The organism is Streptomyces sp. LX-29 (genome assembly GCF_029541745.1).
GTDB lineage: Bacteria > Actinomycetota > Actinomycetes > Streptomycetales > Streptomycetaceae > Streptomyces.
Window position 1 is genome coordinate 3,219,143 of record NZ_CP089746.1, and the last position, 229,275, is coordinate 3,448,417.

Sequence of the window (229,275 nt, forward strand, 5' to 3'; positions counted from 1 at the left end):
GCTGAGCACGGCCTCCTTGGAGAAGAAGCCGCTGAACGGGGGCAGCGCGGCCAGGGCGATCAGGCCGACGGTCAGGGTCCGGTAGGCGTCGGGGGCGAGCCGGCGGACGCCGCCGGCCCGCGCCATCTCGGTCAGCGAGTTGGTGCCCGCCACATAGATGATCACGCCCGCGGCCAGGAACAGCAGCGCCTTGAACGCGCCGTGGGTCATCAGGTGGAACACGCCCGCGCCGCGGTCGCCGACGGCGAGCGCACCGGTCATGTAGCCGAGCTGGCCGATGGTGGAGTAGGCCAGCACCCGTTTGATGTCGTCCTGGGCCAGGGCGCACAGCGCCGAGCCGATCATGGTGATCGCCGCCATGATCCCCATCACGACCAGCGCCGCCGCCGAGGAGGTGAAGACGGGCAGCAGGCGCGCGATGAAGTACACGCCGGCGGCGACCATGGTGGCCGCGTGGATCAGCGCGGAGACCGGGGTGGGGCCCGCCATCGCGTCCGGGAGCCAGCTGTGCAGCGGGAACTGCGCGGACTTGCCCGCGACTCCGGCCAGCAGCAGCAGCGCGATGAGGGTCGGCTGATCGAGCTGGAAGTCGGAGACGGAGGAGGTGAGCCGGGCGTAGATGGTGCTGATGCGGAACGTGCCCGCGTCCGCGGCGAGCGCGAAGATGCCGATCAGAAAGGGCACGTCGCCCAGCTTGGTGACCAGGAACGCCTTCAGCGAGGCGGAGCGGGCGGCCGCGGTCTCCCAGTAGTGGCCCACCAGGAAGTACGAGCAGATGCCCATGATCTCCCAGCCGACGAGCAGCACGATCAGGTCGTCGGAGTACACGACCAGCAGCATCGCGGCCGTGAAGAGGGAGACCAGGGCGGCGTAGGAGGGGTAGCGCGGGTCGTCGCGCAGATAGCCGGTGGAGAAGATCTGCACGCAGGAGGCCACCACGCCGACCAGGACCGCCACCAGCGCGGCGAAGCCGTCGATGTGGAACGCCAGGTCGATGGGGATCGAGCCGGTGTCGGCCAGTCGGACGGAGCCGCCGACCGGGTCCCCGCCGTTCTGCCGGACCGCGACGACGGTCGCCAGCGCGGCCGCGGCGAGGGCCGGCAGCACGGCGAGCGGTCGGACGAAGCCGGGGGCGCGCCGGCCCAGGAGCAGGCCCGCGACGGCACCGAGGAAGGGCAGCAGCGGGACGAGGGCGGCGGTGGTCGTGATCGTCACGCGGCGGCCTCTGCCTTCTTCTCCGCGGGCTCCCCCGCCTCGGGCAGCCCGGTCCCGGGTCGCTCCGCGAGGTCGGTGAGCCTGTCGACGTCGGACGTGCCGCGGTTGCGGTAGACCAGCAGCACGATGGCCAGTCCGATGCCGATCTCGGCGGCGGCGATGGCGATGGTGAAGAGGGTGAGCGCCTGGCCCGCGTGCAGCGTGTCGCGGAGCCAGACGTCGAAGGCGACGAGGTTGAGGTTGACGGCGTTGAGCATCAGCTCGACCGACATCAGCACCAGGATGGCGTTGCGCCGGGCCAGGACGCCGTAGAGCCCGGTGCAGAACAGCAGGACCGCCAGGACGGCGGGGTAGGCGAGGTGCATCAGCGCGTCGTCTCCTTACCGTGCTGAGTCTCCCGGCGGCTCTCCCCGATCTTGGCGTTCCCGGCGTTGCCGCCCGTGCCGCCGTTCTCGCCGTTGCCGCTGTTCTCGCCGTTCTTGCGGGACAGGACGATGGCGCCGATCAGCGCGGCGAGGAGGAGGACGGACAGCGCCTCGAAGGGCAGCACCCAGTGCCGGAACAGGCTCTCGCCGGAGACGGCGGTGGAGCCCTGAACGCCCTGGTCGAGGTCGATCCAGGTGGAGCGGAAGGCGTCCACGACCACCCAGACCAGCGTTCCGGCGGAGGCCACGGCCACCGCGAGCGCGACCCAGCGGTTGCCCGAGTCGGCGTCGGGCGAGCGGCCGATGGGCGCCTTGGTCAGCATCAGTCCGAAGAGGAGCAGTACCACCACGGAGCCGACGTAGATCAGCACCTGCACCCAGGCGATGAACTCGGCGGTGAGCAGGAGGTACTCCACGGCGAGCCCGCCGAGCGCCATCACCAGCCACAGGGCCGCGTGGACCAGCTGCCTGGTGGTGACGGTCAGCACGGCGGCGCCCAGGGTGGCGAGGCCGACCAGAAGGAAGACGATCTCGACGCCCGTGGGCGACAGGAAGCCGTGGCCGGCGGCCGCGAGCGTCATGCGTCGCCCTCCTGCCCGGTGCGGTTCTCCAGCTCGGAGGCGAGCTTGTCGGCGGTCTTGCGGGCGGCCGCGATCTCCTTGGGCTCCTCGGCCCCCGGGTCCAGCGCCGGCGGCGCCGGCACCGTCCACATCCACTCGCGCAGCTTGTCGCGCTCGTGGGTGAGGTCGCGGATGTCCGTCTCCGCGTACTCGAACTCCGGCGACCAGAACAGCGCGTCGAAGGGGCACACCTCGATGCAGATGCCGCAGTACATGCAGAGCGAGAAGTCGATGGCGAAGCGGTCCAGCACATTGCGGCTGCGCTCCCGCCCGCCGGGGGCGGCGGGCGGCACCGTCTCCTTGTGGGAGTCGATGTAGATGCACCAGTCCGGGCACTCGCGCGCGCACAGCATGCAGACCGTGCAGTTCTCCTCGAACAGCCCGATGACCCCGCGCGTACGCGGCGGCAGCTCGGGCTGCACCTCCGGGTACTGCGCGGTGTGCGACTTCCGGGTCATCGTCCGCAGCGTGACCGCCAGGCCCTTGGCCAGGCCGGAACCGGGGATACCCATCAGGAGATCACCACCTTGATGACGCCGGTGAGGGCGATCTGGGCGAGGGCGAACGGGATGAGCACGGTCCAGGCGAAGCGCTGCAGCTGGTCCTCGCGGAGCCGCGGATAGGTCACCCGGAGCCAGATCACGACGAAGGCGAGGAGGCCGGTCTTCAGCAGCGTCCACAGCCAGCCGAGGTCGTCGGCGAACGGTCCGTGCCAGCCGCCCAGGAAGAGCACGCTGGTCAGCGCGCACAGGACGACGATGCCCGCGTACTCGGCGAGCAGGAAGAGGGCGAAGCGCAGGCCCGTGTACTCGGTGTACGCACCGAAGATGATCTCCGAGTCGGCGACCGGCGCGTCGAACGGCGGGCGCTGGAGCTCGGCGAGTCCGGCGGTGAAGAAGACCAGCCCGCCCACGATCTGCCAGGGCACCCACCACCACTCGAACTCGTGGAGGATGCCCGGCAGCGAGACGGTGCCGGCGGCCATCGCCACCGACGCGGCGGCCAGCAGCATCGGCAGTTCGTACGCCATGAGCTGCGCGGCCGTGCGCAGGCCGCCGAGGAGCGAGAACTTGTTGGCCGAGGCCCAACCCGCCATCAGCGAACCGAGCACGCCCACGCCCATCACGGCGAGCACGAAGAAGATGCCGGCGTCGACGAACCTGCCGACGGCGTTGTCCGGGCCTATCGGGATCGCCACGAGCACCAGGAGGTACGGGAGCAGGGCGACGGCCGGCGCGAGCTGGAAGATCCGCCGGTCGGCCCCGGCCGGGACCACGTCCTCCTTCTGCGCGAACTTCACCCCGTCCGCGACCAGCTGGGCCCACCCGTGGAAACCACCGGCGTACATCGGCCCGAGGCGCCCCTGCATATGGGCCATGACCTTGTGCTCGGTCTGCCCGATGACCAGGGGAAACACCAGGAAGGCGAGGAATACGGCGAGCAGTCGCAGCCCGACGTCGAGGACGTCGTTCACCTGTCGCCTCCATCGTGTCCGGGGTCGGGGTCAGGGGTCGGGGTGGGAGCGGGGCCCGGCTCGGGGCTGTCGGGGGCCGCGCCACCCGAAGCGGGGGCCGCGCCGGGGTCGCTCGGGGAGGACGACGCGTCCAGGGCACCCTTGCGGGCCGTGTCACCGCTGGGCTCAGGGCTCGCGCCGGGTGCCTCCTGAGACGGCGCTACGGCTTCGCCACCCTGGGGGCCCGTGTCACCGCTCGGCCCAGGGGCCGCGTCGGGGGCGCCTTCGGGGGTCGAGTCTTGGACCTTCTTCTCAGGGGCCGCGTCGCCGCTCGACTCGGGCGCCGCGCCGGAGGCGTTCTCGGCGGCCGCGTCCCGAGCGTCGTCCTGCGATGACCCCTCTGCTGCGTCCTTGGCGGGCTTGGACTCCTTCGCGGCGTCCTTGGCGGCCGTGTCGGGCTCGTCGAACGCCGGGCGGGCGTGGTGCCAGGGCGCGTCGGCCGAGCGGGTGCGCGGCGGAGCGGGGCGCGCCGCGGTGCCGTCGGCCGGTGCCGCGGACCCGCGCGGCCGCGCAGCGGCGTCCGTTGCCTCTGAGGCGTCGGCGGCTGTCACTGAGGCATCGGCGGCCTTCGCCGACTCCCCGGCCGCAGCCGAGGCCGCGGCTGCCGCCCGCTGGCTCGCCGAGCCGGCGCCGGCGCTGCGCGCGCGGCGCGGACCGGCCGGCGCGGCGGTCTGGGGCGGAGCGGTCGCGGCGTCGGGCTGCGGGGCGTCGGGCTGCTGGGCGTCGGAGGCCGCCGGGGCGGCCGCCTGGCCCTGGCTCACCGAACCGTCACCGGCACTCCGCGCGCGGCGCGCTGGTGCGGCGGTTCCGGGCTGACCAGACGCCTGCTCGGATGCCTGCTCGGGCGTGGGCTCGGCCGCGGCGCGCTGGCTCGCGGAGCCGGCGCTCGCGCTCCGCGCGCGGCGCGGAGTGGCGGCCGGCGCCGCCTCCGCGGCCGCCGGGCTCGTCGCGGCGGCGCCGGCGGACTGGCTCGCGGAGCCCGCGGCGGCGGTACGGGTACGGCGTGCCGGGCGCTCGCCCGCCGCCGCACCCGCGGCGCGGGCGCCTCGGGCCGGGCGGGCGGGGGCCGCGGGGAGCTGGCCCTTGAGCGGGCCCCACTCGTTGGGGTCGGGAACGCCGGGCGGAAGCATCTGGCGGCGCTTGGGGCCGCCGTGGTCGGACTCCCCCGGCTCCTTGGCACCCGGCCATGCCTTGGCCACGCGCGCGGCCAGCACGAAGTCCTTGCGCAGCGGGTGCCCCTCGAAGCTGTCGGGGAGCAGCAGCGGCGCCAGGTGCGGGTGGCCGGTGAAGCCGATGCCGAACATCTCGTGGGTCTCGCGCTCGTGCCACGCCGCGCCCGCGAACACGCCGGTGGCGGTGGGCAGCGCCGGGGCCTCGTGCGGCACGGTGGTCCGTACGAGCAGGCGCCGTACGGTCGTGGCGCCGCCCTCGCCCGGCGTGGCGGAGGGGCCGGCGCCGGGGAGCGCGACGACGTGCGCGGCGACGCGGAAGCCGGTGCCCGGCTCGTCGACGGCGCTCAGCCAGTCGAAGTAGGTGCAGCCCAGCGTGGAGCGGGCGGCCTCCAGGGCGGTCAGCCACGCGGCGGCGGGGACGTCGACCGTGAGCAGGTCGTAGCTCTCCTCGGCCGTGGCGCCCACGCCGAAGATCTCGTCGGCCGGGCCGGGCAGCCAGCCGACCGGCGGCTCCGCGGGCTGCGGCTCTGTGGTCCCATCGGGCTCAGTGGCCCCATCGGTCCCGGCGGTCGCGGCGGCGTCACTGGTCCCGCTGGCCTCAACGGTCCCGCTGGCCTCAGCGGTCTCCTTCGTCACCGGGGCATCGGCGGCGCCAGCAGCCCCGACAGCCCCAGCAGTCCCGGCAGACCTGGTGGCCTCGGTGGCTCCGGCGGGCCCGGTGGCCTCTGTGTTCTCGGCGGCGGGCGGGGCCGCGGGCCGTTCGTCGCGTTCGGTCATCGGTCGCCCTCCCCACGCGGGGCGTCCGGAGTGCCGGTGTCCGGAGTGCCCGCGTCCGGAGTACCGGCGTCCGGAGTGCCGGCGACGCTTGTCGGAGCGGCGGCGGGCGGCGGCGGAGGCGTGATCAGCCCGCTGCGCAGGGCGCTCGAAGAGGGGCGCCCCGTGCCCGCGCCGGGGGCGGCGTACCGCTCGCCGAGCGACTCGTTGGCGATCTTCTCCTGGAGCTTGAGGATGCCCTGGAGGAGGGCCTCGGGGCGGGGCGGGCAGCCGGGGACGTAGACGTCGACGGGGATGATCTGGTCCACGCCCTTGGTCACCGAGTAGGAGTCCCAGTAGGGACCGCCGCAGTTGGAGCAGGCGCCGAAGGAGATCACGTACTTCGGCTCGGGCATCTGCTCGTACAGCCGCTTCACCGCGGGCGCCATCTTGTCGGTGACCGTGCCAGAGACGATCATGAGATCGGCCTGGCGGGGGCCGGGCGCGAACGGGATCACGCCGAGCCGGATGAAGTCGTGGCGGGACATGGACGCCGCGATGAACTCGATCGCGCAACACGCCAGCCCGAAGTTGAAGACCCACAGGCTGTAGCGGCGGCCCCAGTTCAGGACCACCTTCATGGGCTCGGGGGCGAGTCGGGACAGCACGCCCAGCCGCCGCGGCTCCGGCAGGAGCTCGGGGGCCGCGGAGGACGCGGCCGCGGGCGTGGCGGCAGTGGGAGCGGGGGTGGCCGACGAGGCGTTCGCGGGGGTCACTGGAGTCCCGGGAGTCACAGGGGTCACGTCCATTCGAGGACGCCCTTCTTCCATGCGTACAGGAGGCCCACGGCGAGGAAGCCGAGGAAGATGAACATCTCCACCAGCGTCGTGGCGCCGAAGCCGGGTGCGGCGAACACCGTCGCCCACGGGAAGAGGAAGATCGCGTCCACCGCGAAGATCACATACAAGAAAGCGTAGACGTAATAGCGGATCTGGGTGTGGGCCCAGCCCTCGCCGACCGGATCCACTCCGCACTCGTACGTGAGCAGCTTCTCGGGCGTCGGGACCACGGGCCGCAGCAGTCGCCCGGCCCCGAAGGCCACGGCGACGAAGAGGACGCCGATCACGCCGAGGAGACCGACCACTGAATAGCTGTCGAAGTAGTCGGCCGCGAGTTCGACATGCTGGACACTCATGGTGCGCACGGTCGTCGCCTCCGGCACGTGTCCGCCCCTCGCTCCCTGTCCTGCCCGCTGGCGCTGGCCTGCTGCTCGTCGACCTTGGGGATATTCGACGATCCGTACGGACGGGAGTCTAGGCCCTGTGGGAGCCGGGGTGGGTCGGCCGTCCGGCATGCGACGGCACCGCCCCGCCGGCGGCCACGCGCGTCCCCCGCCTCTCCTCCACCTCTATGCCCACTCGGTAGCCGCCCACGCACACCCCGCACACGCGGCGCGCACGCTTTGTCGTAGACGTGGTGGTGCGCCCCCGCTCATGCGCCGCCTCGTGCCGTGGCGACCGCCGCGGGGGCGCGTTGCGCTGTCGTGACCATTGACGCCGCTGGGCGCGCGGTGATCCGGCGCGGCCGCGCGGTGTCCCCATGCGGCCGCGCGGTGTCGCGTACGACCGCGCGGTGCTCCCGTACGGCCGACCCGCGCGGTGTCCCCGTACGGCCGGGCTCGCTGGCTACTCCCATACGGCCGGCCCCGCGCGGTACTCCCATAGGGCCGGCTCGCGCGGTGCTCCCGTACGGCCGACCAGCGCGGTCCTCTCGTAGAGCCCCGCCTTGGCGGCGGGCCCGCGCGGGCGGCAGTCTGTGCCGTATGACCGCCCGCTCAGACACCGGTGAGGCCGCCGAGGCCGACCGGCTGCCGCCCCCCACTCTCCCGATGCCCGCGCACACCTGGAAGGAGATCGCCTATCTCCTGGCCAATCTCCCGGTGGCGATCGTCGGCTTCACCTTCGTGTCCCTGTGGCTGTACGCGGGCGTGCTGCTCTCGATCACGGTGGTCGGCCTGCCGCTGCTGACGCTCGGCCTGGCGGGCAGCCGGCTGCTCGGCTCGTTCGAGCGGCGCCGGGCGCGCTCCCTGCTGGGCGTGCGCATCGACGAGCCCAGCCCGCTGCCGCGTCGCAAGGGCGGCGACTTCTTCTCCCGGCTGTGGCAGTCACTGAAGGACCCGGTGGCCTGGCGGATCACACTCCACTCGATCATCCGACTGCCCTGGGGCGTGCTCACCTTCACCGTCGTTCTCGTCTCGCTGTTCGTCGCCTGGCCGGTGCTGCCGTGGATCGCGCGCGGCCTGGCCAACGTCGACCGCATGATGGCGCGCGCGCTGTTGTCGCCCTCCGACGAGCTGGAGCGGCGGATCGCCGAGTTGGAGTCGGACCGGGGAACGGTGGTGGACACCGCCGCCGCCGACCTGCGCCGCATCGAACGCGACCTCCACGACGGAGCCCAGGCCCGCCTCGTCGCCCTCGCCATGGACCTCGGCCTCGCCAAGGAGAAACTCCTCGAAGACCCCGAAGCCGCCGCCCGCATGGTCGACGACGCCCACGGCGAAGTGAAACTCGCCCTCCAAGAACTCCGCGACCTCGCCCGCGGCATCCACCCCGCCATCCTCACCGACCGCGGACTGGACGCGGCGCTGTCCTCGGTCGCCGCGCGGTGCACCGTTCCCGTGAAGGTCTCCGTCGACCTGGCCGACCGCCCGGCACCCGCCATCGAGGGCATCGCCTACTTCACCGTGTCCGAGCTGCTCCAGAACGTCAGCAAGCACAGCCGGGCGCGGACCGCGGAGATCGAGCTGTGGCGGTCCGCCGACCGGCTGCTGATCCAGGTGCGGGACGACGGGCAGGGCGGCGCCAGCGTCGACGCCGGCAGCGGACTGGCGGGCCTGGCCGAGCGGCTCCGCTCGGTCGACGGCCTCTTCGCCGTCGACTCCCCGGTGGGTGGCCCGACGACGGTCACCGCCGAGCTGCCCTGGCGGAACCGGGTCGCGAACGGCGGCGCCCGGACCGCATAGCGGTCCCGGACGGGCAGTGCCCGCCCGAGGAGTACCCGGACCGGCCACCAAGCGGATCCCGCAGGAGCAGTACCCGGACCGGCCACCGAGCGGCTCCCGGTGTGGCTCGGCCGGATCACCACCGACCACGGCGGAGCCGGGGCCGGCCCCGGCGCCGGACCGGGACCCGGCCCCAACCCCGGCTCCGGCGACCGGCTCCGCGAGACGTGCCTGGTCCGCGCTGTCCGCACCGTCCTTCGCCCGAGGTAGGGCTAACCCCACCATGAAGAGACCTACCGGCTCCATGGTCCGAGGAGTCGCGCTCCGCCACGCTGGACACAGCCTGGAGATCATGCCAGCGAGGAACCAGTTGCGGAGGACGGACAGGACATGGCCAGCGCATACGGACCGGAGACCAGAGTGGAGTCCCGCAGTGGGGTGCACGCGGTGCTGCGCGCGCCGTTCGAGGGCCGTGCCTGGCGCGAGTTCCTGTACCTGCTGCTGAGCCTCCCGATGGCCCTGGTGTCGTTCACCTACGCGATCACGACGCTCTCCCTGGGCGTCGGGCTGCTGATCACCTTCCTCGGCATCCCGGTGCTGGGCATCGCCCTGGCGGGCTGCCGCGGTCTCGGGGTCTTCGAGCGGGTGCGGGCCCGTGCGCTGCTCCGGCTGGACGTCGCCGAGCCGGAGCCGGTGCGGGTCGCGAGCCGGAAGAAGGGCTCGGGCGGGGTCATCGGCTGGGTGGTCGCGCTGCTCAAGAGCGGCACCTCCTGGCGCCATGTGCTCTACGCGATCCTTCACTTCCCCTGGGCGATATTCGGCTTCGTCGTCTCGGTGACGCTGTGGACGCTCGGCTGGACCATGCTCACGTACCCGCTGTGGAAGTGGACCCTCCCGGAGTACGGGAACCAGCCCGGCATCCAGCTGTACGGCAACGAGGACGGCACCGAGAACATCTACCTCGAAACCCCCTTCGAGGCCGCCCTGACCTCGGCTGGCGGCGCGCTGCTGGTGCTCGCCTCGCCCTGGCTGTTCCGCGGGCTGACCGCGGTGGACCGGCTGCTGGTCTCCGGGCTGCTGGGGCCGTCCCGGCTGGCGACGCGGGTGTGGGAGCTGGAGTCGGATCGGGGGACGGTGGTGGACACCGCCGCCGCCGACCTGCGCCGCATCGAACGCGACCTCCACGACGGAGCCCAGGCCCGCCTCGTCGCCCTCGCCATGGACCTCGGCCTCGCCAAGGAGAAACTCCTCGAAGACCCCGAAGCCGCCGCCCGCATGGTCGACGACGCCCACGGCGAAGTGAAACTCGCCCTCCAAGAACTCCGCGACCTCGCCCGCGGCATCCACCCCGCCATCCTCACCGACCGCGGACTGGGCCCGGCGCTGTCCGCCGTGGCGGCGCGCTGCACGGTCCCGGTGCACGTCACGGCGGACCTCCCGGAGCGACCCGCCCCGGCGATCGAGGGCATCGCGTACTTCACCGTGTCCGAGCTGCTCCAGAACGTCAGCAAGCACAGCCGGGCGCACCGGGCCACCATCGACGTGTGGCGGGCCGAGGGCCGGCTGATGCTCCAGGTCACGGACGACGGAGTGGGCGGCGCCGTCCTCGCGGGCGGTGCGGGGCTGGCCGGGCTGGCCGAGCGGCTCGACGCGGTGGACGGCATTCTCGTCGTCGACTCGCCGCCGGGCGGCCCCACCGCGATCACCGCGGAGCTGCCCTGGCGCGGCTGAGTCGCCGCCCGCTCTCGCCGCCCGTCCTCACCGCCCGCCCTCATCGTCCACCTCCGCCGCTCCCGCCGCCCCGCCCGTCGCCCACCCTCTTCCCCCCCGTCGGCCACCTTCGCCCCCCGTCGCCCGCGCCCGTTCCCCGGCGCGGGTGACGGGGTTGTCCACAGCCGGCCGTCGCGCCACGCAGGCTGTCCACAGGGTGCGCGGGCCCTGGGGGAATCCTGGAATGCTGGACCCACGAACCGTTGACGTGGGGGTCAGAAGATCGTGGAGGACAAGGTGCGGGTGGTCATCGCCGAGGACTCGGTGCTGCTTCGGGAGGGCCTGACCCGGCTGCTGACCGACCGGGGGCACGAGGTGATCGCGGGCGTGGGGGACGCCGAGGCGCTGCTCGCCTCGATCAAGGAGCTGGCCGCCCAGGGGGAGCTGCCGGACGTGGTGGTGGCCGACGTTCGGATGCCTCCGACGCACACGGACGAGGGGGTGCGGGCGGCGGTGCGACTGCGCCGCGACCACCCGGAGCTGGGCGTGCTCGTGCTGTCGCAGTACGTGGAGGAGCAGTACGCGACGGAGCTGCTGGCCGGCAGCAGCCGTGGCGTCGGCTATCTGCTCAAGGACCGGGTGGCGGAGGTCCGGGAGTTCGTGGACGCGGTGGTGCGGGTCGCCAGCGGCGGCACCGCTCTGGACCCCGAGGTGGTCGCCCAGCTGCTGGGCCGCAGCCGTAAGCAGGACGTGCTGACCGCGCTCACCCCGCGCGAGCGCGAGGTGCTGGGCCTGATGGCGGAAGGACGGACGAATTCCGCCATCGCCAAGCAGCTCGTGGTCAGCGACGGAGCCGTCGAAAAGCACGTCAGCAACATCTTCCTCAAGCTCGGCCTCTCCCCGAGTGAGGGCGATCACCGCCGGGTGCTCGCGGTGCTGACGTACCTCAATTCCTAGGAAGCCCGGACCTGACGTCACATCAGGTCCGCGGAGAGATCCTTGCTGGTAGAGCGCGAGTCGTAGAACCAAAGACCGATGGGGGAGAGCCGCTGGATAAGGGACCACGGGGCGACCAGAGCGCAACAAAGCGTGACAAAAAGGTGTCCGATACGGGCGTCCATCATGTGATCTATTCAGGGATGGACACCCTTACCGACGTACGATGGCCATGGGACAACCGGTCGGCACCGACTGTCCACAAAGCGTCGCCTCTAGGGAGGTCCGAAGCAGTGACCAGCCAGGTCAGTAGCCCGGCCGAGCAGGCCGAACCAGCCGAGCAAGAGGGCGAGCACACGCTCGTCGGGGGCCAGCGGCAACCGGATGGCGCAAAAGAGGTCCGCCGTCTGGATCGGGTGATCATCCGGTTTGCCGGTGACTCGGGTGACGGAATGCAGCTCACGGGTGACCGGTTCACCTCGGAGACGGCGTCGTTCGGCAATGATTTGTCCACGCTGCCGAATTTCCCGGCCGAGATCCGGGCGCCCGCCGGGACGCTGCCGGGCGTGTCGAGTTTCCAGTTGCATTTCGCGGACCACGACATTCTCACGCCTGGTGACGCGCCGAATGTGCTGGTCGCGATGAATCCGGCCGCGCTGAAGGCGAACATCGGGGATCTGCCGCGCGGCGCGGAGATCATCGTGAACACCGACGAGTTCACCAAGCGGCCGATGGCCAAGGTGGGGTACGAGACCAGTCCGCTGGAGGACGGGTCGCTGGACGCCTACCGGGTCCATCCGGTGCCGCTGACCACGCTGACGATCGAGGCGCTGAAGGACTTCGGGCTCAGCCGGAAGGAGGCCGAGCGCAGTAAGAACATGTTCGCGCTCGGGCTGCTGTCGTGGATGTACCACCGGCCCACCCACGGGACCGAGGAGTTCCTGCGCAAGAAGTTCGCGAAGAAGCCCGCGATCGCGGAGGCGAACGTCGCCGCCTTCCAGGCCGGCTGGAACTTCGGCGAGACCACGGAGGACTTCGCCGTCTCCTACGAGGTCGCCCCCGCCACCTCGGCGTTCCCCGCCGGCACCTACCGGAACATCTCCGGGAACCTGGCGCTGTCGTACGGCCTGGTCGCGGCCTCCCGCCAGGCGGATCTGCCGCTCTACCTGGGGTCGTATCCGATCACCCCGGCCTCCGACATCCTCCACGAGCTGTCCAGGCACAAGAACTTCGGCGTGCGGACGTTCCAGGCGGAGGATGAGATCGCCGGTATCGGCGCGGCGTTGGGGGCGGCGTTCGGCGGCTCGCTGGCGGTGACCACCACCTCCGGTCCGGGCGTGGCGCTCAAGAGCGAGACCATCGGTCTCGCGGTGAGCCTGGAACTGCCGCTGCTGATCGTGGACATCCAGCGCGGCGGCCCCTCCACCGGCCTGCCCACCAAGACCGAGCAGGCGGATCTGCTCCAGGCGATGTACGGGCGCAACGGCGAGGCGCCGGTGCCGGTGGTGGCCCCGGCCACCCCCGCGGACTGCTTCGACGCCGCCCTGGAGGCCGCGCGGATCGCGCTGACCTACCGCACCCCGGTGTTCCTGCTGTCGGACGGCTACCTGGCCAACGGCTCGGAGCCCTGGCGCATCCCCGAGGTGGAGGACCTGCCGGACCTGCGCGTGCAGTTCGCCACCGGTCCCAACCACACCCTCGACGACGGCACCGAGGTGTTCTGGCCCTACAAGCGCGACCCGCAGACGCTGGCCCGCCCCTGGGCGGTGCCGGGCACGCCGGGGCTCGAGCACCGCATCGGCGGGATCGAGAAGCAGGACGGCAGCGGGAACATCTCCTACGACCCCGCCAACCACGACCACATGGTGCGCACCCGTCAGGCCAAGGTCGACGGCATCGCCGTGTCCGACCTGGTGGTCGACGACCCGAGCGGGGAGGCGCGGGTCCTGGTGCTCGGCTGGGGCTCCACCTACGGCCCGATCACCGCGGCCGTCCGGCGCATCCGGGCGTCGGGGGGCGTCATCGCGCAGGCGCACCTGCGCCATCTGAACCCGTTCCCCGGCAACCTGGGAACGGTGCTGGCCGGTTACGACAAGGTGATCGTGCCGGAGATGAACCTGGGTCAACTCGCCACCATGATCCGCGCCAAGTACCTGGTGGACGCCGAGTCCTTCACCCAGGTGCGGGGCCTGCCGTTCAAGGCGGAGCAGCTCGCGACCCACCTCGCGGAGGTTATTCAGCACAGCCTCAAGGAGGCCATCAATGACTGAGACGATGGAAGGGACCTCGGCCTTCGAGGCGCTTTCCCTGGTGCCGAAGGCGGACACCAAGCAGTCCATGAAGGACTTCAAGTCCGATCAGGAAGTGCGCTGGTGCCCTGGCTGCGGTGACTACGCCATCCTCGCCGCCGTCCAGGGCTTCATGCCCGAGCTCGGCCTGGCGAAGGAGAACATCGTCTTCGTCTCGGGCATCGGCTGCTCCTCCCGCTTCCCGTACTACATGAACACCTACGGGATGCACTCCATCCACGGCCGCGCCCCGGCCATCGCCACCGGGCTGGCCAGCTCGCGCCGGGATCTGTCGGTGTGGGTGGTCACCGGTGACGGGGACGCCCTCTCCATCGGAGGCAACCACCTCATCCACGCGCTCCGGCGCAATGTGAACCTCAAGATCCTTCTTTTCAACAACCGCATCTACGGACTGACCAAGGGCCAGTACAGCCCGACCTCCGAGGTCGGAAAGATCACCAAGTCCACGCCGATGGGCTCGCTGGACGCCCCGTTCAACCCGGTCTCGCTGGCCATCGGCGCCGAGGCGTCCTTCGTGGCCCGCACGGTCGACTCCGACCGCAAGCACCTGACCGAGGTGTTGCGTCAGGCCGCCGCCCACCCCGGCACCGCGCTGGTCGAGATCTACCAGAACTGCAACATCTTCAACGACGGAGCCTTCGAGGTCCTCAAGGACAAGGAGCAGGCTCAGGACGCCGTCATCCGGCTGGAGCACGGTCGCCCCATCCGCTTCGGCGCCGACGGCGGCAAGGGCGTGGTGCGCGACCCGGCCACCGGCGACCTCAAGGTCGTCGCCGTCACCGCCGAGAACGAGGCGGACGTCCTGGTCCACGACGCCCACGCCGCGTCCCCGACCACCGCCTTCGCGCTGTCCCGGCTGGCCGACCCCGACACCCTGCACCACACCCCGATCGGTGTGCTCCGCAGCGTCGACCGCCCGGTGTACGACACCCAGATGGCCGACCAGCTCGACGCCGCCATCGAGCAGCACGGCAAGGGGGACCTGGCCGCTCTGCTCGCGGGCAACGACACCTGGACGGTCGTCGGCTGACACCCGTCGACGCCCGCGCACATCCCGTGGGCGAACCCGTAGCGGACCCGCGCACCTCGCGCGGGCCCGAACGCCGAGGGGCGCCGGGCCACACCCGACGCCCCTCGCCCTTTCGGCGCGCCCTTCACCGTGCCGGCCTCGCCCCTTCGCCACGCCCGCCGTCCAGACGCCTCGCCTTCCGTGGCACCGCCTTCGCTCGCCGCCTGCCTCCCCCGCCGGCTCACCCTCTCCCCCTCGCCGCCGCTCCCCCTCGCCTCGTCGCTCGGTCGCGCGCCGGGTCCCGGTCGTGGGGCGACCGCGCCGCCCCTCGGGACGCTCACCGGATCGGGTCGACCTGCCCGGCGCCGTGCCGCCTCGGTCGGCCCGGGCGAAGCGGCTCCTCGGGGACGGCGGGGTCGGCGTCCCGCGACACCGCCGTCTCGGCGGCCCGCTCAGCGATCATTCGTGCCAGGGGCTCGGGCAGCCAGCTCGCACCGCCCCGCGGCGCGTCCTCGGGCAGCGCCTTGTCGAGCCGGCGCGCGGTCGGCCGCCGGGCCGGGTCCTTCGTCAGGCAGTCGCGCAGCAGGTCGGCGAGGTGTCCGTCGAGGGCGTCCACGCCCTGGAGGTCGGCCGCGCCGTACACGGTGCGGTGCAGCACCGCGTCGACCGCGCCGGTACCGAACGGCGGGCGGCCGGTGGCCGCGTAGGCGAGCAGGCAGCCGAGCGCGAAGACGTCGCTGGCCGGCCCGACCTCCGTGGCGCGCGCCTCGGCCTGCTCCGGCGCCAGGAAGCCCGGAGTGCCGACGATGACGTCGCTGGAGGTCATCGAGGTCAGGGGCGTGCCGAGGACGGGGCCGGCGGACTCGGTCCGCGGGTTCTCCCAACCCCGCGCGATACCGAAGTCGATCAGCCGCGGGCCGTCCACGGCCAGCAGCACGTTGCAGGGCTTCACATCGCGGTGGACCAGTCCCGCCGCGTGGACCGCGTCCAGCGCGCGGGCCAGCCGCTTGCCCAGCACGCGCACGCTGCGTACGGGCAGCGGCCCGTGTGCGGCGACCGCCTCGGCCAGGGAGGGGCCCGGCACGAAGACCGTGGCCAACCAGGGCTCGGCCGCGTCCGGGTCGGCGGCGGTGACCGGCACCGCCCAGGGGCTGCTCACCCGACAGGCGGCCGCGATCTCCCGGCGGAAGCGGGCCCGGAACTCCGGCTCGTCCGCGTACTCGGCCTGAATGACCTTGATCGCCACCAGCGTGCCGGCCGGCGTACGGCCGAGGTAGACCACGCCCATGCCCCCCGCGCCCAGCCGCCCCAGCAGACGGTGGCCGGCGACCCAGGTGGGGTCGGAGGGAAGCAGCGGCTCGGTCACGACCGGGCCTCCCGGGCGCTCCGGGCCGCGAGGCGGATCGGTGGGGCGGCGCCGTTCCCCGGGGCGGCGCGCCTCGTTCGATCGGGGGCCGGGCAGGCCGCGTTCCGCGGGCGCCCTCGCGGGGCGGGGACGGTGTCGGCGGTGGTGGGGCGCCGACCGCGCCTGGCCCAGCCGCCCGTTCTCTCGTACTCCACGAGACCCCCACAGCGGGTCCTGCGTTCCCCGGGTGTTGTGCCGATGGTACGGGCAGGAGCGTGAACCGGTCCCGTACGAGGAGTGATCGGTCCTCCTGACGCGGCGCGTCGGGCGGGGCGCGATGCGCCGCGCGACACAGGTGTCATGACCGTATGCCGATATGGAAATGACATGAGTCGTCCACGGCGCTACCTTCGACGAGTTGCCACGCTCAGGGGAGGACATGTGAAGCCGCAGAACGAGCAGCGCGCCGGGCTCGCGTACGGCTTTGCCGCGTACGGCATGTGGGGGCTCTTCCCGCTGTACTGGCCGCTTCTGGAACCCGCCGGCGCCGCCGAGATCCTCGCCCACCGCATGGCGTGGTCTCTGATCGTGGCCGTCGGCATCGTCGTGGCGCTGCGCCGCTGGTCGTGGATACCCCAGCTGCTGCGGCAGCCCAAGCGCCTGGCCTCCATCGCCCTCGCGTCCTGCGTGATCTCCCTCAACTGGGGCACCTACATCTGGGGCGTCAACTCCGGCTACGTCGTCGAGACGTCCCTCGGCTACTTCATCAACCCGCTCGTCAGCATCGGCTTCGGCGTGCTGCTGCTGCGGGAACGGCTGCGCCCGGCGCAGTGGACGGCCGTGGGCATCGGCCTCGTCGCCGTGGTGGTCCTCGCCGTGGGATACGGCAGGCCGCCGTGGATCGCGCTCATCCTCGCCTTCAGCTTCGGGACGTACAGCCTGGTCAAGAAGCGGGTCGGGCTGGACGGGCTGGAGTCCTTCGCCGCCGAGACCTCGATGCAGTTCCTGCCCGCCCTGGCGTTCCTGCTGTTCACGGGCGCCCAGGGCGACACGACCTTCGCCGGCGAGGGCGTCGGCCACGCCTTGCTGCTGATGGCCACGGGCGCGGTGACCGCGGTCCCGCTGATCTGCTTCGGCGCGTCGGCGGTACGGCTGCCGCTGTCGACGATCGGCCTCATGCAGTACCTCGCCCCGACCTCCCAGTTCGCCCTCGGTCTGCTGGTCTTCCACGAGTCGATGCCGCCGGAGCGGTGGGCGGGCTTCGCCCTCGTGTGGCTGGCGCTGACGCTGCTGACCTGGGACGCGCTGCGCACCGCGCGGCAGGGGCGGTTGGCGCGGGCACGGGCCCGGGCGGAGGCGGAGACCAAGGCCGCCGCCGACGCGACCGTGGCGCCGGCGGTTACGGCCACGGCCACGGCCGCAGCCACCATGGACACCGCCACGGCCGTGACCGGCACCGGCGCCGCCGACCCCGCGGCGTCGCGAACCGCCCCCTAGCGGATAGCCCACCCGTCATAGGGATCGATATCCGGCAAGCCGTGTCCGATTCCCGTCTTGACGCGGACACAACCACACACGGAGCATCAGCTCACATCACTCAGCTCCGCAGCTTCGCCGATCGACCGCTCCTCGCTCCACCCACCCTCCCCACGGGCACGTGCACCACCTTTCGTCACGTTCATTCCGTCCTCCCACCGTTCGGAATTCGGAGCCCCCCATGACACCTTCCGCGCCCCTGCGCACCCATCGGCCCACCCCGCGAAGATCGCTGATACGCCGTGCCGCCGGTGCGGCCGTCGCCGCCGGTGCGGTCGCGGCCCTGGTCGCCACCGCCGCGGTGCCCGCGAACGCGAACCCGGCCGCCTCGGCGCCCGCGGCCCAGGCCGCCCCCGCCGCCGCCCCGGACATCCCGGTCGCCAACGTCAAGGCACACCTGAACCAGTTGCAGTCCATCGCCACCGCCAACGGCGGCAACCGCGCCCACGGCCGGGCCGGTTACAAGGCGTCGATCGACTACATCAAGGGCAAGCTGGACGCCGCCGGATTCACCACCACGGTGCAGCAGTTCACCTCCAGCGGCGCCACCGGCTACAACCTCATCGCCGACTGGCCCGGCGGCGACCCCGACCAGGTGGTGTTCGCGGGCGCCCACCTGGACTCCGTCACCAGCGGCCCGGGCATCAACGACAACGGCTCGGGTTCGGCGGCCGTGTTGGAGAACGCGCTGGCCGTGGCCCGCGAGGGCCTGAAGCCCAAGAAGCACCTGCGGTTCGGCTGGTGGGGCGCCGAGGAGCTCGGCCTGGTCGGCTCCCGCTACTACGTGAACAACCTGCCGACCGCCGAGCGTTCGAAGATCTCCGCGTATCTGAACTTCGACATGATCGGCTCGCCCAACCCCGGCTACTTCGTCTACGACGACGACACGCAGCTGGAGTCGCTGTTCAAGGACTGGTTCGCCGCCAAGGGCGTGCCGACCGAGATCGAGACCGAGGGCGACGGGCGCTCCGACCACGCGTCGTTCAAGAACGTCGGGGTCCGGGTCGGCGGCCTGTTCACCGGCGCCAGCCGGTCCAAGACGGCCGCCCAGGCCCAGAAGTGGGGCGGGACGGCGGGCCAGGCGTTCGACCGCTGCTACCACTCCTCCTGCGACACCATCAGCAACATCAGCGACACCGCGCTGGACCGGAACAGCGACGCCATCGCGCACGCCGTGTGGACGCTCGCCGGGGACGGCGGCACCACCCCGCCCGGCGGTGACGTCTACGAGAACACCGCCGACGTCGCCATCCCGGACAACGGCTCCGCGGTGGCCTCGCCTCTCTCCGTCACCGGGCGGACCGGGAACGCCCCGTCGAACCTCCAGGTCGGCGTGGACATCAAGCACTCCTGGCGCGGCGACCTCGTCGTCGACCTGGTGGCGCCGGACGGCACGGCCTACCGGCTGAAGAACTCCAGCGGCTCGGACTCGGCGGACAACGTGATCGCCACCTTCACCGTCGACGCCTCCAGTGAGACGGCCAACGGCACCTGGCAGCTGCGGGTGCAGGACATCGCCGCGCAGGACACCGGCTACATCGACAGCTGGAAGCTCACCTTCTGAGCCCTGTCGAGCACCGACCGGCCCGATCAGGCTGAGTGATCACGTCGCCCGCGGGCGTGCGTCGTTCCATGCCCGGCCGCCCTCCCTCGGCCCCCGGCCGCGGCTCCCTACGTCACCCTCCCCGGGCCGCGCTCCTCGGCACCCTCCCCAGGTCACCCTCCCCGGGCCACGCCTCCTCGGCGCCCTCCCCCGGTCACCCTCCCTCGGTCGTGCCGTCCGGGTCGTGGTGGCGCGCGCGCAGGGCGCGCACCTTGTGTCGGTTCCCGCAGCGCCGCATCGAGCACCAGCGCCGCTGGCCGGGGCGCGAGGTGTCGACGAAGAGCAGATAGCAGTCATCGGCCCCGCACTCGCGTATGCGGTGGGCGTGCGGTCCGGAGAACAGCTCGACGGCGTCGCGCGCCACCGTGGACAGCAGCTGGGCACCGGTCGCGGGCCGCGCCCAGCCGCGCTCGGCATCGCCCTCCAGCACGGGCGCCAGCGGCGGCGCCGCCGCGGCCTCGTTGACCACCGCGACGTCGGCGGGGCTCACGGCGCGCCCGTGCGCCCGGTCGGCGGTCAGCCGCCACAGCGCGTCCCGCAGCCGGCGCGCGGCGGTCAGGTCGGCCGCGGTCACCACCGTCTCGGGCGTCGGACGCAGCCGGCTGCGCGTCACCCAGTCCACGAGGTCCGCGGGCTCATGCAGCGACTCGTACCGGGCGAAGGCGGCGGGGCCGCCGGTGACCAGCAGCTCCAGACACAGGGCGCCCGGGTCGAAGTGGTAGGGCACCCCTTCGGGTGAGTGAAGGACCAGACCCATTGCATGCTCGACCATGTAACCACTATAACTGGTTACGCGCCCCGGCAGGGGGTGCACCGGACACTCCGACCGACGGGGGAAGCGATGGCACTGCACTGGAAGCTTGTGATCGACGCGGCGGACCCGCACCGACAGGCCGTCTTCTGGGCGGAAGCGCTCGGCTATGTGGTGGAGGACAACAGCGCGCTGATCGAGCGCCTGCTGGGGTACGGCGCGATCAGTGAGGACCTGCTCACCGAGTTCGAGGGGCGCCGCGCCTGGCGGGATCTGGTGGCGGTGCGGCACCCGGACGATCCGTTCGACGCGGAGACCGGCACCGGTCTGGGGCGGCGCATCCTCTTCCAGCGGGTGCCCGAGCCGAAGACGGTGAAGAACCGACTCCACCTGGACCTGCACGGCGCACCGGGCGAGCGGGAGGCCGAGGTGAGACGGCTGGAGGCGCTGGGCGCCACGCTCGTCCGGCACGTCAAGGAGCCGGGCGGCGAATGGAGCGTGCTGACCGACCCCGAGGGCAACGAGTTCTGCGTGCAGTAGCGCACGGGCCGGTCAGCTGTTGACGTCCCGCGCCGTGAACCGCGCCCAGGCCGCGGAGCCGAACACCGCCGCGTACAGCCCCTGGAGGCTGAGGTTCTTGACCACCTCGTCCCAGTAGACGGGGTCGCGCAGCAGGTCGGCGAAGCTGAGCCAGTAGTGCGGGAAGAGGTAGGGGTGGACGACGTGCAGCTGCGGGATGGTGTCCACGATCTGCACCGTGATCAGCAGTCCCACGGTCGCCGCCATGGCGGCGATGCCGCTGGTGGTGAGCGTCGAGATGAACAGGCCGAGCGCCGCGATGCCCACCAGTGAGGCGGCGACGACGCCCGCGACGCCCAAGGCCCGCAGCAGTCCGTCCGCGAAGGAGACCCTGGTGCCGGAGATCAGGGTGACCTCGCCCAGCGGGAAGAACGCGGCACCGACCGCCAGCGCGGTGACCGCCACCACCAAGGTGGCGGCCAGGCAGAACACCAGCACGGAGAGGAACTTGGCGAGCAGCAGCCGGGTGCGGCCGGCGGGGGCCACCAGCAGATAGCGCAGCGTTCCACCACCGGCCTCACCGGCGATGGAGTCGCCCGCGATGACACCGATCGCCATCGGGAGGAAGACCGGCAGCGTCGCGGCCAGGGAGGCGAAGACCAGGAAGAGACCGTTGTTGGTGACCTGGGCGATGAAGGCCGGGCCCTCGCCCTCTCCCCCGCCGCCCCCGCCGATGGTGCCGCCGTCGCTGGTCTCGATCTTCACCGCGATGCCGACCAGGATCGGAACGGCGGCGAGCACGCCCAGCAGCGCCAGGGTCCGCCAGCGTCGGAAGGTCACACCCAACTCGCTGCGGAAGAGCCCCAGTGACCACAGGGGGTTGGGCCGCACCCGCGCGGGGCCCGAGGGGCCGCGACCGGCGGGCCCGCCGGCCTCCCCGCCGACAGCCCCGCCGGTCCTCGGCGGGCGGACCGCCCCGGCCGCCGCTCCGTCCCCACCAACCCGTGACCGAGCCCGCGACTCCGCTCCCGCCCCCACTCGTGACTCAGCCCGTGACTCAGCCCGCGACATCGAAGCCCTCCCCCGTCAGTGCCACGAACGCGTCCTCCAGCGAGGCCCGTTCGGTGCCGAATTCCCGCACCCGTACCCCGGCGCGCACCAGGGCGGCGTTGACGTCCGCCAGGTCCGGCGGGTCTGCCGTGGGCAGCTCCCCGGTGACCCGGTCGTCCACGACCACCAGGTCCGTCACGCCGTGCTCCTTGAGCACGCGGATCGCGTCGGCCGGGTCCGGGGTGGTGACCCCCAGCCGTCCACGGCTGGCGGCCACGAGCTCGGCGACCGTGCCCTGGGTGATGAGCCGACCCTGGGCCATGACCGCCGCATGCGTGCACACCTGCTCGATCTCGTCCAGCAGATGGGAGGAGAGGAAGACCGTGGTCCCGTCGTCGGCCAGCTCCCGCACCAGGGTGCGTATCTCCCGCATGCCCTGCGGGTCCAGGCCGTTGGTCGGCTCGTCCAGGATGAGGAGTTCCCGTGGTTGCAGCAGAGCGGCGGCGAGTCCCAGGCGTTGCTTCATCCCCAGCGAATAGGCGCGCGCCTTCTTCCAGGCCGCGGCCGCCAGTCCGACCCGGTCCAGCGCCGCGGCGACCCGCGCGGCCCGAGTGCTCGGGTCGGCGGTGGGATCGGCGGCGTCGAACCGGAGCAGATTGTCCCGGCCGTTCAGGAAGGGGTACAGGGCCGGGCCCTCGATCAGGGCGCCGACTCGGGGCAGCACGCTGCGCGCGGCGCGCGGCATCGGCTCGCCCAGCAGCCGTGCCCGGCCGGAGCTGGGTTCGATGAGCCCCATCAACATGCGGATGGTGGTCGTCTTCCCCGACCCGTTGGGCCCGAGGAACCCGAAGACGCTGCCGCGGGGCACGGACAGGTCCAGCGCGTCGACCGCGAGCTGTCCCCCGCGGTATCGCTTGGTGAGCCCGCGCGTCTCGACCGCGGCGTCGCGGCCCGCGGCGGTCGACGCCACGGGCGGGTCCTCGACGGACGGCTGGTCCACGAGCTCTCCTTCGTCGTGGTGCGGTTCGTGGCGCGGCGGGACGCGGCCGGGGACTGCCCGGCCGCGCCCCGCCGCACGCGGTTCGTCGGTGTTACTTGGCGGCGTTCGCGGCGTCGACCAGGGCGTCCTTGTCGACGGCTCCGACGAACACCTTGCCGTCGTCGGTCATCAGGGCGTTGACCAGGCGGGTGCTGAACACCGTGCCGGAGCCGAAGTCCCCCTTGACCTTGCTGCCCAGGCCGCTGAAGAGGTCGGCCGCGGCGCCCTCGTCGCCCGAGAGCTCGGCGTCGTCGGGCAGGGCCGGGGCGCCGCCGGGGAGCTTGAGTTCGGCGATCGAGCCCCAGCCCTCGCCGATCACGTTCAGCCCGGAGAAGTCGGCCGCGGCGTCCTTGCTCCAGGCGTCGTCGGCCCCGTGTGCCCCGGCCTCGCGCTCCAGCTCGTCCTGCTCGGTGACCTTGGCGCCCTTGGGCGGGGTGAACTCGAAGCTGCTCGCCGCCGGCTTCCCGAAGTCGACCTTGGTGAAGCCGACATCGACGACCGCCTTGCCGCCACTCTTCGGGTTCAGGGTGAGCTTCAGCGGCACGCCGTTGTCCGCGTCGACGGCTATGCGCACCGAACCGATCGTGGAGCCACCCTGCTTGGGCTCGATGAGCAGCTGGTAGGCGTCGCGACCGGCGACCCTGGCGGTGCCGTCCACCGATACCTCGGTGGTGTCGTCCACGGCGGCCAGCGCCTGCTTGGCCAGCTCCTGGGGCGTGACGTCCTGGAGGCCCTCGGGCAGCTTGTGCTCGCCCTCGGCGTCCTTGTCGGCCGCCTCCTTGGGCGCCTTGGCGTGGTAGGCCGTGTTGCTGGCGCTGTCGTACGCCCACACCTCGCCGGCGTTGTGGATCAGGCTGTACTCGGCGGCGTCCTCGAGGATCGACACCCGCTGCCGCTCCGGCCCGTCGACGGCCACCCGCAGCGTGTGCGAGCCGGACGCCAGCTCGGGGAGCTTGGACTCGGGGCTGGCCGACGCCCCGCCGTCCGAGGCCCCGCCGCCCAGGCTCATGCCCCCGGGAATCGAGGGGAGGCCGAGGTCGGTGGTGATCTTCACCGAACCGGACAGCCGCTGGGCGTCCGAAGCGGCGATCTTGCCGATGAGCTCTTCGGCCGAAATCTTCGGCAGGTCGGGGTCCCCGCTGTCGGCGAGCGCCGGGACCAGCCCGATCGTGGCCGCGGCCACGCCGGCGATCGCGGCCGGGACTGCGTACCGAACGGCCTTGTGACGCCGGACGGGACGCTCGTCGTCCCAGAAGTCGTCGTCGGGGGCCTGTGCCGGTCGGATCCGTGCCATGGGTGCTCTACCTCCGTGGTCGGCGGCGGTTGTCAGCTCTGCACTCGTCCACCTCTCGGGCCATTGTCGCCCGATCCGCCGTGTGGTGGTGCTTTCATCCCACCAAACGGGGCCGCCCGACGCGTCAGACCGCGGGATCAACTTCGTGTACTGCTGCGGTATGAGGCCGGGTCACCACGCGGTGGAACCCCTAGGGGACAGCGGACCGATGCCGTGCACACGCATCCGGCGGAGGCTCAGCCCCGTCGCGCGCGCCCCAACACGCGTGTCCCGGACGGTCGCACGCCGGGTGCCGCCCCGGCCGGAACGGCGCGGCGGCGGGTGGACGGGGCCGGTCGGCACCGTCGGGGCCGTGCCCCGGGTCGCGGCTCAGCCCGCGCGGTGCACCACCGCGTCGCACAGGCCCTCCAGCGCGGCCTTGGCCGGACCGGCGGGCAGCGGGGCCAGCATGGCGCGGGCCTCGGCCGCGTAGCGCACCGTGTCGCGCCGCGCCTGCTCCAGCGCCGGGTGGACGCGCAGCCGGCGCAGCACCTCGGCGAGCAGGGCGTCGTCGGTGAGGTCGCCGTCCAGCATCCGGCACAGCTCGCGGTCCTCGGCGGAGCCGCTCGCCTCGGCCTGGGCCCGCAGCCGCAGCACCGGCAGCGTGGGGATGCCCTCGCGCAGGTCGGTGCCGGGCGTCTTGCCCGACTCATGGCTGTCGCTGGCGATGTCGAGGACGTCGTCGGCGAGCTGGAAGGCGGTGCCCAGGCGCTCGCCGTACTGCGTGAGGATGTTGACGATCGCCTCGTCGGCGCCGGCCATCATGGCGCCGAACCGCCCGGAGACCGCGATCAGCGAGCCCGTCTTGCCGGCGATCACGTCCAGATAGTGGTCGATCGGGTCGCGTCCGTCGCTCGGCCCGGCCGTCTCCAGGATCTGGCCGGTGACCAGCCGCTCGAACGCCTCGGCCTGGATCCGGACCGCCTCCGGACCCAGGTCGGCGAGGATGTGCGAGGCGCGGGCGAACAGGAAGTCGCCCGTCAGCACCGCCAGCGAGTTGCCCCAGCGGGCGTTGGCGCTGGGCACGCCGCGGCGCACCTCCGCCTCGTCCATCACGTCGTCGTGGTACAGCGTCGCCAGGTGCGTGAGCTCCACCACCACGGCCGAGGGGACCACCCCCGGGGCGTGCGGGTCGCCGAACTGCGCCGCCAGCATCACCAGCAGCGGCCGGAACCGCTTGCCACCCGCCCGAACCAGGTGCTGGGCGGCGTCCGTGATGAACGGGACGTCGCTCTTGGTGGCCTCCAGCAGGCCCTCTTCCACGGCCGCCAGTCCGGCCTGGATGTCGGCTTCCAGAGTCTGGTCCCGCACGCTCAGCCCGAAGGGCCCGACGACGGTCACGAGGGGTACTCCTGTCTGCCTACGATCACGCGGAATGTCGATGTGTCGCTGTCTCCACTAAAAGGCAGCGTATCCGGTCGAGGATCGATCATCGTGGGCGCCTTCCCGGCTTGTGCGCCCTCTCACTTCCGCTACCGCGTAGACGGGCTTCCACCCCTGGTTTCCGATGTGGCCCACATCACCCGCGCATCGCCGCTCGCTCAGCCGTGCGCGGCCGCCACCGCCCTCGCCAGTCGGGGCGAGGCGTACTCGGTCCCGCACACGAAGCGCATGATCGGGCCGAAGCTCGCCGCGGCCGGCAGCCCGGTGAAGTACAGCCCCGGCACCGACGAGCCGTACCCGGCGTCCAGCCGCGGCCCGCCCGCGCTCACCGCCACCCGGGTGCGCAGTTCCGGGCCGAGGAAGCCGAGCGCGGAGAGATCCATCCGGTATCCGGTGGCGGCCAGCACATGGTCGCCGGAGACCTCGCCGACCCGGCCGCCGCCTCCGAGCCGCAACACCGGCCGACCGTCCTCGACCGCGGCCCGCGTGATCTTCACGCCGGCGGTGACCCGCACCTTGCCCGCGAAGCGCTCCCGCAGCCACCAGGCGCCGAGCGGCCCCAGCACCCGCCGCACCAGGAACTGTCGGGCGGGCGCGGGCAGATGCCGGAACGCCTCCGCGTGGTACGAGAACGCGTACAGCGACCAGGCCCGGCCGAACGGCGACTCGGGCCGCAGCCGCGGCTGCCGGTCCGGCGGCGCGCCGAAGGCGACCGCGCCGCGCCGGCGCGCCACCACCCGCACCGTCGCCCCCGCCTCGGCCAGCAGCACCGCGCTCTCCAGGGCCGACTGCCCGGCGCCCACCACCACGACCTCGCGCCCGGCGAAGCGCCGCAGGTCACGGTGTTGCGAGCTGTGCGAGACGGGGCCCGTGGGCGAGGGGCCGTCCGGCGCCACGGCGGCCAGTTCGGGGGGCAGATGGGCGAGCCCGGTCAGCCCGGTGGCGACCACGACGGCCCGCGCCGCGCACTCCTCACCCGAGTCCAACTTCAGCTCGAAGCGGCCGCCCCGCCCGCCGGGCCGGTCCACCGAGACCACCCGCACCTGCTCCAGCTCCGGCACCAGCCGCTCCTGGAACCACAGTCCGTAGGCCGCGAAGGTCTCGACCGGGATGACGTCCCAGTCCGACTCGTACCGCACCCCTCCGGTCTGCAGGCAGTAGTCGAGCAGCGTGTGCCCGGGCTGCGGCGCGTCGATGCTGGAGGCGGCCGGCGTCGACTTCAGCAGCATCCCGGCCGGCATATGGGAGCGCCAGCTCACCATCGGCGCGCCGAAGACGCGGACCGGAATGCCGCGCGCCCGCAGATGGGCGGCGGTCGACAGGCCGAATGGACCGGCTCCGATGACAGCTACAGGATCGCTCACGAGTCCCCTCCCCAGGACGGTTTCCGTCACAGACTCGCGCCCGAAGCCCGCGGGCCCCTCCAGCGTGGGGTCACAGCCTCCTGGCGCGCCACATTTCGTACAGATGCCTCGCTCCCGGCCGGACAAACCGCGCGAGCATGGTGAAGAACGGCTTGAGGTCGTCGCGCGCCAGCCAGGCCAACTCCGTGCCGGTGGCGCGCGCCGGCGCGTGCGGGGTGGTGTAACCGCTGCGCCGATAGGCCAGCATGGCCGGCAGGTCGATGTTCTCGACCATGAAGCGATGGCCGTCCCGCTGTTCGGCCTCGGGAACCTTGCGCCCGGTCAGGTCCAGGTGTTGGGCCCGCACCACGTCGATGCCGGCCTCGTTCTCGAAGAGCCGGAACTGCGCGCCCATACGGGGATTGAAGTCGAGCAGCTTGTACCGGCCGTCGCGGCGGTCGAAGCGCCAGTCGAGGTCGACGATCCCGCTGAAGCCGATCCGCTTGATGAACTGGGCGGCCATCTCGGCCAGTTCCGGGTTGTCCACCACGTACGCGCACGCGGTCATGCCCGCGTGCGGCGGCCAGGAGCGCACCTTCACGCCGGTGAACAGGGCGAGCGGGGTGGACTCGGCGTCGAAGTAGGCGTGCACGACCCAGTCCTCGGCGTGCTCGCGCGGCAGATACTCCTGCAGGATGACGCCGGGGCGAGGTCCCCAGGTGCGGGCCAGGGCCAGCAGCTCGCGCGGACCCTCGATCCGGGTGGTGCCGCCGACGGCCGGCTGCCGGCGGCGCTCGAACGCCGCCCGGTTCTTGGCCACCAACGGGAAGGTGGCCTCGGCCGCGAACTCCGCCACCTCGGCGTACGAGCCGGGGAAGACCGCCTCCGGGGACGGCACCCCGTGCTCCACGCACAGCTCGTACAGCCCCTGCTTGCTGGCCAGCCGGCGCGGCAGCCCGGGATCGACCCGGGGGAGGAGGAAGTGGTCGGCCAACTCCGCGGAGTGCTCCGCGATCAGGACCGCCGCCTCCTCGTCGGTGGGGATGAGAACCGCCGGCCGCCCGATGCGCCGGCCCACCCGCAGCAGGCCCTCCACCAGCAGCTCCGGCCGTTCGGTGCCGGTGGTCGGCCAGACGAAGGCCCGCTCCAGATAGCGCGAGACGGCGGCGGGGGTCCAGCGGTCCTCGGTGATGGCGTACATCGGGATGCCGATCCGGCCGAGGCTGCGGATCGCCCCGACCCCGCCGTGGTGCAACGGGTAGTCACCGATCTTCACGATCAGGCTGGGCACGGTCCGGTCCGCCGTGAACGGCACCTGGCTGCTCGCCACCAGTCCCCCTCGGTCACTCCAGCGCAGTGGCCCCCCCACTGAGCGTGACCCGACTAAGGACGCTACTTGGGAATGTCAGATTCCAGCAAGGACTATCGGGACATTGCCAGCTCTTTAGCCTCCAGTCGCCACAGGTCACCCGGGCGTCGCCGCGTCGTAGTCTGTGGCCGGCCCCCACATCCGGTACGTCACTTCCATAGGCACCCGGCCATACGGCCACCCCGGCCACGAGGAGAAGGCGAGGCAGCCCCATGCCGCGACAGAGCCCGCTCGACCTGCCCCAGGACCACCCCTTCGGGCCGCACAACCTCCCGTACGGCGTGTTCAGTACCGACGGTTCCCCGGAGCGGCGGATCGGAGTCCGCTACGGCGACCATGTGCTGGACGCCGGCGCCGCGGCCGCCGCCCACGGCTCGCCCCACGCCGAGCTGCTCAGCCGGCCCCTGCTCAACCCGCTGCTCGCCGCCGGCCGCCCGGTCTGGCGGGAGGTGCGCGCCCAACTGCGCGCCTGGCTCACCGACCCGGCGCACCGCGCGACCACCGAGCCGCTGCTGCGCCCGCTGGACGAGGTCGCCCTCCACCTGCCCTTCGAGGTCGCCGACTACGTCGACTTCTACGCCAGCGAACACCACGCCACCAACGTCGGCCGGATGTTCCGCCCGGACGGCGAGGCGCTGACCCCCAACTGGAAGCACCTCCCCATCGGTTACCACGGCCGGGCCGGGACGGTGGTGGTCTCCGGGACCCCCGTGGTGCGCCCGCTCGGCCAGCGGCTGCCCTTCTCGGAGACGTCCCCGGTGTTCGGCCCCACCCAGCGGCTGGACATCGAGGCCGAGGTCGGCTTCGTGGTCGGCACGCCCACCACCATGGGCGAGCGGGTGCCGCTGACCGCCTTCCGTGAGCACGTCTTCGGCGTGTGCCTGCTCAACGACTGGTCCGCGCGGGACGTCCAGAGCTGGGAGTACCGCCCGCTCGGTCCGTTCCTCGGCAAGTCCTTCGCCACCTCCGTGTCGGCCTGGATCACCCCGCTGGACGCCTTCGACGCCGCCCGCACCAGCCCTCCGGAGCGGGACGAGCCGGTGCTGCCCTACCTCGACGACTCCGCCGACGAACCGGGCGGGCTCGACATCCACCTCGAGATCGCCATCAACGGCCACCCGGTGGCACATCCGCCGTTCTCCACCATGTACTGGACGGCCGCGCAGCAACTGGCCCATATGACGGTCAACGGCGCCTCGCTGCGCACCGGCGACCTCTACGGCTCCGGCACCGTCAGCGGCCCGCTCCCCGAGCAGCGCGGCTGCCTGCTGGAGCTGACCTGGTCCGGCCGTGACCCGCTGGAACTCCCCGACGGGAAGCGGACCTTCCTGGAGGACGGCGACGAGGTGCGGCTGACCGCCTGGGCGCCGGGGCCGGACGGAGTGCGAGTGGGCCTCGGCGAGGTGCTCGGTCGGGTCGTTCCGGCGACTGACTGAATCCCACCGCTGCTGCTACCTTGACGTGTTCCCGCTCACGAACCGAGGGAGAAGAGAACGTGCGCAAGGCAGCACAGATCACGGGGGCGGCACTGATCGCCGCTGTGCTGGTGACCGGTTGTTCCAGCAGTGACGACGGTGGCAAGAAGAAGAAGGACCCCGTCGGCGGGCAGCAGTCCGGCGCGCCCACGGGTGAGAACGGCGGAGGCGGCGGTGCGGACGTCACGGCCGCCGACCTCAAGGGCGGCTGGACCACGGACGCCACCCACGCCGACGACGGTCTGCTGATCCTGTCCGTCGCGGAGAAGACCGCGATGCTCTTCGGCAAGACCTCCTGCACCGGCACGGTCGCGGACGAGTCCAAGCCGGTGACGCTCAACTTCACCTGCAAGGACGGTGCCAGCGACTACACCAAGGGGACGGTCGAGAGCGCCGACGGCAAGACGCTCACCGTCGCCTGGGCGTCCGGCAAGAAGAGCACCTTCAGCAAGTCCGTGACCCCGAGCGGCATGCCCACCGGGCTTCCGACGGACCTGCCGACCGACCTGGACATCCCGACGGACCTGGATGTGCCGACGGACCTGGACGTGCCGACCGGGCTCGACCTGGGCTGACCCGGACACTTCGGTGCGGGTGCGCCGACACTGGCGCACCCGCACCCGGCGTACGGCCGGAACCGCTACCGCTCACTCACCACGACACGCACTCACCTGGGGCCTTCGAAGGTCTTGCCCTCGATCTGCTTCCAGTCGTCGTGGCACTTCAGGCGCAGGGGCTTGTGCTCGATCCGGCAATGGGTCTCAAAGAGCTTCTCATGCGTCGTGATCACGGCGACCCGCAGCTTGTGATCCGACTTCAGGCTGAGGTCGATGTCGCAGGGCGTCCCCTTGATCCCCTTGTCCCAGAGCTTGTGCCAACGCACCCAGTCGCGTCCGTGGTCGTCGCTCTTGCCGTCATGGCCGTTCTTACCGTGGTCGTGGCCGTTCGCCTCCTCGTGGTCATGGAGAAGGGCGTAGGCGCGGTGGCTGTCGCCGCGGTCATCCCCGTGGCTGTCACCGTAATCGTGCTCGCGACCGTCGCTGTGGTGGTCACCGTGGTCGTCGCCGCGACTGCCGTGGTCGTCGCCATAGTGGTCGCCATGGTCGTCGCCACGACTGCCGTGGTCGTCGCCATAGTGGTCACCGTGGTCGTCGCCACGGCTGCCGTGGTCGTCGCCATGGTCGTCGCCACGACTGCCGTGGTGGTCACCGTGGTCCTCATGACCATGGCGAGTTCCAACGAACACGTCGTCGTCCACGATGACGCCGAGGAACTCACCCCACTCCCTGCTGGTGCTGTCGACGGCTTGGCAGCGGTGGTGGCCATAACCGTCGTCGACCGCGGGAGCGGCCGACGCGGCCGCAGGGAACATCGCCCCTGCTGCTATCACGGCCAGGGGGACCGCCAGCCTGGCGGCCGGGCGGCCGCGGCGCAGGGCCATGCTCGTAACTTCGGATCTCATTCGATGCTCCTTGCCTGTTCCGAAGCGTGGGAGGCGTTAACACGCGCTCCTAGGCATGTATCGGAAGGGCACGCCGAGCATCTTTACTATCTGCCTACTAATACCCTCGGCTGGCGCAGCATTCGCACTCCAACAGCTCAGCGGACGAAGACCCCGGCGCTGCTCGCGAGGTCCAGGAAGTACTGCGGGGCGACGCCCAGAACCAGGGTCACCACGACGCCCGCGGCGATCGCGGACGAGGTCAGCGCGCTGGGCACGGCGACCGACGGACCGTCGGCCCGGGGCTCGCTGAAGAACATCAGGACGATCACGCGGATGTAGAAGAAGGCGGCGATGGCGGAGGAGACGACGCCGACCACCACCAGGGCGCCCGCGCCGCCCTCCGCCGCCGCCTTGAAGACCGCGAACTTGCCGGCGAAGCCGCTGGTGAGCGGGATGCCCGCGAAGGCCAGGAGGAAGACCGCGAACACGGCTGCCACCAGGGGGGAGCGTCGACCCAGCCCGGCCCACTTCGACAGGTGCGTGGCCTCGCCGCCCGCGTCGCGCACCAGGGTGACCACGGCGAACGCGCCGAGCGTCACGAAGGAGTAGGCGGCGAGGTAGAAGAGGGCCGAGGAGATGCCGTCGGGGGTGGTGGCGATGACGCCCGCCAGGATGAAGCCGGCGTGGGCGATCGAGGAGTAGGCCAGCAGCCGCTTCACATCGGTCTGGGTGACCGCGACGATCGCACCGCCCAGCATGGTGAGGATGGCCACCCCCCACATGACCGGCCGCCAGTCCCAGCGCAGCCCCGGCAGCACCACGTACAGCAGCCGCAGCAGCGCGCCGAAGGCGGCGACCTTGGTGGCCGACGCCATGAAGCCGGTGACGGGGGTGGGGGCGCCCTGGTAGACGTCGGGCGTCCACATGTGGAAGGGCACGGCGCCGATCTTGAACAGCAGACCCATCAGCACCATGGCGCCGCCGATCAGCAGCAGCGCGTCGTTGCCCATGGTCTGGGCCAGCGCCGGGTCGAGTCGGGTCACCTCGCCGTCGACGACGTCCGCGATGCCCGCGTAGCCGACGGTGCCCGCGTAGCCGTACAGCAGTGCGATACCGAAGAGCAGGAAGGCGGAGGAGAAGGCACCCAGCAGGAAGTACTTGACCGCGGCCTCCTGGGAGAGCATCCGGTGCCGGCGGGCGAGCGCACACAGGATGTACAGCGGCAGGGAGAAGACCTCCAGCGCCACGAAGAGCGTCAACAGGTCGTTGGCCGCGGGGAAGATGAGCATCCCGCCCACCGCGAACAGCAGCAGCGGGAAGACCTCGGTGGTGGTGAACCCCGCCTTGACCGCGGCCTGTTCGGCCTCGCCACCCGGCACCGCGGCCGCCTGCGCGGCGAAGGAGTCGACCCGGTTGCCGTGCTCCACGGGGTCCAACCGCCGCTCGGCGAAGGTGAACACCGCCACCAGCGCGACCAGCAGAACGGTCCCCTGGAGGAAGAGCGCGGGGCCGTCGACGGCGATGGCGCCCATCGCGGTGACCCCGGCCTTGGTGGTGCCGTAGTCACCCACCGCCAGGCCCAGGACGGCCGCGAAGGCGGCGGCCAGCGCCACCACGGAGGTGAACAACTGGGCGGCGTAGCGGTGCCGGCGCGGCAGCAGCGCCTCGATGAGGACGCCGACCAGCGCGGCACCGAGGACGATCAGCGTCGGGGACAGCTGGCCGTACTCGATGTCCGGCGACGGGATCTTGTCCGGCGGTTCCGCCGCCGTCGTCCACAGGCTGTGGACAAGCGAAGCGCTGGTCACTTGGCACCTCCGGAAGCGTGGTCACCCTGGGGGCGATAGCCGAACCAGCCCGCGTCGACCGTGACGGGGTGATCCGGTTCGGGGTCCTTCTCGTCCACCACCGACAGCGTGTGGTCCACGGCCGGATCGACGATGTCGGTCACCGGCTTCGGATAGACGCCGAGGAAGATCAGCAACGCGATCAGCGGCGCCACCACCACGAGTTCACGGGGCCGCAGGTCGGGCATCCCGCGCACCTCGTCCTTGACCGGGCCGGTCATGGTCCGCTGGTAGAGCACCAGCACATACAGCGCCGCGAGGATGATCCCCGCGCTGGCGATGACACCGAGCGCCGGATAGCGGCTGAACGTGCCCACCAGCACCAGGAACTCACTGACGAAGGGGGCCAGTCCGGGCAGCGAGAGGGTGGCCAGACCGCCGATCAGAAAGGTGCCGGCGAGCACCGGGGCCACCTTCTGCACCCCGCCGTAGTCCGCGATCAGACGCGAGCCGCGCCGCGTGATCAGGAACCCGGCCACGAGCATCAACGCCGCCGTCGACACACCGTGGTTGACCATGTAGAGGGTCGCGCCGCCCTGGCCCTGGCTGGTCATCGCGAAGATGCCCAGGATGATGAAGCCGAAGTGCGAGATCGACGCGTAGGCGATCAGACGCTTGATGTCGCGCTGCCCGACGGCCAGCAGCGCGCCGTAGATGATGCTGATCACCGCCAGTACGAGGACCACCGGTGTGGCCCAGGTGCTGGCCTCCGGGAAGAGCTGGAGGCAGTAGCGGAGCATCGCGAAGGTGCCGACCTTGTCGACGACCGCCGTGATCAGGACGGCGATGGGGGCGGTCGACTCGCCCATCGCGTTGGGCAGCCAGGTGTGCAGCGGCCACAGCGGCGCCTTGACCGCGAAGGCGAAGAAGAAGCCGAGGAAGAGCAGCCGCTCGGTGCTGGTGGCGAAGTCGAGCCGGCCGTCGGCGCGCGCCTCGGCGATCTGCTGGAGCGAGAACGTGCCGGTGCCGAGGTCGTCCGCGGTCACCGCGTACAGCCCCACCACGGCGGCCAGCATGATCAGACCGCCGGCCAGGTTGTAGAGCAGGAACTTCACCGCGGCGTAGGAGCGCTGGGTGGCCGACTCCTCCGCGGACCGGCCGCCGGCCCGGTCTCCGAAGCCGCCGATGAGGAAGTACATCGGGATGAGCATGGCTTCGAAGAAGATGTAGAAGAGGAAGACGTCGGTGGCCTCGAAGGAGATCACCACCATCGCCTCGACCATCAGGATCAGCGCGAAGAACCCCTGGGTGGGGCGCCAGCGGCGGTCCGGCCGCTCCGTCCCGGAGCCGCCGTCGCTCTCCAGCGGATCGGCGTCGTGCCAGCCGGCCAGGATGACGAAGGGGATGAGCACGGCGGTCAGCGCCACGAGCACCACCGCGATGCCGTCCACCCCCAGCTCGTACCGCACGCCGAAGTCCTCGATCCAGGCGTGCGACTCGGTGAGCTGGTACTGCGCGCCGCCGGGTTCGAAGCGGACCAGCGCCACCGCGGCCAACGCCAGGGTGGCCAGCGAGAAGAGCAGCGCGGTCCACTTGGCCGCGGAGCGCTTGGCGGCGGGCACGGCGGCGGTGACGATCGCTCCGATCGCGGGCACCGCGGCCATGGCCGTCAGCAGGGGAAATGACATAACTCAGACCGCCCTCATCAGCAGGGTCGCGGCGATGAGCACCGCCGTACCGCCGAACATCGAGACCGCGTATGAGCGGGCGTAGCCGTTCTGGAGCCGTCGCAGCCGCCCGGAGAGGCCGCCGACGCCGGCCGCGGTGCCGTTGACGACGCCGTCGACCAGGGTGTGGTCCACATAGACCAGACCGCGGGTGAGGTACTCGCCGGGCTTGACCAGGACGACGTGGTTGAAGTCGTCCTGCAGCAGATCGCGCCGGGCCGCCCGGGTGAGCAGGCTGCCGCGCGGCGCGGTGCGCGGCACCGGGCGCCGCCCGTACTGCGCCCAGGCGAAGGCCACGCCGATCGCCAGCACCACCATGGTGGCGCCGGTGACGGTGGCGGCGCTGAGCGGGGAGTCCCCGTGGCTGTACCCGGTGACCGGCTCCAGCCATGTCACGAACGCGTCGTTGAGGCTGAACAGCCCACCCGCGAAGACGGAGCCGACGGCCAGCACGATCATCGGGATGGTCATGGACTTCGGGGCCTCGTGCGGGTGGTACTCCGCCGGGTCCCAGCGCCGCTCGCCGAAGAAGGTCAGCAGCATGACGCGGGTCATGTAGTACGCGGTGATGGCCGCGCCCAGCAGTGTCGCCGCGCCCAGGATCCAGCCCTCGGTGCCGCCCTTGGCGAAGGCCGCCTCGATGATCTTGTCCTTGGACCAGAAGCCGGACAGCCCCGGGAAGCCGATGATGGCGAGGTAGCCGAGGCCGAAGGTGACGAAGGTGATCGGCAGATACGTCCGCAGGCCGCCGTACTTCCGCATGTCGACCTCGTCGTTCATGCCGTGCATCACCGATCCGGCGCCGAGGAACAGCCCGGCCTTGAAGAAGCCGTGGGTGACCAGATGCATGATCGCGAAGGCGTAGCCGATCGGTCCGAGCCCGGCGGCCAGGATCATGTAGCCGATCTGCGACATGGTCGAGCCGGCCAGCGCCTTCTTGATGTCGTCCTTGGCGCAACCGACGATCGCACCGAAGAGCAGCGTCACCGCGCCCACCGTGACCACCGCGGTCTGTGCGTCGGGCGCCGCGTTGAAGATCGCGCCGGAGCGGGTGATGAGGTAGACGCCGGCGGTGACCATGGTCGCGGCGTGGATGAGGGCCGAGACCGGGGTGGGGCCCTCCATCGCGTCCCCGAGCCAGGACTGCAGCGGCACCTGCGCCGACTTGCCGCAGGCCGCCAGCAGCAGCATCAGCCCGATCGCGGTCAGCTTGCCCTCGCCGGCCTGCTCGGCCGAGGAGAGCACCGGGGCGAAGGCGAAGGTCCCGAAGGTGGTGAACATCAGCATGATCGCGATGGACAGACCGACGTCACCCACCCGGTTGACGATGAACGCCTTCTTGGCCGCGGTGGCCGCCGACGGCTTGTGCTGCCAGAACCCGATGAGCAGGTACGAGGCGAGGCCGACGCCCTCCCAGCCCACGTACAGCAGCAGGTAGTTGTCGGCGAGGACCAACAGCAGCATCGCCGCGAGGAAGAGGTTGAGGTAGCCGAAGAAGCGGCGCCGGCGCTCGTCGTGCTCCATGTAGCCGATCGAGTAGATGTGGATCAGCGTCCCCACACCGGTGATCAGCAGCACGAAGGTCATCGACAGCTGGTCGAGTTGGAAGCCGACGTCCGCCTGGAAGCCGTCGACCGGGATCCAGCTGTACACCGTGGTGTGCAGGGTCCGGTCGTGCTCGTCGCGGCCGAGCAGGTCGGCGAAGAGCACCACGCCGATCGCAAAGGAGACGGCCGCGAACGCGCAGCCGATCCAGTGCCCCGTGCGGTCGAGTCTCCGGCCGCCGCACAGCAGCACGGCCGCGCCGAGCAGCGGGGCCGCGACGAGCAATCCGATGAGGTTCTCCACGTGAACGCGACCCTTCTAGAGCTTCATCAGGCTGGCGTCATCGACCGAGGCCGAGTGGCGGGTGCGGAAGACCGTCACGATGATGGCGAGGCCGACCACGACCTCGGCCGCCGCGACCACCATCGTGAAGAAGGCCACGATCTGGCCGTCGAGGTTGCCGTGCATCCGGGAGAAGGTGACGAACGCGAGGTTGCAGGCGTTGAGCATCAGCTCCACGCACATGAACAAGATGATCGCGTTCCGCCGGAGCAGCACCCCGGCGGCGCCGATGGTGAACAACAGCGCGGCCAGGTAGAGGTAGTTGACCGGATTCACTGGGCCGCACCCCCGGAGTTGGAATTGGCGGAGTTCGCGGGCTCGTCGGAGTCGCCGCGCGGGCCGGGCGGACGCTCCGCGCCGCCGGGCCGCGCGGCCCCGCCCTCGGCCTTCTGCTGCCGCCAGTCGATGGCCCGCCGCTCCAGGGCCGCCAGCGCGGCCAGCGACTCGGCGGAGACGTCCCGGATCTGGCCGCGGGCGCGTAGCGTGCGGTTGACCGAGAGCTCGGCGGTGGTGCCGTCGGGGAGCAGTCCGGGGATGTCGACCGCGTTGTGCCGGGCGTAGACGCCGGGCGCGGGCAACGGCGGGAGCTGGGTGCCGCGACGCACCCGCTGCTCGGACAGCTCGCGCTGGGTGCGGGCGCGCTCGGTGCGCTCGCGGTGGGTCAGCACCATCGCGCCGACCGCCGCCGTGATCAGCAGCGCGCCGGTGATCTCGAAGGCGAAGACGTACTTGGTGAAGATGAGTGCGGCCAGGCCCTCGACGTTGCCGCCGGAGTTGGCCTGGCCGAGGCCGTTGAAGGAGTTCAGCGAGGCGTTGCCGATGCCGGCGCAGAGCAGGATGCCGAAGCCGAGGCCACAGGTGGCGGCGAGCCATCGCTGCCCCTTGATCGTCTCCTTCAGCGAGTCCGCGGCCGTGACGCCGACCAGCATCACCACGAAGAGGAAGAGCATCATGATCGCGCCGGTGTAGACGACGATCTGGACGACGCCGAGGAAGTACGCCCCGTTGGCCAGGTAGAAGACCGCCAGGATGATCATCGTCCCGGCCAGCGACAGGGCGCTGTGCACGGCCTTCTTCATCAGCACGGTGCCCAACGCGCCGGCCACCGCGACGACCGCCAGGATCCAGAACTGGACGGCCTCGCCGGTGGAGGTGGTCGTGGTCGCGGCGAGGTTCACGCTCCCGCCCCCTGTTCCTCCGACTGCTCCGCCGACCGGTCCTCGGGCTGCTCGCCCTTGGAGACCGCGACCTGGCGCCGGGTGCCGGGGGCGGCCTCGGAGACCAGGCCCCGGTAGTAGTCCTGCTCGTCCATGCCCGGGAAGATGGCGTGCGGGGTGTCGACCATGCCCTCGTCCAGCCCCACCAGCAGCTCTTCCTTGGTGTAGATGAGCGAGGCGCGGGTCCGGTCGGCGAGCTCGTACTCGTTGGTCATGGTCAGCGCCCGGGTCGGGCACGCCTCGACGCACAGGCCGCACAGGATGCAGCGCAGGTAGTTGATCTGGTACACCCGGCCGTACCGCTCGCCCGGGGAGTAGCGCTCCTCGTCGGTGTTGTCCGCGCCCTCCACGTAGATGGCGTCGGCCGGACAGGCCCACGCGCACAGCTCGCAGCCGATGCACTTCTCCAGCCCGTCCGGGTGTCGGTTGAGCTGGTGGCGGCCGTGGAAGCGAGGGGCGGTCGGCTTCTTCTCCTCCGGATACTGCTCGGTGAAGCGCTTCCTGAAGATGTTCCGGAAGGTCACACCGAAGCCGGCGACGGGGTTCTGCCGGGGGTTCCGGGGCTCCACCGGCGTGCCGCCGTCGGACGCGGCCCCCGAAGACATGGCGTCAGACACCGTCGACCTCCTTTCCGTCACTCTCAGTATTGGCGCCGCCACTGACAATCAGCTCGCGATCATGGCGCCGGCGTCGGCGCGGCACGGGGGGCAGGGTCTGTCCGGGCAGCGGCGGCACCGGGTGACCGCCGGCCATCGGGTCGAAGGGGGGCTCCGGGGTCCGGGCCGCCTCGGCCTCCGCGCGCTTCTCCTCGCGGTCGCGGAAGACGTCGACGACAAAGGAGACGAGCAGCAGCGCGAGGACCGCGCCGCCGACGTACAGCACGATCTGCTGGAAGTCGTAGTCCTCGTTCCGCAGCGCCCGGACGGTGGCGACCAGCATCAGCCAGACCATGGAGACCGGGATCAGGACCTTCCAGCCCAGCCGCATGAACTGGTCGTAGCGCACCCGCGGCAGCGAGGCGCGGATCCAGATGAAGACGAAGAGCAGCGCGCTCACCTTGACCAGGAACCACAGCAGCGGCCACCAGCCGTGGTCGGCGTCCGCCCAGAAGGCGGTCAGCGGCCACGGCGCCCGCCAGCCGCCCAGGAAGAGGGTGACCGCGACCATCGAGACGGTGACCATGTTGATGTACTCGGCGAGCATGAACATCGCGAACTTGATCGAGGAGTACTCGGTGTTGAAGCCGCCGACCAGATCGCCCTCGGACTCCGGCATGTCGAACGGCGCGCGGTTGGTCTCACCGATCATCGCGACGATGTAGATGATGAACGAGACCGGCAGCAGCAGCGCGTACCAGCGGTGTTGCTGGCCCTCGACGATGGCCGAGGTCGACATGGAGCCGGAGTAGAGGAAGACCGCCGCGAAGGACAGCCCCATCGCGATCTCGTAGCTGATCATCTGCGCGCAGGAGCGCAGGCCGCCCAGGAGCGGGTAGGTGGAGCCGGAGGACCAGCCGCCGAGCACGATGCCGTAGATGCCGACCGAGGCGACCGCGAGGATGTAGAGGATCGCGATCGGCAGGTCGGTCAGCTGCATCGGGGTGCGGTGACCGAAGACCGAGACCTCGTTGTCGGCCGGGCCGAAGGGGATCACCGCGACCGCCATGAAGGCCGGGATCGCGGCGACGATCGGCGCGAGGACGTAGACCACCTTGTCCGCGCGCTTGACGACCACGTCCTCCTTGAGCATCAGCTTCACGCCGTCCGCGAGGGACTGCAGCATGCCCCAGGGGCCGTGCCGGTTGGGGCCGATGCGCAGTTGCATCCAGCCCAGCACCTTGCGCTCGAAGACGATGGCGATGAGCACGGTCACCATCAGCAGCGCGAAGCAGAAGACGACCTTGATGAGGATGAGCCACCAGGGGTCGTGTCCGAACATGGACAGGTCCTCGGCGGCCAGTTGCCAGGCCGGCACGCCGGGCCGGAACTCCGTGGCCGGTGTGGTCACGAGCGCACCTCCGATACCTCGGCGCCGACCTCGGGGGCGGCCGCGCCGATGCGGACGAGTTCACCGGGGCGGGCGCCGGTCTCCCGCGCCACGCCGCCGCCCACCGACCGGAGCGGCAGCCAGACCACCCGGTCCGGCATCGGCGTGACGCACAGCGGCAGCCGGACCGTGCCCGAGGGGCCGGTGACGTAGAGCGGATCGCCGTCCCGAACGCCGGTCTCCGCCGCGGTGGCCGCCGACAGTCGGGCGACGGCGGCGTGCCGGGTCCCGGCCAGCGCCTCCTCGCCCTCCTGGAGCCGGCCGCCGTCCAACAGCAGCCGATGGCCGGCGAGGACCGCCTGGCCGGGCTCGGGGCGGGGCAGCGGCCGCGCGGTCGACAGCGGATCGGGGGCGTACGGGCCGTCCCAGTGCCCGAGCCGGTCCAGCTCCCGGCGCACCGCGCCGACATCGGGCAGACCGAGCGGCACCTCCAGCGCGTCGCCGAGCATGTGCAGCACCCGGGCGTCCGCCGGGATGTGCGCCCGGGTCGCCTGGGCGGGCTTGACGGCCGCCTCGAACGGCCGCGCCCGGCCCTCCCAGTTGAGGAAGGTGCCGGGCTTCTCGGCGACCGCCGCCACCGGGAAGACCACATCGGCCCGCGCGGTGACCTCCGAGGGCCGCTGCTCCAGGCTCACCAGGAACCCGATCTCGTCCAGCGCCTCGATCGCCCGCGCGGGGTCGGGCAGGTCCGCGACGTCGAGGCCGGCGACGAGCAGCGCCCCGAGCTCGCCACTGGCCGCCGCCTCGATCATCTGGCCGGTGTCCCGGCCGTACTGGTGGGGCAGTCCGGCCACGCCCCAGGCGGTCGCCGTCTGCTGCCGGGCCCGCGGATCGGTGGCCGGGCGACCGCCCGGCAGCAGCCCGGGCAGCGCCCCGGCCTCGACCGCCCCGCGCTCCCCGGCGCGGCGCGGGATCCACGCCAGCCGCGCACCGGTGGCTCCGGCCAGCCGCACCGCCGCGGTCAGCGCGCCGGGCACGCCCGCCAGCCGCTCGCCGACGACGATCACCGCGCCGTCGGCCCGCAGCGCGTCGGCCGCGGCCTGCCCGGCGCCGTCGAGCCCGGTGCCCGCGGCCAGCGCGTCCAGCCACTCGGTCTCGGTGCCGGGGGCGGCGGGCAGCAGCGTGCCGCCCGCCTTGGTCAGCCCACGGGTGGCGTGCGTGGCGAGGGCGAAGGTGCGCTGGCCGTGTCCGCGGTGCGCCTTGCGCAGCCGCAGGAAGACGCCCGGCGACTCCTCCTCGGCCTCGAAGCCGACCAGCAGTACGGCCGGGGCCCGCTCCAGCGTGGTGTACGTCGGTCCGTCGCCGGAGAGATCGCGGCCACGGCCGGCGACCCGCGCGGCGAGGAAGTCGGCCTCCTCCGCACTGTGCGTGCGGGCGCGGAAATCGATGTCGTTGGTGTCGAGCGCGACCCTCGCGAACTTGGCGTAGGCGTAGGCGTCCTCGACCGTGAGCCGGCCGCCGGTCAGCACCCCGGTACGGCCCCGCGCGGCGGCCAGCCCCTCCGCCGCGCGGGCGAGCGCCTCCGGCCAGCCGGTCGGCTCCAGCTCACCGGAGTCCCGGTTCCGCACCAGCGGCACGGTCAGCCGGTCGGGCAGCTGGGCGTAGCGGAAGGCGAAGCGGCCCTTGTCGCAGATCCACTCCTCGTTGACCTCGGGGTCGTTGGCCGCCAGCCGGCGCAGCACCTTGCCCCGTCGGTGGTCGGTGCGGGTGGCGCAGCCGCCGGCGCAGTGCTCGCAGACGCTGGGCGAGGAGACCAGGTCGAAGGGGCGGGAGCGGAAACGATATGCCTTGGAGGTGAGCGCCCCCACCGGGCAGATCTGGATGGTGTTCCCGGAGAAGTACGACTCGAAGGGGTCGCCCTCGCCGGTGCCGACCTGCTGGAGCGCGCCCCGCTCCAGCAGCTCGATCATCGGGTCGCCCGCGATCTGTTGGGAGAAGCGGGTGCAGCGGGCGCACAGCACGCAGCGCTCCCGGTCCAGCAGCACCTGCGCGGAGATTGGGACCGGCTTCTCGAAGGTGCGTTTGCGGCCCTCGAAGCGGCTTTCGGGGTCGCCGGTGGACATCGCCTGGTTCTGCAGCGGGCACTCGCCGCCCTTGTCGCACACCGGGCAGTCCAGCGGGTGGTTGATCAGCAGCAGCTCCATCACCCCGCGCTGTGCCTTCTCGGCGACCGGGGAGGTGAGCTGGGTCCTGACCACCATGCCGTCGGTGCAGGTGATGGTGCAGGAGGCCATGGGCTTGCGCTGGCCCTCGACCTCCACGATGCACTGGCGGCAGGCGCCGGCCGGGTCGAGCAGCGGATGGTCGCAGAAGCGCGGGATCTCGATGCCGAGCAGCTCGGCGGCGCGGATGACGAGGGTCCCCTTGGGCACGGAGATCTCGATCCCGTCGATGGTGACGGTGACCAGGTCCTCGCGCGGCACCGCCGCCTCTCCCCCTCCGGAGGGAGCATTCGTGGTGATGGTCATGCGTTCACCTCCAGTGGGTGGTGGTCCTGGTCGGCCCAGACGGTGGACTTCGCCGGGTCGAAGGGGCAGCCGCGGCCGGTGATGTGCTGGACGTACTCGTCGCGGAAGTACTTCAGCGAGGAGAAGATCGGGGAGGCGGCGCCGTCGCCGAGGGCGCAGAACGACTTGCCGTTGATGTTGTCGGCGATGTCGCCCAGCTTGTCGAGGTCCTCCGTCCGCCCCTTGCCGGCCTCGATGTCGCGCAGCAGTTGGACGAGCCAGTAGGTGCCCTCGCGGCAGGGCGTGCACTTGCCGCAGGACTCATGGGCGTAGAACTCGGTCCAGCGGGTCACCGCCCGCACCACACAGGTCGTCTCGTCGAAGCACTGCAGGGCCTTGGTGCCGAGCATGGAGCCGGCGGCCCCCACCGCCTCGTAGTCCAGCGGCACGTCGAGGTGCTCGTCGGTGAGGAGCGGGGTGGAGGAGCCGCCCGGCGTCCAGAACTTCAGCCGGTGGCCGGACCGCATGCCGCCGCTCATGTCCAGCAGTTGGCGGAGCGTGATGCCGAGCGGGGCCTCGTACTGGCCGGGGTTGGCGACGTGTCCGGAGAGCGAGTAGAGCGTGAAGCCGGGGGACTTCTCGCTGCCCATCGAACGGAACCATTCCTTGCCCTTGTTGAGGATCGCGGGAACGGAGGCGATGGACTCGACGTTGTTCACCACGGTGGGGCAGGCGTACAGACCCGCGACGGCCGGGAAGGGCGGCCGGAGCCGGGGCTGGCCGCGACGCCCCTCCAGCGAGTCGAGCAGCGCCGTCTCCTCGCCGCAGATGTAGGCGCCGGCGCCCGCGTGCACGGTGACGGTGAGGTCGGGGAGGCTGTCCAGGCCCAGCTGCCGGCTGCGCCGCGCGCCGTCGCCGAGGTAGCCCGCCTCGTACGCCTCGCGCACCGCCTCGTGCAGCCGGCGCAGCACCGGCACGACCTCGCCGCGCAGGTAGATGAAGGCGTGCGTGGAGCGGATGGCGTGGCAGGCGATGGCCATGCCCTCGATCAGCGAGTGCGGATTGGCGAAGAGGAGGGGGATGTCCTTGCAGGTGCCCGGCTCCGACTCGTCGGCGTTGACGACGAGGTAGTGCGGCTTGCCGTCGCCCTGCGGAATGAACTGCCACTTCATGCCGGTGGGGAAGCCCGCGCCGCCGCGGCCGCGCAGCCCCGAGTCCTTGACCAGGGCGATGACGTCGTCCGGAGCCATGGCCAGCGCCTTGCGCAGGCCCTCGTAGCCCTCGTGGCGGCGGTAGGTCTCCATGGTCCAGGAGCGGGGCTGGTCCCAGAACGCGGACAGGACGGGGACGAGCAGCTTCTCCGGGCTCGTCTCGTCGATCGCGGCTGCCACGGTCATCACTTCCCCTCCTCGGTGACCGGTCCGGACGGGTGGTCGGGGTCGGAGGCGGAGGTCTGCTGCGGGGCGTCGTGCGAGCTGGGGTGGCCGGGCGGGATCTCGTCCGCCGGGTAGTCGGAGGCGCGCTGCGAGACCACCCGGCCGGGGGCGGCCTCGCCCTTGGCGAGCCGCAGCCCGACCAGCGAGGCGGGGCCCGCCCCTCCGGTGGCCTCGACCGCGCCGGGCCGGGTGTCGGGGAAGCCGGCGAGGATCCGCGCGGTCTCCTTGTAGGTGCAGAGGGGGGCGCCGCGGGTCGGCTCGACGGTGCGGCCCGCGCGCAGGTCGTCGACGAGTCGCTTGGCCGACTCCACGGTCTGGTTGTCGAAGAACTCCCAGTTCACCATCACCACCGGCGCGAAGTCGCAGGCGGCGTTGCACTCGATGTGTTCGAGGGTGACCTTGCCGTCCTCGGTGGTCTCGCCGTTGGCCACCCGGAGGTGCTCCCGGAGCGCCTCGAAGATGGCGTCGCCGCCCATCACCGCGCACAGCGTGTTGGTGCAGACCCCCACCTGGTACTCGCCGGAGGGCCTGCGCCGGTACATCGTGTAGAAGGTGGCCACGGCCGTCACCTCGGCGGTGGTCAACTCCAACTGCTCGGCGCAGAACCTGATGCCGGTGCGGGTGACGTAGCCGTCCTCGGCCTGCACCAGGTGCAGCAGCGGCAGCAGCGCGGACCGGCTGTCCGGGTAGCGCGCGATCACCTCCCGGGCGTCGCCCTCCAGCCGGGCCCGTACCTCGGCCGGGTAGTCGGGTGCGGGGAGCTGTGGCATCCCCAAGGTCACGTCTGTCACCGGTCGACGCCTCCCATCACGGGGTCGATGGACGCCACGGCGACGATCACGTCGGCGACCTGGCCGCCTTCGCACATCGCCGCCATGGACTGCAGGTTGGTGAAGGACGGATCGCGGAAGTGGACGCGGTACGGGCGGGTGCCGCCGTCGCTGACCACGTGCACGCCCAGTTCGCCCTTGGGGGACTCGATCGCCGCGTACGCCTGCCCGGGCGGGACCCGGAAGCCCTCGGTCACCAGCTTGAAGTGGTGGATCAGGGCCTCCATCGAGGTGCCCATGATCTTCTTGATGTGGTCCAGGGAGTTGCCGAGCCCGTCCGGGCCCAGCGCCAGTTGGGCGGGCCAGGCGATCTTCTTGTCGGCGACCATCACCGGTCCCGGACGCAGCCGGTCCAGGCACTGCTCCACGATGCGCAGCGACTGGTGCATCTCCTCCAGCCGGATCAGGAAGCGGCCGTAGGAGTCGCAGGTGTCGGTGGTGGGGACGTCGAAGTCGTAGGTCTCGTAGCCGCAGTACGGCTGCGCCTTGCGCAGGTCGTGCGGGAGGCCGGTGGAGCGGAGCACCGGCCCGGTGACGCCGAGCGCCATGCAGCCGGCGAGATCGAGGTAGCCGACGTTCTGCAGGCGGCCCTTGAAGACGGGGTTCCCGGTGGCGAGCTTGTCGTATTCGGTGAGGTTCTTACGGAACTTCTTCACGAAGGCCCGCACCTGGTCGACCGCGCCGGGCGGCAGGTCCTGGGCGAGCCCGCCGGGGCGGATGTAGGCGTGGTTCATCCGCAGGCCGGTGATCAGCTCGAAGAGGTCCAGGATCAGCTCGCGGTCCCGGAAGCCGGTGAACATCATGGTGATCGCGCCGATCTCCATACCGCCGGTGGCCGCGTAGACCAGGTGTGAGGAGATGCGGTTGAGCTCCATGAGCATGACGCGGATGATGTTGGCGCGCTCGGGGATCTGGTCCTCGACGCCCAGCAGCCGCTCGACGCCGAGGCAGTACGCCGTCTCGTTGAAGAGCGGCGTCAGGTAGTCCATCCGCGTCACGAACGTGGTGCCCTGCGTCCAGTTCCGGTACTCGAGGTTCTTCTCGATGCCGGTGTGCAGGTAGCCGATGCCGCAGCGGGCCTCGGTGACCGTCTCGCCGTCGATCTCCAGGATGAGCCGGAGCACGCCGTGCGTGGACGGGTGCTGCGGGCCCATGTTGACGATGATCCGCTCGTCGTCGGCCTTGGCCGCGCCGGCCACGACCTCGTCCCAGTCGCCGCCGGTGACGGTGTAGACGGTTCCTTCGGTGGTCTCGCGTGAGCTGGCCGAAGGAGTCGACTCCGGCCCGGAGGGCCCCGAGGAGGGGTGGTGGCCGGGCGACGGGCGGGCGTTGGTTGCAGACATCAGCTGTACGACCTCCGCTGGTCGGGAGCCGGGATCTCGGCGCCCTTGTACTCGACGGGAATGCCGCCGAGGGGGTAGTCCTTACGCTGCGGGTGGCCCTGCCAGTCGTCGGGCATCATGATCCGGGTGAGGGCGGGATGGCCGTCGAAGACCAGGCCGAAGAAGTCGTAGGTCTCGCGCTCGTGCCAGTCGTTGGTCGGGTAGACGTCGACGATCGACGGGATGTGCGGATCGGCGTCGGGGGCGCTCACCTCCAGCCGGATCAGCCGGTTGTGGGTGAGGGAGCGCAGGTGGTAGACGGCGTGCAGCTCGCGGCCCTTGTCGCCGGGGAAGTGCACCCCGCTCACCCCGGTGCAGATCTCGAAGCGCAGCGCGGGATCGTCCCGCAGCGTCCGGGCGACCCGGGGCAGGTGCTCGCGGGCGATGTGGAAGGTGATCTCCCCGCGGTCCACGACCGTCTTCTCGATGGCGTTGGCGGGCACCAGACCCTGTTCTTCGAGGGCCCCTTCGAGCTCGTCGGCGACGTCGTCGAACCAGCCGCCGTACGGGCGGGTCGAGGGGCCCGGCAGCCGCACGGTGCGCACCAGCCCGCCGTAGCCGGAGGTGTCGGCGCCGCTGTCGGCGCCGAACATGCCACGGCGCACGCCGATCGCCTCGCCGGTCCGGGCACGGGGGGCCGGGACCTCGTTGCCGGGTCCGTTCCGCCCGTCCGTCACGTCGCCGCTCACCGCAGCAGCCCCTTCATCTCGATCGTCGGGAGTGCCTTGAGCGCCGCTTCCTCCGCCTCGCGGGCCGCCTGCTCGCGGTTGACGCCGAGCTTCTCGTGGCGGATCTTCTCGTGCAGCTTGAGGATGGCGTCGATCAGCATCTCGGGGCGCGGCGGACAGCCGGGCAGGTAGATGTCGACCGGCACGATGTGGTCGACGCCCTGCACGATGGCGTAGTTGTTGAACATGCCGCCGGAGGAGGCGCACACGCCCATCGAGATGACCCACTTGGGATTCGGCATCTGGTCGTAGACCTGGCGCAGCACCGGGGCCATCTTCTGGCTGACCCGCCCCGCCACGATCATCAGGTCGGCCTGGCGCGGCGAGCCGCGGAAGACCTCCATGCCCCAGCGGGCGAGGTCGTAACGCGCGGCGCCGGTGGCCATCATCTCGATCGCACAGCAGGCGAGCCCGAAGGTGGCGCCGAAGACGGAGGACTTACGGGCCAGGCCCGCGGCGTTCTCCACGGTCGTCAGCAGGAACCCGCTCGGAAGCTTCTCTTCGATACCCATGCGAATAGTCCCCTTGATCCCGGTTAATCCCACTCCAGCCCGCCACGACGCCAGACGTAGGCGTAGGCGACGAAGACGGTGAGCACGAAGAGGAGCATCTCCACGAGCCCGAAGAGCCCCAGCGCGTCGAAGGTGACGGCCCAGGGGTAGAGGAAGACGATCTCGATGTCGAAGACGATGAAGAGCATCGCCGTCAGGTAGTACTTGATCGGGAAGCGACCCCCGCCGGCCGGCTGCGGGGTCGGCTCGACACCGCATTCATAGGCTTCGAGCTTGGCCCGGTTGTAACGCTTGGGGCCGACGATCGACGCGAGGAAGACCGAGACGATCGCGAAGCCTGCCCCGAGGGCTCCCAGTACGAGGATGGGCGCGTATGCGTTCACCGTCCTCGCTCCCTTCAGTCGACGATGACTGGCTGGCGGACCGTACAGAGCGTGGTCACCACCTCACGGAGATCGTGTCCATGTGAGGCAGTTCACAAGCCCGATTCGCCTGCATCCTATGCCCGCCGGTCTGTGATCTGCGACACGGGGTACGTGAACGTCTTTGTGATCTCCACCACCTGACGAAGGATCATGAAGTCGGATGAGCGGTGATCTACGCACACGAAGCGTCCGACTGATCACCAGTAGTGACATTCAGGGGCGTCAACGCAGGTGAGAGCGGTGCTTGCTTTATCAAGAATGGCACGTCCAAGCAAATTCGTATGCCCGGCCGTCAACTGATATAGGGGCGCCATCCCCGCGAGGGACTTGGCTTGATCCACCGCTCGTGAAGCGGCGCGCGAGCGCGACCCGCCCCCGACGGTGACCGCGAGACGAGACGGCGTGAGTGACGTATGCCACTTCCCAGCTACTTGTAGATCTCGATTTGACGGGAAACCTTGGCCCGGCTCGGCAGAAGGTGATAAGCGGCCCCGGGGCCCGTCTGAGCCGCAAAAAGCCATGCGTATGCACATGATCGAGAATTTCGGACACTCCGCGCGGGGGCTCGGGTACGGCCACGCGGAGTGATTTTCAGTCGTGCACACGTCAAATGTGGCGCACTCCACTTTTGTTGATCTCAACCTGCGGCCCCTGATAGCCGTTTACCCATGTCCCCGAACGCACACATACCCAGCCACCGGAAGCCCCGCACCGCCGCCTCCACGCGTGCCCTCCGCGCCGGGGTGACCGGTGGCATCCTCACTCTCGCCGTCGCCGGCACCTCCTCGATGACCGCCAACGCCGCGGAGCCGGCCCCGGTGGAGTCGACGCTGGAGATGCCCACCGTCAGCGCCACGCTCGCGAGCACCGCCGCGCAGGCCGCCGACTCCACCGAGCAGGCAGCGTTCGGTTACGAACTCCAGGCCCAGCAGGACGAGGCCGACGACGAGGCCCGCTCCGCCGTGAAGAAGGCCAAGGTGGAGGCCGAGGCCAAGCACAAGGCCGAGCAGGCCCGCGCCGAGGCCGCGCGCAAGGCGGCGGAGCGCCGCGCCGCGCAGGAGAAGGCCGAGCAGGAGCGGGCGGCCCGCTCCGCCGAGCGCACCTCGCTCAGCACCAAGTCCACCGAGGAGGCCACGCCGGCCACCCCCGAGGCGGACTCCCCGTCGTCGTCCACGCCGACCGGCGGAAACGTCGCGACGGTCATCAGCTTCCTGAAGGCCCAGGTGGGCAAGGCGTATGTGCTCGGTGCCACCGGCCCGTCCGCGTACGACTGCTCCGGCCTGACCCAGGCCGCGTTCAACCAGATCGGCATCAGCCTGCCGCGCGTGTCGCAGAGCCAGTCGACCGTGGGCACGCAGGTCTCGCTGGACGCCCTGCAGCCCGGCGACATCCTCTACTGGGGCAGCGCGGGCAGCGCGTACCACGTCGCCGTCTACATCGGCGATGGCAAGTTCATCGGCGCGCAGAACCCGAGCACCGGCATCGTCGAGCGCGACCTGAGCTACGACATGCCGACCGGCGCCGTGCGCGTCCTCTGACGACGGCACCGCGGACCCGCCTCGACGAGCGGTCCACGAGCACGGCCGAGGGCCGCCGATCCCCGCGGGGATCGGCGGCCCTCGGTCGCGTCGCCACCCGGTGCCCGCGCCGCCGGGCTTCCGCCCGGCCGGTCGCCGCCGGGCCGTCGTGCGCCGGCGCTCAACTGCCGGCGTAGATCGCGTGCGCGAACTCGGCGATCTGCGCGTCGGACAGGTGCTGCGCCAGATCGGCCTCGCTGATCATGCCGACCAGCCGCTTGTTCTCGATCACCGGCAGGCGCCGGATGCGGTGGTCCTCCATCTCCCTCAGCACATCGCTGACGTCGGCATCGGACCGGATCCACCGTGGGGTGCCCTCCGCGAGGTCCCCGGCCGTCATCTTCGCCGGATCGTGGCCGTGCGCGATGCAGCCGAGCACGATGTCGCGGTCGGTGAGGATGCCGCACAGCCGGTCGTTGGCGTCGGCGATCGGCAGCGCCCCGACGTTCAGCTGCGCCATCACCTGCGCCGCGCGGCTGAGCGTCTCGGTCGCGAGGATCCACTGCGCACCCCGGTGCATGATGTCTCCGGCGGTGGTCATGTCTGCCTCCTCCCGGGCCCGCCGGCGGGGTGTCGCCCCAAGGGCCCGATCCGGTGTCGCCGCGGCTGGCGCGCGCGGCGCCCCCCACCCATCATCACCGGCCCCGCGGGCCCTCGCGACCGGCGACCGTCGGTGCCCGGTGCCAGACTGAAACGCGGGGAGAACCTGCGGCCTCCGCGACGCGCGGGCCCCCGCGTGCTCCGCGACACCCGTCTGAGGAGGAGCTTTCGCCATGCTCACCACCGACTTCCAGCCCGGCTCCCCCTGCTGGCTCGATCTGGGCGCCCCGGACACCGACGCGGCCGCCGCCTTCTACGGCGAGCTGTTCGGCTGGGAATTCCACTCCCTGGGCTCCGAGGCGATGGGGTACGGGTTCTTCCAGCAGGGCGGCAAGACGGTCTGCGCCCTCGGCCCGCTCATGGACGAGGACGCCCGCTCCGCCTGGACCCTCTACTTCCAGACCGCCGACGCCGACGCGACCACCAAGGCGGTCGAGCAGGCGGGCGGCGTCGTGCGCGTCGCGCCCATGGACGTCTTCACCGAGGGCCGGCTGGCCGCCTACACCGACCCGGCGGGTGCGGAGTTCGCCGTCTGGCAGCCGGGCGACACCCGGGGCGTGGACGTGGTCAACGACCCCGGCACGCTGTGCTGGAGCGAGCTGCACACGCCCGACCCCGCCGGCGCCCGCGCGTTCTACGGCTCGGTCTTCGGCTGGGACACCGAGGACATGCCGATGGACGGGTTCACCTACACCGTGCTGTCGACGGCGGGCGGCGGCCGCGAGGCCGCGTTCGGCGGCTCCATGCCGGAGGGCCCGGACGAGCAGCCGCGCTGGCTGCCGTACTTCGAGGTGGCGGACGCCGACGCGATCGTCGCCCGCGCCCAGGAGCTCGGCGGCCGGGTGGTGCTCCCCGCCGCGACCGCGGAGGGGATCGGCCGGATGGCCAGGCTCGCGGACCGCACGGGGCGGTCTTCGCCGTCATCAAGAGCGACTACCCGGAGGCGTCGTAGCCCGGTACGGGGACGAGCGACGCCCGTCGCGACGCGCCGCGACGGGCGTCACCGCGCCGGTGGGCCGACGAGCGGCGGACCGCCCGGCCGACGAACGCACCGGCGGCAGCAGGTCCCTTGACGGCCCGCCAGGCGTCCCTACGTCAGGTGAGAAAGACGTTCGGACGTCGGGCGATCGGGTCGTCAGACCCCCGGGGCCGTCGGGCGATCAGTCGCTCAGGCGATCAGCGGAAGGCGAGCACCACGACCAGGCCCGTGACGACGCCGAGCACCACGGCGCCGACGCCGTAGGACAGCCGGTGGAAGCGCACCACCGGCAGGAGGTGGTCGACGGCCAGGCGACCCGGCCCGGTCAGCGCCAGGCCCGCCGCGACGGCGAGCAGCACGACCTCGAACTCGATGCCGGTCGGCAGGAAGAAGGCGTCGGCCCACCGGGTGGCGATGGCGTTGATCATGACGCCGATGATCCCCGCCGCGGCGAGCGGGGTGAGCAGGCCCAGGGCGAGGCCGAGGCCGCCGACCGTCTCGGTGAGCGCGGCGAGCAGCGCCATGGGCTCCTCATGCTCGTAGCCGTACGCGGCGAAGCCCTGGGCCGTGGCGTCGAGGCCGGGTCCGTTGAACCAGCCGAACAGTTTCTGGGTGCCGTGGCCGGCCATGGTGAGACCGACCACCACCCGCATCAACAGCAGCCCGATGTCATAGCCGAGCTGCTCGGTGGTGGGAGCGGGAGGGGCAGCGTGAGAGTGCGACATGGGGCCTCCTGACATCCTCGGGCCGCCACCGACCGCCCCGGGATCGGTAGGCCCGCCCGGTCGTCTCTCTTCGATGGTAGGAGCGCGCTGACCGGGGGGGCCACGGAACCACCGGGGTGCCGGGGGACCCCGGCCGGCGCCCCGGACGCCACCAGACGCCACGCGGCCGCGGAGGCGCTCCAGGGCCACCGGGGGGCCGGGGGATCGCTTCGGTGCCCCCGCCCCACGCCACGGCGCGGCCACGGCGGCTACGGCGGCCTCAGCGGCCGCTGAGGCCCCCGGCCGCCCGCGCCCCCGTGGCCCGCTTACTCGCTCTTCCCGCCGGCCTCGCACCTTTCGGCGCTCCCGCCGCTGCCGCCGCCGCTCAGGACGGTCCCGGCCGCCCGGCCGGGACCGTGCGCACGACCGGTCAGGCGCGCGGGGCCACCTTGGTCAGCCCGTTGATCACGCGGTCCATCGCGTCGCCACCCTGCGGGTCGGTGAGGTTCGCCAGCAGCTTCAGGGTGAAGCGCATCAGCAGCGGGTGGGACAGGCCGCGCTGGGTCGCCAGCTTCATCACCTTCGGGTTGCCGATCAGCTTCACGAAGGCGCGGCCGAGCGAGTAGTAGCCGCCGTAGGTCTCCTTGACGATCTTCGGATAGCGCTGGAGGGCGATCTCGCGCTGCGCGGCGGTGGCACGCGCCTGCGCCTGGACGATCACGTCGGCCGCCAGCTGCCCGGACTCCATCGCGTAGGCGATGCCCTCGCCGTTGAAGGGGTTGACCATCCCGCCCGCGTCGCCGACCAGCAGCAGCCCGCGCGTGTAGTGCGGCTGTCGGTTGAAGGCCATGGGGAGGGCGGCGCCCCGGATCGGCCCCGTCATGTTCTCCGGGGTGTAGCCCCACTCCTCCGGCATCGAGGCGCACCACGCCTTGAGCACCTCGCGCCAGTCCAGCTCCTTGAAGGAGCTGGAGGTGTTGAGCACGCCGAGGCCGACGTTGGAGGTGCCGTCGCCCATGCCGAACACCCAGCCGTAGCCGGGGAGCAGTCGCGGCTGGGCGCCGCGCCGGTCCCACAGCTCCAGCCAGGACTCCAGGTAGTCGTCCTGGTGCCGGGGCGAGTTGAAGTACGTCCGCACCGCCACGCCCATCGGCCGGTCCTCGCGCCGGTGCAGCCCCATGCCCAGCGAGAGCCGGCTGGAGTTGCCGTCCGCGGCGACCACCACCGGGGCGTGGAAGGTGACCGGGGTCTTCTCCTCCCCCAGCTTGGCCCGCACGCCCGTGATCCGGCCCGTCCGGTCGTCGATCACCGGGGCGCCCACGGTGCACCGCTCGTACAGCCGCGCGCCGGCCTTCTGGGCCTGCCGCACCAGCTGTTCGTCGAAGTCGTCGCGCTTGCGGACCAGGCCGTAGTCCGGGAAGGAGGCCAACTCCGGCCAGTCGAGCTGGAGCCGCACGCCGCCGCCGACGATGCGCAGCCCCTTGTTGCGCAGCCAGCCCGCCTCCTCGGAGACGTCGATCCCCATCGCGACCAGCTGCTTGGTGGCCCGCGGGGTCAGCCCGTCGCCGCACACCTTCTCGCGCGGGAACGCGGTCTTCTCCAGCAGGAGGACGTCGAGTCCCGCCTTGGCGAGGTAGTAGGCCGTGGTCGAGCCGGCCGGGCCGGCCCCGACGACGATCACCTCGGCGCTGTACTCGGAGCCGAAGGTCCCGGCGGAGGCGCTCTCGATGCTTGCGGTCTCGCTCACGGAGGTCTCCCGAAGACTCGATGGCTGGGTGCCGGTCGCCCAAGGCGGTCGCAACAAGGCACAGGACACGTGCAGTCTATGGGGGGCCTACTCCCAGACCTCAGAAGGGCCACCCCCCATGACCGTGCCCATAGCCCAGCCGTCCATTCGGCTGCGTGTGCCCCTTCCCGACGACGCGACGGCCTGGCACCGGGTCTTCGACCACCCCGACGTCATGGAGTTCCACGGCGGGTCCGCGCAGGACCTGGCCCATTACGAGGAGTTCACCGAGCGCCAGCGCAAGCTGGCCGCCGAGCACGGCTTCTGTCTCTACACGCTGCTGGACGAGACCGACCAGGTCCTGGGGTTCACCGGCGCGCAGCCGTGGCCCCAGTCCTGGGGGCCGGTCGGCGAGATCGAGATCGGCTGGCGGCTGGGCCGTGCCTTCTGGGGCCTGGGGTACGCCACGCTGGCCGCCGAGGCCACCCTGGAACGCGTGCGGGCGGCCGGGGTGGACCGGGTCGTCGCCATGGTCGACGCCCGCAACGAGCGGTCCCTCGCGGTCACGCGGCGGCTGGGCATGCGGCGCGCGGAGACGTACGTCTCGCCGGTGTCCGGGGCGACCGCCGTCTGCCACCGGCTGGAGCTGTGACGGCGGCCCGGCCCCGGTGACGGGCCCGGTGGCCGGGCCTGGGGCCGCCGTCGCTCGGTCAGGGGTTGGTGCCCCCGCGGCCCGGCCGCCGCTCGGCCACGTCCCGCGGCCCGCCGCCCCCGGCCGCCGTGCGGTCGGTTACGCCTTGGTGCCCCGGTGCAGCGCCACCACGCCGCCGGTGAGGTTGCGCCAGGCCACCCGCGACCAGCCGGCCTTCTGGAGCTTCCGGGCCAGTCCCGGCTGGTCGGGCCAGGCGCGGATGGAGTCGGCGAGGTAGACGTACGCGTCGGGGTTGCTGCTGACCGCCCTGGCGACCGGCGGCAGCGCACGCATCAGGTACTCGGTGTAGACCGTGCGGAACGGCGCCCAGGTGGGGGAGCTGAACTCGCAGATCAGCACCCGGCCGCCCGGCTTGGTCACGCGCAGCAGCTCGCGCAGGGCGGCGTCCGTGTCCTGGACGTTGCGCAGCCCGAAGGAGATCGTCACGGCGTCGAAGACGTCGTCGGCGAAGGGCAGCCGGGTCGCGTCGCCGGCCGTCAGGGGCAGCTGGGGATGGCGCTGCTTGCCCTCCCGCAGCATCCCGAGCGAGAAGTCGCAGGGGACCACGTAGGCGCCGTCGGCCATGAAGGGCAGCGAGGAGGTGCCGGTGCCGGCGGCCAGGTCGAGGACCCGCTCCCCGGCGCGTGCGTCGAGCGCACGGGCGACGGCCTTGCGCCACAGCCGGGCCTGCCCCAGGGACAGCACATCGTTGGTGAGGTCGTATCTCGCCGCCACGTCATCGAACATCGCGGCGACTTCGTGCGGCTGCTTGTCCAAGGATGCTCGGGTCACCCACCCATTGTTCACCTCGCCCACGGCGGGCGTGCGGCGGGGGCAGGCGCGGCGAGCCGCGACCCGTGCGCCTCAGCGGCGGCGGTGCACCAGTCGCCCGGCGAGGACGGTGGCCACGCAGGTCGCCGCGCCCCGCTCGACCAGGGTGGGTTCGTCGGGCACGTCGAAGACCGCGAGATCGGCGCGGCCGCCCGTGATCAGCGGGCCGGCCGCCGTGCCGGCCAGGTCGTGGCCGGCGTGGAAGGGGTCGAGGTCCGGCTCGCCGGGTGCGTCGCCCGGGGCGCCGAGCGGCGGGACGACGACCAGCCCCGAGCGGGCCACCGCCACGTTCACCACCGGGTCGGAGAAGTTGCCGACCACCGTCGTGGTGCCGTGCCGGAGCAGTTGCTGCACCCCGCGTCGCACACTCCCCGCCCAGCGCGTCGCGTCCATGTCCAGATCGCTCAGGGCCGCCCCCGTCAACGGCCGCTCGCCCAGGAGGTGGAACTCGCGCGGGTCCGGGTAGTAGCACCGCTCCAGCAGCCACTTGCCGTGCCACTGGCGCAGCCCGGGGGTGAGCAGACCAGGCCAGCGCCGCGCCCGGGCGCCGGGGTACGCGGCGGCGACCCGCTCGTACGGGCCGAAGTCGGCGATCCGACCGTCGTCGACCGCCACCGCGCCGCCGGGCACCGGGTCGGCCCCGGCGCCGGGCAGCAGCAGGTCGGCGGCGTGGAGGGTGAGCATCTCGGCGGCGCGGGCGGCGGCGGTCTCAGTTGGTGCCGACGAGCTTGAGCTCGGGGTGGGCGGTGCCGCCCTCGATCGCGGTGGAGGACAGGTGCGAGACCACGCGGTCGTCGACCGGGTCGTCGGCCGGGTTCTCGTGCACCACCAGGTGCTCGTAGGTGGTGGCGCGCTGCGCGGGGACCCGTCCGGCCTTGCGGATGAGGTCGATGAGCTCCATCCGGTTGGAGCGGTGCTTGGCGCCCGCCGAGGAGACCACGTTCTCCTCCAGCATCACCGAGCCCAGGTCGTCCGCGCCGTAGTGCAGCGAGAGCTGACCGGCCTCCTTGCCGACGGTCAGCCAGGAGCCCTGGATGTGGGCGATGTTGTCGAGGAAGAGCCGCGCGATGGCGATCATCCGCAGGTACTCGAAGATCGTGGCCTGCGTCCGGCCCTTCAGGTGGTTGTTCTCGGGCTGGTAGGTGTACGGGATGAAGGCGCGGAAGCCGCCGGTGCGGTCCTGCACGTCGCGGATCATCCGGATGTGCTCGATCCGCTCCGCGTTGGTCTCGCCGGTGCCCATCAGCATGGTGGAGGTGGACTCCACGCCCAGCCGGTGCGCCGTCTCCATGATCTCCAGCCAGCGCTCGCCGGACTCCTTGAGCGGCGCGATCGCCTTGCGCGGCCGCTCCGGCAGCAGTTCGGCGCCGGCGCCGGCGAAGGAGTCCAGGCCGGCGGCGTGGATGCGCTGGACGGCCTCCTCGACGGACACACCGGAGATGCGGGCCATGTGCTCGACCTCGGACGCCCCCAGCGAGTGGATGACCAGCTGCGGGAACTCCTTCTTGATGGCCGAGAAGTGCTTCTCGTAGTACTCGACGCCGAAGTCCGGGTGGTGGCCGCCCTGGAACATGATCTGCGTGCCGCCGAGCTCCACGGTCTCCGCGCAGCGCCGCAGGATGTCGTCGAGGTCGCGGGTCCAACCCTTGTCGGTGGCCTTCGGCGGCGCGTAGAACGCGCAGAACTTGCAGGCCGTCACGCAGACGTTGGTGTAGTTGATGTTCCGTTCGATGATGTACGTCGCGATGTGCTCGGTGCCCGCGTACCGCCGGCGACGGGCGGCGTCGGCTGCCGCGCCCAGCGCGTGCAGCGGTGCGGACCGGTACAGGTCGAGCGCCTCCTGCGGGGTGATCCGACCACCGGCGGCGGCGCGGTCGAGCACGGACTGGAGGTCGGCGTTCTCGGTCACCGTGGTGTCCCTTTCGGAGGGTTTACAGGGCTTGCAAACGGACTGATCCAGCCTACGCCCAGCACCGCGGGCAGCCCGCGCGGGGCCGTCAGTCCAGCCTGCGGAGCGTGCCGCTCGGGTTGCCTCCCTGCTCGTCCTGGACCGTGTAGCGGATCGAGCCGTCGCTCCTGAGCGCGAACCGCTCCTCGGCGGAGCCGAGGCTGCAGTTCTCCTCCCGGTCCTCCGGTTTCACCCGCGAGTCCAGGACCAACTCCTTGGCCGTCGCCGACACCAGCTTCCACTTGCTGTGGCACACGAAGAGGGTGACGTCCTGCCGCCCGCTGGCGACCTGGGTCCCGGTCCGGCCCTGCCGGATGGTGATGGTCAGCTCGCCGGCCGGCAGGCCGGAGTCCGCGGTCAGCGACCCCCGCCAGGTGCCCAGGAACGCCTTGGGCACCGCGCCGGGCCCGCCGGGCGAGGGGGTGCCGGACGGCTGCGCGCTCGGCTCGGGCCGCGGGGACGCCCCGGTCTCGGATCCGCCGCCGGGGCGGGAATCCGGCGACGCCGGGCGGGCGCTCCCCTTGTCCGCGGAGTGGTCCCTGTCGCCGCCCGGGCCGTCCGGCAGTCCGTTCACCGCGAAGACGGCGGCGGCCAGCGCGCCCGCGACCGAGAGCACCAGGGTGCAGCTGAGCGCCTTCGGACGGCGCCGGCCGCCGACGGAGGCGGTGAGGGACAGCCGGCGTCCGGCGGGCGCCGGGGCGCCCTCGGGAGTGGACGCGGCGCCCGCCGGGTCCGGGTCCGAGGCCGCCGGTCCGGACGGTCCGCCCGGTCGCGGCGGCGCCCCCGGCGGGGCGGGGACGCCGTCGTACGAGGCGCCGGGCCCCCTCCCGTGCGCGGGGTCGGGGGCCCTCCCGTGCCCGGGACCCTTCTCGTACGAGGGGTCCGGCGGGCCGAAGGCGCCCAGGGCCGGCCCGGGCCCGGCGTCCCGGACGGGCGCGGGACCGGGACCGGGAGTGGCGGGGGCCGGCGCGGGACCGGGGCCGGGAGTGGCGGCGGGGGCCGGCGCGGCCGCCTCCAGGTTGAGGAGTTCCACGGCCTGCCTGCTGACCCGCTCGACCAGCGGGGCCGGCAGCCAGCCCGGCCCGACCAGCCCGGCGGCGCCCCGGTCCGGGGCCAGCCGGTGGAGGATCCGCTCGGGGGTGGGGCGGGCGGACGGGGCCTTGGCGAGGCAGGCGGCGACGAGGTCCCGCAGCTCTCCGGTGAGGCGCGGGTCGAGGACCGCCTCCTCGTGCACCACCTTGTAGAGCAGCGCGGCCGAGCTGTCGCCGGGGAAGGGCCCCTCCCCGGTCGCCGCGTACGCCAGCACCGCGCCCAGCGAGAAGACGTCGGCCGCGCCCGCGACCTCCTTGCCCAGGATCTGTTCGGGCGCCATGTAGCCGGGCGAGCCGATCGAGGCACCGGTGGAGGTGAGGGAGACCGTGCCGTCGACGGCGCGGGCGATGCCGAAGTCGATCAAGCGCGGGCCGTCGAGGGTGAGCAGCACGTTGGAGGGCTTCACATCGCGGTGCACCAGGCCCAGGGCGTGCACCGCGGCCAGGGCCTCGGCGAGGCCGGCGGCCAGGGCCCGCACGGACGCCTCGGGCAGCGGCCCGGAGTCGGCGACGGCCTGGGTGAGGGTGGGCCCCGCGACATAGCCGGTGGCCACCCACGGCACCCGGGCCTCCGGGTCGGCGTCCAGGACCGGTGCGGTCCAGGCGCCGCCGACCCGGCGGGCCGCGGCGACCTCGCGACGGAACCGGGCCCGGAACTCCTCGTCCAGGGCGAAGTGCGGGTGCACGATCTTCACCGCGACGGTACGTCCGCCGGCGCTGCGCCCCAGATAGACCCGGCCCATGCCGCCCGCGCCGAGCCGGCCCAGGAGCCGATACGCCCCGACGGCCTGCGGGTCTTCCTCGCCCAGCGGATGCATCGCGTGGCCTCCCCCCTGAGTACGCCGATCCAGCTTAGGCGGGGCCGGCCGCCCAGGGGGCGGTTGGGGCGCGTCGGGGTGCCGGGGGTGGTGTCGGGGCGCGCCGCTCAGCCGGACGCCTGGGCCGGCAGCAGGTCGACGCGGACGTCGGCCGGGTAGCCGGCCGACGGTCCGGTGCGGGCGGCGAACTCCCGGATCCCCTTGAGCTGGGTCTCACCGAGGCTGAAGTCGAGGGTGGTGAAGTAGCGCTCCAGGACCGGCGCGTCCAGGGCCTCCCAGCGGGCGGCCTGCTCGGCGACCTTGGTCACCTCTTCCAGCGAGAGGTCGCGAGAGGCCAGGAACGCCTCGTGGATCTTGCGGACGATGCGCGGCTCGCGCTCCAGGTACTCGCGGCGGGCCGCCCAGACCGCGAAGACGAACGGCAGTCCGGTCCACTCCTTCCACATGTGGCCGAGATCATGGACCTGGAGGCCCAGCTTGGGGGCGTAGTGCAGGTTGGCGCGCAGCGCGGCGTCGCCGATGAGCACGGCGGCGTCCGCCTCCTGCATCATCAGGCTGAGGTCCGGGGGGCAGGTGTAGTAGTCGGGGCGCACCCCGTACCGCTCGGTGAGCAGCAGCTTCGCCAGCAGCACCGAGGTCCGGGACGCCGAGCCGAGCGCGACGCGGCCGCCGTCCAGCTCCTCCAGCGGGACCTGGGACACGATCACGCAGGACATCACCGGCCCGTCGCAGCCGACGGCGATGTCGGGGAGGACGACGAGGTCGTCGGCGTGGCGCAGGTACTCCACCAGGCTGATCGGGCCGATATCCAGGTCGCCGCGGGACAGCTGGTCGTTGAGCGCGTCCGGGGTCTCCTTGGTGAGCTCCAGGTCGAGCAGCGTGCCGGTGCGGGCGAGTCCCCAGTAGAGGGGCAGGCAGTTCAGGTACTGGATGTGGCCGACCCGCGGCCGGCTCCGGCGGTGGCCGTTGGCGGTGGCGGCGGCAGGGGCTGAATTGTCCACATGCGGAGGCTAGCCCCGGCCCTGCGGGCGACCGTGCGCAGGGTGCGCTCCGGGCGCGTCATCAGCCACGCGACCTGCGAACATTCCCCAGAGCGACGGAGTGGAAACTCACCCTTCGCGTGACCTTTCGCTCTTTCCCCGCGAGAACAGCACGTGCTAGGCTCGCCACCAAGTTGCAGTTTGGTTTCCCTTGCAGTACAGAGCCTGCGGAGCATGTAACCCGCAGGCTTTTGTAGTTTTCAGACTTCTTGCACTTGCAGGTTCTGGAGCAGGGCAACCCTTTGGCCCAAGGAGGGCTTATGGCTACCGGAACCGTCAAGTGGTTCAACGCCGAGAAGGGCTTCGGCTTCATCGCCCAGGACGGCGGCGGCCCCGATGTCTTCGTCCACTACTCCGCGATCAACGCGTCTGGTTTCCGCTCGCTTGAGGAGAACCAGACCGTGACCTTCGACGTCACCCAGGGCCCGAAGGGCCCGCAGGCGGAGAACGTCACCCCCGCGGTCTGAGTATGCGGGTCCGGCCGTGCTTCGGCACGGTCGCCGATCAGCACCCAAGGAGCCCTGCCCTTCCGCTTCGGCGGAGGGGCGGGGCTCCTGCCCTTTCCGCTCACGCCCGCCGCCCGCCACGCGGGCTCCAGCCGGCGCACATGACCGAGGTCGGCCTCCTCCCGCTGGGAGCCGCGGGCAGGGCGGCGCCCGCCCCCTCCCGGCGCCCCCGCGGCACCGCACACCCTCGGCGGCACCAGGCGCCCCCTCGGACCGCCGCGCTCCCACGCGCCGTGCTCCCGTGCGCCGTGCTCCCGCGCGCCGCGCCCCCTTCGCGCCTCGCGCTCCTTGGACCGCTCCCGGTCCCCCAGAGCCCCGTCTCCTAACGGGCCGGGAGCGGTGGTCAGGAGCGCCGCCCTCGCCCGGGCCCGCCCCGGCCCGCCACCGCCGGCCGGGAGGGGCCAGGACGGGGCAGGCCGGTCCGGGTCGGGTCAGGCGGTCCGGACCGTCAGTGGTCGTCCCAGTGGCCGCCGTGGGCGGCGTGGCGGTGCCCGTTGTGGACGTAGTCGACGTGGTCGCCGTGCTGGATCTGCTGGTGCCCACAGGTGGGCCCGTGCTGGTGCTCGTGGGCGCCGTGCTGGATGTGCTCGGTGCGCTCGCACTCGTCCCAGTGGCCGTCATGGGCCCGGTGCACATGGCCGTCGTGGGCGTAGTCGAGGTGGTCGTCGTGGGCGATCTGCGGATGTCCGCAGTCCGGCCCGTGCTGATGCGTGTGCTCCGGGTGCTCCTTGTGTGCCACAGCCGTCATGTCATAACTCCTGGTAGCTGACACCTTTTGCCCCGGTAATCGACTATACGCTCGCCTCCCTCATCGCTCTCCGTCGTAGAGCCGTTCGATGTCGTCGGCGAAGTCGCGTGCGATGGCCGCGCGCTTCAGCTTCAGCGAGGGCGTGAGATGCCCCGACAGGTCCGTCCACTCCCCCGGCAGCACCCGGAAGCGGCGGATCGACTCCGCGCGGGAGACGGTCGTGTTGGCCTCCTCGACGGCGCGCCCCACCTCGGCGAGCAGCTCCTCGTCCGCGGCCAGCCGCCGCGGCGACAGCCCCTCCTTCCCCTGCATCCGCCGCCAGTGCGCGAGGCCGTCCGGATCCAGCGTGATCAGCGCCGCGACATACGGGCGATCGTCGCCGAGAACCATGCACTGGCCGATCAGCGGGTGCGCCCGCAGCCGGTCCTCCAGCGGGGCCGGAGCCACGTTCTTACCGGTCGCCGTGACGATCAACTCCTTCTTCCGGCCGGTGATCGTGAGATAGCCGTCCTCGTCCAGCGCGCCGATGTCACCGGAGGCGAACCAACGCTCGGCGGGGGCGCCGGGCACCGCGCCGCGCCCCGCGTCCCAGTAGCCGGTGAAGACCTGGCCGCCGCGCAGCAGCACCTCCCCGTCCTCGGCGATCCGCACCGCGCTCCCCGGCAGCGGCCAGCCCACCGTGCCCAGCCGGGGACGGAGCGGCGGCATCAGCGTCACGGCCGCCGTGGTCTCCGTCAGGCCGTACCCCTCGAAGACCTGGATGCCCGCGCCCGCGTAGAAGGCGGCGAGACGCCGGCCGAGCGGGGAGCCGCCGCAGATGACATGGCGCACCCTCCCGCCCAGCGCGGCCCTGATCCGGCGGTAGACCAGCGGTTCGTAGAGCGCGCGGGCGAGGCGCAGGCCCAGCCCCGGACCCCGCGCGGACTCCGCGCCCTCCGCGTACCGCATGGCGACGCGCGCGGCGCGGTCGAAGGAGGCGGCGCGACCCATCCGCTCCGCGGTGGCGCGCCCGGTGTTGTAGATCTTCTCCAGGACGTAGGGGATGGCGAGCAGGAACGTCGGCTGGAAGCCGGCCAGATCGGGCAGCAGGTCCTCGCTGCGGATGCTCGGGGCGTGGCCGAGCCGGACCCTGGCCCGCAGACAGCCGACGGCGACCATCCGCCCGAAGACGTGGGACAACGGCAGGAACAGCAGGGTGGCGGCCGGCTCCTTGCTGTCCGACCGGAACACCGGGTGGAGCAGCTCGATGGAGTTGTCCACCTCCGCGAAGAAGTTGGCGTGGGTGAGCACGCAGCCCTTGGGGCGGCCGGTGGTGCCGGAGGTGTAGATGAGCGTGGCGATGTCGTGCGGGCCGCGCTCCGCCCGACGCCGGGTCACGGCCTCGTCGGGCACCTCCCGTCCCGCGGCCGCGAGTTGGCCGATGGCCCCGGTGTCCAGCTGCCACAGTTGGGCCAGCCGCGGCAGGCCGTCGCGCACCGCGGTGACCAGCCGGGCCTGCTCGACGTCCTCCACCGCACAGGCGGCGGCGCCGGAGTCCTGCAGGATCCACCGCGTCTGGAGCGCGGACGAGGTCGGGTACACCGGGACGGTGACCAGGCCCGCCGCCCAGGCGGCGAAGTCCAGCAGGGTCCATTCGTAGCTGGTGCGGGCCATGATGGCGAGCCGGTCGCCGGGGCGCAGGCCGTGCGCGATCAGCCCCTTGGCGGTGGCGAGCACCTCGGCGGCGAAGGTCGCCGAGGTGACGTCGCGCCACCGTCCGTCCGGCTGCTTGCGGCTGAGGACCGCCTCGTCGGGTGCCTCGGCGGCGTTGTCGAAGGGGATCTCCGCCAGGCTGCCGTGCGTCACGGCGGGGGCGAGCGCGGGGACGGCGGCCTGCTGGACCACCCCGGCGACGATGTGCACCCGTGGTGGGACGAGGGTGGGGGTGGGGACTGGTGCGGTCGGTGCTGACTGCTGTGGCATGGCAACTCCTGACCCGTCAGTAACTTCACGCAAACGTAGGGCTGGCCCGAGCGGTGCGGGAACCCTTGTGACACGGGGAGTTGCGGCGAGAGCCGGGGGGTGGAGTCGCGGGGTGGGTCGACGGACAGAGGAGCGGGGCGGCGGGCCGACGCGTCAGCGGGGCGACGGGCCGACGCGTGGAGAGGAGCCGGTGGGTTCGGGTGAGGCGGCCCCCACCGGCCTCACCCGATCGGCCGAGTCCACGGCCCCCACCGGCGCCCGGCTTACTTGATCGGCGCGATGGCGATGATCTTCGTGGCGTCGTGCGCGGCGAGGATGTCCAGCTCGGTGACGCTTCCATCGGCCCAGGCCAGCTTGACCAGCGCCGAGTAGTTATTGCCGTTCCCGTTGTCCGTGACGGACCACGTGGTCGGCACGTTCCGCGCGCGGAGCACGCCGTCCGCGCCGTTCTTCTTCTCCCAGGCGGCGAGCTCCTTCTGGAGGCCGGCGCTCAGATAGTGCGTGCGCAGCGCGGAGGCCAGCGCGGCGCCGCCCTTGTCGTTGCGCGCGTCGATGTACGCCCCGAAGAAGTCACTCACTCGGGTGAGCGGGGAGGACGGGCTGCCGGAGACCGTCTCCGGGAACGCCTGCTGCGTCTTCACCGCGACCGCCCGCGACCCGGCGGTGCTCTGGTGTCCGTCGCCGGAGGCCAGCGCCGGCACGGCGGCGACGGTCAGCGACAGCAGGGCGGCGGCCGCGCCCCCGGCCAGCAGGGTCTTCCGCGCGATACGCCTCGTGCTCATCTCGATGCCTTCCTCTCCCCCGCTCCCCCGGCCCCGAACATGCGCCCCATCGACACAGCCCGTAACTTGAGGCTCACGGATCCGTGACGCTGCCGACCCCGGCAGCACTCTGTCTCTCACTGTGTTCACGCCCCGCGGCCCAGGAACGTTACCGACGGCTTGCGGTAGATCTCCGCCCGCCCGTAGCCGGGCCCGGACAGGTCTCCGCCGGCCCTCCGCGCAGGCGTAGAAGGGATGTCCGCACGTGATTCGCGAGCGCAGCACCCCCAACGGCACACCCGCCGGCACCCCCACCGGCACTCCCGTCCGCACACCCGCCGGCACTCCCGTCCGCACACCCACCGGCACTCCCGTCCGCGCACATGCCGGCACTCCCGCGGGCGCTCCCGCCGGCACGCCGGTCCGCACCTCTGCCGGCCGCACCCGGCGCCCGCCGCCCTTCGGCATCCGCCGGCGGCGGCCGGCACCGCGCCTGGCGGGGGCCTGCCTGACGGCCGCCTCGCTGGCCGCCGCCGCGTTGTGCGCCGCCACCCCGGCCCACGCCTCCCCGCCCACCCCCGCCCCGGCCGCCCCGCCGGCCGCCGCCCCACCCCCGGCCGCCGCCCCGCAGGCGTACGCCTGCGCCGACGAGCCGAACACCTCCGGCTCGGTGGACGGTTCGGTCCTGGCGTACGAGCTCGCCACCAAGTACACGGCCGAGTGGGACCGGGCGCGCGTCGAGTGGAACGCCCTCGGCAAGGTCGACATCAAGCCCGACGATCCGGCGACCACCACCGACGTCGACGTCGGCGACGTGGACCGGAGCGACGTCGGCTGGTCCGGACTGTGGCAGAACAACGGCAACGGCGCCGACGCCATCACCTTCAACGACCACTACCTGCGCAACTACACCGCGGACGAGAAGCGCGGCGTCGTCGCCCACGAGATCGGCCACGCGCTCAAGCTGGGCCACCGGGCCAGCCCGGAAGCGGTCATGTACTGCAACGACGCGCGCACCGCCTACGGGCCGTCGCAGCTCGACATCGACCACTACCGCAGCATCTGGGGCGCCTCCCAGGCCGCCCCCGAGCCCGCGCGGCGCGCCGTCGCGGAGACCGGCGGCGACCCGCCGCACCACACCTACGCGGTGCGGCTGGACACCCCGGCCCGCGCCTGCGGCTGGGCCGACGACGTGTTCGTGGGCACCGTGGTGGCCAAGGAGGGCACCCGACGCACCAACGGCGGTCGGCTGCTGTGGACCACGTACCAGGTCGAGGTCGTCAGCACCCTCAAGGGCAAGGTCAGCGGGAGCGTCCGGGTCGCCCAGGAGGGGGGCCAGGACCCGCGGCACCCGCAGCAGACCACGGCCGGCCACGCCCCCGAGCTGGAAGTCGGTCGCACCTATGTGCTCGCCACCCGCATCGCCCCGGACGGCTGGCACACGGCACCGTCCAACTTCACCCCGGTGCCGGTCCAGGCGGACGAGGGCAGTTCGGCGACGGACGCACCGGCCGCGTGGGCCGATGCGGTTCGCCACCCGGAGCACCAGAACGGCGCCTATCCGTCTGACCTGTCCCGCGCCACCGACCCGCAGGCGTGGTACACCAAAGCCCGCATCAACTGAAATCGGCTGAAACATGCGGGGATTCCGGGTGCTCCCGGCCGGCCTCCTGGCCGCGCTCCCCGCCGGACTCCAGACCCGAGCCCCCCTCGTGGTCCCGCGCGCGACCTCGCCCGTCGCGCTCGTCGCGCTCGGGAGCACGGCACGGGCCGTGCTCCCGGGCGCGCGCCCGGTCGGCGTCCGGGACGCGGTCCCGGTGGTGCTCCGGGAGCCGCTCCCGATCGGGTGACCAGCCCTGTCCCGCCATCAGGTTCCCCAACCCGGCCCATGCGAAGTTCATCAACGTGGCGGCCGTGTCCTCGACCGAGGGGCCGTGACCGGCCGCCTCGGCATCGTCGGCCCGCGCCCAGTCGGCCAGCGACTCGGCCGCGCCGACCAGCGCCTGCGCCAGCCCGGACAGCTCCGGAGCGGAGGGCTCCGCCGGGCAGCCGGCCTCCCGCGCGGCCGCCGATATCAACCCCGCCACCAGGGCGACGATCTCCGCCCGCAGCGCCGCGACCTCCCGCGCGAAGGGTTCGCCGAGCGTACGCGCCTGAAGGTGCAGCAGCGCCCAGCCGTCCGGGTGCGCGGCCGTGTGGGCGAAGAAGCCGTGCAGCCCGCTCCACAGCCGCCGGTCGGCGGAGGCCCCCGGCTCCACGGCGTCCCGCACGGCCGCGACCAGCGCCGCCGCCTCGCGTCGGACGCAGGAACCGAACAGCTCCTCTTTGGAGTTGAGGTACAGATACACCAGTGGCTTCGAGACCCCGGCCAACTCGGCGATCTCGTCCATCGACGCGATCCGGTAGCCGCGCCGAGCGAAGGTCCGCACGGCGGCGTCCAGCATCTGTTGCTCCCGAACCGCCCGCGGCACCCGTTTACTCTTCACCGCATTCACGCGAAACGCCCCTCCCAAGCCCCCGCCTGACCCGTTCCGTTGACCGTTCCATTGCCTGGTTCCGTCACTCTCGGGTAATCGTACGGGCACGCGAAGCGACGAAGGGCGGGCATCGGCCAGCGGGCGGGATCCCGCACCTCACTTCCGCTCGCACGTCCCCGGCATCCGCGGCAGGCCCATGACGACGCGGCAGGCGTCGACGCCGGGCCCGCCGTCCACGGCGCCCTGGTTGATACCGACGAACAGGTCGTCGTCGCCGTCGCCACCGCGCACCCGACCGGAGGGCTGGAGAAGCCCGCCGACCTCGATCCGGTCGGCGGCCTCCCCGCCCTCCACCCGCCCGAACACCCCGGCGGCCGGATCGAGGACGAGGACGTCCGCGCCGCGGGCACCTCGGATGTCGGCCCCCTCGGCCACGAAGGCGTGGCCGAGGAGGTCGATGCGGTCGTCGTGCCGGCCGCCCGCCACCCGACCGAGGACGGGGCCGTCGAGGGCGAACCGGTCGCCGCGGGACTGGCCGTCCAGGGAGCCGCGGGGCCCCACGGAACCGGTCGCCGTGAGCGTGACGGCGTCCTCGCCGTCGCCGCCGCGCACCCCGCCCGCCACGGGGCCGGTGAGGGTGATGGCGTCGTCCCCGGCGAGGGCGTCGACGGTGTCGCCGGCGTCCACCGAGGAGCAGGTGATCACGTCGTCGCCGGGGGTGCCGACGATGGCCGGGCCGGTCATGTGTCTGCCGTTGACCACGCAGGACGTCGCGGCGTGCGCCGGGGTGGCCGTCAGGCCCGCCAGCGGCATGGCCAGCGCCGCCGCGGCGGCGGCCGTACGGAGCGTCCAGCGGGCCTTCGCCGCGGCGGACCACAGGGAGGCCGCTCGCGGGGAGGCGAGACGACGGGCGGCGCGACGGCGGGCGGCGCGGCGACGGGACGCGGGTGGGTGCGGCATGGGGGGGCCTTCCGTGCGGGTCGGGCCGCCGGGCCGCATGAGCACCCCGGGACGGCGGTTACACACTGCGTCGACATGAGTACTGTCAGTGCCGGCATTTACGCTCGACTGTGACTTGAGCACCGCCTCCCGGCTCTCAACCGCCGGGGGCGACGGGCGAGTTGAGGGGAGGCCGTAATGGGGCACGACCGCGACAGCCGTTCCCGCCCGGCGCCGGGACCCGCGACCGGCGGCGGGCGACGCGGACGCGCGGACCTCCGGGCGGCGATATGCCGCCGCTGACCGGACGGGTGCCCTAGATTCCTCGGTGCCGCGGTCCGCTCGGGGACCACCCGCCGGACGGCGGCCGTGAGCCTGTTCGGCGGAGGAGGCGGGCACGGGTGTGCGGCGTGGCGGGCTGGGTCGACTTCGCGCGGGATCTGACGGCGCACCGCGCGGTGGTGCGGGGCATGACGGCCACCCTGGCCTGCCGGGGGCCGGACGACGAGGGGCTGTGGAGCGGCCGCGGCGCGCTGCTGGGCCACCGCCGGCTCGCCGTCATCGACCTGGTGACGGGCCGGCAGCCGATGTCCCACGCGGAGGCGGTGGTCAGCCACAGCGGCGAGGTCTACAACTACCGCGCGCTGCGCAGCGAGCTGACCGCGCGGGGCCATCGGTTCCGTACGCACAGCGACACCGAGGTGGTGCTGGCGGCCTACCGCGCGTGGGGCGAGGGCTTCGCCGAAAGGCTGGAGGGCATGTTCGCGCTGGCGCTGTGGGACGAGAAGGCGGAGCGGCTGCTGCTCGTGCGCGACCGGATGGGCGTCAAACCGCTCTACTACTACCCCACCCCCGCCGGGCTGCTCTTCGGCTCCGAGCCCAAGGCGATCCTGGCCCACCCGCAGGCCGAGGCGGTCGTCGACCTCGACGGGCTACGAGAGCTGTTCGCCCTGGCCAAGACGCCGGGGCTGACGGCCTACCGGGGGATGTACGAGGTCAAGCCCGGCCATGTGGTGCGGCTGACCCGCGCGGGGCTGCGGCAGCGCCCGTACTGGACGCTGCCCACCACCGAGCACACGGACGGCTGGGCGCGGACCGTGGACACCGTGCGGGAGCTCCTCGACGAGGCCGTGACCGGGCAGCTCGTCGCCGATGTGCCGCGCTGCACGCTGCTCTCCGGCGGCCTGGACTCCAGCGCCGTCAGCGCGCTGGCCGCCCGCCGCCTGGCGGCTCGCGGGGCGGGACCGCTCGCCACGTTCGCCGTCGACTTCGCGGAGCCGGGCGCGCCGACGCCCCAGGGCAGCCCCGACCGCCCGTACGCCCACGCGGTCGCCGCGCACCTCGGCACGGACCACACCGACATCGTCCTCGACGCGGCCGAACTGGCCGATCCGCTGCACCGCACCACGACGCTGACGGCGCGCGACCTGCCGGACGGTCGCGCCGAGCGCGACACCTCGCTCTACCTGCTCTTCTCCGCCATCCGCGGCCATGCCACGGTCGCCCTCTCGGGCGAGTCCGCGGACGAACTCTTCGGCGGCTACGCGTGGTTCCACGACCCTGGGGCGCTCACCAGCGGCACCTTCCCCTGGATCGGGGAGGACGGCACGGGCTTCGCGGGCACCCTGGACCGTCTGCTCGCCCCCGCCCTCCGCGCCCGGCTGGGGCTCGCCGCCTACCGACGTGACCGGCACCGGGAGGCGCTCGCCGAGGTGGAGCACCCGCCCGGCTCGGCCGACCCCGTCGAACGACGCCTCCGCGAGGTCACCCACCTGGCGCTCACCCGCTTCGTCCCGCGGCTGCTGGACCGCAAGGACCGCATGTCCATGGCCGCCGGCCTGGAGGCTCGCGTCCCCTTCTGCGACCACCGCCTGGTGGGCTACGTCTACAACACGCCCTGGTCGCTGCGGGCCCGGGGCGGCCGCGAGAAGAGCCTGCTGCGCGCGGCCACCCGCGACCTGCTCCCGGCGCACGTCGCCGACCGCCGCAAGAGCCCCTACCCCGCCACCCCGCACCGCGCCTACACCGAGGCCGTACGCGCCCAGTTCGCCGCCCTCGTCGCCGACCCCGGCCAGCCGGTGCACCCTCTGCTGGACGCCGACTGGGCGGCGGAGACCACCCGGACCGCCCCCGCGACCGCCCTGGAGGACTACCTGGCGCGCTTCGGCATGGAGTGCGCCCTGCTGCTCAACACCTGGCTACGGCGGTACGCGGTGCGGCTGGAGGTGTGACCGGCCGCCGGCGTCCACGGGTGTCGAGCAGGGCCGTGCCATGACCGGTCACGCGTCGGCGAACGGATCCCCCAGCACTCCGGCGAGCCGGATGAGACCCGGCCCCTCGCCGGCACGGTCGCCGGCACCGACCGAGGCGTAGACGGTGTAGGTCCACCCCCGTTCGGCCGCGTGCGGCGAGGCCCAGGCCAGGACGTCGTCGACGTCGACCTCGCCCAGCACCTCGTACTCGTGCGCCGTGGCCGCGGGCACGTCCCAGAACGAGACGCGATAGCGGGCGTGGTCCGCTTCCCAGGCGGTGTCGCGGGGGTCGATGCGGCGGATATCCATGATCCGAGCCTAGACGCGAGGCTCCGACGCTCTCGCGTCACCGGTTCCGTGCGCCCCGCTCCGTCGTCCCGGGACGACGCGAGACCGGGCGCGACGATCCGCCGTCCACACGACACGGCGCCCCCGGTCTCGGGGAGACCGGGGGCGCCGCCGCCTCGTGACGTCCCGCGGCGCTAGGTCGCCGGCGCCGGAAGGGGCGCCTTCTGGTCGGCGTCGCCCCTCTCGTGGCCCTCCAGGAGAGAGCCGCTCGCGGAGTCGTACGCCTCGCGGTCGAGGATGTTCTCCCGGGCGGAGACGAGGATGGGGATGAGCGCCTGCCCGGCGACGTTCGTCGCCGTCCGCATCATGTCCACGATCGGGTCGATGGCCATCAGCAGGCCCACGCCCTCCAGCGGGAGGCCGAGGGTGGAGAGGGTCAGGGTGAGCATGACCGTTGCGCCGGTGAGGCCGGCGGTGGCGGCGGAGCCGATGACGGAGACGAAGGCGATCAGCAGGTAGTCGCCGATGCCCAGTTCGACGTCGAAGATCTGGGCGATGAAGATCGCGGCGATGGCCGGGTAGATGGAGGCGCAGCCGTCCATCTTGGTGGTGGAGCCGAAGGGCACCGCGAAGCTCGCGTACTCCTTCGGGACGCCGAGGCGCTCGGTGACCCGCTGGGTGACCGGCATGGTGCCGACCGAGGAGCGGGAGACGAAGGCCAGCTGGATGGCGGGCCAGGCGCCCTTGAAGAAGTTGAGCGGGTTGACCTTGGCGACGGTGGCCAGCAGCAGCGGGTAGACGCCGAACATGACCAGGGCGCAGCCGATGTAGATGTCGGCGGTGAAGGTGGCGTACTTGCCGATCAGGCCCCAGCCGTACTTGGTGATCGCGAAGCCGATGAGGCCGAGGGTGCCGAGCGGGGCGAGCCGGATGACCCACCACAGGGCCTTCTGGAGCAGCTCCAGGACGGCCTGGCTGAGGGTGAGGATCGGCTGGGCCTTCTCGCCGAGCTGGAGGGCGGCGATGCCCGCCACCGCCGCCATGAAGACGATCTGCAGGACGTTCAGCTGGGTGAAGGGGGTCACCACGTCCTGCGGCACGATGCCGGTCAGGAAGTCCAGCCAGGAGCCGGCGTGCTCGGGCTTGCCGCCGTCCTTGGGGGTGAGGCCGGTGCCGGAGCCGGGGTTGGTGAGCAGGCCGATGGTCAGACCGATGGCGACGGCTATCAGCGAGGTGACCATGAACCACAGCAGCGTGCGGGCGGCCAGCCGGGCGGCGTTGTTGACCTGCCGCAGGTTGGTTATGGAGACCAGGATGGCGAAGAAGACGAGCGGGGCGACCGCGAGCTTCAGCAGCTGGACGAAGATCGAGCCGATCTTGTCGAGGGTGGTGGCGAGCCACGCGACGTCACCGCTGCGGGCGGCCCAGCCGAGGAGTACGCCCAGCACCAGGCCGAGCAGGATCTGGGCCCAGAACGGGACCTTGGGCAGGCGGAGCGACGACGAGGACGTCTTGGCTTCGGGCGACAACGGACACACTCCGTGGGTGGGTTCCATGGGGGGTGGGTGGGGGCATGAAAAAAGCCGGGAGGTCCGTGCGGATCTCCGGCCGCTGTGCTGACGGGGCGCGCGAGCGCGGGCGTTTCGGCGGATCAGCGGCGACAGGCCGCGGAGCGGCATCGGCGACGGCAGCGACAACGGCAAAGACCTGCGGGCAGGCGCACCGCGAGCGGAACCCTCGCGGGGGGTCGGGGCGCAGCTGCTGTCTTCATATCGAACACGCTAACACCCTCCCTTTGGGTGACCCAAAGGCAATCTTTGGGCGCACCCCTCCCATGGATCCCGGAGACGGCCGAAGCGGCTCCGGGGGCGGCGCGGTCGGACCCGGTACAGACGCCGAAAGCCCCGGCCGACGGCGGAGAACGCCGTCGGCCGGGGCTTCCCTACGAGGGAGTGCGCGCCCGGGCGCGATGTGGTGAGGCTTACAGATCGTCTTCCTGGCCGCGGTTGGCCGCGAGCTTCTGCTTGGCCCGGTCGACCTTGACCACGATCTGCTCGGACATCTCGTCGCGCTGCTTGCGCAGCAGCACCAGGCTGAGCGGGGCGGAGACGACGAGGGCGAGCAGCAGCACCCAGATGAAGCTGGAGCCGTTGGCTGCGGCCGGGAACACACGGAAGGAGACCAGCGCCCACATGACGAGGAAGCATCCGGCGAAGATGCCCAGACGCATCACGGAGTAGCGGAACGTCGCGCTCGTCTTGAGAGACACGGCTGGACTTCTTTCTGCCGGGAGATCCTGCGTTACCAGACATCCAGTGAATCACGCCCCCAAATCGATCACTTCAGGGGCAGCCACATCAGGATGTCGTCGCGGAGGTCGCCGCCCCCGACGTCGATCCCCTCCGGCACCCGGCCGACCTCCTTGAAGCCGACGGTGGCGTAGAAGTCCTCCGTCCCCATGCCGCCCCGCACCCCCAGGCGCAGGGCGCTGAACCCCAGGTCCCGAGCCATCTCGACGGTCTCGCGCATCAGGGCCTTGCCACGCCCGCCGCCCTGCCGCTCGGGGTCGATCATCACCGTGACCACGGTGCTCCAGTGCCGCATCAGGGGGTGGGTGTTGAGCTTGAGGTACGAGGTCCCGACCAGGCGGCCCTCCTCGTACGCCGCAAGCATCCGCAAGGCGCCGGAGGCGACGGCCGCCGCCTGCGCGTCGGCGGTGGGGCGTATCTCCTCGGCGGTGACCGGGGGGACGAAGCCGACGGCACCGCCCGCCTGGGACACCCGCGTCCAGAGCTGGAGGACCTCCTCCCGCAGCGCGGGGGTGAGCTCCGGGTCCCGGACGAAATCAAGATCAGTAAGGGGCATGGGGCGAAGTTATCCGTTACACCCCCGGGTGGCAACAGTCGACCGCGCGCCCCACCCACACCGCCGCACGACGAAGGGGTGGCACCCGCCTCGGCGGATGCCACCCCTTCGTCGACCTCGTCGACGTGCGCGTCAGACCCGCATCGGCTGCGGGGACTCCCGGAGCTCGGGGTCCGGGCCCGGGTAGTCCCGGATGACCTCGTAGCGCGTGTTGCGCTCCACCGGCCTGAAGCCCGCGTCCCGGATCAGGTCGAGCAGGTCCTCACGGGTCAGCTTGTCCGGCGTCCCGTAGTTGTCGGCGTCGTGGGTGATCTTGTACTCGACGACCGAGCCGTCCATGTCGTCCGCGCCGTGCTGCAGCGCCAGCTGGGCGGTCTGCACGCCGTGCATCACCCAGAAGACCTTCACATGCGGGACGTTGTCGAACAGCAGCCGGGAGACCGCGAAGGTCTTCAGCGCTTCGGCGCCGGTCGCCATCGTGGTCCGCGCCTGCAGACGGTTGCGGATCTTGCCGTCCTTCATGTCCACGAAGTCGTGCTGGTAGCGCAGCGGGATGAAGACCTGGAAGCCGCCGGTCTCGTCCTGGAGCTCGCGCAGCCGCAGCACGTGGTCCACCCGGTGGCGCGGCTCCTCGATGTGGCCGTAGAGCATGGTGCAGGGCGTCTTGAGGCCCTTGGAGTGCGCGAGCCGGTGGATGCGCGACCAGTCCTCCCAGTGGGTCTCGTGGTCGACGATGTGCTGCCGCACCTCCCAGTCGAAGATCTCGGCGCCGCCGCCGGTCAGCGACTCCAGGCCGGCGTCGATCAGCTCGTCGAGGATCTCCGACGCGGAGAGGCCGGAGATCTTCTCGAAGTGGTGGATCTCGGTGGCGGTGAACGCCTTCAGCGAGACCTCCGGCAGCGCCTCCTTCAACGCCCGCAGCGAGCGCGGGTAGTAGCGCCAGGGCAGCGTCGGGTGGAGGCCGTTGACGATGTGCAGCTCGGTGAGGTTCTCGTTCTCCATCGCCTTGGCGAGGCGGACGGCCTCCTCGATGCGCATCGTGTACGCGTCCTTCTCCCCCGGCTTGCGCTGGAAGGAGCAGTACGCGCAGGACGCGGTGCACACGTTCGTCATGTTCAGATGACGGTTGACGTTGAAGTGCACCACGTCGCCGTTCTTCCGCGCGCGCACCTCGTGGGCCAGGCCACCGAGCCAGGCCAGGTCGTCCGACTCGTAGAGGGCGATACCGTCCTCGCGGGTCAGCCGCTCCCCGGCCCGGACCTTCTCCTCCAGCTCGCGCTTGAGCCCCGCGTCCATAGTCGGCCGCCTCCCATACGTCTGCTTATGTGGGCCTTGACGAGCCTACGCCTAGGCGTTCTCGGGCAGTTCGCCGACCCGGTTCTCCCACTTCGTGGAGAGCACGATGGTGGTCCGGGTGCGGGACACGCCCTTGGTGCCGGACAGCCGACGGATCGTCCGCTCCAGCCCGTCCACGTCGGTGGCCCGCACCTTGAGCATGTACGAGTCGTCGCCGGCGATGAACCAGCAGTCCTCGATCTCGGCGAGCTCGCGCAGCCGCTGGGCCACCTCCTCGTGGTCGGTGGCGTCCGAGAGCGAGATGCCGATGAGCGCGGTGACACCGAGGCCGAGCGAGGCCGCGTCGACGGTCGCGCGATAGCCGGTGATCACACCGGCCGCCTCCAGGCGGTTGATCCGGTCCGTGACGCTCGGGCCGGAGAGGCCGACCAGCCGGCCGAGCTCCGCGTATGAGGCCCTGCCGTTCTCGCGCAGGGCCTGGATGAGCTGCCTATCCACCGCGTCCATATGCCTGGAGCCTTCCATTGTTCTGCTATCCCGCTGGTTTACATGTAGAATCTAAGGCATCAGGGCCGAAGGCCCTGCGAATCAGTGCACGCTTTGTCTAACTTGCCTAACGATCAATGACGATCCCCAGGAGATGAGTCTCACCGTGTACACGATCGAGATGGCCTATGCCCGCATGCGTGAGCTGCAGGAGCTGGCCGACCGCTCGCGTGCTCACCAGCCCACCGGCACCCGCCGGGCCAAGGCGGCCAAGGACCGCTTCGCCCGCGCCGCCAAGCGCTGAACACCCAAGCGCTGAACGCTCAGCGCTGATCCTCCCCCCGGGGGCCCATGGAGCCGGTCGGTCCGGCCGGACCGACCGCGGCGGCCGACGCCGCCGGCCCGGCGGAGCCATCGGCGAAGCCGCCCCCGAGCTCTCCTTCCCACCGGCGGTACAGCTTGTGCGGCACACCCGCCGCGTCCAGCACCCGCCCGGCGACGAAGTCCACCAGATGCTGGATGTGCGTCGCCCCCGCGTAGAACGCCGGCGAGGCGGGCACCACCACGGCGCCCGCCTCGTCCAGCGTCACCAGCGCCTTCAGCGTCTGCCCGCTCAGCGGGGCCTCCCGCACCGTGACCACCAGCGGCCGGCGCTCCTTGAGCGTCACGCTCGCCACCCGCTGCAGCAGGTCCTTGGACAGCCCCAGCGCCACCCCGGCCACGCACGCCGTGCTCGCCGGGACGATCAGCATCCCCTTCGCCGGGTACGACCCCGAGGACGGCCCCGCCGCCAGGTCGCCGGCCGACCAGTAACGCACCGCGGAGACGTCCACGTCGAAGGCGTCCGGCGTGCCGTCGGCGCCGCGCGCCAGCCACGTCCGCAGGTCCTCCCGCCAGTGGGCGTCCCGGAACGCGATGCCGGTCTCGTCCAGCAGCGTCAGCCGCGAGGCCCGGCTGACCACCAGGTCGACCGCCTCGCCGGCCTGCACCAGCGCGCGCAGCACCGCCGCGGCGTACGGCGTCCCGGACGCTCCGGACACCCCGACGACCCAGGGACGGCGGGTCTCCCGGTCGGCGGCCGCTCCGGGCGGCTGCCCCTCACTGAGCTCTTCGCACGGATTCACATACCGAGACTATCCGGAGCGCTTCACGCGCCATCACACGCGCGGGTGACGGTCACCCTCAGGGGCCGTCACCCACCCGTGAGAGGCGGCGCGGTCACACGCTCAGGCCGCGCACCAGCAGGTCCAGCAGCGCGCAGAGGAACAGCGCGATGCCGATGAAGCCGTTGACCGTGAAGAAGCTGCGGTTCAGCCGGGACAGGTCGTGCGGCCGCACGATCGAGTGCTCGTAGAGGAAGGCCGAGGCGACGATCGCCAGGCCCACCCAGAAGAAGGCGCCCGCGTCCGTGGCCACCCCGTACCACCCGAGGAGCAGGGTGGTGACGACATGGCAGACCCGTGCCCCGTACAGCGCGCCGGGGACCCCGAAGCGGGCCGGCACCGACCTCACCCCGTGCGCGAGGTCGGACTCGACGTCCTGGCAGGCGTAGATCAGGTCGAAGCCGCCGATCCACACCCCGACCGCCAGGCCCAGCACGACCGCGTCCCAGGACCACTCGCCGGTGATCCCGATCCACGCGCCGACCGGACCCATCGCCTGGGCGAGGCCGAGGATCGCGTGCGGGAAGTCCGTGAACCGCTTGCCGTACGGATAGACCACCATCGGGACCACCGCCACCGGCGCCAGCGCCAGGCAGAGCGGACCCAACAGCGCCGCCGCGCCCAGGAACACCACCAGCGCCACCAGCGCGCCCACCCAGGCGGTGCGGACCGAGACCGCGCCGGTGACCAGCTCCCGGGAGGCGGTGCGCGGGTTCCGCGCGTCGATCTCCCGGTCGATGATCCGGTTGGCGGCCATCGCGAAGGTGCGCAGCCCCACCATGGCCACCGTCACCAGCAGCAGCCGCAGCCAGTGGATGTCCCCGTCCCACAGCAGCATCGCGGTGAGCGCGGCGATGTACGCGAAGGGCAGCGCGAAGACCGAGTGTTCGATCATCACCAGCCGCAGGAACGCCTTGACCCGGCCGCTGGACTCGGCGGGGCGGCCGGACCCGAGGACCCCCTCGGCGGCGCTCACCGCCCGTCCTCCGGAACAGCCCCGCGCCGGCGGCGGGAGGACCCGGCCGCCACGCTGCCCACGCCCGTCATGGACCGGCCCCTCACAGCCCGTACTCCTTCCACCGCCGGGTCACCCGGTCGGCGATCCGCGGGTCCGACTCGACCATCTCCGGCCAGCCGCCGTCGCGCGTGTAGCCCTCCTCGGGCCACTTCGCCGTGGCGTCGATGCCCGCCTTGCCGCCCCAGAACTTCTGGTACGAGGAGTGGTCGAGGTGGTCCACCGGACCCTCGACGACGGTCAGGTCGCGGGCGTAGTCCGTGTTGCCCAGCGCCCGCCAGGAGACCTCGTGCAGGTTGTGCACGTCGCAGTCGGCGTCGACCACGATGATCAGCTTGGTCAGCGACATCATGTGCGCGCCCCAGATGGCGTGCATCACCTTCTGCGCGTGCTTGGGGTACTTCTTGTCGATCGAGACGATCGCGCAGTTGTGGAAGCCGCCGGACTCCGGCAGGTGGTAGTCCACGATGTCCGGAATGATGATCTTCAGCAGCGGAAGGAAGAACCGCTCGGTGGCCCGCCCCAGCGGGCCGTCCTCGGTCGGCGGCCGCCCCACCACGATGGACTGGAGCAGCGGACGGCGGCGCATCGTGACGCAGTCGATGGTCAGCGCCGGGAAGTCCTCCTGCGGGGTGTAGAAGCCGGTGTGGTCGCCGAACGGGCCCTCCGGGAGCATCTTCCCCGGCTCCAGCCAGCCCTCCAGGACCACCTCGGCGTTGGCCGGCACCTGGAGCGGCACCGTCTTGCAGTCGACCATCTCCACCCGCCGGCCCTGCAGGAAGCCGGCGAAGAGGTACTCGTCGATGTCGCCGGGGAGCGGGGCGGTGGAGGCGTACGTCACGGCCGGCGGACAGCCGAAGGCGATCGCCACCGGCAGCCGCTCGCCGCGCCGCGCGGCCACCTGGTAGTGGTTGTGGCTGTCCTTGTGGATCTGCCAGTGCATGCCGATGGTGCGCCGGTCGTGGCGCTGGAGCCGGTACAGACCCAGGTTGCGCACCCCGGTCTCCGGGTCCTTGGTGTGGGTCAGGCCCAGGTTGTAGAAGGACCCGCCGTCCTTGGGCCAGGTGAACAGCGCCGGGATCGCGTCCAGGTCGACCTGGTCGCCGGTGAGCACCACCTCGTGCACCGGAGCGTCCTTGACCTTCTTCGGCGGCACGTGCGCCATGCTGCCGAGCTTCCCGAAGGCCTCCCGCAGCCCGCCGACGCCGTGCGGCAGCTCCGGCTTGAGCAGCCCGCCGATCTTCTCGCTGATCTCCTCGTACGAGCCCAGCCCGAGCGCCTTCAGCAGCCGACGGTCGGTGCCGAAGACGTTCATCGCCAGCGGGATCGGGGAGCCCTTCACGTTCTCGAAGAGGAGGGCGGGTCCACCGGCCTTGTTCACCCGGTCGACGATCTCCCCGATCTCCAGATACGGATCGACTTCGACCTTGATGCGCTTGAGGTCGCCTTCGCGGTCAAGCGCCCGCAGAAACGAACGAAGATCGTCATAAGCCATGCGGTCCAGTATCCGGCACGCACTACCCTGGACCGGTAACTGGGTGCCGCGCTTAGGGCTCCCGGCTCCGACACCGCACACGCAGGGGGACGGCCTCATGCTCCGGGTGCTGCTGATTCTGGTGCCGCTGGCGCTCAGCATCTACGCCTTCATCGACTGCATCACCACCGACGAGCAGGACGTCCGCTATATCCCCAAGCCCATCTGGGCGATCCTCGTGCTGCTCTTCCCGGTGGTCGGCTCGATCTCCTGGCTGATCGCCGGCAAGCAGCGCGGGCCCGTCGGCGCCGGCGGGTCGGGCGGCTTCGGCTTCGGCGGCCGACGCGGCGGCGGCTGGGTCGCCCCGGACGACAACCCCGAGTTCCTCAAGTCACTCGGCGACACCTCCGGGCGCGACGGCGAGACGCCCTCGTCGGGCGACCGGACCGAGCAGGCCGAGCGGGACGAGGCGCTGCTGAAGGACTGGGAGGCGGACCTGCGCCGCCGCGAGGACGAACTGCGGCGCAAGGGCGACAAGGGCGACGGCCCGGAGGACACCCCGCCCGCGAAGTGACGCCGGGGCCCGCCCGATGGGCGGCGCCGACCGGCGGGCGTGGAGTACGACGGTCAGTCGCGGGGCCAGTTCGTCGTGTCGATGGTGGCCTCGGGGAACGGGAGCGGGAACTTCGTCCCAAAGGCATAGGTCGACACGTCGGTGTACTCGCCGTTCTGCGGGGCGTGGTGGACGTGCACGTATCCGGTCTTGGGGTCGGCGATGACGTACGTCGGCACGCCGGCCACGGCGTAGACCTTCAGCTTGGCGTCGTAGTCGTCCCGGCGGCTGCCGCGGGAGACGACCTCCGCCACCAGGCGGACGTCCCGGTAGTCCCACCCGCCGTTCTCGTCCTCCTTCGCGTCATCGGCGAGGAGCGCCACATCGGGGCAGTAGCCGTTGAGTGCACCAGGGAAATCGATCCGCACATCCCACAAGATGTTCGCATCGAGTCCGCACACGTCCTCCAACGACCGGTTGATCCTGCGAATGATCGTCGAGTGGACGAAACGCTGTGGATTCATGACGATCTCCCCCTCGATGACCTCCGCCCGGTAGCCCGCAGGCACATTCATCGCCTCGATGAGATCGAACATCTCATCCAGGCGGGCAGAGTCCATCACCATGGTCATCTCGGCACCTCCCCGGCAGTCCTCTTCGAGCCTAGCGGCCTCTAAGGGTGGTCGCCCGCCTTATCCACAACCCCCCGGCGTTCAGCGTCCCCACGGCCGCGGCCGGCTACCGTGACGTATGTCACGAAAACCGGCCGCGATGCGGACGAGTGGGCCCGGGGGCCGAGCGACCCCGCCGCGGGGTCGCATACGGCCCGTCAGACCCCGGCGTAGGAGTGCTTGCCGGAGACGAAGATGTTGATCCCGTAGTAGTTGAAGAGGTAGCAGCCGAAGGCGGCCAGGGCCAGATAGGCGGCCTTGCGGCCCTTCCAGCCGGCGGTGGCGCGGGCGTGCAGGTAGCCGGCGTAGGCGACCCAGGTGATGAAGGACCAGACCTCCTTGGGGTCCCAGCCCCAGTAGCGGCCCCAGGCGGCCTCGGCCCAGATCGCGCCGGCGATGATCGTGAACGTCCACAGCGGGAAGACCGTGGCGTTGATGCGGTACGCGAACTTGTCGAGCGAGGCGGCGGAGGGCACCCGCTCCAACACGGACCGGGCGAACGCGCCGGACTGCTTGCCGTCCGGGTTCTCCAGCCGCTCCTCGTACCGGTCGCGGAAGAGGTAGAGCAGCGTGGAGACCGCGCCCAGGTAGAGGGCGGCACCGGAGATGATGGCGCAGCTGACGTGGATCCACAGCCAGTACGAGTGCAGCGCCGGGACCAGCTGGTCGCTCTCGGTGTAGAGCACAGAGACCGCCAGGCCCAGGTCGAGCAGGACCGTGGTGACCAGCGGCAGGCCGATCCAGCGGACGTTCTTCTTCAGCGCCAGCAGGGCCAGGTACGTGCCGACCGCGACCATGGCGAAGGTCGTGGAGAACTCGTACATGTTGCCCCAGGGGGCGCGCTGCACGGACAGGGCGCGCGACACGACCCCGCCGACGTGCATGAGGAAGCCCAGCACGGTCAGCGAGATCGCGATCCGTCCGTACAGGTCGCCCTTCTCGCTGCCGCCCGCGGCGCCCGGGCCGTCCGGGACGTCCCGGCTACCGACGGCGGAGCGGGTCACGACCTTCGGCCGCTCCAGCACGGCGGTGGCACCGCCCTTGCCGCCGACCTGGACGGCGACCTTGGCTGCGGCCGGGGCGTTCGCGGTGATCGCCGAGGCGGTACGGCCGACGGCGCTGCGGCTGCCGAACACCCACTCACTGATGTGGGCCAGGAAGGCGAGGGTGTAGACCGCCATCGCCGAATAGATCAGCACATTGCTGGACTGGGCCAGGTTCTCGTTGACTTCGGCAGCGAGGTTCACGCGCGCGCTCCTTCGGCAGCGTCAGCGGGTTCTGCGGGGTCGTCGGCGTCCGGAGCGGAGCCGTCGGGGTCGGGGTCCGGTTCCGGGGCCGGCGGGGCGTCCGCCTGGAGCGCCACGGCGAGGTCGGCGAGCTCCTCGGGGAGCTTCAGCGACTCGCTGCGGCCCAGGCCGGCCATCTCCACCACGGTCACGCCGTCGGCGCCCGCCGTGGCGCGCACCCACACCCGGCGACGCTGGATGAACAGCGAGGCGGCCAGGCCCACCAGCGCGGCGACCGCGCCGACCAGGGCGCCGGAGTTGCCCGGCTGGTGGGAGACCTGGAAGGTCGCCCAGGGCTTGATGCCGTCGAAGGTGAGCGTCCCGGCGCCGTTCGGCAGCTTCATCGTCTCGCCGGGCCGCAGCGGGGCCTTGAACGGGGAGCCGTCGGGCTCCTTGAACTGCTTCATCCGCTTGTTGTCCAGCTGGTACACGTTCTGCGGGGTGCCGCCGTCGATGCCCAGGCTGCCGTGGTACGCGGTGAGGAAGAGCACCGGGTAGTCGAGCGCCGGGAACTGGGAGATCATGCCGCGTTCGGTGGCACCGCCGAAGGTCGGCACGAAGTAGCCCTGGAAGCCCAGCTGGTCCTTCTTGCCGTTCTTGTCCCGGTAGTCGGGGACCTTGATCACACCGGAGGAGGTGAGGTTGGAGTCCTGCGGCAGGAACGGCACCGCGCCCTTGAAGGCGATCTCGCCCTGGCCGTCCTTGACGGTGACGACCGGCGCGTAACCGTTGCCCAGCAGGAAGACCTTGGAGCCGGCGATGTCCAGCGGCTCGTTCACCTCGACGGTGGTCTTCCGCTCCTCGCCGTCGGCGCCCACCGCGTACGTGACGTCAGCCTGGTATTCGCGGGCGGTGCCGCGCTGCGGGCCGGACTTCTCGTAGCTGGCGGTGAAGCGGTCCAGCCTGAAGCTGAAGGGGTCGAGGTCGTCGACGTCGAAGAAGGTGCCGGACTTGAAGTCGTCGTACTGGCTGATGGTGTTGGCGAAGCCGGGTTCACCGGCGACGATCAGCTTGCCGCCCTCGGACTTCCACAGCTGTCCCACCGCGAAGGCGACCAGCATCACGATCAGTGCGATGTGGAAGACCAGGTTGCCTAGCTCCCGCAGATAGCCCTTCTCGGCGGCGACCGCGCCGTCGGTGACGTGGGCGCGGAAGCGGCGCCGCTTCACGATCTTCTGGGCGGCGGCCAGCACCTCGTCGGGGGTGGCCTCGGTGCGCCAGGTGGTGTACGCGGGCAGCCGGGTCAGCCGGCGCGGGGCGGCTGGCGGGCGGCCGCGGAGCTGTCCGACGAACTGCCAGCTGCGCGGCACGATGCAGCCGATCAGCGAGATGAACAGCAGGATGTAGATCGCCGAGAACCACACCGAGCCGTAGACCTGGAAGAGGCCGAGCTGCTCGTAGATCGGCGCGAGCGTCTCGTGCTTCGCCTTGAACTCGGCGACCTTGAACTCGTCCACGCTGTTCTGCGGGATCAGCGAGCCGGGGATGGCGCCGAGGGAGAGCAGCAGGAGCAGCAGCAGCGCGACCCGCATCGAGGTCAGCTGCCGCCAGAACCAGCGGAACCAGCCCAGGACCTCCCGACCGAACCACTGGGCCGCGCCCAGCGCGCCGGGGCGGCGCACCCCGCCGAACGACCCGGGGACGGCCTGGCCGGACTCCTCCGCCGGGGCCGTGGACAGCTGGGAGCCGGCCGCGCCGAGGTCGCTGTCCTCGGCGGGGGCCGCGGCCCGCGCGGCGCCGTCGTCGGTGGCGTCACCGTCCGGCGCCGGGGTGGCGGCGGAGTCGGTGTCGGTGGTGGCCATGGATCAGATCCCCACGTTGAAGCTGTTGGACCAGTACTGCATGTCGGCGATCATCCGGTCCCAGGCACCGGTCAGCAGCAGCACGCCGAGCAACACCAGCATGCCGCCTCCCAGCCGCATCACCCACACGTAGTGGCGCTTGACCCAGCTGAACGCGCCGAGCGCGCGCCGGTAGGCGAGGGCGACCGCTATAAACGGCAGGCCGAGGCCCAGGCAGTAGGCGAAGGTGAGCAGCGCGCCGCGGCCGGCGCTGGCCTGGTTGATGGCCAGGGTCTGGACGGCACCGAGGGTGGGGCCCATGCAGGGCGTCCAGCCGACGCCGAAGAGCGCGCCGAGCAACGGCGCGCCGGTCAGACCCATGGTGGGCTTCATGTGGAAGCGGAACTCGCGCTGTCCGAAGAGCGAGAACAGCCCCATGAAGGCCAGGCCCATGACGATCGTCAGGACCCCGAGGATCTTGTTGACGGTCTCCCGGTGCACCATCAGGTCCTGGCCGATGCTCCCGAAGAACGCCCCCTGGGAGATGAAGACGGCCGAGAAGCCGAGGACGAACAGGGAGGCGCCGGCGAGCATCCGACCGCGTCTGGCCTCGCCCAGGTCGGTGCCGGTGACGCCGGTGACGTACGACATATAGCCGGGCACCAGCGGCAGCACACACGGAGAGAAGAAGGAGACCAGACCCGCGAAGAGGGCGAGCGGCAGGGCGAGCAGCAGCGCGCCCGAGTTGACGGTCGCTTCGGCGTCGACGCCCGCGGCGAGAGAGATCACGGGATCACTTCTCCGCGATGACCGGGTCGATCAGCTCGTGCAGGCGCTTCTCGCTGAGCGGCTGCATGGTGCGTGCCGCGACCTTGCCGTCCCGGTCGATCACGACCGTGCTCGGGATGCCCTGCGGGAGCAGCGTGCCCTTGGGGAAGCGCAGCAGCAGCTTGCCCGCGGGGTCGTAGAGGCTCGGGTAGTCGACCTCGAATTCCTTCTCGAACTTGATCGCCGACGCCCGGTTGGGGTCGCGGGTGTTGATCCCGACGAACTGCACGCCCTTGGACTCGGTCTCCTTGGCGACCTTGACCAGGTTGGGGGCCTCCGCCCGGCACGGCGCGCACCACGAGCCCCAGACGTTCAGGACGACGACCTTGCCCTTGTAGTCCGCGATGTCGAGATCGTCGCCCTGGAGGTCCTCGCCGCTGAGGTCGGGGGCCGCCTGGCGGTCGCCCTTGGCGACCCGGTCGATCCCGTTCTTGCCCTGGATGTAGTTGGTGTTGGATCCTCCGCCGGACACCCCGCCCGAACCGCAGGCGGAAAGCGTCAGCGCGGCAACGGCGGCCCCGGCGGCCAGCACGGTTGCGCGACGGCGGGTCACGAGACGCCGGGGGGCGCGGCAGGCACTCATGTGAAAAGTTTCGCATGGGCGGTTTAGGGATCTTCCGCACCCCCCACCCGGCCCGCGCGCACCCCCTCTCACCACCGGTTTCGCCCTCACACCGGAACCGCCCCGCGCGCCGTCGCGGCGCCGGGGCGATACCGGGTGATGCGGGGGCGCCGGGGCGCCCGGGGGCGCGCCCGCACCGACGGGCGCGGACGGGGGCCGGGCGCCGGGCGGCTCAGCGGGCCCCGGCGAAAGGTTGGCCGACGCCCAGCCGGCGCAGGTCGGCGAGGACCGCGGGGTCCTGGGCGTCCAGCCAGTCGCAGAGCTGCCGGAAGGACACCAGCCGGACGTCCTTGTGCTTCTCGTCGGTGATGTGCTTGATCGCCTCCTCGACGGCGTCCATGTAGATGCCGCCGTTCCACTGCTCGAAGTGGTTGCCGATGAAGAAGGGCGCGCGGTTGGTGGTGTAGGCGCGCTTGAACCCGGCGATGTAGGCGTTGGCGGCCTGCTGGCGCCAGCGCGGGTAGTTGGCCGGCGGGGCCTTGGTGGAGTTCTGGGACTGGTTGGCCAGGATGTTGTAGTCCATCGAGAGCACCTCGAAGGAGTGGCCGGGGAAGGGCATCTGCTGGAGCGGGAGGTCCCAGATGCCCTGCTTCTTGGTGGGCCAGACCTGGAGGCCACCGGGCGAGCTGGCGTCGTAGCGCCAGCCGAGCTTCTTGGCGGTGGGCAGCAGGTTCTCCTGCCCCAGCAGACAGGGGGCGCGGCCGCCGACGAGCTCCTTGCGGTAGTCGAAGGGCAGCGGCTTCAGGTCGGTGAAGCCGGTGTTGGTGCGCCACTTGGTGACGAAGGACACGGCCTGCTCGATCTCCGACTCCCACTGGGCCGGGGTCCAGTGCTTCACCGAGCCGCCGCCGGTGCAGAAGTGGCCGTTGAAGTGGGTGCCTATCTCGTGGCCCTCCAGCCACGCCTCGCGCACGTTCTCCAGCGTCGCCCGGACGTGGTCGTCGGTGAGGTAGCCGATGTCGGAGGCGCCGACCGGGTTGTTCGGCGGCCGGTAGAGGTTCTTCTTCGACTCCGGCAGGCAGTAGATCCCGGACAGGAAGAAGGTCATCGACGCGTTGTGCTCGCGGGCGAGCTTGCGGAAGCGCGGGAAGAGCCCGTTGCCGACCTCGCCGGCGCCGTCCCAGGAGAAGACCACGAACTGCGGTGGCTTCTGCCCCGGCTCCAGCCGCTCGGGCTTGCCGGGCTGGTTCGGTTGGGCGCCGGACTCGGCGGTGGAGCCGTCGCCGATCGGCTTGGCCTGCTGGGTCTGCCGTGGCTTCTTGTCCGTGCCCGACCCGGAGGAGTCCTTCGAGCACCCGGCGACGGTCATCGCCGTCGCGGCCCCCACACCGAGTCCGAGCAGCCCCCGTCGGCTGATATTGCGCATACCGTCACCATCCGTACTCGTCACACCCAAGCCCGCGTAAACGGACACCGAATGAGATGAGCGGATGGCGGGCGGGGTTCCGTCCGCCGGCCGAAAAGTCCCGCTGTCGACTGACCGTTTCGGGTCGGTTACGCGATGCGGACACGGGAGGCGAACCGGTCGGGGGTGCGGCGCATCGCACCCGCCCTGACGGAACCGGGCCCGGCGAGCGCTCGGCGTCAGCTCATCGCCGCGGCGAACACCCCGATGCCGATCACCGGGTACACCGCGAGGAAGAGCCCGATGCCGGCGGCACACTCACGCACGCTCTGCAGGGGGTGCAGGGGGTTGTCGCGGCACGGCAGGACCCAGGCGATCGCGAGCAGGAGCATGGCGACCACCGGGCTGAGGACGCCGCTGTCGCCCGCGAATCCGTAAACGCCGAACTGCACGGCAAGGCACGGCCCACCCACGAGCGTGGCCACGAGGGGCGTCTTCCACCACCGGCGCTCGGCGGAGGACACGGGTCGAACGTCAGTGCTCTGGCTCATGTCCGCCATCCCACCAGCGCCGAAGATCCAGGGCATCGCGCGGCGAGCTCATTCCCTCTGAGTACCGGTACTCAGACGCACGCCTCGCCGCGGCGGTCGAAGGGGTACGTGCGGCCGACGGCCGCACGGTGTGCAGGCGAGGCGCTGAGCGGGCTCGGCGAAGTCCGGTGCGGTTCGGTAGCGCCCCAAAGGGGCGCGGGGCGCGGTTACCTGTGCGGCTCCGCCGCGCGGGCGCGACCAGCCACGACGCACCCGCAGCCGGCACACCGGACATCCAGTGAAACGCTTAGGCGCCGAAGCCCTTGGAGGCGCCCTTGATGGCGCCCTTGCCCCAGCGAGGCTGGGCACCCGCGCGCAGGTGCGCGGGGACCAGGTCGAGGGCCGGCTCGCTGTAGCCCACGGACACGATCTTGTCGCCGCGGTAGGTGAAGCTGGTCAGGCTGGCCAGGGTGCACTGCCGCTTGCGCGGGTCGTGCCACAGCCGCCGCCGCTCGGCGAACTGCCGCACCACCCAGATCGGCAGCTGGTGGCTGACACAGACCGCCTCATGGCCGCGCGCGGCGTCCCGCGCGGCGCCCAGCGCCTCCATCATCCGCACGACCAGCTCGATGTACGGCTCGCCCCAGGAGGGCCGGAAGGGGTTGGTGAGGTACTTCCAGTTCTCCGGCTTCTTCAGCGCGCCGTCGCCGACGCCGAAGGTCTTGCCCTGGAAGATGTTGTCCGCCTCGATCAGCCGCTCGTCCGAGGCGATGTCCAGGCCGTGCGCCTTGGCGATCGGGGTGGCGGTCTCCTGGGCGCGCTCCAGCGGCGAGGCCACGACATGGGTGATGTCGCGGCCGGCCAGATGCTCGGCGACCCGGTCGGCCATCTGCCGGCCCAGCTCGGAGAGGTGGTAGCCGGGCAGCCTCCCGTAGAGGACGCCGTCGGGGTTCGCCACCTCGCCGTGGCGCATCAGGTGGACGACGGTGACGTCGCTGTCGGTCTTGGGGGTGGTGGTCATCTCATCCATCACTCGGCGGCTTCGGTGGCCTGGGCGGCGGCCCGTGCGGCCTTCGGCAGGGCGGTGGCGACACGCTCGATCGCGCGCGCGTCGTGGGCCGTGGAGACGAACCACGACTCGAACGCGGACGGCGGGAGGTACACGCCCTCGGCGAGCATCGCATGGAAGAACGCGGTGAACCGGAAGCTCTCCTGGCGCTTGGCGTCCTCGTAGTCCCGCACCTCGCGGTCGGTGAAGAAGACGGAGAACATGTTGCCCGCCGTCTGGAGCCGGTGCGCCACGCCCGCCTCGGTCAGCGCCTGGGTGACCAGGCCCCGGATCTCGGCGGACACCGCGTCGACCTTCGCGTAGGCCGCGTCGTCCAGCAACCGCAGCTGGGCGAGGCCGGCGGCGGTGGCGATCGGGTTACCGGAGAGCGTGCCCGCCTGGTAGACCGGGCCGGCCGGGGCCAGGTGCGCCATCACGTCGGCGCGGCCGCCGAAGGCCGCGGCCGGGAAGCCGCCGCCCATGACCTTGCCGAAGGTCATCAGGTCCGGACGCACCCCGTCGACGCCGTACCAGCCGGCCTTCGAGACCCGGAAGCCGGTCATGACCTCGTCCGAGACGTAGAGCGCGCCGTTCTTCTCACAGGCGGCCTTGAGCCCCGCGTTGAAGCCCGGCAGCGGCGGCACCACGCCCATGTTGCCCGGCGACGCCTCGGTGATCACACACGCGATCTCGCCCGGGTGGGCGTGGAAGGCGGCCTGCACCGCCTCCAGGTCGTTGTAGGGGAGCACGATGGTGTCGCCGGCCTGCGCGCCGGTCACGCCCGGGGTGTCCGGCAGCCCGAAGGTCGCCACCCCGGAGCCCGCCGCGGCGAGCAGGGCGTCCACATGCCCGTGGTAGCAGCCGGCGAACTTGATCACCTTGGTGCGGCCGGTGAAGCCGCGGGCCAGTCGGATCGCCGACATCGTCGCCTCGGTGCCGGAGGAGACCAGGCGCACCTGCTCCAACGGCTCGATCCGGGCGACCATCTCCTCGGCGAGCGCGACCTCGCCCTCCCCCGGCGTACCGAAGGACGTGCCACGGGCGACGGCGGCCTGCACCGCCGCGATCACCTCCGGGTGGGCATGGCCGAGGATCATCGGCCCCCAGGAACACACGAGGTCGACGTACTCCCTGCCGTCGGCATCGGTGAGGTACGGACCATCACCGGACACCATGAAACGGGGCGTACCGCCCACGGCGCGGAACGCGCGCACGGGAGAGTTCACGCCGCCAGGCGTCACGATGGCCGCACGGTCGAATAGCGTCTGCGAAACTGGTGCTGCGTACGGATAGGGATTGCTCACGCAGCCATGGTGTCAGAGGCTGACGGGGACGTGCGTCCGGGCGTTTCACCGCCCGCACGCGGGGGAGGTCTCTGACACGATGATCGGGTTGCGCGGCGGGGGCGGTGCCTCCTGGAAAGCAGTCGGGTGAGGATATGCATCGCGGTGGCGAACTGGGCGAGGGGACCGATGACCGGGGCCCCGAGCGCCCCCACGCTGACCGCGCCCGCCCTGAACGCACCGGCCGCGCCGGACGTACCGGACGCCATGGACGTCATCGACGCGAGGACGCGGCCGCGCCCGGGGCCACCAGCAGTACCGACGACACGAACGGAACGTCCGCCCCGGGGGACGCGCACGACGCGACCGGCGGCAGCGGCCTGTCGCGCGGAGGCAGGGGCCGCGGCATGGGGGTGACCTACAAGTACTTCGGTGCGCCCAACGGCGCCACCGCCGCCCGGGTCCCCATCTCCATGCGCCCCGAGGAGCTCGGCGGCGACGAGCTCGGCATGGGCGGCATGTTCACGAAGATCAAGCCGGAGACCGTGGCCGCCATGGTGCTCACCGGCATCGAGGGCATACCCCTGCACAAGGTCCCCCCGCTGGAGCTCGTCGTCCTGCACCCCGACTACGCGGTCGTCAAACTGCCCATGACGGTCGTCGACCCGCTGCGCGGCGTCGGCGAGGAGGCGGTCGGCGCGGCGGCCTTCATCTGGTCCACGGTCCCCGACCGTGGCGGCCCGCGCGACGCCTTCACGGTCTACCAACTGCTCCACGAGTGGCAGGACTTCAGCCACCGGCTGCACGAGGCGGGGCACCAGGCGTACTGCCTGGTGTGGCCGTGACGCCGGGCGGCCACCGCCCCGGCGGGGCCTGAGGATCGCGACACCGGAGCCCTGACCGGCCGGGGCCGCCTCGGCGCCACGGCAGCTGCGCCGGGGGTCCGACCCCGGCGGCCCCCGGCCCTCCCGTGGCCCGCGCGGCGCGCGGGCCGGGAGCCGGGGGGGCAGGTCACCAGGTGGGGCGGGCCGAGACGCCGCCGTCGACGACCAGGTCGTGTCCGGTGACCCAGGAGGCCATCGCCGAGGCCAGGAAGACGCATGCGTCGCCGATGTCCTCGGGCCGGCCCAGCCGCCCGGCCGGCGCGGCCCGGCGCCAGCGGTCCACCCCCTCGGGCCACGCCTCCTCGATGCCGTCGCGGGCCATCAGCCCCGGCGAGACGGTGTTGACCCGGATGCCGTCGGCGCCGTACTCCAGCGCCGCCGAGCGGGCGTGCATGATGACCGCCGACTTCGCGGCGCAGTAGTGGGCGTGCCCCGGCGCGGGCCGGGTGCCCTCGATCGAGGCGATGTGCGTGATCGAGCCGCCGCCGCTCGCGCGCATCACGGCCGCGGCGGCCTGGGTGCAGGCGAAGACGCTCAGCACGTTCAGGTCGGAGACCGTGCGCCACTCGGCCGTGGACATGCCCGCCAGCCCCCGGACCGGCTGCACCCCCGCGTTGTTCACCAGCGCGGTCAGCCCGCCGCGCCAGGCCGCGGCCCGCTCCACCAGCCGGTGGCAGCCGTCCTCGGTGGCCAGGTCGGCGTGGAGCGCCAGCGCGCTGCCGCCGACCCGCTCGATCCGGTCCACGACCTCCCGCGCGGCGGCCTCGCTCGTACGGTAGTGAACGGCCACCGCCGCACCGGCGGCGGCGAACCGCAGTGCGATGCCCCGTCCGACCCCGCCCCCGGCGCCGGTGACCAGCGCCACCTGACCGGTGAGGTCGGGCAGGCCGGCGGCGAGGGGACGAGCCGTGCCGTCGTCGTGGCCGGTCACGGCCGGGCCAGGGTCGCGATCCACTGGGCCTCCCCGGGGTAGCGCGCGGTCAACTCGGCCGCGTCCCCGTGCTCGTAGTCGTCCTCGGTGAAGCCGGGCGCCATGGTGCAGCCGAACAGCGACCAGGCGCCGCCGTCGGCCACCCGCGCTCCCATCCAGGTGCCGGCCGGCACGGTGTACTGCACCCGCTCGCCACCGAAGACGTCCTGGCCGAGGGTGACGGTGCGGGAGCTGCCGTCCGGGGCGAGCAGCAGCAGCGTCAGCGGATCGCCGAGGTAGAAGTGCCAGACCTCGTCGACGGGGAGCCGGTGCAGGGCGGAGAAGTCGTCCGGCGCGGCGGTCAGCAGCATCACGATCGCCGACCCCTCCGGCCGGCCGTCCGGCCGCGCGGGCCCCGCCCAGGTGCGCCGGTACCGTCCGCCCTCGCGGGGCAGCGGCGCCAGCCGGAAGAGGGCGGCCAGCGCCTCGGGATCGATGTCGCCGCGCACGCCCGTCCCTCCGCTCGACAGGACCTCGTCTCCCCGGGCGTCGTCGCGCTCCGCGATCTCCGCCCGGGACCAGCCTCAACATGGCAGCTTCCCCGGGCCGGGTCAACGGCGCCACGGCCGCGCGGCGTGCCGGGCCGCGGCCCCCGTAGCCTTCCGCCCATGCTCATCGCCCGTTCCATCGCCCTGTTCGCCCTCGCCGCGCTGTTGGAGATCGGCGGCGCATGGCTGGTCTGGCAGGGCGCCCGCGAGCACCGCGGCTGGCTGTGGATCGGCGCCGGGGTGATCGCCCTGGGGGCCTACGGCTTCGTGGCCACCCTCCAGTCGGACGCGCACTTCGGCCGCGTCCTGGCCGCCTACGGCGGCGTGTTCGTCGCCGGCTCGATCGCCTGGGGCATGGTCGCCGACGGCTACCGGCCCGACCGCTTCGACGTGATCGGGGCGCTCGTGTGCCTCGCCGGCATGGCCGTGATCATGTACGCGCCCCGGGGCTAGCCCGCGCGGCTCCTCGTGGGCGCGCGGACCCGCTGGTCGGCCCGCCACGGCGCCGCCTCGGCCCCCGGGCCCCGGTGCCGGCCGGGAGGTGGAGGAGCGGCTCGCCCCGGCCGCACCGGCATATGCTGCGCAGTGGATCACGCGCGAGCCCGCGGCGCCATGTCGGGGCACGCCCCGCGGCACCACCCGGCACCACCCGGCACCACCAGCCGGCGGCACGCTCCGCGGCACCGCCCGTCGAAACAGCAGGAGGGTCCATGACCACCCGTACCGCAGTCGTCACCGGCGCGAGCAGCGGCATCGGCGCAGCCACCGCGCGCCGGCTCGCCGCGGCCGGGTTCCGCGTCGTCCTCACCGCCCGCCGCAAGGACCGGGTCGAGGCGCTGGCGGCGGAGCTGGACGCGGCGGGACACGAGGCCGTCGCGTACGCCCTGGACGTCACCGACCGCGCCGCCGTCGACGCCTTCGCGACCGACCTCGACCGCCACGGCCCGGTCCACGTCCTGGTCAACAACGCCGGCGGCGCCCTCGGCACCGAGACCGTCGCCACCGCCGACCCGGCCGACTGGCGCGCGATGTACGAGGTGAACGTCGTCGGCGTGCTCAACGTGACGCAGGCGCTGCTCCCCGCCCTCACCGCCTCCGGCGACGGCACCGTCCTGGTCCTCTCCTCGACCGCGGGTCTGGCCACCTACGAGGGCGGCGGCGGGTACGTCGCCGCCAAGCACGGCGCCCACGTCATCGCCGAGACCCTGCGCCTGGAGCTGTGCGGCACCCCCGTCCGCGTCATCGAGGTCGCCCCCGGCATGGTCAGGACCGAGGAGTTCGCCAAGGTCCGCTTCCGCGGTGACGAGTCCAGGGCCGCCGCCGTCTACCAGGGCGTGGCCGAACCCCTGGTCGCCGAGGACATCGCCGACGCCGTCACCTGGGCCGTCACCCGCCCGTCGCACGTCAACGTCGACCTCATGGTCATCCGTCCCCGCGCCCAGGCCTCCAACTACAAGGTGCACCGCGAGGGCTGAACCGCGAACGGGGCGCCGGCACCGGCACGGCGCGGAAAGGGGCGGCCCCCAGGGGCCGCCCCTTGTCCGTCAGCCGTCTCGTCAGCCGTCCCGTCAGCCCTTCACGCAGACGATCTGCTTGAGCTTGGCGACGATCTCGACGAGGTCCCGCTGCTGCTCCATGACCTTCTCGATCGGCTTGTACGCGCCCGGGATCTCATCGACCACGCCCGCGTCCTTGCGGCACTCCACGCCGCGCGTCTGCTCCTCCAGGTCCCGCACGGAGAACCGCTTCTTGGCCTGGTTGCGGCTCATCTTCCGGCCGGCGCCGTGCGAGGCGGAGTTGAAGGACGCCTCGTTGCCCATGCCGCGCACGATGTACGAGCCGGTGCCCATGGAGCCCGGGATGATGCCGTACTCGCCGCCGCCCGCGCGGATCGCGCCCTTGCGGGTCACGAGCAGGTCGAGGCCCTCGTAGCGCTCTTCCGCGACGTAGTTGTGGTGGCAGGAGATGACCTCGTCGAAGGTCACGTTGGCCTTCCTGAACTCCCGGCGGATCACATCCTGGGAGAGCGCCATCATGATGGCGCGGTTCCGCTTGGCGTACTCCTGCGCCCAGAACAGATCCCGGCGGTACGCCGCCATCTGCGGGGTGTCGGCAAGGAAGACGGCGAGGTCGCGGTCGACCAGGTTCTGGTTGTGCGTCAGCTTCTGGGCCTGACCGATGTGGTACTCCGCCAGCTCCTTGCCGATGTTGCGAGAGCCGGAGTGGAGCATGATCCACACCGCATCGGACTCGTCCAGGCAGAACTCCCAGAAGTGGTTGCCCCCGCCCAGCGTTCCCATCTGCTTCGTGGCCCGCTCATGACGGAAGTGCACGGCCTGGGCCAGCCGGTCGAAGCCCGCCCAGAACCCGTCCCAACCGGCCGTCGGCAGCCCGTGCACGCGCGCCGGATCCACCGGCTCGTCGTGCATCCCCCGCCCCACCGGGATCGCCTGCTCGATCTTGGAGCGCAGCCGGGAGAGGTCGGCGGGGAGGTCGTTCGCGGTGAGGGAGGTCCGCACCGCGGACATCCCGCAGCCGATGTCGACGCCGACCGCGGCCGGGCAGACCGCGCCGTGCATGGCGATCACCGAGCCGACCGTCGCGCCCTTGCCGAAATGGACGTCCGGCATGACGGCCAGACCCTTGATCCATGGGAGGGTGGCCACATTGCGCAACTGCTGCATCGCGACACCCTCGACCGTGGCCGGGTCGGCCCACATGCGGATCGGAACCCGCGCACCGGGAACCTCGGTGTACGACATAACTAACCCATACCCCCGTAATGAATAAATAGCAAAAACCGGGCTTCGCGCATCAAGGGCGACAGCAGACCGGCAGACGCGGCAGTGCGTGCGATAGACATTGTCTCCACCCCCCGCCGCGCGGCGGCAAGCAGTTTTCGCTCGAAGGTCGACCCGAAGGGAGCCGCGGACCGTGCACCCATGGCAGCGAAAGGCGAGGGCGTGTGGGAAGCGGGCGCCGGGGGGCGCGCCGGCCGTCGCCGTGCTGGCCGCGCTCGCCACCGGGCTGACCGGGATCACCGGCTGCACCAGCGACTCCCCCACGCCCCACGGCTCGGAGAACGGCAAGACCGACGGCGCCGCGCACAGCGTCACCGCCGAGCCGGGGAGGTACCGCACCCTCCCGGAGGCGTGCGGCACGGTCAGCCTGAAGACCCTCCGCATCCTGCTCCCCCTCGCCGAGGGCACCGAGGCGGAGGACGCCGACGGCGACGAGGTCGAGGACGTCTACGCGGGCCAGGCCGCCGTCACCTATGACACCGACCGCAGCGTCGGCTGCAGTTGGAAGGTGGAGACCCCCGAGGGCAGCCGCCATCTGACCCTGGACCTGGAGCGGGTGGTCTCCTACGACTCCGCGGTCAGCGACGAGGAGCGGGCGCGGCTGACGTACGCCAAGAAGGCGGCGGCCGCACAGGTTCCGGACGTCGCCGTGCCGACGAGCCCCACGGCCCCGACGACCGCCCCGGCCGGCCCGAAGCCCTCCCGGCCCTCCTCGGCCACACCCCCCACCAGCCCGACGGCCTCCCCCGCCTCGCCGGGCTCCCCGTCCGCCGCGGGCCAGGGCTCCCCCTCCGCCGCGGACCAGGGCGGCGCCACCCCGTCGGCCGACGGGGACGACACGCCGGAGACCGAGGCGCCGCGCCGGTTGGACGACCTGGCCGACGAGGGGTTCCTGGACGACCGGCTCAGCACCACCGGCTCCGCGATCCACCGTGACATCACCGTCGTCTTCCGCTCCTCCAATGTGATCGTCACCATCACCTACGACCAGTGGTCGAGTGACAAGGCGCACATTCCCCGCAGCGAAGAGCTCCAGCGGAACGCCGAAGATCTGGCACGTGAGCTGACCGGACGCATCGACGAGTGACCGCCCGGGCAGCGCGCGGATCCGCCGGGATCCGGACAGGTGAACGCGGCGGCCGCGTACCGTGCTCTGTAGCCACGCGGGCGGGCCAGCCGCCCATTGACCGAAAATGAGTTAAGGATCATGCACCGAACAGCCCCGCGACTCGCCCGTGTCCTCGCCTGCGCCGCCGTACCGGTGCTGCTCGTAGCCGGCTGCTCCTCCGACTCGGACTCCGACCCGAAGTCCTCGGCCAAGTCCTCCGCCACCGCCTCGGCCAAGCCGACCGCCAAGCCGACGCCGACGGTCGCGCCGGTGAAGTTCAAGAAGCTTCCCAAGGCGTGCGACGCCCTGGTCGGCAGGACGGTCGAGAAGCTGGTGCCCAAGGCGGAGAGCAAGAAGGGCAAGCACCTGGCCTCCGCGGACAGCAGCGAGTCGGACAGCTGCCTGTGGAGCGGCCTCGACGACTACCAGTACCGCTCCCTCACCCTCTCCTTCCGCCGCTTCGACTCCGGTCTGACCTCCGGCTCCGGCGACCAGCGCGCCGCGGAGTACGCCACCGCCCAGGCCGACCAGGCCGGCAAGGTCAAGGACGCCAAGAACGTCAAGACCGGCACCGCGGCCATCGGCGACAAGACGGTCACCGTGAAGTCCGAGACCAAGCAGGAGAAGGAGGACTTCCGAAACCAGACCGTGGTCGCCAGAACCGGGAACGTCGTCGTGATCGTCGAATACGACGGTGCCGGCTTCGAGGACGGGGAGACCCCGAACGCGGACAAGCTCCTCAAGGACGCCCAGGACGCGGCCAAGGAGGCCGTGGAGTCGGTCGCCACGGCCAACAAGTAGGGCGCCGACAGGCGAGCGGAAGCCGAGGCGATACCGGCCCGGCGGGGCCGACGGCCCCGCCGGGCCGTCGGAGAGCGGCCGCGGCGGTGGGTCACACCACCGCACGCGGCCGCTTGACGTGTATGCGACGCTGAGGCGCGCATCCAGAGGAACGGGGAGGGATCGCGGGTGGCCGCGATGCAGCTGACACGTACGCACCGAATACTCATCGGCGTGGTCGTCGCCGGCGCCCTGGTGATCGCCGGGATCGGCTTCGCCGGCTCCTACGCGGCCGTCCGCGACCTCGCCCAGAAGAAGGGCTTCGGCGACTTCGCCAACGTCTTCCCGATCGGCATCGACGCGGGCATCTGTGTGTTGCTGGCTCTGGACCTGCTGCTCACCTGGATGCGCATCCCCTTCCCGCTGCTGCGCCAGACCGCCTGGCTGCTCACCGCGGCCACCATCGCCTTCAACGGCGCCGCCGCCTGGCCGGATCCGCTCGGCGTCGGTATGCACGCCGTCATCCCCGTGCTGTTCGTGGTCTCCGTCGAGGCCGCGCGGCACGCCGTCGGCCGGATCGCCGACATCACCGCCGACCGACACATGGAGTCGGTGCGCGTCGCCCGCTGGCTGCTCGCCCCGGTGCCCACCTTCCGGCTGTGGCGCCGGATGAAGCTGTGGGAGCTGCGCAGCTACGACGAGGTCATCAAGTTCGAGCAGGACCGGCTGGTCTACCGGGCCCGGCTGCGCGCCCGCTACGGGCGCGCCTGGCGCCGCAAGGCGCCGGTGGAGTCGGTGATGCCACTGCGGCTGGCGCGGTACGGGGTGCCGCTTGCCGACACCGCCGAGGCGGGCCTCGCGGCGGCGGGCATCGAGCCGGCGGTGATCCGGCCGGCGCTCACGGCCGGCGCCGGGACGACGGCCGGTGCCGGAGCCGGTGGTGCGCGGCCCGGCGGGTCCGATGCCGGTGGCGCGGCCGCCGCGGGGGCGACCACCCTGGGGCAGGGCGTGGCGGGTGCGTACGCCACCGTGCCGGACAGCGCGGTCCTCCACGCCGCAGCGCCGGCGACCGCCGGCCAGGTGGCTCCCGGCGGCTTCCCGGGCGTCGCGGGACAGGTGTCGGCGCCGGGTGGTTTCCCCGGCGTCGCCGGCCGGTCCGCCGGCCCCTCCGCCGGGCCGAACGGTTTCCCGGCCGGTGCCGAGCAGACCCCGGTGAACGGTTTCCCGACCGTCGTCGGGCAGGTCGGCGGCGCGGCTCCCACGCCGGCGCCGGTGCCGGCACCCGCGCCGAAGTCCCTTCCGGTCTCCGTGCCGCTGCCGGTGTACCAGCAGGCCGGCCCGGACGAGGCGTACGCCGTCGCGCAGCCGCACCCGGAGCCGCGCGCCGAGTTCGCGCAGGGCGACGCCGTGCGGCCGCACGCCCCGCAGGCGGGTGTCGAGCGGGCCGCCGACCTCCCGCGGGTCGAGGAGGCACAGAGCGAGGCGCCGGAGTTCGAGCCGGAGGCCGAGGGCATCGCCGAGGCCGGCGCGCCCCGCGCCGCCGCCCGGGGCCGGCTACCGGAGGACATGCCGCGCGACGAGGCGCTGTACGGCGCCTTCCGTCAGTACTGCCGGCAGAACGGCAAGTTCCCCTCGGCCTTCCAGTTCGGCCAGTTGCTGCGGGACGGCTACGGGCTGACCGGCCTGGACAACGAGGAGTTGAAGGCGCACGTGGAGGAGTTCAAGGGCCGCTACCGCATCGAGCAGGAGCCCGAGACCATCCCGTAGGGCCCGCTCGGGTTCAGGCCCTCCGGGCCCGGCGTGTCCCCTCGCCCCACACCGCGAGCACCAGCCCCGCCAGCGCGATGCCGGCGTACGCCCCCGCGGGCAGGTCGAACCAGTTGTGCAGGACACCCCACGCCTCGTCGTCGAAGGTGAGGCCGCAGAAGCCGAGCATGCCCTGGACGGCGACGACGATGCCGACGATTCCCATGAGTTCGCGCATAGGGCCAGCTTGACGCGAACGGCCCCGGGAAGCCTCGTTCCCGGGGCCGATTCGCGCGTCAGCCGAAGGGTGTGGTCACCCGGACTCGCCCCTCGCGGCGTGGGCGCGGGGTGCCTCGGGCACCGGATCCGCGCACCGCGTCCGCGCGCGGGTCACGCGCCGAGCAGCCGCCGCACCCGGTCCGCGCCCACCGCCAGCAGCAGGGTGGGCAGCCGCGGGCCGGTGTCGCGACCGACCAGCAGCTTGTAGAGCAGGGCGAAGAAGGCGCGCTGGGCGACCTTGAGCTCCGGGGTCGGCTTGGCCTCGGGGTCCAGGCCGGCCATCACCTTGGGCACGCCGTAGACGAGCGTGGTCAGCCCGTCCAGCGACCAGTGCGTGTCCAGCCCCTCCAGCAGCAGCCGCAGCGACTCGCGGCCCTGCTCGTCCAGCGACTCCAGCAGCTCGGTGTCCGGCTCCTCGCGGACCCGGGTGCGCTGGTCCGCCGGGACCTGGGTGCTGATCCAGCGCTCGGCCCTGTCCAGCCGGGGCCGGGCGTCGTCCAGGGACTTCACCGGGTTGGCCGGGTCCAGCTCGCTGAGGATGCGCAGCGTCTGCTCGTCGTGGCCGGTGGTGATGTCCACGACCGAGGCGAGGGTGCGGTACGGCAGCGGGTGCGCGGTGCGCGGCAGCTCGCCGGCCGCGGTGCGGGTGGCGCGGCTGTACGCGGCGGCGTCCGCCGGCTGGGCGGTGCCCTCGGCGACCTTGCGCTCCAGGGCGTCCCACTCGTCGTAGAGCCGCTGGATCTCCTGGTCGAAGGCGATCTTGAAGGACTGGTTGGGCTTGCGGCGGGCGTAGAGCCAGCGCAGCAGCGGGGCCTCCATGATCTCCAGCGCGTCGGCCGGAGTCGGCACCCCGCCCTTGGAGCTGGACATCTTGGCCATGCCGCTGATGCCGACGAAGGCGTACATCGGGCCGATCGGCTGCTCACCGCCGAAGACCTCGCGGACGATCTGCCCGCCGACGACGAAGGAGGAGCCGGGCGAGGAGTGGTCCACGCCGGAGGGCTCGAAGACGACGCCCTCGTACGCCCAGCGCATCGGCCAGTCGACCTTCCAGACCAGCTTGCCGCGGTTGAACTCGCTGAGCGCCACGGTCTCCTGGTGCCCGCAGACGCAGGTGTAGGAGAGCTCGGTGGTCTCGTCGTCGTAGGCGGTGACCGTGGTCAGGTCGCGCTCGCAGACGGTGCAGTACGGCTTGTACGGGTAGTAGCCGGCGCCGCCCGCGCTGCCGTCGTCCTCGGTGGCCGCGCCGGAGCCCTCGGCCGCGGCCTCGGCGGCCGCCGCGTCGGCCTCGTCCAGCTTGCCCTTGGCCTGCTGCTTGGGCGCGGACTTGGGCTTGTCCTTGGTGCGGTAGCGGTCGAGGACGGCGTCGATCTCGCCGCGGTGCCGCATGGCGTGCAGGATCTGCTCGCGGTAGGCACCGGAGGTGTACTGCTCGGTCTGGCTGATGCCGTGGAACTCGATGCCCAACTCGCGCAGCGCCTCGATCATCGGCGCCTTGAAGTGCTCGGCCCAGCTCGGGTGCGGGCTGCCGGGCGGGGCCGGGACCGAGGTCAGCGGCTTGCCGATGTGCTCGGACCAGGAGGGGTCGACGCCGGCCGGGACCTTGCGGTACCGGTCGTAGTCGTCCCAGGACAACACGTGTACGCACTCGTACCCGCGGCGCCGGATCTCGTCGGCGACCAGGTGCGGGGTCATGACCTCGCGGAGGTTGCCGAGGTGGATCGGGCCGGACGGGCTGAGGCCCGAGGCGCAGACGATCGGTTTGCCCGGCGCGCGACGCTCCGCCTCGGCAATGACCTCGTCCGCGAAACGGGAGACCCAGTCGGTCTCGGTGCTCTGAGCCACGTTCGGCACTTCCTTCCTTGTGGTCATGGCATCGACCATTCTCCCAGACGAAGCGGGCGCCCTCGGGGTTGCCAGGGTCCCGACGCGTCACCCGGTCGGGGATGCCTTTTTATCCGGGAGAGGGCGGTGTTCGCCGTGGGATACTTGACCGACCTTTCGCACCCCTAGAGGAACGGCACCCATCCCATGGCCTCGGTCCCTTCCCTTGCCGCTTCGGTCCACCAGCGCGTCGCGGACGCCCTCTCGGCTGCCCTGCCGGAGGCCGGTTCCGCAGACCCGCTGCTGCGACGAAGCGACCGGGCGGACTTCCAGGCCAACGGGGTGCTGGGGCTCGCCAAGAAGCTGAAGGGGAACCCGCGCGAGCTGGCCACGAAGGTCGTCGAGGCGCTTCCCGCCGACGACCTGGTCTCCTCGATCGAGGTCTCCGGCCCCGGCTTCCTGAACATCACGATCACCGACGAGGCGATCGTGCGGACGCTCGCCGCGCGGGCCGAGGACGACCGGCTGGGCGTTCCGCACGCCGCGAACCCCGGCACCACCGTCATCGACTACGCGCAGCCGAACGTGGCCAAGGAGATGCACGTCGGCCATCTGCGGTCCGCCGTGATCGGCGACTCGGTGGTCCGGATCCTGGAGTTCGCGGGCGAGAAGGTGGTCCGCCGCCACCACATCGGCGACTGGGGCACCCAGTTCGGCATGCTCATCCAGTACCTGATCGAGCACCCGCACGAGCTGGACCACAAGGACGAGTCCTCCGGTGAGGAGGCCATGTCCAACCTCAACCGGCTCTACAAGGCGGCGCGGGCGCTCTTCGACGCCGACGCGGAGTTCAAGGACCGGGCCCGCCGCCGGGTGGTGGACCTCCAGGCCGGCGACGAGCAGACCCTGGCCCTGTGGCAGAGGTTCGTCGACGAGTCGAAGATCTACTTCTACTCGGTCTTCGACAAGCTCGACATGGAGATCCGCGACCCCGACGTGGTCGGCGAGTCGGGCTACAACGACATGCTGGTCGAGACCTGCCGGCTGCTGGAGGAGTCGGGCGTCGCGGTCCGCTCCGAGGGCGCGCTGTGTGTGTTCTTCGACGACGTCAAGGGCCCGGACGGCAAGCCGGTGCCGCTGATCGTGCAGAAGTCCGACGGCGGCTTCGGCTACGCGGCCACCGACCTGTCGGCCATCCGCGACCGGGTGCGGAACCTGGGCGCCGACACCCTGCTGTACGTGGTGGACGCCCGCCAGTCGCTGCACTTCAAGATGGTCTTCGAGACGGCCCGCCGGATCGGCTGGCTGAACGAGGAGACGCACGCCGTCCAGCTCGCCTTCGGGACCGTCCTCGGCAAGGACGGCAAGCCGTTCAAGACCCGTGAGGGCGAGACGGTGCGGCTGGTGGACCTGCTGGACGAGGCGATCGAGCGTGCCTCCGCGGTGGTGCGGGAGAAGGCCCAGGACCTGACCGACGAGGAGATCGCGGAGCGCGGCGCCCAGGTCGGCATCGGCGCGGTGAAGTACGCGGACCTGTCCACCTCCGCCTCCCGGGACTACAAGTTCGACCTGGACCAGATGGTCTCGCTCAACGGCGACACCTCCGTCTACCTCCAGTACGCGTACGCCCGGATCCAGTCCATCCTGCGCAAGGCCGGCGAGGTCCGCCCCGCCGCCCACCCGAAGCTTCCGCTGACCCCGGCCGAGCGGGCACTGGGTCTGCACCTGGACCAGTTCGGCGAGACCCTGACCGAGGTCGCCGCCGCCTACGAGCCGCACAAGCTGGCCGCCTACCTGTACCAGCTGGCCTCGCACTACACGACCTTCTACGACCAGTGCCCGGTGCTGAAGGCCGAGACCCCGGAGCAGGTCGAGAACCGCCTGTTCCTGTGCGACCTGACCGCCCGCACCCTCCACCAGGGCATGGCGCTCCTGGGCATCCGCACCCCCGAGCGGCTCTGATCGCACGACGGTACGGCCGCGGGGACGGGAGCGACTCCCGTCCCCGCGGCCGTTCGTGTTTCCGCGGCCCCGGGCTTTCCGCGGGCCTCGGGCGCGCCGCGGGCCTCGGGCGCGCCGCGGGCCTCGGGCGCGCCGCTGCCGTTCCGCGCCGCGCGTCCGGGCCGGGCCGTCAGCAGAAGGTGTCGTGGGCCGGTCGCTCGCCGTTGACCAGGTAGTCGGTGACCATGCGGTCCCCGCAGGCGTTCCCGGTGTTCACGTAGGAGCCGTGGCCGACGGCGTCCACCGTCACCAGGCGCGCCCGGTCGCCGAAGGCTCGCCGCATCCTGAGCCCGCCGGCGTGGGGCGTGGAGGGGTCGCGGAGGTTCTGGATCATGAGCACGTTGGACGGCCCCTCGTCGGTGACGCGCACCGGCCGCTGCCGGGGCGCGTCCCAGAAGGCGCACGTCATGACGTTGACCGGCATGCCCGCGGTGAGCGGGTACCGCTCGCGGTCGGCGGCGACGTCCCGCTGGTAGCGGGAGAGCGAGCGGGGCCAGGCCACGTCGTTGCAGAGGGTCGCGGCGGAGACGGCGGTGGTGCTCTGCAGGGCGTCCACGGGCAGCGGCGCGGCCGCGGGCAGCTCGGCCTCGCCCTGCGCCGCCAGCATCAGCTGGGCTATTCGCGGGAAGCGGTCCTTGGCGTAGAGGCCGTCGAGCAGCGTGGTGCGCAGCACGTCGCCGTTGAGCTCGGCGGGGGTGGCGTTCTTCCAGGGGATCGGCTCGCGGTCCAGCTGGGCGGCGAGCTTCAGGAACAGCGGCCGGACCTCTTCGGGGGTCTCGGCGAGGCGGAACTCGCCGGGCTGCGCCGCCCAGTGGGCGAAGTCGGGGAAGGCGTCCTCCACGCCGCGCGAGTAGTTGGCCAGCCAGCCGCGTCCCACCCGCTCGGGGTCCGGGTCGCCGCTGCTGTCGAGGACCCAGCGGTCGGTGCGGTACGGGAAGAGCTGGGCGTAGACCGCGCCCGCGTACGTCCCGTACGAGACGCCCCACGCGGACAGCTTGCGCTCGCCCAGCGCCTTCCGGATGCGGTCGATGTCGCGGGCCTCGGTACGGGTGCTGATGCTGCGCAGCACCGTGTCGCCGTTGCGCGCGCAGCTGTCGGCCAGGCTCCGGCCGAAGGCCACGTTCCGCTCGATGGAGCCGTCGGCGGCGGGCCAGGGGCGCAGGGCGACCGGGGTGAGGGACGCCGTGGGCAGCTCGCAGCTGACCGGCGTGGAGTGGGTGAGGCCGCGCGGGGCGAAGCCGACGACGTCATAGGCGTCCCGCACCGACTGCGGCAGCTTGGCGCCCCGCTTCACCGGCCCGTCGAGGCTGGATCCACCCGGCCCGCCCGGGATCATCAGCAGCACCCCGCGCCGCGCCTCCGGCCGCTCGCTGCGCAGGCGGGAGATGGTCAGCGTGATCTGCTCGCCGCGTGGCCGGTCGTAGTCGAGCGGCACGGCGACCTCGGCGCACCGCAGTCGCGGGTCCTTGGTGACGTCCGGGGCGCACGCCGTCCAGTCGAGGGACGAGGCGGGGGCGGGTGCGGCGGTTCCCGCACCGGGCGCCGCGGCTCCCGCACCCGGCCCGGCGGCTCCCGCGCCCGGGGCCGCGACGAGGGTGGAGGCAAGCGCGGCGGCGGCGACCAGGGGGGCGGCCAGGAGCGTGGATCTTCTGCGGTTGATCGGCATGGATCCAGCCTCGCCCGGCGGCGCCGCCGTTCCCATGGGGGCAGCCCCCGTCTTCATGGGGGCTAACCCCCCTGGGTACCCGTGGAGTTGACGCCACCCCAGGGGTCGGGCGGGCCGGCAGGGGCTCCCTGTACCCTCGTCCCAGGCGTTCCGATACGCCCCGCCCACCACCCGTTCGTCCGAAGTGAGCAGCCGTGACCCACCCTCTTCTCGATCTGCCGCCGCTGACCGCCGAGCGTTTCGCCGCCATCGAGCGGCGGGTGGCGCGGGTGATGGGCACCGCCGCCGATGTGATCGTGACGCAGGGCGAGGCGCTGCTACCGCTGGAGGGGTGCATACGGAGCGCGGCCCGGCCCGGGGCGACCGCGCTGAACGTGGTCACGGGGCCGTACGGGCAGACCTTCGGCGGCTGGCTGCGGGACTGCGGCACCACGGTGGTGGACATCGAGGTCCCGTATGACACCGCCGCCTCGGCCGAGTTGGTCGCGGCGGCGCTGGCGGAGCACTCGGGGGTGGAGCTGGTCTCGCTGGTGCACGCGGAGGCGGCGACCGGCAACACCAACCCGGTGGCGGAGATCGCCGCGGTGGTCCGGGAACACGGGGCGCTGCTGATGCTGGACGCGGTGGCCTCGGTGGCGGCCGAGCCGCTGCTGACCGACGCGTGGGGCGTGGACCTGTGCGTGATCGGCGCGCAGAAGGCGATGGGCGGGCCCGCCGGGGTGTCGGCGGTGTCGGTCAGCGCCCGCGCCTGGGAGCGCATCCTGGACAACCCGTTCGCGCCGCGCCGCTCGTATCTGTCGCTGCTGGACTGGAAGGAGCGCTGGATCGACACCGGCCGCGCCGTCCTTCCGCACGCCCCGGCGCAGTTGGAGATGCTCGCCCTGGAGGCGTGCGTCGACCGCATCGAGGAGACCGGCGGTCTGGACGCGGCCATCGCGCGGCACCGCGCGGCGGCGGCCGCCACGCGCGCCGGCGCGCTCGTGCTGTCCGGCCCGGAGGCGCCCGCGGACCGCCGGCTGCGCCCGTACGTCACCGCGGCCCGCGACGCGGCCCCGGTGGCCACCACCCTGCGCGCCCCGGCGGCGCTGGACGCCCGCGAGCTGGTGGCTGCCGCCGCGGACGGTTCGCTGCCGCTGGTGGCGGGCGGTGGAGCACTCGCCAAGGAGATGGTCCGGGTCAACCACTACGGCCCGGACGCCACGCTCGACACGGTGCTGCGCTGCCTGGACGCCCTGGCCGGGGCGCTGCGCGGCGCCGGGCTGCCGGCCGACGGGAACGCCGCGCGGGAGGCCGCCGAGTCGGCCTGGGCGACCGCCGTCGGCGCGACCGAAAACGCCAACTAAACTGTATACATGGGAACTTGGTGGCTGCCGTCCGATCGCTCCCGTCAACTGCGGTGCTTTCACGACAACTTGATCATTCGAGTGACCGAAAGTCGCACCGGGGCAACCCCTGAGCCCTACGGGCCGTCACACACTACGACCCGTACTCGATCTTTGGGGGTAGAAACATGCGACGGTGGGGGACCGCAGTGACGGCGCTCGCACTGGCGGGCGCAGGGCTCGCGGCGACGGCGGGGACGGCCGACGCCGCGCCGACGAAGATTGTGATCAAGACCGCCAAGGCGTCCAAGGCGGCGAACTGCGCCGTCACCTGGGGCAGCGGCGACAAGTCCGGCAAGACCTCGGCCTACAAGCCGCTGACCGGCACCACCGCCAGCAAGCACGCGTGCTACGACCGCCTGGTCTTCAACGTCCCGGGCAGCTCGACCGGCAAGCCGGTCGGCTTCCACGTCGGCTACGTCGACAAGTTCTACCAGGACGGCTCCGGCGACGAGATTCAGGTCAACGGCGGCGCCATCCTTCAGGTCTACGTCTCCGCCCCGAGCTACAACCCGGAGACCGGCAAGCCCACCTACCCGGGCAAGGCCGGCAAGACGCTGCCCGGCGTGAACATCGCCGGCTTCAAGACCTTCAAGGACACCCGCTTCGGCGCCAGCTTCGAGGGCCAGACCCAGGTCGCCATCGGCACTCGCGCCAAGCTGCCGTTCCGGGTGCAGCAGTCCGGTGACAAGGTCATCGTCGACGTCGCCCACTCCTGGACCGCCGCCCGCTGATCCGGCGGCCTTCGTCGTGCGCGGGGGCTACTCGCCGCGCCGCAGCCGCTGCGCGACCTCCGTCGCCCAGTAGGTGAGGATCATCCCGGCGCCGGCCCGGCGGATCGAGGTGAGCGTCTCCATGATCGCCCGGTCCCGGTCGATCCAGCCGTTCGCCGCGGCCGCCTCGACCATCGCGTACTCGCCGGAGATCTGGTACGCGGCCACCGGCACGTCCACCGCGTCGGCGATCCGGCTCAGGATGTCCAGGTACGGCAGCGCGGGCTTCACCATGACCATGTCGGCGCCCTCGGCCAGGTCCAGTGCCAGCTCGCGCAGCGACTCGCGGGCGTTGGCCGGGTCCTGCTGGTACGTCTTGCGGTCGCCCTGGAGCGAGGAGCCGACCGCCTCGCGGAACGGGCCGTAGAAGGCGGAGGCGTACTTCGCGGTGTAGGCGAGGATGGAGACGTCCTGGTGGCCGGCGCCGTCCAGGGCCTCGCGGACCACCCGCACCTGGCCGTCCATCATCCCGCTGGGGCCCACCGCGTGGACGCCCGCGTCGGCCTGCATCCGGGCCATCTCCGCGTACCGCTCCAGCGTCGCGTCGTTGTCCACCCGGCCGGCGGAGTCCAGCACCCCGCAGTGGCCGTGGTCGGTGTGCTCGTCCAGACACAGGTCGGACATGATGACCAGATCGTCGCCGACCTCGGCCTTCACATCCCGGATGGCGACCTGGAGGATGCCGTCCGGATCGGTGCCGGGGGTGCCGACCGCGTCCTTCTTGCTCTCCTCCGGCACCCCGAACAGCATGATCCCGCCGACGCCCGCGGCGACCGCCTCGGCGGCAGCCTTCCGCAGCGTGTCACGGGTGTGCTGGACGACTCCCGGCATCGAGGCCAGCGGCGCCGGCTCGGCGATGCCCTCCCGTACGAACGCCGGCAGGATCAGCTCCGCCGGGTGCAGCCGGGTCTCGGCGACCATCCGACGCATGGCCGCGGTGGTCCGCAGCCGGCGCGGACGGGCGCCGGGGAAGCCGCCGTAGCGGGAGTCGTGCGTGGTCATGAACGTGCCCTCCTACGCGATCCGGGCCGCCGCTCGCTCGGGCGGGTGACCGGATCCCCGGCCTCGATCGCGGCCTGGCGCCGCGCCGCGCCGAACTCGGCGAGCGCCTCGGCCAGCTTGTGCACCGAGGGCTCGGGCGACAGCACATCCACCCGCAGGCCGTGCTCCTCCGCGGTCTTCGCGGTGGCCGGGCCGATACAGGCGATGACGGTGACATTGTGTGGCTTGCCCGCGATGCCGACCAGGTTCCGCACGGTCGACGACGAGGTGAACAGCACCGCGTCGAAGCCGCCGCCCTTGATGGCCTCGCGGGTCTCGGCCGGGGGCGGCGAGGCGCGCACGGTGCGGTACGCCGTGACGTCGTCGACCTCCCAGCCCAGCTCGATGAGCCCGGCCACCAGCGTCTCGGTGGCGATATCGGCCCGCGGCAGGAAGACGCGGTCGATCGGGTCGAAGACCGGGTCGTACGGGGGCCAGTCCTCCAGCAGACCGGCGGCCGACTGCTCCCCGCTGGGCACCAGGTCCGGCTTCACGCCGAACTCCACCAGCGCCTTGGCGGTCTGCTCGCCCACCGCGGCGACCTTGATGCCGGCGAACGCGCGGGCGTCCAGGCCGTACTCCTCGAACTTCTCCCGGACCGCCTTGACGGCGTTGACCGAGGTGAAGGCGATCCACTCGTAGCGGCCCGTGACCAGGCCCTTGACCGCCCGCTCCATCTGCTGCGGGGTGCGCGGCGGCTCGACCGCGATGGTCGGCACCTCCTTGGGCACCGCGCCGTAGGAGCGCAACTGGTCGGAGAGCGAGGCGGCCTGCTCCTTGGTGCGCGGCACCAGGACGTTCCAGCCGAACAGCGGCTTGGACTCGAACCAGGACAGCTGGTCCCGCTGCTCCGCCGCGCTGCGCTCGCCGACCACGGCTATGACCGGCTGGGCGCCCTGCGGCGAGGGCAGCACCTTCGCGGCCTTGAGCACCTGGGCGACGCTGCCCAGCGTCGCGGTCCAGGTGCGCTGGCGGGTGGTGGTGCCGGCGATGGTCACGGTCAGCGGCGTGTCGGGCTTGCGCCCCGCCGCCACCAGCTCGCCCGCCGCGGCCGCGATCGTCTCCAGGGTGGCGGAGACGACGGTGGTCGCGTCCGAGCCGCCGGCCTCGCTCCAGCAGCGCTCGTCGGCGGCACGGGCGTCCACGAAACGGACCCCGGCGCCACTGCTGTCCCGCAGCGGCACGCCGGCGTAGGCGGGCACGCCGACCGCGGCCGCCACGCCCGGCACCACTTCGAAGGCGATGCCCTCGGTGGCGCAGGCGAGCATCTCCTCGGCGGCGTCGCCGTCCAGGCCGGGGTCGCCCGCGACCGCACGGACGACCCGCTTGCCGGCGCGCGCGGCCGCCATGACAAGATTGGCGACGTCCTCTAGCACGGGGGCAGCGGCGGCGCTTGACGTCTCGTCAGCGTCCGCCTGCCGCGGCGCGCCCTGAGCATCCGCGGCGACGGCCGGCCGCACATGAGTGCGTACCACGTCGAGCACGTGCGGATCCGCGATCAACACGTCCGCGGCGGCGAGTGCCTCCACCGCGCGCAGTGTCAGCAGTCCGGGGTCTCCGGGGCCGGCACCCAGGAAGGTGACGTGCCCGCAGCCGGGGTGGTTCGGGGCGGTGGGGTTCAATGTGCTCGCTCCCCCATCAGACCGGCCGCACCCTTCGCGAGCATCTCGGCCGCGAGTTCGCGACCGAGAGCCGTGGCGTCGGCGGGCGACGCGGGTACGGGACCGGTGGTGGACAGCTGCACCAGCGTGGAGCCGTCGGTCGAGCCGACGACGCCCCGCAGGCGCATTTCGGTGACAACCTGACCGTCGGCCAGCAGGTCGGCCAGCGCCCCCACGGGTGCGCTGCAGCCGGCCTCCAGGGCGGCGAGCAGGGAACGCTCGGCGGTCACGGCGACCCGAGTGTACGGGTCGTCGAGCTCGGCGAGTCGGGCGGCGAGGTCCGCGCTGCGCACATCGTGCGGAGCGCGACACTCGACTGCCAGGGCCCCCTGGCCGGGGGCGGGCAGAACATGGGCCGGGTCCAGGACCTCGGTGGCCTCGGCGATCCGGCCGATGCGGGTGAGCCCGGCGGCGGCCAGGACCACCGCGTCGAGCTCGCCGGAGCGCACATAGCCGAGCCGGGTGTCGATGTTGCCGCGGATCGGCACGGTCTCGATCTCCCGGCCCACCGCGCGGGCCCAGGCGTTGAGCTGCGCCATGCGGCGCGGCGACCCGGTGCCGACGCGCGCTCCGTCGGGCAGCTGCTCGAAACGGAGCCCGTCGCGGGCGACCAGCACATCGCGCGGGTCCTCGCGGCGCGGGATGGCGGCCAGCGTGAGCCCCTCGGGCTCGGCGGTCGGCAGGTCCTTCAGCGAGTGCACGGCGAAGTCGATCTCGCCGGCGAGCAGCGCGTCGCGCAGCGCCGAGACGAACACGCCGGTGCCGCCGATCTGCGCCAGGTGCTCACGCGAGGTGTCGCCGTATGTGGTGATCTCGACCAGCTCGACGGGTCGGCCGGTCAGCGCACGCACGGCCTCGGCGATCTGCCCGGACTGGGCCATCGCGAGCGTGCTGCGGCGGGTACCCAGGCGCAGTGTGGCGCCGGGGCTGGGGGCTGCGGTGTTCATGCCCGCCCTCGATTCGCATTGTTCGGGTCGGCCATATCGGCCCGGCTCATGGCGGCGACCGCCTGCGGGTCGAGGTCGAAGAGTTCCCGCAGCGCGTCCGCGTACCCGGCACCGCCGGGGGTGGACGCGAGCTGCTTGACCCGCACGGTGGGCGCGTGCAGGAGCTTGTCGACGACCCGGCGCACCGTCTGGGTGATTTCGGCGCGCTGCTTGTCGTCCAGATCGGGGAGCCGCCCGTCCAGTCGGGCGATCTCGCTGGCCACGACGTCGGCGGCCATGGTGCGCAGGGCGACCACGGTCGGGGTGATGTGCGCCGCCCGCTGGGCGGCGCCGAACGCCGCGACCTCGGCGGAGACGATGGAGCGCACCTGGTCGACGTCGGCGGCCATCGGGGCGTCCGCGGACGCCTCCGCGAGGGTCTCGATGTCGACGAGGCGCACCCCGTCGAGCTCGTGCGCGGCGGCGTCGATGTCGCGGGGCATCGCCAGGTCCAGCAGCGCCACCGCCGGCCCGCCGGCGCGCCGCGAGAGCGCGTCGGTCAGCGCCTCGGCGGTCAGCACCAGACCGGCCGCGCCGGTGCAGGAGACGACCACGTCCGCGTGCGGAAGCTCGTCGGCGACCGCGGCCATGGGGACCGCGCGGGCGGTGAGCGCGTCCGCGCGGGACGCCGCCGGCGCGCCGGGCAGGAGGTGGACGGCCGCCGCGGGGACGCCCTCGGACGGGATGTCCGCGGCGTCCGCGGCAGCCGGCGCGCCCGTGGCGCCGACCGGGCACGGATCCGCGGTGCAGGAGGTCGCGCCGGCGGCGGCCGCGGCGAGGTCGCCGCGCGTAGCGTCCGCGCCACCCTCGGTCAGACTCGTCGCCAGCCGCTGGGCCCGCTCCAACGTCCTGTTGGCGATCACCAGTTCTGCCACACCGGCGCGCGCCAGGGTGGTCGCGGCCAGGGAGGACATGGAACCGGCGCCGATGACCAGGGCGCGCTTGCCGGCGGCCCACCGGGGCACCGGGGTGGCGCCGGCGAGCTGCTCCAGGCCGAAGGTGACCAGGGACTGGCCGGCCTTGTCGATGCCGGTCTCGCTGTGGGCGCGCTTGCCGACCCGCAGGGCCTGCTGGAACAGGTCGTTCAGCAGCCGGCCGGCGGTGTGCAGCTCCTGGGCCAGGGCGAGGCCGTCCTTGATCTGGCCGAGGATCTGGCCCTCGCCGACGACCATGGAGTCCAGCCCGCAGGCCACCGAGAAGAGGTGGTGGACGGCCCGGTCCTCGTAGTGCACATAGAGATAAGGGGTGAGCTCGTCCAGGCCGACGCCGGTGTGCTGGGCGAGCAGCGTGGACAGCTCGGCGACACCGGCGTGGAACTTGTCCACGTCGGCGTAGAGCTCGATGCGGTTGCAGGTGGCCAGCACCGCACCCTCGGTCGCGGGCTCCGCGGCCAGGGTGTCGTGGAGCAGCTTGGCCTGCTGCTCGGCGGTGAGGGAGGCGCGCTCCAGCACGCTCACGGGGGCGGAGCGGTGGCTCAGGCCGACGACGAGGAGACTCATGCCGGCATCACGGCGGGCACGTCCCCGTCAGGCCCCTGCTGTCGGCCGCCCTCGGCGGAGCCCCCGCCGCCCGCACGGGTCACCGGAGCGGCGGCGGTGGCGGTGGCGGTGGCCGGGACGGCCGGAGCGGTCGCGGCGGCGGCCTCCTCGGCCGACTCCGCCTCGTGTCCCGGCTCCTCGCCCGCCTTGCGCTGCTCGTGGAAGGCGAGGATCTGCAGCTCTATGGAGAGGTCGACCTTGCGCACGTCCACGCCGTCCGGAACGGTCAGCACGGTCGGCGCGAAGTTCAGGATCGAGGTCACCCCGGCGGCCACCAGTCGGTCGCAGACCTGCTGGGCCGCGCCGGCCGGGGTGGCGATGACGCCGATGGAGACCCCGTTGTCGGTGATGATCTTTTCGAGCTCGTCGGTGTGCTGCACGGGGATGCCCGCGACCGGCTTGCCCGCCATGGCCGGGTCGGCGTCGATCAGCGCGGCGACGCGGAAGCCGCGGGAGGCGAAGCCGCCGTAGTTGGCGAGGGCCGCGCCGAGGTTACCGATGCCGACGATCACGACCGGCCAGTCCTGGGTGAGGCCGAGCTCACGCGAGATCTGGTAGACGAGGTACTCGACGTCGTAGCCGACGCCCCGGGTGCCGTACGAACCGAGGTACGAGAAGTCCTTACGCAGCTTCGCGGAGTTGACTCCGGCGGCGGCCGCGAGTTCCTCGGAGGAGACCGTGGGGACCGAACGCTCGGAGAGCGCGGTCAGCGCACGCAGATACAGCGGTAGCCGGGCGACCGTGGCCTCGGGAATCCCTCGGCTTCGGGTCGCCGGTCGGTGAGTTCGGCCAGTTGCCACGGTGCTCCTGCGGGTAGAGCGGGGCTGTGGGCGGCTGGATGCACGGTGACCGCCCCGTCGACAGCAGGCTATGTCTTTGTGAACGCGTGCACAAAGATGGTGTCCGCTTTGTCCGACCAAAGTGACCGGCGTCACGCGCCCCATCGGGCCGTTCGTGGAACCACATCCCAGGTCCCACCGTTCACGTCCGACACTCCGGTATCGCGAAGGAGTCGACGACAGCATGCGCGCCCACTCCTCACCGCTTAACCCCCGGACACCAACAAATCGCCCATGATGGTAATCGACCAGACGCGCGATCCCTACTCGTCGGTTCGAATAGCGGGCGGTTCGCACCGTGCGCGGGGCGAGGGGTGCGGCGGGAGACAATGAGGTACATGAGCCCGCTGCTGCGCCGCACCGACCGCAAGAAGCCCACCGAGCGCACCGTCACGCTGGTCGGGAAGCCCGGATGCCATCTGTGCGACGACGCACAGGCGGTGATCGAGGAGATCTGCGGCGAGCTGGGCGCCTCCTGGGAGAAGAAGGACATCACCCAGGACGAGGAGCTGTACCGCAAGTACTGGGAGCAGATCCCGGTGATCCTGATCGACGGCGAGCAGCACGACTTCTGGCGGGTCAACCCCCAGCGGCTACGCAAGGCGCTCGGCGGCTGACCGCCTCCCGTCGCGAGGCCGTCGACCCGGGTCGGGCCGATCCCGAACGCCCCTGGCAAGGGGCCGTCGCCTCGGGCCCACCAGCGGCGGGGCCGATGCCGGTTCGGCGGCCGCACCCCGCCTCGGGCCTCGGAACGGGCCGCTCCGCCACAGGCCCCTCGCCGGGAGGCGGTCCCGCAAAGTTCACACCGCTGAACCCGGCCGCCTGAAGGATGCACCGAACAAACTGGCTATGCTCGCGCCATGGCCGCACTGGGATGGTTGACCCGCCGTAATCGCTTTGCCACCGCGCGCAGCGTGCTGGCCGGCGAGGCCGCCGCCGAGGCCGCGCGGAAGACCGCGCAGGAGCGGGACGCGCAGCTCGCGAGAGTCGAAGCGGAAGCGGAAGCCGCGCCTCGGGAAGCGGTGAAGGAGCCGGAGTTCCCCGTCGTCGGCGACGTGCGGGCGGCCGCCTTCTTCGACCTCGACAACACCGTGATGCAGGGCGCCGCCATCTTCCACCTGGGCCGCGGCCTGTACAAGCGCCATTTCTTCCGCAAGCGCGAGCTGGCCCGCTTCGCCTGGCAGCAGACCTGGTTCCGGGTGGCCGGGGTCGAGGACCCGGCCCATATGGAGGACGCGCGCAACAGCGCCCTGTCCATCGTCAAGGGTCACCGCGTCGCCGAACTGATGACGATCGGCGAGGACATCTACGACGAGTACATGGCGGAGCGGATCTGGCCCGGCACCCGTGCCCTGGCCCAGGCCCACCTGGACGCCGGGCAGAAGGTGTGGCTGGTGACCGCCGCGCCGGTGGAGACCGCGACGATCATCGCCCGGCGGCTGGGGCTCACCGGCGCGCTGGGCACCGTCGCCGAGTCGGTCGGCGGCGTCTACACCGGCAAGCTGGTCGGCGAGCCGCTGCACGGCCCCGCGAAGGCCGAGGCGGTGCGCGCGCTGGCGGCGGCGGAGGGCCTGGACCTGACGCGCTGCGCGGCCTACAGCGACTCCGCCAACGACATCCCGATGCTCTCGATCGTGGGACACCCCTACGCCGTCAACCCCGACAGCCGGCTGCGCAAGCACGCGCGGGCCCACGGCTGGCGGCTGCGCGACTACCGCACCGGACGGAAGGCGGCCAAGGTGGGCATCCCGGCCGCGGCCGGGATCGGGGCGCTGGCGGGCGGCGCGGCCGCCGCGGTGGCCGCCCACCGACGCCGCCGCTGACCGGCCGAACCCGGCCGAACCCGGCCGACCGGTATGACGATGTGATCACCGGCTGAACCGTCAACTACGCCGGTCCACTGAACTTGCGGATCACTTTCGGTCACCGGCCGCCGGCGGATCACGTTCGGTCACAGCCGGTCCGGAATCCGTCAATCTTTCCTTCCTACCCCACATGGCCCCCCTCAGTCCCGCCATCGCCGGTTTGCCACAACACGCCATGCAACCAGGCAGATCACGAACCGATCCGGTCAATTCGCGGTCGATATCCGGTACTTGATCGAACGCAAATCCATAACGGAGCAGACGGAATCGATGATTTGAGCAACTGGGTGTAGCGTCGCCTGTACGAAGCGTTATTCTCCTCAGACGCAAACCGGTACCCACACGTCCCTACGACGGGTGAACGGTCCCGCACTGCACGTGATGGAAGCTCTGCCTCTGGGAGTCCCGTGTACCCACACGTCGGGGTTGACGCCTCGGGCCTGGCTACGCTTCGCGCGACAGTCCTCGACTGTCTGCGCGGACTTGTCCCCACCGCGTATGCCGTCCCCGCCTTCGCCACACCCGCGCCCGCCGGTTCCGCCAGCCCGTGTTACGCCCTGGCCGACGGTGGTGCTGCGGTCGGCAGACGGGCCCGTAGCGCCACCACCACCGCCCGCCGTCCCAGCGCCGACAGCGACAGCCGCCGCATGATGGACCTGGTCGAACGCGCCCAGGCCGGTGAGGCCGAAGCCTTCGGGCGGCTGTACGACCAGTACGCCGACACCGTCTACCGCTACATCTACTACCGGGTCGGAGGCCGGGCCACCGCCGAGGACCTCACCAGCGAGACCTTCCTGCGCGCCCTGCGTCGCATCGGCACCTTCACCTGGCAGGGCCGCGACTTCGGCGCCTGGCTGGTGACGATCGCGCGCAACCTCGTCGCCGACCACTTCAAGTCCTCCCGCTTCCGGCTGGAGGTCACCACCGGGGAGATGCTCGACGCCAACGAGGTCGAGCGCAGCCCCGAGGACTCCGTCCTCGAATCCCTTTCCAACGCCGCGCTGTTGCAAGCCGTCCGCAAGCTCAACCCGCAACAGCAGGAGTGCGTCACCCTCCGCTTCCTCCAGGGCCTGTCCGTCGCCGAGACCGCGCGGGTGATGGGGAAGAACGAAGGCGCGATCAAGACCCTCCAGTACCGAGCCGTCCGTACTCTGGCCCGGCTCCTCCCGGAGGACGCGAGGTAGCGAGCGGGCCGCGCGTTCCGATCATCCGGACCGCGTAACCCCAGTCCCGCACCGCTCGTTGTCCGGGATGCAGGCTCCCAGCGGTCACGCCATATGCCCGTTCCCCACTCGTTCGACTGAGTGGCGCGGGCCAGGCGTGCAACCTTCCAGGTGTCCTGGGGAGTCGACGTCTTGAGACGAGAGGAGGTGCCGCCTGTGATCGCGAATGTATCGGCCCACCGGCGGGCGAACGCCTTCGCCCAGGCCCTGGATGCCTTGGAGAACCGCGACGCGGATCTCCAGGGCGCCACCCAGGCTGAGCGGTCCGACAGCACTTCGGCGGAGAGTGCCGAATGTGTCCGGCTGCTGGATCTGGCGAGTGGGCTTGGCGGGCTGCCGGCACCGGAGTTGGACCCCGAAGTCAGGACCACGCAGCGGGCACAGCTGATCGCGGCCATGGAAACGGCCTTCGCGGAGGGCGGCTCACGCCTGCCCGAGCAGCGGGCCGGCCGCGGTGCCCATCGCGCGAAGCCGCTGACCAGACTCCGGCCCAGGTCGCGCTGGACCAAGGGGCTGGCGGCGGGCGGGCTCACCGTCGGGGTGGCGGCGGGCGCGCTCGGCGGCGTCGCCGCGGCCAGCTCCGACGCCCTGCCCGGCGACACGCTCTACGGGGTCAAGCGGGGCATGGAGGACTTCAAGCTGGACATGGCCGACGGTGACGAGGACCGCGGCCGCATCTATCTGGACCACGCCTCCACCCGGATGAGCGAGGCCCGCCGGCTCATGGAGCGCGGCCGCTCCGGCGCTCTCGACCATGAGTCGCTGGGCGAGATCCGCCGGGCGCTGTCCGGCATGCGGCACGACGCCGCGGAAGGCCACCGGCTGCTGCGCCAGGTCTACGAGCGCGACGGCGACCTGGGCCCGATCCGGGCGCTCTCCTCGTTCACCAAGTCCCACCGCGAGGGCTGGAGCCAGTTGCGCGAGAAGCTGCCGGTGCAGCTGTGGGACGTCGGCGAAGAGGTGAACTCGGTGCTGGTCGCCATAGACGAGCAGGTCCGTCCGCTGCGCTCGCTGCTCCCGCCCGGCCCGGACGAGGACAGGCCCGCCGTCGAGGCCGAGCCGGGTGCCGGCCCGCCGCACAGCGCCCCCGCCTCCGGCCGCGCGCACCAGCCCCCGCGTCCGTCCACGGCCGCCTCGGACGATCAGCGGGCCGGCGGTGGCAGTGAGAGCGGACGCACACCGGCCAGCAGCCCGGCCGCCAGCGAGCAGGAGGAGCCACGCGGCGGCCTGCTCGACGGGGCGGACGACCTGTTGGACCCGTCGCGCGAGGACGGCGGCGGCCTGCTGCCCTCCCCCAGCGCCGGTGACGGTGCCGTCTCCGGCGAGGGCACGCCCAAGCCGGACATCACCCTCCCGCCGCTCCTGCCCGAGCTGCTCCCGGACCTGGGTCTGAGCACGGAGGATCCGCCGAGCTAGGGGATGCACGAAGGCCCCCGACGCGTCACCTTGGGTTCTAGTGGTCGTCGCAACACCCCAGCTCAGGGGATGCGATGGACTTCAAGATCCGTGAGAGCCGCAAGGAACAGGGGCCCCGGAAGCTGCACCGGGAACGGGAGGAATACTTCCGGCTCGTGCAGCTGGGATTTGGCAACGTAGAAGCGAGCCGACGCGTCGGCGTCAACCCTCGGACCGGCCGTGAATGGCGTAACGGTCGGCCCGAGGGCCGCAAGAAGCGGCCGAGGCCGCCCGCGCATCTGGTGCGGGCGGCCTCCGCGCCATCCCGGTACCTCTCGGAGGCCGACCGGATCCACATCGCCGACCGGTTGCGGGAGAAGGCCACCGTCCGCACGATCGCGGCCGAGCTGGGCCGCAGCCCGTCCACGGTCAGCCGGGAGATCCGCCGCAACCGGCACCCGGTGGGCGGCCAGTACCGGCCGCACGCGGCCCAGGCCCGGGCCGATGCCCGCCGGCCCCGCCCCAAGCCGGGGAAGATCGGCCGGAACACCGCACTGCGGGACTTCATCCAGGACGCTCTGGACCTGAAGTGGAGTCCGGAGCAGATCTGCGAGAGTCTGCGCCGGACGTTCCCTGACCGGCCGGAGATGCACGTGGTCCACGAAACGATCTACCAGGCCCTCTACGTCCAGGGCCGCGGCGAACTACGCCGCGAGCTGGCCCGAGCCCTGCGTTCGGGACGCGCCCGGCGCATGCCACGCCGCCAGGCCCAGCAGCGGCAGCCTCGTTTCTCCACCCCGATGGTCATGATCAGCGAGCGTCCGGCCGAGGCAGAGGACCGGGCGGTGCCCGGCCACTGGGAGGGCGACCTGATCATCGGCAAGGACAACGGCTCCGCGATCGGCACCCTGGTCGAACGCGCGACCCGCTACGTGATGCTCCTGCACCTGCCCGAGGGCCGCAGCGCGGAACTCGTCCGCGACGCCCTCGTGACAACCGTGAAGACCCTCCCTGCACACCTGGTGCGCTCGCTGACCTGGGACCAGGGCTCGGAGATGGCCGCCCACGGCGCGTTCACCCTCGCCACCGACATCCCGGTCTACTTCTGCGACCCGGCCAGTCCCTGGCAGCGCGGCTCGAACGAGAACACGAACGGCCTGCTGCGGCAGTACTTCCCCAAGGGCACCGACCTGTCCACCCACAGCCGCGAGCACCTCGACGCCGTCGCCGCCGAACTCAACGGCCGCCCACGCAAAACGCTCGGCTGGGAAACCCCAGCCGAGCGCCTGCATAAACTGCTCGCGGCCTGATCAACACGACCACGTGTTGCAACGACCCCTAGAAACCGCCCACCCGCGTCGGGGGCCTTCGTGTTCGGCTCTTCGTGTTCGAGCCCTTCGAGCCTTCGTGTTCGGGTCTTCGTGTTGGGGGCCTTCTCAGCGGACCGCCGGCCTCAGAAGAACACCGACCGCCGCTGCACCAGCAGCTTGTACAGGGTGTGCTGAATCGTTTCGCGCACCTGGTCCGTCAGGTTGAACATCAGCATCGGGTCGTCCGCTGCCTCCGGCGGATGGCCGTCGGTGGGAATGGGCTCGCCGAACTGGATGGTCCATTTGGTCGGCAGCGGCACCGCGCCCAGGGGGCCCAGGAGCGGGAAGGTCGGGGTGATCGGGAAGTACGGGAAGCCCAACAGCCGGGCGACGGTGCGGGCGTTGCCGACCATCGGGTAGATCTCCTCGGCGCCGACGATCGAGCACGGCACGATCGGCACGCCGGCCCGCAACGCCGTCGACACGAAGCCGCCACGGCCGAAGCGCTGGAGCTTGTAGCGCTCCCCGAACGGCTTGCCCAGGCCCTTGAAGCCCTCCGGCATCACCCCGACCACCTCGCCCCGCTCCAGCAGCAGCTGGGCGTCCTCCGCGCAGGCCAGGGTGTGTCCGGCCTTCCGGGCCAGCTCGTTCACGACCGGCAGCATGAAGACCAGGTCGGCCGCGAGCAGCCGCAGGTTCCGGTCGGCCGGGTGGTGGTCGTGCACCGCCACCTGGAGCATCAGGCCGTCCAGCGGCAGCACCCCGGAGTGGTTGGCGACCACCAGGGCGCCACCGCTGCTCGGGATGTTCTCGATGCCCTTCACCTCGACCCGGAAGTACTTCTCGTACACCGGGCGCAGCAGCGACATCAGGACCTGCTCGGTCAGCTCGGGGTCGTAGCCGAAGTCGTCGACCTCGTAGTCGCCGGTGAGCCGTCGGCGCAGGAAGTGCAGCCCGTGGGCGACCCGGCGCTCCCAGCGGCCCGCGCCCGTCGGGTCCGAGGTCCCGGCGGACGACCGCCCGGCCTCCTCCCGCGCGCTGAACCGCTCGTCCTCCTCGCGCTGCGGCGGTACGGGCTTGAGCGGGCTCTGCGACCGGTCGCGCCCCGCTCCGGACCCGGAGCCGGCCCCGGACCCGGAGCCGGTGAACGGGGAGCCGTGCTTGCGCCGGGAGCGGGGTTCCTCGCCGAACGGAATGACCTTGGCGTCCGCCATGCTGGATGCGCTCCTCAGTTCTGGCCGCGGCCGGGGGCCGCGGGCAGCACCGCGGCGAGCCGGTCGACGGTACGGGCGAGGGACTGGGGTGGCAGCAGCCCGGGGCCGCGGCTGCGCACATAGTCCGCGAAGGCGTCCGCGGTCGTGTACTTCGGCTCGAACCCTAGCGTCTCGCGCATCTGCTGCGTGGCGACCACGCGGCCGTGGGTCAGCAGCCGGACCTGCTCGGGTGAGAAGTCGGTGATGCCGGCGAAGCGCAGCGCGGTACGGGCCCAGGTGAGGGCGGGCAACGGCAGCGGGACCGTGGGGCGGCCGAGCCGCCGGGCGGCCTGGGAGAGCAGCAGCACGCCGTCCCCGGCGATGTTGAACGTGCCGCTGTTGAGGGTGGCGCGGCGGGGCTCGGAGGCGGCGATCCGCAGCACCTCGATGGCGTCCTCCTCGTGCACGAACTGCAGCCGCGGGTCGTAGCCCACGACGGTGGGCAGCAGCGGCAGCGCGAAGTACTCGGCGAGCGGGGAGTCGGCGCAGGGGCCGAGGATGTTGGCGAAGCGCAGCACGCAGACGGCGACGTCCGGACGGCGCCGGGCGAAGCCGCGGACATAGCCCTCGACCTCGACGGTGTCCTTGGCGAAGCCCCCGCTGGGCAGCGACTTGGGCGGGGTGCTCTCGCCGAAGACGGCCGGGTCGCGGGGGGCGGAACCGTAGACGCTGGTGCTGGACTTGACCACCAGCCGCCGCACCGAGGGCGCCTTCTGGCAGGCGCCGAGGAGCTGCATGGTGCCGATGACGTTGGTCTCCTTGACCGTCGTCCGGCTGCCGCGCGGGCCGAGCGGGGTGCCGTTGACGTCCATATGGACGACCGTGTCGACCCCGGTCTCGGCGAGGAGCTTGCCGATGGTGGGCTGGCGGATGTCGGCCTGTACGAAATCGGCACCGCCCAGATGGTGCTCGGGGGCCACGGCGTCCACACCGATCACCCGATCGACGTCGGGCTCACGCTGGATGCGGCGCACGAAACGCCCGCCGAGCTGCCGTGCGACTCCGGTGACGAGCACGATCTTCCCCAAGACCAGCGCCTTTCTTCTCACCCTCGCCCAAGCCGGGCTGTGTCGCTCACGGTATCGACTCGATGTTCCGCTGTGATGACCACCCGAGGCGAAGCGCCGTGTTTTCAGCCGGAGGCGCCGGCGGAGCCGCCGGCCGGGGTGGTGGGGTCGTCAGGGGGCCGCACGGCCGGGCGGGCCGGGGCGGCCCCGGTGACACCCCACCGGGGCAGGACGCACCGCAGCCCCCCACCGGCCGGTGAGGGGCTGCGAGACGTGCACAGTGCCGCTTACTTCTTGTTGCGACGCTGGACGCGGGTGCGCTTGAGCAGCTTGCGGTGCTTCTTCTTGGCCATCCGCTTACGCCGCTTCTTGATAACAGAGCCCACGACTACCCTCGCTCACTTCGAATTCACTCGGTGCGGGGCGTCCGAGCCCACACGACCTACATCGGGCCAGCCTACCCGGCACCGGGCGATCGACGTAATCCGAGGGGGGCCGTCAGGCGGACTCGACCCCCACGTAACTCTCGCGGAGGTATTCATGAACCGCCTGCTCTGGGACTCGGAAGGACCTCCCCACCCGAATCGCCGGCAGATGACCACTGTGTACCAGGCGGTACACGGTCATCTTGGACACTCGCATCACCGAGGCGACTTCCGCCACGGTCAGGAACTGAACCTCATTCAGAGGTTGCCTATCGCCAGCAGCCATGACACACCTGAACCTTCCGCACATGTCGGGCACCGGCTTCCCCTCCGGTGACTCCTGCTCGCATGCGCGCTCCTCCCCAGGTTAGGGGCGCGTGATGCGAGTGGGGAAGAGGAGTAGCGATCGGACGCCTACTGTGACAGACACGCTCGATTGAGTACATAGCGAGTAAGCGGTCGGTAGTAATCGGACCGCGCAGCGTCATCAAGCGGAACCACCACGGACACCCACCCCTCGGCCTCTCCGACGAACGGCGCCGGGTCGTCGACGTCCGCCAGCCCCATGCTTTCAATGCCCAGCTGACCTGCTCCGCAGACCCATCCGTGGTCCCCGATGACAAGCTCGGGCAGCGGGCCTCCGGCCTCCGCCGCGGCCCCGAGCGCGACCCGAACCGGCAGCGGCGAATGGCTGTGCGCGCCAGGCCCCGGGCCCGTTCCGGGGACTCCGCTTTCCCGCACCAGCGCCACCCCCCGTACGTAGGCGAGGTGGTGCGTGCGTACGCCGAACCGGGTCGTTATGTCGATACATCGCCCCTGCGCGGGGGTGAGAACTCGGCAGCCCGCCGCCGAGAGAGCGGCGGCCAACGAGGCGTAGAAGCCGAGGAGTCGGTGCGGATGGCCGGTGCCGAGCAGCACCGGGGCGCCGCTCGCGGCGACCGTCCGGAGCCGATCGGCGAAGGCGCACAGCGCCTCGATCGTACGTTCGGGGTCGATCACCTCGGGCCCCGAGGTGTGGGTGGGGTCGACCGAGACCCCGCACCGCTCCCCCATCAGGCGCAGCACCTCGCCCGGCGACCAGTCGGCCGCGGGCTCGATGCCGATCAGCGTGCGCGGGTCCCGCGCCGCGAAGAGCCGGTATCGGCGCAGGCTCTGCTCCCGCTCCGTCGCCACCGGCCCGGCGAGTCGCGCCGCCAGCAGGTGCGCGCGCAGGGCGGCCGTCGTGACCTTGCCACTCAACACGGCACCGATGCTGGCGGATCACGGCGCGGACCCGGCACAGATCACCCGTGAGTGCCCACGGTCGGCCTAACGACGCGTGGGATTCGGCCCCTCCCGCGGCCGCCGACCGCCCGCCGACCACCGCCGACGGGGACGGTCGCGGAGGCGTCAGGGGATGAGGCCGTGGTGCGGGAAGACGGCGCGCCGCGTGGCCAGGATGGCTTGGTCCAGCCGGTCCGCCGGGTCGTACCCCCCGTCGGCGAAGTCCCGCCAGCGCGGGGTCCGGCCGTCGGTCATCCGCCGCGGGCCGGGCTGGCGGGTCCGCCGGTACACCTCGTGCGACCACTCCTCGGGCACCTCGGCCTCCGGCGCCAGCGGCCGCCCGGCCGCGATGCCGACCAGGTGCGTCCAGCTCCGCGGCACCACGTCCACCACCGCGTAGCCACCCCCGCCCAGCGCCACCCACCGCCCGTCGGCCAGCTCGTGGGCGAGCTCGTGGCACGCCTCGGCCACCGCGCGCTGCGCGTCCAGGCTCACCGCCAGGTGCGCCAGCGGGTCCTCGAAGTGGGTGTCGGCGCCGTGCTGGGTCACCAGCACCTGCGGCCGGAAGGCCGCCAGCAGCTCCGGCACGACGGCGTGGAACGCGCGCAGCCACCCGGCGTCCCCGGTGCCGGCCGGCAGCGCCACATTGGCCGCGCCGCCGGGCGCCGCCGCGCCGCCGCTCTCCTCGGGCCAGCCGGTCTGCGGGAAGAGGGTGCGGGGGTGCTCGTGCAGCGAGACGGTGAGCACCCGTGGGTCGTCCCAGAACGCCGCCTGCACCCCGTCCCCGTGGTGCACGTCCACGTCCACGTACGCGACCCGCTCCGCGCCCAGCTCCAGCAGCCGGGCCACCGCAAGCGAGGCGTCGTTGTAGACGCAGAACCCGGAGGCGCTGCCCGGCATCGCGTGGTGCAGCCCGCCCGCGAAGTTCACCGCGTGCGCGACGTCGCCCCGCCACACCGCCTCGGCCGCCGCCACCGACTGACCGGCGATCAGCGCGGACGCCTCGTGCATCCCCGAGAAGGCCGGATCGTCCTCGGTGCCGAGCCCGTACGTGGGGTCGGCGGCGGTGTCGGGGGCGGCGGAGGCCCGGCGGACGGCCGCGATGTAGTCCTCGCGGTGCACCAGCCGCAGCGTGGACTCCCCGGCCGGCTTGGCGGCGACCACCTCGACCGCGCGATCCAGCCCGAACGCCTCGACCAGCCGCATGGTCAGTGCCAGGCGTACCGGGTCCATCGGGTGTCCGGGACCGAAGTCGTAGCCCGTGACTGCCTCATCCCACATCAACTGCGCGCGGCCGCTCATGGGCCTCACCGTATCGGGCACGTTGATCGCCGAACTGTCGGGCGTACCCAAGAGTAGCCAGCACCAGCGTCATCGGCACCAGCATCGCGCCCCGGAGGCTCCACACCGCGCCGAGCGCGCCCACCAGGGGCGAGCCGACCAGGAAGCCCACGTAGTTGAAGACGTTGAGCCGGGCGACGGCGGCCTCCGCGGCCCGGGGCTCGGGGTAGCGCCAGCCCGCGGCGGCGATGGTCTGCGGCACGATCGCGCACAGCCCCAACCCCAGCAGCGTGAAGCCGAGCAGCCCCACCGCGGCGCCGGGCGCCGCCGCGACCACCGCGAAGCCGCCGGCCGCGAGCAGCGTGCCGGCCCGCACCACGCGGACCGCGCCGAAGCGGCGCACGGCCAGGTCGCCGACGGCCCGGCCGAGCAGGGTGGTGACCATGTAGAGGTTGTACGGCACGGTCGCCAGGGCGTCGGAGCTGTGCAGCACGTCCTGGAGGTAGGTGGCGCTCCAGTTGGAGACGGTGGCGTCGCCGATGAAGGCGAAGGCCATGACGAGACAGAGCGGCAGCAGCGGACGCATGTTCGGCGAGGCGGACGGGGCGGGCCCAGCCGCCTCACCCTCCGAGCCGGGCCCGGGGCCGGCTCTGGGGCCGGCGGAGCTGGGTCCGGCGGCGGCGCGCGGGCCCGGAGCTGGGTCTGGGTCTGGGGCCGGTGCTGGGATCGGGGCTGGGTGGGGGCCGGGGGCCGCCGCGGCCGCGTACCAGCGGCCGGCGGCCAGCGCGACGGGGATCAACACCGCCACGACGGGCGCGTAGAGCGCGCCGAGCGGCAGTCCACCGCGCGCACCGGCCCAGGCCAGCGAGGCCCCGACGATCCCGCCGAGGCTGTACGCGGCGTGGAAGCCGATGATGATGCTGCGCCCGTACGCCCGTTGCAGCCCCACCCCGACCATGTTCATCGAGGCGTCCAGGGCGCCGACCGCGAGCCCGAAGGCGGCCAGGGCCAGGCCCAGTTGCCACACCTCCCGCCCCGATCCCGCCGCGACGAGCGCCAGGCAGACGGACAGCTGGGCCCAGCGCAGCACGGTGGACGGTCGGACCCGCCGGACGAGGCGCTCGGTTCCCAGGCTGGCCAGGCCCGCGAGCACGGGGACCGCGGCGAGGAAGCCGGGCAGCCAGGCGTCGGGGACGCCGTAACGATCCTGCAGTGCGGGTATCCGGGTGACCAGGAGCGCGAAGACCGTGCCCTGGACGAAGAAGCTGACGGCCAGTGCGGCCCGGGCGTGTCGCAGGCGCGTCGGGCGCGTCTCAGTCATGGGGAGGGAGGGTAGGCGCCGCTCGCCGCACTGAGAAGCCGCGTGGGAGACCGTGGACTGCGAGGCCGCGCGGGAGCCCGGACCGGGCCCGGGGAGCCGCGGCCCGGTCAGCCGAACAGCCGCGGCAGTTCGTCCATCGTGGTGAAGCGTGCGGTGGCCTCGGCGAGCCGGGCGGCGGGCGTCATCGCGGTGAAGCCGAACACGTCCATGCCGGCGGCCACGGCGGCCTCGACACCGAGCGGGGAGTCCTCCACGACCGCGCACCGCTCGGGGGCGACGCCCATCGAGGCGGCAGCGTGCAGAAAGAGATCGGGGGCCGGCTTGCCGCGGCCCACGTCCTGCGAGCTGAAGATGTGCTTCTCGGCGAAGAGTTCGTCGAGCCCGGTCTTGCGGAGCGCCACGCGGATCCGCTCGTGGCTGCCGGAGGAGGCGAGGCAGTACGGAACGCCGTCCGCTCGCAGCTTCTCCAGAATCGGGACGACACCGGGCACGGGCTTCAGTTCACGGTGGAATCCCTCGAAGACACGCCGGTGATAGGTGGCGTCGAAGTCGGCCGGCAGCCGCTGCCCGGTGCGCTCCAGCACCAGGTCGTGAATGCGGTGCATGGCCGAGCCCATGAACTGTCGGATCGACTCCTCGTAGGTGGTGGGGTGCCCCAACTCCGTGAGGTACGCGGCGAGGACGCGGTTCGCGATCGGCTCGCTGTCCACGAGGACGCCGTCGTTGTCGAAGATGATCAGGTCATAACGCATAACGCACACCCTAAAAGCAAGAAAGCCCTGTCGGGAACCGAGGTTCCCAACAGGGCTTTCTACAATGATTGTTCGGCGGCGTCCTACTCTCCCACAGGGTCCCCCCTGCAGTACCATCGGCGCTGAAAGGCTTAGCTTCCGGGTTCGGTATGTAACCGGGCGTTTCCCTAACGCTATAACCACCGAAACACTATGAAACACATCAACCGGATATACCTGGTTGTGGCTTCAGAACCAACACAGTGGACGCGAGCAACTGAGGACAAGCCCTCGGCCTATTAGTACCGGTCAACTCCACCAGTTACCTGGCTTCCATATCCGGCCTATCAACCCAGTCGTCTACTGGGAGCCTTACCCCATCAAGTGGGTGGGAGTCCTCATCTCGAAGCAGGCTTCCCGCTTAGATGCTTTCAGCGGTTATCCCTCCCGAACGTAGCCAACCAGCCATGCCCTTGGCAGAACAACTGGCACACCAGAGGTTCGTCCGTCCCGGTCCTCTCGTACTAGGGACAGCCCTTCTCAAGACTCCTACGCGCACAGCGGATAGGGACCGAACTGTCTCACGACGTTCTAAACCCAGCTCGCGTACCGCTTTAATGGGCGAACAGCCCAACCCTTGGGACCGACTCCAGCCCCAGGATGCGACGAGCCGACATCGAGGTGCCAAACCATCCCGTCGATATGGACTCTTGGGGAAGATCAGCCTGTTATCCCCGGGGTACCTTTTATCCGTTGAGCGACGGCGCTTCCACAAGCCACCGCCGGATCACTAGTCCCGACTTTCGTCCCTGCTCGACCCGTCGGTCTCACAGTCAAGCTCCCTTGTGCACTTACACTCAACACCTGATTGCCAACCAGGCTGAGGGAACCTTTGGGCGCCTCCGTTACTCTTTAGGAGGCAACCGCCCCAGTTAAACTACCCACCAGACACTGTCCCTGATCCGGATCACGGACCGAGGTTAGACATCCAGCACGACCAGAGTGGTATTTCAACGATGACTCCACGAACACTGGCGTGCCCGCTTCACAGTCTCCCACCTATCCTACACAAGCCGAACCGAACACCAATATCAAGCTATAGTAAAGGTCCCGGGGTCTTTCCGTCCTGCTGCGCGAAACGAGCATCTTTACTCGTAATGCAATTTCACCGGGCCTATGGTTGAGACAGTCGAGAAGTCGTTACGCCATTCGTGCAGGTCGGAACTTACCCGACAAGGAATTTCGCTACCTTAGGATGGTTATAGTTACCACCGCCGTTTACTGGCGCTTAAGTTCTCAGCTTCGCCCCGTCGAAACAGAGCTAACCGGTCCCCTTAACGTTCCAGCACCGGGCAGGCGTCAGTCCGTATACATCGCCTTACGGCTTCGCACGGACCTGTGTTTTTAGTAAACAGTCGCTTCTCGCTGGTCTCTGCGGCCACCACCAGCTCAGGAAGCAAGTTCCCTCACCAGCAATGGCCCCCCTTCTCCCGAAGTTACGGGGGCATTTTGCCGAGTTCCTTAACCATAGTTCACCCGAACGCCTCGGTATTCTCTACCTGACCACCTGAGTCGGTTTAGGGTACGGGCCGCCATGAAACTCGCTAGAGGCTTTTCTCGACAGCATAGGATCATCCACTTCACCACAATCGGCTCGGCATCAGGTCTCAGCCTTACATGTGCGACGGATTTACCTACCGCACGGCCTACACCCTTACCCCGGGACAACCACCGCCCGGGCTGGACTACCTTCCTGCGTCACCCCATCACTCACCTACTACAAGTCTGGTTCGTCGGCTCCACCACTCCCCTTCACCCGAAGGATCCAGGACGGCTTCACGGACTTAGCATCGCCTGATTCGATGTTTGGCGCTTCAAAGCGGGTACCGGAATATCAACCGGTTGTCCATCGACTACGCCTGTCGGCCTCGCCTTAGGTCCCGACTTACCCTGGGCAGATCAGCTTGACCCAGGAACCCTTAGTCAATCGGCGCACACGTTTCCCACGTGTGAATCGCTACTCATGCCTGCATTCTCACTCGTGAACCGTCCACAACTCGTTTCCACGGCTGCTTCACCCGGCACACGACGCTCCCCTACCCATCCCAGCAGACGTTGGTCCTCACGCTGGAATGACATGACTTCGGCGGTACGCTTGAGCCCCGCTACATTGTCGGCGCGGAATCACTTGACCAGTGAGCTATTACGCACTCTTTCAAGGGTGGCTGCTTCTAAGCCAACCTCCTGGTTGTCTCTGCGACTCCACATCCTTTCCCACTTAGCGCACGCTTAGGGGCCTTAGTCGATGTTCTGGGCTGTTTCCCTCTCGACCATGGAGCTTATCCCCCACAGTCTCACTGCCGCGCTCTCACTTACCGGCATTCGGAGTTTGGCTAAGGTCAGTAACCCGGTAGGGCCCATCGCCTATCCAGTGCTCTACCTCCGGCAAGAAACACACGACGCTGCACCTAAATGCATTTCGGGGAGAACCAGCTATCACGGAGTTTGATTGGCCTTTCACCCCTAACCACAGGTCATCCCCCAGGTTTTCAACCCTGGTGGGTTCGGTCCTCCACGAAGTCTTACCTCCGCTTCAACCTGCCCATGGCTAGATCACTCCGCTTCGGGTCTTGGGCGCGCTACTCAATCGCCCTATTCGGACTCGCTTTCGCTACGGCTTCCCCACACGGGTTAACCTCGCAACACACCGCAAACTCGCAGGCTCATTCTTCAAAAGGCACGCAGTCACGACCGTGCTCCGAAGAACACGGCGACGCTCCCACGGCTTGTAGGCACACGGTTTCAGGTACTATTTCACTCCGCTCCCGCGGTACTTTTCACCATTCCCTCACGGTACTATCCGCTATCGGTCACCAGGGAATATTTAGGCTTAGCGGGTGGTCCCGCCAGATTCACACGGGATTTCTCGGGCCCCGTGCTACTTGGGAAATGAGCAAGCAAGCCGCAAAGATTTCAGCTACGGGGGTCTTACCCTCTACGCCGGGCCTTTCGCATGCCCTTCGCCTATCCATGCGGTTTCTGACTCGCCCAACAGCCGGCAGACTGCTGAAGCTCACTCCCACAACCCCGCATGCGCAACCCCTGCCGGGTATCACACACATACGGTTTAGCCTCATCCGGTTTCGCTCGCCACTACTCCCGGAATCACGGTTGTTTTCTCTTCCTGCGGGTACTGAGATGTTTCACTTCCCCGCGTTCCCTCCACATACCCTATGTGTTCAGGTATGGGTGACAGCCCATGACGACTGCCGGGTTTCCCCATTCGGACACCCCCGGATCAAAGCTCGGTTGACAGCTCCCCGGGGCCTATCGTGGCCTCCCACGTCCTTCATCGGTTCCTGGTGCCAAGGCATCCACCGTGCGCCCTTAAAAACTTGGCCACAGATGCTCGCGTCCACTGTGCAGTTCTCAAGCAACAACCAGCCACCCGTCACACACCACTCAAAGATGATGCTTCACCGGGGCCGGCACCCGAAGGAACAAGCTCTACGCTCGCACCCTCAGACACCCAACAGCGTGCCCGACACTCCCAGCCACCATGCACCGTGTTCCACGCCGAAGCAGTACTAACAGTCACAGCAGACCAAGTGTGCCGAGTAGTCAACGTTCCACCCATGAGCTAACCGTGCGAGACATTCGCTCGCAGTCGGCCATGTGCTCCTTAGAAAGGAGGTGATCCAGCCGCACCTTCCGGTACGGCTACCTTGTTACGACTTCGTCCCAATCGCCAGTCCCACCTTCGACGATTCCCTCCCACAAGGGGTTGGGCCACCGGCTTCGGGTGTTACCGACTTTCGTGACGTGACGGGCGGTGTGTACAAGGCCCGGGAACGTATTCACCGCAGCAATGCTGATCTGCGATTACTAGCGACTCCGACTTCATGGGGTCGAGTTGCAGACCCCAATCCGAACTGAGACCGGCTTTTTGAGATTCGCTCCACCTCGCGGTATCGCAGCTCATTGTACCGGCCATTGTAGCACGTGTGCAGCCCAAGACATAAGGGGCATGATGACTTGACGTCGTCCCCACCTTCCTCCGAGTTGACCCCGGCAGTCTCCTGTGAGTCCCCATCACCCCGAAGGGCATGCTGGCAACACAGAACAAGGGTTGCGCTCGTTGCGGGACTTAACCCAACATCTCACGACACGAGCTGACGACAGCCATGCACCACCTGTACACCGACCACAAGGGGGGCTACATCTCTGCAGCTTTCCGGTGTATGTCAAGCCTTGGTAAGGTTCTTCGCGTTGCGTCGAATTAAGCCACATGCTCCGCCGCTTGTGCGGGCCCCCGTCAATTCCTTTGAGTTTTAGCCTTGCGGCCGTACTCCCCAGGCGGGGAACTTAATGCGTTAGCTGCGGCACGGACAACGTGGAATGTCGCCCACACCTAGTTCCCAACGTTTACGGCGTGGACTACCAGGGTATCTAATCCTGTTCGCTCCCCACGCTTTCGCTCCTCAGCGTCAGTATCGGCCCAGAGATCCGCCTTCGCCACCGGTGTTCCTCCTGATATCTGCGCATTTCACCGCTACACCAGGAATTCCGATCTCCCCTACCGAACTCTAGCCTGCCCGTATCGAATGCAGACCCGGGGTTAAGCCCCGGGCTTTCACATCCGACGTGACAAGCCGCCTACGAGCTCTTTACGCCCAATAATTCCGGACAACGCTCGCGCCCTACGTATTACCGCGGCTGCTGGCACGTAGTTAGCCGGCGCTTCTTCTGCAGGTACCGTCACTTTCGCTTCTTCCCTGCTGAAAGAGGTTTACAACCCGAAGGCCGTCATCCCTCACGCGGCGTCGCTGCATCAGGCTTTCGCCCATTGTGCAATATTCCCCACTGCTGCCTCCCGTAGGAGTCTGGGCCGTGTCTCAGTCCCAGTGTGGCCGGTCGCCCTCTCAGGCCGGCTACCCGTCGTCGCCTTGGTAGGCCATCACCCCACCAACAAGCTGATAGGCCGCGGGCTCATCCTGCACCGCCGGAGCTTTCCACCACCAACCATGCGGTCAGTGGTCGTATCCGGTATTAGACCCCGTTTCCAGGGCTTGTCCCAGAGTGCAGGGCAGATTGCCCACGTGTTACTCACCCGTTCGCCACTAATCCCCCACCGAAGCGGGTTCATCGTTCGACTTGCATGTGTTAAGCACGCCGCCAGCGTTCGTCCTGAGCCAGGATCAAACTCTCCGTGAATGTTTTCCCGTTAATCGGGTGCACACTCGCGTTGAGCGGAACAGGTAGGAGGAATGGTCCCACCCGTTCACAGCGTCCTCGCTGTGTTTTTTCTTCAAAGGAACCTCGTCATCGGGCCGTGATGGCCCTTCGACGGGGTATCAACATATCTGGCGTTGACTTTTGGCACGCTGTTGAGTTCTCAAGGAACGGACGCTTCCTTCGGTCCCGTTTCACCGGGCCCTCCGGGCGCTTCCCTTCGGTGTTTCCAACCTTACCAGATTCTTTTTCGTTCCGTTCCCGGTCCGAATTTGTTTCCGGTCCCCGTTGGAGGGGGTTTGTTTCGCGCCTTCCGGCGTGATCACTACTTTAGCGGATTTCCCTGGCAGCTCATAATCGAGCTTTTCGGTTCGAATTTCGGCATGCCGAAGTCGTTCCCGATCAGGGGCCGTGCAGTGGTGATTTGCCGCCGGTGCGGCTCGAAGCGCTGCCCCGTCGTCCCCGTGGGACTCCGTGACAACTCGGAGAACACTACATGACACTCCGAGCGGCTTCAAACCTGTGGCCGAGGGAGTGTCGGGCGCGTATGGTCGCTCGCATGCGAACGCGTGCGCTGATCCGACCTTGGTGGGCCGCCTGACCGGCGGCCGCAGACGCGCATGCATGAACACGGCGGCCGCCTCGGCGGCCGTTCGCATCTCCGCAGCCCTGCGGGACCGGCCGATCCGGAGCGGCGGCCCCGATACAGGGGATGAGGGAACACTGCGATGGCAGAGCTGGCAGGACGGCCGGGGCGACGCACCTTCAGCGGGATCAAGCCCAGTGGACATCTGACACTGGGGAACTATCTGGGGGCCATGCGCCACTGGGTGGAAGAGGAGCAGCACCGCGCGGACGCGCTGTTCTGCGTGGTGGACCTGCACGCGCTCACCGTGGAGCACGACCCCGCGCGGGTGCGGCGCCTCAGCCGGCAGACCGCCACGCTGCTGCTGGCGGCCGGGCTCGACCCGGAGCTGTGCACCGTCTTCGTCCAGAGCCATGTGGACGAGCACGCGCGGCTGTCCTATCTGATGGAGTGCACCGCGGCCGACGGCGAGATGCGGCGCATGATCCAGTACAAGGAGAAGGCCGCGCGGGAGGCCGCGCGGGGCCGCAGCGTACGGCTGTCGCTGCTCACCTATCCGGCGTTGATGGCGGCGGACATCCTGGCGTACGGGACGGACGAGGTGCCTGTGGGCGACGACCAGACGCAGCACGTCGAGCTCTGCCGTGATCTGGCGCTGCGCTTCAACCAGCGGTACGGGCCGGTCTTCCGGGTGCCTCGGGCCTCCTACCCGCAGGTGGCCGCCCGCGTCATGGATCTGCGGGACCCCACGGTGAAGATGGGCAAGTCACACGCCGAGACGAGCGGGATCGTCTATCTGCTGGACGAGCCGGACGCGGTGCGCCGGAAGGTGATGCGGGCGGTCACGGACAGCGGGGCCGAGGGCGGGATGGAGTACGACCCGCAGGAGCGGCCGGGGGTGGCGAACCTGCTGGACGTGCTGGCGGCGTGCACCGGGGGCAAGCCCCAGGAGCTGGCCGAGGAGTACACCTCGTACGGCGCCCTGAAGAAGGACACCGCCGAGGCCGTGGTGGAGCTGCTGCGGCCGCTGCGGCGACGGCACGCGGAGCTGTGCGCCGAGCCCTCCTATATGGAGGGGGTGCTGCGGGAGGGGGCGGAGCGGGCCCGGGCGCTGGCGCGGCCGCGCGTGGACGCCGCCTACGCGGCGGTCGGGCTGCTGCCGCCCGGATGACCCGCTCCGGGCTCGGGCGGCGCGGTCCGCCCGCCGCCCGAGCGGCCGTGGGCCCCGGTGGTCGGCCGGCTGCTGGAGAAGGCGGCGCGGTAGTCGCGCGGGCTGGTGGCGAGGCGGCTGGCGAAGTGCTGCCGCATGGTGATCTCGCTGCCGAAGCCCGCGCGACGGGCCACCTCGGGGATGGGCAGGTCGGTGCGTTCCAGCAGCTTCTGGGCCGCCGCCAGCCGCTGCTCCAGCAGCCAGCGCAGTGGGGTGGTGCCGGTGGTGGCGGCGAAGTGGCGGGCGAAGGAGCGCGCGGACATCCCGGCCCAGCGGGCCAGCTCCGCCACGGTGAGTGGTTCGTGGAGGTGTCGCAGGGCGCGCTCTCGTACGGACGCCAGCGCGTCGTCGTCCCGGTCGACGGCCGGCGTGGGGCGCTCGATGAACTGTGCCTGGCCGCCGGCGCGGAAGGGCGCGGTGACCATCGAGCGGGCGATGGCGGCGGCGGCCTCCGCGCCGTGGGCCGTGCGGACCAGGTGCAGGCAGAGGTCGATGCCGGCGGCCGTGCCGGCCGAGGTCCAGATGTTGTCATCCTCGATGAACAGCGCGTCGGGCTCGACGGCGACCTCGGGGTAGCGCTCGCGTAGCAGGTCGGTGAAGCGCCAGTGGGTGATCGCGCGGCGCCCGTCGAGCAGCCCGGCCTGGGCGAGGGTGAAGGCGCCGCCGCAGAGCGCGGCCACCGGGATGCCGGCGGCATGGGCGCGGCGCAGGGCCTCCAGCACGGGGGCCGGTGCCGGGGTGATGCGGTCGTCGAGGCCGGGGACGACGACGAGGTCCGCCCGGAGCATCCAGTCGAGGGTGCGGTCGGGGGTGAGGGTGAGCCCGCCGGGGATGGCCACGGGGGTGTGGTCGACGGCGCACCGGCGCAGCTCGAACGGCGGGACGCCCCGGTCGGTACGGTCGACGCCCCAGACCTCGGTGATGACGGAGACGTCGAAGGCGCGGATGCCGGGGATGGCGACCAGGGCGATGCGCTGCGGTCGCGTCCGCGGCCGGGGGTCCGGCTGCTGCATGCCCGCCATGCTGTCAGAACGGCTGGCAGAAATCCATCGATGCTCGGCGTTGCCGCCACTGTGCGGGGCGCCTACGGCCCGGCAGGCTCAGGGGCATGGATATCGCACAGAACGCAGCGCTGGTGGTCATCGACGTACAGAAGGGCTTCGACGACCCCGTGCACTGGGGCCCGCGGGACAACCCGGCCGCCGAGGAGAACATCACGGCCCTGATCGACGCCTGGCAGTCGACCGGCCGCCCGGTCGTCTTCGTCCGGCACGACTCGCCCAAGCCGAACTCGCCGCTGCGGCCGGGCCAGGAGGGCAACGACTTCAAGGACGTCGTGGCGTCCCGGCGCGGGAAGGGGAGCGGGCCGGAGGTCCTCATCACCAAGACCGTGAACTCGGCCTTCTACGGCACGCCGGACCTGAGGGAATGGCTGGACGCGCTGCCCCACGGCGAAGCCGCCGAGGGACAGGGTCGGCAGCTCGTGGTGACCGGCATCCAGACCAACATGTGCTGCGAGACGACGGCCCGCATGGGCGGCAACCTGGGCTACGAGGTGTTCTTCGCGCTGGACGCCACCCACACCTTCGACCTGGAGGGGCCCGACGGCTGGAAGCTGACGGCCCAGGAGCTGGCGCGGGCCACCGCGGTCTCGCTGCACGGCGGCGGGTTCGCGAAGGTGGTGACGACCAAGGAGCTCGTCGCCGCGGCGAGCAGCTAGGTCCGCGGCCGCTCAGCCGTTGCCCGTGGCCAGCTCCTGGCTGCGGTCGCGGGCCGCCTCCAGGGCCGCGATCAGGGCGGCGCGCACCCCGTGGCGCTCCAGTTCGCGGATGGCGCTGATGGTGGTGCCGGCCGGGGAGGTGACCGCCTCGCGGAGCTTGACCGGGTGCTCGCCGCTGTCGCGGAGCATCACGGCGGCGCCGATCGCGGCCTGCACGATCAGATCGTGGGCCTTGTCGCGGGGCAGCCCGAGGAGGATGCCCGCGTCGGTCATCGCCTCGACCAGGAAGTAGAAGTAGGCGGGGCCGGAGCCGGAGAGGGCGGTGGCGGCGTCCTGCTGGGACTCCGGCACCCGCAGCGTCTTGCCGACACCGCCGAAGATCTCCTCGGCGTGGGCGAGGTGCTCCGCGGTGGCGTGGCTCCCCGGCGAGATGACCGACATGGCCTCGTCCACCAGGGCGGGGGTGTTGGTCATGACGCGGACCACCGGGGTGCCCGCGGCGAGCCGCGCTTCGAGGAAGGCGGTGGGGATGCCGGCCGCGCCGCTGACGACCAGCCGGTCGGCCGGGACGTGCGGGGCCAGCTCGTCCAGCAGCGCGGCCATGTCCTGCGGCTTCACGGTGAGGATGAGGGTGTCGGCGGTCTTGGCCGCCTCGGCGTTGGAGACGGCCTCCACGCCGTAGCGGGAGCGCAGCTCCTCGGCGCGCTCCGCGCGGCGCGCGGTGACCAGCAGGTCGGACGGGGCCCAGCCGCCGCGGATCATGCCGCTCAGCAGTGCCTCGCCGATCTTTCCCGTGCCGAGCACGGCGACCTTCTGCGTCATGGTGTCGTTCACCCCATACGGTCCATACGGTCCGGTGCGCGGGGGCCGGCTCCTGCCACGGGCCCGCCCGTCGTCACCCTCTGCCGTCATCCTCGCACCCCGGGCGGGTGGCGCGAGGCGGCGTCCACCCCTCGGTACGGGGGCGTGTGTCGGGGGCGGGAGGTGCGCTTCGCGCGGTGGCGGCGCCAGGGGCGCGGCCGCGGCGTATGCGACGCCGCGCGCCGCGCGGGCGTGCGCCGAGACCATTGGAGCCGCTTCCTCCGCTTTGCTGACTCCGTGTTCACAGGTTGATTACGTAAGGACCGCGCATCGCCACCACCCCTTAGACAAAATGAAGTTGAGTGTCGACGCGACGGAAACGCGCGGCGGAGGGGGCGAGGATGACGACGATCGGGCGAGCCGGTCGCGGGCTGATAGCCGCCCTGTCGTTACTGCTGCTCGCCGTGCTCATCGTCACCGACTGCGGCTTCGCGCCCACCACGAGGTCCGCCCCGGGCGCGGGCCGTTCCGCCGCCGGGCCGGCGGCCGAGCCCGTTCAACTCTCCGAGCGGCGGACCGTCGTCACCGACACCCGCCGGCTGCCGCACCCCGCCTCCGAGGACTGCGAGGGCCGCCGCCCCGGCGGATCCCCGGTCACCGCCCCCGTCCCCCGCGGCACGCCCCTCTGTGTGGGCGACGCCGACGCCGACCCGGCCCGGCCGCCCGCCGGGCACGGGGTCCGCCGCACCGGACACCACACCGTCCCGGTGTCGAGATCGAGCGACCTTCCCGTCGCCCTCCAGATATTCCGCTGCTGACCGTCACGGCCGCCGCCGCCCAGCCGCGCGGCGCGAACTCCCTCCCGCGGGCGCCCGATGAGCGGCCCGCCCCGCAGTTCATCCGTTGACGAAGTTCACGCAGCGATGCGTCATGTCCCGTCGCCGAGCGCGCGGGGCATGTTGGAGGAACGCCCATGACGAAGCATCTCCCCGACCGAACCGTCTTCCGCGCCGACTTCACCGCTTCCCTCGTCGTCTTCCTGGTCGCCGTCCCGCTCTGCGTGGGCGTCGCCGTCGCCTCCGGCGTACCGGCCGAACTCGGCCTGATAACCGGCATCGTGGGCGGCCTGATAACCGGCCTGCTGCCGGGCAGCAGCCTCCAGGTGAGCGGCCCCGCCGCCGGGCTGACCGTGCTGGTCTACGAGGCGGTGGACGAGTACGGCCTCGGGACGCTGGGCGTCCTGGTGCTGGCCGCCGGCGCGCTGCAGCTGGCGATGGGCCTGCTGCGGCTCGGCCGCTGGTTCCGCGCGATCTCCGTGGCCGTGGTGCAGGGCATGCTCGCCGGCATCGGCCTGGTGCTGATCGCCGGGCAGCTGTACGCGCTGGCCGACGCGCCGGCGCCCGGCAGCGGGCTCGGCAAGCTCGGCCGGCTGCCCGGTCTGGTGACCGACGTGGCCGGCTCCACGGACGCCCTGCAGGCCGTCGGAGTGGGCGCCGGCACCGTGCTGGTGCTGGTGCTGTGGCCGCTGTGGCGGCGCGGGGCACGGCTGCTGCCGGCCCCGCTGGCGGCGGTGGCGCTGGCCACGGCCGCGACCGCGCTGCTGGACCTGCCGGTGGCGCGGGTGGAGGTCCAGGGCCTGGTGGACGCCGTGCGGCCGCCGAACGGCGGGGACCTGGCGCGGCTGGCGGAGTTCGGCGTGCTGGGGACCGTGCTGGCCTTCGCGCTGATCGCCTCGGCGGAGAGCCTGTTCAGCGCGGCCGCCGTGGACCGGCTGCACGACGGCCCGCGGACCGACTACGACAAGGAGCTGATCGCCCAGGGCACCGGCAACGCGGTGTGCGGTGTGCTGGGCGCGCTGCCGATGACGGCGGTGATCGTCCGCAGCGCCGCCAACGTCCAGGCCGGCGCCAGGACCAAGACGTCACGCGTGCTGCACGGCGCCTGGCTGCTGGTCTTCGCGGTGCTCTTCCCCTCGGCGCTGGGCGTGATCCCGGTGTCGGCGCTCGCGGGCGTGCTCATCCACGCGGGCTGGAAGCTGCTGCCGGTCAGGGAGCTGGCCCCGCTGTGGCGGGAACACCGGGGCGAGGCCGTGGTGCTGGCCGTCACCGCCGGCGCCATCGTGGTGACCAACATGTTCGAGGGCGTGCTGATCGGCCTGCTGATGGCGGTCGCCAAGTCCGCCTGGGAGACCTCGCATGTGCATGTCGAGGTCACCGGGCTGGACGACCCCGCGGAGCAGGGGCGCGGCGACCTGGCCCGAGACGCCGGCGACGACGCCGGTCCCGGCACGGGGACCGGCGCGGACGGCGTGATCCGGGTGCGCGTGCTCGGCAACGCGACCTTCCTGCGGCTGCCGAAGCTGCTGGACGTGCTGGAGGCGCTGCCGCGCGAGCGGTCGGTGGAGCTGGACCTGAGCGGGCTGCGCCACGTCGACCACGCCTGTGCGATGGCCCTGGCGATCTGGGCCGAGCGGCACAACGCGGTGGTGGACCCGGTGCGCACGGCGGCGGCGCCGAGCGGACCGTGAGCTGAACCGAACGCCGAGGCGGGGCCGCCCCCTCCCCGCCTCGGCGCCCGGCCCGTTCAGGACATGGCCGGGAGCAGCGGCACCAGGGAGGGCCGGTTGGCCGCCAGCCGGAGGTTGGCGACGGTCTGGCGTACGACGCGCTCCTTGGCGAACGCGGCGGCGCGGCCGGTCAGCGCCCGCTCGCGCGGCGAGTCGTCGGCGCGGACGAACTGGATCAGACCGTCGCGGCGGCCCAGGCTCAGGCACTGGATGATGTAGCGGAACCCCAGGGGTTTGGGGGCCTCGCCACGCGCCTCGGCCAGCAGCACGGAGGCGACGTGCGAACCGGTGGGCAGCGCGGTGGCGCAGCCCATGCGCAGCGGGCCCGCCAGGGGCGAGCCGGCGGCGGCCGCGTCGCCGGCCACCGAGATCTCGGGGTGCGAGACCGAACGCAGCGCGTCATCGACCCGGATCCGGCCCGTCGGGTCCAGGGCCAGGCCGGCGGAGGCCGCGAGCGCGCTGTTGGCCGTCATGGCGGCGGCCCAGACCACCACGTCCGCGTCGACGTCGTCGGCGCCGGCCACCCGCAGGCCCTCCTCGACGCGCACCCCCAGCCCGCCGAGGGCGGCGCGGACATGGGCCCGGCCCTTCTCGGAGAGCCCGGTGCCGACCTCGCCGGCGGTCAGCAGCCGCACCTGCCAGCCGGGCGCGGACTCGGCGATCTCGCCGGCGAGCTCGACGCCGGTGAGACCGCCGCCGACCACCGCCACCGAGCCCGGGCCGTCCAGCAGCCGCTTGCGCAGCTCGGCGCCGGTCTCCACCGTGTACGCGCGGTCCCCGGCGCCCAGGACGCCGCCCTCGGTGCCGGTGCGGCTGCCGAGCGCGTACACCAGCCGGTCGTAGGGCAGGGTCCGGCCGTCGTCGGTGCGCACCGCGCGGGCGGCGGTGTCGATGCCGACCGCGCGGGCGGCGATGTGGGTGACGGAGGTGCCGGCCAGGAACCCGGAGAGCGGACGGGTGACGTCCGTACCGGCGGCGGCCAGCTCGTGCAGACGGACCCGCTCGGTGAAGCGGTCGCTGGGGTCGACGAGGGTGACGTCGTCGTGCGGGGCCAGCCGCAGCGCGGCCATCAGGCCGGCGTAGCCGGCGCCCAGCACCACGATCTGCCGTCGCTGCGCGTCGCCGTGGCGCGCGTTGCCTCGGTTCATGTCGCCTCCTTGGCGGGTTGTTCGCCAAGGGGACGACACAGCGACCCCGGGTGTGACGGTGAGCCGCGTCACACCGTGTCGAGGTCCAGATGGCCGAGCTTGTCGGGGTTGAGGACGACGTCGATGCCGACGATCCGGCCGTCGTCCCCGTCGAGGGTGAAGGCGAAGACGCCGGCCAGCCCGCCGGCGGGGTCCCGGAAGAGGAGCCCGGGGGCGCCGTTGACGTCCCGTACGGTCATGCTCATGGTCCGCCGGTCGAAGCCGCGCATCAGGCGCAGCGCGAAGCGCGCCACCTTCTCTCCGCCGATGACCGGCAGCCGCGCCGCGCCCTTGACCTTGCCGCCGCTGTCCGCGCGGTAGACCACCTGGGGGTCGAGGATCTCCAGCAGCCCGTCGAAGTCCCCGCCCATGACGGCGGCCAGGAAGGCGTCCACCGCGCGACGGTGCTCGCCCCGATCCACCGAGCGTCGCGGCGCCTGGTCCCGCACCCGTCTGCGGGCGCGCGAGGCGAGCTGCCGTACGGAGTCGGGGGTGCGGCCCACCACCTCGGCGATCTCCGGGAACGGCACCGCGAACACGTCGTGCAGGATGAAGGCGGTGCGCTCGGCCGGGGTCAGCCGCTCCAGCACGGTGAGCATCGCCATGCCCACCGACTCGTCCAGGGTGACCCGGTCCTCCGGGGAGCCGGGGGCGGGGCTCTGCGCCACGACCGGCTCCGGCAGCCAGGGGCCGACGTAGGTCTCACGGCGGGACCGGGCGGAGCCCAGCTGGTCGTAACAGATCCGGCTGACGACGGTGGTGAGGTACGCGCGCGGGTCGGTCGCCTCTCCCTCCGGCAGCGCCTGCCAGCGCAGCCAGGTCTCCTGCACCGCGTCGTCGGCGTCCGCGACCGATCCCGTGATGCGGTAGGCGACGGCCCACAGCCGTCGGCGGTGCGTCTCGAACTCCGTCAGCTCAGCCATGATCGTCATCCTCTCGCGCCCCGCGCCGCCCATCGACGTCGGAATCCCGGCGCCGCGCGGCGCCCGCCGTCGGCCCGGAAGGGACCGGAAGGGACCGGAAGGGAGACGACAGGGCGGGGCGAGGTGTGACACGGGGGACGGGCGCGGGTCGGCACCGGGGCGTCGACACCGGCGGCCGCGCCGCCGCGGCGAGGGCGTCAGCGGCGCTTGCGGGGCTTCTTTCCGGCCTTGGCCGGGTTGCCGGTGCGGGAGGTGCGGCGGCGCTCGTAGGCGGCACGGTCGGCCTCGTACTCGGCGCGGACCAGCTTCTCCCCGGGGGCCTCCGCGAGGCTGCGGACGAAGTAGGCGAGCAGGACGCCGACGAAGCCGATGCTCTTGATACTGCGCATCGAGCGCTCGACGGCCTCGTCGCGTGGTGTCTCGGGGCGCCGCCTGAACCCCTCCCAGGTGCGGCGGAAGCCGATGGCGCTGCAGATCGCGAAGGCCGCGATGAGCATCGCGTTGACCAGCCCGCCGGCCTCGGAGAGGGCCACGCCCTGGTAGGCGAAGCGCAACACGAAGGCGCCGGCCGCGGCGGCGGCCAGGGAGCCGAGGGCGACACCGGCGCGCCGCGCCGCGTATCCGCCGTCGTGGCGCACCCAGGTCGTCCCGAAGAACCGCAGGGGTTCGGGCCGGGGCCCGCCCTGGTCCTCCTCCGTGCCGTCCGGCCGCTTCGCTTCGCTCATGCCATCGATTATCTATCGGCGGCCCGGGATCCCCACCGGCCGCCCGCGCGGGGACGCACCCGGCCGCCCGCGCGGGGTGCACCCCGGCCGCCCGCCGCGCGGACGCGCCACGCCCGCCCACGCGAGGGCGTGTACCGGGCTGCCGGTCTCCGGGCGCGCCGTTTAGGCTGAGCAGCCTCGGGCGTGCCGGGATACGGGAGGGGCGAGGGTGCCGCTGAGCGCCGGGGATCCGGAATCGATTGGCGACTACCAGCTGCTGGAACGACTCGGGTCCGGCGGCATGGGGGTGGTGTACCGGGCCTGCTCGGCCTCCGGCCGGCAGGTCGCCGTCAAGCTCGTGCACGCGCAGTTCGCGCTCGACGACGAGTTCCGCACCCGGTTCCGCCAGGAGGTGGCCGCGGCCCGGCGGGTGAGCGGCGCCTACACCGCCCCGGTCGTGGACGCCGACCCGGACGCCGAGCGGCCGTGGATGGCCACCCTGTACGTCCCCGGGCAGACGCTCGCCCAGCGACTCGCCGACACCGGGCCGCTGGACGCCGCGGAGCTGCGCCGGCTGGCGCTGGGGATGGCCGAGGCGCTGGGCGACATCCACCGGGTCGGCGTCGTGCACCGCGACCTGAAGCCGGCCAACGTCCTGATGTCGGAGGACGGGCCGCGCGTCATCGACTTCGGGATCTCCCGGGCGGCGGACAACCAGACGCTGACGGTCACCGGTCGGGTGATGGGCACCCCGCCCTTCATGTCGCCCGAGCAGCTCAGCCGGCCGCGCGAGGTGACCGCGGCCTCGGACATCTTCTCGCTGGGCGCGCTGCTGGTGTACGCGGTGACCGGGCGCGGTCCGTTCGACTCGGACAGCCCCTACATGACGGCCTATCAGGTGGTGCACGAGCCGCCCGCGCTGGAGGAGCTGGCTCGCCCGCTGCGCGACATCGTGGCCGACTGTCTCGCCAAGGACCCCGCCGAGCGGCCCGCGCTGCCCGAGCTGATGCCGCGGCTGCGCGACCTGCCGACGCGCGGTTCGCTGCTCGCCCAGGCCGGCGAGACCGGCGGCGACGCCCCGGCGCGGGGACCGGAGACGGGCGGCGGCACGGCGCCCGACCGGGACTCCGGCCCGGACCGGACCCCTCGGGACTACGGCCCCACCAGCCCCGGCCGGCGGCGCCGACGCACCGTGCTGGCCATCGTGGCCGCCGTGGCGGCGCTCGGCCTCGGCGGCGGCGGAGTGGCGCTGTACGCCTCGGGCGGCAGCGGGGTACGCACCAGCTCCGACCCGGGCCCGTCCGAAACCGCGACCCCGAGCACCCGGGCGGTGCCGCTCCCCGCGGGCTGGCGGCCGTGGCGGATGAGCCAGCCGGTCGCGGCCGGCGTCGACCATGTGCAGGGCGACGAGTCCGACCCCGGCTGCGTGGCCCAGGGCACCACCCTCTACTGCGGCGGCATGGACGCCCCGGTGGTCCGGATCAACGGCCTCAACGGCAAGGTCGAGTGGCGCGCCAAGGGCCTCGTCCTCAACGTGGACACGACCAGCACCAACACCTCACCCCTGAACGTGCACGGTGACCTGGTCTATCTCCACGACTCCGTGAACGACACCACCAGCCGGCTGGTGGCGCTGCGCACCGACACCGGCACAGCCGCGTGGTCACACCAGGTGAGCTCCACCGCCGACACCCAGCTGGTGGGCGATCTGCTGCTGTCCAACACCCCGGGCGACAGCGCGATCGTGGCCCGGCACGCGGTGACCGGCCAGACCCGCTGGACGGCCCCGCTGCCGCAGGGGGCCTCCTGCAACCCGATGCCCTCCACGAGCGGGCCGCCGTACGCCTACTGCTGGCTGTCGGAGAACCGCTCCACCATGATGCGGTTCGACCCGCGTGACGGCAGCATGAAGCAGCTGGGCCGGCTCCGGGATACCGACGAACCGGTGGGGCGGCGGAACGGGGCGCTCCTCGCCCTGCGGGCCGACGCGTCGACGTTCGCCAGGTACGAGAAGCTCATCCGGATCGATGAGAAGACCGGGAAGGAGCGCAGCTTCAGTCTGCCCGCGGGCGCCTCGGGCACCGGGGCGCTCGTCGACGGCCGGCTCTTCTTCGTGCAGGAGAGCGGGCGCGTCACCCTCGTCGACCCCGACACCGGGGCCGAGGTGTGGTCGCGGGCGACACCGGTGGAGCGACTCGGTAAGCCGCTGGTGTCCGAGGACGGCCGCACCATCTACCTGTGCAGCTCCAGCGGCCGGTTCCAGGCGATCCGGATGTCCGACGGCCGACCGCTGTGGCAGTCCGCGGCGCGCAGCAGCACCAGTGGCTTCGGACCGACCTCCCAGGTGCTGCCGCTGGGCGGCGCGCTGGTCGGAACGGCGGTGGACGGGACGGTGTTCTCCATCGACCCGGAGAACCCGAACGCGAAGCCGAAGCGATAGCCGCAGAGAGGGGGCCGCGACCGCCCCGCCGCCGGCAGCCCGTTCCGACCGCCGGCGACGTCCGTGCCCTTGACCGCGTGGTGAGGCGGCGTCAGCCGCACTGCGGGGCGACGAAGCCGTCGCTCCCGGTCTTCACGAACGCGTCCGAGACGAACTGCCCGGGCGCGATGTTGTCCCAGACGTCCGTCGTGCCGTACGGGCCGCTGACCCGCTCGCCGCGGCGCTGGCAGCGTATGGGCACCCGCGCGTCGTACGGCAGCACCTTGACCAGCGGGCTGGTGCTGCTGGGCCCGCGGCGGACGTTGACCCGGTGGCCGGGCGCCACCGGATAGGTGACGGACTCGGCGGCGGCCATCGTCTCGACGGACTCTCCCACCGCCTCGGCCGCTACGGACTCCTCGACGGCTTCTTCCATGGCCATGTCGGCCCCTCCCCCGTTGGAACGTCAGTTGTGTGGAACATGCGCAGGCTAGCAAGGTTGCCCTGGCTCGTACGCGTCATCGACTAGGCTCCCAGCGTCGCGACTGCGGCCGAATTCACGGGGGTGGGGGGAATGCCGCCGCTGCGCAGTGCCGGGACGGGCCCGGAAGCGGAGGACCCGGGGTATGCCGGGCAATACCGCCTGGAGGCGCGCCTGGGCTCGGGCGGCATGGGCGTCGTACACCTGGCCCGCTCGACCTCCGGACTGCGGCTCGCGGTGAAGGTGGTGCACGCGGAGTACGCCGCCGACCCGGAGTTCAGGGCGCGCTTCCGACAGGAGGTGGCGGCCGCGCGGCGGGTCAGCGGCGCTTTCACGGCACCCGTGGTGGACGCCGACCCGGACGGCGAGCGGCCCTGGATGGCCACCCTCTACATCCCCGGCCCGACCCTCTCCGAGCACGTCAAGCGGAACGGTCCGCTGGAGACGGACGAGGTGCTTCAGTTGGCGGCCGGGCTCGCGGAGGCGCTGCGCGACATTCATCGCGCCGGCGTGGTGCACCGCGATCTGAAGCCCAGCAACGTGTTGCTCGCCGCGGACGGGCCCAAGGTCATCGACTTCGGCATCTCGCGCCCCGCCGACAGCGATCTGCGGACCGAGACCGGCAAGTTGATCGGCACGCCCCCCTTCATGGCGCCCGAGCAGTTCCAGCGGCCGCGTCAGGTGGGGCCGGCGGCGGACGTGTTCGCACTCGGCTCGGTGCTGGTGCACGCGGCCACCGGAAGCGGCCCCTTCGACTCCGAAAGCCCGTACATCGTGGCCTACCAGGTGGTGCACGACGAGGCGGACCTGGCCGGGGTGCCGGCCGAGCTGACGCCGCTGGTCCGCCGCTGCCTGGCCAAAGACCCCGACGAACGCCCCACGCCCGACGCCCTGATGGCGGCCCTGCGCGCGGTCCGCGGTCCGTACGCGCCCGCCCCGCGCGGTCCGGCGCCCCGCGTCCCGGCCCAACGCGGCCCCGCGCGGGACGGCGAGGCCGGGGCGGACGAACCGTTCCCGGGTGGCGTCGGCGACGCCTGCGGGACGGGCCCGACGGGCGGCGACGCGGGCTCCGCCGACACCCACATACGGGCCGCCGGGCCCGGATCCGGCAGCCGGAACTCCGGCGACAGCGGTCAGGGACCTGAGGACCCCGAGCGCTCGCAGGGCTCCGGTGGCGGCCGGCGCTCGCTGCCGACCCGCCTGCGGGGCCGGCGCGGCTGGATCGCGGCCGGTCTCGCGGTCACCGTCGTCTTCGGCGCCGGCACCCTCTGGTCGCTCCACCGGCTCGACGAACTGCGCTCCGACCCGCACCGGCCGCCCGCCAAGACCGCCAAGGCGTGGCACCCCTGGGAGACCACCCTCGGCGCCGACCCGCAGCCGGGCCGGGAAGGCGGCGGTCAGTCGGCGGCCGGCGGCCACTCGCCGCGGGGGGCCGGCACCGCGGCGAGTGGGCGGGCCGCCTACTGCGGCTACGCGCGGGGCGCGCTGTACTGCGCGGGCCCCGGCGTACGGGCCGCGCGGCTGAACCCGGCCGACGGCGACCAGGTGTGGTCGCTGCCCGGTGCCCGGCGCGACCGGGACGACGGCGCGCCCACACCGCCGGTGTTCTCCGGCGGGCTGGTCCAGGTGCTGTCTCCGGACGGCACCCGGCTGGAGGCGTTCGACCCCGACGCCCGCGCGGCGCAACGCTCCCGCTGGAGCCGGAACGTGTCCGCGTACGCCGGCCGTGTCTACCGCGCCGGCGACACCACGCTGCTGGTCTCCGCCGACGGCACGGTCACCGCGATCGACGCGGCGGACAACAGCCGGCGTTGGCGGCACCGGATCGCCGGCCACACACTGCCCGTCTTCTTCTCCGACGCCCGGGGCCGCGTCGCGTACGCCGTCACCGCGACCCCCGACGGCTCGCGCACCCTGGTCACCGCGCTGGATCCGGTGCTCGGCACCGTCCACTGGCAGCACGGGCTGCCCGGCAATCTGACCCCGGTGGGCACCGGCCCCGAGGGCGTGGTGCTGTTCACCGAGGTCGACGCCCAGACACGCACCACGGCCGTGGTCCGCTTCGACCCCGTGCCGACCGAGGCCCGTCGGGTGCCGCTGCCGACCCCGGTGACCACGGTCAGCGCCACCAGCCGCGGCGACACGGTCTTCCTTTTGGGCGCCGACGGCGGCCTGGTGGCCCTGGGCACCGGTGCCACGGGCGGCTCGGGCAAGCAGCTGTGGCGCCTGGAGACCTCGGTGGGCAACGCGTCCCCGCTGGTCGCGGCCGGGGACGACCGGCTGTACTTCTCCGCCGCGGACGGGCGACTGCTGGCCGTGGACACCGACCGCGGCGAGCTGATGGGCGAGACCCCGACCCGCACCGGCAAGGCCGACAGCGGCTATCTCGACACGCTGCCCGCGCCGGTGGTCGCGGACGGCAAGGTCTTCGGCTCCGCGCCCGACGGCACGGTCTTCGCCGTCGACGAGCGGGCGCCGTCGCAGTGGTAGCCGCGGGACGCGCCGCTCGGCGGCCTCGCCGAGTCCCCATTCCGGGTGGACAATTCCGCATTCCTCCAAGAGCGCCGCAGAACGCCCCTAAAGTGACGCCACGTCTCGTGTCGTAACGAGTCGTACGGGGGAAGACCGGATGGTGCTGCGCGCAGGGGATCCAGAGTCCATCGGCGGCTACGCGCTGGAGCGCCGGCTCGGCTCCGGCGGCATGGGCACGGTGTATCTGGCCCGGTCGGACTCCGGGCGCCGGCTGGCGGTGAAGGTCGTGCACCAGCAGTTCGCGGAGGACGAGGAGTTCCGCACCCGGTTCCGGCAGGAGATCGCGGCGGCGCGCCGGGTCAGCGGGGCGTTCACCGCCCCGGTGGTGGACGCCGACGCGGACGCCGCCCGCCCCTGGATGGCGACCTCGTACGTGCCGGGCCCCACCCTCGCCGAACGCATCAGCCGCCAGGGCCCGCTGCGCGGCGCCGAGCTGCGACGACTGGCCATCGGGCTGGCGGAGGCGCTGCGCGACATCCACCGCGCGGGGGTGGTGCACCGCGACCTCAAACCGGGCAATGTGCTGCTCGCGGCGGACGGGCCCAAGGTCATCGACTTCGGCATCTCGCGCGCCGCCGACCACCAGACGCTCACCATGACCGGCCGGGTCATGGGCACCCCGCCCTTCATGTCCCCCGAGCAACTGCGCACCCCGCGCGAGGTCGGCCCCGAGTCGGACGTCTTCGCGCTGGGGGCGGTCCTGGTCTACGCGGCCACCGGCCACAGCCCCTTCACCGCCGACACCCCGTATATGACGGCCTACCACGTCATGTGCGACCCACCCGAGCTGAGCGGGCTGGCGAGCCCGCTGCGCCGGATCGCCGCCGACTGCCTGGCCAAACGCCCGGCCTCACGGCCCGCGCTGCCCGAACTACTGGCCCGGCTACGCGCCCTGCCGGACGAGGAGGAGGGGTCGCCGTGGGCGGCAGCGCCCCGTCCGGCGGGCTGGGTGGCGCGGGCGACGCCCCGCCCACCGGGCCCGCCCCGCACCCGCCGGCACCGCCCGTGCCGGGCCCGGCTGACCACGGTGGCGGCGCTGCTCCTGGTCGCGGTGGCCCAGCCGACACCGACTCCGACGCCGAGACCGGAGGCGCCGGCCGCCACCACCCCCGCCGAGGGCGTGCGGAAGCTCCCGCCTCGGCCGGGCCCCGCTACTCCCCTGTCCCGCCCTTCCCCGTAACCGGGGCCCCACCCCGGCCCCCGGCACCGGCACCGGCACCGGCATCGACACCGGCACCGGCACCGGCTTCAGCGCCACCCGGCGTGGCGCTCCCGTACTCGGGCGACCCCAGCCGCCCGCCCCGACTCTCCGCGACGCGCAAGACCATCTCCAACGCCTCGATGAGCCGCGCCGCGAGGAACCGCAGCTCCCCCGCGTCAGCCTTGCGATCGTCCAGCAGCAGACGGGCGTGACCGAGCAGCCCGAACCCCATGGAGAGCTGCGCGGCCTCCATCTCGTCCGCGACCTTGGTGAGGAACCCGGCCCTGTCCGAGTCGAGATAGCAGGGCTGCCCATGAGGCCCGGCCCAGGGGAGGAGCCGGAGGGACGAGACGGCGTGCACCTGATGCGTCGTCGTCTGCTGAGGCTTGGCGCTAGCTTGATGCATCGTCGACCTGCCTTCTTCAGGTTGACCATGCCCCGGGGCCGTGTGGAGCGTCCGCCGGGGCGCCTTCGTCTCCTGAGCTTAGCCCATGCATGCTACGGCGTACTAGGCATGCTATATCTCGCCTGATGTGGGGTGGCTTGCCTAGCGTGGTCATGTGCTCGAATTCGCTCCCGACCAGCCACGATGGCGCCAGGTAGCCGACGTGCTCCGACAGCGCATCGCCGACGGCACCTACCAGCCCGGCTCACGGATCCCGTCTGTGATCCAGTTGCAGAGCGAGTTCGGCATCGCCGGAGCGACCGGACAGAAAGTGCACCGAGCGCTGCGGGCGGAGGGGCTGATCTACACGGAGCCCGGCTTGGGCTCCTTCGTCGCGAAGCGGTAGACGCTTCCGAGGCGGTGGAGGTGGCGGGAGATGCCATGGCCGACTGTCAGGCACCGACCGAAGTCCCGGGACGACGAGGTTTTACGCAGTTACCCGTACAGGTCCGCATGCCCATCCACCGCCTGGGCCGACCTCATCGACAACGCAACGCGTGAGCTGTACTTCGGCGGCTACACGTCCTACTTCCTGTGGACCCAGGTCCCGGCCCTTCCCGAAACCCTGCGCCGCAAGGCGGACAGCGGCTGCCGGATTCGCTTCCTACTGGGCGATCCCGACGGCGCGGTGACACGTCAACGGGAAGAGATCGAGGACGTCGCCCTGGCGGTCTCCACACGCATCAGGACAACGCTGGAACAGTTGGCCAGGATCGAGGACGTGGACGGCGTCGAGGCCCGCTTCTCCGCCCCCGCCGACGCCATCAACCACGTCTCGCTGTCCGTCTTCCGCTTCGACGACGAAGCCCTGGTCACCCCCCACCTGGCACGCCTCGCGGGACACGACTCTCCCCTGATACACCTACGACGCCACGGCGATGGCGGTGTCTTCTCCCGCTTTGTCGAACACGGCGAGGAGCTGTGGTCCCGGGGCGTCCCCATGACGGGGGCACCGCATGCGCGCGCCCACAACAGCGGCCAGAGTGAGCCCCCGTGAACGCGGGGTACAGAAGGGGGCCGGGCCACCCCGTGGCCCGGCCCCCTCTACGTTGTCACGAAGCTCAGCCCAGCTTCGAAACGTCCCGCACCGCGCCCTTGTCGGCGCTTGTCGCCATCGCCGCGTAGGCGCGGAGGGCCGCCGAGACCTTGCGCTCGCGCGCCTTCGGCGCGTAGACGCCGTTCAGCGCCTCGCTGCGGGCGGCCAGTTCCTCGTCGGAGACGAGGAGGTCGATGGAGCGGTTGGGGATGTCGATGCGGATGCGGTCGCCGTCCTGGACGAGGGCGATGGCACCACCGGAGGCAGCCTCGGGGGAGGCGTGGCCGATGGAGAGGCCGGAGGTGCCGCCGGAGAAGCGGCCGTCGGTGATGAGGGCGCACGCCTTGCCCAGGCCACGGCCCTTGAGGAAGGAGGTCGGGTAGAGCATCTCCTGCATGCCGGGGCCACCGCGCGGGCCCTCGTAGCGGATGACGACCACGTCGCCCTCCTTGACCACCTTCGAGAGGATCTTGTCGACGGCCTCCTCCTGCGACTCGCAGACCACGGCCGGACCCTCGAAGGTCCAGATGGACTCGTCCACGCCCGCCGTCTTCACCACGCAGCCGTCGACGGCGATGTTGCCCTTGAGGACCGCGAGGCCGCCATCCTTGGAGTAGGCGTGCTCGACGGAGCGGATGCAGCCGTTCTCGGCGTCGACGTCGAGCGACTCCCAGCGCTCGGACTGGGAGAAGGCGGTGGCGGAGCGGACGCAGCCGGGGGCGGCGTGCCACAGCTCCACGGCCTCGGCGGACGGGGAGCCGCCGCGGACGTCCCAGGTCTTGAGCCACTCGGCGAGCGAGGCGGAGTGGACCGTGTGCACGTCCTCGTCAAGCAGCCCGCCCCGGTAGAGCTCGCCGAGGATGGCCGGGATGCCGCCCGCGCGGTGCACGTCCTCCATGTAGTACGTGCCGCCCGGCGCCACGTTCGGAGCCACCTTCGCCAGGCACGGGACCCGGCGCGAGACGGCGTCGATGTCCTTCAGGTCGTAGTCCAGCTCGGCCTCCTGCGCCGCCGCGAGCAGGTGCAGGATCGTGTTGGTGGAGCCGCCCATGGCGATGTCCAGCGCCATGGCGTTGTCGAAGGCCGCGCGGGTGGCGATGTTGCGCGGCAGCACGGACTCGTCGCCCTGCTCGTAGTACCGCTGGGTGATCTCCACGACCGTCCGGCCGGCGTTCTCGTACAGCGCCCTGCGGGCCGTGTGCGTCGCCAGCGTCGAGCCGTTCCCCGGCAGCGACAGGCCGATCGCCTCGGTGAGGCAGTTCATCGAGTTGGCGGTGAACATCCCGGAACACGACCCGCAGGTCGGACAGGCGTTCTCCTCGATGCGCAGCACGTCCTCGTCCGAGACGTTCTCGTTGACCGCGTCCACGATCGCGTTGATCAGGTCCAGCTTGCGGACGGTGCCGTCCACCAGCGTCGCCTGGCCGGCCTCCATCGGGCCGCCGGAGACGAAGACCGCCGGGATGTTCAGCCGCATCGCGGCCATCAGCATCCCCGGGGTGATCTTGTCGCAGTTGGAGATGCAGATCAGCGCGTCCGCGCAGTGCGCCTCGACCATGTACTCGACCGAGTCGGCGATCAGGTCGCGGGAGGGCAGCGAGTAGAGCATGCCGCCGTGGCCCATGGCGATGCCGTCGTCGACCGCGATGGTGTTGAACTCGCGCGGGATGCCCCCCGCCGCCTTGATCGCGTCGGAGACGATCCGGCCGACCGGCTGGAGGTGGGTGTGGCCCGGCACGAACTCCGTGAAGCTGTTCGCCACCGCGATGATGGGCTTGCCGAAGTCCTCGCGCTCTACGCCGGCCGCACGGAGGAGCGCTCGGGCTCCCGCCATGTTGCGACCATGGGTGACGGTGCGGGACCTCAGCTCGGGCACGGTGTCCACTCCCTCTGGGACCTCTGAGACCTCTAGGACAAGGGTCTTGTAACCTCCGAGCCTACGCCTAAATCCAAGATCTGGACTTGCTGTCCGGATAGCGGGATCGAAGGATCAGCCTTCGGGCAGCCACCGGCCGCCCCCGCGGCCAGCACTGTCGGAGTCCACGGCCCCGGCCGCCGTCAGGCCACGGCCCCGGCCGCCGTCAGTCCTCGGTCAGATACCGCTGGATCGTCGGGCCGACCATCGCCACGATCTCGTCGACCTCCGCCGACGCCATCGGATCCATCTCGATCACGTGCCGCAGCAGGGCGATCCCGACCAAGTGCGCGGCGGCCAGCTGTGCCCGGAACTTCGGTCGCTCCACATGGAGCACCTCGCTGGCCATCCGCTCCAGCAGCCGCCGCTCGATCAGGCTGCGCAGCACCGCGGCCGCCGTCTCGTTGGTCAGCGCCGAGCGCAGCACCGCCAGCATCGGGGCCCGGGTGTCCGGGCGCTCCCAGATCCCCAGCATGGTGCGCGCCATCCGCTCGCCCATGCTCTCCTCGGCGCCGTCCGCCAGCGTGTCCGGCATCGACAGCGCCGCCGCGAGGCTCAGCTCGACGGCCGCGCCGAAGACCTGCTCCTTGGTGCCGAAGTAGTGGTGGACCAGCGCCGGGTCGACCCCCGCCGCCTTCGCGATGCCCCGCACCGACGTCTTGTCGTAGCCCCGCTCCGCGAACTCCGCGCGGGCCGCTCCCAGGATCCGGTCCCGGGTGGCGGGCCCGTCCGCCGACTCCGTGCGGGCCGGGCGGCCACGACGGCGCCGCGCGGGCGCGGGCCCTTCCCCGGCCTGCGGGTCCTTGCCGGTCCGGGACTCGCCCCGGGTCCGGGGCTCACCAGCGGCGGGCGGCTCTCGCCTGGTCCGGGGTTCGCCCTGGGTCTCGGGCGCTTCCTCGGCCTCGGTCGCTCCCCCGGCCTCGGGTTCCTCCCCGGCCTTCTGCCGGGACGGGGCGGCGGCGTTCATGATCCCCCCGATACGCGCGTCGGGGAGGCCAGGTGCAGCCGGGTGAAGGCCAACGCCTCCGCCAGATCGGCCTCACGCTCGGCGCTCGACATCGCCCGCCGGGTGTTGACCTCGATCACCACATGGCCGTCGAAGCCGGTGACCGCCAGCCGCTCCAGCAACTCCGCGCAGGGCATGATGCCGCGCCCGGGCACCAGGTGCTCGTCCTTGTTGGAGCCGGCGCCGTCGGCGAGGTGGATGTGGGCGAGCCGGTCGCCCATCCGGTCGACCATGGCCAGCGGGTCGGTGCGGGCGGTCGCGGTGTGCGAGAGGTCGACCGTGAAGTGGCGGTAGTCCTCCTTGGTGACGTCCCAGTCGGGCGCGTACGCCAGCATCTCGCGGTCGCGGTAGCGCCAGGGGTACATGTTCTCGACCGCGAAGCGCACATCGGTCTCATCGCCCATCCGCCAGATGCCGCGCACGAAGTCCCGGGCGTACGAGCGCTGCCAACGGAACGGCGGGTGCACCACGACCGTGGACGCGCCCAGCTTCTCGGCGGCCGCGCGGGCCCGCTGGAGCTTCACCCACGGGTCGGTGGACCACACCCGCTGGGTGATCAGCAGGCAGGGGGCGTGCACGGCCAGAATCGGCACCCCGTGGTAGTCGGAGAGCCGGCGCAGCGACTCGATGTCCTGGCTGACCGGGTCGGTCCACACCATCACCTCGACGCCGTCGTAGCCCAGGCGGGCGGCGATCTCGAAGGCCGTCGCCGTCGACTCGGGGTAGACCGAGGCTGTGGACAGCGCGACCTTCGCATCCGGGATGCGCACCACTGGCTCTGTCACGAGGGACAGCGTACGGCTTGGCACAGCGGCCCAAGAGGGCACCGGTGTCGATTTTCGGCAACGCCCACCGCCACCGGGTGACGGCCGGATGCCGGCAACGCCGGGTGCCCGGACGGCTTCGGTCGGGTGTCGACGCCGGCCGCCGCGCCGGTTCCGTGCGCTACGCCGCCTCGGTTCCGGCCGCCGCGCCGGTTCCGTGCGCTACGCCGCCTCGGTTCCGGTCGCTCCGCCGGCTCCTGGCTCCGTACGACGCCCGTACGGACTCCGTATGGGCTCTGTACGGCTCTGTTATGGGTGTCTGGGTCTGTACGGCTCTGTATGGGCCCGTCCGGCTCTGTATGCGTCTGTACGGCTCTGCATGCGTCTGTACGGGCTCCACGCGGTCCCCGCGTGATCCGCGGGGGGAGTCCGCTTACGCCGCCGGTTCCGTCGCCGTCGGCAGGTGGTCCAGGCGCCGCAGGATCACGCCCTCGCGCAGCGCCCAGGGGCAGATCTCCAGCTCCTCGACCCCGAAGAGGTCCATCGCGCCCTCGGCCACCAGCGCCCCGGCGAGCAACTGGTGCGCCCGGCCCTCGGAGACCCCGGGCAGCTCGCCGCGCTGGATCGTCGGCATGACGGCCAGCTTGGGCACCCACTCCTCCAGCGCCTTGCGGCTCAGCCTGCGCGGCGTGTACAGCCCCTCGGTGGAGCGGGCGGCGCCCGCGATGCGGGCGAGCTGCTTGAAGGTCTTGGAGGTGGCGACGACGTGGTCCGGGGTGCCGAGCCGGTTGAAGTCGCCGACGATCCGGGCGATCTGCGCCCGGACATGCCGCCGCAGGGCGCGCACGTCGGTCGGCTCCGGCGGGTCGGCGGGCAGCCAGCCGGCGGTCAGCCGGCCCGCGCCCAGCGGCAGGGAGGCAGCCGCGTCGGGCTCCTCGTCCAGCCCGTAGGCGATCTCCAGCGAGCCGCCGCCGATGTCCAGGACCAGCAGCCGCCCGGCCGACCAGCCGAACCAGCGGCGGGCGGCCAGGAAGGTGAGCCGGGCCTCCTCCTCGCCGGAGAGCACGGTCAGCTCGACGCCGGTCTCCGCCGTCACCCGGGCGAGCACCTCATCGGCGTTGGTGGCCTCGCGCACGGCGGAGGTCGCGAACGGCAGCAGGTCCTCGACGCCCTTGTCCTCGGCCGCCTGGAGCGCGTCCCGCACGGCGGAGATCAGCCGCTCGACGCCGTCCGGGCTGATGGCGCCGGCGTCGTCCAGCAGCTCCGCCAGCCGCAGCGGCACCTTGTGGGAGTGGGCCGGCAGCGGGCGCGCGCCCGGGTGCGCGTCCACCACCAGGAAGTGAACCGTGTTCGAACCCACATCAAGGACACCGAGTCTCATGCCCAGAACGCTACTGCCCCCGCGGCCCGGCCACGCACGCGGTCATGCCCGCGCCCCGGCGCGCATACGCTGGAGGGGTGGCAAAGACGAAAAAGGCCAAGCAGGACAAAGTCTCGAAGAGCTCGGAGCTGTCGACGTCCGTGAAGGGCTCCAAGGCCCGCGAGGACGCCAAGGAGACCAAGGGCTCGAAGGCCGCCAAGGCCGTGAAGAAGCTGCCGAAAGGCGCGGCCGGGGCCGCCGGCGCGGTGCCGGACGAGGTCGGGCTGGACTTCACCCGTGCCTGGGTCGAGTTTCCCGACCCGGCCGACGACGAGCAGGTCTTCCGCTGCGACCTGACCTGGCTGACGTCCCGCTGGACCTGCATCTTCGGGCAGGGCTGCCAGGGCATCCAGGCCGGCCGGGCCAGCGACGGCTGCTGCACGCTCGGCGCCCACTTCTCCGACGACGAGGACGAGCAGCGGGTCGCCACGCATGTGGCGCGGCTGACGCCGGAGATCTGGCAGTTCCACGATGTCGGCCACGCCTCGGGCTGGACCCAGACCGATGAGGACGGCGACCTCCAGACCCGCCGCTGGGAGGGCTCCTGCATCTTCCAGAACCGGCCCGGCTTCGAGGGCGGCGCCGGCTGCTCGCTGCACATCCTGGCGCTGCGCGAGGGCCGCGAGCCGCTGGAGACCAAGCCGGACGTCTGCTGGCAGCTGCCGATCCGGCGCACCTACGACTGGATCGACCGCCCCGACGACACGCAGATCCTCCAGGTCACCATCGGCGAGTACGACCGGCGGGGCTGGGGCCCGGGCGGTCACGATCTGCACTGGTGGTGCACCTCGGCGACCTCGGCGCACGGCGCCGGGGAACCGGTGTACGTCTCGTACCGGCCGGAGCTGACCGAGCTGATGGGCAAGGAGGGCTACGCCAAGCTGGTCGAGCTGTGCGAGGCCCGGCTGGCCTCTCAGCTGCCGCTGGTCGCCCCGCACCCGGCCGACCCGCCGCGCGACTGACCCGCCCTGCCCCGGTGCCTGCCGCTGGTCGAGCTGTGCGAGGCCCAGCTGGCCTCTCAGCTGCCGCTGGTCGCCCCGCATCCGGCGGACCCGCCGCGCGACTGACCCGCCCTGCCCCGGTGCCTGCCGCTGGTCGAGCTGTGCGAGGCCCAGCTGGCCTCTCAGCTGCCGCTGGTCGAGCTGTGCGAGGCCCAGCTGGCCTCTCAGCTGCCGCTGGTCGCCCCGCACCCGGCGGACCGCCCCGCGACTGACCCGCCCTGCGACTGCCCCGCCCGGCACCGGCACCGACCCCTGACCCCCGGTGTCTGCCGCTGACCGCGGTGCCTGCCGCTGCCCCGGGTGCCTGACCCCGGTCCCTGCCCCTGGCCCGGGTCGCTTGCCGTTGGCCCCGGTCGCGGGCCCGGTCGCGGCCGCGGGTCCGGTCGCGGCTGCGGGCCCGGGTCCCCGCATCTGGCCCCGGTCGCTGCCCCCAGTCCTGGCTCTGACCCCGGTGTCTGCCGCTGCCCCCCGGCGCCTGACCCCGGTCCCTGCCCCTGGCCCGGGTCGCTTGCCGTTGGCCCCGGTCGCGGGCCCGGTCGCGGCCGCGGGCCCGGGTCCCCCGCATCTGGCCCCCGGTCGCTGACCCCTGTCCTGGATCTGGCCCAGTCCCTGCGGCTGACGCCGGTGCCTGACCCCGGTCCCCTGACCCTGGTCGCTACCTTTGCCCCGGTACCGGTCTGTAGCCCGGCCCTGGCCTGGGCGTCTTCCTCTGCCGGACACGCCGGGCGCCTCATCGCCATCGGTCGCCTGCGCCGGTCCGGCGCCGGACCGGGCCTCTGCCCCGGGCGGACGGCGTGTGCCTGGTCGGCCCCCGCGCGCTGAACCGGCAGCCGCCGGCCGTGTGGGGTCGCCAACCCGTTGCCACCGGGCTGGCGCCCCTTGCCACGCCGTGATCTGGGCCAGGACCGTGGCCGGGGTCAGGACCGTGGTCGGCGGGCGCCGTGGCCATGGCGAGGACCGTGGCCGGCGGGCGCCGTGGCCGGGCGGCGCCGGCGCCACGGCCGGGGCCTTCCGGGCGTTCCCGGCCGACTCCGGGCCGTTACGAGCGAGGAATTCCTAGCCGATTCGCCGATCGCGGGCCCGTACGCCGCCGCCGGAGCGGCCGATCGAAGCTGGAGAGCGGCGACGGCCAGGGTCGCCCCGGCCTCCCCGCGGGCGGGGTGGCTTCATCCCGACGCCGACACCGGCTCGCCCGGGTCGCCCGTGGACGGGGTGCCCGGGGTGGGCGTGGGCGTGGGGTCCGGGGTGCCGGGCACCGGAGTGGGCTCGGGCTCCGGTTCGGGGGCGGTGCCACGGCCCTCGATCACGACCACCGCGCCGGCCGGCGCCACCGAGATCCGGGCGCTCCAGGGGCCCACCGGCTCGTGGGCGTGGTCCACCGAGACGGTGATCGTCGTGGACTCGCCGGGCCGCAGTTCCCCCGCGCTCTGGCTCAGCCGCAGCCAGGGGGCGTTGGCGGAGGCCGACCAGCGCACGGCGGAGCCGCCGGAGGCGGTCAGCGTGATCAGGGTGGTGTCGCCGCTGGGCTGGGCGTCCACCGTCAGCCGCCCCGGGCCGGGGATCGGCCGGTCGGGCTCGGAGGGGCCCGGCCCGCCGTCCGGCCCGCCGGGGGTGGGGACGCCCTCGGAGCCGGGGGCGCGCGGCGGGGCGGGGGTGCGGCCGCCCGGCTCGGAGCCGTCGCCGTGGTCCGGGCCGCCGTCGGGCCCCGCCTCCGCATCCTGGTCGAAGGCGTACCGCCGACCGTTGACGCTGATCACCTCCACCGACACGTCCGAGTCGCGCCGGCTGGCACGGAGCCGCTGGCCCTCGCCGTCGCGCGCGCTGCCCGCGTTCTCGTACGGGTCGTAGGGGCCGTCCAGGCCCTCCCCGGCGAAGGCGTCCCCGTCGTGAGCGGAGATCGACTCGGGGTCGCGGTCCGCGCCGGTCATCGGTGCCTCGCGATAGGCCGCCCACAGGGCGAGCACCGGGGCCGCGATGACGGTGGCGACGATGGTCGTGGTGACCGCGCGGCTGCGCAGGCGGCTGCGCCGCGCGCCGCGGTCCTTGGGGTCGAGGGGGAAGCCGAGCCGGTCGAACCTCGGCCATGCTCCGGCGCGCGCCGGACGCGTGCGCTGGGCGCCCAGCATCGCCGCGTGCACGGCGGCCCGAGGCGCTTCCATCACGGGCAGGGCGGCCGGCGCCGCCGCCGTGCCGGGCCAGGGGCCCCGCGCGGTGGCCCGCTCCGCCCGGTGGCGACAAGTGCGGCAGTCGTCGACGTGGCGTACGAGCTCGCGGCGGAGCGCGGCGGAGAGCAGCACCTGACTGTCGCCGGCGAGCCGGGCGACGACGGGGCACTGCCCCAGCTCCACCACGGCGAGCGCCGCGCGGGTGCGCTCCACCTCGCACGCCGCGCTGGACAGCAGTGTCCGGGTGTCGTCCGGCTCGCGGCCGAGGACGGCCGCGACCTCCTGCGGCGAGAGCTGATGGCGCACCGCGAGCTCCAGGGCCTCGCGCTGCTCGGCCGTGGTGCCCGCGGCCTCCGGCCAGGCCAGCGTGGCCAGCTCGCGCCCGCGCCGCTCGGCGAGGTCGTGGCGCGGAGGCACGCCGGTTTCGCGCGGGCTCGCGCCGGGCTCGCGCAAGGACGTCGGGTCAGCCTCGCACGGCATCGGAACCGCCTCGCGCGGCGTCCAAAGCGCCCCGCTCGCGGTCGCGCCCGCGCCGCCAGCGCGCGCACGCTCACCGGCGAAAGGCGGGTGGAGGCCGGTCGCGAACGGCTCGGTGATCGAGTCGGTGACGGAGTCAGAGGCGGAGTCGGAGGTGATGGAATCGGGGGCGCAGTCGACGGCGTCGCTCGCGGCGGGCCGTGACGTCATGCCGACGCCCCGCGGCACGCCCCCGGGGCCGGCCGGCGCGTCATCGGCCGGGCGGCGCCCCTGCCGGGCGCCGAGCGCGGCCGCGTCGGACGCGCACGCGCCGAACGCCCCGTATGACCCATAGGCCCCGTATGAGCCGATCCAGGCGGCCGACGTCGTACCTCCCGGAGCGCCGTCGGCGGACGGCGGGGCGGCCCGCAGGTCGGCGAGGACGCGCAGACAGGACCAGCGGGCGAGGGCGTAGAGCCAGGACCGGTGCAGCTCGCTGCCGGCGAGCGCGTCGGTCCGCACAGCCGGCCCGGCGCGGTCGTCGCGAGCGGCTCGGGCCCCGCGGCCGGCCGATCGGCCCCGGCCCGGCCGGCCCCGCTCCCGCCGCCGCTCCGCGACGGCGAGGGCCTCGCCGAGGGCGGTGGTGGCGGCGTCGTGGTCGCAGAGCACGGACAGGCAGTACGTGAACAGTCCGTCCAGATAGGGCTCGTAGCGCGTCGGGGGGTGTGAAGGGCGCGCGGAGGCGGCGCGAGGGGGGCGGTTCTGCGCCCGGTGTGCGCCGGTGACCTGCGTCGATTGCTCGGGCGTTCTGCTCACCTTGGTGACGGTAGGCGGATGATGCAGATGTCTTCGTCCACCCAGGCCACTTTTAACCCTTACGGGTGATCATCTCCCTCAAAAGAGGACAGGCGTCTCATCGTCCTATACGCAACCTGATAATGCGCCGGACATATCAGACCCCCGCGCGGGCCGGTCGCCGACGGCGGCCGCCCGCCCCCGCGGCCGCCGCGGCTTCCGTTGTCGGTGGCGCCCGCTAGCGTTGCGGCATGGCTGCCCGCAAAGACCGCCCCGGCTACCGCTGCACCGAATGCGGCTGGACCACCGCCAAGTGGCTCGGCCGCTGCCCCGAGTGCCACGCCTGGGGCACCGTCGAGGAGCTCGGCGCGCCCGCCGTCCGCACCACCGCACCCGGCCGCGTCACCACCTCCGCGCTCCCCATCAGCCAGGTCGACGGCCGCCAGGCCACGGCGCGCTCCACCGGGGTCGACGAGCTCGACCGGGTGCTGGGCGGCGGGCTGATCCCCGGCGCGGTGGTGCTGCTGGCCGGCGAGCCCGGCGTCGGCAAGTCCACCCTGCTGCTGGACGTGGCCGCGAAGGCGGCGAGCGCGGAGCACCGCACGCTCTACGTCACGGGCGAGGAGTCGGCGAGTCAGGTGCGGCTGCGCGCGGACCGCATCGGCGCGCTCGACGACCACCTCTACCTCGCCGCCGAGACCGACCTGTCCGCCGTCCTCGGCCATCTGGACTCGGTCAAGCCCTCGCTGCTGATCCTCGACTCGGTGCAGACCATCGCCTCCCCGGAGATCGACGGCGCGCCCGGCGGCATGGCCCAGGTGCGGGAGGTGGCCGGGGCGTTGATCCGCGCCTCCAAGGAGCGCGGCATGGCCACGCTGCTGGTCGGCCACGTCACCAAGGACGGCGCCATCGCCGGCCCCCGGCTGCTGGAGCACCTGGTCGACGTGGTGCTGCACTTCGAGGGCGACCGGCACGCGCGGCTGCGCCTGGTGCGCGGGGTGAAGAACCGCTACGGGGCGACCGACGAGGTGGGCTGCTTCGAACTGCACGACGAGGGCATCACCGGCCTCGCCGACCCCTCCGGGCTGTTCCTCACCCGGCGCACCGAGCCGGTGCCGGGCACCTGTCTGACGGTGACGCTGGAGGGCCGGCGGCCGCTGGTGGCCGAGGTGCAGGCGCTCACCGTCGACTCGCAGATCCCGTCCCCCCGCCGCACCACCTCGGGCCTGGAGACCTCCCGCGTCTCGATGATGCTGGCGGTGCTGGAGCAGCGCGGCCGGATCAGCGCGCTGGGCAAGCGGGACATCTACAGCGCCACGGTCGGCGGGGTGAAGCTCTCCGAGCCCGCCGCCGACCTGGCCGTGGCGCTCGCGCTGGCCAGCGCCGCCAGCGACACCCCGCTCCCCAAGAACCTGGTCGCCATCGGTGAGGTCGGGCTGGCGGGCGAGGTCAGGCGGGTCACCGGGGTGCAGCGGCGGCTGGCCGAGGCGGCCCGGCTGGGCTTCACCCACGCGCTGGTGCCCACCGATCCGGGCAAGGTCCCGTCGGGCATGCGCGTACAGGAAGTGGCGGACATAGGGGACGCGCTCCGGGTTCTGCCCAGGCGCGTGCGCCGGGAGCCCCCACGGGAGGACGCCGAGCGCCGGTAGACTTTGCCCTGGTCTCGCCCGTACGTGCGGACGGTGTGCGCCAGGAGCGTGCGACCGGCGCCCGTGGGCGGTGGGAAACAGGACGGCAGGACAGACAGGACGGCTGGGACGGCCACCTCGGCCGCGCCGGGCACCCCCGCCGGCCGGACCGGCCCGGACCGGGCCCGGACAGCCGGGGGCGGCGCCGCCCGCGGCACCGACAGACCTTGCGACGGAGGAGTGCAGTGGCAGCAGGCGACCGGGCAGCATCTCCCGGCAGGGCCGATGGTCTGATGCGCGCCTCGCTGAGCGCCGTCGCGCCCGGCACGGCGCTGCGCGACGGTCTGGAGCGCGTCCTGCGGGGCAACACGGGCGGCCTCATCGTGCTCGGCATGGACAAGACCGTCGAGTCCATCTGTAGCGGCGGCTTCGTGCTGGACGTCGAGTTCTCCGCGACGCGGCTGCGCGAGCTGTGCAAGCTGGACGGCGCGATGATCCTGGACAAGGACATCACCAAGATCGTGCGGGCGGGGGTCCAGCTGGTCCCGGACGCGTCGATTCCGACCGAGGAGACCGGCACCCGGCACCGCACCGCGCAGCGCGTCTCCATCCAGAGCGGCTTCCCGGTGGTCTCGGTCAGCCAGTCGATGCGGCTGATCGCGCTCTACGTGGACGGGGAGCGGCGGGTCCTGGAGGAGTCGGCCGCGATCCTCTCCCGCGCCAACCAGGCGCTGGCCACCCTGGAGCGCTACAAGCTCCGGCTGGACGAGGTCGCCGGCACCCTCTCCGCCCTGGAGATCGAGGACCTGGTCACCGTCCGGGACGTCTCGGCGGTCGCGCAGCGCCTGGAGATGGTGCGCCGCATCGCCACCGAGATCGCCGAGTACGTGGTGGAGCTGGGCACCGACGGCCGGCTGCTCTCCCTCCAGCTCGACGAGTTGATCGCGGGCGTGGAGCCGGAGCGGGAGCTGGTGGTCCGCGACTACGTTCCGGAGCCGACCGCCAAGCGCACCCGCACGGTGCCCGAGGCCCTCGCCGAGCTGGACCGGCTCAGCCACGCCGAGCTGCTCGAAATGCCCATCGTGGCGCGGGCGCTGGGCTACAGCGGCTCGCCCGAAACGCTCGACGGGGCGGTCTCGCCGCGTGGTTACCGCCTGCTGGCCAAGGTGCCGCGGCTCCCCGGCGCCATCATCGAGCGGCTCGTCGAGCACTTCGGCGGGCTCCAGAAGCTGCTCGCCGCCAGCGTGGACGACCTGCAGACGGTCGACGGCGTGGGCGAGGCGCGGGCCCGTTCGGTGCGCGAGGGCCTCTCCCGGCTGGCCGAGTCCTCGATCCTGGAGCGGTACGTGTAACGGCCGTACGGCAGACGTGCGTCGAGCCCTCCCGCGGTCGCCGCGGAGGGCTCGACGTGTGAGGGCTCGACGTGTGAGGGCTCGACGTGTGAGGACTCGACGTGTGAGGACTCGACGTGTCTCGACGGGTGTCCGGGTTTCACCCCCGGGGGCCTCGTTCCGTCCGCGGTCCGTGTCGGACCGCGGGAGGCGCGCCACGGGAGCGCGCCACGCGCGGTGCGCCGCGCCGGCGCCAGGTGCGCCACGCGAGGCGTGTCGCGTCAGGTGCGCCCGCGGGGTGCGCCGCGCGCGGTCGGCGGTCTCAGTCCTCTTCCAGGACGAACGACACCTGGGCGCTGCCCAGTCCGTCCACCCGCGCCTCGACCAGATAGGTGCCCGGCTCGGCGGTGCCGCCGCCGGACGGGGTGGCGCACTCCTCGGAGCTGAGCGTGCGGTCCCACTGCACGGTCCGGGTGGTCTCGCCGTCCGCGGGCACCTCGATCAGCGCGAGGGCGCTGCCCCGCGAGCAGTCGTTGGACGCCCAGACGTGCTCGTTCTCCTTGTCCGTGATCGTCAACGAGGCCGACGCCCGTCCGAAGTCGACCTTGCAGGCGCTGTCCGAGGTGTTCTTCACGACCACCTCGAAGGTGGGCTTCTCGTCGGGCGCGTAGGTGTTCTTCTCGCGGGAGTCCAGGACGCTGCGCAGCGTCAACTCGATGTCGTCCCGTGAGCAGTCGAGCAGGCTCGAATCGTCCGACAGCGCCACGCCGTTACCCACGCCGAGGGCGTCGGCGCCACCGCCGCCACCGCCCGAACCGCCGCCGCCCCCCGTGCCGGAGTCGCCTCCGCCACTGCCGCCGCTGCCGCCACCGGTGGCATCGCCGCCGCCGGAGCCGGAGCCGCCCGAGCCGCCGTCCTCGCCCGACTCGTCGCGGCCGCCCGGTCGTTGACTGTTGACCGAGGAGGTGGCGGAGGGGCCGGGGGTGATGGTGCTCTCGATCCCCTTGCCACCGGGCCCCTTGGCGTCGTCGCCCTTGCCGCCGCCGCCCGAACCACCCAGGCTGAAGGCCCAGATGACGAGGATGAGGAGGAGCACGAACAGGAGCAGCGCAACTCCCCTCCGGCGCCAGTAGATGGAGGAGGGAAGCGGCCCGATCGGATTGCGCAGAGATCCCACGCGGAAACTCTACGAGAGAACAGTCCCGCGCCTCGCACGTACCCGCCGCTCCAGGCCCCCACTTTTCCCATCATCTGACCGGAGCGGGGGGGTGCAACCCCTGACTTTCGTCAGACACGGGTCCTGCCGATCGCTCGATGCGACGACCCCGTAGCGGTCCATACCGTCCCGGACCATGACGAGTACCGACCTCTACCGCGACATCACCGACCTCGCTCACGACTCTCCTGGCTGGATCCACACCCTGGCCGAAATCGGCACGGACGGCGGGCTGCTGATGCTCGCCGCGGCCGCCGCGCTGGTGTGGTGGCGGGCCCGCCACGACACCGCACGACAGCTCGCCCTCGCCCTGCTCGTCCCCGTGGCGACCGTGGTGGCCTACGCGTGCAGCGAGGTCGCCAAGACCCTCGTCGACGAGGAACGACCCTGCCGCGCGGTCTCCGGCGCCGCCCCCTCGATCGCCGACTGCCCGCCCACCGGCGACTGGTCGTTCCCCAGCAACCACGCCACGCTCGCCGCGGCCCTCGCCGTGGGGACCGTGATCGCCTGGCGTCGTGCGGCCGTGGTGCTGCTCCCGGTCGCCGCGCTCCTCGCCTTCTCCCGTGTCTTCGTCGGCGTCCACTACCCGCACGACGTGGCCGCCGGCTGCGCGTTGGGCGCGGTCTTCGCGCTGGTCTGCGCCCGGCTGCTGACCGGTCCGGTGGCCACGCGGGTCACCGCGATACGGGCGGTCGGGCGCGGCGGCCCCCTCGGCTGGGTCGCGGGCCCGGGACCCCGCGCCGCCTTCCCGGGCGGCCAACCGGCCGGGACACCGGCCCGCCACCGACGCTGAGCGGCCTGCCCTGCCCGCCCCGCCCGACCGCCCCGTTCCCGGCGCCGACCGGGCCCCTGCCGCGCAGGCACGCCGGAACCGCGCCCCACTCCAGACCGCGCCCGCACGAATCGGACCCGCGCGGACCGGGCCGGCTACGCGCCGCCGCGCCGGGCGGGCGGTGTCGGGGCCTCCGCCGCGACCAGTCCGGCCTCGTGGGCGACGATGGCGGCCTGGACGCGGTTGCCGACCCCGAGGCGGTCGAGGACCGCGCTGACGTGCCCCTTCACGGTGCCCTCGACGAGGTGGAGGCGGCGGGCGATCTCTGCGTTGGACAGACCGGCGCCGAGGAGGGCGAGGACGTCGCGTTCGCGGGGCGTCAGCACATCGGTGCGGGCGCGGGCCGCCGCCGCCCGGGACAGGCGCTCCCCGCCCAGCTCGGCGATGACGTGCCGGGCGACGCGGGGCGAGAGGAAGGCGCCGCCGGCCGCCACCGCCCGTACGCCCGCCAGGAGTTCGTACGGATCCCCGGCCTTGAGCAGGAAGCCGGTGGCGCCGCCGCTGAGGGCGCGGGCGATATAGGCGTCCTCGGAGAAGGTGGTGAGCATGGCGACGGCGGTGTCCGGCGCCACCCGCGCGATCTGCTCGCAGGCGCCGAGCCCGTCGAGTCCGGGCATCCGGATGTCGAGCAGGGCGACGTCGGGGCGGTGGGCGCGCGCCGCCTCGACCGCGGCCCGGCCGTCGGCGGCCTCCGCGACCACCTCGATGCCGGGGTCGGCGGCGAGGATGGCCCGGACCCCGGCCCGGATCATCGTCTCGTCGTCGGCCAGCAGCAGACGGATCGTCATGACGCCTGTTTCCCTTCCTGTCACCGTACGGGGCCCTGCCGGGCGTCCCGCGACGCCGTCCCCGGCGCTGTCCCCGGGTCCGTCCCGGGTGCCGTTCCCGGGTTCGCCCCTGGTTCCGCCCCTGGGTCCGTCCCCGGGTCCGTCCCCGGGTCCGTCCCCGCCTTCGGCACCCGCTCCTTGGCCACCAGCCGCCCGTCACGGAAGCACAGCCGGAAGTGGTCCACGCTCACGAACAGCTCCCCACTGGCACGGTAGTAGCGGCAGCGCGCACCCCACGGCGGCGTGGACGCCCGGTCGACGGGCGGGTCGGCGACCGCCCGCGCGGGCAGCAGCGGCTCGACGTCCTCCTCGCGCTGGCCGACGCGCAGGCTCGCGTAGTCGGCGGGCGTGAGGACGGTGTGGGTGCTGACGTACGCGTACCAGCCGAAGGAGCCCGCCAGGACGACCAGCGCGGTCCCGCCCACCAGGGCGGCCAACGGCAACAGCCCGCGCCGGGTGGCACGCCGCGCGCGGGCGAACTCGCCCGCGGGCTCGGTGTCGTACGACCCCGTCGACCAACCGGCCGACCGACCGGCCGACCGACCGGCCGACGAACCCGCCGGCACCTCCCCGTGGGCGGCGACGCCGGGCGCGGAGGCAAACGCGGACGCGGAGGCGGCGGGCGCCGACGCGGAGGCGGACGCGGCGGACGTGGTGTGCGGAAGCCGCGCCACCACCGCGAAGCCGTCACCCCGCGGGCCCGCCGTGAACGCGCCGCCCGCCAGCCTGACCCGCTCACGCAGCGCCAGCAGCCCGGTCCCGGCCCCCCGCTCCGTATCCCTCGCGCTGCTCGCGCCGTCGTCCGCCCCGCGCCTCCCCGTGTCGGGGGCGGTCGCGCCCGGCGCGCCGCCCAGCGCGCCGCCCGGCGCCGGACCGCTGAACACCGTCACCGCCGTCTCCGTGGCCGTCTCGGCGACGGTCACCGTCACCGGCGCGCCCGGGGCGTGCTTGGCGGCGTTGGTGAGCGACTCCTGGACCACGCGGTGCGCGGCGCGCTCGGCGATCAGCGGCAGCACGGGGGCGGGCCGCGGGAGGCCGCCGCCCGGCCGTTCCCCACCACCCCTGGACACCGGCGCCGCCTCACCGGCCCGCGTCGTCCGTACCAACCGCACCGGAAGGCCGGAGTCGGCGGCGCGCTCGACCAGGGCGTCGATGGTCTCGCCCGCCGGGGTGAGCGGGCCGGAGACGGCGGCCGACAGGTCCTCCGCGTCCCGGAGCACGCCGATGATCTCGCGCAGCCGCTCCGTCGCCTCGGCCGCCGCCGCACGCAGCTCGCCCGCCGCCGCCCGGTGCCGCTCGGCCAGGTCGGGGGCGACCTGGAGCGCGCCCGCGCGGAGGGCGATCAGGCTCAGCTCATGGCCGAGGGAGTCGTGCATGTCCTGGGCGATCCGCGCCCGCTCGCGCAGCCGGGCGCGGTCGGCTGCGATGTGCTGCTCGCGCGCCAACTGCTCGGCCCGGGTCCAGCCCGCCGCGACCAGCGCCCGGTCCTGTCGCCGGTAACGGCCGATCAGCCACGGGAAGACCACACCGAAGAGCAGCGTCGCGAGCATCACCAGCCACTGGATCACCGGGTCGTCGCCCCGGACCAGGGCCACGGCCGTGCCCACCGCGGCGATCGCGCCGAAGACCGTCGCCGCGCCCCGGGCGCGCTCCCCCCGGCGCCCCAGCAGATAGCCGAACGCGGACAGCGCGGGTCCGTAGGAGAGGGTGAAGAGGGATGTGGCGACCGCCAGCGAGACCGCCGCGGCCAGCAGCAGCGCCGCCGCCGGGCGGGCCCGCGCGACAGCGACGGCCAGCGCCAGCACCATCAGCCCGGCGGCGGTCTGCCAGCCGGGCAGGGGCTCGTTCAGCCCCAGCCGGTCGGCGACCAGCGAGGGCACGGCGAGCGTCGCCCACAGGGACAGGCCACCCAAGACCCGGTGACGTCGGCTCCTCATCCGCTCGACGTTACCCAGCCGCCGGCCGCCGCGCCCCTGTCGAAAGTCAGGGTGGACGAGCACGGGACCGCGGGTGCGCCGGGCCGGGGACGCTCGCTCGCGGGTGCCCCCGGCCTCACAGCCGTACCGCCAGGCGGCACCCCGGGCCACGCGGCCACGCGCCCCAGGCGCGTACCGCCGCCGGCCACAAGCCCCCGCGGACCCGAAGCCCACGGTCGCGGCCCCGCAGGCCCACCCGGGCGCGAAAACGGAGCCCCCAGGCGCGGGGTCGGAGCCCACCAGCCCACCTAAACCGCGCGTCGCGCGACACACGCCAGGGCCACACAGCAACAGCCCAGCCGGCCCACCAGACCTGACACTCGGCCGCGGGCGCCCCGCCCTCACAGCCGTACCGCCAGGCGGCACCCCGGGCCACGCGGCCACGCGCCCCAGGCGCGTACCGCCGCCGGCCACAAGCCCCCGCGGACCCGAAGCCGTGAGGAGCCGAAACGCGCGGTCGCGGCACCACAGGCCCACCCGGGCGTGGGAACGGGGCCCACCAGCCCACCCACCCGCGCGTCGCGCGACACGCGACACGGCCGCACAACCACCGCCCGCCCGGCCCGCCAGGCCCGCCGGGTCGGCCGGCGGGACCGGGCGCACCGGACCCGCCCCGCCCCGCGCCCGGCCGGGTCCGGCGGCCACGCCCGCTTTCGTGCCAGGATCGGAGGCGCGATGACTGCCAAGACTGATGCCGCCAAGACGACCTCCGAACCCACCGTCTCCGCCGGCGCCGCCGCGCCCGCCGAGCTGCACGGCCCCGTCATCACCTGGTTCCAGGCCCACGCCCGCGATCTGCCGTGGCGCCGCCCGGAGGCCGGGCCGTGGGGGGTGATGGTCAGCGAGTTCATGCTCCAGCAGACGCCGGTCAACCGGGTGCTGCCCGTCTACGAGCAGTGGCTGGCCCGCTGGCCGCGCCCGGCCGACCTGGCCGCCGAGCCGCCCGGCGAGGCGGTCCGCGCCTGGGGCCGGCTCGGCTATCCGCGGCGCGCGCTGCGCCTGCACGCCGCCGCCAGCGCCATACAGGAGCGGCATCGCGGCGAGGTGCCGACCGACCACGCGCGGCTGCTGGCGCTGCCGGGGATCGGCGAGTACACGGCGGCGGCCGTCGCCTCGTTCGCGTACGGGCAGCGGCACGCGGTGCTCGACACCAACGTCCGCCGGGTCTTCGCGCGCGCGGTGACCGGGGTGCAGTACCCGCCGAACGCCACCACGGCCGCCGAGCGCACCCTGGCCCGGGCACTGCTGCCGGAGGACGAGCCGACGGCCGCCCGCTGGGCCGCCGCCACCATGGAGCTGGGCGCGCTGGTCTGCACGGCCCGGACCCCCGACTGTGGGCGCTGCCCCATCGCCCGGAGCTGCGCCTGGCTGCTGGCCGGCTCCCCTGCCCACGAAGGGCCGCCGCGCCGCGGCCAGACCTACGCGGGCACCGACCGTCAGGTGCGGGGCAAGCTGCTGGCGGTGTTGCGGGAGGCGATCGAGCCGGTGCCGCAGGCGGTGTTGGACCGGGTGTGGGACGAGCCGGTGCAGCGCGCCCGCGCGCTGGACGGACTGGTGGCCGACGGCCTGGTGGAGCCGCTCGCCGGCGGCCGCTACCGGCTGCCGCTGACCTGACCCCGGTGCTCCGCCTCAGCTGACCCCGGTGCCCCGCCCCGGCGGGGCACCGGCCCATGAGGACGAGCCGTTACAGCGGTCCGTTGCAGAGGTCCGTTACAACGGTCCGTTACGCATGGTTCCTTACGGCGGCCGTTGCGACGGTCCGTTATGGCGGCGCGTTACGACGGCCCGTTACAAAGCTCCTTCACAGCGGCCCGTTACCCGGCGCGGCCCGCCGATCCGTTACCCGGCGACACCAGCCGCCCGCCCCCGTGAGGCGGAACCGGCCGCGGCCAACTCCCCGGCCCCCGCGCGCCGTTGCGCACGGCACCGTCTCCCGCGGGCTTTGTGACAGGGCTGTGACAGTCCGAGGACCCAGCTCTGACACTCGGCCTCATCACCCTCCGTTGTTACACAACCTATGGCTTTCCGTGTGGCCCTCGACGTGCTTCCGTACGGAAAGCCGCAACAGCCCCTCCGTAGGTTCTCTCTCGCGTCGCTCGACGGGGGCGCGCAACGTGGGGAACGCAGTGGAACGGAGGGCTGGGAAGATGGCCAGCAGCGGCAAGGTTCTTGACTTCGAAGAGTACGTGCGGAACCGGCAGGACGCCCTGCTGCGCAGCGCGCGCCGCCTGGTTCCGGACCCGATCGAGGCCCAGGACCTCCTCCAGACCGCCCTCGTGCGCACCTACGGCCGCTGGGACGGCATAGCCGACAAGTCGCTCGCCGACGCGTACCTGCGCCGTGTCATGATCAACACGCGCACCGAGTGGTGGCGCGCCCGGAAGCTGGACGAGGTGCCGACCGAGCAGCTGCCGGACGCCCGCGTCGAGGACAGCACCGAGCAGCACGCGGACCGCGCGCTGCTGATGGACATCCTGAAGGTGCTGGCTCCGAAGCAGCGCAGCGTCGTGGTGCTGCGACACTGGGAGCAGATGAGCACGGAGGAGACGGCGGAGGCGCTGGGAATGTCCACCGGTACGGTGAAGAGCACGCTGCACCGGGCACTCGCCCGGCTGCGGCAGGAGCTCGAAAGCCGTGGCCTGGACGCCCGCGCGCTGGGCCGTCGGGTGTCCGAGGATCGGGGGCAGGAACGGTGCGCGGCCTGACCAGGCCCTCTCTCAACTCCAGCAAGACCGCCCTGGTGACGGGCGGTGCGGTCGTCGCGCTCGCGGCAGCCGGCGGGCTGCTGCTCGCCGGCTGCGGCACGAGCGCCGACGGCGTGCGCAACGAAGGCCGGGCCCCGGTGGCCCGGGCGGAGTCGGCCCCCGCCTACGACAAGGCGGTCGAGAGCCTGCCCCCGAACGGGTCGGCCTCTCCCACGCCGTCCCCCGGCACCCCGGCCACGCTCAAGGCGGACGCGGTCCGGCTGATCAAGGGCGATCCCAAGGTCAGCAGCGAACTGAAGGCCAATCTGCGACCCTGCGGCGATGACGGCTACCCTGTCGAGGTCTCCTTCGGGGCGCTCACCGGCACCGCCGCCGACGACATGGTCGTCAACGTGCTGACCTGCGCCGACGGTTACGGCATCGGCGCGTACGTCTACCGCAAGTCCGCCGGGTCGTACCGGAACGTCTTCGTGGACGAGAAGGCACCGCTGTTCGCGACCGCCGACGGGGACGAGTTGCAGGTCACCAAGTACGTGTACGCGTCGGCCGACGCGGTGTGCTGCCCGTCCGCCCAGGACGACCTCTGGTACCGCTGGGACGGGAAGCGCACGGCGTTCGTCTACGACCGCCGTGCTCGGGTGGACTACAGCAACGGCGCGGAAGAGCAGGAGAAGCTCGACGAGCAGGAGAAGGACTCCCTCGACGAGCAGCGGAAGAAGCAGGCGGTCGCGCCGACGGCGACGGACGACGGAACGGAAGGCTGACAGCGGCGGTGGCCGAGACCCATGTGCTCTTCGTCGAGGACGACGACGTCATCCGCGAGGCGACGCAGCTCGCCCTTGAGCGCGACGGCTTCGTGGTGACGGCCGTTCCGGACGGGCTGGCCGGTTTGGAGCAGTTCCGGGCCAACCGGCCCGACATCGCGCTGCTGGACGTGATGGTGCCGGGGCTGGACGGGGTGAGCCTGTGCCGCCGCATCCGCGACGAGTCCACCGTGCCGGTGATCATGTTGTCGGCGCGGGCCGACTCCATCGACGTGGTCCTCGGCCTGGAGGCCGGGGCCGACGACTATGTGACCAAGCCGTTCGACGGCGCGGTGCTGGTCGCCCGGATCCGGGCGGTGCTGCGCCGCTTCGGGCACGCCAGCGGGCCCGGCGGCACGCCGACGGATCAGGCCAACGACCCCGCCGACTGCGGGGTGCTGCGCTTCGGCGACCTGGAGGTCGACACCGAGGGCATGGAGGTGCGGAAGGCCGGCAACCCGGTGGCGCTGACCCCCACCGAGATGCGGCTGCTGCTGGAGTTCTCGGCGGCGCCGGGCACCGTGCTCTCCCGCGACCGGCTGCTGGAGCGGGTGTGGGACTACGGCTGGGGCGGCGACACCCGGGTGGTCGACGTCCATGTGCAGCGGCTGCGCGGCAAGATCGGCACGGACCGCATCGAGACGGTCCGTGGCTTCGGCTACAAGCTCCGGCCCTGACGAGGCCCGGCTCCATGAAGAAGCTCGCGTTCCGTTCCGGCCTGCGCTGGAAGGTCAGCATCGCCATCGCCGCCGTCGGCGCACTGGTGGCGATCGCACTGAGTCTGGTCGTCCACAACGCGGCCCGTGTCTCCATGCTCGACAGCAGCCGCGATGTGATGAACGACCGGGTGCTGGCGGCCAAGCGCTGGTACGAGAAGACCGGCACCCTGCAGTTCAGCGCCAAGCTGGACGACCCGGAGCTGCCCGAGGACCTGCGGAAGGTGGCCGCGCGCGGCGAGAGCGCCAGCTACCTCCAGGACTCCGGCTCCGGCGCGCCCGAGGTGTGGGCCTCGGTGCCGCTCAACGACGGCAGGGTGCTGTCGATCCACAGCCGCTTCAAGGATCGCTTCGAGGTGCTGCGCGACCTCGACCGGGCGCTGGTGATCGGCTCGGTGTCGGTGGTGCTCGGCGGCATCGCGCTGGGCGTGCTCATCGGCGACCAGCTCTCCCGGCGACTACGGAAGGCCGCGATGGCCGCCCGCAAGCTCGCCGAGGGCGACTCGGAGGTCCGGGTCCGGGAGGCGATCGGCGGCCGGGTCCGGGACGAGACCGATGACCTGGCGCGCGCCATAGACGGCATGGCCGAGGCGCTCCAGCAGCGGCTGGAGGCCGAGCGGCGGGTGACCGCCGATATCGCGCACGAGCTGCGTACGCCGGTGACCGGCCTGCTCACCGCCGCCGAGCTGCTGCCGCCGGGCCGCCCCACCGAGCTGGTGCGGGACCGGGCCCAGGCGATGCGGCAGCTGGTGGAGGACGTGCTGGAGGTCGCCCGGCTGGACGGCTTCGCCGAGCGGGCCGAGCTCCAGGAGATCGCCCTGGCCGAGTTCGTCAGCCGCCGGGTGCGGGGGGTGGCTCCGGACGCGAAGATCGCGGTGATCCGGGACGCCCACGTCAGCACCGATCCGCGCCGCCTGGAGCGCATCATCGGCAATCTGCTCGCCAACGCCGCCCGACACGGCAAGCCGCCGTTCGAGGTCACGGTCGAGGGCCGGGTGCTGCGCATCCGCGACCACGGGCCGGGCTTCCCGGAGGCGCTGCTCAAGGACGGCCCGAGCCGCTTCCGGACCGGCAGCAAGGACCGGGCGGGCAAGGGTCACGGCCTCGGCCTGACCATCGCCGCCGGTCAGGCCCGCGTCCTCGGGGCGCGACTCACCTTCCGCAACGCGGAGCCGCTGGCCGAGGGTCGCGAGGGTGCGGTCGCCGTGCTGTGGCTGCCGGAGTCCGCGCCGACCAACACGGGCAGCTTCCCCGTCATCGACGTACCGGACTGACCGGTCCGATCACGCTGAGCGCGGCGCCCCCACGGGCGACACGGAACGTCGAAGGCGACCCCGAGGACAAGCGCAGGGCCGTCCTGGGGGTCGCCTTCGATCTGCTGGATCAGGCGTCGGGGGTCACGGAGGACCCCACGCCGTCATGCGGTTCCGGCAGGGTCAGATGCCCACGCCGTGGCTCCGCAGGAAGCCCAGCGGCTCGACGGAGGAGCCGTAGTTCGGGGTGGTGCGCACCTCGAAGTGCAGGTGCGGACCGGAGGAGTTGCCGGTGGAGCCGGACAGGGCGATCACCTGGCCGGTCGCCACGGTCTGGCCGACGCTGACCTTCAGCACGGAGTTGTGGGCGTACTGCGTGTAGGTGCCGTTGTCGTGCCGGATGACGACGGCGTTGCCGTACGCGGGGCCGTCGCCGCCGCCGTTCGGGCCGGCCTTGACGACCGTACCGCTGTGCACGGCCTTGACCGGGGTACCGGTCGGCACGACCAGGTCCTGGCCGCTGTGGGTGCTGGTCCACATGCTGCCGGCCTTGCCGTACGTGGCGCCGACGACGTAGTTGTCCACCGGCTTGACCCAGTCCGGAGCGGGGGCCGGGGCCGGCGCGGGCGCGGCCGGGGCCGGGGCGGGCGCCGGGGCGGCCTTGACCTCGGTGCGGGCCTCGCTACGCGACGCCTTCTTGGCGGCCTCGTCACCCTTGGCGCGGTCAGCGGCGGCCTTCTTCTCGGCCTCCGCGCCCTTGCGCTGGTTGTCGGCCTGGGCCTGGACCGACGTGGCGACCTTGCGCGCCTCCGACTTCGGCTCCGGGGAGTGGTCCGTGGCAAGCGCCACCCCGGCCCCCAGCGCGGCCGTCGCTCCCAGACCCGCGGCCATGACGGCGGCACGGGTGCGGATCGACGTGCTCGCGAAACGGGTCGTGATGAGCTTCTGCATACGGAACTGCCTCTCGGGTGTCTCGGTCATGAATGCGTTCCGGCTCGCACCGGAACGGCTATTCATTGGTAACCCGCCCGCGCCGCCAGGCCAAGGGGCGCTATTACTAGGCAGAGCCGTAGTCAATACAAGGGAAATAAGGCCCCTTGCCGTGGTAGGAGGAAGCCGAGAAAAACCGCCCCGCGGGCCCCGAGAAGACCCTCACCAGGCCATAACACCCCGTCTGACCTGCACATATCTGGAGGCGTCCGGAAGTCCCGCCCCTCCCCCTAGCGAAAGTCCCAAGGCGGCCGGGACCTTGGTCCTTTACCGGACATCATGCCCCTCCTATTGCTCCTAGTAGCCCGGAAAAGCCTGTGCCGCACATCACCGAATGGCAAGATCAACGGCTATTTCGGCGGGACTTTCGGATGTCTGTTTCGGGACCAAGGACCCCCTGTCGGCGGTGGTCGGAACGAGCCGTACGACGCGCTGCCTGCCGCCTGCCGCCTGCCACCCTGTGTCGCTCAGCGGCGTGCCAGGCGCCCCCCCTGGCGCCGTGGGCGCAGGGGCGGCCCGCCCCGTGTCCGGGACAAAAAAGGGGGTTGCCCCGGACCGTTCGAAACAGTCCGGGGCAACCCCTGTGCGCTATGAGCCGCTAGCGGGCAGCCGCTATGCGTCCTTGCTCAGGTTCGGGCCGGCACCACCGGTGGCCGACTCGATCGGCGGGGTGTCGGGCAGCGCCGACTTCTCCTCGCCACGGAAGGTGAACTTGGCGGATTCGCCTTCGCCCTCGGTGTCGACGACCACGATGTGGCCCGGACGCAGCTCGCCGAAGAGAATCTTCTCGGAAAGCGTGTCCTCGATCTCGCGCTGAATGGTCCGGCGCAGCGGGCGGGCGCCCAGCACCGGGTCATAGCCGCGCTTGGCGAGCAGCTTCTTGGCCTCGCCGCTGAGCTCGATGCCCATATCGCGGTCCTTCAGCCGCTCGTCCACCTTGGCGATCATCAGGTCGACGATCTGGATGATGTCTTCCTGCGACAGCTGGTGGAACACCACGGTGTCGTCCACACGGTTCAGGAACTCCGGCCGGAAGTGCTGCTTGAGCTCCTCGTTGACCTTGGCCTTCATCCGCTCGTAGCCGGTCTTCACATCGCCCTGGGCGGCGAAGCCCAGGTTGAAGCCCTTGGAGATGTCGCGGGTGCCGAGGTTGGTCGTCATGATGATGACCGTGTTCTTGAAGTCCACGACCCGGCCCTGGGAGTCGGTCAGGCGACCGTCCTCCAGGATCTGCAGCAGCGAGTTGAAGATATCCGGGTGGGCCTTCTCGACCTCGTCGAAGAGAACCACGGAGAACGGCTTGCGGCGCACCTTCTCGGTGAGCTGACCGCCCTCTTCGTAACCCACGTATCCGGGCGGGGAGCCGAAGAGCCGCGAGACGGTGTGCTTCTCGCTGAACTCCGACATGTCGAGCGAGATGAGCGCGTCCTCGTCGCCGAAGAGGAACTCGGCGAGGGTCTTGCTCAGCTCGGTCTTACCGACACCGGACGGGCCGGCGAAGATGAACGAGCCACCGGGGCGCTTCGGGTCCTTGAGGCCCGCCCGCGTACGGCGGATGGCCTGCGACAGGGCCTTGATGGCGTCCTTCTGACCGATGACGCGCTTGTGGAGCTCGTCCTCCATGCGCAGCAGCCGGGAGGACTCCTCCTCGGTGAGCTTGAAGACCGGGATGCCGGTGGCGGTGGCCAGGACCTCGGCGATCAGGTCGCCGTCGACCTCGGCGACGACGTCCATGTCGCCGGCCTTCCACTCCTTCTCCCGCTTGGCCTTGGCGGCCAGGAGCTGCTTCTCCTTGTCCCGCAGGCCGGCGGCCATCTCGAAGTCCTGCGAGTCGATCGCGGACTCCTTCTCCCGGCGCACGTCGGCGATCTTCTCGTCGAACTCGCGCAGGTCCGGCGGCGCGGTCATCCGACGGATGCGCATCCGGGAGCCGGCCTCGTCGATCAGGTCGATCGCCTTGTCCGGCAGGAAGCGGTCGGAGATGTAGCGGTCGGCCAGGGTGGCGGCCTGGACCAGGGCCTCGTCCGTGATGGAGACGCGGTGGTGCGCCTCGTAGCGGTCGCGCAGACCCTTGAGGATCTCGATGGTGTGCGGCAGCGAGGGCTCGGCGACCTGGATCGGCTGGAAGCGGCGCTCCAGGGCCGCGTCCTTCTCCAGGTGCTTGCGGTACTCGTCGAGCGTGGTGGCACCGATGGTCTGCAGCTCGCCGCGGGCCAGCATCGGCTTGAGGATGCTGGCGGCGTCGATGGCGCCCTCGGCGGCGCCCGCGCCGACCAGGGTGTGCAGCTCGTCGATGAAGAGGATGATGTCGCCGCGGGTGCGGATCTCCTTGAGCACCTTCTTCAGGCGCTCCTCGAAGTCACCGCGGTAGCGGGAGCCGGCGACCAGGGCGCCCAGGTCCAGGGTGTAGAGGTGCTTGTCCTTGAGGGTCTCGGGCACCTCGCCCTTGACGATGGCCTGGGCCAGGCCCTCGACGACCGCCGTCTTGCCGACGCCGGGCTCGCCGATGAGGACCGGGTTGTTCTTGGTGCGGCGGGACAGCACCTGCATGACCCGCTCGATCTCCTTCTCGCGCCCGATGACCGGGTCGAGCTTGGATTCGCGGGCGGCCTGGGTGAGGTTGCGGCCGAACTGGTCCAGGACCAGGGAGGTCGAAGGGGTGCCCTCGGCCGGCCCGCCGGCGGTGGCGGCCTCCTTGCCCTGGTAGCCGGAGAGCAGCTGGATGACCTGCTGCCGCACCCGGTTAAGATCGGCGCCCAGCTTCACCAGGACCTGGGCGGCGACGCCCTCGCCCTCGCGGATCAGGCCGAGCAGGATGTGCTCCGTACCGATGTAGTTGTGGCCGAGCTGGAGGGCCTCGCGGAGCGACAGCTCCAAGACCTTCTTGGCACGAGGAGTGAAGGGGATGTGACCGGACGGGGCCTGCTGCCCCTGGCCGATGATCTCCTCCACCTGCTGGCGGACCGCCTCGAGCGAAATCCCGAGGCTCTCCAGGGCCTTAGCGGCGACACCCTCACCCTCGTGGATCAGGCCCAGGAGGATGTGCTCAGTGCCGATGTAGTTGTGGTTGAGCATCCGGGCTTCTTCCTGAGCCAGGACGACAACCCGCCGCGCGCGGTCGGTGAACCTCTCGAACATCGTTAATCGCTCCTCAGAGCGGTCAGAAAGATCGGGGACGATCCCCTCCCTGTCCTTCCGCATGCTAGTCCCGCTACGGGGACAGCTCATTCCATCTGCCGACACCCGTCCGGATCACCCCCGCTTCCGCGAGGAAATCTCCTGCCCGGAACAGCCGACAACTGCTCCAACCCGATGGTGCGAGACGTTGTTCCCGCAGGCCAGGCATCTGGGCCCGCCATCACTACGCCGATGGCGAACGCGCGCTGCCCGACACGCGGAGCCGTCCCTCCCACTAGCACTGTCTTACCCGCAAGGAGTGACACTCCATGCGGCGTGGGCCGGTTCCCTCAGCTACGGGCGAACAACCTTGCGCCCCTTCACTGCCCCCTGCCACCCCCGGAACGGACACCGGGCGCACGCAAGTGGGCACCAAACGTAACCTCGGGATGATTTCCGGAGTTCATCCGGACATGACTCCGACTCCGGACATCCCCGACCGTCGCGTCATTCATCTCCACTCTTGCACTCGGCCCGCCATTCCGCGCCCCAGGGCGCCCCGCGGCGAGGTCCTGCGGCGGTGGTACGAGCGCGAGCTGGGTTGGCCGTCGGTCGGCGACGATCCGGTCGAGCTGCTCACCGGGGTCCGCTTCGACGCCCTGGAGCTGCCGCTGGCGGCGGGCCGCGCGGTGCTGCGCCGGGTGGCGCGGACCGGTCCGGTCGCGGCGCGGGGTGCCAGGATGTGGCTGCTGGTGGCCGCGGGCGGCGCGGAGGAGCTGCCGGGGCTGCTCGACTGGCTGGAGTGGGGCGGGGTCCGGCTGGACCTGACCGCGCTTGGGGAGGGCGGCCGGATCACCGCACCGTCACCGGTGCCGGCCGGCGTCCCTACCGGGCTCGGGGACCCCGGGGCTCCCGGCGCCCTCGGAGGGCGAGAGCCGCAGGAGGCCGCTGTCTGGCTGCGACCTCCCCAGCCGGGGTGCGGGGTGGAGCCGATGCTGCCGATGACGGGCTTCGGGGGCGATGGGGGCGCCCCCGATCTCGTACGGCTGGTCGGAGCGGCCGCGACGGAGTGCCACCGCGTCCGGTTGCTGAACGCTCGAAGCGGTCAGCCGTTCGCCTTCTCGTACGCCTCACGAACGGTCGCGGGAACACGGCCACGGTCGTTGACCTCGTAACCGTTCTCCTTCGCCCAGGCGCGGATCTTCGCGGTGTCCTGGCCGGCGCCGGCGGTGGCGGCGGTCCGGGTGCGGCCACGGGCGGCGGCGGTGCGGCCACCGGTGCGACGGCCGTTCTTGACGAAGTCCTCCAGCGACGTACGCAGCTTGTCGGCGTTGTCGGCGTTGAGGTCGATCTCGTAGGTCTTGCCGTCGAGAGCGAACGTCACGGTCTCGTCGGCCTCGCCACCGTCGAGGTCATCGACAAGAAGGACCTGAACCTTCTGTGCCACGGCGGTTTCCTTTCATGGATACCTGGGGGTCCTGGAGAACCCCCCGGAAAATACACTACGGGGCATTAGCAAACCGCTTTTCTCGGAAAAACACAAACCCCCTGGGAAGGTTCGATCCCTCGTTGGCGTGGGAAGCCTCTGTTCCGGAGCCCGTGATAGGGGAGCGATTCGGACATAGGGGCACGATCACAGTTGCAGAAGCATCCGGCTGTTGCCAAGGGTGTTCGGCTTCACCCGTTCGAGTCCGAGGAACTCCGCGACGCCCTCGTCATAGGAACGGAGCAGCTCGCTGTAGACGTCCCCGTCGACCGGCGTCTCACCGATCTCCACGAAGCCGTGCTTGCTGAAGAAGTCGACCTCGAAGGTGAGGCAGAAAATGCGCCGCACCCCGAGCCAGCGCGCCGTCTGCAACAGCTTGTCGAGGACGGCGTGGCCTACACCGCTCCCCTTCGCGGCGGGATCGACCGCGAGAGTGCGAACCTCGGCCAGGTCTTCCCACATCACATGGAGCGCGCCACAGCCAATGACCTCGCCATCCGTGTCCCGCTCCGCGACCCAGAACTCCTGGATGTCCTCGTAAAGAGTCACGGTGGCTTTGTCGAGGAGGATCCCGTCGCCCACGTACGCGTCCAGGAGGCGGCGCACGGCGCGCACATCGCCGGTCCGGGCCCGGCGGACGGTGACTACTTTTGATTGAGCGGACATAGCCGGACGCTATCGCCCCGGCTCATCGTCGCTCTTCACCGGGGCGTCCACCGGGCTCGTCGAGTTGCACCACCCGCATCGCATCCCGGAGCGCTTCCCGCTGCGACTCGGACATCATCCCGAAGAACGCGACGAGCGCGGCGGCCGGGTTGTCACTGGCGGACCACGCCTCGTTCATCAGTGCGGCCGAGTAGGCGGCGCGCGTGGAGACCGCCTCATATCGATAGGCGCGGCCTTCCGCCTCCCTGCGCAGCCAGCCCTTCTGATGGAGGTTGTCCATTACCGTCATGACCGTGGTGTAGGCGATGGAGCGTTCCTGCTGCAGGTCTTCCAGCACTTCTCGGACCGTGACCGGACGGTTCCAGTTCCACACCCGCGTCATGACCGCGTCTTCGAGTTCACCCAATGGCCTAGGCACAACAGAATAATAGTGCCGAATGCCGGAAATGCCCGGTTAATTCAGGCACAAAAAGGGCGTACGCGGCGTGATGCGCGGTGCATCACGCGGCGTACGCCCGTAAAGATCCAGGAAGGGCCGCCTCAGGAAGAGTCGCCGGCCACCGCGCGCTGGGCGCCCTCGGTCCGGGCCAGCGCGGCGTCGACCGCCGCGTCTTCCTTGGCCTTGTTGGCGCCGCCCTGGGTCTTCACGATGGTGCGGATCAGCGCGATGAACGCCGCCGCCATCACAATCGGCGGGAGCAGCGCGGAGACGTAATCCATATCCGTCGGCCTCCTAGTGCATGAGGCTTCCAGAGTACGGGGCGCCGACGGGTCCCCCGCCCCTGGGGCCGCGTGGCGGAGCCGGGTCGGGCCGGACGGCCACGGGAAATCGCTCTCCGGGCGGGACGGCGCGTACGGGTCCCGGGAACCGGCCGTCGGAACCGTCCGACGCAAAGAGCCGGGAAGCGACCGCGGAGAACCCGCACGGACCGTCCGCCCACGCTTCGAGAGGGCGCGGATCCGCACCGTGGCGAGAAAGCCCGCCCTCACGACGACCACCTGCGACCAAGCCCCGGAACCACCCGGGACTAGCCCGGGACAAAGGGTCGAGAACCGGCCGGGGGGAGAGCCGGGCCGCGGCGTGGGTCGGTGGAATCGGAGTGCGCGGGGCGGGCCGCGGACGGGAAGCCCTAACCGGCGACCGTGCGGTGCGCGCTCTGCCGTCCGCCGTCGCCGTCCGCGATAAAGGGGCCGGTGCCGGTCGGAATGGCCCCTGCCCGGGAACCGGTCGCGGAAGCGGACAGGGAACCGGGTCCGGGAACCGGCGGGGAACCGGTCGGGGACGGCTCCGCGGAATCGAGAGGTTCAGACCACGTGAGCGGCGAGAAACCCGGCGGCCACCCTCGGCAATGGGACCGTCGTCACTCCGAGGAGGGGCCCTCGGGCCGCGCTCCCGGCGGAATCTGAGCGGTTTAGATCGGAGCGGTTCAGATCCGATCTCGTTCCGGAAATGGCGCCCCCGACCGCGCGGGGCGCCCCCATCCGCCGGCATCCGCCGCAATGGGCCCGGCACCGACCGGAAAGGGCCGGTGCCGGAGGGTGTCCGACGGAATCGGGACGCCGGGGCCCGCGCCTGGCGAGAAATGCCTCTCCGGACCGCCCGACGGAAACGACCGACTATCGGACCCGGAAGAGCGAGAGCCCCGGATCGCGTCCCTGAGAGGGCGACGCGCGGGTCCCGCACCTTCGGGACGTTCAGGCCGGGCGGGCCGCGAGGAATCCCTCGGCCGGCGGGGCCTGGCGGCGTTTGGGCGGGAAGACCTCCGCCGGGGTGGGGACCGGGCGCCCCGGTTTGGGCGCGGACGGACCCGGCTCGGCCCGGGAAGGCCCGGCGGGCTCCTCGGGCCTTTTTCGGGGCGCGGGCTTGGGGTCCCCCTGCGCCGGCTTGGCGGGCTTACCGCTCTTCTCCGTATCCGCGGCACGCACGGCGTTCTCCACGTTCTCGAACCGCTCGGCCATCTCCGCCCTCGCCTTCTCCGGGTTCTCGGCGGGGTCGGCGCCTCCGGCCCGTCCCGCCGCTTCGGCCCATCCGCCGTCCTCCACACCGCCGGCCTCCGAGGGCCGGGAACGGGGCACCAGCGGCCGTCCGCCGCGCTCCGCGTCCCCGCCGGCGCCGAAGCGCTCGGCGAGCCGCTCACAGTGCCCCAGCAGCCTGCGCCGGCGCAGCCCCTCGGCGGGGCCGGAGAGCGTGGCGCAGAGTGTGCGCAGGGCGGCCAGGTCCTCCGGCCGCGGCCGGTACCCGGCCGTCAGGGCGCCCTGGAGCTGGTCCAGGTAGCCGGTGGCGGCGCCGGGGAGCGCGGCGCGGTAGCGGGCCAGCTCGTCGAGGAGGAAGGCGCGCAGCCGCCCGCCCTCGCGGACCGCTTCGTCCACGGCTTGGGCGAGGCGGAGGCAGTCCCGCACCTCCGCGGCCCGTTCCGGGCCTGGGCGGGCGGGGACGGCGGTGGGCTGGAGGGCGATGGCGAGGGCGCGTCGGAGCACACGCAGCTCGTCCGCGCTGAACGCCATTCCGCCATGGGGTCCGTATGGCGTGGGCATGGGCCGACTTTAAGTGCTAAGCGGACAAAATCGGCTTAGCGTGAAATTTCGGGCGCGGCGTGGCCCCTCCGGGGAGGGCCGAAGGGGTGGTCGGCCGCGGGGCCCCGGAGGGGGCGGTGCCTGGCCCCGGAGGGGGCGGTGCCCGGAGGGAGCGCCCGCCCCGGAGGGGGTGGCGCATGCCCGGAAGGGGGGTGAAGGTCGGTCAGGAGCGCGAGACGTTGCGCTCGTAGACCAGGCGCAGCCCGATCAGCGTCAGCCACGGCTCGTGCTCGTCGATCACCGTCGCCTCGCCCAGCACCATCGGCGCCAGTCCGCCGGTGGCGATCACGGTCACCTCGTCCGGGTCGTCGGCGAGCTCCCGCGCCATGCGCCGGACGACGCCGTCGACCTGGCCCGCGAAGCCGTAGAGGATGCCGGACTGCATGGCCTCGACGGTGTTCTTGCCGATGACCGCGCGCGGCCGGGCCAGCTCGATCTTGCGGAGCTGCGCCCCGCGCACCCCCAGCGCCTCGACGGAGATCTCGATGCCGGGCGCGATCACGCCGCCCACGTACTCGCCGCGCGCGCTCACCGCGTCGAAGGTCGTCGCCGTGCCGAAGTCGACCACCACGCAGGGGCCGTCGTAGAGCTCTATCGCGGCCAGCGCGTTGATGATCCGGTCGGCGCCGACCTCCTTGGGGTTGTCCATCAGGATCGGCACCCCGGTCTTCACCCCCGGCTCCACGAGGACGGAGGGCACGTCGCCGTAGTAGCGGCGGGTGACCTCGCGCAGCTCGTGCAGGACGGAGGGGACGGTGGAGCAGATCGCGATGCCCTCGATACCGTCGCCCAGCTCCTCGCCGAGCAGCGGGTGGGTACCCATCAGCCCGTGGAGCAGCACGGCGAGTTCATCGGCGGTGCGACGGGCGTCGGTCGAGATCCGCCAGTGCTCGACGATCTCGTCGCCGTCGAACAGCCCGAGGGTGGTGTGGGTGTTGCCGACGTCGATGGTGAGCAGCATCAGCCGTGCTCCTCCGCGGTCTGCCGGGGCGTCGCGTCGTCGCGCAGGTCCAGGCCGATGTCGAGGATCGGCGAGGAGTGGGTGAGCGCGCCCACGGCGAGGTAGTCGACTCCGGTCTCGGCGTACGTACGGGCGTTGGCGAGGGTGAGCCGGCCCGAGGACTCCAGCTTGGCGCGCCCGGCCACCAGCTCCACCGCCTCCCGGGTCTGCTCCGGGGTGAAGTTGTCCAGCAGGATCAGGTCGGCGCCCGCGTCGAGCACCGGCGGGATCTGGTCGAGGGTGTCGACCTCGACCTCGATCGGCAGCTCGGGGAAGCGCTCGCGCACCGCCGTGAACGCCTCCGCCACGCCGCCCGCCGCGACCACGTGGTTGTCCTTGACCAGCGCCGCGTCCGACAGCGACATCCGGTGGTTGACGCCGCCGCCGCAGCGCACCGCGTACTTCTCCAGCGCCCGCAGCCCCGGCGTGGTCTTACGGGTGTCGCGGACGCTCGCCGCGGTGCCCGCCAGCTCGTCGGCCCACGCGCGGGTCGCGGTGGCGATGCCCGACAGCCGGCACAGCAGGTTCAGCGCGCTGCGCTCGCCGGTGAGCAGGTCGCGGGTGCGGCTGCGCACGGACAGCAGCTTCTGGCCCGGTACCACCCGGTCGCCGTCCTCCACGTGCCGCTCGACCTCGAACTCCTCCGTGCACACCACGGACAGGATCGCCTCGGCGATCCGCAGCCCGGCGACCGTACCGGCCTCCCGCGCGGTGAAGTCACCGGTGGCGAAGGCGTCCTCGGGCACGGTCGCGACGGTCGTCACGTCCGCGCCCTGGTCCAGGTCCTCCTCGATCGCCATGTGGGCGATGTCCTCGACCTGGACCGGGTCGAGCCCGGCGTCGGCGAGCAGCGCCGCCAGGTCGGGGTCGAGGCCGCACTCCATCGGGTCCAGCCCGTACGCGCCGTCGGCGTCGCCGCAGGCGCACGCGTCACCGCAGCCGCCGCCGGTGTCGCCGTCGGACAGCAGCGGCAGCTCTGCCGGCTCGTCGTGGTGGGGGGTGCCAGGGGTACTGCTCACGGCTGCGGCTCCGTCTCGGCTCGGGGGGCGGTGCTTCGGGGGAAGTCCGAAGAGTCTGTCGTACGGACGTCGAGCGTGCCGTCCGGGAGCAGGGTCACGAGCAGGTGGCGGCGCCACGCGACGTCGTCGCGGTCCGGACGGTCCTCCCGCCAGTGGCAGCCGCGCGTCTCCTCACGGCGGCGGGCGGCGGCGACCAGCACCCGCGCGACGAGCAGCAGGTTGGTGGCCTCCCAGGTCTCCACGCCGGGCTCGGCGGTCTTGCCGTCTCGCCACAGCTGCGCCGTGGCTTCCTGGTGGACGGCGTTCAGCCGCTCCGCGGCACGGGCGAGGGACTCCGCGGAGCGGAGGACTCCGGCGCCTCTCGTCATGATGCGCTGGATGGTGTAGCGGGCCTCGGAGGCGAGGAGCGGGGCCCCCGCGGGGTGCGATGCCCCTGCCGGGTGCGGTGCCCCTGCCGGGCGGGTTGTCGGCTCTCCCGCCGTGGGGGTGGTGTGCTCCGCCCCCGCGCCCTCTTCAGGGACGGGGAAGCCGTCGGTGGGAGGCGTCCAGGGGGCCGACTCGGTGGTGATGTCGGCGGCGATGCGCTCGGCGAAGACCAGGCCCTCCAGCAGCGAGTTGGAGGCCAGGCGGTTGGCGCCGTGGACGCCGGTGCAGGCGACCTCGCCGCAGGCGTAGAGGCCGCGGACCGTGGTGCGGCCGCGCAGGTCGGTGCGGACCCCGCCGCTGGCGTAGTGGGCGGCCGGCGCCACGGGGATGGGTTGGGTGACCGGGTCGATGCCGTGCGCGCGGCAGGCGGCGAGGATGGTGGGGAAACGGTGCTCCCACATCTCGGCGCCGAAGTGCCGGGCGTCCAGGTACATGTGCTCGGCGCCCTGCTCCTGCATCCGCTGCATGATGCCCTTGGCCACGATGTCGCGCGGCGCCAGCTCGGCCAGTTCGTGCCGGCCCTGCATGAAGCGCACGCCGTCGGCGTCCACGAGGTGGGCGCCCTCGCCGCGCACCGCCTCGGAGACCAGCGGCTGCTGCCCCTCGGCGTCCGGGCCCAGCCACAGCACCGTCGGGTGGAACTGGACGAACTCCAGGTCGCTCACCTCGGCCCCGGCGCGCAGCGCCAGCGCCACCCCGTCGCCGGTGGAGACGGCGGGGTTGGTGGTGGCGGAGAAGACCTGCCCCATGCCGCCGGTGGCCAGCACCACCGCGGGGGCGTGTACGGCGCCCACGCCGTCCCGCTGGCCCTCGCCCATGACGTGCAGGGTGACGCCCGCCGCCCGGCCCTCCGCGTCCTTGATCAGGTCCAGGACGAGCGCGTTCTCCACCGTTTCGATGCCGGCGTCGCGGACCGCCGCGACCAGCGCGCGGGAGATCTCCGCGCCGGTGGCGTCGCCGCCCGCGTGCGCGATGCGGTTGCGGTGGTGGCCGCCCTCGCGGGTCAGCAGGATCTCGCCGCTCTCCGCGTCGGTGTCGAACCGGGCGCCGGTGGCGATCAGCCGGCGTACGGCGTCGGGGCCCTCGGTGACCAGCAGTCGCACGGCCTCCTCGTCGCACAGCCCGGCGCCGGCCACCAGCGTGTCGTCGAGGTGTTGCTCGGGGGTGTCGCCGTCGCCGAGCGCGGCCGCTATGCCGCCCTGCGCCCAGCGGGTGGAGCCGTCGTCGAGGCGGGCCTTGGTGACGACCGCGACCTTCCGTCCGGCGGCCGCGCAGCGCAGCGCCACGGTCAGTCCGGCCACGCCGGAGCCCACGACCACCACATCGGCGTCGACGGCCCAGCCGGGCGCGGGGGCGTGCAGGGCCGGTCCGTAGGGGGCCCGGTGGTGCGGAACGCGGCTGTCCTGGGACGGTATCGCGGGGGTGGGGGAGGTCACGGGCGTCGCCTCACAGGGTCGTTCCGGGCGCGGCGCCCGAGCCGGGTCGGGGTCCGAAGTCCAGTCGGATGTTGTCGATCAGGCGGGTGGTGCCCACCTTGGCGGCGACGGCGAGCACGGCCTCACCGCGGTGGTCGTCGGGTGCCTCGGTGAAGTCCGACGGGTCGATGAGCCCGAGGTAGTCCAGGGTCAGCGGCGGTTCGGCCGCCGCCGCCTCGGCGAGCACGGCGGCCGCCGCGTCCCGTACGGCCCGCGGTGACGCGACCCGCGCGGCCGCGCCCGGCTCGGTGTTCCCTTCCGCGAAGTCCGTGAAGTCGGGGTCGTCGCCGGCCGCGGCGCCGGACGCGTTCCTGGCGGCGAGCAGTCCCGCGTCGCGGGCGGCGAACAGGGCTCGGGACAGCGCCAGGGCGGTGCCGCGCTCCGGCCCGGACAGGTAGCGGTTGCGGCTGGAGAGCGCCAGCCCGTCACCCTCCCGCACGGTCGGCACCCCGACCACCTCGACGGGGAAGTTGAGGTCGCGGACCATGCGGCGGATCAGGGCCAGCTGCTGGGCGTCCTTCTCACCGAAGAAGGCCACGTCGGGGCGGGTGAGGTGGAGCAGCTTGGCGACGACGGTGAGCATCCCGTCGAAGTGACCGGGACGGGAGGCGCCCTCGTAGCGCTCCCCCATCGGCCCGGCGGTGAGCCGCACGTGCGGTTCGCCGCCGGGGTAGACCTCCTCCACCGAGGGCGCGAAGACGATGTCCGCGCCGGCCGCGGCGGCGACGGTGAGGTCGGCGTCGAGGGTGCGCGGGTAGCGGTCGAGGTCCTCGCCCGCCCCGAACTGCAGCGGATTGACGAAGACGGTGACCGTCACCAGACCCTTGGCGCCGACGCGGGCACGGGCGGCGCGGATCAGGGAGGCGTGTCCCTCGTGCAGCGCGCCCATGGTCATCACGACGGCGGTGCGCCCCGGCATCGCGAAGTGCGCGAGGGCCGCGTCGAAGTCCGTACGGTCGGTGAACAGCTCCACGTCGGGCTCTCCCGGTCGGGCCTTGTTCCACAGCTTCGGGCTCATACCGCCCCTCCCACTCCAGGGTCCGAGAGGACGCCCAGGAGGTCCTCCGCCAACTCCGGCTTCAGCAGTCCATTGGCGAGCGCCCGGTCCGCGGTGGCCCGGGCCATCGCCAGGTACGCCGCCACGCTCTGCGGCGCGTGCGCGCGCAGCTCGGCGACGTGCGCGGCCACCGTGCCCGCGTCACCGCGGGCGACCGGTCCGGTCAGCGCCGCGTCGCCGCTGCGCAGCGCGTTGTCGAGAGCGGCGCCCAGCAGCGGGCCGAGCATGCGGCCGGGGGCCTCGACTCCGGCGGTACGCAGCAGCTCCATCGACTGGGCGACCAGGGTGACCAGGTGGTTGGCGCCGATGGTAAGCGCCGCGTGGTAGAGCGGGCGCGCCTCCTCCTCGATCCACTCCGGCTCGCCACCCATCTCGATGACCAGCGCCTCCGCGGCGAGCCGCAGCTCCTCCGGCGCGGTCACCCCGAAGGGGCAGCCCGCCAGCCGCTGCACGTCCACCGGGGAGCCGGTGAACGTCATCGCGGGGTGCAGCGCCAACGGCAGGGCGCCCGCGCGCCGCGCGGGGTCCAGCACGGCCGTGCCGTACCGGCCCGAGGCGTGCACGATCAGCTGTCCCGGGCGTACCGCCCCGGTCTCGGCGAGCCCCGAGACCAGCCCCGGCAGCGCGTCGTCGGGGACCGTGAGGAGCACCAGCTCCGCCCGCGCCAGCACCTCTGCCGGCTCCACCAGCGGCACCTCGGGCAGCAACGCGGCCGCCCTACGGACCGAGGCGTCCGAGACGCCCGAGGCCGCCACCGGCCGGTGTCCGGCCATCCGCAGCGCGGCCGCCAACGCCGGGCCGACGCGGCCCGCGCCGACCACGCCGACGGTCAGCCGTGCCGGGCGGTCCTGCGGCTCGTTCATGGGGTGTGCGTTCACGCGGCGGGGGCCTTCCGTTCCAGTCCGCGGCGGGTACCGGACGATTCCTCGCCATGCTACGCGAGTGCCGCCCGATGCCCTTCTGCCCTGGCGGGCGGCCGGGTGGGGGGGGACGGGGCCATGTGCGGGCGGCTATGTGTGGGTGGGCAGGTGCGGGCGGGCAGGTGCGGGCGGCGACGCGCCGCGGGGCGGCATGGTGCTCTGCCGAGTGCGGCCTTCGTCTCGCGCCTTCGGCGCAGAGAATGCCGCAACGGGGAGGGAGGGGCGGCCTGATCGCCATCGCCGGCTGCCGCCGAGTGGGGGCGGGCGTGGGGACCGCGTCGGAACGGTGAGACTCCGCATGGCGGCGGACTGCGGGACGTCTTTCCCGGGAGACAGAAATGCCTTCACAGAATTGCTTGATGCTGAGCAAGTACCAGGTCAAGGGAGTCTGCGAGGCATAACCGTCGGCGCCGGGACCCGGCAACAGACCGGGGCATGGACCACCGACCGACAGACGGCCACGGCGCCCAGGCGGCCCCTCCCCTATCCGCTGCCGCCGCTGTGCGCCGAAGGCGCGAGACGAAAGCCGACAGCCAACCGAGCACCATGCCGCCCCACGACCAGCCGCGGATGGCCGTCGTCAGGGGGCGTCAGGAGCAGGTCTCGCGGCCCGCGAGCGTCCGGGGGCGGCGGGTGAGGGCGGCGCGCCAGGCGGTGAGGGTTCGGGCGAGGGAGGAACGGGGGCGCACCGGGCGTCGGTCGGCGGTACCGGGGGCGGGCGGGGCGGGCTCGCCGCGCTGGGTGGAGCGGTAGGCGTCGAGGATGTGCTGCTGGGTGATGGACATGTGGATCACCGTGCGGCCGTCGGCCGGGGGCTGGCACGTCAGTTGACGAGGACCGTCAAATGATCACCGAAACCCGGCGTACGCAGGCACGATGAGGTCATGGCCAACGTCATAGAGATCGCCGGGCTGCCTCCGGAGCGGATCGTGTTCAGCCCCTCGCCGCTCGCCGAGCTGGGCGCAGCGCTGCATGCGTTGGCGGAGCCGGGGCACCATCCGGGGCTGCACGCGTGGGTCACGGCGACGACGGCGTGTCTGAAGCCGGAGCTGGCCGACCGGCTGCACGAGGCGGACTTCCTGTGGCGGTCCACGCGTTCGGATCTGCTGCTGCCCGCGACGCCGGGCGCCACGCTCGCGGAGGACCTGGACGCTTTGGACCGGATCGAGGACGAGGCGTTCGTGGCCGCGGCGTTCGAGATCAGCTGTTCGGCGTCGTACACCCGCTGCACGCCGTCGCCGCTGGTGGACGCCGAACAGCGGGCCCGTACCCGGGAGCAGGCCGCGGCGCGCGGGCCGCGGCAGGCGGCGTTCGTGGACCGGATGCTGGAGGACCCGGAGGGGCTGCGGGTATGGCTGCGGCGCCTGTTCGAGGACTGTGAGCAGGCGTTCTTCGGGGACACCTGGCAGCGGGTGCGGGTACAGCTGGCGGCCGACGCCCGACACAAGGCGGAGCTGTTGCGGCACAAGGGGCTGGCGGGGGCACTGGCCGCGACCTCGGCGGCGCTGAGCCTGGACGAGGAGAACGGCCGCATCCTGGTCGACAAGCTCGCGGCGGGGCACACCACGGCCTCCGGCGAGGGCATCACCTTCATCCCGACGGCCTTCGGCTGGCCCCATCTGCTGGTGGTGCACGCCCCCGGCTGGCGCCCCGTGGTGCAGTACCCGGTGGCCTCGCCGGAACTGCCCGCGCCGGCCGCGGCACGGCTGGTGCAGGCGCGGCTGGAGGCGCTCGCGCACCCGATGCGGATGCGGCTGTGCCGTTCGATGGCACGCGGCGCGCACACCACGGGCGAGCTCGCGGAGGCGTACGGGATCAGCGCGCCGGAGGTGTCGCGCCATGTCGCGGTGCTGAAGAAGGCGGGGCTGGTGCGGGCCCGGCGGCGCGGCCGGTATGTGCTGCACGAGCTGGACCTGTCGGTGGTGACGCGGCTGGGCAGCGACTTCCTGGAGAGCGTGCTGCGCTGAGCACGCCCTTCAGGTGGCGGTCGGCGTCAGCCGACGTCGGGGAAACGGCAGGTCGGTGACGTCGCGACTAGCCGGGGAGGCCGCCGCCCCCGGCCCGGACCAGTCCGGTCTCGTAGGCGAGCACCACCACCTGCACCCGGTCGCGCAGCTCCAGCTTGGTGAGGATGCGGCCCACATGGGTCTTCACGGTGGCCTCGGAGAGCACCAGCCGGGTGGCGATCTCACCGTTCGACAGTCCCTGGGCGACCAGCAGCATCACCTCGCGCTCCCGCGCGGTCAGCCGCTCCAGCTGCGTCCCGCCCGCGTTCCCCCCGCCGCCGACGCCGGCGGAGCCGCCGGTGCTGGGCAGCATCGGCGCGAAGCGGTCCAGCAGCCGCCGGGTGGTGCTGGGCGCCACGACCGCGTCGCCGCTGTGCACCGCGCGGATCGCGGCCAGCAGCTCGCCCGGCGGCACGTCCTTGAGCATGAAGCCGCTGGCCCCCGCCTTGAGCGCGGAGAACGCGTACTCGTCGAGGTCGAAGGTGGTGAGGATCAGCACCTTCGGCGCGCCCTCGGCCGCGCAGATGCGGCGGGTGGCCTCCACCCCGTCCAGCCGCGGCATGCGGATGTCCATGAGGATCACGTCGACGGCGGAGCCGCGCAGCACCTCGATGGCCTCCGCGCCGTCCCCCGCCTCGGCGACGACCTCCATATCGGGCTGGGCGGCCAGCACCATGCGGAAACCGGTACGGAGAAGCACCTGGTCGTCGACGAGCATCACACGGATCGCCATCGGATCCCTTTCCTGTGCCTGTTGCCTGTTGCCTGCTGAGGGACTTCGGGAAGTCTGCTGCGTTCGCTGGGTCTGCGGGGTCGGTCGGGTCGGTGGGGTCGGTGGGTCTGCGTCGCGGGCTCGCCGCCGGGGAAGCGTCAGCGGGCCGGCTTGAGCGGCAGCAGCACGCTGATGCGGAAGCCTCCACCAGGGCGCGGCCCCGCGTCCAGCGTTCCGCCGACCATGCCGACCCGCTCCCGCATACCGATCAGCCCGTGCCCCTGGCCGTCGGCGCCGCCCTCCTCGTACATCTCGCGCCGCGCGCCCCGGCCGTCGTCCTCGACCAGCAGCCCCAGGCCGTCGTCGAAGTACGTGATGCGGACGCTGGCGCCGACGTCCGGGCCGCCGTGCTTGCGGGTGTTGGTGAGCGCCTCCTGCACGATGCGGTAGGCGGTCAGCTCCACGCCGCTGGGCAGCGGGCGCGGACTGCCCTCGACCTTGAAGTCGACCGGCAGTCCGGCGCCGCGCACCTGCTCGATGAGGTCGTCGATCTGCTGGACATCGGGCTGCGGGACGTAGTCGTTGCTGTCGTCCGGCTCGCCGGTGCGCAGCACCCCCAGCAGCCGGCGCATCTCGGCGAGCGCCTGCCGGCCGGTACCGGAGATCGTCTCCAGGGCCTGCTTGGCCTGGTCGGGGGCGTTGTCGAGGACATAGGCGGCGCCGTCGGCCTGGACCACCATCACCGACACGTTGTGCGCGACCACGTCGTGCAGCTCGCGGGCTATCCGGGCCCGCTCGGCCTGGACGGCCATCTTCGAGCGCTCCTCGCGCTCCCTCTCCAGCCGGGTGGCGCGCTCCTCCAGCTGGGCGTAGTAGGCGCGGCGGGTGCGGATGGAGTCGCCGAGCACCCAGGCGAGCACGAAGGGGATGGTGATGAAGACCAGGACGACGGTCGTCTGCCAGGCGCTGTACCTCTCCTCCGGCCAGCGCAGGCCCGAGATGGCGGGGGCGATCAGTCCGGCGCCGAGGGCGAAGCGGGAGGCCCAGCGGGCGCCGTCGGCCGCGACGGTGTAGATGATCACCAGCATGGCGAAGTCGGCCGGGTTGCTCGGCACGTCGCACGCCAGCTGAGCCAGCCCGCAGGCGGTGACCAGCACCAGCATCTTCTCGGGGGCTCGGCGGCGCAGGGCTATGGCGGTGGACAGCGCCATCGAGATCGGCACGGCCGCGATCCGGGCCGACGAGCTGATGTCGGCTTGGGCCACCCACAGCGCGGCCAGCCCGAGCAGGAGGAGAGCCCAGAAGCTGTCCACCCTGGTCGGGTGCCTGCGGAGGAAGTCATAGAGGCGCTGCACGTCACCCAGCGTAGGCACGCCTGATAGGTGCATGGGTCAGCCGGACGATCGATCCCTGCTACCGGGGCCTACTCCCCAAGGTGGACGCCGGAACGCATAGCGTGAACGGGTGGCGAGTCAGTGGCGTGAAGACAGTGGTGGCAGCGACGACGGTGGCGGGCGTGGCGGTCCGTGGCGCGGCTGGCGCGCGGCCACGGAGGAGGCGCTGTACGGACCCGCGGGGTTCTTCCGAAGGCCCGAGGGCCCGGCGGGACACTTCCGCACCTCCGTGCACGCCTCACCCCTGTTCGCACGGGCGGTCGCGGAGCTGCTGGTCCGGGTCGACGCGGCGCTTGACCACCCGGACGAGCTGGCCCTGGTCGACGTGGGCGCGGGCCGCGGCGAGCTGCTGACGGGGGTCCTGGCGGCGCTGGAAGGGACGGCGGAGCCGAGTGCGGCGCGCGCGGACCTGGCCGGGCGGCTGCGGGCCTGCGCGGTGGAGCGGGCCGACCGCCCGGCGGGGCTCGACCCCCGTATCGCCTGGCGGAGCGAGCCGCCGGCCGCCGTGCGCGGCCTGCTGTTCGCGAACGAGTGGCTGGACAACGTCCCGGTGGACGTCGTGGAGACCGATGCGCACGGGGTGCCCCGCCAGGTGCTGGTCGCCCCGGACGGGACCGAGCGGCTGGGCGCCCCGGTCGCCGGCGCGGACGCCCGCTGGCTGGCCCGTTGGTGGCCGCTGCCCGGCGCCGAACCCGGACTGCGCCCCGAACCCGGACCGCGCCCCGAACCCGGACCGCGTGCCGAACCCGGACTGCGCGCCGAGATCGGCCACCCGCGCGACGCCGCCTGGGCCGGGGCCGTGGGCGCCCTGACCGCCGGCCTCGCCGTCGCGGTGGACTACGCGCACGAGCTGGCGGCCCGACCGCCCTTCGGCACCCTCACCGGCTTCCGCGACGGCCGGGAGGTCCACCCCGTGCCGGACGGCGGCTGCGACCTCACCGCCCATGTGGCGCTGGACGCCTGTGCGGCGGCGGCCGAGGCTGCGGGGGCCGGGCCGGCCGCATGGTGGAGCCAGCGGGACGCGCTGCGGGCGCTGGGCGTCAGCGCCCGACGACCGCCGCTGACCCTGGCGTCGAGCGACCCGGCGGCCTACCTCCGGGCGCTGTCCGCGACCGGTGAGGCCGCGGAGCTGACCGACCCGTCGGGTCTGGGCGCGTTCACCTGGCTGCTCCAGCCGGTGGGGAGCGCCTGCGCGCGGGTGCTGCCGCCCGACGGCCGGATCGGGGACGGCGGCGGTGCGGGAGCGGCCCCGGGACGGCAGGGGCACCCCGGCTGAGCGGCGCCCGGCCGACCACGGAACCCACCCCCTCGGGCACGGACCGTAGGCCCCGCCCCCGCGGCCCCCGTGCGGAGGAAGGGCCTCCGGAGCAAGCTGACAGACTGTGTCCATGACGGAGACGACAGTCGGCATCGGCGGCGCCGCGGAGAGCACCGACATGGTGCTGAACATCGGGCCGCAGCACCCGTCCACCCACGGTGTGCTGCGCCTCCGCCTGGTGCTGGACGGGGAGCGCATCCAGCACGCCGAGCCGGTGATCGGCTATATGCACCGCGGCGCCGAGAAGCTGTTCGAGGCGCGCGACTACCGCCAGATCATCATGCTCGCCAACCGCCACGACTGGCTGTCGGCCTTCTCCAACGAGCTGGGCGTGGTGCTGGCCGTGGAGCGGATGCTGGGCATGGAGGTGCCCGAGCGCGCGGTGTGGACCCGCACCCTGCTCGCCGAGCTGAACCGGATGCTGAACCACCTGATGTTCCTCGGCTCGTACCCGCTGGAGCTGGGCGGCATCACGCCGATCTTCCACGCCTTCCACGAGCGGGAGCACCTCCAGCACGTCATGGAGGAGATCTCCGGCGGCCGCATGCACTACATGTTCAACCGGGTCGGCGGGCTCAAGGAGGACCTGCCCGCGGGCTGGCTGGGTCGGGCGCGGCAGTCGGTGGCCGAGGTGCGGTCGCGGATGGACGTGTACGACCGGCTGGTCCTCGGCAACGAGATCTTCCGCGGCCGTACGCGCGGCGTCGGCGTCCTGAGCCGCGAGGCGGTGCACGCGTACGGGGTGAGCGGGCCGATCGCCCGCGCCTCGGGGGTCGACTTCGATCTGCGGCGGGACGAACCGTACCTGGCGTACGGGGAGCTGCAGGACGCCCTCACGGTGGTGGTGCGCGAGGAGGGCGACTGCCTGGCCCGCTTCGAGTGCCTGCTGGAGCAGACCCACAACTCGCTCGACCTGGCCAACGCCTGCCTGGACCGGCTCGCGGAGCTGCCGCCCGGGCCGATCAACCAGCGGCTGCCGAAGGTGCTCAAGGCGCCCGAGGGCCACACCTATGCCTGGACGGAGAACCCGCTCGGCCTCAACGGGTACTACCTCGTCTCGAAGGGCGAGAAGACCCCGTACCGGCTCAAGCTGCGCTCCGCGTCGTACAACAACATCCAGGCGCTCACCGAGATGCTGCCGGGCACCCTGGTCGCGGACATGGTGGCGATCCTCGGCTCGATGTTCTTCGTCGTCGGCGACATCGACAAGTAGTCCATGCCGTCGTCGGCGTCGCCGACGCGAAGGCGTGCCCGCCGTGGGCGCGCTACGAGATCGCGCTGCGCAGCTGCGCGACGTCGATCTGCTCGGTCTCGTCGTGGGCGGTCAGGTCGATGATCTCGTCCGCGTCCCGACGGTCCTCGGCCTGCGCGGCGGCCTCGGCCTCGGCAACCGCCAGCGCCTCCGCGCCGACCACATCGGCCAGGTCCTCCTCGGCCGCCGCCCCGGCCGGTTCGGCCGCCGCTACGGACTCGGCAGCCGCCTTGGCCTGCGGACCCTGCTTCTGGTTTCCGAAGAAGTCGAAGCCGCCCTCGACCCGAGAGGCCGTCCGGCGGGCCGCGGCGTACGGCACCACCGCAGAGGCCACCGTACGGGCGTGCGCCCGCGTCGGCCGCTCCTCGTCGTCGGGCTCGGGCGCCGGCCGCGCGGCGGACGCCGGCTCCGCCGCCGCCGACTCACTGTCCTCGCTCTCCACGCCCGCCGCAGGCTCGACGGCCGCCGTCGACGGCTCGGTCCCGGCCTCCGCCACGAGCTCCGCCGCCTCGACGGGCTCGGCGGACTCGACGAGCTCGGCAGACTCGACAAGCTCCGCCGGCTCGACGGGCTCCGCCGACTTGATGAGCTCGACGGGCTCGACCGACTCGACGGGCTCCGCGGACTCGACGAGCTCGACCGACTCCGCCGGCTCCGCCGCGTCGACCGACCGCGCCGACGCCGCCGCGTCGGTCAGCTCCCGCGCACCCGCCGAATCCAGCGGACGCGCGGGCTCCGGCAGCAGAGGCTGCTCCGCCCGCTCGACGACCCACTCCTGCTCCTCCAACCGGCGCAGGGCCGCGTCGGCGCGCCGATAGAGCTCCGCGCTCAGCACAGCACTCGACAGGAGGTCGGCGACACGCTCGGCAGCATCGATGTCATCGACGCCGACGCTGCCGTCGAGGTCGTCCGGGTCGGCGTCGTCGGTCACGCCCAGGGCCAGCTGGCGACGGCCCTCCAGCGCGCGGGCGCGCTCGGTCTCCGCGGTGGCATAGCGGCGCAGCAGCTCGGCGTGCTCGTTGCGCAGCCGGGCCAGCTCGGCCCGTTTGGCGCGCAACTTGCCGTTGAGGGCGGCACGCGCCTCGCGCGCCTCCTCGACGTCCGCCTCCAGCTCCGCCATGCGCTCTTCGGCCCGCCACTCCTCACGCGCCCGCGCCTTCGCCAGCTCGGCGACCCGCTTACCGGCGGCGCGGTCCCACCGGCGCAGCAGGACCGCGCCGACGACCGCGGCCGCGCTCGCGGCCGCGGCGAGCCCACGTACCACCGTCACCTCACCGGCCAGCCAGGCACCGGCGGCGCAGGCTATGGAAGCGGCTGCGACCGACGTCGGGGGAAGAAGCCTGTGCAGGGGTGGGGCTTGGCGGTGGCGTCCACGTGGCATGGCCTGAAACTTACCGTGCGTAGGGTCGCCTTGGGGGCTCGCCCCGCCAAACTCCTCGGTGAAATTCGCGATTCTCTCGGCGATTAGCGTGTGGCTAGTTCTGCAACAGCCCCTTGTCCTTGAGGTACTCCTCCGCGACATCGTCCGGCTTGAGCCGCTCGGAGTCCACCTTCTTGTTGAGTTCGGCGAGATCCGCGGTGGTCAGGGTTCTCGTGACCTTGTCCAGTGCGTCCTCGATGTCCTTCGCCCCGGCGGACTTCGCATTCACCACCGGCAGCACGTTGTCCGCGTTCTGCAGATGTTTGTCGTCTTCAAGTACGACGAGGCCGAACTGGGCCAGCGTGGCGTCGGTGGTGATCGTCAGCAGCATCTGGTCCTTTCCGTCCTTGACCGCCTGCTTGGCCTGGGTGCTGTTGACGTCCAGCGGGTCGATGCCGGTGATGTCGATGCCGTAGGTCTTCTCCAGGCCCGGCTGGCAGAACGGTCGCCTCGGGCATTCGTCGCCCGCCGCGAGCCTGATCTTCTGCTTGGATTTCCCCAAGTCGGAGAGGGTTTTGAGGTTGTGCTCCGCGGCGAAGTCCTCGCTCACCGCGAAGGCGTTCTGGTCGACCGCCTTGCCCGGCTCCAGGACCTTGAGCCCACGCTCCCCGGCGAGCTTCCTGAGCGCCTTCACGGTGGCCTCGGGATCGGAGGAGGCGACGGGCTCGGCGTCCGGTCCGTTCTCCTTCTGGTTGAGGAATTCCGCGAGCGTGGCCGCGTACTCCGGAACGACGTCGATCTGCCCCTTCTCCAGGGCCGGCGCATACAGCTCGCGGGCGTCGACGGTCTTGATGGAGACCTCGTACCCGGCGTCCTCCAAAGCCGCCGCGTACATCTCGGCGAGGATCTTGGACTCGGTGAAGGAGGCGGAGCCCACCACCAGCGAGCCCTTCTCACCGGAGCCGCCCGAGCCGCCGCCGGACTCCTCCAGGCTCTCTCCACCGCACGCCGTCAGCCCGACGGCGAGCACCGCGGCACCGGCCGCGGCCAGCACGGTGCGAGTGGCCGTGCGAGGGATGCGCGTTCTACGCGGGGTCGTGGTCATGTGTCTCCATCTCCATCACATCGGTCACATCGGTGGGGTGTTGCGCCCGGCCGACGAGACACGGCGACGGGGCGCGACGGGCAGGCGGGCGGCGAGGGGCGGGGGCGACGGGCGGATGGGGAGCGGCGGCGAGGCGCGACGGGCGGGTACGGGGCTCAGCCGGCGCCCGCGCCCACCGGCTTGACGACATCGGCGGGCGAGGGTCCGTCCCCGCCGCCCGGTCGGGCGCGCAGCGCGCGGGCCTGCCGCCGACCGCGCCGCCGCATGGGGTCCAGCACCCGCTCCAGGAGCACCAGCGCGCCCTCGACCAGCAGCGCGAGCGCGGCGACCAGCACCGCCCCGGCGACCACCTGCGGGGTGTCGGTGAGCCGGAAGCCGGCGGTGATGATGCGGCCGAGACCGCCGCCGCCGGGCAGCGCGGCGAGCGTCGCGGTCGCCACGACCTGCACCGCCGCCGTGCGCACCCCGGTCATGATCAGCGGGAAGGCGAGCGGCAGCTCGACCCGGCCGACCAGCTGAGCTCCCGTCATCCCCATGCCGCGCGCCGCCTCGACGACCTGGCGGTCCACCTCGCGCATGCCGACGTACGCGTTGGTCAGCAGCGGCGGGACGGCGAACAGCACCAGCGCCAGGATCACCGGCCAGTCCCCGTGTCGCCCCAGCGGGCTGAGCAGCAGCAGGACCAGCACGGCGAAGGTGGGCACCGCGCGGCCCGCGTTGGAGATGTTGATCGCGACCGTGCCGCCCTTGCCGAGGTGGCCGAGCAGCACCGCGACGGGCAGCGCGACGCCGCAGGAGATCGCCAGGGAGACCACCGTCAGATACAGGTGCTGGCCGAGCCGATGCCACACACCGTCGCCACCGGACCAGTGGGCCGCGGTGGTCAGCCATGTCCATGTCTCGCCGATGACGCCCATCAGACCGCCGCCTTCCCCGCTTCGCGCGCCCGCACCCGTGCCGCGCCACGCTTCCCCGCCCGCCGGCTCCCGCGCGTCCAGGGCGTCAACAGCCGCTGGGCGCCGAGCAGCAGCAGATCCGCCACCACGGCGAGCGCCACGCAGAGCACCGAGGCGGTGAGCACCTGCGCCTTGAAGAAGCTGCGCATACCCTCGTAAATGAGATTGCCGAGGCCGCCGTAACCGACGATCGCGCCGACCGTGGTGAGCGAGATGGTGGAGACGGTGGTGATCCGCAGACCCGCCATCAGGGCGGGCAGGGCCAGCGGCAGTTCCACGCCGAAGAGCAGCCGCAGCGGCCCGTACCCCATACCGCGCGCGGCCTCGCGCGCTTCTTCGGGCACCGCCGCCAGGCCCGCCAGGATGTTCCGCACCAGGATGGTGAGCGAATACAGCACCAGGCCGGTCACCACGACGGCCGCCGAAATCCCGAAGACCGGCAGCAGCAGCGAGAACATCGCCAGCGACGGCACCGTATAGAGAATCGTCGTCAGACTCAGCAGCGGGCCCGCCACCACCCGCCAGCGGCGGGCCAACAGGGCCAGCGGAAAGGCGACCAGCAGGCCGATCGACACCGACGCGAGGGTGATGCCCACATGTTGGAGCGTCGCGTCGGTCAACTCCTCGCTGCGCGTACGCACATACTCGCCACAGACCCAGTCGTTGGCGATCAGGCAGTTCTGGTCCGCCACCGGCTCACCTCCCCGTCAATTCGATCGACCCTAACCCCGGGCGCCGACAATGACCGTCGCCCGCCACACAACGGCAACATTTCCGGCCGCCCATGGGGCCACAATGGGGAGTCATGATCCGATTCGAGCACGTCACCAAGCGCTACGCCGACGGAACGACCGCGGTGGACGACCTGTCCTTCGAGGTCGCGGAGGGCGAGCTGGTCACGCTCGTCGGACCGTCCGGCTGCGGCAAGACCACCACCATGAAGATGGTCAACCGGCTGATCGAGCCGACCAGCGGCCAGATCTTCCTGGACGGCGAGGACATCGCCACGGTCGACCCGGTCGCCCTGCGCCGCCGCATCGGCTACGTCATCCAGCAGGTCGGCCTCTTCCCGCACAAGACGGTGTTGGAGAACACCGCGACCGTCCCGCACCTGCTGGGCTGGCAGCGCCGCAAGGGCCGCGAGCGCGCCGCCGAGCTTCTGGACCTGGTGGGGCTGGACCCCTCCGTCTACGGGGACCGCTACCCGGACCAGCTCTCCGGCGGCCAGCGGCAGCGGGTCGGGGTGGCCCGCGCGCTGGCCGCCGACCCGCCGGTGCTGCTGATGGACGAGCCCTTCGGCGCGGTCGACCCGGTGGTCCGCGAGCATCTGCAGACCGAGTTCCTGCGGCTCCAGTCCCAGGTCCGCAAGACGGTGCTCTTCGTCACGCACGACATCGAGGAGGCGGTGCGGCTGGGCGACCGGATCGCGGTCTACGGCGCGGGGCGGATCGAGCAGTTCGACCCGCCCGCGACGGTGCTGGGCGCCCCCGCCACCCCCTACGTCGCCGACTTCGTCGGCGCGGACCGCGGGCTCAAGCGGCTGTCCGTCACCCCCATCGAACCCGGCGACCTGGAGCAGCCGCCGGTCGTCCACCTCGACGACCCGCTCCCGAAGGCCGCCGCCCGGCTCGCCGACGACTCCGCCCGCTGGGCCGTGGTGCTGGACGACGCGGACGGCCTGCACGGCTGGATCTCCGCCGAGGCCGCCGCTTCGGGCGGCGCCGGGACGGTCCGGGACCACGCCCGCCGCATGGAGGCATGGCTGCCCGTCGGCTCCTCGCTCAAGCAGGCGTTCAGCACCATGCTCCAGCACGACGCCGGCTGGATAGCCGTCACCGACGGCGACCGCTTCCTCGGCGTCCTCACCCCGGCCCGGCTGCACGAGGCGCTGCGGCGCTCGATCGACGCCGACGCCAACGCGCTCCCGCGCGGGGATGTGGACGTGGTGACCGTCTCCCGGATCTGAGGGCCCACCCCGGCGGCGCCCCTCCCCAGGGGCCCGCGCCGGTTCGGCACCGCCGGACTCCGCCGCTTTCATCCCGCCGCGACGGCGCGCAGCCCAGACGGGCGGACCGGCGGTGCCGGACCCACCGCAAGGATCCGGAGCTCCACCCTCGTAGCCAGGGAGACGGCGCCCCCACGGCGCGGCGCGGCCATACCGAACCGGCTCAACCCTCGCGTTCTCATCCCGCCGCGACGGCGCGCAGCCCAGACGGCGCGGACCGGCGGTGCCGGACCCACCGCAAGGACCCGGAGCTCCACCCTCGTAGCCAGGGAGACGGCGCCCCCACGGCGCGGCGCGGCCATACCGAACCGGCTCAACCCTCGCGTTCTCATCCCGCCGCAACGGCCCGCAGCCCAGACGGGCGGACGGCGGTGCTGGACCCACCGCAAGGATCCGGATCTCCACCCTCGTAGCCAGGGAGACGGCGCCCCCACGGCGCGGCGCGACGATACCGAACCGGCTCAACCCTCGCGTTCTCATCCCGCCGCAACGGCCCGCAGCCCAGACGGCGCGGACCGGCGGTGCCGGACCCACCGCAAGGACCCGGAGCTCCACCCTCGTAGCCAGGGAGACGGCGCCCCCACGGCGCGGCGCGGCCATACCGAACCCGGCTCAACCCTCGCCCGAGGTCAGGGGTGGGCCACCCCTGATCGACGGCCCCTCACCGGGAGGTGGCTGCCGCTCCGGGGCCGCCGTTGTCCTCGTCCTCCGGAAGCTTGCACACCCGCTCCAGGAAGAACGCCGCGGCGATCACCGCGGCGGCAGCGACGACCGAGGCACCGGCGTAGATGGCCTGGTCGCGGCGGGCCGGAACGTCGAGCTGGTCGGTGAGGAGGAAGACGCCGATGCCGCCGTAGAGCCCGGCGACGAGGGCGGAGACGAGGGCGCTCGCATGGCCGAAGACCACGGCCCGGGCGGCGACCAGCGGGTCGACGCCCTTGGCGCCGGGGCGCCGCTCACGCTGGGCCTTCAGCCGGGCGCGCAGGGAGAGGGCGGTGGCGAAGAGGACCACGGCGATGAGCGCCAGCACGATGGGCGCGGCCACCGGCACGCTGGGCAGTGTGCCGACGGAGTCCCACAGCCGGGCGCCCGCCCAGGAGATGACGCCGGCCACGATGAACAGCCCGAGCAGCACCCTGATCCGAAGTTGGCTCACCGAGCAGTCGCCCCTCACATTCCCGTCGTACGCCTGCGCGTACTCACCCGTGTGCACGGCACGGCGTCCGACGCCGCCCGCCGCGAGGCGCGCGGCGTCCCCTTCGTGCCACTGCCCCCGAAACTACCGCCTACTCCGGCAGCCGCAGCTCCAGGTCGGCCCGTGCCACCACGCCCTCGCTGCCGACGGCCGCCAGCAGCTCGGTGACCGCGCCGCGGCCCGGCACCTCGGCCTCCGGGTCGACGTCGTGCCACGGCACCAGCACGAAGGCGCGCTCGTGGGCGCGCGGGTGCGGCAGGGTGAGCTCGGGGTCCTCGAGGACGACGTCCTGGTAGGCGACGATGTCCACGTCCAGGGTGCGCGGCCCCCAGCGCTCGTCCCGCACCCGCTCGAACGCCTCTTCGATCGCGTGGCCGCGCTCCAGCAGCGAGGACGGCGGCAGCGTGGTCTTGATCAGGACCACGGCGTTGAAGTACGACGGCTGCGCACCGGGCTCCACGCCCCACGGCTCCGTCTCGTACACCGGGGAGACCGCTTTGACCCGCAGGCCGGGGGTGTCCTCCAGCGCGTCCACGGCGCCCTGGAGGGTCTCCAGCCGGTTGCCGAGGTTGCTGCCGATGGAGATCACGGCTCGCTTGGGGTTGCTCAGGGTCACATCCGCCGCGTCCACCTGTTCCACCACGGAGGAGGGGACGGGCTGCACGGTCGGGTCGCTGCTGCTCATACTCGGCTCCGGGTGATGGTGATGGACACGTCGTCGAAGGGCACGGTGATCGGTGCGTCCGGCTTGTGCACGGTCACCTCCACTTCCCGTACCACGTCGTACTTGAGACACAGGGCGGCGATCCGCTCGGCGAGCGTCTCGATGAGGTCGACCGGCTCCCCGCGCACCAGGCCCACGACCTCCTCCGCGACGATCCCGTAGTGCACGGTCTTGGTGAGGTCGTCACCGGCGGCGGCGGGGCGGGTGTCCAGGCCCAGCACCAGGTCCACGACGAAGGTCTGGCCCTGCTCGCGCTCCTGCGCGAAGACACCGTGGTGACCGCGGGCCCTGAGGCCGCGCAGCGCGACACGATCCACCCGAATCACTCCTGCCGGTCGTCCCTGCTGATCGTCGGTTGCGGGCGCGCACCGAACGGCGCCGACGCACCACCCACCAATCGAATCTACCTGCGAGCGCCGACAACCCTCACGCACGGGGGCGCGCTGAGCCGCCACCGCGGGTGGGTGGGAGCATCCTCGCCGCGCTTGCCCACGCCCTTGTGAACCACTCCCTACCCCGGTGCCAACCGACTCGAACGAGTGGACGTCGTCACCCCGCTGACGGTCCCTCGCCACCGCCCCGGCTCACTCCTCCTCGTTCTCCGCCAGCACCGGCGAGCCGTGGTGCGACCACAGCTTCCACCCCTCCGGTGTGCGTTGGAACACATTCGTGGCCACCACCAGCTGGCCGATGAGCGGCCCCAGCTGGCCCTCCTCCTCCGCCGGGGCGCCGCTGAGGATGTTCTCGGTGCAGGTCACCAGGGCGGTGTCGGCGGAGACCGACACCTCGACGTCGGTGAGGAAGAACTGGATGTACTCCGTGTTCGCCATGATCAGCGCGTAGGAACGGAGCACTTCGCCACGGCCGCGCAGCACCGGCCACCCCGGGTGCACACAGGAGACGTCCCCGTGCAGCCAGAGCCGCTCCATCGCGGCGTGGTCGCCGCGCTCCATCGCCTCGTAGAGCGCGGTGTTCGCCTGCTCCACCTGCTCGCTGTCGGTTACGGAAGTCACACCGCTCCCTCGACGGCACGAGCCACCCGCACCGCGTCCGCACTCGCCCGCACCTCGTGCACCCGCACCGCCCAGGCGCCCTCCCGAGCGGCGATGGCGGAGACGGCGGCGGTGGCCGCGTCCCGCTCCCGCGCGGGCGGCAGGGCGTTCTCGCCGTCGGCCAGCACCCGACCCAGGAACCGCTTGCGGGAGGCCGCGACCAGCAGCGGGTGCCCCAGAGCACGCAGCCGGGCCAGGTGCGCGACCAGCGCCAGGTCGTGCTCGGCGTTCTTGGCGAAGCCGAGGCCCGGGTCGACGATGATCCGGTCCGGCTCGATACCGCCGGCGACCGCCGCGTCCAGGCTGGTGCGCAGCTCCGCGAGGACCTCGGCGACCACGTCCGTGTAGACGGCACGGTTGTTCATGTCGAGGGACTGGCCGCGCCAGTGCATGACCACGAACGGCACCCGGGCGGCCGCCACCAGCGGCACCATCGCCGGGTCGGCGCGGCCCCCGCTGACGTCGTTGACCAGCGCGGCGCCGGCCTCCACGGCCCGCTCGGCGACCGCGGCGCGCGTGGTGTCGACGCTGACCACGGCCCCGGCCGCCGCCAGCTCCCGCACCACGGGGATGACGCGGCGCAGCTCCTCGACCTCGTCCACGCGCGGGGCGCCCGGCCGGGTCGACTCACCGCCCACGTCCACCAGGTCGGCCCCGGCCCGCATCAGCTCCAGGCCGTGCTTGACGGCGAGCTCGGTGTCGAACCACTGGCCGCCGTCGGAGAACGAATCGGGGGTCACATTGACGACGCCCATCACCGCGCACCGATCCCACTGCGGCAGCCCCGCCGGTCCGGTCCGACCACGCAACGTACTCATGCCCCCAGCCTAGGCGCCTCCCGGCGAGGGGTCGTCGTGACGGGGTGGCCCACCCCGTGTGACCCCGGCGTCGCGGCCCTGGGCGGAGAGCGGCGCCGGAGGCGCCTCCGAGCCCACGAGACCCCCGGCAGCGACACGATCAGCCCGACCCCCATCCCCATCCCGCCGCCACGGCGAACAGCCGAAACGCGCGGCCCGGCGGTGCCGAACCGGCGGAGACCCGTGGGATCGGTGACCCCGCCAGGCCCCCGGGGTGGGCCACCCCCGTACAAGACCCCGGGGCGGGCCACCCCCGTAGTCGACGGCCCCTCGCCGGGAGGCGGTCAGGCCACGCGCTCCACCTCGTGCTGCCGCACCGGCCCCGCGTCGAGGTGGGCGCACGGCTTGGGCTCGGCGGCCTTGCCGCGGCGCAGCAGGCGGGGCAGGGCGAGCGAGACGAAGCCCTCGGCCTGCATCATGGCGAAGCCGATGCGGGGCAGGTCGCGGCTGTTGCGGAAGACCACGAAGCGCGGCTCCCAGCGCGGCTGGAACTTGGCGTTGAACTTGTACAGCGACTCGATCTGGAACCAGCGGGAGAGGAAGATCAGCAGACCGCGCCAACCGCGCAGCACCGGGCCGGCGCCCAGCTTCTCGCCACGCGCCAGGGCGGAGCGGAACATCGCGAAGTTGAGCGAGACCTGCTTGATCCCGAGCCCGGTGCCGGCTTGCAGGGTGGCGACGATGAGCAGCTCGTTCATGCCCGGGTCGGCGGAGCGGTCGCGACGCATCAGCTCCAGCGAGATGCCGTCTTCGCCCCAGGGCACGAAGTGCTGCATGGCCTTCAGATCGCCGTACGGGGTGGGCGCCTCGCCCTCCTCCGGCGCCTTGTGCGCGGTGGCGATGACGGCGTCGCCGTCGCGCTCGGCGTCGATCCGGCCCAGCGCCATGGAGAAGCCGCGCTCGGTCTCGGTGTCGCGCCAGGCGTTCGCGGCCCGCTGGACGCGCTCCAGCTCCTCCGGCTCCAGGTCGCGCACCCGGCGCACCCGGGTCTCGTAGCCGTTGCGCTCGATGCGCTTGACCATCTGCCGCACGTTGCGCATCGAGCGCCCGGAGAGGGTGAAGGCCGGCACGTCGGCAATGGCCTCGTCGCCCAGCTCCAGCGCGTCCAGGCCGGTCTCGCGGGTCCACACATGGCCGCCGGTCTCGCTGCAGCCGACCACGGCCGGGGTCCAGGAGTGGGCGCGAGCCTCCTCCATGAAGCGCTCGATGGCACCGGGCCACGCCTCCACGTCGCCGATCGGGTCGCCGCTGGCGAGCATCACGCCGGAGACCACGCGGTAGCAGACGGCGGCCTTGCCGCTGGGCGAGAAGACCACGCCCTTGTCGTGGCGGAGCGCGAAATAGCCGAGGGAGTCGCGGCCGCCGTGCTGGGCGAGCAGGGCGCGCAGCCGCTCCTCGTCCTGCGGGGTGAGCCGGGCGGCCGGGTGCTCGGGCCGGAAGGCCAGGTACGCGGTGGTGGCGACGGTCAGCAGGCCGAGCGCGCCGAGGGAGTAGCCGACGGTGTAGTCGGCGCCGTCGGTGTAGCGGATCGGGCCCTCGAAGCCGAACAGGCCCCACAGCACGTGCTCAAGCTGGTCACGGAAGGAAGGGTTGCCGACGATCTTGCTCGGGTGGGCGTCGACGATCAGGAAGCCGAGCCCCAGGCCGACCCCGCCGAGCAGCACGAAGTTGGCCAGCGCCCTCCAGCGGCTGCGCGGGTCCGGCAGCGCGGCGAACTCCTTGCGGTGCCAGACCATCAGCGCCAGCAGGGCCAGCGAGAGGACCGCGCCACAGACCGAGTGCCGATACAGCAACTGCCCGGCCACGCCGACCGGCAGCAGTGCCACCGCGGCCGCCCAGGCCCGCCGCTTCCGCCGCTTGAGGCCGTGCGCCAGCATCAACAGCAACAGTCCGACAACGATCGACCCGGCGGCGGCCAGGGGGTTGACCGCCCCCGGCAGAACCTCCGCCAGGGCGCGGAACCGGCTGTGCCGGAAGCCGGGAAAGACGCCGGAGGCAAGGTTCAGCAGTCCGATGAGCGTGCACGCGGTGCCGACGACCGTGGGGATGGCCTCCGGACGTGGCCCACGTAGCAGGCGCCGCGCCCGCCCGGGAACCACATCGGACTTATCGCCATCTTGCTTCTCAGACATGTACTTTCCCGCCGCCTCCGTCGAGAGGATCCGCGCCCCTTGGCGCGGTACCTAGGCAATGTGCGCCCTGCAAGACGGCGCCGGGGCAGCTAGGGTTCCATCGCGCGGCAGAGGGGACGTCCGAGCCGCCCGACCAGAAAGATTGTGATGGGTCTCACCGCCACCAAGGTCGTGATGCTTTCCGTCCTCGTGGCGGTGCTGCTGTTCGCCGCCACCGTGTGGCTTTGGCCGCGACTAGCGGGCGGCAGCATACGCGCTGTACTGGGCCGCATAGGAACCCTGCTGATATGCCAGCTGTCGATCTTCGCGGCGATCGGACTCTACGCCAACCAGTCCTTCGGCTTCTACGGCTCCTGGGCCGACCTCTTCGGCACCGAGACCACCCCGGGTGTGGTGGTGGACCACGACTCCCCCGCCAGCAAGCGGGTGCAGGTGGTGGGCACCAAGCGGATCAGCGTGGCCAACGCCAACAACCCGCGGGTCGCGGGCCGGATCGACAAGATCACCCTGCAGGGCCCCAAGGCCGACATCGCCAGCCCGGGGTACGTCTACCTGCCGCCGGAGTACTTCCAGCCGGAGTACGCCAAGAAGCGTTTCCCCGCCGCGCTGGTACTGACCGGCTACCCGGGCACCACCGAGGCGCTGATCAACGGCCTGAAGTACCCGCAGACCGCGCACAAGCTGGCCAGGCAGGACAAGATGCAGCCGATGGTGCTGGTGATGATGCGGCCGACGGTCGCCCCGCCGCGCGACACCGAGTGCATGGACGTGCCCAAGGGCCCGCAGACCGAGACCTTCTTCACCGAGGACGTGCCCAGCGCCATCAGCGGCTACTACCGGGTGGGCACCGAGGCCCGTAACTGGGGTGTCATCGGCAACTCCTCCGGCGGCTACTGCGCCCTGAAGATGGCCATGCGCCACCCGGACGCCTTCTCCGCGGCCGCCGGGCTCTCGCCCCACTACAAGGCTCCGAACGACGCGACCACCGGCGACCTCTTCGGCGGCGACGAGCGGCTGGAGAAGGAGAACAACCTGCACTGGCGGCTGGACCACCGCCCCGCCCCGCCGGTGTCGCTGCTGGTCACCAGCAGCAAGAAGGGCGAGAAGAACTACAAGGCCACGATGAAGTTCATCAAGAAGGCCAAGGCGCTCAACGCCCGGGGCGAGCCGACCCGTATCTCCTCGATGATCCTGGACAGCGGAGGCCACAACTTCAACACCTGGAACCGCGAGATCGCCGGTTGCCTGGAGTGGCTGGGCGGCCGGGTCGAGGCACCCAAGTAAAACGTTTCCTCGCGGGGCGGGACGCCTGAGCGGACAGGCGAGCGGGCGGACCGGAGATCTCTCCGGTCCGCCCGCTCGCCTGTCGTATGTCGTATGTCGTGGTCGTGGTCGTGGTCGTGGAGCCCGGCACACGGCCCACACGGCTCACGGCCGCCGCCGGCGGGGCACCGCCGGCGCCCGCTCAGCGCCCTATGATCAGGCTCATCGCCTCGGACCGGGAGGCGGGGTCGCGCAGCTGGCCGCGGACCGCCGAGGTGATGGTCTTGGCGCCGGGCTTGCGGATGCCGCGCATCGACATGCACATGTGCTCGCACTCCACGACGACGATCACGCCGCGCGGCTCCAGGATCCGCACCAGCGACTCGGCGATCTGGGTGGTGAGCCGCTCCTGGACCTGGGGACGGCGGGCGTAGACGTCGACCAGGCGGGCCAGCTTGGACAGGCCGGTGATCTTCCCGTCGTGGGACGGGATGTAGCCGACGTGCGCCACGCCGTGGAACGGCACCAGGTGGTGCTCGCAGGTGCTGTACACCTCGATGTCCTTGACCAGCACCATCTCGTCATGGCCCAGGTCGAAGGTGGTGGTGAGGACGTCCTCGGGCTCCTGCCACAGACCGGCGAAGATCTCCTTGTACGCGCGCGCCACGCGGGCCGGGGTCTCCCGCAGCCCCTCTCGGTCCGGGTCCTCCCCGACCGCCATCAGCAGCTCGCGGATCGCGTTCTCCGCGCGCTTCTCGTCGAACACACCGATGGGGTCCGCGCCATCCAGCGTCACCGGGTCGGTCATGGGGGTGCCTCGTTCCTCGTGCGTCACACATGCGGAATGCCGCGTCACCAGGCTAGAACCTGGGTGACACGGCATTCATTCCGGGGCGGATGGGGCCTATAGACCCCATCCGTCCCGGTCTGTTCATGGCCCGTGGGCCTTGCCGATCGCGTGGCGATCAGACCTCGGTGCCCGGCTCCTCGGGACGGTCCGGACCCGCACCCACGCCCTCTTCCGACGCGGTGCTCTTGGCCAGGGCCGCCGAGGCCGGCTGGACGCCGTTGGTGAGCGCCAGCTCCTTCGGCGAGGAGACCGGCGGCCGCGTCGACGGGGTGCGCCGCGAAGAGCCGGTCCACGCCGGGCGGGCCGGACGCTTGACCACCGGGGCGAAGATCTCGGCGATCTCCTCCTTGTTCAGGGTCTCCTTCTCCAGGAGCGCCAGCACCAGGTTGTCGAGCACGTCGCGGTTCTCGACCAGGATCTCCCAGGCCTCGTTGTGCGCCGTCTCGATGAGCTTCTTGACCTCCTCGTCGACCAGCGCGGCGACCTCTTCGGAGTAGTCGCGCTGGTGCGCCATCTCACGGCCCAGGAAGGGCTCGGAGTGGTCGGAGCCGAACTTGATCGCGCCGAGCCGCTCGGTCATGCCGTACTGCGTGACCATCGCGCGGGCGGTCGCGGTCGCCTTCTCGATGTCGTTGGAGGCACCCGTGGTCGGGTCGTGGAAGACGAGCTCCTCGGCCGCGCGGCCGCCCATCATGTAGGCGAGCTGGTCGAGCATCTCGTTGCGGGTGGTCGAGTACTTGTCCTCGTCCGGCAGGACCATGGTGTAACCCAGGGCGCGGCCGCGGGAGAGGATCGTGACCTTGTGCACCGGATCGCTGTTGGGAGAGGCCGCCGCGACCAGGGCGTGACCGCCCTCGTGGTACGCGGTGATCTTCTTCTCCTTGTCGCTCATGATCCGGGTCCGCTTCTGCGGGCCGGCCACGACGCGGTCGATCGCCTCGTCCAGGAAGTGGTTGTCGATCAGCTTCTTGTCACTGCGGGCCGTCAGCAGAGCGGCCTCGTTCAGCACGTTGGAGAGATCGGCACCGGTGAAGCCGGGGGTGCGCCGCGCGACGGCCGACAGGTCGACGTCCGGGGCGACCGGCTTGCCCTTCTGGTGCACCTTGAGGATCTCCAGGCGGCCCTGCATGTCCGGGCGGTCGACGGCGATCTGCCGGTCGAAGCGGCCGGGGCGCAGCAGCGCCGGGTCCAGGATGTCCGGGCGGTTGGTGGCGGCGATCAGGATCACGCCACCCTTGACGTCGAAGCCGTCCATCTCGACGAGCAGCTGGTTCAGGGTCTGCTCGCGCTCGTCGTGACCGCCGCCCATGCCGGCGCCGCGGTGGCGACCGACGGCGTCGATCTCGTCGACGAAGACGATCGCCGGGGCGTTCGCCTTGGCCTGCTCGAACAGGTCGCGGACCCGGGAGGCGCCGACACCCACGAACATCTCGACGAAGTCGGAGCCGGAGATCGAGTAGAACGGCACCCCGGCCTCGCCGGCCACGGCGCGCGCCAGCAGCGTCTTACCGGTGCCGGGCGGGCCGTACAGCAGCACGCCCTTGGGGATCTTGGCGCCGACGGCCTGGAACTTCGCCGGCTCCTGGAGGAACTCCTTGATCTCCTGGAGCTCCTCGACGGCCTCGTCGGCGCCCGCGACGTCGGCGAAGGTCGTCTTCGGGGTGTCCTTGGTGATCAGCTTCGCCTTGGACTTGCCGAAGTTCATGACCCGGGAGCCGCCGCCCTGCATCTGATTCATCAGGAACAGGAAGACGACGACGATGAGCACGAAGGGCAGCAGCGAGAGCAGAATCCCGACGAACGGGTTCTGCTTCGACGTCGTGACGTTGTAGCCGTCCTCGATCTGGCCCTTCTCGGCGTTGGCCTGGAGGGTCTTGGCGACCTCCAGCCCCTGGTCGCCGATGTAGGTGGCCTGGAGCTTGTCGCTCCCCTCGATCTTGGGGGCGTTGTCCTTCAGCTTGATCTTGATCTTGTGGTCATCGCCGGTGGTCAGTTCGGCCGACTTGACCCGGTTCTTGTCGATCGCTTCGACGACCTGGCTGGTGTCCACCGACTTGTAGCCGCCGGACGAGCCGACGACCTGCATCAACACGACCACGGCGAGGACGGCCAGCACGATCCACATGACCGGCCCACGGAAGTAGCGCTTCACGTCCATCCATACGGGGCGGTGCCGCCCCGTCCCTCCTGCCACAGTGAGGCACGGCAGCCTCTGCGAACTTTTTGATCCGGTCCGACGGCTGCCTGTGCGTGCGGTGTCTTACTCGGCCTGAAAAAGACTGACCTTCGGACGGTACCCCAGCATTGTCACCCGACGCCGCTGTGGACGGTTAACAAAACCGTCCTCCCATGCTCCAACGGCGGAAACGCCTGTCAGGTTCCCGCCGTGTCTCCAGGGTGCCTCAGCCGCCGTAGACGTGCGGCGCCAGCGTTCCCACGAACGGGAGGTTCCGGTACTTCTCGGCGTAGTCCAGGCCGTAGCCGACCACGAACTCGTTGGGGATGTCGAACCCGACCCACTTCACGTCGATGGCGACCTTGGCCGCCTCCGGCTTGCGCAGCAGGGTGCAGACGTTCAGCGAGGCGGGCTCGCGCGACCCCAGGTTCGACAGCAGCCAGGACAGCGTCAGCCCGGAGTCGATGATGTCCTCGACGATCAGGACGTGCTTGCCCTTGATGTCGGTGTCGAGGTCCTTGAGGATCCGGACCACGCCCGAGGACTGGGTGCCCGCGCCGTAGGACGACACGGCCATCCAGTCCATGGTGACCGGGGTGGCCAGCGCGCGCGCCAGGTCCGCCATGACCATCACGGCGCCCTTGAGGACGCCGACGATGAGCAGGTCCTTGCCCGCGTAGTCCGCGTCGATCTTCGCGGCCAGCTCGGCGAGCTTCGCGTCGATCTCTTCCTTGGTGATCAGGACAGCCTGGAGGTCGGTGCCCATGTCCTTGTCGTCCACCCGTGCCACTCTCGTTCGTTGCAGGACTCCGTGCGGCACGGGCGGCTCAGCCCTGCCGGATGACCAGTCTGCCACCCTGCCGGCGGACCTCGACCCGGCCGGGCAGGTTGATGGCCCGCTGACCGCGCCATCCGGTGATCAGCCGGTCGACCTCCTCGATGTGCCGGGCGAAGAGCGAACCGGCCGGGGAACCTGCGGTGATGGCCGCGCGTCGCAGCACCCGGCGCCGCACGGCCGGGGGCAGCGCGTGCAGCCGGACGGTGTCGAGTTCCACACCCTCGTCACTGGCGACGGCCCGGACATCGGCCTCCGCGCGGGCGGCCCAGTCGTCCAGGGCGTCCGCGTCGTCGCGGGAGAGCTGGGCGGTGCGGGCCAGCGCCTCGACCACGCCCTTGCCGAGCGCCTTCTCCAGCACCGGCAGCGCCTCGTGACGGACCCGGGAGCGGGTGTACGCCGGATCCACGTTGTGCGGGTCGTCCCAGACCGGCAGGGACTGGGCCAGGCAGGCGCGGCGCGCGGTCTGCCGGTCGAGCTGGAGGAAGGGGCGACGGTAGCGGCCGTCGACGCCGGAGACCTGGGCCATGCCGGACAGCGAGCGGGTGCCGGACCCGCGGGCGAGACCGAGCAGGACCGTCTCTGCCTGGTCGTCGCGGGTGTGGCCGAGCAGCACGGCGGCGGCGCCGTGGCGCTCGGCGGCGGAGTCGAGGGCGGCGTAGCGGGCGTCGCGGGCGGCGGCCTCCGGGCCGCCGTCCCGGCCGACGGTCACCGCGACGGACTCGACCGGGTCCAGGCCCAGCAGCCGCAGCCGCTCGGCCACCTCGGCGGCGCGCAGCTCGGAGCCGGGCTGCAGCCCGTGGTCGACGGTGACGGCCCCGGCGCGGACGCCGAGCTTGGGGGCCTCGAAGGCGAGCGCGGAGGCCAGCGCCATGGAGTCCGCGCCGCCGGAGCAGGCGACGAGCACCAGCGGCCGCTGTCCGGGGTCCGGGCGGCCGGGGGCGGGGACGGAGGCGCGGGCCGCGGGCGGCGCCGAGGCGGCGGCCGACAGCGGGGAGCGAGCGGCGGGCGCGGTCGGTACGGCCGGCGGGGCCTGGTGGGGGCGGGGGGCGGCGCGCTGCGGGGTGGGGGTCGCGGGGCGCGCGGCGGGGGGGACCGGATGCGCCGGGTGCGTCGTGCGGGTGGCCGGGGGCGGCGGGGGGTAGTCGAGCAGGACGTCATGCAGGACGCGGCGGACCGCCAGGCGTATCGCGGCGACCGCAGGATGGGGACCCATGTCCGTTTCCCATCTGTCAATCGAGGGGGTGCCTCGGGGGTCGTACGAGCTTTTTCGTCACGAGCTGTTTCACGAGCCGGTGTCAGCGCGGTTGCACACCAGGCCCTGCGGTGCCCGCCGGCCGGGGCCCTTCAGGGGGTTCGCGGGCTTCGGGGCGGGTCACTTCGGGGCTTTCGTCACGCTGAGTACGTTGATGGTGACAGAAGCGAGCTGTTCCCCGAGCATCGCACGCCTACCCGTGACTCACGGTCCCTCGGACGAGTGATAGCGGGAGCGTTCACCTGCCGTAGGGGGTGCCGGAGCTAGGGCTCTCCCGTACGGTGCACCCGCGCGACCCAGTCGGCGGGTTTGCTGATCTCCGTCTTGGTCGGGAGCGTGTTCGGCGAGGTCCAGACCCGGTTGAAGCCGTCCATACCGACCTGGTCCACCACCGCCCGCACGAAGCGCTCGCCGTCACGGTACTGCCGCAGCTTGGCGTCGAGTCCCAGCAGTCTGCGCAGCGCCTGGTCGAGCCGGCCGGCTCCCGACGCCCGCCGCTTCTGGAACTTCTCCCGGATCTCCGCCACGGACGGGACGACGCCCGGGCCGACCCCGTCCATCACATAGTCCGCGTGGCCCTCCAGCAGCGACATCACGGCGGTGAGCCGGGCCAGGATCTCCCGCTGCGCCGGGGTCTGCACCAGCTCCACGATGGACCGCCCGCCGCGCTGCCCGTCGCCGTCCTGCCCGCCGAGCGACTGCACGGCCTCCCGGAACCGCTCCAGCAGGGTCGCCGGGTCCACGTCGGTCTCGCCGAGGAACGCCTGGATCTCGGACTCGATGTGGTCGCGCAGCCAGGGCACGGCGGTGAACTGGGTGCGGTGCGTCTCCTCGTGCAGGCACACCCACAGCCGGAAGTCGTGCGGGTCCACGTCGAGCTCGCGCTCCACGTGGACGATGTTGGGCGCGACGAGCAGCAGCCGGCCGCCGGCGGGGGAGGCCGCGGGCAGCTCGCGGGTGGGCGGCGCGAAGGTCTCGTACTGGCCGAGCACCCGGGAGGCGAGGAACGACAGCAGCATGCCCAGCTCCACGCCGGTCACCTTGCCGCCCACCGTGCCGAGCACGGCCCCGCCCGGCACCCCGCTGCGGCGGTCCTGCATCTTGCCCAGCAGCGGGCGCAGCACCTCGCGGAAGCCGGCCACGTTGGCCCGGATCCAGCCCGCCCGGTCGACCACGAGGACGGGGGTGTCCGTCGCGCTCCGGGCGCCGGTCTGCCCGCCGCCCGGTTCTCCACCGCCCGCGCCGTCGGGGAACATCCGTGTGAAGGCGCGTACGTGCTCCTCCGACGCCTTGGCGTGCCGGCGCAGCTCGGCGACGACGGCCCGCGCCTCGTCCCGGCTCACCTCGGGCCCCGGCCGCACCAGCCGGGTCGCGGTCGCCACCGCGAGGTTCCAGTCGACCATCTCCGCATCACCGAGGCTCGTCATGGCTTCACGGTACGTGGGACGCGGGGCGTGTGGGAGGAGTCGCCGGCTTCGCCCCGACCACGACGGGGCGGCCGGCGCTCACACCCGTGGTCGTCAACGGCAGCCGCAGGAGGCCACCGCCGAGGCCAGACGGTCCAGGGCGCGCTGGGCGGCCTGGGGATCGGTGGTGCCGGTGGTCATGAAGGCGAAGACCAGCAGCCGCCCGTCGGCGTCCACGACGGTGCCGGTGAGGGTGTTGACGCCGGTCAGGGTGCCGGACTTGGCGCGGACCACGCCCCGGCCGGCCGCGTCCTCGGCCCAACGGCCGCGGAGGGTGCCGGTGAAACCCGCCACCGGCAGCCCCGTCACGACCGGGCGCAGCTCGGGGTGTTCCCGGCCGGCGGCCCGGACCAGGACCTGGGCGAGCAGCCGCGCGGAGACCCGGTCCGCCCGGTCCAGGCCGCTGCCGTCGGCGAACCGGGCGCCCGCCACCGGCACTCCCAGCCGCTTGAGCCGGGCGGTGACGGCCCGGGAGGCGCCGTCGAAGCTGGCGGGCTCGCCGGAGGCGCGGGCGGTGTGCCGGGCCAGCGCCTCGGCGATGTCGTTGTCGCTGGTGGTGAGCATCCGCTCGACGAGCGCCGAGAGCGGCTGCGAGCGCACCGCGGCCAGCTCGTCGGCGTTCTTCGGCGCGGTGCGGCGGGCCGGTTCCTCGCGGACCTCCACGCCGCGCTCGGCGAGCATCTCGGCGAAGATCCCGGCCGCGTCGGCCGCCGGGTCCCCGGCGCGTGGGGCCGGCCCGTAGGCGCTGTCGTCGAGCCGGCCCTCGTCGACCATGAGGGGGGTGACGGGCGAGATGTTCTCGTTGGGGCCGATGGGGTGCAGCAGGGGGCCGGAGTAGAGCGAGGTGTCGTAGTCCAGCCGGATCCCGTCGACCCCGCGCCGCTTCAGCGTCCGCGCGGTGGCGTCGGCCAGCTCGCGCAGGCTGGCGGGGGCGTCGGGGCCGTCGACGCGGCGGGCGGTCAGGATGGGGTCGCCGCCGCCGACGAGCACCACCCGGTCCGGGTGGCCGGGGTCGGCCACGACCCGGGTGGCGAGGCGGTGCCCGGGGCCCAGCGCGGAGAGCGCGGCGGCGCCGGTGGCCACCTTGATGGCCGAGGCGGGGGTGGTGCCGGCGTCCGCCTTGGCCCCGTAGACCTGCTGGCCGGTGGCGGCGTCGAGGACGGACGCGGTGCGCACCGGTCCCAGCGCCGGGTCCTTCAGCAGCGGTTCCAGAGCGTCGGCGAGCCCGGGCCAGGTGGGCGGCGGCAGCGCGTCCAGGCCGCCGGCCTCGCCGCCCCGGTCGCGGGGGCCGGTGAGCGCGCCCAGCGGGGCGAGCACCGGCGCGGCACCGGGCGGGGAGGCGGGGCGGACGTGACGCTCGCCACCCGTACGGCGGTCTTCGGCGGCGCGGGCGCGCTCGGCCGTACGCTGGCCCGAGTCCCAGGGCCCGGCCACCACCACCGTTCCGGTGGCGACCGCCAGTCCGACGACGGCCGACAGCGCGGTCAGCCGCCAGGTCTCACGCTGCGCCCGGGTGGCACCCCGCCACCCGTCAAGACATCTGACCTGCCACGATCTGGCCTCAGGCACGTCGGACCAGCCCCTTTCGCCACCACACACCTGCGTGGGGGACACTTAATCACCAGACGTATGTGTTGATCATGGAGGAGCCACCCGTGGAGTTCGACGTCACCATCGAGATCCCGAAGGGTTCGCGGAACAAGTACGAGGTGGACCACGAGACCGGTCGGATCCGCCTGGACCGCCGACTCTTCACGTCGACCAGCTACCCGGCTGACTACGGGTTCGTCGAGGGCACCCTGGGCGAGGACGGCGACCCGCTGGACGCCCTGGTCATTCTGGACGAGCCGACCTTCCCGGGTTGCCTCATCAAGTGCCGCGCGATCGGCATGTTCCGGATGACCGACGAGGCCGGCGGCGACGACAAGCTGCTGTGCGTGCCGGCGTCCGACCCGCGTGTCGAGCACCTGCGGGACATCCACCACGTCTCGGAGTTCGACCGCCTGGAGATCCAGCACTTCTTCGAGGTCTACAAGGACCTGGAGCCGGGCAAGTCCGTCGAGGGCGCCAGCTGGGTCGGCCGCGCCGAGGCCGAGGCCGAGGTCGAGGCGTCCGTCAAGCGCCTTGAGGCCGCCGGCGGCGCGCACTGAGCCATAGCGCTGTCGCGCGATAGCGCGCACCGGCGCTCAGGGGCGGGCCGGGGGATCTGATCCCCCCCGCCCGCCCCTTCTCGTACCCGGGGCCGCCGCCCTGGGCCCGGGGTGTGCCGAGTCGGGCGCCCCGGCCGAACGCGTCTGCCGGCCCCGAGGGGCCGCCCCCAGGGGCGGCTGGCACCCGTACGGCGGCCGGCGGCGCCCGCCGGGCCTCAGCCGTCCCCGCACGGCGGGACGTCGGCCGGTTCGGCACCGCCGGCCTCCACCACCGGGGTTGCGCGCCATCGCGGCGGGACAGTCTCCCCGAACCCACCCTTCCCGAAACCGAGCGGGCCAGCCACCAGCCCGGCCGTGAGCGGGCCGCCCACCCCGCCGCAGCGGCGACCCGTACGGCGGAGACCGGCGACGCCCGCCGAGGGCCTCAGCCGTCCCCGCACGGCGGGACGTCGGCCGGTTCGGCCACCGCCGGTCTCCACCACCGAGATCGCGCGCCGTCGTGGCGGGACGGTCCCTCCGAACCCGGACGGCCAGCCCGGCCGCGAGGAGCCGCCCACCCCACCGCAGCGGCGATCCGTACGGCGGCCGGCGGCGCCCGCCAAGTCTCCGCCGTCGCCGCACGGCGGACACGCGACCGGTCGCGGCGGGACGGTCTCCCCGAACCCGGACGGACACCCCAGCCCGGCCGCGAGGGGTCGCGGGCGGCGGTTCGTCCCGCCGCGAGGGCGGAGGGGGGTCAGAAGCCGCGGGTTCGCTTGGCCGCCCGGCGGGCCTCCACGCGGTGCGGCTCCAGCCGCGGCGGACGGATGAACAGCCGCGCCACCTCGTTACCGAGATTCACTCCGATGGCGATGGCCAGCGCGAGCGCGGCGGCGCGGGTGAGGTGGGCGATGCCCGGGTCCAGCTCGCCCTGGGCGAGCGAGAGCAGACCGAAGTAGGTCGCGCTACCGGGCAGCAGCGGGCCGATGGCCGCGGTGACGTACGGCAGCGCGGAGGCGTAGCGGTAGCGGGACAGCAGCTGGCCGAAGAGGCCGACCAGGCCGGCGGCGACCGTGGTGGCGGCGACGGCCGGGACGCCGGCCGTGTCGTGCAGCGCGGCGTAGATCACCCAGGCGACGCCCCCGTTGAGGGTGGCGAACAGCAGGGTGTGGCGCTCCTGCTGGAGCAGCACGCAGAAGGCGAACACCAGCAGCATGGCGGCGAGCGTCTGCGTCACCGGCCGCTCCACGTGTTTGAGCGCCGCCTCGGGGTTGAGCTTGGCGTTCAGTTGGACGCCGCCGTAGAGCACGGTCAGCACGCCGCAGACGATGCCGACGATCAGGTAGCCGACCTCCAGCAGCCGGGCGGAGGCCGTGATGTAGTAGCCGGTCAGCCCGTCCTGGACGCCGGCGACCAGCGCTCGCCCCGGGATCAGCGCGAACAGCCCACCGGTGATCACTGCGGACGCCTGGAGCCCGGCGTGTGCCAGGCTCAGCGCGACCCCCATCGCGGCGGGCGGCATGGCGGCCGCGACGAACTGGTAGAACTCCGGCAGCCCGCGCCCGGAGGCCAGCCAGGCCAGCCGGTCTCCGAGCATCGCCCCGATCGCCGCGGCGAGGAAGACCTCGGCGCCGCCGCCGACCAGCACGCTGCCCGCGCCGGCGAGCACGCCGCTGGACAGGGTGAGCGCCCAGCCGGGGTAGGGGTGGCGGTTGCGGCGGATCTCGGCGAGCCGACGGTACGCCTCCTCCAGGGTGACCGCCTCGGCGGTGATGTCGTGGACGAGCCGGAAGACGGCCGCCAGCCGGGTGTAGTCGGTGCCCCGGCGGCGCACCGTCCGGCTCGCGGTCACCGGGTCGTCGACCAGCGAGGGCTGGTACGAGACCGAGAGCAGGGTGAAGGTGACGGTGGGTTCGCAGCGGTCCAGCCCGTAGGCGTGCGCCACGCCGAGCATCGCGGCCTCGACGTCCTCGGCGTTCTCGCCGCCGGCCAGCAGCAGTTCGCCGATGCGAAGTGTGAGGTCGAGCACGCGCGGCACGGCGGGCCCGGTCTCGTCGTGCTTCTCGGGCCGCTCGGGCGTCGGGCGCTCCCCGATCGGGGTGCGCAGCATGGTGCGCATCCGGTCCTGCCAGGGGGCGTCCTTGGTCAGCCGGATCACCGGGACACCGTGCGGCGGGGTCAGCACCGGGATGTTGCCGGTGGTGGAGGAGCCGGTGGTCACGCCGGGCGGCGGGGTGAAGGCCGAGCCCTCCGGCTCACCGTGCGGCTCGGTGGTCAGCCCCTCGGGGACGGCGAACTCCGAGGTGGGGTGCTCGTCCTCGGGCGGCGGCGGCAGCGGCACGCCCAGCGGCGGGGTGAAGGCGCTGTGCGCCTCGTCGGAGGTGGGCTTGCGGTCCTCCGGGCCCGGCGGCACGGGTGGCACTGGTGGCACCGGTGGCTGGGCCGTGCGGCTCGCCGGCACCCCCGACTCCCGTGCGCTCCCCCGCTCGGGGGTGTGGTCTGGTTCCGCCACCGCTCGCTCCTTGTGCCCTCATACGCCTCCCGGCCGCTGTCACAGCAACCATGCACGATCGGTGGTGCGCATGCCCAGCGGGCCCCCGAACAAGCGTCTGGAAGCGCAACGGCGACCGAACCGGGTAGCCGGGGGCCCGGGACCCCACACGGCCAGCGGGCCCCTGGACAGGTGTCCAGGGGCCCGCTGGGGGGGTCTCCGGCCACGGCCGCCGGGCGCGGGGGCTCCCGCGGGCGGTCCGGGCGGCCGGGTCGGTGCGACGGGGTCAGCGCTTGGCGTGGCGCCCGCGCTGCACCGGGGCCTGCGGGGCCTGCGGGCCGGTGCCGCCCATGGGGGGAGCGGCGGCGGCCGCCTTCTTGCCCTGGCGGCGGGCCTTCAGGTACTCGATCACGATCGGGATCACCGAGATGAGCACGATGCCGACCAGCATCGCCTCGATGTTGTCGCGTACGAACGCGGTCTTGCCGAGCAGCGCGCCGAGCACGGTGACGCCCGCGCCCCACAGCACGCCACCGATGATGTTGAAGATCAGGAAGGACCGGTAGTTCATCCGGCTCACGCCGGCGATGATCGGCGTGAAGGTGCGGACGACGGGCACGAAGCGGGCCAGGACCAGCGACTTGGGGCCGTGCTTCTCGAAGAACTCGTGGGCCTTCTCCACGTTCTCCTGCTTGAAGAACTTGGAGTCCGGGCGTCGGAACAGCGAGGGCCCGACTTTCCTGCCGAAGAGGTAGCCCACCTGGTCGCCGAGGATCGCGGCGGCCACGATGCCCAGGCACATCAGCCACAGCTCCGTGGAGAGCTGGTCGGTGGTGATCAGCAGGCCGGTGGTGAACAGCAGCGAGTCACCCGGCAGGAAGAAGCCGATGAGCAGGCCCGACTCGGCGAAGACGATCGCCATGACACCCCACGGGCCGAAGGTGTCGATCAGATGGTTTGCGTCCAGCCAACTGGGTCCGAGCGCGAGTGTGGTCACGGGTGACAGGCTCCTGGGTCGAGGGGTGCAGGCTCGTGCGAGGCCCGGCCGCAGGTGAGTGGGGCAGACAGCGGACGCGGTGCATGGATGATGCCGCCCAAAATATCAACGCCAGAGCCCGCCCCCCGGTTCCAGTGGGGACACCTGCCACGCCCGGCACGCGCCGCACCCCGCGGCGCCTGGCCGGGCGCCCCCGCGCGGACGCATGCGCGGCGGCGCGGGGACGCCCCCTGACCTCGGGGCCGGTGGCCGCTACGCGCCCTCCGCGCGGTGGCGGGCGTTGGCCAGGATCGCCTCCCGCAGGAAGGCGGCCAGCCCCGGCGCGGTCGCGTCGTAGAAGGCGGTGAAGCGCTCGTCGGCGACGTACATCTCGGCGAGGCAGCCGTGCATCTCGTACGAGCACGCGTAGTGGTAGCGGGTGATCTGGGAGCGGTGCTCCTCGGCGAGGTCCCTCGCGGCCGGCGAGTCCGGCGCGGCGCCGGAGGCCATCAGGGCCGCCAGCCGTTCGACGAGCTCCTCCCCCTCCCGCTTGATCCGCAGCCAGTCCTCCTTCGTGTACGAGGCGGCCCGGCGCTGCGACTCGTGGTAGGCGTCGGTGTCGCCCCAGCGCTGCTCGACCTCCTCGGCGTACCGGTCCGGGTCGTGGTCCCCGAAGACCTCGAACTTCTCCTCGGGCGTGAGGTTGATGCCCATCGCGCGTGCCTCCATGGCGTGCTCCACGGCCGCGGCCATCTCCTGCAGTCGGGCGATCCGGGCGGTCAGCAGGTCGTGCTGGCGCCGCAGGTGCTCCCGCGGGTCCGCGCCCGGGTCGTCCAGGAGGGCCGCGACCTCGTCGAGCGGGAAGCCCAGCTCCCGGTAGAACAGGATCTGCTGCAGCCGGTCGAGGTCGGCGTCGTCGTAACGCCGGTGCCCCGCGCGGCTGCGGCCGCTCGGCCTGAGCAGCCCGATCTCGTCGTAGTGGTGCAGGGTGCGCACCGTGACGCCGGCGTAGCCCGCCACCTGTCCCACGGAGTAGCTCATCGCTTTCCGCTCCCTCGGTCGGTTCGCGCTCCACGTTCCGCCCTCACGCCGCGTGAGGTGCAAGTCCATATCGCGGAAATCCCCGAGGCGGGGGTGCGGGCCGGTGCGATCCTGCCGTCCATGCTGGGGATAACCGATCTTTCGACGTATCTGGCGGGGCTCGCCCTGATCATCCTGCTGCCGGGGCCGAACTCCCTCTATGTGGTCTCCGTGGCGGCCCGGCGCGGGCCTCGCACGGGCTATCGGGCGGCGGGCGGGGTGCTCGTCGGCGACACCGTGCTGATGGCGCTGTCGGCCGGCGGGGTGGCCTCGCTGCTCCAGGCGAGCCCGGTGCTGTTCGCGGTGGTGAAGTTCGCGGGCGCCGGCTATCTGTCCTGGCTCGCGGTGGGGATGCTGCGCGGGGCCTGGACGCTGTGGCGGGAGCGGGGCGCGCGGGCCGACGCCAGGGCGGCCATCGGGGCTTCCGGGGCTCCCGGGGCTCCCGGGGCTCCCGGGACGGCTTCGGTGGCGGGCCCTTCGGACGCGTCCGCGAAGGAGAGGGAGGCGGTCGAGCGGCCCTTCCGCCGGGCTGTGGTGATCAGCCTGCTGAACCCCAAGGCGATCCTGTTCTTCATCTCCTTCTTCGTGCAGTTCGTCGATCCCGAGTACGCCCACCCGGTGCTCTCGTTCGTGGCGCTGGGCGCCTGGGCGCAGCTGTTCAGCTTCACCTATCTGACCATCCTGATCTTCAGCGGCTCGTTCCTGGCCGCGACCTTCCGCCGTCGCAAGCGGCTGACCGCCGGGCTGTCCGCGGCCGCGGGCACGGCGTTCCTGGGCTTCGCGGCGAAGCTGTCGCTGAGCAGCGCGGGCTAAGGAGGTGCCGCGGGGCGTGGTGGTACGCCCCTTACGGGAGTCATGCCCGTAAGGTCGCGATCACCACGGCCCGGACCGGTCGGACCGCACCCGCGCCGGCCCCTCGGTCCGTGCCGGACCGAGCTGAGGGGCGCATCCGATGTCACTCCACCAGGGCACCAGCGGCAGCGACGAGGAGCGGGGCTTCTCCGTCAACCCCTTCTTCCTCGCGGCCGACCCGCTGCGCGGCCTGGAGTCGGAGCCGCCCCGGCACCGGCTGCCCGACAGCCCGATGACGCCCTCGGCGGCGTACCAGCTGGTCCACGACGAGCTGATGCTGGACGGCAACTCCCGGCTGAACCTCGCCACCTTCGTCACCACCTGGATGGAGCCCGAGGCCGGCCGGCTGATGGCGGAGTGCCGCGACAAGAACATGATCGACAAGGACGAGTACCCGCGCACCGCCGAGTTGGAGCGGCGGTGCGTGGCGATGCTCGCCCACCTGTGGCACGCCCCGGATCCGGAGACCACGGTGGGCTGCTCCACGACCGGGTCCAGCGAGGCGTGCATGCTCGCCGGGATGGCGCTCAAGCGGCGCTGGGCGCGGCGGAACGCGGACCGCTACCCGAGCACCGCCCGGCCCAACCTGGTGATGGGCGCCAACGTCCAGGTCTGCTGGGAGAAGTTCTGCACCTTCTGGGAGGTGGAGGCCCGCCAGGTGCCGATGGAGGGCGAGCGCTTCCACCTGGACCCGGAGGCCGCGGCCGCGCTGTGCGACGAGAACACCATCGGGGTCGTCGCCGTGCTCGGCTCCACCTTCGACGGGTCCTACGAGCCGGTCGCCGAGGTGTGCGCGGCGCTCGACGCGCTCCAGGAGCGCACCGGGCTGGATGTGCCGGTCCATGTGGACGGCGCCTCCGGGGCGATGGTCGCGCCCTTCCTCGACCCCGAGCTGGTGTGGGACTTCCGACTCCCCCGCGTCGCCTCGGTCAACACCTCGGGGCACAAGTACGGGCTGGTCTACCCGGGGGTGGGGTGGGCGCTGTGGCGGGACGCGGCGGCGCTCCCCGAGGAGCTGGTCTTCCGCGTCAACTACCTGGGCGGCGACATGCCGACCTTCGCGCTGAACTTCTCCCGGCCGGGCGCCCAGGTGGTGGCGCAGTACTACACCTTCCTCCGGCTGGGGATCGACGGCTTCCGCGCGGTGCAGGGGTACTCCCGCGACGTGGCCTGCCGGCTCGCCGACCGGATCGAGGAGCTGGGCGACTTCAGGTTGCTGACCCGCGGCGACGAGCTGCCGGTCTTCGCCTTCACCCTCGCGGACGACGTGAAGAACTACGACGTCTTCGACGTCTCGCGGCGGATGCGGGAACGGGGTTGGCTGGTGCCCGCGTACAGCTTCCCGCCGAACCGCGAGGACCTGTCGGTGCTGCGGATGGTGTGCCGCAACGGCTTCACCGCCGATCTGGCAGACCTGCTCCTGGACGACCTGCGGATGCTGCTGCCCGAACTGCGGCGCCAGTCCAAGCCGTCACTGGAGCGCGGGACCGCGGTGACCGCGTTCCACCACTGAGCCGCCGCGAGGCCGTCCCCGCCCCGCCGGGCCCCCACCGGACCCGCCGGCCGTCGGCCGCGCCGGACCCGTCGGTCGCGCCGGCCCCGTCGGCCCCGTCGGCAGCGCGGGACCCGCGGGTCAGCCCGGCCCGCCGGCACCCAGGAGGGTGGCCCGGCGGCGCACCGCCTCCAGCGCGCCCGGCCGGCGCCCCGGCACCCGGCCGCGGAGCTCGATGAGGGCGGGCGCCAGCGCCCCGGCCCGGGCCGCGTCCTCGATCTGCTGCCACTGGTGGTGCGCCCGGTCGGCGGCGCCCTCGACATCGGGGTGGCCGGGCGGCTGCTCGTTGGCCAGCCGCAGGCCGGCGGCGGATATCCACAGCTCGCAGGCGCGGGCCGGGTCGTCGGCGAGCCGGGCCAGGTCGGCCCGGACCTCCAGCCAGTGGACCGCCTCCGGCGAGCTGGGCCCGGAGGCCCGCATGGCCTCCTGCTCCCAGGCGGCCGCCATGGACGCCGCCTCGCTGTGCCGCCCCGCGCGGGCCGCCTCCAGGATCGCCGCGTGCGGGTCGGAGTGATGTGGCTCGGAACGCCTCGCCACGCGCGGCGGCACCACGGGCACGGGCGGAGCGGCGGGCGCCGGGGGTGCGGCCGGGAACGCGGCCGGCAGGGGCGGCACGGGAACCGCGGGCGGCGGCACGAACAGGAGGGGCGGGCCGACGGGGGGCGGAAGGGACTCGGAGTCGGACCAGCCGACGTCGCCGTCCGCGCGGGGACCGGTGACCGACTCCTCCGCGAAACCGGCCTCCGCGCGGAGACCGGCGGCCGGCTCGCCCGCGTACCCGGCGTCCGCGCGGGGCACGGCCGGCTCCTCCGTGGCACCGGCCTCCCCGCGCGGGCCGGCGGCCGGGTCACCCGCGACAGCGACCTCCGCGCGGGGGCCGGCTGTCGACTCCCCCAGGGCCTCGACCTCCGCGCGGGACGCGGATATCGCCTCCGCCGCGGAGCCGGGCTCCGGTCCGAAGCCGGCCTCTGGGGCGGGCCCGGACCCCGGCGCGGCCCCGGCTTCCGGGGCGAACGTCCTTCCCGAGGCGAAAGTCCCTCCCGGGGCGAACGCGGCGTCCCCGGAGGGGGCGGAGCTCACGTCTGCCGCGGGCCCGGTCTCCACGCGGGGCGCGACCGGGCCCTCCAGAGTCGGCCGGCCCTGCGGAGCCGCCGACCCCGCCGAGGTCGCGGCCGCCCCCACCGGGGTCGCCACAGCCTCCGGAGTCGCGAGCCCCTCCGCGCGGTACGAGGGAGCACCGTGGTTCGCCGGCTGGAGCGGCAGGGCGGGGCCGCCGGACAGTCCGGCCTCGCCCGCGGCGTGTTCGTGGAGGCGTGCGAAGGGAGGGCGATCGGCGGCGCCGCGGAGCGCGGCGGCGAGGGCCCGGCTGTAGACCGGTGTGAAGACCTCACGCTTGGGCGGAGCGGGGGCGAGGGCCCCGTAGAGGGTGAGCCCGGCGGCGAGTTGTCGTGGGTCGACCCCGAGGCGGGACGCGCCGGCGCCCTTGCCGTCCGCACGGTCCCCGCTCCCTTGGGGCCAGACCGTCCCGTCCGCCACCAGATCGGCGACGACGGTGGTCTCGCTGCCCGGCGGCCGCTTGGCCAGCTCCGCCGCCAACCAGTGCCAGGGCAGGGCGGTGTAGCGGGCGGTCCTCGGGGTGGTGCGGGCGAGCGCCAGGTGCGGGAGCCGCTGCTTGGCGTCGAGGGTGAGCTGTCCGGCCAGATAGACCAGCACGGGGCCGGGGTGGGCGGCCGCGGTCCGCAGGTGGGTCAGCACGGTCTGCGGTTCGTCGGGGTCCACCAGCTGGACGACGCTGGCGCCGGCCGGGGTGCCCGCCAACACGGCCGGTGCCACGGCGGCGAGTTGGGGCAGGACCGCCCCGGCGTCCATGATGCGCTGCCGGCCGTTCTTGCCACGGGGGCCGGCGGCGATGAGCAGGGCGTAGCCGGGCTCGCCTGCCGTTCCCGCTCGGTTGATCGCCATGGCAGCACCGTAGCCGGTACCGGGCCGTGGCGCTGTGGCCTGAGCACCAGTCATACGGTCGGCTCGTCGCACTCGGGCGCGGCGGTCGCGCTCCGCGAGCCCCGCCGCAACAGGCTCACGGCGTACGGGAAGCGGCCCACGGGGCGGGTGACGGACCGGCCGCCGGCGTGTGGTTCGGCTTCACACGGGTTCGAAAGCCGTGGCGCCGGCCGGGGTTGGCGCCCGACTCGTGGCGGCCGCGGCCGTGGGACGTCGACTTCCCGCGGCGGCCGTGGACGGGTCGGCTTCCCGCGGCGACAGTGGGGGCGTCGGGTTTCGCGCGGCGGCCCGCGCATAGCCCGGCAGCCCGACCTCACTCCGAGGCGGCGTACGGGTTCTTCGCCCCCTCCGGCAGCACGTCCATGGAGCGCCGCCCCTCGCCCGCCATGACATAGGCGCCGCCCTCGAGGCGCTTGATGAGTCCACGGGTCCACTCGGCTCCGCTGTCGGAGGAGTCCACCCAGAGCTTCATGATCTCGCCGATGTGGCCCCACTCGTCGGAACCGCCGTCCGGCGGCATCCAGTGCCGGGTCACCTCGGCGCGCCACTGCTCCAGGGCGGCCACCCGCTCCTTGAGCAGCGCGATGGCCTCCGCCCGGGGGAGGTCGACGATGAACCCGACCCCGGCCGTCAGCTCGTCGATCTTCTGGTCGTGTCGCACCAGGGCCTCGCGCAGCAGCTTGAAGTACTCCACCTGACCCGCCGCGGTGAGCTCGTACTCCGTGCGGGGCGGGCCGCCCGCCGTGCTCGGCGCCACATCGTGGGCGATCATCAGGCCCTGTTTCGCCATCTGTTTCAGCGCGTGGTAGATCGATCCGGGCTTGGCGTTGGACCACTCGTGCGCGCCCCAGAACTCCAGGTCGTTGCGGACCTGGTACCCGTGCGCCCGCCCATGCTGGCGGACCGCGCCCAGCACCAGCAGCCGGATCGCCGACATCGTCTCCTCATTCCGTCGGACCTGCCCCGCTCCCAGACTAGTGGGGGCGTCTAATCAAGTTTGACTAGCGGGAGATCCGATGCCAGGCTCGCTCCATGGCCGAGACCGTGATTCCGATGCTTCCCTGCCGGTCCATCGACGACATCACCGCCTTCTACCCCGCCCTGGGCTTCGAAGTGACCTTCCAGCAGCGCAGCCCCAACCCCTATGTCGCACTCGCGCGGGGCGACATCGCACTGCACTTCTTCGGCATGAAGTCGTACGACCCGGCGTCCTCCTACAGCACCTGCTACGTGCGGACCGACGACGTCGACGCGCTCTACGAGGCGTTCCGGTCGGGGCTGAAGGCGTCCCTGGGCAGAATCCCGACCCGGGGGCTCCCCCGCCTCGGAGCGCTGAAGGACACCACGTACGGGATGCGTCAGTTCCTGCTGACCGACCCCGGCGGCAACACGCTCCGCGTCGGCCAACCCATCGCGGACGTCTTCGAGCACCGTCCGGCGCCGACGGAGCGCTATGCCCGCGCCCTCCACCAGGCCACGCTGCTCGGCGAGTCCAAGGGCGACCCCGCGGCCGCCGCCCGCGTCCTGGACCGCGCGCTCTCCGCCGAGGGGGCGCCGCCTCCGTCGCGACTCGCGCCCCTGCTCGTGCTGCGCGCCGAGATGGCCACCCGACTGGGCGACGCGGACCACGCCCGCGACTGCCTGGCGCGCGCCGCCGCCGTCCCCCTCACCCCCGAGCAGCGCGTGGCCCTTCAGGACATCCTGCGCCGGGCCGACGACCTACGGGAGCACCCGGCCTCCTGAGCGCCCGACCCCTCCCTCCCCGGCCCCGGCCCGGAACTCGGGGCCGGGGCCGGTCACACTTCCGCGCGGCGATCCGTCAGTGGGGTGACAGCAACGTGAAAGCCCGAAAGGAGACGGAGATGGAAACGCGTGCGATCACCGCGGAGGTGCCGATGGGGCCGCGGATGTCCCAGGACCCCCAGGAGCTCGTCCCCGAACTGGCGGAGGTGTCCGCGGCGCTGTGGAAGGCCACCGGCAACCACTCGGTCCCGCGGACCACGATCAGCCTGCTCCAGCTGCGCGCCGGCCAGATCGTGGGCAACACCTACCTGACCGTCCTGCACACGGGATTCCTGCGCAAGGCCGGGGAGTCCGAGGATCGGATCACCGCGGTGGCCTCCTGGCAGGACGCGCCGTACTACACCCCCGCCGAGCGCGCCGCGCTGGCGCTGGTGGAGGCGGTCTTCCAGCCGTCCCCGCACGGCGAGCGGGTCACCGACGAGCTCTACGCCCAGGCTGCCGAGCACTACGAGCCCAAGGCGCTGGCCACCCTGGCCATCGCGATCGGGCAGGTCGGCTTCTTCGTCCCGCTGGCCCTGATCGCCAAGCCGGTCCCGGGCCGGTCGTTCACCGACCCGTGGAACTAGAACCGCCCGGCTGAGGAGCGGTGTTCGGGCCTCGGACCGCGGCCGACGCCCAGGGCCGGGGGACCGGCACCCCGGGCCCGCCCCGGGGGGCCGAGCGACCGACGCCCCGGGCCCGGCCGGGGGCCGTGCGGCCGACGCTCAGGGCCCGGCCCGGGGCCGAGAGAGCGACGCCGTCCCTACACCCCCGCCCCCGCCCGTGCCGCCTCGTCGACCAGCTCGAAGGCGGTCCTGCCGTCCAGGGACTCGCGGATGATGTCCGCGTGTCCCGCGTGGCGACCGACCTCCTCGATCAGGTGGAGGAGCAGCCAGCGGACCGAGACCCGGTCGCCCTGGGGGAACCACGGCGCGTCGGGGAGCGGGAAGGTGTCCTCGAGACTGGGGACCGAGCGGACGTACTCCTCCGTCTGTCGAGCCACCGCGTCCCAGAAGGCCAGCACGGAGGCGACCGATTCGCCGTCCTCCAGTTGGAAGGCCAGGTGCCAGGTGGTCTCGTCGCGCCGGATGGAGTGCGGCACCCGCCGGGCCGTCTCCACCCAGTCCAGCTCGGTCTCGGCGACGTGCTTGAGCAGGCCGGCCAGGGAGAGCCGACTGGCGCTCGGCTTCTGCCGCGCCTGCTCGTCGCCGAGTCCGAGCAGCGCGCGGCGCACACCGCCCCGCTGGGCCTCCAGGAAGGCCAGCAGGGTGCCGCGCTCGTCGGCCGGGTTGGTCTCGATCACGTGGGTGGGCATGGGGTCCGCCTTCCGTCGGCTCGTCCTCGACGCCTACGACAGTAGGACCCCATGCGGTCAGGTTCTGTCCTCAATCACGCGGCTCCCGCGTCCGGCTCCTCGACCACACCCACGGTTCTCGCCTTCGGCGCGTCCGCGCGGGGCGCCGGCAGAGCGCGGGTCAGCCGGCAGAGGCGGGTCAGAGGGGGAAGTGGGTGCGCCCGTGCTGGATCGAGATCCACTTGGTCGTGGTGAACGCCTCGATGTACGCGTCGCCGTTGAGCCGTCCCAGTCCCGAGTGCCGCTCGCCGCCGAACGGCACGATCGGCTCGTCGTGCACCGAGCTGTCATTGATGTGGATCATGCCCGTCTCCACCCGTCGGGCGAGCCGGACACCGCGCTCGATGTCGCCGGTGTGGACCGCGCCGCTGAGGCCGTAGTCGGTCGCGTTGGCGATCTCGACGGCCTCGTCGTCTCCGTCGAAGGGGATGAGCACGACCACCGGGCCGAACATCTCCTGGTGGAGCACGGCCGAGCCCTCGGGGACGTCGGTGAGCACGGTCGGGCCGACCAGGGTGCCGCTGGTCTCTCCCCGCACCAGGGCCGTGGCACCGTCGGCGATGGTCTGGCTGACCAGCGAGGTGAGGTTCTCGGCCTGGGTCTCGTTGATGAGCGGGCCGATCTGCGTGGTGGGGTCGTTCGGGTCGCCCACCTTCAGGCCGCGCACCCGCGCCACGAACTTCTCGGTGAACTCCCGCTCCACCGCGCGGTCCACCAGGATCCGGTTGGCCGCCATACAGATCTGGCCCTGGTGGGCGAAGCGGCTGAGGATCGCCGCGTCCACCGCGTAGTCGATGTCGGCGTCGTCCAGCACGATCAGCGCGCTGTTGCCGCCGAGCTCCAGGACCGTGCGCTTGAAGTGCGAGGCGGCGACGGTGGCCACATGGCGGCCCACCTTGTCCGAGCCGGTGAAGGAGAACACCTTGGGCACCGGGTGCTCGATCAGCGCGTCACCGATCTCCGCGATGTCGGTGATCACGACGTTGAGCAGCCCGGGCGGCAGCCCGGCCTCCTCGAAGACCTTCCCCAGCAGGCTGCCGCCGCAGATCGGGGTGTTCTGGTGCGGCTTGAGCACCACGCCGTTGCCGAGCGCCAACGCGGGACCGACCGACTTCAGCGAGAGCAGGAACGGGAAGTTGAAGGGGCTGACCACCCCGACCACGCCGACCGGCAGCCGGTACAGCCGGTTCTCCTTGCCGTCGATCGGCGACGGGATGATCCGCCCCTCGGGGCGCAGCGCCAGCTGGACGCACTCGCGCAGGAACTCTCTCGCCAGGCCCAGCTCGAAGGCGGCCTTGAAGTGCGTGCCGCCGACCTCGGCGATGATCGCCTCGCTCAGCTCCTTCTCGCGGTCCTCGACGATGCGCAGCGCCCGCTCGAAGACCAGCCGTCGGGTGTAGGGATTGGTGCTCCCCCACTCCCGCTGTGCCCGCTCGGCTGCCCGATAGGCGAGGTCCACCTCCTCCACCGTGGCCACGGTGATCGAGGCGAGCTTCTCCCCGTTGTACGGGTTGAAGTCGACGATGTCCCAGGAGCCGCTCCCGGGTCGCCATTCGCCGTCGATGTACTGGTACGCCAACTCGGAGAAGTAGGACATGACCGTCCCTATCTGGAGGGCTGGGTGCCCTTGACACCCAAGCGTCTGTGGGGCTCCTGATGGGACGTCATGCTACAGAGCTCTTAAGCGAGTTGAAGCAACCGTTCGAGCAATTCCCGGCTGCCCTCGGGTGACAGGCTGTCGGTGGCCAGACGCCCCAGAACCCTTTCGTAATGGGCGACTTCCTCGCGTTTGTCGAGATAGAGCGCGCTGGTGAGTTGCTCCAGATAGACCACATCCGGCAGGTCCGATTCGGGGAAGCGCAATCGGGTGAACGCGCCGCTCTCCGCGGCGTGCCCGCCGAAGGCGAACGGCATCACCTGGAGCGTCACGTTCGGCTGCCTGGAGACGTCGACGAGGTGCTCCAGCTGCCCCCGCATCACCCGTGAGCCGCCGTAGGGGCGGCGCAACGCCGCCTCGTCCAACACCACGTGGAACTCCGGCGGCTGCTCGGCGACCAGCAGCTTCTGGCGCTCCAGCCGCAGCGCCACACGGCGCTCCACCTCCGACTCGGAGGCCGTGGGCTGACCGCTGGTGACGACCGCGTGGGCGTAGCTCTCGGTCTGCAGCAGCCCGTGCACGAACTGCACCTCGTAGCAGGCGATGTGCGAGGCGGCTCCCTCCAGCCCCACATATGTCTGAAACCAGCCCGGCAGCACATCGCCGTAACTGTGCCACCAGCCCGCCACATTGGCCTCGCGGGCCAGCCCCAGCAGCGCCGCCCGCTCCGCGTCGTCGCTGACGCCGTAGAGCGTCAACAGGTCCTCGATGTCCCGCGCCTTGAAGCTCACCCGCCCCAACTCCATGCGGCTGATCTTTGATTCGGAAGCACGGATCGAATAGCCGGCCGCCTCACGCGTGATGCCGCGTGCCTCGCGCAGCCGCCTGAGCTGGGAGCCCAGAAGAATGCGGCGTACCACCGATCCACTCGACTCGCTTGCGGTCATTCCCGTGACCCTCCCTCTACGGAACACACCCTTCCGGGGGCGGCCCCCGCAACCCCCGGCGGCGAAGTCTGCCACTTTAGGGCTTCGCGCTGTGCACATGTCGTTACTCAGCCGCGATACGTACGCAGGACAGCGTAGGGAGAATCGCGAGCAAACCCCCGCAGGTTTCCCCAAAGCGCGCGCGTGCACGTGCATCTGCCCTTGCATCTGCCTTACGCATTCGGAACGATGGGGATCGCGCACATGCAAGCTCGTACGGGGTCCAGCCAGGATCATCACGGCCACGAAGGTGCAGGAGTGCTCGCATGGGGACCAACGGCTCGGCCACGCTGGAGCCCTTGTGGCGAGGACTTCCTCCCGTCGACCCCTCGACGACGCTCCCCGATCTCTCCGACTCCGCCTCCTGTGCGCTCCCCGCCCGCTTCGAAGCGGTCAGAGGCGCCCGCCACTTCGCCGGGGCGACGCTGGAGCGCTGGGAGTTGCCGGAGCTCTTCGACGACGTGGCGCTGGTGGTCTCCGAGCTCGTCACCAACGCCCTCCGCCATGCGCTCCCCGTCGGCCGGCCCGAGCGCGCCGCCGGCGACGGCCCCCTCGGCCCCGCCGACAGCCACGAGGCGCATGTCCGTCTCCACCTGATGCGCTGGGCCTCCCGCCTGGTGTGCGCGGTGCGGGACCCCAGCGAGGAGAGCCCCACCGCCGGGGAGGCGGGCTCCGGTGAGGAGTCCGGGCGGGGGCTCCACCTCGTGGAGTCCTACAGCGACGGCTGGGGCTGGCACCCGCTGGCGGGCTCTCTGCACGGCAAGATCGTGTGGGCCCTCTTCCTGCTGCCGCGCCAGACCGGACGCGGCTGACCCCACCGCATCGGCGTCACCCACCGCGCCGTATCCGCGTCACCCACCGCCTCATCCACACCGCCCCCGCCGCATCGGCGTACGGGCCCGGCGGGAACACCGCTACAGCAGTCACGGGAGCCGTCGTACGGCAACCGTGGGGGACGCCGTACGACGCCTCGTACCGCCGTCCGCCCTCAGTCCCCCACCAGGTGGTCGAACTCCCCGTCCCTGGCGCCGAGCAGCAGCGCCTCGATCTCCGCCGGGGTGTAGATCAGGGCCGGGCCGTCGGGGAAGCGGGAATTGCGCATGGCGACCTCCCCACCGGGGAGTTTGGCGAATTCGACGCAGGAACCCTGGGAGTTGCTGTGCCGGCTCTTCTGCCAGACGACCCCATGGAGATCCGCCGCCGCCATGCCGTTGAAGGGGTGGTCGTCGCGCACAGGGCTCTCCGGATGTATCGGTGCAGCTACCAACTGCCCCGGATCATAGCCTCGTTCACGTGCCGACGCGCGAGCGGATGCACGTGCACGCGCAGTGGCGGAGTGATCACCGCAGGCCGTAGGGCAACAGCGCCATCTCCCGGGCGTTCTTGATGGCCCGGGCGATCTGCCGCTGCTGCTGCGCGGTCACCCGCGTGACCCGCCGACTGCGGATCTTCCCCCGGTCGGATATGAACTTCCGCAGCAGATCCGTGTCCTTGTAGTCGATATAGGTGACGCCGGCGGCGTCCAACGGGTTCGGCCGCGGCTTCAGATTTTTGCGATTCGCTCCGCGCTGCGCACCATTTCTTGGCATGTGCGAGTCCTTTCTCTCAGTTTTTACGGGACATAAGGGGCTGCCCGGGAATTCGCGGCCCCTTGGGGCAATCAGGAGAGCGACTCAGGAGACCGGGTCGAGCAGCTGGTCGAAGGCCGCGGAGAGGCCGCGCCACGCCTCGGGGCCCGTCGCGTACTCCTCGTCCGTCAGCAGACAGGACTCCAGCAGCGACGCCAGCGCCTCGGCGTCCAGGCCGGGGGAGGTGAAGGTGAGGTGCTGGGCGCGATCGCCGTGCTCGGCGTCCCAGTCCAGGGCGGCGGCCACCCGACGGGTCGGCGGCACCATCTCCCACGCCGCCTCCGGCAGCGCGGCCAGCCACGGCCCCACGCTCTCCACACACAGCGCGCCGCCCGCCGCGTCCCAGGAGAGCAGCGTGTCCGGACGGTCGGCGAGCCAGAAGCGGCCCCGACTGCGCGCCGCCGCGCAGCTGAGGTCCTCCAGCGCCGCGTACAGCCGGCCGGGGTGGAAGGGGCGGACGCGATGCCAGACGAAGGTGGTGACCCCGTCGGCGTCGGCGGCCTGCGGCAGCAGCGCGCAGGCCGGGTGCTGCCGGACCGCGGCCGCCTCCACGTCGAAGCCGGCGAGCGCCTCCCGGGCCAGGTCCGGGGAGTCCGGTGCCACCTGACGGGCCGTGGGGTGCAGCTGCGCGAGGAGCGCGCGGTCCGCGGCGTCCGCGGCCTCGTCGCCGTCGACGACGGCCAGCACCGACGGGTACTCCAACTGGCGGGCGAAGGTGTCCGCGACTGTGCGCTGATCGGTGGCCGCGGCCGCCAGCCCCACCTCGGCCAGGTCGTCCCCGCAGCCGAGGAACGGCAGCAGCAGCGCCGGGTCCACGGCGGTGAGCACGCCGCTCAGCCGCAGCCGCTCGCCGGCACAGGCGGCCACCACCTCGGCCATCGCCTGCGGCTCCACCGAGTCCCACAGCTCGACCACGGCCAGCCCGCTCGACCCGCCCGCGGCGAGCCGCTCCAGCTCGGGCATCAGGTCCTCGCGCAGCGCGCAGCAGGCGCAGTCGTTGACCAGCGGGACCTCGCCCTCGTCCAGCGTGCCCCGGCGGTCCCGGACGGT

At 72.2% G+C, this 229,275-nt stretch carries 196 protein-coding genes, 3 rRNA genes and 4 pseudogenes (2 of these 203 only partly in view); 62 read left to right on the plus strand and 141 right to left on the minus strand.

Annotated features, from left to right (window positions below):
- The 8 genes in view from LRS74_RS13750 to LRS74_RS13785 are tightly spaced (each overlapping or abutting the next) and all read right to left on the minus strand, a layout consistent with a single transcriptional unit that may run on beyond the window.
- Positions 1–1,215, minus strand: partial view of an NADH-quinone oxidoreductase subunit L gene (locus LRS74_RS13750; protein WP_277741266.1) — the 5' portion only. The gene continues 861 nt to the left of window position 1, outside the view; the window shows 1,215 of its 2,076 coding nt (coding positions 1–1,215); its start codon is at positions 1,213–1,215; its stop codon lies off the left edge, out of view.
- Positions 1,212–1,580, minus strand: a complete 369-nt coding sequence (gene nuoK, locus LRS74_RS13755; protein ID WP_277741267.1) for an NADH-quinone oxidoreductase subunit NuoK — start codon at positions 1,578–1,580, stop codon at positions 1,212–1,214. The genes LRS74_RS13750 and nuoK (LRS74_RS13755) overlap by 4 nt, the downstream gene beginning before the upstream one ends.
- Positions 1,580–2,221, minus strand: coding sequence for an NADH-quinone oxidoreductase subunit J (locus LRS74_RS13760; RefSeq protein ID WP_277741268.1), 642 nt, complete (start codon positions 2,219–2,221; stop codon positions 1,580–1,582). The genes nuoK (LRS74_RS13755) and LRS74_RS13760 overlap by 1 nt, the downstream gene beginning before the upstream one ends.
- The gene (locus tag LRS74_RS13765; protein ID WP_277744744.1) at positions 2,218–2,775 is read right to left on the minus strand and encodes an NADH-quinone oxidoreductase subunit I; all 558 of its coding nucleotides are present in this window, start codon (positions 2,773–2,775) and stop codon (positions 2,218–2,220) included. Before LRS74_RS13765 ends, LRS74_RS13760 begins: the two co-directional genes overlap by 4 nt.
- Positions 2,772–3,734 (minus strand): complex I subunit 1 family protein, encoded by a 963-nt coding sequence (locus LRS74_RS13770; protein WP_144380905.1) that lies wholly within the window; start codon positions 3,732–3,734, stop codon positions 2,772–2,774. The genes LRS74_RS13765 and LRS74_RS13770 overlap by 4 nt, the downstream gene beginning before the upstream one ends.
- Positions 3,731–5,722: an NADH-quinone oxidoreductase subunit C gene (locus LRS74_RS13775; protein ID WP_347178132.1), complete on the minus strand. Its 1,992-nt coding sequence runs from the start codon at positions 5,720–5,722 to the stop codon at positions 3,731–3,733. The genes LRS74_RS13770 and LRS74_RS13775 overlap by 4 nt, the downstream gene beginning before the upstream one ends.
- Positions 5,719–6,507 (minus strand): NADH-quinone oxidoreductase subunit B family protein, encoded by a 789-nt coding sequence (locus LRS74_RS33620; protein ID WP_347178133.1) that lies wholly within the window; start codon positions 6,505–6,507, stop codon positions 5,719–5,721. The genes LRS74_RS13775 and LRS74_RS33620 overlap by 4 nt, the downstream gene beginning before the upstream one ends.
- Positions 6,498–6,893: an NADH-quinone oxidoreductase subunit A gene (locus LRS74_RS13785; protein WP_277741269.1), complete on the minus strand. Its 396-nt coding sequence runs from the start codon at positions 6,891–6,893 to the stop codon at positions 6,498–6,500. The genes LRS74_RS33620 and LRS74_RS13785 overlap by 10 nt, the downstream gene beginning before the upstream one ends.
- Before the next feature lie 627 nt (positions 6,894–7,520).
- On the opposite strand from LRS74_RS13785, the gene LRS74_RS13790 reads away from it, so the two are divergent.
- From LRS74_RS13790 to LRS74_RS13810, 5 genes are all read left to right on the plus strand, one after another.
- The gene (locus tag LRS74_RS13790; protein WP_277741270.1) at positions 7,521–8,720 is read left to right on the plus strand and encodes a sensor domain-containing protein; all 1,200 of its coding nucleotides are present in this window, start codon (positions 7,521–7,523) and stop codon (positions 8,718–8,720) included.
- 369 nt (positions 8,721–9,089) lie between these two features.
- A complete protein-coding gene (locus LRS74_RS13795) occupies positions 9,090–10,430 on the plus strand; it encodes a sensor histidine kinase (RefSeq protein ID WP_277741271.1) in 1,341 nt (446 codons plus the stop codon).
- A gap of 276 nt (positions 10,431–10,706) precedes the next feature.
- Positions 10,707–11,366 (plus strand): response regulator transcription factor, encoded by a 660-nt coding sequence (locus LRS74_RS13800; RefSeq protein ID WP_277744746.1) that lies wholly within the window; start codon positions 10,707–10,709, stop codon positions 11,364–11,366.
- A gap of 272 nt (positions 11,367–11,638) precedes the next feature.
- Entirely contained in the window at positions 11,639–13,615 is a 1,977-nt protein-coding gene (locus LRS74_RS13805) for a 2-oxoacid:acceptor oxidoreductase subunit alpha (RefSeq protein ID WP_277741272.1), read from the plus strand.
- Positions 13,608–14,684, plus strand: a complete 1,077-nt coding sequence (locus LRS74_RS13810; RefSeq protein WP_277741273.1) for a 2-oxoacid:ferredoxin oxidoreductase subunit beta — start codon at positions 13,608–13,610, stop codon at positions 14,682–14,684. Before LRS74_RS13805 ends, LRS74_RS13810 begins: the two co-directional genes overlap by 8 nt.
- 421 nt (positions 14,685–15,105) lie before the next feature.
- On the opposite strand, the pseudogene LRS74_RS13815 reads toward LRS74_RS13810, so the two are convergent.
- A pseudogene (locus LRS74_RS13815) lies at positions 15,106–16,029 on the minus strand (serine/threonine-protein kinase); the annotation flags it as partial.
- Between the two features lie 420 nt (positions 16,030–16,449).
- On the opposite strand from LRS74_RS13815, the gene rarD reads away from it, so the two are divergent.
- On the plus strand, positions 16,450–17,505 hold the full coding sequence (gene rarD / locus LRS74_RS13820; RefSeq protein WP_277741275.1) for an EamA family transporter RarD: 1,056 nt from the start codon (positions 16,450–16,452) through the stop codon (positions 17,503–17,505).
- A 220-nt stretch (positions 17,506–17,725) separates the two neighbouring features.
- The gene (locus LRS74_RS13825; RefSeq protein ID WP_277741276.1) at positions 17,726–19,108 is read left to right on the plus strand and encodes a M28 family metallopeptidase; all 1,383 of its coding nucleotides are present in this window, start codon (positions 17,726–17,728) and stop codon (positions 19,106–19,108) included.
- Positions 19,109–19,301: 193 nt separating this feature from the next.
- Here LRS74_RS13825 and LRS74_RS13830 read toward each other — a convergent pair whose 3' ends face one another.
- Positions 19,302–19,919, minus strand: coding sequence for a CGNR zinc finger domain-containing protein (locus LRS74_RS13830; RefSeq protein WP_277741277.1), 618 nt, complete (start codon positions 19,917–19,919; stop codon positions 19,302–19,304).
- Between the two features lie 69 nt (positions 19,920–19,988).
- Between LRS74_RS13830 and LRS74_RS13835 the strand changes: the two genes are divergently transcribed.
- Entirely contained in the window at positions 19,989–20,438 is a 450-nt protein-coding gene (locus LRS74_RS13835) for a VOC family protein (protein ID WP_277741278.1), read from the plus strand.
- A 12-nt stretch (positions 20,439–20,450) separates the two neighbouring features.
- On the opposite strand, the gene LRS74_RS13840 is transcribed toward LRS74_RS13835, so the two are convergent.
- The 6 genes from LRS74_RS13840 to LRS74_RS13865 form a co-directional block, all read right to left on the minus strand.
- The gene (locus LRS74_RS13840) at positions 20,451–21,488 is read right to left on the minus strand and encodes an ABC transporter permease (RefSeq protein ID WP_277741279.1); all 1,038 of its coding nucleotides are present in this window, start codon (positions 21,486–21,488) and stop codon (positions 20,451–20,453) included.
- Entirely contained in the window at positions 21,475–22,437 is a 963-nt protein-coding gene (locus tag LRS74_RS13845) for an ABC transporter ATP-binding protein (protein WP_277744747.1), read from the minus strand. Before LRS74_RS13845 ends, LRS74_RS13840 begins: the two co-directional genes overlap by 14 nt.
- Before the next feature lie 121 nt (positions 22,438–22,558).
- Positions 22,559–23,800, minus strand: coding sequence for a sigma-E factor regulatory protein RseB domain-containing protein (locus tag LRS74_RS13850; RefSeq protein ID WP_277741280.1), 1,242 nt, complete (start codon positions 23,798–23,800; stop codon positions 22,559–22,561).
- A gap of 369 nt (positions 23,801–24,169) precedes the next feature.
- Positions 24,170–25,180: a polyprenyl synthetase family protein gene (locus tag LRS74_RS13855; RefSeq protein ID WP_277741281.1), complete on the minus strand. Its 1,011-nt coding sequence runs from the start codon at positions 25,178–25,180 to the stop codon at positions 24,170–24,172.
- 200 nt (positions 25,181–25,380) lie between these two features.
- Entirely contained in the window at positions 25,381–26,586 is a 1,206-nt protein-coding gene (locus LRS74_RS13860; RefSeq protein WP_277741282.1) for an FAD-dependent oxidoreductase, read from the minus strand.
- A gap of 70 nt (positions 26,587–26,656) precedes the next feature.
- Positions 26,657–27,895 carry an ATP-grasp domain-containing protein gene (locus LRS74_RS13865; RefSeq protein ID WP_277741283.1) on the minus strand — a complete coding sequence of 413 codons (1,239 nt, stop codon included), beginning with the start codon at positions 27,893–27,895 and terminating at the stop codon, positions 26,657–26,659.
- 251 nt (positions 27,896–28,146) lie between these two features.
- Here LRS74_RS13865 and fahA point away from each other — a divergent pair, with 251 nt between their 5' ends.
- Entirely contained in the window at positions 28,147–29,370 is a 1,224-nt protein-coding gene (gene fahA / locus LRS74_RS13870; RefSeq protein ID WP_277741284.1) for a fumarylacetoacetase, read from the plus strand.
- A 59-nt stretch (positions 29,371–29,429) separates the two neighbouring features.
- Positions 29,430–29,984, plus strand: coding sequence for a hypothetical protein (locus LRS74_RS13875; RefSeq protein WP_277741285.1), 555 nt, complete (start codon positions 29,430–29,432; stop codon positions 29,982–29,984).
- A gap of 92 nt (positions 29,985–30,076) precedes the next feature.
- Here the strand turns inward: LRS74_RS13875 and LRS74_RS13880 are convergent, their stop codons facing one another.
- The 15 genes from LRS74_RS13880 to LRS74_RS13950 all read right to left on the minus strand — a co-directional run bounded on the left by LRS74_RS13880 (position 30,077) and on the right by LRS74_RS13950 (position 47,235).
- Entirely contained in the window at positions 30,077–30,871 is a 795-nt protein-coding gene (locus LRS74_RS13880; protein WP_277741286.1) for a hypothetical protein, read from the minus strand.
- A 137-nt stretch (positions 30,872–31,008) separates the two neighbouring features.
- Positions 31,009–32,661, minus strand: a complete 1,653-nt coding sequence (gene nuoN / locus LRS74_RS13885) for an NADH-quinone oxidoreductase subunit NuoN (protein ID WP_277741287.1) — start codon at positions 32,659–32,661, stop codon at positions 31,009–31,011.
- A complete protein-coding gene (locus LRS74_RS13890; RefSeq protein WP_277741288.1) occupies positions 32,658–34,328 on the minus strand; it encodes an NADH-quinone oxidoreductase subunit M in 1,671 nt (556 codons plus the stop codon). Before LRS74_RS13890 ends, nuoN begins: the two co-directional genes overlap by 4 nt.
- A 3-nt stretch (positions 34,329–34,331) precedes the next feature.
- The gene (gene nuoL, locus LRS74_RS13895) at positions 34,332–36,215 is read right to left on the minus strand and encodes an NADH-quinone oxidoreductase subunit L (protein WP_277741289.1); all 1,884 of its coding nucleotides are present in this window, start codon (positions 36,213–36,215) and stop codon (positions 34,332–34,334) included.
- A gap of 15 nt (positions 36,216–36,230) precedes the next feature.
- Positions 36,231–36,530, minus strand: coding sequence for an NADH-quinone oxidoreductase subunit NuoK (gene nuoK / locus LRS74_RS13900; protein ID WP_144380882.1), 300 nt, complete (start codon positions 36,528–36,530; stop codon positions 36,231–36,233).
- On the minus strand, positions 36,527–37,432 hold the full coding sequence (locus LRS74_RS13905) for an NADH-quinone oxidoreductase subunit J (RefSeq protein WP_277741291.1): 906 nt from the start codon (positions 37,430–37,432) through the stop codon (positions 36,527–36,529). The genes nuoK (LRS74_RS13900) and LRS74_RS13905 overlap by 4 nt, the downstream gene beginning before the upstream one ends.
- Positions 37,429–38,076, minus strand: coding sequence for an NADH-quinone oxidoreductase subunit NuoI (gene nuoI / locus LRS74_RS13910; protein ID WP_277744748.1), 648 nt, complete (start codon positions 38,074–38,076; stop codon positions 37,429–37,431). Before nuoI ends, LRS74_RS13905 begins: the two co-directional genes overlap by 4 nt.
- A gap of 4 nt (positions 38,077–38,080) precedes the next feature.
- Positions 38,081–39,409: an NADH-quinone oxidoreductase subunit NuoH gene (nuoH, locus tag LRS74_RS13915; protein ID WP_277744749.1), complete on the minus strand. Its 1,329-nt coding sequence runs from the start codon at positions 39,407–39,409 to the stop codon at positions 38,081–38,083.
- A gap of 65 nt (positions 39,410–39,474) precedes the next feature.
- The gene (locus LRS74_RS13920) at positions 39,475–41,985 is read right to left on the minus strand and encodes an NADH-quinone oxidoreductase subunit G (protein WP_277741292.1); all 2,511 of its coding nucleotides are present in this window, start codon (positions 41,983–41,985) and stop codon (positions 39,475–39,477) included.
- Entirely contained in the window at positions 41,982–43,361 is a 1,380-nt protein-coding gene (gene nuoF / locus LRS74_RS13925; RefSeq protein ID WP_277741293.1) for an NADH-quinone oxidoreductase subunit NuoF, read from the minus strand. Before nuoF ends, LRS74_RS13920 begins: the two co-directional genes overlap by 4 nt.
- The gene (nuoE, locus tag LRS74_RS13930) at positions 43,361–44,191 is read right to left on the minus strand and encodes an NADH-quinone oxidoreductase subunit NuoE (protein ID WP_277741294.1); all 831 of its coding nucleotides are present in this window, start codon (positions 44,189–44,191) and stop codon (positions 43,361–43,363) included. Before nuoE ends, nuoF begins: the two co-directional genes overlap by 1 nt.
- On the minus strand, positions 44,188–45,573 hold the full coding sequence (locus LRS74_RS13935) for an NADH-quinone oxidoreductase subunit D (RefSeq protein ID WP_277741295.1): 1,386 nt from the start codon (positions 45,571–45,573) through the stop codon (positions 44,188–44,190). The genes nuoE and LRS74_RS13935 overlap by 4 nt, the downstream gene beginning before the upstream one ends.
- Positions 45,573–46,289, minus strand: a complete 717-nt coding sequence (locus LRS74_RS13940; protein WP_277744750.1) for an NADH-quinone oxidoreductase subunit C — start codon at positions 46,287–46,289, stop codon at positions 45,573–45,575. Before LRS74_RS13940 ends, LRS74_RS13935 begins: the two co-directional genes overlap by 1 nt.
- A gap of 8 nt (positions 46,290–46,297) precedes the next feature.
- Positions 46,298–46,852 (minus strand): NADH-quinone oxidoreductase subunit B, encoded by a 555-nt coding sequence (locus LRS74_RS13945; RefSeq protein ID WP_144380876.1) that lies wholly within the window; start codon positions 46,850–46,852, stop codon positions 46,298–46,300.
- A 23-nt stretch (positions 46,853–46,875) separates the two neighbouring features.
- Positions 46,876–47,235: an NADH-quinone oxidoreductase subunit A gene (locus tag LRS74_RS13950; RefSeq protein WP_144380875.1), complete on the minus strand. Its 360-nt coding sequence runs from the start codon at positions 47,233–47,235 to the stop codon at positions 46,876–46,878.
- A 710-nt stretch (positions 47,236–47,945) separates the two neighbouring features.
- Between LRS74_RS13950 and LRS74_RS13955 the strand changes: the two genes are divergently transcribed.
- On the plus strand, positions 47,946–48,815 hold the full coding sequence (locus LRS74_RS13955) for a C40 family peptidase (protein ID WP_277741296.1): 870 nt from the start codon (positions 47,946–47,948) through the stop codon (positions 48,813–48,815).
- 160 nt (positions 48,816–48,975) lie between these two features.
- Here LRS74_RS13955 and LRS74_RS13960 read toward each other — a convergent pair whose 3' ends face one another.
- A complete protein-coding gene (locus tag LRS74_RS13960) occupies positions 48,976–49,395 on the minus strand; it encodes a CBS domain-containing protein (RefSeq protein ID WP_144380873.1) in 420 nt (139 codons plus the stop codon).
- 232 nt (positions 49,396–49,627) lie between these two features.
- On the opposite strand from LRS74_RS13960, the gene LRS74_RS13965 reads away from it, so the two are divergent.
- Positions 49,628–50,527 (plus strand): VOC family protein, encoded by a 900-nt coding sequence (locus LRS74_RS13965; protein WP_347178134.1) that lies wholly within the window; start codon positions 49,628–49,630, stop codon positions 50,525–50,527.
- Positions 50,528–50,630: 103 nt separating this feature from the next.
- Here the strand turns inward: LRS74_RS13965 and LRS74_RS13970 are convergent, their stop codons facing one another.
- The gene (locus tag LRS74_RS13970; RefSeq protein WP_277741297.1) at positions 50,631–51,158 is read right to left on the minus strand and encodes a DoxX family protein; all 528 of its coding nucleotides are present in this window, start codon (positions 51,156–51,158) and stop codon (positions 50,631–50,633) included.
- Between the two features lie 409 nt (positions 51,159–51,567).
- On the minus strand, positions 51,568–52,884 hold the full coding sequence (locus tag LRS74_RS13975) for a geranylgeranyl reductase family protein (RefSeq protein WP_277741298.1): 1,317 nt from the start codon (positions 52,882–52,884) through the stop codon (positions 51,568–51,570).
- A 124-nt stretch (positions 52,885–53,008) separates the two neighbouring features.
- Here LRS74_RS13975 and LRS74_RS13980 point away from each other — a divergent pair, with 124 nt between their 5' ends.
- Positions 53,009–53,515, plus strand: a complete 507-nt coding sequence (locus LRS74_RS13980) for a GNAT family N-acetyltransferase (RefSeq protein ID WP_277744751.1) — start codon at positions 53,009–53,011, stop codon at positions 53,513–53,515.
- 138 nt (positions 53,516–53,653) lie between these two features.
- Here LRS74_RS13980 and LRS74_RS13985 read toward each other — a convergent pair whose 3' ends face one another.
- From LRS74_RS13985 to LRS74_RS14005, 5 genes are all read right to left on the minus strand, one after another.
- Positions 53,654–54,346, minus strand: a complete 693-nt coding sequence (locus LRS74_RS13985; RefSeq protein WP_277741299.1) for a demethylmenaquinone methyltransferase — start codon at positions 54,344–54,346, stop codon at positions 53,654–53,656.
- Positions 54,347–54,418: 72 nt separating this feature from the next.
- The gene (locus LRS74_RS13990) at positions 54,419–55,069 is read right to left on the minus strand and encodes a hypothetical protein (protein ID WP_277741300.1); all 651 of its coding nucleotides are present in this window, start codon (positions 55,067–55,069) and stop codon (positions 54,419–54,421) included.
- A 25-nt stretch (positions 55,070–55,094) separates the two neighbouring features.
- Positions 55,095–56,294: a cyclic dehypoxanthinyl futalosine synthase gene (mqnC, locus tag LRS74_RS13995; RefSeq protein ID WP_277741301.1), complete on the minus strand. Its 1,200-nt coding sequence runs from the start codon at positions 56,292–56,294 to the stop codon at positions 55,095–55,097.
- Positions 56,295–56,382: 88 nt separating this feature from the next.
- Positions 56,383–58,242, minus strand: a complete 1,860-nt coding sequence (locus tag LRS74_RS14000; RefSeq protein WP_277741303.1) for a serine/threonine protein kinase — start codon at positions 58,240–58,242, stop codon at positions 56,383–56,385.
- Positions 58,243–58,349: 107 nt separating this feature from the next.
- A complete protein-coding gene (locus LRS74_RS14005; RefSeq protein ID WP_277741304.1) occupies positions 58,350–59,243 on the minus strand; it encodes a menaquinone biosynthesis protein in 894 nt (297 codons plus the stop codon).
- 299 nt (positions 59,244–59,542) lie between these two features.
- Here LRS74_RS14005 and LRS74_RS14010 point away from each other — a divergent pair, with 299 nt between their 5' ends.
- The gene (locus LRS74_RS14010; RefSeq protein ID WP_144380865.1) at positions 59,543–59,749 is read left to right on the plus strand and encodes a cold-shock protein; all 207 of its coding nucleotides are present in this window, start codon (positions 59,543–59,545) and stop codon (positions 59,747–59,749) included.
- Between the two features lie 487 nt (positions 59,750–60,236).
- On the opposite strand, the gene LRS74_RS14015 is transcribed toward LRS74_RS14010, so the two are convergent.
- The 3 genes from LRS74_RS14015 to LRS74_RS14025 form a co-directional block, all read right to left on the minus strand.
- Positions 60,237–60,536 carry a hypothetical protein gene (locus tag LRS74_RS14015; protein WP_277741305.1) on the minus strand — a complete coding sequence of 100 codons (300 nt, stop codon included), beginning with the start codon at positions 60,534–60,536 and terminating at the stop codon, positions 60,237–60,239.
- Positions 60,537–60,596: 60 nt separating this feature from the next.
- Entirely contained in the window at positions 60,597–62,498 is a 1,902-nt protein-coding gene (locus tag LRS74_RS14020) for an AMP-dependent synthetase/ligase (RefSeq protein ID WP_277741306.1), read from the minus strand.
- A 263-nt stretch (positions 62,499–62,761) separates the two neighbouring features.
- A complete protein-coding gene (locus tag LRS74_RS14025; protein WP_277741307.1) occupies positions 62,762–63,280 on the minus strand; it encodes a hypothetical protein in 519 nt (172 codons plus the stop codon).
- Positions 63,281–63,524: 244 nt separating this feature from the next.
- Between LRS74_RS14025 and LRS74_RS14030 the strand changes: the two genes are divergently transcribed.
- Positions 63,525–64,883 carry a hypothetical protein gene (locus LRS74_RS14030; RefSeq protein WP_277741308.1) on the plus strand — a complete coding sequence of 453 codons (1,359 nt, stop codon included), beginning with the start codon at positions 63,525–63,527 and terminating at the stop codon, positions 64,881–64,883.
- Between the two features lie 220 nt (positions 64,884–65,103).
- On the opposite strand, the pseudogene LRS74_RS14035 reads toward LRS74_RS14030, so the two are convergent.
- Both LRS74_RS14035 and LRS74_RS14040 read right to left on the minus strand, forming a co-directional pair.
- Positions 65,104–65,754, minus strand: a pseudogene (locus LRS74_RS14035) (TetR/AcrR family transcriptional regulator); the annotation flags it as partial.
- A gap of 138 nt (positions 65,755–65,892) precedes the next feature.
- Positions 65,893–66,696, minus strand: a complete 804-nt coding sequence (locus LRS74_RS14040; RefSeq protein WP_277741309.1) for a hypothetical protein — start codon at positions 66,694–66,696, stop codon at positions 65,893–65,895.
- A gap of 380 nt (positions 66,697–67,076) precedes the next feature.
- Here LRS74_RS14040 and asnB point away from each other — a divergent pair, with 380 nt between their 5' ends.
- On the plus strand, positions 67,077–68,906 hold the full coding sequence (gene asnB / locus LRS74_RS14045) for an asparagine synthase (glutamine-hydrolyzing) (RefSeq protein WP_277741310.1): 1,830 nt from the start codon (positions 67,077–67,079) through the stop codon (positions 68,904–68,906).
- A gap of 48 nt (positions 68,907–68,954) precedes the next feature.
- Here asnB and LRS74_RS14050 read toward each other — a convergent pair whose 3' ends face one another.
- From LRS74_RS14050 to LRS74_RS14075, 6 genes are all read right to left on the minus strand, one after another.
- Complete coding sequence (locus tag LRS74_RS14050) at positions 68,955–69,236, minus strand: hypothetical protein (protein ID WP_277741311.1); 282 nt, start codon at positions 69,234–69,236, stop codon at positions 68,955–68,957.
- 173 nt (positions 69,237–69,409) lie between these two features.
- Complete coding sequence (locus tag LRS74_RS14055) at positions 69,410–70,771, minus strand: dicarboxylate/amino acid:cation symporter (protein ID WP_277741312.1); 1,362 nt, start codon at positions 70,769–70,771, stop codon at positions 69,410–69,412.
- A gap of 425 nt (positions 70,772–71,196) precedes the next feature.
- Positions 71,197–71,484, minus strand: coding sequence for a DUF4229 domain-containing protein (locus tag LRS74_RS14060; protein WP_260867244.1), 288 nt, complete (start codon positions 71,482–71,484; stop codon positions 71,197–71,199).
- A gap of 68 nt (positions 71,485–71,552) precedes the next feature.
- Positions 71,553–72,080, minus strand: a complete 528-nt coding sequence (locus LRS74_RS14065) for a GNAT family N-acetyltransferase (RefSeq protein WP_277741313.1) — start codon at positions 72,078–72,080, stop codon at positions 71,553–71,555.
- A gap of 132 nt (positions 72,081–72,212) precedes the next feature.
- Positions 72,213–73,376 (minus strand): aminofutalosine synthase MqnE, encoded by a 1,164-nt coding sequence (mqnE, locus tag LRS74_RS14070; protein ID WP_277741314.1) that lies wholly within the window; start codon positions 73,374–73,376, stop codon positions 72,213–72,215.
- A gap of 51 nt (positions 73,377–73,427) precedes the next feature.
- Positions 73,428–73,883 carry an Lrp/AsnC family transcriptional regulator gene (locus LRS74_RS14075; RefSeq protein ID WP_277741315.1) on the minus strand — a complete coding sequence of 152 codons (456 nt, stop codon included), beginning with the start codon at positions 73,881–73,883 and terminating at the stop codon, positions 73,428–73,430.
- A 133-nt stretch (positions 73,884–74,016) separates the two neighbouring features.
- Here LRS74_RS14075 and LRS74_RS14080 point away from each other — a divergent pair, with 133 nt between their 5' ends.
- Entirely contained in the window at positions 74,017–74,166 is a 150-nt protein-coding gene (locus LRS74_RS14080; protein ID WP_277741316.1) for a hypothetical protein, read from the plus strand.
- 19 nt (positions 74,167–74,185) lie between these two features.
- Here LRS74_RS14080 and LRS74_RS14085 read toward each other — a convergent pair whose 3' ends face one another.
- The 3 genes from LRS74_RS14085 to LRS74_RS14095 all read right to left on the minus strand — a co-directional run bounded on the left by LRS74_RS14085 (position 74,186) and on the right by LRS74_RS14095 (position 77,535).
- Entirely contained in the window at positions 74,186–74,902 is a 717-nt protein-coding gene (locus LRS74_RS14085) for a UbiX family flavin prenyltransferase (RefSeq protein ID WP_277744752.1), read from the minus strand.
- 178 nt (positions 74,903–75,080) lie between these two features.
- Positions 75,081–76,001 (minus strand): menaquinone biosynthesis prenyltransferase MqnP, encoded by a 921-nt coding sequence (gene mqnP / locus LRS74_RS14090; RefSeq protein WP_277741317.1) that lies wholly within the window; start codon positions 75,999–76,001, stop codon positions 75,081–75,083.
- 82 nt (positions 76,002–76,083) lie between these two features.
- Positions 76,084–77,535 (minus strand): menaquinone biosynthesis decarboxylase, encoded by a 1,452-nt coding sequence (locus tag LRS74_RS14095; protein WP_277741318.1) that lies wholly within the window; start codon positions 77,533–77,535, stop codon positions 76,084–76,086.
- A gap of 97 nt (positions 77,536–77,632) precedes the next feature.
- On the opposite strand from LRS74_RS14095, the gene LRS74_RS14100 reads away from it, so the two are divergent.
- Positions 77,633–78,088 carry a PLD nuclease N-terminal domain-containing protein gene (locus LRS74_RS14100; protein ID WP_277741319.1) on the plus strand — a complete coding sequence of 152 codons (456 nt, stop codon included), beginning with the start codon at positions 77,633–77,635 and terminating at the stop codon, positions 78,086–78,088.
- Positions 78,089–78,141: 53 nt separating this feature from the next.
- Here the strand turns inward: LRS74_RS14100 and LRS74_RS14105 are convergent, their stop codons facing one another.
- The 9 genes from LRS74_RS14105 to hemL all read right to left on the minus strand — a co-directional run bounded on the left by LRS74_RS14105 (position 78,142) and on the right by hemL (position 87,482).
- Positions 78,142–78,699: a Uma2 family endonuclease gene (locus LRS74_RS14105; protein WP_277741320.1), complete on the minus strand. Its 558-nt coding sequence runs from the start codon at positions 78,697–78,699 to the stop codon at positions 78,142–78,144.
- A 197-nt stretch (positions 78,700–78,896) separates the two neighbouring features.
- Positions 78,897–79,985 (minus strand): c-type cytochrome biogenesis protein CcsB, encoded by a 1,089-nt coding sequence (gene ccsB, locus LRS74_RS14110; RefSeq protein ID WP_277741321.1) that lies wholly within the window; start codon positions 79,983–79,985, stop codon positions 78,897–78,899.
- Entirely contained in the window at positions 79,982–81,826 is a 1,845-nt protein-coding gene (locus LRS74_RS14115; RefSeq protein WP_277741322.1) for a cytochrome c biogenesis protein ResB, read from the minus strand. Before LRS74_RS14115 ends, ccsB begins: the two co-directional genes overlap by 4 nt.
- A gap of 3 nt (positions 81,827–81,829) precedes the next feature.
- Positions 81,830–82,594, minus strand: coding sequence for a cytochrome c biogenesis protein CcdA (locus tag LRS74_RS14120; protein WP_277741323.1), 765 nt, complete (start codon positions 82,592–82,594; stop codon positions 81,830–81,832).
- Between the two features lie 4 nt (positions 82,595–82,598).
- Complete coding sequence (locus tag LRS74_RS14125) at positions 82,599–83,216, minus strand: TlpA disulfide reductase family protein (protein WP_277741324.1); 618 nt, start codon at positions 83,214–83,216, stop codon at positions 82,599–82,601.
- Positions 83,217–83,427: 211 nt separating this feature from the next.
- Positions 83,428–84,621, minus strand: a complete 1,194-nt coding sequence (locus LRS74_RS14130) for a hypothetical protein (RefSeq protein WP_277741325.1) — start codon at positions 84,619–84,621, stop codon at positions 83,428–83,430.
- A 218-nt stretch (positions 84,622–84,839) separates the two neighbouring features.
- Positions 84,840–85,151 (minus strand): hypothetical protein, encoded by a 312-nt coding sequence (locus LRS74_RS14135; RefSeq protein ID WP_277741326.1) that lies wholly within the window; start codon positions 85,149–85,151, stop codon positions 84,840–84,842.
- 286 nt (positions 85,152–85,437) lie between these two features.
- Complete coding sequence (locus LRS74_RS14140) at positions 85,438–86,160, minus strand: histidine phosphatase family protein (protein ID WP_277741327.1); 723 nt, start codon at positions 86,158–86,160, stop codon at positions 85,438–85,440.
- Positions 86,160–87,482, minus strand: a complete 1,323-nt coding sequence (hemL, locus tag LRS74_RS14145) for a glutamate-1-semialdehyde 2,1-aminomutase (RefSeq protein ID WP_277741328.1) — start codon at positions 87,480–87,482, stop codon at positions 86,160–86,162. Before hemL ends, LRS74_RS14140 begins: the two co-directional genes overlap by 1 nt.
- 134 nt (positions 87,483–87,616) lie before the next feature.
- Here hemL and LRS74_RS14150 point away from each other — a divergent pair, with 134 nt between their 5' ends.
- On the plus strand, positions 87,617–88,306 hold the full coding sequence (locus LRS74_RS14150; RefSeq protein WP_277741329.1) for a hypothetical protein: 690 nt from the start codon (positions 87,617–87,619) through the stop codon (positions 88,304–88,306).
- Between the two features lie 166 nt (positions 88,307–88,472).
- On the opposite strand, the gene LRS74_RS14155 is transcribed toward LRS74_RS14150, so the two are convergent.
- Both LRS74_RS14155 and LRS74_RS14160 read right to left on the minus strand, forming a co-directional pair.
- The gene (locus LRS74_RS14155; RefSeq protein WP_277744754.1) at positions 88,473–89,276 is read right to left on the minus strand and encodes a glucose 1-dehydrogenase; all 804 of its coding nucleotides are present in this window, start codon (positions 89,274–89,276) and stop codon (positions 88,473–88,475) included.
- Complete coding sequence (locus tag LRS74_RS14160; RefSeq protein WP_277744755.1) at positions 89,273–89,752, minus strand: cupin domain-containing protein; 480 nt, start codon at positions 89,750–89,752, stop codon at positions 89,273–89,275. Before LRS74_RS14160 ends, LRS74_RS14155 begins: the two co-directional genes overlap by 4 nt.
- Positions 89,753–89,923: 171 nt before the next feature.
- On the opposite strand from LRS74_RS14160, the gene LRS74_RS14165 reads away from it, so the two are divergent.
- A complete protein-coding gene (locus LRS74_RS14165; protein ID WP_277741330.1) occupies positions 89,924–90,256 on the plus strand; it encodes a YnfA family protein in 333 nt (110 codons plus the stop codon).
- Positions 90,257–90,513: 257 nt separating this feature from the next.
- Entirely contained in the window at positions 90,514–91,278 is a 765-nt protein-coding gene (locus LRS74_RS14170; RefSeq protein WP_277741331.1) for an SDR family oxidoreductase, read from the plus strand.
- 93 nt (positions 91,279–91,371) lie between these two features.
- Here LRS74_RS14170 and LRS74_RS14175 read toward each other — a convergent pair whose 3' ends face one another.
- Complete coding sequence (locus LRS74_RS14175) at positions 91,372–92,565, minus strand: RtcB family protein (protein ID WP_277741332.1); 1,194 nt, start codon at positions 92,563–92,565, stop codon at positions 91,372–91,374.
- 172 nt (positions 92,566–92,737) lie between these two features.
- Between LRS74_RS14175 and LRS74_RS14180 the strand changes: the two genes are divergently transcribed.
- From LRS74_RS14180 to LRS74_RS14190, 3 genes are all read left to right on the plus strand, one after another.
- Positions 92,738–93,691 carry a DUF3558 domain-containing protein gene (locus LRS74_RS14180; protein WP_277741333.1) on the plus strand — a complete coding sequence of 318 codons (954 nt, stop codon included), beginning with the start codon at positions 92,738–92,740 and terminating at the stop codon, positions 93,689–93,691.
- 120 nt (positions 93,692–93,811) lie between these two features.
- Positions 93,812–94,513, plus strand: a complete 702-nt coding sequence (locus LRS74_RS14185; RefSeq protein ID WP_277741334.1) for a hypothetical protein — start codon at positions 93,812–93,814, stop codon at positions 94,511–94,513.
- A gap of 177 nt (positions 94,514–94,690) precedes the next feature.
- Entirely contained in the window at positions 94,691–96,259 is a 1,569-nt protein-coding gene (locus LRS74_RS14190) for a DUF2637 domain-containing protein (protein ID WP_277741335.1), read from the plus strand.
- 13 nt (positions 96,260–96,272) lie between these two features.
- On the opposite strand, the gene LRS74_RS14195 is transcribed toward LRS74_RS14190, so the two are convergent.
- Together LRS74_RS14195 and lysS are read right to left on the minus strand one after the other, a co-directional pair.
- Positions 96,273–96,476 carry a hypothetical protein gene (locus LRS74_RS14195; RefSeq protein ID WP_277741336.1) on the minus strand — a complete coding sequence of 68 codons (204 nt, stop codon included), beginning with the start codon at positions 96,474–96,476 and terminating at the stop codon, positions 96,273–96,275.
- 152 nt (positions 96,477–96,628) lie between these two features.
- On the minus strand, positions 96,629–98,389 hold the full coding sequence (lysS, locus tag LRS74_RS14200; RefSeq protein WP_277741337.1) for a lysine--tRNA ligase: 1,761 nt from the start codon (positions 98,387–98,389) through the stop codon (positions 96,629–96,631).
- Between the two features lie 159 nt (positions 98,390–98,548).
- On the opposite strand from lysS, the gene argS reads away from it, so the two are divergent.
- Entirely contained in the window at positions 98,549–100,303 is a 1,755-nt protein-coding gene (gene argS / locus LRS74_RS14205) for an arginine--tRNA ligase (protein ID WP_277741338.1), read from the plus strand.
- A 169-nt stretch (positions 100,304–100,472) separates the two neighbouring features.
- Here the strand turns inward: argS and LRS74_RS14210 are convergent, their stop codons facing one another.
- Entirely contained in the window at positions 100,473–102,008 is a 1,536-nt protein-coding gene (locus LRS74_RS14210; RefSeq protein ID WP_277741339.1) for an alpha/beta hydrolase, read from the minus strand.
- A 194-nt stretch (positions 102,009–102,202) separates the two neighbouring features.
- On the opposite strand from LRS74_RS14210, the gene LRS74_RS14215 reads away from it, so the two are divergent.
- Together LRS74_RS14215 and LRS74_RS14220 are read left to right on the plus strand one after the other, a co-directional pair.
- The gene (locus tag LRS74_RS14215) at positions 102,203–103,351 is read left to right on the plus strand and encodes an aminotransferase class V-fold PLP-dependent enzyme (protein ID WP_277741340.1); all 1,149 of its coding nucleotides are present in this window, start codon (positions 102,203–102,205) and stop codon (positions 103,349–103,351) included.
- A 188-nt stretch (positions 103,352–103,539) separates the two neighbouring features.
- Complete coding sequence (locus LRS74_RS14220) at positions 103,540–104,124, plus strand: hypothetical protein (protein WP_347178135.1); 585 nt, start codon at positions 103,540–103,542, stop codon at positions 104,122–104,124.
- A gap of 27 nt (positions 104,125–104,151) precedes the next feature.
- Here LRS74_RS14220 and hemB read toward each other — a convergent pair whose 3' ends face one another.
- Genes hemB through LRS74_RS14245 form a run of 5 tightly spaced genes read right to left on the minus strand, consistent with a single transcriptional unit; the run spans position 104,152 to position 110,189 of the window.
- Positions 104,152–105,165: a porphobilinogen synthase gene (gene hemB, locus LRS74_RS14225; protein WP_277741342.1), complete on the minus strand. Its 1,014-nt coding sequence runs from the start codon at positions 105,163–105,165 to the stop codon at positions 104,152–104,154.
- Positions 105,162–106,826, minus strand: coding sequence for a bifunctional uroporphyrinogen-III C-methyltransferase/uroporphyrinogen-III synthase (locus tag LRS74_RS14230; RefSeq protein WP_277741343.1), 1,665 nt, complete (start codon positions 106,824–106,826; stop codon positions 105,162–105,164). The genes hemB and LRS74_RS14230 overlap by 4 nt, the downstream gene beginning before the upstream one ends.
- Complete coding sequence (gene hemC, locus LRS74_RS14235) at positions 106,823–107,812, minus strand: hydroxymethylbilane synthase (protein ID WP_277741344.1); 990 nt, start codon at positions 107,810–107,812, stop codon at positions 106,823–106,825. Before hemC ends, LRS74_RS14230 begins: the two co-directional genes overlap by 4 nt.
- Positions 107,809–109,350 carry a glutamyl-tRNA reductase gene (hemA, locus tag LRS74_RS14240; protein WP_277741345.1) on the minus strand — a complete coding sequence of 514 codons (1,542 nt, stop codon included), beginning with the start codon at positions 109,348–109,350 and terminating at the stop codon, positions 107,809–107,811. Before hemA ends, hemC begins: the two co-directional genes overlap by 4 nt.
- Positions 109,347–110,189, minus strand: a complete 843-nt coding sequence (locus LRS74_RS14245) for a redox-sensing transcriptional repressor Rex (RefSeq protein ID WP_277741346.1) — start codon at positions 110,187–110,189, stop codon at positions 109,347–109,349. Before LRS74_RS14245 ends, hemA begins: the two co-directional genes overlap by 4 nt.
- Positions 110,190–110,566: 377 nt before the next feature.
- Here LRS74_RS14245 and LRS74_RS14250 point away from each other — a divergent pair, with 377 nt between their 5' ends.
- The 5 genes from LRS74_RS14250 to LRS74_RS14270 all read left to right on the plus strand — a co-directional run bounded on the left by LRS74_RS14250 (position 110,567) and on the right by LRS74_RS14270 (position 116,021).
- A complete protein-coding gene (locus LRS74_RS14250; RefSeq protein WP_277741347.1) occupies positions 110,567–110,845 on the plus strand; it encodes a glutaredoxin family protein in 279 nt (92 codons plus the stop codon).
- 243 nt (positions 110,846–111,088) lie between these two features.
- Positions 111,089–112,051: an HAD-IB family hydrolase gene (locus LRS74_RS14255; protein WP_277741348.1), complete on the plus strand. Its 963-nt coding sequence runs from the start codon at positions 111,089–111,091 to the stop codon at positions 112,049–112,051.
- Positions 112,052–112,500: 449 nt separating this feature from the next.
- The gene (locus LRS74_RS14260; protein WP_277741349.1) at positions 112,501–113,277 is read left to right on the plus strand and encodes an ECF subfamily RNA polymerase sigma factor, BldN family; all 777 of its coding nucleotides are present in this window, start codon (positions 112,501–112,503) and stop codon (positions 113,275–113,277) included.
- A gap of 195 nt (positions 113,278–113,472) precedes the next feature.
- Positions 113,473–114,732, plus strand: a complete 1,260-nt coding sequence (locus tag LRS74_RS14265) for a DUF5667 domain-containing protein (RefSeq protein ID WP_277741350.1) — start codon at positions 113,473–113,475, stop codon at positions 114,730–114,732.
- A gap of 74 nt (positions 114,733–114,806) precedes the next feature.
- On the plus strand, positions 114,807–116,021 hold the full coding sequence (locus LRS74_RS14270; RefSeq protein WP_277740628.1) for an IS30 family transposase: 1,215 nt from the start codon (positions 114,807–114,809) through the stop codon (positions 116,019–116,021).
- A 143-nt stretch (positions 116,022–116,164) separates the two neighbouring features.
- On the opposite strand, the gene LRS74_RS14275 is transcribed toward LRS74_RS14270, so the two are convergent.
- The 11 genes from LRS74_RS14275 to LRS74_RS14325 all read right to left on the minus strand — a co-directional run bounded on the left by LRS74_RS14275 (position 116,165) and on the right by LRS74_RS14325 (position 128,516).
- Positions 116,165–117,235, minus strand: coding sequence for a lysophospholipid acyltransferase family protein (locus LRS74_RS14275; RefSeq protein ID WP_277741351.1), 1,071 nt, complete (start codon positions 117,233–117,235; stop codon positions 116,165–116,167).
- Positions 117,236–117,249: 14 nt separating this feature from the next.
- Entirely contained in the window at positions 117,250–118,302 is a 1,053-nt protein-coding gene (locus LRS74_RS14280; RefSeq protein ID WP_277741352.1) for an NAD-dependent epimerase/dehydratase family protein, read from the minus strand.
- Positions 118,303–118,568: 266 nt separating this feature from the next.
- Positions 118,569–118,667 carry an AURKAIP1/COX24 domain-containing protein gene (locus tag LRS74_RS14285; protein ID WP_003948845.1) on the minus strand — a complete coding sequence of 33 codons (99 nt, stop codon included), beginning with the start codon at positions 118,665–118,667 and terminating at the stop codon, positions 118,569–118,571.
- A 112-nt stretch (positions 118,668–118,779) separates the two neighbouring features.
- A complete protein-coding gene (locus tag LRS74_RS14290; protein ID WP_186318815.1) occupies positions 118,780–118,992 on the minus strand; it encodes a helix-turn-helix domain-containing protein in 213 nt (70 codons plus the stop codon).
- A 128-nt stretch (positions 118,993–119,120) separates the two neighbouring features.
- Positions 119,121–119,948 carry a phosphatase gene (locus LRS74_RS14295; protein ID WP_277741353.1) on the minus strand — a complete coding sequence of 276 codons (828 nt, stop codon included), beginning with the start codon at positions 119,946–119,948 and terminating at the stop codon, positions 119,121–119,123.
- 147 nt (positions 119,949–120,095) lie between these two features.
- On the minus strand, positions 120,096–121,271 hold the full coding sequence (locus LRS74_RS14300; protein WP_277741354.1) for an acetoin utilization protein AcuC: 1,176 nt from the start codon (positions 121,269–121,271) through the stop codon (positions 120,096–120,098).
- Positions 121,240–122,571, minus strand: coding sequence for an MFS transporter (locus LRS74_RS14305; protein ID WP_277741356.1), 1,332 nt, complete (start codon positions 122,569–122,571; stop codon positions 121,240–121,242). The genes LRS74_RS14300 and LRS74_RS14305 overlap by 32 nt, the downstream gene beginning before the upstream one ends.
- Positions 122,572–122,678: 107 nt before the next feature.
- Positions 122,679–123,323, minus strand: coding sequence for an HAD family hydrolase (locus tag LRS74_RS14310; RefSeq protein WP_277741357.1), 645 nt, complete (start codon positions 123,321–123,323; stop codon positions 122,679–122,681).
- Positions 123,324–123,393: 70 nt separating this feature from the next.
- Positions 123,394–123,510: ribosomal RNA gene (gene rrf, locus LRS74_RS14315) — 5S ribosomal RNA — on the minus strand.
- A gap of 71 nt (positions 123,511–123,581) precedes the next feature.
- Positions 123,582–126,703: ribosomal RNA gene (locus LRS74_RS14320) — 23S ribosomal RNA — on the minus strand.
- A gap of 285 nt (positions 126,704–126,988) precedes the next feature.
- Positions 126,989–128,516: ribosomal RNA gene (locus LRS74_RS14325) — 16S ribosomal RNA — on the minus strand.
- The 16S, 23S and 5S rRNA genes sit together here, the layout of an rRNA operon.
- A 746-nt stretch (positions 128,517–129,262) precedes the next feature.
- On the opposite strand from LRS74_RS14325, the gene trpS reads away from it, so the two are divergent.
- Complete coding sequence (gene trpS / locus LRS74_RS14330) at positions 129,263–130,291, plus strand: tryptophan--tRNA ligase (RefSeq protein ID WP_277741358.1); 1,029 nt, start codon at positions 129,263–129,265, stop codon at positions 130,289–130,291.
- Here the strand turns inward: trpS and LRS74_RS14335 are convergent.
- Positions 130,258–131,343 carry a helix-turn-helix domain-containing protein gene (locus LRS74_RS14335; protein ID WP_277741359.1) on the minus strand — a complete coding sequence of 362 codons (1,086 nt, stop codon included), beginning with the start codon at positions 131,341–131,343 and terminating at the stop codon, positions 130,258–130,260. The genes trpS and LRS74_RS14335 overlap by 34 nt on opposite strands.
- Positions 131,344–131,438: 95 nt before the next feature.
- Between LRS74_RS14335 and LRS74_RS14340 the strand changes: the two genes are divergently transcribed.
- Positions 131,439–132,050, plus strand: a complete 612-nt coding sequence (locus LRS74_RS14340; protein WP_277741360.1) for a cysteine hydrolase family protein — start codon at positions 131,439–131,441, stop codon at positions 132,048–132,050.
- 12 nt (positions 132,051–132,062) lie between these two features.
- On the opposite strand, the gene proC is transcribed toward LRS74_RS14340, so the two are convergent.
- Positions 132,063–132,872 (minus strand): pyrroline-5-carboxylate reductase, encoded by an 810-nt coding sequence (gene proC / locus LRS74_RS14345; RefSeq protein ID WP_144383342.1) that lies wholly within the window; start codon positions 132,870–132,872, stop codon positions 132,063–132,065.
- Positions 132,873–133,252: 380 nt separating this feature from the next.
- On the opposite strand from proC, the gene LRS74_RS14350 reads away from it, so the two are divergent.
- A complete protein-coding gene (locus LRS74_RS14350; RefSeq protein WP_277741361.1) occupies positions 133,253–133,669 on the plus strand; it encodes a hypothetical protein in 417 nt (138 codons plus the stop codon).
- A gap of 155 nt (positions 133,670–133,824) precedes the next feature.
- Complete coding sequence (locus LRS74_RS14355; RefSeq protein ID WP_277741362.1) at positions 133,825–135,378, plus strand: SulP family inorganic anion transporter; 1,554 nt, start codon at positions 133,825–133,827, stop codon at positions 135,376–135,378.
- A gap of 56 nt (positions 135,379–135,434) precedes the next feature.
- Here the strand turns inward: LRS74_RS14355 and LRS74_RS14360 are convergent, their stop codons facing one another.
- The 3 genes from LRS74_RS14360 to LRS74_RS14370 all read right to left on the minus strand — a co-directional run bounded on the left by LRS74_RS14360 (position 135,435) and on the right by LRS74_RS14370 (position 138,252).
- The gene (locus tag LRS74_RS14360; protein ID WP_277741363.1) at positions 135,435–136,565 is read right to left on the minus strand and encodes an FAD-dependent oxidoreductase; all 1,131 of its coding nucleotides are present in this window, start codon (positions 136,563–136,565) and stop codon (positions 135,435–135,437) included.
- A 68-nt stretch (positions 136,566–136,633) separates the two neighbouring features.
- Complete coding sequence (sigJ, locus tag LRS74_RS14365) at positions 136,634–137,527, minus strand: RNA polymerase sigma factor SigJ (RefSeq protein ID WP_277741364.1); 894 nt, start codon at positions 137,525–137,527, stop codon at positions 136,634–136,636.
- A 197-nt stretch (positions 137,528–137,724) separates the two neighbouring features.
- A complete protein-coding gene (locus LRS74_RS14370) occupies positions 137,725–138,252 on the minus strand; it encodes a hypothetical protein (protein WP_277741365.1) in 528 nt (175 codons plus the stop codon).
- 208 nt (positions 138,253–138,460) lie between these two features.
- Here LRS74_RS14370 and LRS74_RS14375 point away from each other — a divergent pair, with 208 nt between their 5' ends.
- Positions 138,461–140,671 carry a serine/threonine-protein kinase gene (locus LRS74_RS14375; protein ID WP_277741366.1) on the plus strand — a complete coding sequence of 737 codons (2,211 nt, stop codon included), beginning with the start codon at positions 138,461–138,463 and terminating at the stop codon, positions 140,669–140,671.
- Between the two features lie 91 nt (positions 140,672–140,762).
- Here the strand turns inward: LRS74_RS14375 and LRS74_RS14380 are convergent, their stop codons facing one another.
- Positions 140,763–141,092, minus strand: a complete 330-nt coding sequence (locus LRS74_RS14380) for an SH3 domain-containing protein (RefSeq protein ID WP_277741368.1) — start codon at positions 141,090–141,092, stop codon at positions 140,763–140,765.
- A 132-nt stretch (positions 141,093–141,224) separates the two neighbouring features.
- On the opposite strand from LRS74_RS14380, the gene LRS74_RS14385 reads away from it, so the two are divergent.
- Positions 141,225–143,621, plus strand: coding sequence for a serine/threonine-protein kinase (locus LRS74_RS14385; RefSeq protein ID WP_277741369.1), 2,397 nt, complete (start codon positions 141,225–141,227; stop codon positions 143,619–143,621).
- Between the two features lie 139 nt (positions 143,622–143,760).
- A pseudogene (locus tag LRS74_RS14390) lies at positions 143,761–144,567 on the plus strand (serine/threonine-protein kinase); the annotation flags it as partial.
- A 247-nt stretch (positions 144,568–144,814) separates the two neighbouring features.
- Here LRS74_RS14390 and LRS74_RS14395 read toward each other — a convergent pair.
- Positions 144,815–145,270, minus strand: coding sequence for a hypothetical protein (locus LRS74_RS14395; protein WP_277741370.1), 456 nt, complete (start codon positions 145,268–145,270; stop codon positions 144,815–144,817).
- A gap of 154 nt (positions 145,271–145,424) precedes the next feature.
- Here LRS74_RS14395 and LRS74_RS14400 point away from each other — a divergent pair, with 154 nt between their 5' ends.
- The gene (locus LRS74_RS14400; protein WP_277741371.1) at positions 145,425–145,655 is read left to right on the plus strand and encodes a winged helix-turn-helix domain-containing protein; all 231 of its coding nucleotides are present in this window, start codon (positions 145,425–145,427) and stop codon (positions 145,653–145,655) included.
- Between the two features lie 30 nt (positions 145,656–145,685).
- Positions 145,686–146,306, plus strand: coding sequence for an XRE family transcriptional regulator (locus LRS74_RS14405; RefSeq protein ID WP_277741372.1), 621 nt, complete (start codon positions 145,686–145,688; stop codon positions 146,304–146,306).
- Positions 146,307–146,370: 64 nt separating this feature from the next.
- Here LRS74_RS14405 and ilvD read toward each other — a convergent pair whose 3' ends face one another.
- The 4 genes and pseudogenes from ilvD to LRS74_RS14425 all read right to left on the minus strand — a co-directional run bounded on the left by ilvD (position 146,371) and on the right by LRS74_RS14425 (position 151,411).
- Positions 146,371–148,221 carry a dihydroxy-acid dehydratase gene (ilvD, locus tag LRS74_RS14410; protein WP_277741373.1) on the minus strand — a complete coding sequence of 617 codons (1,851 nt, stop codon included), beginning with the start codon at positions 148,219–148,221 and terminating at the stop codon, positions 146,371–146,373.
- Between the two features lie 205 nt (positions 148,222–148,426).
- Positions 148,427–149,038, minus strand: a pseudogene (locus LRS74_RS14415) (TetR family transcriptional regulator); the annotation flags it as partial.
- Between the two features lie 185 nt (positions 149,039–149,223).
- Positions 149,224–150,051: a sugar phosphate isomerase/epimerase gene (locus LRS74_RS14420; protein WP_277741374.1), complete on the minus strand. Its 828-nt coding sequence runs from the start codon at positions 150,049–150,051 to the stop codon at positions 149,224–149,226.
- 412 nt (positions 150,052–150,463) lie between these two features.
- Positions 150,464–151,411: a Ppx/GppA phosphatase family protein gene (locus tag LRS74_RS14425; protein WP_277741375.1), complete on the minus strand. Its 948-nt coding sequence runs from the start codon at positions 151,409–151,411 to the stop codon at positions 150,464–150,466.
- 77 nt (positions 151,412–151,488) lie between these two features.
- Between LRS74_RS14425 and LRS74_RS14430 the strand changes: the two genes are divergently transcribed.
- Complete coding sequence (locus tag LRS74_RS14430) at positions 151,489–152,412, plus strand: hypothetical protein (RefSeq protein WP_277741376.1); 924 nt, start codon at positions 151,489–151,491, stop codon at positions 152,410–152,412.
- Between the two features lie 1,205 nt (positions 152,413–153,617).
- Here LRS74_RS14430 and LRS74_RS14435 read toward each other — a convergent pair.
- Complete coding sequence (locus tag LRS74_RS14435) at positions 153,618–155,888, minus strand: sigma-70 family RNA polymerase sigma factor (protein WP_277741378.1); 2,271 nt, start codon at positions 155,886–155,888, stop codon at positions 153,618–153,620.
- Between the two features lie 230 nt (positions 155,889–156,118).
- Between LRS74_RS14435 and radA the strand changes: the two genes are divergently transcribed.
- Together radA and disA are read left to right on the plus strand one after the other, a co-directional pair.
- On the plus strand, positions 156,119–157,516 hold the full coding sequence (gene radA / locus LRS74_RS14440) for a DNA repair protein RadA (protein WP_277741379.1): 1,398 nt from the start codon (positions 156,119–156,121) through the stop codon (positions 157,514–157,516).
- Between the two features lie 272 nt (positions 157,517–157,788).
- Positions 157,789–158,847, plus strand: a complete 1,059-nt coding sequence (gene disA / locus LRS74_RS14445) for a DNA integrity scanning diadenylate cyclase DisA (protein ID WP_186318964.1) — start codon at positions 157,789–157,791, stop codon at positions 158,845–158,847.
- Positions 158,848–159,148: 301 nt separating this feature from the next.
- Here disA and LRS74_RS14450 read toward each other — a convergent pair whose 3' ends face one another.
- On the minus strand, positions 159,149–160,003 hold the full coding sequence (locus LRS74_RS14450; protein WP_277741380.1) for a hypothetical protein: 855 nt from the start codon (positions 160,001–160,003) through the stop codon (positions 159,149–159,151).
- 175 nt (positions 160,004–160,178) lie between these two features.
- Between LRS74_RS14450 and LRS74_RS14455 the strand changes: the two genes are divergently transcribed.
- Positions 160,179–160,835 (plus strand): phosphatase PAP2 family protein, encoded by a 657-nt coding sequence (locus tag LRS74_RS14455; protein WP_277741381.1) that lies wholly within the window; start codon positions 160,179–160,181, stop codon positions 160,833–160,835.
- A gap of 134 nt (positions 160,836–160,969) precedes the next feature.
- Here the strand turns inward: LRS74_RS14455 and LRS74_RS14460 are convergent, their stop codons facing one another.
- Positions 160,970–161,662: a response regulator transcription factor gene (locus LRS74_RS14460; RefSeq protein ID WP_277741382.1), complete on the minus strand. Its 693-nt coding sequence runs from the start codon at positions 161,660–161,662 to the stop codon at positions 160,970–160,972.
- A gap of 20 nt (positions 161,663–161,682) precedes the next feature.
- A complete protein-coding gene (locus LRS74_RS14465; RefSeq protein WP_277741383.1) occupies positions 161,683–163,638 on the minus strand; it encodes a histidine kinase in 1,956 nt (651 codons plus the stop codon).
- Positions 163,639–164,352: 714 nt separating this feature from the next.
- On the opposite strand from LRS74_RS14465, the gene LRS74_RS14470 reads away from it, so the two are divergent.
- From LRS74_RS14470 to cseC, 5 genes are all read left to right on the plus strand, one after another.
- On the plus strand, positions 164,353–165,291 hold the full coding sequence (locus tag LRS74_RS14470) for an A/G-specific adenine glycosylase (protein ID WP_277741384.1): 939 nt from the start codon (positions 164,353–164,355) through the stop codon (positions 165,289–165,291).
- A gap of 533 nt (positions 165,292–165,824) precedes the next feature.
- Positions 165,825–166,382 (plus strand): SigE family RNA polymerase sigma factor, encoded by a 558-nt coding sequence (locus tag LRS74_RS14475; RefSeq protein WP_277741385.1) that lies wholly within the window; start codon positions 165,825–165,827, stop codon positions 166,380–166,382.
- Entirely contained in the window at positions 166,370–167,146 is a 777-nt protein-coding gene (locus tag LRS74_RS14480) for a hypothetical protein (protein WP_277741386.1), read from the plus strand. Before LRS74_RS14475 ends, LRS74_RS14480 begins: the two co-directional genes overlap by 13 nt.
- Positions 167,147–167,154: 8 nt before the next feature.
- Positions 167,155–167,862: a two-component system response regulator CseB gene (gene cseB / locus LRS74_RS14485; RefSeq protein ID WP_277741387.1), complete on the plus strand. Its 708-nt coding sequence runs from the start codon at positions 167,155–167,157 to the stop codon at positions 167,860–167,862.
- 14 nt (positions 167,863–167,876) lie between these two features.
- Complete coding sequence (gene cseC / locus LRS74_RS14490) at positions 167,877–169,175, plus strand: two-component system sensor histidine kinase CseC (RefSeq protein WP_144382872.1); 1,299 nt, start codon at positions 167,877–167,879, stop codon at positions 169,173–169,175.
- Positions 169,176–169,337: 162 nt separating this feature from the next.
- Here the strand turns inward: cseC and LRS74_RS14495 are convergent, their stop codons facing one another.
- Together LRS74_RS14495 and LRS74_RS14500 are read right to left on the minus strand one after the other, a co-directional pair.
- Entirely contained in the window at positions 169,338–170,105 is a 768-nt protein-coding gene (locus LRS74_RS14495) for a M23 family metallopeptidase (protein ID WP_277744756.1), read from the minus strand.
- 651 nt (positions 170,106–170,756) lie between these two features.
- Positions 170,757–173,282: an ATP-dependent Clp protease ATP-binding subunit gene (locus tag LRS74_RS14500; protein ID WP_277741388.1), complete on the minus strand. Its 2,526-nt coding sequence runs from the start codon at positions 173,280–173,282 to the stop codon at positions 170,757–170,759.
- 452 nt (positions 173,283–173,734) lie between these two features.
- Here LRS74_RS14500 and LRS74_RS14505 point away from each other — a divergent pair, with 452 nt between their 5' ends.
- Complete coding sequence (locus LRS74_RS14505) at positions 173,735–174,436, plus strand: SCO3374 family protein (protein ID WP_277741390.1); 702 nt, start codon at positions 173,735–173,737, stop codon at positions 174,434–174,436.
- Here the strand turns inward: LRS74_RS14505 and LRS74_RS14510 are convergent.
- The 11 genes from LRS74_RS14510 to LRS74_RS14560 all read right to left on the minus strand — a co-directional run bounded on the left by LRS74_RS14510 (position 174,367) and on the right by LRS74_RS14560 (position 184,669).
- Complete coding sequence (locus LRS74_RS14510) at positions 174,367–174,708, minus strand: Lsr2 family protein (protein WP_277741391.1); 342 nt, start codon at positions 174,706–174,708, stop codon at positions 174,367–174,369. The two genes, LRS74_RS14505 and LRS74_RS14510, sit on opposite strands and share 70 nt — an antisense overlap.
- A gap of 186 nt (positions 174,709–174,894) precedes the next feature.
- Positions 174,895–175,413, minus strand: a complete 519-nt coding sequence (locus tag LRS74_RS14515) for an amino-acid N-acetyltransferase (RefSeq protein WP_277741392.1) — start codon at positions 175,411–175,413, stop codon at positions 174,895–174,897.
- 22 nt (positions 175,414–175,435) lie between these two features.
- Positions 175,436–175,831 (minus strand): BlaI/MecI/CopY family transcriptional regulator, encoded by a 396-nt coding sequence (locus LRS74_RS14520; RefSeq protein WP_144382882.1) that lies wholly within the window; start codon positions 175,829–175,831, stop codon positions 175,436–175,438.
- A gap of 122 nt (positions 175,832–175,953) precedes the next feature.
- Entirely contained in the window at positions 175,954–176,133 is a 180-nt protein-coding gene (locus LRS74_RS14525; RefSeq protein WP_277741393.1) for a hypothetical protein, read from the minus strand.
- Between the two features lie 975 nt (positions 176,134–177,108).
- Positions 177,109–177,948: a hypothetical protein gene (locus LRS74_RS14530; protein ID WP_277741394.1), complete on the minus strand. Its 840-nt coding sequence runs from the start codon at positions 177,946–177,948 to the stop codon at positions 177,109–177,111.
- A gap of 202 nt (positions 177,949–178,150) precedes the next feature.
- Complete coding sequence (locus LRS74_RS14535; protein ID WP_144382887.1) at positions 178,151–178,948, minus strand: type III pantothenate kinase; 798 nt, start codon at positions 178,946–178,948, stop codon at positions 178,151–178,153.
- The gene (gene nadC, locus LRS74_RS14540; RefSeq protein WP_277744757.1) at positions 178,948–179,961 is read right to left on the minus strand and encodes a carboxylating nicotinate-nucleotide diphosphorylase; all 1,014 of its coding nucleotides are present in this window, start codon (positions 179,959–179,961) and stop codon (positions 178,948–178,950) included. Before nadC ends, LRS74_RS14535 begins: the two co-directional genes overlap by 1 nt.
- A gap of 41 nt (positions 179,962–180,002) precedes the next feature.
- The gene (locus LRS74_RS14545; protein ID WP_277744758.1) at positions 180,003–181,793 is read right to left on the minus strand and encodes an L-aspartate oxidase; all 1,791 of its coding nucleotides are present in this window, start codon (positions 181,791–181,793) and stop codon (positions 180,003–180,005) included.
- Positions 181,794–181,878: 85 nt separating this feature from the next.
- On the minus strand, positions 181,879–182,925 hold the full coding sequence (gene panC / locus LRS74_RS14550; protein WP_277741395.1) for a pantoate--beta-alanine ligase: 1,047 nt from the start codon (positions 182,923–182,925) through the stop codon (positions 181,879–181,881).
- Positions 182,922–183,827 (minus strand): DUF2520 domain-containing protein, encoded by a 906-nt coding sequence (locus tag LRS74_RS14555; RefSeq protein WP_277741396.1) that lies wholly within the window; start codon positions 183,825–183,827, stop codon positions 182,922–182,924. The genes panC and LRS74_RS14555 overlap by 4 nt, the downstream gene beginning before the upstream one ends.
- A gap of 647 nt (positions 183,828–184,474) precedes the next feature.
- Positions 184,475–184,669: a hypothetical protein gene (locus LRS74_RS14560; RefSeq protein ID WP_277741397.1), complete on the minus strand. Its 195-nt coding sequence runs from the start codon at positions 184,667–184,669 to the stop codon at positions 184,475–184,477.
- A 99-nt stretch (positions 184,670–184,768) separates the two neighbouring features.
- On the opposite strand from LRS74_RS14560, the gene LRS74_RS14565 reads away from it, so the two are divergent.
- A complete protein-coding gene (locus LRS74_RS14565; protein ID WP_277741398.1) occupies positions 184,769–185,851 on the plus strand; it encodes a DUF5937 family protein in 1,083 nt (360 codons plus the stop codon).
- Between the two features lie 67 nt (positions 185,852–185,918).
- On the opposite strand, the gene LRS74_RS14570 is transcribed toward LRS74_RS14565, so the two are convergent.
- Together LRS74_RS14570 and LRS74_RS14575 are read right to left on the minus strand one after the other, a co-directional pair.
- A complete protein-coding gene (locus LRS74_RS14570) occupies positions 185,919–186,623 on the minus strand; it encodes a response regulator transcription factor (RefSeq protein ID WP_277741399.1) in 705 nt (234 codons plus the stop codon).
- A gap of 137 nt (positions 186,624–186,760) precedes the next feature.
- The gene (locus tag LRS74_RS14575; RefSeq protein WP_277741400.1) at positions 186,761–187,957 is read right to left on the minus strand and encodes a sensor histidine kinase; all 1,197 of its coding nucleotides are present in this window, start codon (positions 187,955–187,957) and stop codon (positions 186,761–186,763) included.
- 205 nt (positions 187,958–188,162) lie between these two features.
- Between LRS74_RS14575 and LRS74_RS14580 the strand changes: the two genes are divergently transcribed.
- Together LRS74_RS14580 and LRS74_RS14585 are read left to right on the plus strand one after the other, a co-directional pair.
- Positions 188,163–189,272, plus strand: coding sequence for an SAM-dependent methyltransferase (locus LRS74_RS14580; RefSeq protein WP_277744759.1), 1,110 nt, complete (start codon positions 188,163–188,165; stop codon positions 189,270–189,272).
- Between the two features lie 112 nt (positions 189,273–189,384).
- Positions 189,385–190,527 carry an NADH-quinone oxidoreductase subunit D gene (locus LRS74_RS14585; RefSeq protein ID WP_277741401.1) on the plus strand — a complete coding sequence of 381 codons (1,143 nt, stop codon included), beginning with the start codon at positions 189,385–189,387 and terminating at the stop codon, positions 190,525–190,527.
- A gap of 52 nt (positions 190,528–190,579) precedes the next feature.
- Here the strand turns inward: LRS74_RS14585 and LRS74_RS14590 are convergent, their stop codons facing one another.
- The 4 genes from LRS74_RS14590 to LRS74_RS14605 form a co-directional block, all read right to left on the minus strand.
- Positions 190,580–191,947 (minus strand): hypothetical protein, encoded by a 1,368-nt coding sequence (locus tag LRS74_RS14590; RefSeq protein WP_277741402.1) that lies wholly within the window; start codon positions 191,945–191,947, stop codon positions 190,580–190,582.
- A gap of 94 nt (positions 191,948–192,041) precedes the next feature.
- On the minus strand, positions 192,042–193,031 hold the full coding sequence (locus LRS74_RS14595) for an ABC transporter substrate-binding protein (protein WP_277741403.1): 990 nt from the start codon (positions 193,029–193,031) through the stop codon (positions 192,042–192,044).
- 155 nt (positions 193,032–193,186) lie between these two features.
- Positions 193,187–193,948 (minus strand): ABC transporter permease, encoded by a 762-nt coding sequence (locus tag LRS74_RS14600; RefSeq protein ID WP_277741404.1) that lies wholly within the window; start codon positions 193,946–193,948, stop codon positions 193,187–193,189.
- Positions 193,948–194,679, minus strand: a complete 732-nt coding sequence (locus tag LRS74_RS14605) for an ABC transporter permease (RefSeq protein WP_277741405.1) — start codon at positions 194,677–194,679, stop codon at positions 193,948–193,950. The genes LRS74_RS14600 and LRS74_RS14605 overlap by 1 nt, the downstream gene beginning before the upstream one ends.
- 113 nt (positions 194,680–194,792) lie before the next feature.
- On the opposite strand from LRS74_RS14605, the gene LRS74_RS14610 reads away from it, so the two are divergent.
- Positions 194,793–195,953 (plus strand): betaine/proline/choline family ABC transporter ATP-binding protein, encoded by a 1,161-nt coding sequence (locus LRS74_RS14610; RefSeq protein WP_277741406.1) that lies wholly within the window; start codon positions 194,793–194,795, stop codon positions 195,951–195,953.
- A gap of 700 nt (positions 195,954–196,653) precedes the next feature.
- On the opposite strand, the gene LRS74_RS14615 is transcribed toward LRS74_RS14610, so the two are convergent.
- The 6 genes from LRS74_RS14615 to LRS74_RS14640 form a co-directional block, all read right to left on the minus strand.
- The gene (locus tag LRS74_RS14615) at positions 196,654–197,148 is read right to left on the minus strand and encodes a DUF3180 domain-containing protein (protein ID WP_277741407.1); all 495 of its coding nucleotides are present in this window, start codon (positions 197,146–197,148) and stop codon (positions 196,654–196,656) included.
- Between the two features lie 130 nt (positions 197,149–197,278).
- Positions 197,279–197,872, minus strand: a complete 594-nt coding sequence (folK, locus tag LRS74_RS14620) for a 2-amino-4-hydroxy-6-hydroxymethyldihydropteridine diphosphokinase (protein WP_277741408.1) — start codon at positions 197,870–197,872, stop codon at positions 197,279–197,281.
- Entirely contained in the window at positions 197,869–198,228 is a 360-nt protein-coding gene (gene folB, locus LRS74_RS14625; protein WP_260867485.1) for a dihydroneopterin aldolase, read from the minus strand. Before folB ends, folK begins: the two co-directional genes overlap by 4 nt.
- Before the next feature lie 267 nt (positions 198,229–198,495).
- On the minus strand, positions 198,496–198,924 hold the full coding sequence (locus LRS74_RS14630) for a nuclear transport factor 2 family protein (protein WP_277741410.1): 429 nt from the start codon (positions 198,922–198,924) through the stop codon (positions 198,496–198,498).
- Positions 198,921–199,781: a dihydropteroate synthase gene (gene folP, locus LRS74_RS14635; protein WP_277741411.1), complete on the minus strand. Its 861-nt coding sequence runs from the start codon at positions 199,779–199,781 to the stop codon at positions 198,921–198,923. The genes LRS74_RS14630 and folP overlap by 4 nt, the downstream gene beginning before the upstream one ends.
- A 323-nt stretch (positions 199,782–200,104) precedes the next feature.
- Complete coding sequence (locus tag LRS74_RS14640; RefSeq protein WP_277741412.1) at positions 200,105–201,952, minus strand: phosphatidylglycerol lysyltransferase domain-containing protein; 1,848 nt, start codon at positions 201,950–201,952, stop codon at positions 200,105–200,107.
- Between the two features lie 147 nt (positions 201,953–202,099).
- Here LRS74_RS14640 and LRS74_RS14645 point away from each other — a divergent pair, with 147 nt between their 5' ends.
- A complete protein-coding gene (locus tag LRS74_RS14645) occupies positions 202,100–203,236 on the plus strand; it encodes an alpha/beta hydrolase-fold protein (protein ID WP_277741413.1) in 1,137 nt (378 codons plus the stop codon).
- A 181-nt stretch (positions 203,237–203,417) separates the two neighbouring features.
- Here LRS74_RS14645 and folE read toward each other — a convergent pair whose 3' ends face one another.
- From folE to dacB, 6 genes are all read right to left on the minus strand, one after another.
- On the minus strand, positions 203,418–204,023 hold the full coding sequence (folE, locus tag LRS74_RS14650; protein WP_144382915.1) for a GTP cyclohydrolase I FolE: 606 nt from the start codon (positions 204,021–204,023) through the stop codon (positions 203,418–203,420).
- Between the two features lie 157 nt (positions 204,024–204,180).
- On the minus strand, positions 204,181–206,223 hold the full coding sequence (ftsH, locus tag LRS74_RS14655) for an ATP-dependent zinc metalloprotease FtsH (protein WP_144382916.1): 2,043 nt from the start codon (positions 206,221–206,223) through the stop codon (positions 204,181–204,183).
- Between the two features lie 244 nt (positions 206,224–206,467).
- Entirely contained in the window at positions 206,468–207,007 is a 540-nt protein-coding gene (hpt, locus tag LRS74_RS14660; RefSeq protein ID WP_277744760.1) for a hypoxanthine phosphoribosyltransferase, read from the minus strand.
- Positions 207,008–207,068: 61 nt separating this feature from the next.
- Positions 207,069–208,292: a tRNA lysidine(34) synthetase TilS gene (gene tilS / locus LRS74_RS14665; RefSeq protein ID WP_277741414.1), complete on the minus strand. Its 1,224-nt coding sequence runs from the start codon at positions 208,290–208,292 to the stop codon at positions 207,069–207,071.
- A gap of 302 nt (positions 208,293–208,594) precedes the next feature.
- Positions 208,595–209,758: a zinc-dependent metalloprotease gene (locus LRS74_RS14670; protein ID WP_277741416.1), complete on the minus strand. Its 1,164-nt coding sequence runs from the start codon at positions 209,756–209,758 to the stop codon at positions 208,595–208,597.
- Between the two features lie 93 nt (positions 209,759–209,851).
- Positions 209,852–211,285: a D-alanyl-D-alanine carboxypeptidase/D-alanyl-D-alanine-endopeptidase gene (dacB, locus tag LRS74_RS14675; RefSeq protein WP_277744761.1), complete on the minus strand. Its 1,434-nt coding sequence runs from the start codon at positions 211,283–211,285 to the stop codon at positions 209,852–209,854.
- 167 nt (positions 211,286–211,452) lie between these two features.
- Here dacB and LRS74_RS14680 point away from each other — a divergent pair, with 167 nt between their 5' ends.
- On the plus strand, positions 211,453–211,947 hold the full coding sequence (locus LRS74_RS14680; protein ID WP_144383347.1) for an inorganic diphosphatase: 495 nt from the start codon (positions 211,453–211,455) through the stop codon (positions 211,945–211,947).
- A 736-nt stretch (positions 211,948–212,683) separates the two neighbouring features.
- Here LRS74_RS14680 and LRS74_RS14685 read toward each other — a convergent pair.
- The 3 genes from LRS74_RS14685 to LRS74_RS14695 all read right to left on the minus strand — a co-directional run bounded on the left by LRS74_RS14685 (position 212,684) and on the right by LRS74_RS14695 (position 216,434).
- Complete coding sequence (locus tag LRS74_RS14685; RefSeq protein WP_277744762.1) at positions 212,684–214,348, minus strand: threonine/serine exporter family protein; 1,665 nt, start codon at positions 214,346–214,348, stop codon at positions 212,684–212,686.
- A gap of 355 nt (positions 214,349–214,703) precedes the next feature.
- Positions 214,704–215,414 carry a VTT domain-containing protein gene (locus LRS74_RS14690; protein WP_277741417.1) on the minus strand — a complete coding sequence of 237 codons (711 nt, stop codon included), beginning with the start codon at positions 215,412–215,414 and terminating at the stop codon, positions 214,704–214,706.
- Between the two features lie 252 nt (positions 215,415–215,666).
- Positions 215,667–216,434 (minus strand): MerR family transcriptional regulator, encoded by a 768-nt coding sequence (locus tag LRS74_RS14695; protein WP_277741418.1) that lies wholly within the window; start codon positions 216,432–216,434, stop codon positions 215,667–215,669.
- 120 nt (positions 216,435–216,554) lie between these two features.
- On the opposite strand from LRS74_RS14695, the gene leuE reads away from it, so the two are divergent.
- Positions 216,555–217,286, plus strand: coding sequence for a leucine efflux protein LeuE (gene leuE / locus LRS74_RS14700; RefSeq protein WP_277741419.1), 732 nt, complete (start codon positions 216,555–216,557; stop codon positions 217,284–217,286).
- A gap of 139 nt (positions 217,287–217,425) precedes the next feature.
- Positions 217,426–218,838, plus strand: a complete 1,413-nt coding sequence (locus LRS74_RS14705; RefSeq protein ID WP_277741420.1) for a glutamate decarboxylase — start codon at positions 217,426–217,428, stop codon at positions 218,836–218,838.
- Positions 218,839–218,958: 120 nt separating this feature from the next.
- On the opposite strand, the gene LRS74_RS14710 is transcribed toward LRS74_RS14705, so the two are convergent.
- Positions 218,959–220,839, minus strand: a complete 1,881-nt coding sequence (locus tag LRS74_RS14710; protein ID WP_277741421.1) for a hypothetical protein — start codon at positions 220,837–220,839, stop codon at positions 218,959–218,961.
- A gap of 352 nt (positions 220,840–221,191) precedes the next feature.
- Positions 221,192–221,815, minus strand: coding sequence for a PadR family transcriptional regulator (locus tag LRS74_RS14715; protein ID WP_277741422.1), 624 nt, complete (start codon positions 221,813–221,815; stop codon positions 221,192–221,194).
- 95 nt (positions 221,816–221,910) lie between these two features.
- Here LRS74_RS14715 and LRS74_RS14720 point away from each other — a divergent pair, with 95 nt between their 5' ends.
- Positions 221,911–222,621: a VOC family protein gene (locus LRS74_RS14720; RefSeq protein ID WP_277741423.1), complete on the plus strand. Its 711-nt coding sequence runs from the start codon at positions 221,911–221,913 to the stop codon at positions 222,619–222,621.
- A 119-nt stretch (positions 222,622–222,740) separates the two neighbouring features.
- Positions 222,741–223,247, plus strand: a complete 507-nt coding sequence (locus LRS74_RS14725) for a carboxymuconolactone decarboxylase family protein (protein ID WP_277741424.1) — start codon at positions 222,741–222,743, stop codon at positions 223,245–223,247.
- Positions 223,248–223,423: 176 nt separating this feature from the next.
- Here the strand turns inward: LRS74_RS14725 and LRS74_RS14730 are convergent, their stop codons facing one another.
- From LRS74_RS14730 to LRS74_RS14740, 3 genes are all read right to left on the minus strand, one after another.
- The gene (locus LRS74_RS14730; RefSeq protein ID WP_277741425.1) at positions 223,424–223,975 is read right to left on the minus strand and encodes a DinB family protein; all 552 of its coding nucleotides are present in this window, start codon (positions 223,973–223,975) and stop codon (positions 223,424–223,426) included.
- Between the two features lie 178 nt (positions 223,976–224,153).
- Positions 224,154–225,611, minus strand: coding sequence for an aldehyde dehydrogenase family protein (locus LRS74_RS14735; RefSeq protein WP_277741426.1), 1,458 nt, complete (start codon positions 225,609–225,611; stop codon positions 224,154–224,156).
- 83 nt (positions 225,612–225,694) lie between these two features.
- A complete protein-coding gene (locus tag LRS74_RS14740) occupies positions 225,695–226,558 on the minus strand; it encodes a helix-turn-helix transcriptional regulator (RefSeq protein WP_277741427.1) in 864 nt (287 codons plus the stop codon).
- A 305-nt stretch (positions 226,559–226,863) separates the two neighbouring features.
- Here LRS74_RS14740 and LRS74_RS14745 point away from each other — a divergent pair, with 305 nt between their 5' ends.
- Positions 226,864–227,409: an ATP-binding protein gene (locus LRS74_RS14745; RefSeq protein ID WP_277741428.1), complete on the plus strand. Its 546-nt coding sequence runs from the start codon at positions 226,864–226,866 to the stop codon at positions 227,407–227,409.
- Between the two features lie 176 nt (positions 227,410–227,585).
- Here the strand turns inward: LRS74_RS14745 and LRS74_RS14750 are convergent, their stop codons facing one another.
- The 3 genes from LRS74_RS14750 to LRS74_RS14760 all read right to left on the minus strand — a co-directional run.
- Positions 227,586–227,804 (minus strand): DUF397 domain-containing protein, encoded by a 219-nt coding sequence (locus LRS74_RS14750; protein WP_277744763.1) that lies wholly within the window; start codon positions 227,802–227,804, stop codon positions 227,586–227,588.
- A gap of 133 nt (positions 227,805–227,937) precedes the next feature.
- The gene (gene rpsR, locus LRS74_RS14755; protein WP_277741429.1) at positions 227,938–228,186 is read right to left on the minus strand and encodes a 30S ribosomal protein S18; all 249 of its coding nucleotides are present in this window, start codon (positions 228,184–228,186) and stop codon (positions 227,938–227,940) included.
- Positions 228,187–228,270: 84 nt separating this feature from the next.
- Positions 228,271–229,275, minus strand: the 3' portion of a protein-coding gene (locus LRS74_RS14760) for a GTP-binding protein (protein ID WP_277741431.1). It continues 165 nt past the right edge of the window; 1,005 of the gene's 1,170 nt are visible here — the last part of the coding sequence; its start codon lies off the right edge, out of view; it ends in the stop codon at positions 228,271–228,273.

Coding starts and splice junctions, on each gene's coding strand:
- nuoK (WP_277741267.1), bottom strand. CDS start 1,580: ATGCACCTCGCCTACCCCGCCGTCCTGGCGGTCCTGCTGTTCTGCACC.
- LRS74_RS13760 (WP_277741268.1), bottom strand. CDS start 2,221: ATGACGCTCGCGGCCGCCGGCCACGGCTTCCTGTCGCCCACGGGCGTC.
- LRS74_RS13775 (WP_347178132.1), bottom strand. CDS start 5,722: ATGACCGAACGCGACGAACGGCCCGCGGCCCCGCCCGCCGCCGAGAAC.
- LRS74_RS33620 (WP_347178133.1), bottom strand. CDS start 6,507: ATGGACGTGACCCCTGTGACTCCCGGGACTCCAGTGACCCCCGCGAAC.
- LRS74_RS13785 (WP_277741269.1), bottom strand. CDS start 6,893: ATGAGTGTCCAGCATGTCGAACTCGCGGCCGACTACTTCGACAGCTAT.
- LRS74_RS13790 (WP_277741270.1), top strand. CDS start 7,521: ATGACCGCCCGCTCAGACACCGGTGAGGCCGCCGAGGCCGACCGGCTG.
- LRS74_RS13795 (WP_277741271.1), top strand. CDS start 9,090: ATGGCCAGCGCATACGGACCGGAGACCAGAGTGGAGTCCCGCAGTGGG.
- LRS74_RS13810 (WP_277741273.1), top strand. CDS start 13,608: ATGACTGAGACGATGGAAGGGACCTCGGCCTTCGAGGCGCTTTCCCTG.
- LRS74_RS13825 (WP_277741276.1), top strand. CDS start 17,726: ATGACACCTTCCGCGCCCCTGCGCACCCATCGGCCCACCCCGCGAAGA.
- LRS74_RS13830 (WP_277741277.1), bottom strand. CDS start 19,919: ATGGTCGAGCATGCAATGGGTCTGGTCCTTCACTCACCCGAAGGGGTG.
- LRS74_RS13835 (WP_277741278.1), top strand. CDS start 19,989: ATGGCACTGCACTGGAAGCTTGTGATCGACGCGGCGGACCCGCACCGA.
- LRS74_RS13840 (WP_277741279.1), bottom strand. CDS start 21,488: ATGTCGCGGGCTGAGTCACGGGCTGAGTCACGAGTGGGGGCGGGAGCG.
- LRS74_RS13850 (WP_277741280.1), bottom strand. CDS start 23,800: ATGGCACGGATCCGACCGGCACAGGCCCCCGACGACGACTTCTGGGAC.
- fahA (WP_277741284.1), top strand. CDS start 28,147: ATGCCGCGACAGAGCCCGCTCGACCTGCCCCAGGACCACCCCTTCGGG.
- LRS74_RS13880 (WP_277741286.1), bottom strand. CDS start 30,871: ATGAGATCCGAAGTTACGAGCATGGCCCTGCGCCGCGGCCGCCCGGCC.
- LRS74_RS13890 (WP_277741288.1), bottom strand. CDS start 34,328: ATGTCATTTCCCCTGCTGACGGCCATGGCCGCGGTGCCCGCGATCGGA.
- nuoI (WP_277744748.1), bottom strand. CDS start 38,076: ATGTCTTCGGGGGCCGCGTCCGACGGCGGCACGCCGGTGGAGCCCCGG.
- nuoH (WP_277744749.1), bottom strand. CDS start 39,409: ATGTTCGGACACGACCCCTGGTGGCTCATCCTCATCAAGGTCGTCTTC.
- LRS74_RS13920 (WP_277741292.1), bottom strand. CDS start 41,985: ATGACCATCACCACGAATGCTCCCTCCGGAGGGGGAGAGGCGGCGGTG.
- nuoF (WP_277741293.1), bottom strand. CDS start 43,361: ATGACCGTGGCAGCCGCGATCGACGAGACGAGCCCGGAGAAGCTGCTC.
- LRS74_RS13935 (WP_277741295.1), bottom strand. CDS start 45,573: ATGTCTGCAACCAACGCCCGCCCGTCGCCCGGCCACCACCCCTCCTCG.
- LRS74_RS13945 (WP_144380876.1), bottom strand. CDS start 46,852: ATGGGTATCGAAGAGAAGCTTCCGAGCGGGTTCCTGCTGACGACCGTG.
- LRS74_RS13955 (WP_277741296.1), top strand. CDS start 47,946: ATGTCCCCGAACGCACACATACCCAGCCACCGGAAGCCCCGCACCGCC.
- LRS74_RS13960 (WP_144380873.1), bottom strand. CDS start 49,395: ATGACCACCGCCGGAGACATCATGCACCGGGGTGCGCAGTGGATCCTC.
- LRS74_RS13965 (WP_347178134.1), top strand. CDS start 49,628: ATGCTCACCACCGACTTCCAGCCCGGCTCCCCCTGCTGGCTCGATCTG.
- LRS74_RS13970 (WP_277741297.1), bottom strand. CDS start 51,158: ATGTCGCACTCTCACGCTGCCCCTCCCGCTCCCACCACCGAGCAGCTC.
- LRS74_RS13990 (WP_277741300.1), bottom strand. CDS start 55,069: ATGCTCACCCTCCACGCCGCCGACCTGCTGCTGCCCGGCGCCGGGGCC.
- LRS74_RS14000 (WP_277741303.1), bottom strand. CDS start 58,242: ATGCATCCGCTGGGCGAGGAAGACCCGCAGGCCGTCGGGGCGTATCGG.
- LRS74_RS14010 (WP_144380865.1), top strand. CDS start 59,543: ATGGCTACCGGAACCGTCAAGTGGTTCAACGCCGAGAAGGGCTTCGGC.
- LRS74_RS14015 (WP_277741305.1), bottom strand. CDS start 60,536: ATGACGGCTGTGGCACACAAGGAGCACCCGGAGCACACGCATCAGCAC.
- LRS74_RS14020 (WP_277741306.1), bottom strand. CDS start 62,498: ATGCCACAGCAGTCAGCACCGACCGCACCAGTCCCCACCCCCACCCTC.
- LRS74_RS14025 (WP_277741307.1), bottom strand. CDS start 63,280: ATGAGCACGAGGCGTATCGCGCGGAAGACCCTGCTGGCCGGGGGCGCG.
- LRS74_RS14040 (WP_277741309.1), bottom strand. CDS start 66,696: ATGCCGCACCCACCCGCGTCCCGTCGCCGCGCCGCCCGCCGTCGCGCC.
- LRS74_RS14050 (WP_277741311.1), bottom strand. CDS start 69,236: ATGGATATCCGCCGCATCGACCCCCGCGACACCGCCTGGGAAGCGGAC.
- LRS74_RS14055 (WP_277741312.1), bottom strand. CDS start 70,771: ATGGAACCCACCCACGGAGTGTGTCCGTTGTCGCCCGAAGCCAAGACG.
- LRS74_RS14065 (WP_277741313.1), bottom strand. CDS start 72,080: ATGCCCCTTACTGATCTTGATTTCGTCCGGGACCCGGAGCTCACCCCC.
- mqnE (WP_277741314.1), bottom strand. CDS start 73,376: ATGGACGCGGGGCTCAAGCGCGAGCTGGAGGAGAAGGTCCGGGCCGGG.
- LRS74_RS14075 (WP_277741315.1), bottom strand. CDS start 73,883: ATGGACGCGGTGGATAGGCAGCTCATCCAGGCCCTGCGCGAGAACGGC.
- LRS74_RS14080 (WP_277741316.1), top strand. CDS start 74,017: ATGAGTCTCACCGTGTACACGATCGAGATGGCCTATGCCCGCATGCGT.
- LRS74_RS14095 (WP_277741318.1), bottom strand. CDS start 77,535: ATGGCTTATGACGATCTTCGTTCGTTTCTGCGGGCGCTTGACCGCGAA.
- LRS74_RS14100 (WP_277741319.1), top strand. CDS start 77,633: ATGCTCCGGGTGCTGCTGATTCTGGTGCCGCTGGCGCTCAGCATCTAC.
- LRS74_RS14105 (WP_277741320.1), bottom strand. CDS start 78,699: ATGACCATGGTGATGGACTCTGCCCGCCTGGATGAGATGTTCGATCTC.
- LRS74_RS14115 (WP_277741322.1), bottom strand. CDS start 81,826: ATGGCCACCACCGACACCGACTCCGCCGCCACCCCGGCGCCGGACGGT.
- LRS74_RS14125 (WP_277741324.1), bottom strand. CDS start 83,216: ATGAGTGCCTGCCGCGCCCCCCGGCGTCTCGTGACCCGCCGTCGCGCA.
- LRS74_RS14130 (WP_277741325.1), bottom strand. CDS start 84,621: ATGCGCAATATCAGCCGACGGGGGCTGCTCGGACTCGGTGTGGGGGCC.
- LRS74_RS14135 (WP_277741326.1), bottom strand. CDS start 85,151: ATGAGCCAGAGCACTGACGTTCGACCCGTGTCCTCCGCCGAGCGCCGG.
- LRS74_RS14140 (WP_277741327.1), bottom strand. CDS start 86,160: ATGGATGAGATGACCACCACCCCCAAGACCGACAGCGACGTCACCGTC.
- LRS74_RS14150 (WP_277741329.1), top strand. CDS start 87,617: ATGCATCGCGGTGGCGAACTGGGCGAGGGGACCGATGACCGGGGCCCC.
- LRS74_RS14165 (WP_277741330.1), top strand. CDS start 89,924: ATGCTCATCGCCCGTTCCATCGCCCTGTTCGCCCTCGCCGCGCTGTTG.
- LRS74_RS14170 (WP_277741331.1), top strand. CDS start 90,514: ATGACCACCCGTACCGCAGTCGTCACCGGCGCGAGCAGCGGCATCGGC.
- LRS74_RS14175 (WP_277741332.1), bottom strand. CDS start 92,565: ATGTCGTACACCGAGGTTCCCGGTGCGCGGGTTCCGATCCGCATGTGG.
- LRS74_RS14185 (WP_277741334.1), top strand. CDS start 93,812: ATGCACCGAACAGCCCCGCGACTCGCCCGTGTCCTCGCCTGCGCCGCC.
- LRS74_RS14190 (WP_277741335.1), top strand. CDS start 94,691: ATGCAGCTGACACGTACGCACCGAATACTCATCGGCGTGGTCGTCGCC.
- LRS74_RS14195 (WP_277741336.1), bottom strand. CDS start 96,476: ATGCGCGAACTCATGGGAATCGTCGGCATCGTCGTCGCCGTCCAGGGC.
- lysS (WP_277741337.1), bottom strand. CDS start 98,389: ATGACCACAAGGAAGGAAGTGCCGAACGTGGCTCAGAGCACCGAGACC.
- argS (WP_277741338.1), top strand. CDS start 98,549: ATGGCCTCGGTCCCTTCCCTTGCCGCTTCGGTCCACCAGCGCGTCGCG.
- LRS74_RS14210 (WP_277741339.1), bottom strand. CDS start 102,008: ATGCCGATCAACCGCAGAAGATCCACGCTCCTGGCCGCCCCCCTGGTC.
- hemB (WP_277741342.1), bottom strand. CDS start 105,165: ATGACCACGCACGACTCCCGCTACGGCGGCTTCCCCGGCGCCCGTCCG.
- hemC (WP_277741344.1), bottom strand. CDS start 107,812: ATGAACACCGCAGCCCCCAGCCCCGGCGCCACACTGCGCCTGGGTACC.
- hemA (WP_277741345.1), bottom strand. CDS start 109,350: ATGAGTCTCCTCGTCGTCGGCCTGAGCCACCGCTCCGCCCCCGTGAGC.
- LRS74_RS14250 (WP_277741347.1), top strand. CDS start 110,567: ATGAGCCCGCTGCTGCGCCGCACCGACCGCAAGAAGCCCACCGAGCGC.
- LRS74_RS14255 (WP_277741348.1), top strand. CDS start 111,089: ATGGCCGCACTGGGATGGTTGACCCGCCGTAATCGCTTTGCCACCGCG.
- LRS74_RS14270 (WP_277740628.1), top strand. CDS start 114,807: ATGGACTTCAAGATCCGTGAGAGCCGCAAGGAACAGGGGCCCCGGAAG.
- LRS74_RS14275 (WP_277741351.1), bottom strand. CDS start 117,235: ATGGCGGACGCCAAGGTCATTCCGTTCGGCGAGGAACCCCGCTCCCGG.
- LRS74_RS14290 (WP_186318815.1), bottom strand. CDS start 118,992: ATGGCTGCTGGCGATAGGCAACCTCTGAATGAGGTTCAGTTCCTGACC.
- LRS74_RS14300 (WP_277741354.1), bottom strand. CDS start 121,271: ATGAGCGGCCGCGCGCAGTTGATGTGGGATGAGGCAGTCACGGGCTAC.
- LRS74_RS14305 (WP_277741356.1), bottom strand. CDS start 122,571: ATGACTGAGACGCGCCCGACGCGCCTGCGACACGCCCGGGCCGCACTG.
- LRS74_RS14310 (WP_277741357.1), bottom strand. CDS start 123,323: ATGCGTTATGACCTGATCATCTTCGACAACGACGGCGTCCTCGTGGAC.
- trpS (WP_277741358.1), top strand. CDS start 129,263: ATGGCAGAGCTGGCAGGACGGCCGGGGCGACGCACCTTCAGCGGGATC.
- LRS74_RS14335 (WP_277741359.1), bottom strand. CDS start 131,343: ATGCAGCAGCCGGACCCCCGGCCGCGGACGCGACCGCAGCGCATCGCC.
- LRS74_RS14340 (WP_277741360.1), top strand. CDS start 131,439: ATGGATATCGCACAGAACGCAGCGCTGGTGGTCATCGACGTACAGAAG.
- proC (WP_144383342.1), bottom strand. CDS start 132,872: ATGACGCAGAAGGTCGCCGTGCTCGGCACGGGAAAGATCGGCGAGGCA.
- LRS74_RS14350 (WP_277741361.1), top strand. CDS start 133,253: ATGACGACGATCGGGCGAGCCGGTCGCGGGCTGATAGCCGCCCTGTCG.
- LRS74_RS14355 (WP_277741362.1), top strand. CDS start 133,825: ATGACGAAGCATCTCCCCGACCGAACCGTCTTCCGCGCCGACTTCACC.
- LRS74_RS14360 (WP_277741363.1), bottom strand. CDS start 136,565: ATGAACCGAGGCAACGCGCGCCACGGCGACGCGCAGCGACGGCAGATC.
- sigJ (WP_277741364.1), bottom strand. CDS start 137,527: ATGGCTGAGCTGACGGAGTTCGAGACGCACCGCCGACGGCTGTGGGCC.
- LRS74_RS14370 (WP_277741365.1), bottom strand. CDS start 138,252: ATGAGCGAAGCGAAGCGGCCGGACGGCACGGAGGAGGACCAGGGCGGG.
- LRS74_RS14380 (WP_277741368.1), bottom strand. CDS start 141,092: ATGGCCATGGAAGAAGCCGTCGAGGAGTCCGTAGCGGCCGAGGCGGTG.
- LRS74_RS14385 (WP_277741369.1), top strand. CDS start 141,225: ATGCCGCCGCTGCGCAGTGCCGGGACGGGCCCGGAAGCGGAGGACCCG.
- LRS74_RS14395 (WP_277741370.1), bottom strand. CDS start 145,270: ATGCATCAAGCTAGCGCCAAGCCTCAGCAGACGACGACGCATCAGGTG.
- LRS74_RS14405 (WP_277741372.1), top strand. CDS start 145,686: ATGCCATGGCCGACTGTCAGGCACCGACCGAAGTCCCGGGACGACGAG.
- LRS74_RS14425 (WP_277741375.1), bottom strand. CDS start 151,411: ATGAGACTCGGTGTCCTTGATGTGGGTTCGAACACGGTTCACTTCCTG.
- radA (WP_277741379.1), top strand. CDS start 156,119: ATGGCTGCCCGCAAAGACCGCCCCGGCTACCGCTGCACCGAATGCGGC.
- disA (WP_186318964.1), top strand. CDS start 157,789: ATGCGCGCCTCGCTGAGCGCCGTCGCGCCCGGCACGGCGCTGCGCGAC.
- LRS74_RS14455 (WP_277741381.1), top strand. CDS start 160,179: ATGACGAGTACCGACCTCTACCGCGACATCACCGACCTCGCTCACGAC.
- LRS74_RS14460 (WP_277741382.1), bottom strand. CDS start 161,662: ATGACGATCCGTCTGCTGCTGGCCGACGACGAGACGATGATCCGGGCC.
- LRS74_RS14465 (WP_277741383.1), bottom strand. CDS start 163,638: ATGAGGAGCCGACGTCACCGGGTCTTGGGTGGCCTGTCCCTGTGGGCG.
- LRS74_RS14470 (WP_277741384.1), top strand. CDS start 164,353: ATGACTGCCAAGACTGATGCCGCCAAGACGACCTCCGAACCCACCGTC.
- LRS74_RS14475 (WP_277741385.1), top strand. CDS start 165,825: ATGGCCAGCAGCGGCAAGGTTCTTGACTTCGAAGAGTACGTGCGGAAC.
- cseC (WP_144382872.1), top strand. CDS start 167,877: ATGAAGAAGCTCGCGTTCCGTTCCGGCCTGCGCTGGAAGGTCAGCATC.
- LRS74_RS14495 (WP_277744756.1), bottom strand. CDS start 170,105: ATGCAGAAGCTCATCACGACCCGTTTCGCGAGCACGTCGATCCGCACC.
- LRS74_RS14500 (WP_277741388.1), bottom strand. CDS start 173,282: ATGTTCGAGAGGTTCACCGACCGCGCGCGGCGGGTTGTCGTCCTGGCT.
- LRS74_RS14505 (WP_277741390.1), top strand. CDS start 173,735: ATGACTCCGACTCCGGACATCCCCGACCGTCGCGTCATTCATCTCCAC.
- LRS74_RS14515 (WP_277741392.1), bottom strand. CDS start 175,413: ATGTCCGCTCAATCAAAAGTAGTCACCGTCCGCCGGGCCCGGACCGGC.
- LRS74_RS14525 (WP_277741393.1), bottom strand. CDS start 176,133: ATGGATTACGTCTCCGCGCTGCTCCCGCCGATTGTGATGGCGGCGGCG.
- LRS74_RS14530 (WP_277741394.1), bottom strand. CDS start 177,948: ATGCCCACGCCATACGGACCCCATGGCGGAATGGCGTTCAGCGCGGAC.
- LRS74_RS14535 (WP_144382887.1), bottom strand. CDS start 178,948: ATGCTGCTCACCATCGACGTCGGCAACACCCACACCACCCTCGGGCTG.
- panC (WP_277741395.1), bottom strand. CDS start 182,925: ATGAGCCCGAAGCTGTGGAACAAGGCCCGACCGGGAGAGCCCGACGTG.
- LRS74_RS14555 (WP_277741396.1), bottom strand. CDS start 183,827: ATGAACGAGCCGCAGGACCGCCCGGCACGGCTGACCGTCGGCGTGGTC.
- LRS74_RS14560 (WP_277741397.1), bottom strand. CDS start 184,669: ATGTCCATCACCCAGCAGCACATCCTCGACGCCTACCGCTCCACCCAG.
- LRS74_RS14565 (WP_277741398.1), top strand. CDS start 184,769: ATGGCCAACGTCATAGAGATCGCCGGGCTGCCTCCGGAGCGGATCGTG.
- LRS74_RS14570 (WP_277741399.1), bottom strand. CDS start 186,623: ATGGCGATCCGTGTGATGCTCGTCGACGACCAGGTGCTTCTCCGTACC.
- LRS74_RS14585 (WP_277741401.1), top strand. CDS start 189,385: ATGACGGAGACGACAGTCGGCATCGGCGGCGCCGCGGAGAGCACCGAC.
- LRS74_RS14590 (WP_277741402.1), bottom strand. CDS start 191,947: ATGCCACGTGGACGCCACCGCCAAGCCCCACCCCTGCACAGGCTTCTT.
- LRS74_RS14595 (WP_277741403.1), bottom strand. CDS start 193,031: ATGACCACGACCCCGCGTAGAACGCGCATCCCTCGCACGGCCACTCGC.
- LRS74_RS14600 (WP_277741404.1), bottom strand. CDS start 193,948: ATGGGCGTCATCGGCGAGACATGGACATGGCTGACCACCGCGGCCCAC.
- LRS74_RS14610 (WP_277741406.1), top strand. CDS start 194,793: ATGATCCGATTCGAGCACGTCACCAAGCGCTACGCCGACGGAACGACC.
- folK (WP_277741408.1), bottom strand. CDS start 197,872: ATGAGCAGCAGCGACCCGACCGTGCAGCCCGTCCCCTCCTCCGTGGTG.
- folP (WP_277741411.1), bottom strand. CDS start 199,781: ATGAGTACGTTGCGTGGTCGGACCGGACCGGCGGGGCTGCCGCAGTGG.
- LRS74_RS14640 (WP_277741412.1), bottom strand. CDS start 201,952: ATGTCTGAGAAGCAAGATGGCGATAAGTCCGATGTGGTTCCCGGGCGG.
- LRS74_RS14645 (WP_277741413.1), top strand. CDS start 202,100: ATGGGTCTCACCGCCACCAAGGTCGTGATGCTTTCCGTCCTCGTGGCG.
- folE (WP_144382915.1), bottom strand. CDS start 204,023: ATGACCGACCCGGTGACGCTGGATGGCGCGGACCCCATCGGTGTGTTC.
- ftsH (WP_144382916.1), bottom strand. CDS start 206,223: ATGGACGTGAAGCGCTACTTCCGTGGGCCGGTCATGTGGATCGTGCTG.
- hpt (WP_277744760.1), bottom strand. CDS start 207,007: ATGGGCACCGACCTCCAGGCTGTCCTGATCACCAAGGAAGAGATCGAC.
- tilS (WP_277741414.1), bottom strand. CDS start 208,292: ATGGGTCCCCATCCTGCGGTCGCCGCGATACGCCTGGCGGTCCGCCGC.
- LRS74_RS14670 (WP_277741416.1), bottom strand. CDS start 209,758: ATGACGAGCCTCGGTGATGCGGAGATGGTCGACTGGAACCTCGCGGTG.
- LRS74_RS14695 (WP_277741418.1), bottom strand. CDS start 216,434: ATGAGCTACTCCGTGGGACAGGTGGCGGGCTACGCCGGCGTCACGGTG.
- leuE (WP_277741419.1), top strand. CDS start 216,555: ATGCTGGGGATAACCGATCTTTCGACGTATCTGGCGGGGCTCGCCCTG.
- LRS74_RS14705 (WP_277741420.1), top strand. CDS start 217,426: ATGTCACTCCACCAGGGCACCAGCGGCAGCGACGAGGAGCGGGGCTTC.
- LRS74_RS14710 (WP_277741421.1), bottom strand. CDS start 220,839: ATGGCGATCAACCGAGCGGGAACGGCAGGCGAGCCCGGCTACGCCCTG.
- LRS74_RS14715 (WP_277741422.1), bottom strand. CDS start 221,815: ATGTCGGCGATCCGGCTGCTGGTGCTGGGCGCGGTCCGCCAGCATGGG.
- LRS74_RS14720 (WP_277741423.1), top strand. CDS start 221,911: ATGGCCGAGACCGTGATTCCGATGCTTCCCTGCCGGTCCATCGACGAC.
- LRS74_RS14725 (WP_277741424.1), top strand. CDS start 222,741: ATGGAAACGCGTGCGATCACCGCGGAGGTGCCGATGGGGCCGCGGATG.
- LRS74_RS14730 (WP_277741425.1), bottom strand. CDS start 223,975: ATGCCCACCCACGTGATCGAGACCAACCCGGCCGACGAGCGCGGCACC.
- LRS74_RS14735 (WP_277741426.1), bottom strand. CDS start 225,611: ATGTCCTACTTCTCCGAGTTGGCGTACCAGTACATCGACGGCGAATGG.
- LRS74_RS14740 (WP_277741427.1), bottom strand. CDS start 226,558: ATGACCGCAAGCGAGTCGAGTGGATCGGTGGTACGCCGCATTCTTCTG.
- LRS74_RS14745 (WP_277741428.1), top strand. CDS start 226,864: ATGGGGACCAACGGCTCGGCCACGCTGGAGCCCTTGTGGCGAGGACTT.
- LRS74_RS14750 (WP_277744763.1), bottom strand. CDS start 227,804: ATGGCGGCGGCGGATCTCCATGGGGTCGTCTGGCAGAAGAGCCGGCAC.
- rpsR (WP_277741429.1), bottom strand. CDS start 228,186: ATGCCAAGAAATGGTGCGCAGCGCGGAGCGAATCGCAAAAATCTGAAG.